Origin of the sequence: Marinactinospora thermotolerans DSM 45154, assembly GCF_900167435.1 — a bacterium.
In the GTDB taxonomy this organism is placed as follows: domain Bacteria; phylum Actinomycetota; class Actinomycetes; order Streptosporangiales; family Streptosporangiaceae; genus Marinactinospora; species Marinactinospora thermotolerans.
The window spans coordinates 57672-282198 of record NZ_FUWS01000009.1; the positions used below are offsets into that span (position 1 = coordinate 57672).

Here is a 224527-nt window from a genome sequence, read left to right on the forward strand (position 1 = left end):
CGCACCTGCCGGGCGGCGGTTCGGGAGAGGCGTCCCAGGGGCCGGTCGCGCGCCGCGCCCCGGACGTCGCTTCGTCCGTCCGTGATGCCCAGTTGATACCGTCGTGACCGTGGAACAGATCACGCTGTTGGGGCTGCGCGACACCCCCCTCTCCATCGACGAGGTCGTCTCCGCGGTCCAGGACGACCATGCCGGCGGGACCGCCTTCTTCGTCGGCACGGTCCGCGACCACGACCACGGACGCCAGGTGACCGATCTCTCCTACTCCGCCCACCCGACCGCCGAGGCGCAGATGCGCCGGGTGATGGAGAAGGTCGTGGCCGACACCTCGCGGGACGGACGTCCGGTGTGGCGGGTGGCGGCGCTGCACCGTGTCGGCGACCTGCGTGTCGGCGACATCGCGGTCGTCGTGGCCGCGGCGGCGGCCCACCGCGAGGAGGCGTTCGCGGCCTGCCGCCGGCTCATCGACGACATCAAGGCCGAGGTCCCCATCTGGAAGCACCAGACGTTCACCGACGGCGACGCCGAGTGGGTCGGCGCCTGCTGACCCAGCGGGACGGGAGCGGCGGAACGGGGCCACGGCGCGCCACGTAGGCTTGCCACCATGTTGCGTCGTGCCCGGACCCTCATCGTCGCGCTCCTGCTGTTGGTGGCACTCGCGGTCGGCGCGAGCCTCCTGCCGGTGCCCTACCTCGTCGCCTCCCCGGGGGTCGCCCTGAACACCCTCGGCGAGCACGAGGGCGAGGAGGTCATCCGGATCGAGGGGCGCCGAAGCTACGACCACGAGGGCGGCCTGGCCATGGTGACCGTGCAGTACGCGGGCGGGCCGGGCGCGCGCATGGACCTGTTCACCGCGCTGGGGGCGTGGCTGTCCCCGACCAACGCGGTGCTGCCGGAGGAGGCGGTCTTCCCGCCGGACCGCAGCCTCGACGAGATCACCGAGAGCCAGTCGATGCAGATGGACGACTCCCAGCAGGCCGCCGTGGCCGCCGCGCTCACCGAGCTGGGGATCGACTACGACACCAGCGCGATCGTCGCGGGGGTCAACGAGGGGGGACCGGCCGAAGGCCGGGTCGAGGTCGGTGACGTCATCGCGAAGGTGGACGGCGAACCCGTCTCCGACAAGGAGGAGGCCGTCGAGCTCGTCCGCGATCGCGAGGTGGGCGACGAGGTCGCGCTCACCGTCGAGCGGGACGGCCGTACCCGCGAGGTGACGGTGACCTCGACGGAGTCGGAGGAGGGCGAACCGCTCATCGGCGTCATGGTCGGCAACGACATGGACTTCCCCGTCGAGGTCGACATCAGCGTCGGCGACATCGGCGGGCCCAGCGCCGGCATGATGTTCGCGCTGGGCATCATGGACCGGCTCAGCCCCGAGGGGCTGACCGGCGGGCACGTCATCGCGGGCAGCGGCACGATCACCCCCGAGGGCGAGGTCGGCGGTGTGAGCGGCGTGCAGCAGAAGATGGTGAGCGCCCAGCGACAGGGCGCCGAGTACTTCTTCGTCGCGGCCGAGAGCTGCTCCCAGACGTTGGACTCCGCGGCGACCGGCGAGATCGAGGTCGTGCGGATCGAGCGGCTCTCCGAGGCGGTCGACGCGCTCGAGGCCATCCGCACCGGCGAAGGGCTCCAGGACCTGCCCCGCTGCGAGTGACCCCGGACGGCCCCGCCTCCCTGGGAAGCGGGAGGCGGGGACGGGGCCGGTCTCATTCCTCCAGGGTGAGGGCGAGCGCCGAGGTCAGCGCCGGGACCAGGTCCTGGCCGTTGAGAACCTGGTCGGGACTGTCGTGGCTGCGCATGCGCAGCGCCGAGTGGCGGCTGCCGTCACGCAGCACGCCGGCGACCATGCGGATCTCCTCGCTGCCCGGCTGTTCGGCGGCCCAGGCCGCGGCATCGGCGCCACGGGGCGGATCGAGGGTCTCGTCCGAGCCCTTCACGACCAGGCGCTCCATGACCAGCGCGCAGCCGGCGACGGCCTCGGGCCAGGCCATGCGGCCCAGGGCCTCCTCGATGGGCACCCCCTCGGGGAGGGGCTCCTGCTCGATGGGGGTCAGGTCGGCGGCGTCCACGGGCTCACTGACGCCCAAGAGGCCGGCCAGGTGCGGCTCCTGGGCGATCAGGTCGGCGGTGGGCACCAGCGCGTAGACACGTACCGGCTGGTCCCACCCCTGGTCCGCGGCGTGCCGCTCCAGGTCCAAGACGACTTCGCGAATGTTGAAAGACACCCCTCTATGGTGGCCGATCGTCCGCGCGGTTTCGCTGGCCCCGGCGAGTAAGGTCAAAGTGGCGGCAGCGGCGATCGGATCGATGCGGGTTCGAGACCTCGTAACGGGGGGTTCACGGGAACCCCGAGCGGTCGTGGCGAGTTGCCAAGGCGGGGACATCCCCGTGTTCCGACACCCGACCCGACAACAGCCATGAACGAGGGGGAGGCGTGAGCTTCCGACCGCCCGGCGCACCGAATGCGCGCATGCCCCGTCGATCTCGACTTCTCGCGCCCGTCGCGGCAGCCGTGGTCGTCATCGTCGCGGGCATCATGCTGGCCGCGAACTTCTGGACCGACTACAAGTGGTTCGACTCGGTCGGCTACACCTCGGTCTTCTTGACCGAACTCCGTACCAGGGCGCTGTTGTTCCTCGGTGGGGCCCTGGTGATGGCCCTGATCGTCGGGTCCAGCATCTACTTCGCCTACCGAACCCGTCCCGCCTACCGTCCGTTCAGCCTCGAACAGCAGGGCCTGGACCGTTACCGGGCCTCGGTCGACCCCCACCGCAAGATGTTCTTCTGGGCGATCGTCGGCGGTCTGGGCCTGCTCACGGGGGCCTCGGCGAGCGCGGAGTGGCAGACCTACCTGGAGTTCGCCAACGCCGCCGAGTTCGGGGTCAGCGACCCGCAGTTCGGCATCGACGTCTCGTTCTTCACGTTCGTCTACCCGTTCCTGCGGGTGATCCTGGGCTACCTGTTCGCCGCGGTCGTCATCGCCTTCATCGCGGCGGTGGTCGTCCACTACCTGTACGGCGGGGTCCGCCTGCAGTCGCAGGGACAGCGCGCCACCCCGGCCGCGCGGGTCCACCTGTCGGTGCTGCTCGGCTTCTTCGTGCTGCTCAAGGCCGCCGCCTACTGGCTGGACCAGTACGGCCTGGTGTTCTCCGAGCGCGGTTACACCAGCGGCGCGTCCTACACCGACGTCAACGCGGTGCTCTACGCCAAGATCATCCTGTTCATCATCGCGCTGGTGTGCGCCGCCCTGTTCTTCGCCAACATCTACTTCAAGAACGCCATGGTGCCGATGGTCAGCCTCGGCCTGCTGGTGCTCTCGGCGGTCCTGGTCGGCGGCGTCTACCCCACCATCGTCCAGCAGTTCACCGTCGACCCCAACGAGCAGCGTCTGGAGCGGCCCTACATCCAGCGCAACATCGACGCCACCCGGGCCGCCTACGGTCTCGGTGACGCCGAGGTCCAGACCTACGACGCGCAGACCGAACTGACCCCGGCGCAGCTCGCCGAGGAGGCCTCGACCATCCCCAGCGTCCGCCTGGTCGACCCCTCGGTGGTCTCCCAGACCTTCCAGCAGATGCAGCAGGTGCGCGGGTTCTACCAGTTCTCCGAGGTGCTGGACGTCGACCGCTACCAGACCCCCGAGGGCGACACCGTCGACACGGTCATCGCCGCCCGCGAGCTGAGCGGCCCGCCCGAGGACCAGGACAACTGGCTGACCCGCCACCTCGTCTACACCCACGGCTTCGGCATCGTCGCGGCGGCCGGCAACCAGGTCGACGCCGAGGGTCGCCCGGTGTTCACCGAGTACAACATCCCGCCGAAGGGCGAGCTGTCGGAGACGGCCGGCGCCTATGAGCCGCGCATCTACTTCGGCAGCGAGGGCGCCGAGTACGTCATCGTCAACGCCGAGCCCGAGTACGACTACCCGCTCGACGCGACGACCGAGGAGGTCCCCACCACCGAGGACGCGGTGACCCCCACGGCCGAGCCCTCGCCCGAGGCCGACAACGCCCAGGCGCCGGCCAGCACCGAGGAGTCCCCCGCGGCCGAGGAGAGCCCGGCTGCGCAGGAGAGTCCCGAGGCGCAGGAGAGCCCGGCGCCCGAGGAGTCCCCCGCGGCCGGCGAGGCCAACGACTCCGGCCAGGCCACCAACCACTACGACGGCGAGGGGGGTGTCCAGCTCAGCAACTTCTTCGACCGCATCCTGTACGCGGTGAAGTACCAGGAGCCGGCCATCCTGCTCAACAACGCCATCAACAGCGACTCGCAGATCATCTACGAGCGCGACCCGGCCCAGCGGGTGGAGAAGGTCGCCCCCTTCCTCACGGTCGACGGCAACCCCTACCCCGCGGTGGTCGACGGCAAGATCGTCTGGGTCATCGACGCCTACACCACCTCGCGCGGCTACCCCTACGCCACGCCGATCGACCTGGCCGACGCCACCGAGGACACCTTCACCCAGAGCACCACCTCGGTCGACACCCTGCCGGGCAACCAGGTCAACTACATCCGCAACTCGGTGAAGGCCACCGTCGACGCCTACGACGGCACGGTCACGGTCTACGGCTGGGACGAGAGCGACCCGGTGCTGAAGACCTGGTCGCAGGCGTTCCCCGACCTGGTCACCGAGCGCGATGAGATCAGCGACGAGCTCATCTCGCACATGCGCTACCCCGACGACCTCTACAAGGTGCAGCGCGAGATCCTCAAGCGCTACCACGTCACCGACGCCAACGCGTTCTACGGCGGTCAGGACTTCTGGAACGTCCCCGACGACCCCACCAAGGAGGGCGACAGCCCCGAGCCGCCCTACCGTCAGACGCTGCGCTTCCCCGGTGACGAGCAGGCGAGCTTCTCGCTGACCTCCACCTTCGTGCCGCGGGGACGTGAGAACCTGGCCGCCTTCATGGCGGTGGACAGCGATCCCACGTCGGACAACTACGGCAAGGTGCGCATCCTGGAGCTGCCGCGCAGCACCGTGATCCTCGGTCCGGGACAGGTGCAGGCCCAATACGAGGCCGACGCCGACGTCCGTAGCGTGCTGCTGCCCCTGGAACAGAGCGACTCCTCGCGGGTCATCTACGGCAACCTGCTCACGCTGCCCTTCGCCGGCGGTCTGCTCTACGTCGAGCCGCTGTACGTCCAGTCGGAGAGCAGCGCGTCCTCCTACCCGCTGCTCCAGCAGGTCCTCGTGGGCTTCGGCGAGGAGGTCGCGATCGGCCGCAACCTCCAAGACGCCCTGAACAACCTGTTCGAGGGCGGGGAGCAGCCGCTGCCCGAGGAGGGGACCGAGGAGCAGCCCGAGTCCGGTGGCGAGGGCGGCGACCCGCCCGCCGGCGATCTCGCCGCCGCGCTCCAGGACGCCACGCAGGCCTACGAGGACGGGCAGGAGGCCCTTCGCGACGGTGACTTCGCGGCCTACGGCGAGGCCAACGAGCGCCTGGAGGAGGCGCTGCGTCGCGCCGAGGAGGCCGGCGGGTCCTGACCCGGGTCCGGTCTCCCGGTGGGGTCGTCGTCCGCGCGCCGCGCGGGTGGCGGCCCCACCGCCGTTGTGGCCGGGGCAAACGATTTGGCCTGTTCCGCCGACTGCGCTACTGTGGTGGAACACCGACGCGGGGTGGAGCAGTTCGGTAGCTCGCTGGGCTCATAACCCAGAGGTCGCAGGTTCAAATCCTGTCCCCGCTACCACGTGGTACGGCCCGGATCTCATCGAGATCCGGGCCGTCGCAGTTCCGGGACCCTCCCGGCACCACCGGACCGCCCGGTCGAGGCGATCGCGCGGTCCATCCCGTGGCGAGGGGCGGCGCTGCCCACCGCGCGGCCGTCCGGCGGTCTCCGCGGGTTCGGTCGGCGCTCGCCCGCCCGTCAATCCGAGTTGGTACTGGGCCGTCTTCGCGATAGTGTGGGGACACATCGACGCGGGGTGGAGCAGTTCGGTAGCTCGCTGGGCTCATAACCCAGAGGTCGCAGGTTCAAATCCTGTCCCCGCTACCACGTGGCGCGGCCCGGATCTCATCGAGATCCGGGCCGTCGCAGTTCCGGGGCCGGCTACACCAGCAGCCAGAGCAGGCCCGCCATCGCGAAGCCCACCACCGACAGGATGGTCTCCAAGACGGTCCAGGTCTTCAGGGTGTCCTTGACACTCATGTTGAAGTACTTGGCGATGATCCAGAAGCCGCCGTCGTTGACGTGGCTGGCGATGATCGAGCCGGCCGCGATCGCGACCGCGAGCAGGGCCAGCTGGACCTGGCTGTAGTCGCCGCCCGCGACCAGCGGGCTGACGATACCGCCGGTCGTCACGATCGCCACGGTCGCCGACCCCTGGGCGATCCGCAGACCACAGCTGATGACGTAGGCCAGCACGATCAGCGGCAGGCCGGCCCCCGACAGCGTCTCGGCCAGGGCGCTTCCCACCCCCGTCGCCGAGATGACCTTGCCGAAGAACGCGCCGGCGCCCACCACGAGCAGGATCATGCCGACCGGCCGCAGCGACGCGCCGGTCAGCTCGCTGAACTCGGCGACGGTCATGCCTCGGCGGACCCCCAGCAGGTAGAACGCCAACAGCACCGCGATGGTCAGCGCCACCGCCGGGTTGCCGAGGAAGGTCAGGATCTGGAGGGCGGTGCCGCCCTCGGGCAGCATGATCGTCCCGAAGGTCGCGCCCAGGATGAGCAGCAGCGGGATCGCGATCACCAGGGCCACGGTCGCCAGGGACACCGGGGAACGCGGACCGTCCTCGGCCGCGTCGCCGTCGGAGCCGGCCGCGAGGAAGTCGTCGGGGATGCTCACCGGCACGCGCGGCGCGATCCACAACGGCCAGGCGATGCCCGCCGCGACGAAGGCCGGGATGCCGCAGACGAAGCCCATGACGATGAGCCAGCCCAGTCCCACGCCGAGCAGGCCGGCGGCGGCGGTGGGGCCCGGGTGCGGCGGCAGGAAGGCGTGTGTCATGGACAGCCCCGCCAACAGGGGCAGCGCGTACAGCACCAGCGACCGTCCGCCCCGTTTCGCGGCCACGTAGACCAGGGGCGCGAGCACGAAGATGCCGATGTCGAAGAAGACGGGGATGCCGAAGATCAGGCCGGCCAGGCCCATGGCGACCGGTGCGCCCTTGGGGCCGAACAGCTTCAGCAACCGGCGGGTGAGCACGTCGGCGCCCCCGGAGCGTTCCAGGATGGCGCCCAGGACCGTGCCCAGGCCGATGATCGGCGCGATGTGTCCCAGGATCCCGCCGAAGCCGGTCTCAAGGAGCGATTCGCTGCTGCTCAGCGCGGTGCCGACGATCTCGTTCACTCCGAGACCGGCCGCCAGGGCGAGGAACAGGCCGCTGATCAGCAGGGAGACGAACGGCTCCAGCTTGATCTTGATGATGAGGAACAACAGGACCGCGATGGCGGCGGCGCACAGGAGCAGCAGCCCCGGCGTCGTGCCGTGCAGCCAGCTGAGGAGAGCGGTCATGGGTCGGGTGTCTCCGATGGGGAGGTGGTGAGGAGCGCCCCGCCCGCGGCGCGGGCGGGGCGGGGAGCCGGGGCCGCCGGGAAGGCGGGCCCCGGGAGAGGCCCGGAGCGGGCCGCCGGCGCGCGTGGGAGGCGCCGCCGGTGGTAGGTGGTGGCAGACCCGGGAACGGGCTCAGAGGGCGCGGGTGCCCTCCGCGGTCCGGCGCAGCGCCCGGCCGGGCAGCGCCTCGGTGCGCTCCCCCTCCTCGACGACGGCGACGCCGTTGACGAAGACGTAGGGGATGCCGGTGGCGGGCCGGCGCGGTGCATCGAAGGTCGCCTCGTCGCGAACGGTGTCGGGGTCGAACAGGACGAGGTCGGCGTGGTTGCCGACGCGGACGACGCCGCGGTCGCGCAGCCCCAACCGGGCGGCGGCGCGACCGGTCAGGTGGTGGACGCACTCCTCCAGGCCGAGGATCCCCAGCTCGCGCACGTAACGCGCCAGGTAGCGGGGGAAGGTCCCCCAGGCGCGCGGGTGGGGCAGGTCGCCGACGAGGATCCCGTCGGAGCCGCCCGTGTGCGCACGGTGGCGCATGATGGTCTGCACGTTCTCCTCGTGGCCGACGTGCTGGAGGATCGTCGTCGCCAGGTTGTCGGCGATGAGGTGGTCGAAGTAGAACTCGGTGGGGTCGCTGCCGCTCTCGCGGGCCAGCTCGGCGATGGTCCGCCCGACCCGGTCGCCCAGCTCCGGGTTGCGCACACCGCTGATCTGGATCGTGTTCCAGTCCACGACGACCCCGTGGCAGCCGTCGGTCCCCTCGTGCTCCATCTCGTGGCGGATGCGGGCGCGGTCCTGTGGTGTGGCCAGCCGGCGCAGCAGTTCGCCCGGCCCGCCGGAGAAGGCCCAGCTCGGCAGGATCGCGGCGAGCGTCGTCGAACCGGGGAGGTAGGGGTAGGTGTCCAGGGAGATGTCCACACCCTCGTCCAGTGCCGCGTCCAGCAGCTCCAGCAGCTCCCCCGCGCGGCCGCGGTTGGGTTCGAAGTTCATCGTGGCGTGGGCGAGGTGCAACGAGCAGCCGGAACGTCGCGCCACGTCGATCATCTCGGCGTAGGCGTCGAGCGCGCCGGCGCCGTAGGAGCGGTGGTGCGGCGCGTAGAAACCGCCCCATTCGGCGACGGCGCGGCACAGTTCGGTCAGCTCGCCGTCGTCGGCGTACATGCCCGGCGTGTAGGTGAGCCCGCTCGACATGCCGACCGCGCCCTCGCGCATGCCGGTGGCGACGATCTCGCGCATCCGGGCCACCTCCTCGGCGGTCGCCGGACGCGCGTCCGGGCCGACCACCAGCATGCGCACGGTCCCCTGGGGGACGAGGTAGCAGGCGTTGCAGGCGATGCCCTGGTCGAGCCGGTCGAGGTAGCCGGCGACCGTGCGCCAGGAGAAGTCGAAGTCGTCGGGTTCGCCGTTCCAGCCGGCGATCTGCTGCCGGATGGCCGGCAAGGCGGTGTCGTCGATCGGGGCGAAGGACAGTCCGTCCTGGCCCAGGACCTCACAGGTCACGCCCTGGGTGACCTTCGCGGTGTGGTCGGGGTTGGCCAGGATCTGGAGGTCGGAGTGGGCGTGCATGTCGATGAACCCGGGGCTCAGGGCCAGCCCGTCGGCGTCGATCACCCGCCGCGCCGGTCCACGATGGCCGGGGGAGACGGGGTGGATGCCGGTGATCCGGCCGTTGTCGATCTCGACGTCGGCGGGGTAGCCGGGGGCCCCGGTCCCGTCGATGACCGTCGCGTTGGTGATGAGGATGTCCATGGCCGCCTCCAGAGGGCGAGGGCGTCGGGTGACCGTCCCCGGCCCAAGAGGAGTGGGGCCGGGGACGGCGGCTAGAAGAAGGTGCGCACGAGCCCCACGACGAGCGGGTCCGCGGAGTCGGCGTCGTCGACGACGGGGATGAGCCCCCACTTGTCGAAGGCGGTGCAGGGGTGGGACAGGCCCAGGCGAAGCTCGTCACCGATCCGGACGGGCGGAGCGGAGCGGTCGGACCAGCGCAGGAAACCGTGCTGGTCGTTGACCGCGGTGACGGACAGGCCCTCGGGGGCGGGGAGGAGACCCCCGTCCCGGTGGATGTAGTGCACCTCGGGGAGCCCCTCGTCGAAGGGCACGTCCCGCTTCCCGGCGTCGAACAGGGCGAGGCCCGGCTCGGGGAGGGAGGAGACGCGGGCCCAGCCGTGCATCGCGGAGCGCAGGGTGGCGTCGCCCGTCCGCCGGAACGGGGTCATCGTCCGGTAGAAGCCGTCGTCGTGGGCGATGTAGGCGCCCGAGCGCAGGACCACCCGCGCGGGTTCGCCGGTCCGGCCCTGCGGGTCGTGGAGCGGGGCCAGGACCTCGGTGACGAGGTCGAAGTAGGAGCTGCCGCCCGCGGTGAGCACGGGAACGGCGTCCTCGGGGTAGTGTCCGGCGGCGCGGATGCGGTGGTGGGCGGTCGCGAGCGTGCCGAGGTAGTCGCGCACGCGCTCCAGGTCCTCGGGGGCCGTGCCGTGGGCGAGCGCGCCCTCGTAGCCGCTGACCCCGGCGAGGGAGAGCACGGGGGAGGCGGCGATGGCCGCGGCGATGTCCAGCGCCTCCTCCAGGGTACGGGCCCCGGTACGGCCTCCGGTTCCGCCGACCTCGACGAGGACCGGCAGCGGCCGTGGAACCTGCTCCATGGCCAGCGCGGCACTCATCAGCTCGACGATGCGGACGGAATCGGCCCAGGTGAGGACGGTGAAATCGGGGTCGGCGGCGAGTTCGGCGGCGAGCCAGCGCAGCGTCAGCGGGGACAGCACCGCGTTGGCGACCTGCACGCGGGACACCCCGAAGGAGCGGGCGACGAACAGCTGCGCCCCGTTGGCGACGGTGATCGCCCAGGCCCCGGCCGCGAGCTGGCGTTGCCACAGTTCGGGGGCCATCGTGGTCTTGCCGTGGGGGGCGAGGTCCACGCCGCGCTCGTGACACCAGGAGGCCATGGTGGCGATGTTGTGCTCCAGCGCCGCCTCCGACAGGGTGAGCAGCGGTGTCGGCAGGTGCGACCGGCGCGGTCGGGTGGCCAGGTACTCCTGGACGGTCAGCCCCCAGGCGGCGGGCGGCAGGCCCTTGTCGTGGGGGCCGAGGACCCGCGTGGAAAGGGCCGCGACGGTGTCGTCGCGCAGGTGGGCGGAGGGAGTGATCGGCATGCTCGGCCTTTCTCCTGGGCCGGCTCGTCAGGTTGGGCCGGACCGAGCGGCTGCGATGAGGCGGACGCACTGGAGTGCGTTGCAACATATGCAACGTGCATTGCATATGATGTTGAACTCGTTCTAGCATGGGCGAAATGCCGAGTCAACGGCGAACGGCGGACGAAAAACGGGTGACATCCGCCCCTGCCTCTCCGGGTCGGAGCCGATGTCACCGTGGAAAGGGAAGAACGCGATGAGCGGCAAGGAAGCGATCCGGACCGAGGCGGCCCCCGCGCCGGCGCACACCTTCTCCCAGGGGGTTCGCAAGGGCCCGATCCTCCAGGTCTCCGGCCAGGGGCCGGTCGACCCGGTCACCAACGCCTACGTCCACCCCGGTGACGTCAAGGCCCAGACGCTGCGCACCCTGGAGAACATCGCCGCGATCCTGGAGGCCGGCGGGGCCTCGCTGAACGACGTCGTCATGTTCCGCGTCTACCTGACCGAGCGGGCCCACTTCGGCGAGATGAACGAGGCCTACGGGGAGTTCGTCTCCTCGCGCGTCACCGACGGGGTGCTGCCCTCGCGCACGACCGTCTTCACCGGGCTGCCCCGCGAGGAGATGCTCGTCGAGATCGACGCGCTGGCCGTCGTCGACTAGCGGCCGGCCGCGGGGCCGGACGCCTCCGTCCGGCCCCGCGCCCTATCGTCGATTTGGTCGGGGGACGATGACGCGCTACTGTGGTGGAACACCGACGCGGGGTGGAGCAGTTCGGTAGCTCGCTGGGCTCATAACCCAGAGGTCGCAGGTTCAAATCCTGTCCCCGCTACCACGAACGAGGGCCCGGGACTCATCGAGTCCCGGGCCCTCGTCTCTGTCCGCGCCCCCCCCGATGAGCGCGACGCCCCTGGGTGGGGCGCCGCTTGAGCGACGGGGCCGCCTCAGGCCACCTGGAAGCCGTCGCAGGAGACGAAGGCCTCCTCCTCGGCCGTCCACACCACGGTGTACACGCCGGAGGCGGGGGTCTCAGGGGCGGATTCGAAGTCCGCGGGGAAGGCCACCTCGGCCCAGTCGGTCCCGGTGGTCTGGGTCTGGGCGCGGTAGGTGTCTCCCGAAGGGGCCACCACCAGGGCGGTCAACAGACGCTCACCGGTCCCCTCGGCGTCACGCAGCCGAAGGTTCGCGGGCGCCTCGGAGACCTCCGTGCGCGGGGCCGCGGTCTCCCACGCGCCAGGGGCGGCGCTGTTCTTACGGGGTTCGCAGCTCATCGTCTCGGCGTTGAACCGCAGCGTCTCGTCCGCGGGTTCGGGTGAGACGGAGGCGGAGGAACTGGGCGCGATCATCGCCTCCAGTTCCTCGGTCGTCGGATTGTCGGCGTTCGCGCAGCCAGTCAGCAGCAGCACGCCGGCGGCGAGCGGTAGAAGGCGCGCCAGATGTGAGGAAGAGGGGAGGGCAGGCACGAGCGGCAGATTACTACGCGCTCGCCCCTCGACCGACCCGAACCGGGACGGAGCCGCCGAAGGCACACGGGTCCGTCCCGGTTCGGGCGCCCCTCAGAGCAGGCGTACCGGTGTGGGGCCGCCGTTGAGGTGGGTGAGCGCCGCGTCGTGCAGGGCGCCGTTGCTGCACACCAGGGCGCCGCCATCGGTGAAGTCCCGGCCGCGCAGATCGGTGGCGCGCCCTCCGGCCTCCTCCAGGATCACGGGCAGCGGCGCGGCGTCCCACAGCGACAGCTCCGGTTCGGCGGAGATGTCGACCACCCCCTCGGCCACCATCACGTGCGACCAGAAGTCGCCGTAGGCGCGCGTACGCCACACCGAGCGGGTCAGGCCGAGGAAGGACTCCAGGCGCTGCTGCTCCTCCCATCCCGTCAGCGACGAGTAGGACAGGGACGCGTCCTCGATCCGCGCCACCTGCGAGACGCGGCAGCGTGTCGCCTTGGCCAGGCTGCGCCCGCTCCAGGCCCCGCCGTCCCGGGCCGCCCACCAGCGGCGGTTCAACGCCGGCGCCGACACCAGCCCGACGACCGGGCGGTCCCCTTCCAACAGCGCGATGAGGGTGGCCCACACCGGGACACCGCGCACGTAGTTCTTCGTGCCATCGATCGGGTCGATCACCCAGCAGCGGGACGCCGATCCGGTACGGCCGTACTCCTCACCGACCACCGCGTCCCTTGGCCGGGCCCGCGACAGCACGCCGCGCAGCGCCTCCTCCACCGAGCGGTCGGCCTCGGTCACCGGGGTGAGGTCGGGTTTGGTGTCCACCTTGAGGTCGAGGGAACGGAAGTGCTTCAAAGAGATGTCGTCGGCCGCGTCAGCGAGGACGTGGGCGAGACGCAGGTCATCGTCAAAGGCCGCCATGGCCGGTAACGCTACCGTTCCCCGCGGCCGCGTGTCCGCAGGTCCGCGTGGGCGGGATCGAACCGGTCGCCTCCCGTGGCCGTCCGAGGCCGTGAACCGGCCGGGGCGGCGCCACGCCGCGGGCGGTGTTCCGCTTCGCGGCCCGCGTTGAGGAGACTGGGGAGCCGTGAACGAGATCATGGAGGACCCCTCCCCCCTCACCGAGCCGCCGGCGTTCCTGTTCGACCTCGACGGGACCCTCATCGACAGCGTCTACCAGCACGTCATCGCCTGGCGCAACGCCCTGGCGGAGATGGAGATCGACCTGGCGGTGTGGCGCATCCACCGCAGGATCGGCATGAGCGGAGGACTGTTCGTCTCGGCGCTGATACGCGAGACCGGCGTCGACCTCACCGCGGAGCAGGCCGAGCGGCTCCAGAAGGCGCACGCGCGCGAATACCTGCGCCAGCACGGGTCGGTGCGTCCGCTGCCCGGCGCGGCCGACCTGCTGGCCACGCTCTCCGAACGCGGCATCAGGTGGGCGATCGCCACCAGCGGACGCCGCGCGACCGCGGGGCGCGCCCTCGGCCTGCTCGGACTGCCCGAGGACACCCCCATGGTCACCCGCGATCTCGTCCGCCACGCCAAACCGGACCCCGACCTGTTCCTCGCCGCCGCGCGCCGGCTGGGCGTGCACCCCTCGGCGACGATGGTCGTCGGCGACAGCGTGTGGGACCTGCTGGCCGCGCGGCGGGCCGGCGCGTTGGGGGTGGGCCTGATGTCGGGAGGGTACGGGCGCGAGGAGCTGGAGCGCGCCGGCGCCTACCGGGTGTACCGCGACCCCTTGGACATGCTGGAACACCTCGACGAGCTCGGCGTGCGCGGCGGCGCCGTCATCGATCCCTGACGGCGCCGCCGCCGATCCGCGCGCCGTCCCCACCCCGGTTCCACCGGACCGGACCGCGGCACCCGATGCCGGGGGAGGGGCCGGGAACGGCGTGACGTATTCTGGTGGATCATGTCCGGTCCCACCGCTGATCTGCGCATGGTCCTGATCTCCATGTCGCTGACGAGTACCGACGACGCGCTGTGTCGTCCCTTCGGCCTTGGCGAACGCTGAAGCGTAGCCGCCCTCCTCAGCGAAAACCGGCTTGTGGAGGGCCGCCGTCGCGGCCCTCCGCCCCTCCTTGGAGATCCATCCGTGACCACCTCGGCCACTCCTCCGCTCTCGCCTGCCCCGGAACGGGACCGATCGCCCGTCTCCCGTCTCCTCTTCCACAACGTCTTGTCCGTCCCGCCGCCCGCGGCCCCGGGGCTCGACCCCGTTCGACGTCTCCCCCTGGCCGTGGCGCTGGTGGGGCTGGCCGCGCTCACCGCCTACGTGTGGACGGCCCATGGCACCCGTCAGGGACTGCTCCTGCTCCTCGGCGGGGGCCTGGGTGTCGCCCTCTTCCACGCCAGGTTCGGTTTCACCTCGGCCTGGCGGCAGTTCATCGCCGTGGGCAACGGAACCGGTCTGCGCGCCCACGCCCTCCTGCTGGGCACCACCGCGACCCTGTTCGCCCTGATCATCGGCACCGGGACCGGTCTGTTCGGTGCCCAGCCCACCCCGTCGGCGGGCCCGCTGGGCGTCGCGCTGCTGCTCGGCGGGCTTCTCTTCGGCATCGGCATGCAGCTCGGGGGAGCCTGCGCCTCGGGAACGCTCTACGTCGTCGGGTCGGGACAGACCTCGGTGCTGCCGACGCTGCTCGGCTTCATCGTCGGCTCGGTGATCTACAGCCGCATGTGGGAGTCGGTCAACGACCTGCCGGCCCTGCCGCCCTTCCTGATCTCCGACCACATCGGCTGGTTCGGCTCCTGGGCGGTGACCATCGCCGCGTTGCTCGTGGTCGTCCTCCTCACCCGACTGGTGCAAAGGCGGCGCACCCCGCCGCCCGTCGCCCCGGTGCCCACCACCACCGGCCCGGCCCGGATCCTGCGGGGCTCCTGGCCCCTGCTGGCCGGCGCGGTCGTGCTCGCCCTGCTGGGCGCCGGCGTGCTCCTGGTGTCCGGCGGCGCGTGGGGGGTGACCAGCGCGTTCAACCTGTGGGGCGCCAAGTTCCTCCAGCTGCTCGGCGCCGAACCGCAGAACTGGGCGTTCTGGCAGCAGCCGGCGCAGGCCCAGCAGCTCGCCGGCCCGATCCTGGCGGACAAGACGAGCCTCACCGACATCGGCATCATCCTCGGCGCGGCGGTCGCCGCCGCGGCGGCCGGCTCGTGGCGGCTGTACAGCCGCGTCCCGTGGAACGCCGTGGCCGCGGGCCTGGTGGGCGGTGTCCTGATGGGCATCGGCGCCCGGCTCGCGGGCGGCTGCAACATCGGCGCCTACCTGGCCGGCATCGCCTCGGGGAGCCTGCACGGCTGGCTGTGGGCGGTGGTCGCCCTCCTCGGCACCTGGATCGGGCTCAAGGCCCGCCTGCTCTTCGGGCTGTCCAACCCCAAGCCGGGCGACGGCGCCTGCTGACCCGCTGTCCCCTCCGGCCCGCCGGCGTGTGGCGGCCGGAGGGGGTGTCGCCCCGGACCGTTCAGGAGCGGGCCCGGCCCGCGCCGTCGGCCGCGGCGTCCTCGCCCTCGCGGCCGGCCAGCAGGCGGCGCAGCGAGACGACCCGCGCCGCCTCGACCCGCCCCTCGTCGACCCAGGCGTCCAGCGCGCACCCGTCGCCCAGATGGGTACAGCCCGGCGGGCACTCGTCGACGGCGTCGGCGAGGTCGGGGAAGCCGGCCACCACGTCGTCGGGTTCGACGTGGGCCAGGCCGAAGCTGCGCACCCCCGGGGTGTCGATGATCCAGCCCCCCTCGATCGGCAGCGCGACCGCCGACGTCGAGGTGTGCCGGCCCCGGCCGGTCACCGGGTTGACGTGGCCCACCGCCCGGTCGGCCTCGGGGACCAGCAGGTTCACCAACGTCGACTTGCCCACGCCGGAGGAGCCGATCAGCACGCTGATCCGGCCGCGCAGGTGGTCGAGCAGGGGGGACAGGTCGCCGTCGCGCCGCGTCACCACGTGGGGGAGGTCCAGCGCCGAGTAGAGCGCCAGCAGCTCGTCGGGGGCGGCCAGGTCGGCCTTGGTCAGGCACAACAGCGGCTCCAACCCGGCGTCATAGGCGGCGACCAGGCAGCGGTCGATGAAACGGGGCTGGGGGTCGGGGTCGGCCAGCGCGCAGACGATCACCAACCGGTCGGCGTTGGCCACGATGACGCGCTCGACCGGATCGGTGTCGTCGGCGGTGCGCCGCAGCACCGAGGAACGCTCCTCGACGCGCACCACGCGCGCCAGGGTGTCGGGCCGGCCCGACAGGTCGCCGACCAGGGCCACCCGGTCTCCCACGACGATGGAGCCCCGGCCCAACTCGCGCGCCTTCATGGCGACGACCGAGCGGCCGTTGACCAGGCAGCGGTAGCGCCCCCGGTCGACCGCGGTCACGAACCCCTCTTGGGCGTCCTCGTGCCGGGGACGCTTGCGGGTGCGCGGACGCGAACCGCCGCGCGCCCGCACCCGGATGTCGTCCTCGTCGAGGTCGGGCCTGCCCCGTCCGGACCCCGCCCTCACGCCACCACCCGCGACCACAGCTCGGGGAAGTCGGGCAGCGTCTTGCCGGTGGTGGCGATGTCCTCCACCTCCACCCCGGGCACCGCGAGCCCGATGACGGCGCCGGAGGTGGCCATCCGGTGGTCGTCGTAGCTGGCGAACACCCCGCCGCGCAGGGGCCGCGGCCGGATGACCAGGCCGTCGGCGAGCTCCTCGGCGTCGCCGCCCAGCGCGTTGATCTCGCGTACGAGGGCGGCGATCCGGTCGGTCTCGTGTCGGCGCAGGTGGGAGATCCCGGTGAGGCGCGACGGCGTGTCGGCCAGGGCGGCCACCGCGGCGATCGTCGGGGTGAGCTCGCCCACGGCGCGAAGGTCGGCGTCGATGCCCCGGATCCGCCCGGTGCCGCGCAGGGTGAGCCCGTCGGCCTCCAGCGTCACCTCGCCGCCCATCGAGGCGAACAGGTCGCGTAGGGCGTCACCGGGCTGTGTGGTGTGCCGCGGCCAGTCGCGTACCGTCACCCGGCCACCGGTGACCAACGCGGCGGCGAGGAAGGGGGCGGCGTTGGAAAGGTCCGGTTCGACCACGAACTCGTCGGCCTTGATCGGACCGGGGGCCACCCGCCAGGTGTCGGGCCGGGAGGTGTCGACCCGCACGCCGGCGGCCCGCAACATCTCCACGGTCATGTCCAGGTGGGGGCGCGACGGCAACGGGCCGCCCTCGTGCCGGACCTCGACCCCCTCGGCGAAGCGGGGACCGCTGAGCAGCAGGGCCGAGACGAACTGCGAGGAGCCCGAGGCGTCCAGGGTGACCGAGCCGCCGCGAAGCCGCCCCCGCCCGCGGATGACGAGCGGCAGGGCGCCGCGGCCGCCGTCGTCGATGTCGGCCCCCAACGAGCGCAGCGCCTCGAGCAACGGGCCGACCGGCCGCTCCCGCGCGCGGGGGTCGCCGTCGAAGGAGACGTCGCCGTCGGCCAGGGCGGCCAGCGGCGGGACGAACCGCATGACCGTGCCGGCGTTGCCGACGTCCACCGAGGCGGGACCGCGGGGCGGGGCCGGGGTGACCGCCCAGTCGGCGCCCGACTCGACCACGCCGATCCCCAGCGACCGGAGCGCCGCGGCCATGAGCTCGGTGTCGCGGCTGCGGAGCGGCCGGCGCACCACCCCGGGGGTCTCCGACAGCGCCGCCAGGACGAGCGCGCGGTTGGTCATGGACTTGGAACCGGGCAGGCTCACCGTGGCGTCCACGGGGCCGGCGGCGGTGGGCGCGGGCCAAAGCGGTGCGGAGTTGGGCATGGTCAAAGGTTAGCCGTCGTGATCGGGGCGAGGGGCGGTCGCGCGCGTGCGGGGACCCCGCCGCGCCCACCGTCCGGCCGGATGCCCCCGCCGGACGAGGTCCTGCGATGCTGGGGACTCTCGCCGCCCAAGGACGCAGAGGAGGGCCAGATGGCCACGACTTCGAAGGAACACCACTACGACGTCCGCGTGCGCTGGACCGGCAACACGGGGTCAGGGACGAGGTCCTACCGCGGGTACGAACGCGCCCACGACGTGGAGGCCCCCGGCAAGCCGGTCCTCCAGGGGTCGGCCGACCCGTCGTTTCGGGGAGACGCCACCCGGTGGAACCCCGAGGAACTGCTCGTCGCCGCCCTCGCCCAATGCCACATGCTGTCCTACCTGGCCCTGGCGGTCGGCGCGAAGGTCGACGTGGTCGCCTACGAGGACGCCGCCACCGCCACCATGGTCACCCACGCCGACGGGTCGGGAAGCTTCACCGAGGTGACGCTGCACCCGGTGGTCACCATCGCCGACCCCGCGATGTCGGAGGAGGCCGAACGGCTGCACGAACGCGCCCACCGGGCGTGCTTCATCGCCAACTCGGTCGCCTTCCCGGTCCACCACGAGCCGCGGATCCGCGTCGCGGACCGGTCCGAGGGCTAGGAGCGCCCGGATCCGGCCGGCGAGCGCGCTGGGGAAGGGAGCGGCGCGCGTGGGGAGGACGACCGAGCCGGCGGGTCCGGTCAGCGGCCGAGCCGGCCCACGGTGGAGCGCGCCTTGCGCTCGACCCGTCGACGGGTCCGCGCGCCCGTGTGGCGGGCCCGTCGCGCCATGTGCTCGGCCTCCCAGCGGAGGTGGGAGGGGCGCTTCTTCGGTTCGGTGGCGACCAGGAGCAGGGCGCTGAACAGGCTGACGTCCTTGACGGCGTCGGCCCTGGCCCGGCCCTGCTCGGCGGGGTCGCCGTCCCTGAACCCCCGGTAGCGGGCGTACAGGGTCGGTACGGACTGGACGGCCAGGAGCAGGCATCCCAGCCGGCCGGCCTTCCCGGTCACCAGGAGGGCGCCCCCGGCGAGCGCGGTGGCTCCCTGGGCGCGCACCAGCAGTTCGGGGTCGTCCGGCAGCCAGGAGTAGCGCTGGGCGAGCCGGTGCACGGTGGGTGCGAGCTCCTTGGCGCGGGGTGCCGGATCACGGAGGGTCTCCACGCCGTCCAACAGGAACGGGGCGGAGAGCAGTCGGCGGACCTGTTTGCGTAGAACTCCCATGGCCCTGCGCCTACCCGGCCGGCGGGGGAACATCCACCGGAACGGCCGGCGATTCGGGGCGAGCCACCGCGATCCCCTCTAAGCTGGACGCATGTGCGGTCGTTACGCGCTGGGGCGCGGCATGGACGAGATCCGCCAGGCGTTCGGGCTCGCGGAGGAGGCCGAGCCCGCCGTGGCCGGGGACCCTCGATCCTGGCCGCCCCTGGAGGAGCTGGAGCCCGACTACAACGTCTCCCCGGGCAAGCGCGTCTACGCGGTGCTCGGTCCGCCGCCCGGCCGGCCCGACCCCGCGCCCGCGGGTCCACGGCATCTGAGCACCCTGAGGTGGGGGCTCGTCCCCTCCTGGGCGAAGGACCCCAACGTCGGCTACAAGATGATCAACGCCCGAGGCGAGACCGTCGCCGAGAAGCCCGCCTACCGGGCGGCCTTCGCCCGTCGGCGTTGCCTGCTGCCGGCCGACGCCTACTACGAGTGGCAGCTCCTGCCCGACGCGGCCCCCGGGACGGCCGAGCCCGGCACCTCGCCGGCCACCGACCCCGAGCACCGCTCCCGCAAGTCCAAGTCGCGCAAGCGCCCCTACGCGGTGCGCTACGCCGACGGCTCCCCCCTGGCGCTGGCCGGCGTCTTCGAGCGGTGGCGCGACCCCTCGCTTCCCGAGGAGGACCCCGCCGCCTGGTTGTGGAGCTGCGCCGTCATCACCACCGAGGCGGCACCGGAGCTCGCCCACATCCATGAGCGCATGCCGGTGGTGGTGCCCGAGGACGAGTGGGGCACCTGGCTGGATCCGGCCACGGACGCCGCCGACCTGCGGTACGTGCTCGACACGACCCCGGTCTCACGCTTCGAGGTCCACCGGGTGGACACCGCGGTGAACAGCATCCGCAACAACGGGGCGCGCCTGCTGGAACCGGTCCCCGACGGGCCGGAACCGGGCACCGAGACCCTGTTCTAAGGACGTCCGTCACCCCGGAGGGCTGGATCGGGTGCGGCCTTCCAGGGTAATGTGGCCGCGCCACGTGGCTGTGCGTGCCCGTTCGGGCACGGCACGTCGTGACGACGGCGTGTGAACAAGAAGAGAACGCGGGAGCTCGCGCCTTGGCGGGCTGAGAGGGCGGCTGGACCCCCGAGGGGCCGGTGCCGCCGACCGCAGAACCTGTTCGGGTAATTCCGACGTAGGGAGGCGCGCCATGACGGCGCTTGAGGGCCGGGACGTCCGGCCCGGCATCACGACAGGCCCCATCACGGGCTCGCGCAAGGTCCACCTGGAGATCTCCGACCCCTCGTCCGCACGCGTCCTGCGCGTTCCGCAGCGTCGCGTCGAGCTGTCCGACGGCACCCACGTCGACCTCTACGACACCTCAGGCCCCTACACCGACCCCGATGTGCCGATCGACCCGGCCAGGGAGCTGCCGCCGATCCGGCGGGACTGGATCGCCGAGCGGAAGCCGATCGGCGGGGCCGTCACCCAGGTGGCCTACGCCAAGGCGGGGACCATCACCCCCGAGATGCGTTTCGCCGCCGCGAGGGAGGGGGTGGACCCGGAGCTGGTCCGCGAGGAGATCGCGGCCGGCCGGGCGGTCCTGCCCGCCAGCCGGTGCCACCCCGAGAGCGAGCCGATGGTCATCGGCTCGCGCTTCCTGGTGAAGGTCAACGCCAACATCGGGAACTCCGCGGTCACCTCCTCGGTGGCCGAGGAGGTCGAGAAGATGGTGTGGGCGACCCGCTGGGGGGCCGACACGGTCATGGACCTGTCCACGGGACGGCGCATCCACGAGACACGCGAGTGGATCCTGCGCAACTCCCCGGTCCCCATCGGCACCGTGCCCATCTACGAGGCGTTGGAGAAGGCCGGCGGCGACCCCGCGAAGCTGTCCTGGGAGCTCTACCGGGACACCGTCATCGAGCAGGCCGAGCAAGGGGTCGACTACATGACGGTGCACGCGGGCGTGCTCCTGCGTTATGTCCCCCTGACGGCCCGGCGGGTCACGGGGATCGTCTCGCGGGGCGGGTCGATCATGGCGGCCTGGTGCCTGGCCCACCATCGGGAGAACTTCCTCTACACCCACTTCGCCGAGCTCTGCGAGATCCTGCGCTCCTACGACGTCACCTTCTCCCTCGGTGACGGCCTGCGGCCCGGCTCCATCGCCGACGCCAACGACGAGGCGCAGTTCGCCGAGTTGCGCACGCTGGGCGAGCTCACGGCGATCGCCCGGGCCCACGACGTCCAGGTGATGATCGAGGGGCCGGGACACGTTCCGATGCACAAGATCGAGGAGAACGTCGCGTTGGCGCGCGAACTGTGCGACGGGGCGCCGTTCTACACCCTGGGCCCGCTGGCCACCGACGTCGCGCCGGGCTACGACCACATCACCTCGGCCATCGGCGCGGCCCAGATCGCCTGGCACGGCACCGCGATGCTCTGCTACGTCACCCCCAAGGAACACCTGGGACTGCCCGATCGGGACGACGTCAAGACCGGGGTCATCACCTACAAGCTGGCCGCGCACGCCGCCGACCTGGCCAAGGGACACCCCCGCGCCCAGGAGTGGGACGACGCGCTGTCCAAGGCCCGGTTCGAGTTCCGTTGGCAGGACCAGTTCCACCTGGCGCTGGACCCGGACACGGCACGCGGGTACCACGACCAGACGTTGCCGGCGGAGCCGGCCAAGACGGCGCACTTCTGCTCGATGTGCGGGCCGAAGTTCTGTTCGATGCGCATCACCCAGGACGTCCGCAAGTACGCCGAGGAGAACGGATTGACCACGGTGGAGGCGATCGAGAGGGGGATGCGCGACAAGGCCGCCGAGTTCGCCGAAGGCGGCGGCCGTATCCACCTGCCGATGGCGGAGTGACCGCGCGCCGGTGGGGGAGGGGCGCGCCCTCCCCCACCGGGGTCAGCCCGGCTTGACGGCGCTGGCCAACAGGTGCACGCCGACGTAGTCGTCGGCCTCCTCGGCCTTGAGCTCCATCTCGACCAACCGGTTGAGCGCTCGGGGGTCGTCGTCCATCACCATCTCGACCGTGGAGGCCGAGAGCACGGTGCGGGGCCGGACCCACTCCAGCTCCAGCCCGACGTCGGTGAGGAGCTCGGCGAGCTGCTCGGCGGTGAAACAACGGGTGATCGTGCCATCCGGCCATGGGACGAGCAGGACGTCGGCGGAGGGCGCGTAGCTCAGCTCAGGCCAGCAGTCCTGTTCGGCGAGCAGGGCCATGCCGAGCACGACGGAGTCGACGCACAGCAGTGTCCGCCCGCCCGGCCGCAGGACCCGGGCGATCTCGGCCAGCGAGGCCTCGGTGACCAGGTGCTGGGAGAGCACCCGGTTGTCGGCGATCACGCCGTCGAACACGCCGCTGGCGAAGCTGGACAGGAAGGTGGAGTCGCCGACCACGGAACGCAGCCGGCCGGGAGGACGACGGCGCTGGGTGGGGGTCTCGGCGTTGCCGTTGACGAGGGTGAGGGTGCGCCGGGGCGCCAGTTCCACCGAGGGAAGCAGGGTGACGACGTCGTGACCGGCCGCCACCGCGCGTGGCGCTCCGCGGTACTCGGGGCCGGACAGGTCGAGGATGCGACCCGGTTCGCGAGGAAGCCACCGCGCGAGCTGGGCGCCGGCCACCGCCCAGTAGAACTGCCAGTACGCCGACAGGGAGTCCGTGGTGGCGAAGTGGGCGGCCGGGGAACGGGGTGGCGGTGGTCCGGTTACGGGGTTGGCGGTTCTCCGGGGCGCCACCGGATGTGCCGCGGAACTGGAGGACGGTCGCACGCGCGCTCCTCTCCCAACGCCTGCCGTGAGGGTCTCACTCCTCACTCTATTCATGCTGCCCCTTGCGGGATCGGCTGAAAACGAAAGTTCCGCTGGGAGCGGATCGCGTCCGCCAGGAATCAGGCGGGGGCGGACGTTGTTGGCAACGGCATCACCTCAGGACCGACCGCCCGCGCTGTCGCGAAGCAAGCCGGGACACGCGGACGGGCGGGAGTCGAGAGCAAAGGCAGGTCGATGCCGGGTTCAACAGGATGTCTGCTGGACGAGCCCCTGACCGGGGCTCCGCCGGGTCGTGGTGTGCGCTTCTCCTCCTCCGCATCGTATGGTGTGGCTACGGTTGCCCCACGGGACACCAGCAGGAGGAGGCCGGCGGGCTTGAGTCAGGGCCAGGAAACCATCGACGAGCGGGGGGCTCGGTTCGAACGGGACGTCATGCCGTTCCTGGACCAGCTCTACTCGGCCGCGTTGCGGATGACCCGTAACCCGGCCGACGCCGAAGATCTCGTCCAGGAGACGTTCGCCAAGGCGTTCGGTTCGTTCCACCAGTTCAAGCAGGGGACGAACCTCAAGGCCTGGCTGTACCGCATCCTGACGAACACGTTCATCAACTCCTACCGCAAGAAGCAGCGGGAGCCGAAGCAGGCGGGGACCGAGGACGTCGAGGACTGGCAGCTCGCGCAGGCCGCCTCGCACTCCTCGTCGGGCCTGAAGTCCGCCGAGGCCGAGGCCTTGGAGCACCTTCCCGACAGCGACGTCAAGCGCGCCCTCCAGGAGCTCCCCGAAGACTTCCGTATCGCGGTGTACCTCGCCGATGTCGAGGGCTTCGCCTACAAGGAGGTCGCCGAGATCATGGACACGCCCATTGGAACGGTGATGTCCCGGCTCCACCGCGGTAGACGCCAGTTGCGCTCGATGCTCGAGGAGTACGCGGCGGAGCGGGGGTTCCTCCCCCGCGAGGTCAGGGAGTCCATGTCCATGGGCGCGTCACGCGGCGGGGCGAAACGGGAGGACCAGGGATGAGCTGCGGCAAGCCGCACGCCACTCCTTGTAGCGAGGTGCTGGCGAAGGTCTACACCTACATCGACGGCGAGCTCGAAGAGGCCAACTACGCGGAGATCCGCGAGCACCTCGACGAGTGCGGCCCGTGCCTGGAGGAGTACGGCCTTGAGGAGGCGGTCAAGAAGCTCGTGGCCAAGCACTGTGGCTGCGATCCTGTGCCGCAGGACCTGAGGGCCAAGGTGCTGAGCCGGATCGAGGCGGCGCGAATCGATCTTGAGGCTCGGGAGACCCAGGCGGCGGAGTAGTCGCCGCGCGCCCGCGCGACGGGCGCGGACGCGGCACGTCGGCGGCGGCCGGGAGCGATCCGGTCGCCGCCGACGTGTGTCGGGGTGGATCACACGGGGAGGACAGGCGCGGGGGTTTCGGACACTGGTACCGTCGGTGGGCGATGCCGGCGGTGGCGCGACACGCCCGGCCCAACCTGTCCGGCCCCGTGCCGGCCTGGCTGAGAGGCGACGAAACGTGTGTGTCGCAAGAGTCAGAACCCGACTACCCAGAGTGACCGTCAAGGTTGGCCGAGGGTGGCGGTCCGTCGAAGATCATCGGGTGTGCCGGCGATCGCGCAGGAATCGTACGGTGGTGGTGACTGCGGAGAGTGACCGTAGGCATTACGAATAGCATTCGTATTTAGCTTTTCCAGAAATCCTTCCGGGCCTTTCTGTCGTTCACCCGTCTCATGGTTCGGGATATCGCAATGAGGGCCCTGGGCGCTGCCGCTAAACTGACCGCTATATCGACCGTATGGGGTAATTTCGAGTGTCGCGCGCAGGGGGTGTGACGTGCGACGCCGCGCAAGGAGGAGAGGCAGGGACATGAGTCCGTTTCCGCTAAAGCTGGCCCTGTTCCTTATCTCCGCTGCCCAGATTGCCGTCGCCTATGGCGGTTGGAACTGGTGGTAGTGCGCCGCGAACGCTGAGAAACGCACCGGACGGGGCGGTATCGAACCGGAGGTAACAGGAAATTGCGTGCGCTTCCCGTGGCCGCGCGGTTGTACGTGGGTCTCATCGGGCTCGCTGCCGCCCTCGTCCTGACCTTGGGCTCCTACGACGGCATCGACCCTGTCACGCTCGTTCTCCTCGTCGTCCTCTTCATCGTGGCCGAGTCCATCACCACGGTCGTGGACAACGGGAACACCGGGATCTCGCCGAGCGCGGCCATCGCCCTGGCCGCGGTGGTCCTGACCGGCCCCGTGGGGGCCGCCGTCGTCGGGTTCGGCTCCTGTCTGGCCGTGCGGCGCCAGACGCTGGTCAAACGGCTGTTCAACGGCGCCCAGCTCGGCCTCACCGGGTTCGTCACCGGCTGGGTCTTCCTCATGCTGGGGGGCAAGCAGGGCGTTCCCGGCCCCGAGGACTTCCCGTGGATCGTCATCCCGTTCTCCGGCGCCCTGCTCGTCCACACCTTCGTCAACATCGCGTTGGTCGCCGGTCTCATGTGGTGCCTGGGGGTGGTCCGCTGGCAGCGGCCCCGCCGCGTCCGCTGGCGCCCGCTGGCCACGCTGGAGCTGTCCTCGGTGGGCTACTCGGTGCTGGGCCTGTGCGTGGCGGCCATATGGGGGGCCGTCGGCGCGTTCGCCGTGCCGCTGGTCCTGCTGCCGTTGTTCATCGCGCGTTGGGCCTTCGACCAGTACATCTCCGAGCAGCGCGCCCACGACTCCACGCTGGCCACCCTGTGTCAGGCGGTGGAGACCAAGGACTACTACACGCGGGGCCACTGCATGAGGGTCTCCAAGGCGTCGGCGATGATCGCCCAGGAACTGGGGATGCACGCCGAACGGGTCCAGACCATCCGCTACGCGGGCATGCTCCACGACGTCGGCAAGCTCGGGGTGCCCACGAAGGTGCTGCAGAAGTCGGGCAAGCTCACCGAGGAGGAGTACGCCGCGATCCAGCTCCACCCCATGCGGGGCTATGAGATCGTGCGCGAGATCGGCTTCCTCGACGAGGCCCTGGCCGGGATCATGCACCACCACGAGCGCATGGACGGCCGCGGCTACCCCATGGGCCTGGCCGGTGAGGAGATCCCCGAGTTCGCCCGGATCATCTCCGTCGCCGACGCCTTCGACTGCATGACGTCGACCCGTTCCTACCGCAAGGCCCGCAGCACCGAGGAGGCGTTCGCCGAGCTGCGCCGCTGCGCCGGTCCGCAGTTCGACCCGGTCATGGTGGACGCCCTCATCAGCGCGGTGTCCCGGGACGGCTGGGAGGCCCCCGACATCGTGGAACTTCCCGACGGCGACATGGCCGAGGTCTCCCAGCAGGATCACGACGATCCCAGCGTGCCGCTGCGGGTCGCCGGAGAGGGCGAGTGATGGGGACGCGGGGAGCGCGGTCGGCGCGTCGGCAGGTCCGTCAGCGCATCGACCCGGTGCGCTCGTTGCTGATCGCCACGGCGGCGCTGTGCGCCGCCGGATCCCTGGTGTGGACGTTCCTCACCGGCTTCGCCGAACCCCGCATCGCCCTGGCCTTCGGGATCCTGATCGCTCTCGGCGAGCTCGCCCGGATCGCGCTGCCCGGGCAGCGCGAGGTGTCGCCGATCGCCTCCGCCAGCGCCCTCGGCTACACGTTCCTGCTCACCGTCGGCGCCGACCCCGTGGCCCAGGGCGCCGCCCAGGTCATCGCGGTCACCGCGGTCGGCCTGGCCCTGGGCGAGCTCCCCCACGTCGCCGTGGGGCGGATCCCTCGTTGGGGCGACCTCGCCCGGCGGTTGCTGGTCATCGGTCTTGTCGCGCTGGCCTTCCGGCCGCTCGCCTCGGTGCTCGGTTCGCCCGAGCCCCACTGGTGGCTCGCCCTCACCGCCATGGCCTCGATCGTCATGCTGTCCTGGCTGGCCGACTCCGTGATCGCCGCGGTGCTGCGGGCCGAACGCCTGCGCACCCGGTTCCCCGTCGCCTTCCGCGACGAGGTGCGCGCCCAGTTCCCCATCAGCGTGGCCACCGGTGCGTCGGGCATCCTCATCGCCCTGGCCTCCAGTGTCATGGGGCTGGCCGCGCTCCTGGTCTTCACGGCGCCGCTGATCGTCACCCAGGTCGCCTTCCGCAGGTTCGCCGAGATCCGCCTGACCTATCTCCAGACCGTGCGAGCGCTCTCGCGGGTCACCGAGGTGGGCGGGTACGTCGAGACCGGCCATTCGCGGCGGGTGAGCAGGCTGGCCCACGCGGTAGGCTGCGAACTGGGAATGCGCGAGTCGGAGCTGCTGGAGCTGGAGTACGCGGCGCTCATGCACGACATCGGCCAGCTGTCGCTGCGCGACCCCATCCCCAGCGGCGCCACCGTCCTCGCCCCTCCCCGAGAGCAGCGACGCATCGCCGAGCTGGGGTCGGCGGTGATCCGCGAGACCGGCGTGCTCGACAACGTCGCCGAGATCGTGCGCCGCCAGTGCGAGCCCTCCGCGGGGGAGGGCGAGACCGGGCCGCCGCCGCTGGCCAGCAGGATCATCAAGGTGGCCAACGCCTTCGACGACCTGGTCGGCGAGTCCACCGACCGCGACCGGATCGAGGCGGTACTCCAACGTCTGCGCATGGACACCGACCGTGAGTACGATCCCGACGTGGTCGCCGCGGTGGCGCGCGTGCTGGACCGGCCCCGGTCGCGCTGGTGAATCTACCCGTGGGTACTCCCATAGGATCGGCTGTCGATCACGGCGCCATGCGGGGGCCGGACGAGAATGAGGAGTCGGAGATGACCGAAATCCGCGCTGAGATGGTGGCCAACGTCTGGAAGGTCATGGTCGCGGAGGGGACGAAGGTCGCCGAAGGGGACACGCTGTTCATCCTGGAGTCCATGAAGATGGAGATCCCGGTGCTGGTCGAGGACCCCGGGACCGTCATCAGCCTCAACGTCGGCGAAGGGGACGTGGTGCAGGAGGGGGACCTGCTCGCCGTCGTCCAGTGACGTTCCGAGACACTGTCGACCATGACGATTTCCACGGGATTGCACGGCCGGGTGGAGCACACGGTGTCCGCGGAGGACACCGCCGTAGCACTGGGCAGCGGTGACGTGCCGGTTCTGGGCACCCCGCGCGCCGTGGCCCTCGTCGAGGCCGCGACCGTGGCCGCTGTGCGCGACCACCTGGAGCAAGGCCGCACCAGTGTCGGCACCCGTGTCGACCTCGCCCACCTCGCGCCCTCCTCCCCGGGCGTGGTCGTGGTGGCCACCGCGCTGCTGCGCGAGGTCGCGGGCGGCCGTCTGGTGTTCGACGTCGAACTCGCCCAGGACGGGCGGCCGGTGGCCAAGGGGACGGTCGAGCGGGTCGTGGTGGACCGCGAACGCTTCCTGACCGCCGCGCGCTGAAGCCGGCCGGACGGGCCGCGGCGACACGACCGGGCTAACAGCCGAACAGGGGCAGACAGGGCTCCAAACCCCCGATCTCGACCGACACGGTGCGGTGAGCCTGCCACGCGGCCCGGTCCAGACGCAGGCGCTGCACGGTTCGGGCCCGTCCCTGGACCGCGACGACGCTGTGGCCATCGGGCCGGTAGCCGAGCCTGCGCGACACTCCCAGGGAACGCCGGTTGTCGGTCATCGCCCCGGAGACCGCCCAGTGGGCGTCCAGTCCCTCGAAGGCCAGGGCCAGGACGGCGGCCCGCATTTCGGTGCCGATCCCCTGTCCCTGGTGGGCCAGGCCCAGCCAGGAGCCGGTCTCGACCTCGCGGGTGACCGCGAAGTCGGTGGCGAAGAGGTCTTGGAGGCCGACGACCGTCCCCCGGTGGAGGACGGCCAGGCCCAGTGCCCACGACTCCGGCCGCCACTGGCCGATCAGCCCCAGGTTGTGCTGGATGACCGAGCGGCCGCGCTCCTCGGGGGAGCCCGCCGTCCACGGCACGGTGAAGGGCATCGCCGACTCCTCGTGCACCCCCTCGGCGGCGAGGGAGGCCAGGGCGGTGAGCAGCTCCAGATCGGGGAGCCGGAGTTCGAGCCGTGGCGTGGTGATCCGTAGGTCGTACAGGGGCCAGAAGCGATCCGCCATGGCATGAGCCTGGCGTATCGGGGACGGGAAGGCCAGCGAGCCGCGCGTTCCCGCCCGACACACGGGCGGGAACGCGTGACGCTCAGACGCCCATGGTCTTGCGCGGGTAGACGTTGTCGGGGTCGGTCGCGATGTTGACGAGGTAGGGCACGCCGGAGTCGAACGCCCGGCGCAGCGCGGGGCCGATCTCCCGCGGGTCGGTGACGAGCTCGCCGCCGCCTCCCAGCGCGCGCACCACCTCGTCGTAACGGGTCTGCGGCGCGAGCTCGGCGATGACGTCGTAACCGTAGATCATCTGCATGGGGGCCTTCTCCAACCCCCAGATCCCGTTGTTGCCGCACACCATGACGACGGGGAGTCCGTGCCGCACCAGGGTGTCGACGTCCATCAGCGAGAAGCCCGCGGCGCCGTCTCCCAGCAGGGTCACCACCTGCGACGACGGCCGGGCGAGCCGGGCGGCGATCGAGTAGCCCATGCCGGTGCCCAGGCAGCCGAACGGGCCGGGGTCCAGCCAGTTTCCGGGGCGGGCGGGTTCCACGTACTTGCCGGCGTAGGAGACGAAGTCGCCGCCATCGCCGATCACCACGGCGTCGTCGGCGAGGAGCCGGTTCAGCTCGCCGTAGACGCGGGCGGGGTGGATGGGGTCGGCGTCGCTGTCCAACGCCTCGGCGTCCGCCGCGACCGCCGCGGCGTTGGCCTCGGCCAGCTGGGTGCGCCACGCCTTGACCGAGGCGCCGGGGGCCGCGGTGTCCCCCAGGCCCCGCAGAATCGTCGACAGGTCTCCCGCCACCGAGGCCGCCAGGGTCAGGTGGGCGGCGATCTGGCCGGGGGAGTCGGCGATGTGGACCACCTTGGCGAGCGGCGCCCCGTCGCGTCCCCCGAACAGGCCGTGGCCGATCCGGAAGTCCAGGGGGGTGCCGACGACCACGACGAGGTCGGCCTGGCCGAAGGCGAGTCCGCGTGCCCGTGTCACCAGGAGGGGGTGGCCTCCGGGCAGCACCCCGCGCCCCTGGCCGTTGGTGATCACCGGGACGCCGAGCTCCTCGGCCACCTCCAGGGCGGCCTGCTCGGCGTGGTCGAGCCACACGTCGGATCCGAACACGAACAGGGGACGCTTGGCCTCGCCGATCAGCCGCGCGGCGGCGGCGACCGCGTCGGGGTCGGGGGTCCTGTCGGGGGCGGGAGCCGACGCGGGTGCCTCCACCTCGGCCTGGTCGTAGAGGCGGTCCATGGGGATGTCGAGGAACACCGGACCTCGATGGGCCGTGTTGGCCAGCACGAACGCCTCGTGGACGGCCGCGCCGATGCCCGCGGTCTCGTGCACGGTCCGGGCGCTCTTGGTGACCGGGGCGAGCAACGGGGGCTGGTCGAGCTCCTGGAGCAGCCCCTGGCCCCAGCGCCCGTCAGGGGCGCGGCCACCGAGCACGACCAGTGGGGAGCCGTTGAAGTGCGCGGTGGTGACACCGCTGACTCCGTTGGTCACGCCGGGACCCGCGGTGAGTACGGCCCAGCCGGCACGCCGGGTGAGCTTGCCGATGCCCTCGGCCGCGAACACGGCCGTCTGCTCGTGTCGGACGTCGAGCAGCCGCATCCGGGGCTCCGGTTTGACCGCGCCGTCGTACAGGGGGAACACGTGCCCGCCGGACAGGGTGAACATCGTGTCGACGCCGTGGTGCAGGGCCACATCGACGGCGTGGGTTCCGCCGTGGCCACGGAGACGGCCCGGGGAGGGGGAGGGGCTCATGTGGGCGTTCACACTCCTTGGAACTTACCTGTCGGTAACAGGAGCGTAGTGATCTCCCCCACACGGGGACAAGGCTCTTCATGCGGGCACAACGCCCGCGCACCGGCGGGGGACGCGCCGGTGCGCGCGACATCACTCCTTCGGAGGCCGCAACCGGGTGACGAACTTGTAGCGGTCGCCCCGGTACAGCGTGCGCACCCACTCCACCGGGTGCCCGTCGGCGTCGAAACTGTGCTGGCAGTGCAGGACGAGGGGAAGACCCACGTCGACTCCCAGCAGTCGGGCCTCGTTGGGGGTCGCCAGGACCGTCTCGATCGTCGCCTCGGCCTCGGCCAGCCGTACGTCGTAGGCGCTGGCGAGCGCCTCGTACAACGAGGCGTAGCGGTCGAGCTGGCGGCGCAGGCCGGGAAAGCGACGAGCGGCCAGGTGCGCGGTCTCCACCGCCATGGGCTCGCCGTTGGCCAACCGGAGCCGCTCGATGCGCAGCACGCGGCCGCCGGAGCGGATCGCCAGCAGCTCGGCCAGCTCGTCGTCGGCGTTGACGTAGCTGACGTCGAGGATCCGGGTGGCCGGATGCAACCCGTGCGAACGGATCTCCTGGGTGTAACTCGTCAACTGCAGGACCTGGGCGACCTTCGGTTTGGCCACGAAGGTGCCCTTGCCCTGGATCCGCAGCAGGCGCCCTTCGACGACCATCTCCGTCAGGGCCTGGCGCACCGTCGTGCGCGACGTCCCGAACTGGGTGGCCAGCGCGCGCTCCGGCGGAACCGGGTTGCCCGCCGGCATCGCCTCGATGAGCTCCAGAAGTTGTTTCTTCACCTGGTAGTACTTTGGAACTCGCGGTCCGTCCTCGAGTGTTCGCTGACCCGTCACGTCGGTTTCCTCCACCGCTTCCCACCCGTTCAGCATGTGCCGCATCCTCGCAGCCGAGAGACCCGTTTCCCAGTGGCAGGGGCCTTACGGCCACAACTGGTCTGGACCAGTTGTGGAGAGACGCGTTCCTTGAGTATGCCCGCACTCGTGGGATGATTTGTGAGTGCCTCACCTCAGCGATCTGATCCGACGGTATACGGCGCTGAAGACGGCCGACCTGGAGTGGTTGCACGCCCTGGTCTCCGACTGGCAGCTCCTCGCCGACCTCTCCTTCGCCGACCTGGTGCTGTGGGTCCGCCTCCGGGACGACAGCGGCTGGGTCGCCGTCTCCCAGATGCGTCCCACCACCGGTCCCACCGCCTTCCAGGACGACCTCGTCGAGACCTTCCTGCGTGATGATGAGCCCGGCTCCACGGAGACGGCCCCGCTCACGCCGCAGGCCGTGGCCAGGCGGGCGCTCATCGACCGCGCCTGGAACGAGGGCCGTATCTGCCGCGAAGGCGATCCGGACTGGTCGGGTGGGGTGCCGGTGCGCGAGGAGACGATCCCGGTCCGTCGCGAGGGCAACCTGCTCGGCGTCATCCAGCGCAGCACCAACCTCAGCTCCGCCCGCACGCCCAGCCGACTGGAGCTGACCTACCTCCAAAGCGCCAGCGACCTCGCGCAGATGATCGCCGAAGGCGAGTTCCCCTTCAGCGACCAGGGGCCGCTGATGGTGCGCTCGCCGCGGGTCGGGGACGGTCTGCTGCGCCTGGACCAGGACGGACGTGTCGTCTACGCCAGCCCCAACGCGCTGTCGGCCTACCGTCGCCTGGGGCTCACCGCCGACCTCGTCGGAACCCGCCTGGCGCGTACCACGCTGGACCTCGCCCTGACGGGAGACCCCAGGGACGAGTCGCTGAACTGGACCGCGAGCGGACGTATCCCGCAGGAGGCCGAGGTCGAGGCGCGCGGCTCGACGATCCAGCTCCGCTCCATCCCGCTGGTCATCAGCGGGGTGCGGACGGGGGCGCTGATCATGGTCCGCGACGTCACCGAGCTCCGTCGGCGTGAGCGTGAGCTCATGACCAAGGACGCAACGATCCGTGAGATCCACCATAGGGTGAAGAACAACCTGCAGACCGTCGCCGCCCTACTGCGGTTGCAGGCCCGCCGGCTCCAGATCCCCGAGGGGCGGGCCGCGCTCGACGAGGCCGTTCGCAGGGTGGGGTCCATCGCGATCGTGCACGAGATGCTGTCGCACACCCCCGACGAGATCGTCGACTTCGACGACATCGCCGACCGGGTCATCGAGATGGCCGCGGAGGTGTCGTCCACCGGCACCGCGGTGGTCCCGCGCCGCAACGGCAACTTCGGCCTGCTCTCGGCGCTCGTGGCCACGCCGCTGTCGATGGTCCTGACCGAGCTCGTCCAGAACGCGGTGGAGCACGGGCTCGCCTACGGTCCGGGCAACATCGAGGTCGCCGTCCGCCGGGAGGACCCGTTGCCCGGTGCCGAGGACGCGGGGAGCCGCCTGATGATCCAGGTCCGTGACAGCGGCGGAGGGCTGCCCGAGGAGTTCGACGTCGAAGGGACGACGAGTCTCGGTCTGCAGATCGTGCGGACCCTGGTCGTGGGGGAGCTGGGGGGCCGGCTGGAGTTCCGGCCGCGCGAGGGAGGCGGCACCGAGGTGGCCATCGAGCTCCCCGTGGAGCACGAGGAGCAGATGCCGGTCCCGTGAGACCGGGAGCGGGGCGGGGGGTTCCGCGCCGCTCCCGTCCGGAGGGGGCGGTGTCGGGAGTGACGCCGGCCGGGGCTCGTGTGAGGGACGTCAGACCGTGGTGTGCAGCCGGCGCAGGGAGGAGGCGCCGCGACGGCGCTTCAGCGCCCGGCGCTCGTCCTCGCTCATCCCGCCCCAGACGCCGCCGTCCTGTCCGGTCTCCAGGGCCCACTGGAGGCAGGCGTTCATCGCCGGGCAGCGGCGACACACCTCTTTGGCTTCTTCGATCTGGATCAGTGCCGGCCCGGAATTTCCGATGGGGAAGAACAGCTCGGGGTCTTCGTCACGGCAGGCAGCTTGGTGGCGCCAGTCCATGCGGGTCACTCCTCGGTGAGGCGATCGGGGGCGTGTGCCTTGTGAACGAATTCACGAAGGTAGACGCTGTTGTCGGGGCCACCTCGTCGTTGGTCCCCGATTCGCTTACGCCCGGGTGTACGGGCCGGACCCGACCCGTCCCTGCGGTCCACCCTGCGCGGATACCCGGGTGTCGGACCGCCAACCTCGGAACGAACCGTTAACCTGCCCGTAACGTGCGGCGATACTTTGAGCCTGTCAGGCTTGATCGGCGCATGCAAGAGCTCGCGTGGTCTATCCTTACCGATAAGGTGTCGTGTGCGTCACAAGCCGTTTACGGCGATGTTCTCGTGCGCTTTCAGCACACCATTCGTAATGCCTTTGGAACCGATCGGAAATCGACCTGTTTCCGGTGGCCCAGATATTCCCCGTCGATCTGGAACGCCCTCGGACGCCGCGTTCGAATCGTGAACCGCTCCTCGTTGTGCCAGGTGACATAGCCCCGCCCGGCCGGTGGTACCCCCCGGGGGGAGAGCATCCGGCGCAGCAGGTCGGCCGTCGTCAGCGCGTCCGCCTGCGTCAGGGCGAACGCGTCCAGCCCCAAGCCCAGCCGGGAACGGGGCGTCGGCTGCACCGGGAGGGTCCCCGCGTAGGTCCAGGGGGTCGTGTTCGTCACGAGCGCGAGGTAGAGATCCTTCGACAAGGGGCGCCCGGGCACCTCCAGCTCCAGTGACGGGTCGCGTACCTCCTCGCCCTTCAGGAACATCTGCAGCGCGATGCCCATGTACAGCGCCGGCGAGGCGCGCCGGCCCCGGCGACGCTGCCGCTCGACCTCGTGGACGACCTCGGCGTCCCAGCCGAACCCCGCGCAGAAGGTGAAGTAGCGGCCGTCCTCGGGACCGTCGATCCGTCCCAGCCCGACCGTGCGCTGGGAACCGGTGCGCAGTGCCTCCAGGACCGCCCCGGTCGCCTCGACCGGATCCGGGGGCAGGCCCAACGCGCGGATGAACACGTTCGCGCTACCGCCGGGCAGCGCGGCGTAGGCCGGACGCTCGGCTTCGGGTGGCGCGGTGAGGATGCCGTTGACCACCTCGTTCACCGTGCCGTCGCCGCCGAGGCTGATGACGAGCTCATAGCCCTCGATGGCGGCCTGCCGGGCCAGCTCCTTGGCGTGGTCACGGTACTCGGTCTGGACGAGGTCCACATCGAGGTCGCTGGCGATGGCACGCACGATCACGTCCCTCGCCCGGGGGGTCGTCGTGGTGGCCTGGGGGTTCACGATGAACAGCGCGCGCACGGGCACAGTCTAGTGACCGCCGCGCGGACGCCCGGGCGGCGCCGGCCTGTTGTGGCGGGCGGTTACAGTGAAATCGTGTTCCGACGTCCGCTCACCATCGCCCTCGCCGCCCTGATCGAGGCCCTCCTCGGGCTCGGTCTGGCCGTCGGAGGGATCTACGTCCTCGCCATCACGCTGCTGGGGCGGGGCGCCGACGGCTCCTTCGGTCTGCCGCTGGTCGTCTTCGTGCTCGGTGGCGCCGCGGCGCTCGGCTATGTCGCCTGGGGGTTGTTCACGCTGCACGACTGGGCGCGCACGCCGGTCGTCCTCACCCAGATCTTCGCGCTGGTCACCACCTACTATCTGTGGACCAGCGAGCAGTACGCCGCCGCGCTGGGACTCGGCGCGCTCGCCGTCGCCGCCCTCGCGCTGGTCCTGGCGCCGTCGACCACGGCGACCCTGTTCCCCGACGAGGCCGGGGGAGCGTCCCGGCGCTCCAGGCAGGGGTGAGCCGTCAAGCGGCCGTGACGTCGAGTGGCCCCCGGGGAACCTCCTCGGGGGCCACTCGACGTCACGGGTTCAGTCGTCGGTGGTGAGGGCCTGGCGGAGCTGGGCCAGGGTCCGGGCGAGCAGACGCGACACGTGCATCTGGGAGATGCCGAGCTCCGTCGCGATCTGCGACTGCGTCATGTTGCCGAAGAACCGCAGGAGCAGGATCCGCTTCTCGCGCGGGGGAAGCTGCTCCAGCAGCGGTTTGAGGGACTCGCGGTACTCGACGCCTTCGAGGGAGTCGTCCACGATCCCCAGGGAGTCGGCCACCGCGGGAGCGTCCTCGTCACCGCTGTCGGGAGCGTCCAGGGAGACGGTGGAGTAGGCGTTCGCCGACTCCAGCCCCTCAAGGACCTCCTCCTCGGTCATGCCCAGGTGTTCGGCCAGCTCGTGCACTGTCGGCGCGCGACCCTCGCGCTGGGAGAGGTCGCTGACCGCCTTGGTCAGCGAGAGCTTCAGCTCCTGGAGCCGGCGCGGCACCCGCACCGCCCAGCCCTTGTCCCGGAAGTGGCGTTTGATCTCGCCGACGATCGTGGGCGTGGCGTAGGTGGAGAACTCCACGCCGCGCTCCAGGTCGAACCGGTCGATCGACTTGATCAGGCCGATCGTGGCGACCTGGGTGAGATCGTCCAACCACTCGCCACGGTTGCGGAAGCGTCGCGCCAGGTACTCCACCAAGGGAAGGTGGAGTTCGACGAGTTCGTCGCGAATCCGCTGCCGTTCCGGCGCGTCCGCGGGAAGCTCGCTCAGGCGCTCGAACAACTCTCGTGCACGGGCCCGATCGGGCACGGCGTGCTCCGTCTTCGCCGTCAGAGCGGGCCCCCTCTCGCTCACGCCGACTCCACCACGTCGCGGCGTTTGTGCAGGACGATGGACACTCGGTCGTCAGGGCCGACATGGGCGTCGACCTCGCCTGCCAGGGCCGAGAGGACGGTCCACGCGAACGTGTCGCGGGCCGGCAACCGGCCGTCGGCGGTCAGTACCGAGACGGCGATGCGCATGCCGTCACCGGTGAGTTCGAACTCGGTCGTGAGATCCGTGCCGGGCAGGGCTTGGGAGAGCAGCATGGCGCAGGCCTCGTCCACCCCGATACGCAGGTCCTCGATCTCGTCGAGGGTGAAATCGAGCCGGGCGGCCAGGCCTGCCGTCGCCGTTCGCAGAACGGACAGGTAGGCGCTGTCCGCCGGCATGCGGACGGTCACCGCGTCCCGTACGTCCGTTCCGCCTGTCATCGGCACGGCGGTTTCTTCGGTCACGTCCCTCCTCCGGGAAGCGAGATTGCCGCTTGAGAGCAATCTATCTTGTCAGCCCTCCCCGTGCCGCACGCGATTCGATCTGTGTTCGTCGATCGACGTGCCCGCCGGGCGGCAGGAGAGGACGATTGGTGACACAACAACCGGCTCGGTCCGCGGACAGCGGCGGGATCGTTACCTCCGAGGCGCCTGACCGCACCTGGACGTCCCACCGCCTCGGGCCGCCGGGGACCGGCCGGGAAGGGGCGTCAGCCCGCCAGCTCCCGTAGGGCCTCGCCGTCCAGCCGGTAGACGGTCCACTCGTCCATGGGACGGGCGCCCAGCGCCTTGTAGAACGCGATCGACGGGGCGTTCCAGTCGAGCACCGACCATTCCAGCCGGGTGTAGCCCCGCTCCACGCAGATGCGGGCGAGCTCGGTCAGGAGCGCCTTGCCGTAACCGTGGCCGCGCAGCTCCGGGCGGACGTAGAGGTCCTCCAGGTAGATGCCGTGCCGCCCGGTCCAGGTCGAGAAGTTGCGGAACCACAGGGCGAAACCGGCGACGGTGGTGGTGCCGTCGGCTCCGGTGTGTTCGGCGACGTGCGCGAAGGCGGCCGGAGCCGGTCCGAACAGGGCCTCGGTGAAGTCCTCCTCGCTCGCCTTGGCCGACTCGGGCTCGCGCTCGTACTCGGCGAGCTCACGGACCAGCCGATGGATCGTCGGCACGTCCTCGGGGCGGGCGGGGCGGATCACGGCTGCTCCTCGTGGGATCGACGGGTCTGGTCGTGAGGCGTGCGGGGACGCCACCCCGTTCACGGTAGCCGAGACCGGCTCCGGACGGGGCGGCGTCCCCGCGTCCACCGGGCAGGACGGTCCGCTACAGCACCTTGGACAGGAAGGAGCGGGTGCGTTCCCGGCGGGGGGCGGACAGCACCTCCGCCGGGGTCCCCCGCTCCACGACCACGCCACCGTCCATGAAGACGAGGCTGTCGCCCACCTCGCGGGCGAAGCCCATCTCGTGGGTGACCACGATCATCGTCATCCCGTCGCGGGCCAGGTCCTTCATCACGTCGAGGACCTCCCCGACCAGCTCGGGGTCGAGGGCGCTCGTCGGTTCGTCGAACAACATCAGCGACGGTTGCATGGCCAGCGCGCGGGCGATCGCGACGCGTTGCTGCTGACCGCCGGAGAGCTGGTCGGGCAGGCTGTTCGCCTTGTCCGCCAGGCCGACCCGCTCCAGCAACCGCATCGCGCGTTCCCGCGCCTGCGCCCTGGGCTCGCCCTTGACCTGGACGGGCGCCTCCATGACGTTGCCCAGCGCCGTCATGTGCGGGAACAGGTTGAAGCGCTGGAACACCATGCCGATGTCGCGGCGCTGGGCCGCGACCTCGCTCTCACGCAGCTCGTGGAGCCGGCCGCCCTTCTCGCGGTAGCCCATGAGCTGGCCGTTCACCCACAACCGCCCGGCGTTGATCTTCTCCAGGTGGTTCACGCAACGCAGGAAGGTGGACTTGCCCGAGCCCGAGGGGCCCACCACGCACATGACCTCGCCCCGGCGCACCTCCAGGTCGATGCCGCGAAGGACCTCGACCCGCCCATAGCTCTTGTGGACGTTCTCCGCGACGACCATGCGATCGTCGGACACGGGGCCTCCCGCCGCAAGCGTCATCCTCTGCCTCCCCCGCCGCTGAGCAACCGCCCCCCGACGCCGGCGCGCGCGCCGCGCTGTCCGAACGTCCGTTCCAGGAAGTACTGTCCGATCATGAACAGGCTGGTGATCGCCAGGTACCACAGGCACGCGGCGACCAGCATCGGAAAGAGCTGGAAGGTGCGCGACCCGATGGCGCTGAGCTGGAAGAACAGCTCGGTCGTCACGGGGACGTAGGCCACCAGCGCGGTGTCCTTGAGCATGGCCACCGTCTCGTTGCCGGTGGGCGGCACGATCACCCGCAGCGCCTGGGGCAGCGTGATACGGCGCAGCACCTTCGACCGGTTCATGCCCAGGGCCTGGGCGGCCTCGGTCTGTCCCTTGTCCACCGACTGCAGGCCGGCCCGGACGATCTCCGACATGTAGGCGCCCTCGGACAGCGCCAGGGCGAGGAGGCCGGCCATGAAGCCGCTGAGGAAGGTGCGGGCGTCCAGGCTGAAGACGCGGGCGTCACCCTCCAGCCCGAGCAGGGGCATCCAGTAGTTGTCGAAGGGGAGGCCGAACTCGATCTGCTGGTACAGGATGCCGAGGTTGCCGAAGAGGACCGCGAGCACCAGACGCGGCACGGCGCGGAAGAACCACGTGTACAGCCAGGCCATGCCGGACAGGACCGGGTTGCTGGACAGGCGCATCACCGCGATGACGACGCCCAGGGCGACGCCGATCAGCATCGCCAGCACGGTCAGCAGCAACGTGGTGCGCACGCCGATCAGGACCGGTTCGGCGAACATGTTCTCGAAGACGAAGGCCCATTGGAAGGCCTCGTTGGTCACCAGCATGTGGACGAACATGGCGGCCAGCACCACGATGACGGCCGCGGCCACCCACCGCCCCGGATGCCTGACGGGAACGGCCTTGATGGGATCGGGCGGGGACTGCGCCGGAACCGGGGGTTCCGACGTCCGCGAATCTCTCTGTGAGGTCACGTCGGTATTACTCTTCGATCTCCGGGTCGACCTCGGGCTGCTCGATCGCGCCCTGTTCCAGACCCCACTTCGCCAGGATCTCGGTGTAGGTCCCGTCCTCGATGATGGCGGTGTAGCCGGCCGCGATCGCCTCGGCGAGCTCGGTCTCCTCCTTGTTCACCACCGCGCCGTAAGGAGCGGCCTCGTACTGCTCGCCGAGCGTCTCCAGCCGGTCGCCGGTCTGCTCGACGGCGTAGACGGCCACGGGCATGTCGGCGAGGGCGGCGTCGTTCTTGCCGGAGACGATCGACTCGGTGGCCTGGTCCTGGCCCTCGAACTGCTCGATGACGATCTCGGGGTCGCCCGCCTCGACACACGCCTGGCTGCGGGCCTCGATGTCGGGCACCTGCACGGTGTTCTTCTGGACGGCGATCCGCTTGCCGCAGGCGTTCTCGGGGTCGACATCAGCGGGGTTGCCGGCCTGGGTGAACCACTGCGTGCCCACGTTGAAGTAGCTCACCATGTGCACCTGCTCCAGGCGCTCGGCGTTGATGGTGAACGAGGAGACGCCGGCGTTGTACTTGCCCGAGGCCACACCGGTGACGATGCTGCCGAAGGGGGCCGGCTCCCAGCGCGTCTCCAGGCCGAGCTTGGCCGCCACCGCGTCGAACAGCTCCACGTCGAAGCCGATGACGGTCTGCCCGTCGGTGTCGAGGAACTGGCCCGGCGCGTAGCTGGCGTCGACGCCGACGGTGATCTCGCCCGCGTCGCGGATCTCCTGGGGGACCATCGCCGAGAGCTCGGAGTCGGCCTCGACGCTCGGTGCCGGAGAGGACGCTTCCCCGCCCTCACCTCCGCCACCGCATGCCGACAACGCCAGCACGGACACGAGCGACAGGGCGGCGATGGGGAACGGGCGGCCGGCGAGGGCCGACTCGGCGAGGTGCTTTGGCACGGCCACGTCTGTCTCCTTTGCAGGGATGGGCGGCGGCGTCCCGGGGGATCGGGGGTGGTGGCCGGGAGCGCCGTCGGGCATCACGCGGGGCGCGATGGGGGTGGGCGCCCATCGTTCCGGAGCGGGTATGTGCCTGCGGTCACCATTGTGAGATGATTGCGTAACGGGTAATCCCCGTGACACCGACAGCGCCGAGCTTGTACGAGCACCGTGAAGGCCGGCTCCCTTCCGGGCGCATGGCAGCCCCGGCCCGGGAGCCTCCCCTAGCACCCGCCTTCACGCGCTGTCCCGGCATCCACGTCCGTCCGCGCCATGGCCGACGCGGACGGGCACGAAGACCGAGGGGTTTTTCACGTGACCACCACTGCCCATGACCGTTTGGACGAGGATCCCGCCTTCGCGTTGCACCGGGGCGGCAAGCTCCGGGTCGAATCGTCCGTCGAGGTCGCCGATCACGAGGGGCTGGCCCTCGCCTACACGCCGGGTGTGGCCCGGGTGTGCAGCGCCATCGCCGACTCCCCCGAACTCGTCGACACCTACACCTGGAAGAGCAAGGTCGTCGCGGTCGTCACCGACGGCACCGCGGTTCTGGGGCTGGGCAACATCGGGCCCGAGGCCTCCCTGCCCGTGATGGAGGGCAAGTCGCTGCTGTTCAAGCAGTTCGCCGGGGTCGACTCGGTCCCGATCGCGCTGTCGTGCACCGACACCGACCAGATCGTCGAGACCGTCGTGCGCATGGCCCCCTCCTTCGGCGGCATCAACCTGGAGGACATCTCCGCGCCGCGGTGCTTTGAGATCGAGCGGCGGCTGCGCGAGGTCCTGGACATCCCGGTGTTCCACGACGACCAGCACGGGACCGCCATCGTCGCGTTGGCGGCACTGCGCAACGCGGCCCGGGTGACCGGACGCGAACTGGGCGACCTGCGCGCGGTGGTCTCGGGGGCGGGCGCCTCCGGTCTCGCCGTCACCCGGATGCTCATCGAGGGCGGTATCGGCGACATCGCCGTCGCCGACAGCAAGGGCATGATCTACGCGGGCCGCGAGGGCCTCAACGCGGCCAAGGCCGAGATCGCCGCCATCAGCAACAAGGCCGGGTTGCAGGGGTCCATCGAGAGCGCGCTGGCCGGAGCCGACGTGTTCATCGGCCTGTCCGCCGGAGAGGTCCCCGAATCCGTCGTGGCGACGATGGCCAAGGACGCCATCATCTGCGCCATGGCCAACCCCAACCCCGAGATCCACCCCGACGTCGCCCGCTCGTACGCGAGCGTCGTCGCCACCGGGCGCAGCGACTTCCCCAACCAGATCAACAACGTCCTGGCCTTTCCCGGGGTGTTCCGCGGGGCGCTGGACGTCCGCGCGACCGACATCACCGAGAACATGAAGCTGGCGGCGGCCAACGCCCTGGCCGACCTGGTCGGGGACGACCTCGCCCCCGACTACGTCATCCCCAGCCCGTTCGACGAGCGGGTGGTCCCGGCGGTCTCCGCGGCGGTGGCCGCGCAGGCGCGCAAGGACGGGGTGGCGCGGGCCTGACCGCCGTGATCCGACCGGACGCGACGTGATCGTCCGGTGATCCAGAGTGACCGATCCGGAGCGGGGTTCTCCCGCTCCGGATCGGTCGTCATGGGGGCGGCCGACCGAGGTCGGGTCTCGAAGCGGTGCAGGGTTTCACCTGCGGTACCGCGGTGCGGGGGTCAGAGCTTGTCGCGTGCGGCGGCCCCGAGAAAGGCCGCCCACGCCTCGGGGGGAAAGCCCAGCACCGTTCCGCCCGGTGTTTTGGAGTCGCGGACCATGATCCTCCTGTTCAGGTCTGCGACCTCGACGCACTGTCCCCCTCCGGTACCGCTGTAGGAGCTCGTGCGCCAGCGAGCGCCTTCCGTTTCAAACGCGGCCATGCCGCGCCCCCTTCCCTATTCATCTTCTTCCTTTGCTTTTCTCGACCGGAATTGTTCTTCCAACTCGGTCAAGAGTCCCCGTGTCTCCACGGGGTGCAGTGCGGCCGTACGCAAGTGGTCGAACGCCATCGTGTAGAACCGCACCTCTTTCGCCTTTTCGATGTAGAGACTGCTGGTCAGGTTTTCCAAATGGACGAGTCGCGGCGCATAGACGTCCGATTCCGCGAACTCCAGGATGTCGAACGAGCCATTCAGTCCTGAATGAGAACCTCGATCGAAAGGCAGGACTTGTAGTGTTATGTGGGTCTTACGTCCCAGATCGGATAGATGGCGAAGTTGGTTCGCCATGACCTCCGGGCCTCCGATGGGTCGGTGCAACACGGCCTCGTCGAGGATGACCCACACGTCCGGCGGATCCTCGCGCGCGAGGATCTCCTGGCGTCGGATGCGCAGTTCGGTCCGCCGTTCGATCTCGCGCGGTTCGACGGGAGTGGGGTGCGACTCCAGCAACGCGCGGGCGTAGTCCTGCGTCTGGAGCAGCCCTGGGACGATCTGGGCCTGGTAGAAGCGGAGCGTGCTGGCCTCGGGCTCCAGGCCGAGGTAGACCTCGAAGCGCTCGGGCATGATGTCGCCGTAGACGTGCCACCAGCCGCGCCTGCGGGACTCCCGGGCCAGCATGACCAGTGTCTGGCGCAGGCCGTCGTCCTTGACCTCGTACAACTCCAGCAGGTCGCGCACGTCGTCGGAGTTCGTGGCGACCTGGCCGCGTTCGATGCGTGAGAGCTTGCTGCCGGACCAGGACATGCGTTCGGCGGCTTCTTCTCCGGTCAATCCGGCATTTTCTCGCAGACGGCGCAATTCGACACCAAGGCGGCGGCGTCGGACGGTGGGGTTATAGCCAGCGGCCACCGGGAGCCTCCTTTTCCGGGGGAGAGGCTGTTGGGAGAACGGGAGAAGGCTACTTCACACCGAAGGAGGGAAGGGACTTGGGGGGAATTCTCCAAAGCAATTGCACGGCTTCTTCCGGGCGTGCATGATGGCCACTATGCCATGCGGAGAAAGTCCTGCTGGGCTTCTTTTCGCAACGAGCGCCATGACCGAGGGTGGTTGGATGATCACGCATTCCCCCAGTGGTGGACCGGTTACCGGAAATACCCGGCGCGGCGAACGGCGGCGACACGCGCAAACGTGCGGGTGCGGCCAAGAGGATGTTCACAGGGCGCAATTCCCCGGTCTGGAGGGACGCGTCCGTGACGTCCGGGCGTTCGTCGAGACATCCCTGCTCCCGCGACAGGACGGGCACGCCCCCTTCGACGACGACCTCGTCGACACCGCATTGCTTCTGGTCAGCGAACTCGCCTCCAACGCGGTCCGGCACACCCGCAGCGGCGAACCCGGCGGAATGCTCATGGTCGAGGTCCGCCGGCACGCCCACGAGGTGACCGTCGAGGTCTGCGACCAAGGCCCGCGGGAGGGACATCCTCCCTCCCGCCCCGTAGTGCGCTCCCTCTCCCTGGAGACCGAGTACGGGCGCGGCATGGCCTTGGTCGACGCGCTCGCCACCCACTGGGACGCCCGCCGCCACGGCCCCGGCCTGGCCGTCTGGTTCACCCTGACCGCATCCGAGGCCTCCCCGCGCCGCGTCTGACCTCCGCCCCCACCCTCGGTCCGCGGGGAAGGGCCGCCCCACCCGTTTCCCGCCCCCTGTGCCGGGCAGGCGGAATCGACCGGCCGCCTGGAGCGGCCACACCGCGACGGACGGGAGAACATCGTGCGACTGGTCTGGGTCCTGGACACCTGCGACGCCGAGCGACTGGCCGTCTTCTGGGGTGCCGCGCTGGGGTATGAGCGGGACGAGGCGGACCCGCCCTATATCTTCCTGCGCGACCCGGGAGGACTCCGCCCCGACCTGATCCTGCAGGACGTCCCCGAACCCAAGACCGGTAAGAACCGGATGCACCTCGACATCGTCGTCGAGGACCTCCACGGGGAGGTGTCGCGCCTGATCGGACTGGGCGCGGTACAGCGCTGCGCACCCGTCGCGGAGGTCAACGGCGGTCGCCTCGTCGTCATGGCCGACCCCGAGGGAAACGAGTTCTGCGTCGTGCGGGAGGCGACATTCCCCGAGCCCGTTCCGGCCACGGCGAAGGCGGATGGTTAGGGTCGGGGCCATGTTCGCCATCACTGCCGCGCGTATCGACAAGGACAATCCGCTCTCGGCCCTGGAGGCCACGGAGCGACCCGCCCCCAAGGTCCCCGACGGCTGGACGACGGTGACCGTGAAGGCCGCCTCACTCAACCACCACGACCTGTGGAGCCTGCGCGGGGTGGGCCTGTCCGCGGACAGGTGCCCCATGATCCTCGGCTGCGACGCAGCGGGACTGGACGAGGAGGGCAACCCGGTCGTCGTCCACGGCGTCATCGGCGACGTTGCGGCGGGGGGCGGTGACGAGACCCTCGACCCCCGCCGCTCCCTGCTGTCCGAGGTCCACGACGGTACGTTCGCGGAGAAGGTCGCCGTGCCCCGCCGCAACCTCGTGCCACTGCCGGAGGGATTGTCGTTCGAGGAGGCGGCGTGCCTGCCCACGGCCTGGCTGACCGCCTACCGGATGCTCTTCGAGAAGGCCGGGCTTCAGCCGGGCGGGTCCGTACTGGTCCAGGGGGCCGGCGGGGGCGTGTCGGGCGCGCTGATCCGGCTCGCCTCGGCCACCGGCTACCGCGTCTACGCGACGAGTCGCAGCGCCGCCAAGCGCGCCCGCGCGCTGGAGCTCGGCGCGCACGCGGCGGTGGAACCGGGGGAGCGGCTGGCGGAGAAGGTCGACGTGGTGTTCGACAGCGTGGGGGCGGCCACCTGGGCCCACTCGGTGCGCTCGCTCAAGCCCGGCGGGCGCATCGTGACCTGCGGCGCGACCAGCGGCGACGCGCCGCCCGCCGAGCTGACCCGGGTGTTCTTCCTCCAGCTCTCCGTTGTCGGGTCCACGATGGGCACCCGCGACCAGCTGGAACGGCTCGTCGGCCTGTGCGCCCGCACCGACGTGCGCCCCGAGATCGACCGTGTCCTGCCCCTGACGCGGGCGGCGGAGGGATTCGCGGCCATGGCCGAGGGCGACCTGTTCGGCAAGATCGTCTTCACTCTCTGAGACCGACGGACGGGGCTGCCCCGGCGACCGCGCGGTCGCCGGGGCGGCCCCGTGTCGATCAGCCCTGGGGGCGTGGCCCGTCCTCGGTGTCGGCGGGCGGCTCCCGGGTGGCCGAAGCCCAGGGATCGCCGCCGGGGTCCGACGGCCGGGGACCGGAGTCCTGACGGGGCGTGTCGCCCTCGCCGGCGGGTCCCGGCTCGGGGGGCCGTGGGCCCGGCGCCCCCTCGGAGGCGGGCCGGTCCTGCCGCTCCGGCGGACCCCACGAGGAGATGTCGCGACGGATGACCTCCAACGTGTCGTCGAGGATGCGGCGGAGGTGGCCGGCGGCCTGCGTACTGGTCTCGCCGGCTCCGCGGACGGTGTCGCTGACACGTTCGGAGAAGTCGCGGAGCGCCTGTTCGAACTCGGGGCGCTGACCGTGCTCGCCGCGCCGCCCCCAGGCGGGGAAGCCCTGGGAGAACCGCTCCCAGTCGTGCCCCCACCAGGGCCCCTTGCGTTCGCCCTCCTCGCCCTCGCCGCGTTCGTGGCGACCGCGTTCGCCACGGGACCGCCCGGCGGAGGCGGTGGGGTCCTCGGCGCCCGCCCGCGCCCACACGTCCTCATCCGACTCGGACGGGGTCTGGCGGTCCCGCCTGCCACGGGAGCCGCCGGCCGCGGACTTCAGCTCCTCGCGCAGGGAGCTGATCGTGTCGCGCACGTCCTGCTTGACCGCGCGGGCGATGTCGCGGACGGAGTCGGTGATCTCGCGCTCCAGGTCGTCGAGCTCGGAGGCACGCGCGTGCAGTTCCTCGCGTCCCTTGTCGGTGAGCCGGTAGACCTTGCGCCCGTCCACCACCTCGTGGGTGACCAGGCCCTCCTCCTCCAGCCGGGACAGCCGCGGGTAGATGGTGCCGGGAGAGGGGGAGTAGACGCCAAGGAAGCGGTCCCGTAGCAGGCTGATGATCTCGTAGCCGTGCCGCGGGCTCTCGTCGAGTAGTTTCAGCAGGTAGAGCCGGAGCCTGCCGTGGCCGAAGATCGTGCTCATGCGTCCCCCCTCAGGAGAGCGGCCGGAGCGTCGGGGGCGCGGCGCAGCAGTGAGACCGACCCCGACACGGTCGTGGTGGTGACGTCGGCCGGTTCGATGCCGCTGCCGATCGTTCCGCTCAGCCGGCTGCGCCCACGCTGGTCGCGCCGCTCCAGGCCGAACGCGGAGTCGAGCGCGCCGGTGGCCGTGCGCAGGTCCACGTTCGCCGACGTCTCCGCGGGGACCCGCAACGCGATGTCACCGGAGACGGAGGCGAGCCGGACCCTGGCCGAGGGGGTGAGGTCGACGTCGGCGAACAGCTGTCCCGAGCCGGACTTGGCGGAGAAGGCGGAGAGCCGGTCGCCGGCGACGGCGAGCCGACCGCTCACGCTGTTGAAACCGAGACTGCCCGACAGGCCACGGGCCTCCAGGCCTCCGGAGACCGTGTTGACGTCGATCTCGCCGCCGAGGCCGTCCAGCGTGACGTCACCGGAGGCGCTGCGCAGCCGGGTCTTGGCGCGTACGCCGGCGGCGACGATCGGGGCGGTCACGGTGGTCACGTCGATCGGGCAGTCGGTGGGCACCCGCAGGCTGATGGTGGCCGAGCGCCGTCCCACGTCGCGGTAGCCCGTCAACTGTGGTGGCCGGAGCCGGTCGAGCAGGCCCTCACGGGTGAGGTCCTCGTAGGTGATCGTCAGGATGCCCGCCTCCTGGGAGACGAGCACCGGACCACCGACGATGTCGGAGACCTCGAAGGTCACCGGGTCGTCGGTGGGGAGGACATTGACAAGACCGCCGACGATGCGGACGCGCAGAGCCACGATTCCATCGAGGGTGCGGGTCGTCGACTGGTCGATGGTCCATCGCGCCATCGCAGTCCCTTTCCATCGCTGTGCTTCTGGGAAACACGATATGTCGCGATGGCGGAAGTCTCAAGATATGTCGCAACTTCAAGGGGGAAGTCAGGGCGTTCTCAGGGAAACCCCTGGCCCTCCCTTGGCCCTCAACAGACGGAGAGGGGCCACGGCCGAGACCGTGACCCCTCTCCCGCGCTCATGGACGCGAACCGCTCAGTCCTCGTCGTCGTCGAGCCGGGCCAGCCAGGTGGCCAGCCGGTCGACCGCCGTCTCGAACTCCGGGTTCAAGTCGGTGAACGTGCGCAACTGGTCGGCGACCCAGGCCAGGGAGACCTCCTCCTCGCCGCGCCGCCGCTCCAGCTCCTCGATACCCCGATCGGTGTAGTACATGACTAGTCCGCCGGCGGGAACACCGTGTTGACCAGCGCCTGCTGCTCCACCTCATGCCGCTTGGCCGACCCCGCCGCGGGCGAGGAACTGGCCGGACGCGACACCCGGGTGAACGGGCGGTCGAGCTGCTCGGAGAAGACCAGCGCCACGAACGGCCACGGCCCCATGTTCGCCGGCTCCTCCTGCACCCACAGCACCTCTCCCGCGTTGGGGAAGGCCGCGAGCTGCTGGCGGATCTCCTCGATCGGCAGCGGGTAGAGACGCTCGACCCGCACGATCGCGGTCGTGGTGTCCCCCGTCCGCTTCCGCGCCGCGTCCAGGTCGTAGTAGACCTTGCCCGAGCACAGCACCACCCGGCGCACGTCCTCGGCCTTGATCCCGCTGGTGTCGGGGATGAGCGGCTGGAACGAGCCGGAGGTGAACTCCGAGGTCGCCGACGTGGCGGCCTTCAGGCGCAGCATCGACTTGGGCGTGAAGACCACCAGCGGGCGGCGGAACGACGACTTGACCTGCCAGCGCAGCAGGTGGAAGTAGTTCGCCGGGGTGGTCGGCATGGCCACCGTCATGTTCTCCTGCGCGCACAGCTGGAGGAAACGCTCGATCCGCGCGGAGGAGTGGTCGGGCCCCTGCCCCTCGTAGCCGTGCGGCAGCAGCAGCGTGACGCTGGAGCGCTGACCCCACTTCTGCTCACCGGAGCTGATGTACTCGTCGATGACGGTCTGGGCGCCGTCGACGAAGTCACCGAACTGGGCCTCCCAGGCCACCAGCGCGTCCGGACGCACCACCGAGTAGCCGTACTCGAAGCCGAGCGCGGCGTACTCGCTCAGCAGCGAGTCGTGGACGTAGAACTTCGACGTGCCCTTGTCGAACCGCTTGAGCGGCGTGTGCACCTCGCCGGTGTTGCGGTCGACCAGGGCGGCGTGGCGCTGGCCGAAGGTACCGCGGCGGCTGTCCTGGCCGACCAGCCGGACCGGGTGCTCCTCGATGAGCAGCGAACCGAAGGCGAGGGTCTCGCCCATGGCCCAGTCGATCGTGTCCTCGGCCACCATCTGCGCGCGACGCTGCAACTGCGGCAGCAGACGCGGGTGCGGGGTGAACCCCTCGGGCAGGTCGGTCTGGGTCTCGACGACCCGCTTGACCACGTCGGAGCTGATCGCGGTCTCGACCGCGGCGTGGTCGATGCGCCCCTCGTCGAACACCTCGGGCTTGATCACCGCGCCCGGCTCCACCGGCTTGCGGCCGGCCTCGCGGGTCTCGGTGAAGGCGCGCTCCAGCTGCTGCTGGTAGTCGCGCAGGGCCTGCTCGGCCTCCTCCACGGAGATGTCGCCGCGTCCGATCAGCGCCTCGGTGTAGAGCTTGCGGGTGGACCGCTTGGCGTCGATCACGTCGTACATCAGCGGCTGGGTGAACGAGGGGTTGTCGGCCTCGTTGTGCCCGCGGCGCCGGTAGCAGACCAGGTCGATGACGACGTCCTTGTTGAACGTCTGCCGGTAGGCGAACGCCAGCTGGGCCACCCGGACGACGGCCTCGGGGTCGTCGCCGTTGACGTGGAAGATCGGCGCCTGCACCATCCGCGCGACGTCGGTCGCGTAGACGCTGGAACGGCTGTCGGCCGGAGAGGTGGTGAAGCCGACCTGGTTGTTGACGATGACGTGCACGGTGCCGCCGGTGCGGTAACCCCGCAGCTGCGACAGGTTCAGCGTCTCGGCCACCACGCCCTGACCGGCGAACGCGGCGTCGCCGTGGATCAGGATCGGCAGCACGGTGAAGCCCTGCGGCCCCTTGTCGAGGATGTCCTGCTTGGCGCGGACGATGCCCTCGGCGACCGGGTTGACCGTCTCCAGGTGGCTGGGGTTGGCGGCCAGCGAGATCGCGATCTTCTCGCCCTCGGGGGTCTCGAAGGTGCCCTCGGTGCCCAGGTGGTACTTGACGTCACCGGAACCGTGCGCGCTGCGCGGGTCGAGGTTGCCCTCGAACTCGCCGAAGATCTGGCCGTAGGACTTGCCGCAGATGTTGGCGAGGACGTTCAGCCGGCCGCGGTGGGCCATGCCGATGACGACCTCGTCCAGGCCGTTCTTGGCCGCCTTGGAGATCACGCCGTCCAACAGCGGGATCAGCGACTCGCCGCCCTCGAGGGAGAAGCGCTTCTGACCGACGTACTTGGTCTGCAGGAACGTCTCGAAGGCCTCGGCGCTGTTGAGCCGGCGCAGGATGTGCAGCTGCTCGTCGCGGGTGAGCTTCTCGGGCTCACGCTCGACGTGCGACTGGATCCACTCCCGCTCCTCGGGGCTCTGGATGTGCATGTACTCGATGCCGACGGTGCGGCAGTAGGTGTCACGCAGCACGCCCAGGATGTCGCGCAGCTTCATGACGGCCTTGCCGCCGAAGCCGCCCGTCGGGAAGTCCCGTTCGAGGTCCCACAGCGTCAGGCCGTGTTCCAGGATGTCGAGGTCGGGGTGGCGGCGCTGACGGTACTCCAGCGGGTCGGTGTCGGCCATGAGGTGGCCGCGGACCCGGTAGGCGTGGATCAGCTCCTGGACCCGGCTGGTCTTGTCGAGCTGGTTGACGTTGTCGACCGAGATGTCCTGAACCCAGCGCACCGGCTCGTAGGGGATGCGCAGGGACTTGAAGATCTCGTCGTAGAAGCCGTCCTCGCCCAGCAGCAGCTGGTGGATGCGGCGCAGGAACTCGCCCGACTGCGCACCCTGGATGATGCGGTGGTCATAGGTCGAGGTCAGCGTCATGACCTTGCTGACCGCGAGCTTGTTCAGGGTCTCGGGAGAGGCGCCCTGGAACTCGGCCGGGTACTCCATGGCGCCCACGCCGACGATGGTGCCCTGGCCGGGCATCAGGCGGGGGACGGAGTGCACCGTGCCGATGCCGCCCGGGTTGGTCAGGCTGATCGTGGTGCCCTGGAAGTCCGGGACCCCCAGCTTGTTGTTGCGGGCCTTGCGGACCAGCTCCTCATAGGCCGTCCAGAACTCCTTGAAGTCCATGGTGTCGGCGGCCTTGATGCTGGGCACCAGGAGCTGGCGCGTGCCGTCAGGCTTCTTGAGGTCGATCGCCAGGCCGAAGTTGACGTGCTCGGGCTTGGCCACGCCCGGCTTGCCGTCGATCTCCACGTAGGAGTGGTTCATCTCCGGCAGCGCCTCAAGCGCCTTCACCATCGCGTAGCCGATGAGGTGGGTGAAGGAGACCTTGCCACCGCGACCGCGCCGCAGGTGGTTGTTGATGACGATGCGGTTGTCGAACAGCAGCTTCACCGGGACCGCCCGCACGCTGGTGGCGGTCGGCAGGGTGAGGCTGGCCTCCATGTTCGTGGCGGTGCGGGCAGGGGCGCCGCGCAGCCGTTCCTCGGTGACGGCCAGAGCGTCGACGCCGCCGGACTCCTTGGCGGAGCCGCCGTCGTCCTTGGCGGCCGGCTTCTTCGGCTCGTTCTTGGTGGTGCCGCCGGCCTTGGCCGGGGCAGCGGTCTTCGCGGCCTGGGTGGCACCGGAAGCACGCGCGGGGGACGCGGTCGGCGTCCCCCCGGAGGGGGTGCCCGTCCCGTTGGCGCTGGTGGATCCGGACTTTCCGGACTTGTAGTCCGCGAAGAAGTTCCACCATGCCTTATCAACCGAGTTCGGGTCGTTCAGATACTTCTGGTGAAGTTCGTCGACCAGCCACTCGTTGGGGCCGAAATCTGTCAGGGGTTGAGACGCCTCAGACGACACGGCGGAGATCGCCCTCTTCCGCAGCTCGTTTGTGAATGTGATGGAGAGATGGCCACTTACGCAGGGCGGGCATAGGTATAGCGACTCCACTCGGCCGCCTCGCGACGCGCCCGGCCGGCAATCTCGCCTAACAGGCTACTTGGCCGCGGGTCGCGCTGGGGACCCCGGGGCGGCGCCGCACTGGGATATACCTAACAATATTTCACACGCGGGCGCCAGGGGAAGAGCGCGGAGGTCGGAGACGGCCCAGCTCACACGCCCGTGGCCGTGACCGGATCAGGCCGTCACCTCATCAGCTTGGTGTGGTCCCAACTGGCCACACGTCGCACGGAAAGAAACACCGCGACACGCTTGCGGCCCGCCCGCTCCAGCCCGGCCCGGACGTCCCCCAGCTCCTCCACCCCCACGCCGGCCATCCGCGCCGCGACGGCCGCGCCCACGTGCAGCACCGTCGTGGGGTCGGCGTGGATCTCGGCGGTGCCGTACAGCGTCACACCGCGCAGCCGCGCGTACTCCTCGCCGTCCTCGACCAGGCAGGTCATCGTCGGACGTCGACGCAGGTTCACCACCTTCTGCGAGGCCGCGTAGGTCCAGAAGGCCAGCCGTCCCTCGAGCATCGCGTAGAACAGCGTGGACAGGTGCGGCTCGCCGTTCCGGCCCACGGTCGCGACCTGCACCTTGCGGTGTTCGGCGAGGAAGGCGGCGACCTCGTGGTCGCTCATCCTGATCCGGTCCCGCTGGTGCGGGGAACGGGAGGCGCGGCCGTTCGACACGTGTTCCCCTCTCAGCCCAGCCGGACGGTTCCCCGCCCGGTGATCAGCGGTAGGTCCAGACAGGTGCGGATACCGGGGCGCGCGGCGCACACAGCGGGGATCGCGTTGACCGCGTAGGCGGCGACCCCGGCCAGGCCGTGGTTGAAGTCCTCGATGCGCACCACGTAGTCGGGCACCCCCTCCACGCGCAGCACCACACCCGGCCGGCCCCACTGGGGAACCCGCCTGGCATCGCTCTTGCAGGCCCACTCGACGTCGATGACCGGCCGGCCGGCGATCGTGCCGGAGAACGTCCACAGGGCGCCGGCCACGGTGCCCGCCCGGACGGTCCCCGCGGCGATCTCGAAGTCACGGTCGGCGACCACCACCTCGCCGCGGGACTCCACGTCGTCGAGCTCCAGGCCGAGCCCCTCGGCCACCAGGTGCATGCTCTCGGCGAACGAGCGTTCGTGGAACGAGCGGAAGGGACGCACGGTCCGGGCGTGGGAGTCGGGCGAACGCCCCAATCCCATCAGCCCGCTGACGACGTCGGCCGAGGGGTTCCCCGCGAAGTCGGAGCACTCGCGCAGGTAGATGTGGTCGATGCGCATGCCCAGACCCGACAGCGCGAGCGGCAGGACCTGGGACAGGAAACCCGGGTTGACCCCGGTGCCGTGCAGGGACGCGCCGCCCGCGGCACACGCGGCCTCCAACCGGGCGGGCAACTCCGGCCCGTAGGTACGCGGGTTGACGAACCCCGTGGTCGTCACCACGTTCTTGCCCGAACGCAACAGCGCGCAGATCGTCCGGGCGTCGTCGTCGGCGTCCTCGGAGAAGAAGGCCGACGGGAGCGGCGTGTGCGTCACGCAGTCGGCGTCCAGCGCCAGGATCTCCTCGGGATCGTGCGTGGCCCGCACCCCCACGGGGCCCAGCCCGGCGAGCTCCCCCGCGTCGATCCCCGCCTTCTCCGGCGAATGGACGTAGACGCCGACGAGCTCGAACTCGGGCCGGCCGAGCAGCGCGCGCAGCGCAGCCCGTCCCACCGAGCCCGTCGCCCACTGGATGACACGGATCGGCACGAGCGGCCTCCGGCGTGTTGTCGCGGCAGGTGCTTCCCGGTTCCGACGCTGATCGGGAGATCACGAATCTACCAACGGCGGACGCCGCGGCACAGGGGCTCACCGTCCCGGCCGCCGAACGGTTCGCGCGCCCTCCGCGGATCGGGTAGTTACAGTCGAAGACCACGGTCCGGGCGGCGCGCAGAGCCGCGGACGTCACGGTGGGATCAAGGAGGAGAAATGACCGACCTGCGGTTCGACGGGCGGGTCGCCGTCGTCACCGGTGCCGCACAGGGACTGGGCCGCTCCTACGCCCTCGAACTGGCCGCTCGCGGGGCCAAGGTCGTCGTCAACGACCTGGGCGGACGGGACGGCGGGACGACCGGCGAGGCGGAGGGGCCGGAAGGCGTCGTCGAGCAGATCGAGGGCGACGGCGGGGTGGCGGAGGCCGACACCCACGACGTCTCGACCCAGGAGGGCGCGCAGGCGCTCGTGGAGGGCGCGCTGGACCGTTTCGGCCGTGTCGACATCGTCGTCAACAACGCCGGCATCCTGCGCGACAAGTCGTTCAAGAACATGTCCGTGGCCGACTGGGACGCCGTGATCGGGGTCCACCTGCGCGGGACCTTCCTGGTGTCGCAGGCCGTGTTCGGCCATTTCCGTGAGCACGGGTACGGGCGCATCGTCAACACCACGTCCCCCTCCGGCCTGTTCGGCAACTTCGGGCAGAGCAACTACGCGGCGGCCAAGATGGGCATCGTCGGCCTCACCAAGGCCCTCGCGATCGAGGGGGCGAAGTACGACGTCGCGGTCAACGCGATCGCCCCGCTCGCCTACACCCGGATGACCGAGGACCTCTTCCCGCCGGCCGCGGCCGCGAAGCTGGGACCGGAGAAGGTCACCCCGCTCGTCGTCTGGCTCGCCCACGAGGACTGCCCGGCCACCGGAGAGGTGTACTCGGTGGGGGGCGGGCGCATCGCGCGGGTGTTCGTCGCGGAGGGGCCCGGCGTGGTGCTCCCCGACGCCACGCCCGAGGACATCGGGGACAACTGGCCCGACATCAACGCCGAACGCCCCTACGTCATCCCCCGCAACCTCGCCGAGCAGACCCAGGTCATCCTCAACGAGGTCATGTGACCCCACGGCCGTGCCCGGATCGGGCCCAAGGCCCCGAAACGGGCGCCGCCGCGGCGCAGCTGATCATGAAACGCACGTGTTCGAGGGAGCCTGGCTGCGAATCCCTCCGCTGGTCAGCGTTTCCCGGCGGAGCCCCCACCTCCACTCCTAGCATTCCGAATCGGAGGTGGGGAGGGTTGAAGAAGGAGTTCGGCGAGCTCGAATCCGCGATCATGGACGCACTGTGGCGGGCCGATCGTCCGCTCGTCGTGCGCGAGGTGCGCGAACGCATGACTTATGACCGCGAGGTCGCCTACACGACCGTGATGACGGTGGCCAACATCCTGTACCACAAGGGCCTGCTGGACCGCGAGAAGTCCGGCAGGGCCTGGCGGTACCGGCCCAGGGAGACACGCGAGGAGCACACCGCGCGTGTCATGAGCGAGGTGCTCAGGTCCAGCGGCGACCGCGGCGTCACCATGCTCCGCTTCATCGAGCGTTTCAGCGACGAGGAGATGGCCCGCCTGCACGACGTCCTCCACCAGGTGCGCGTACGCAGGGGCATCGCCTCCTGACCCCCGAGCCCGGGCGTCGCAGGGGCCGCCGCCCGCGCCCCGGGGCGCGGGCCCCGGCCGGTCTATGCTGGCGTGTCGTGGACGAACCCCTTGTCACGCGCCTACGGGACTTCGGCGAGACGATCTTCGCCGAGATGACCCGGCTGGCCACCGAGACCGACGCCATCAACCTGGGGCAGGGCTTCCCCGACACCGACGGGCCAGCGTCCCTGCTCCACGACGCCGCCCAGCACATCCTCGGCGGCGTCAACCAGTACCCGCCGGGTCCGGGACGCCCCGAACTGCGCGCCGCGGTCGCCGCCGCGCGGGCCGAGTCCCACGGCCTGGACTACGACCCGGCCACCGAGGTCTACGTCACCGTCGGCGCCACGGCCGGCATCGCCGCCGCCGTGCTCGGCCTGGTCGAGCCGGGGGACGAGGTGATCGTCTTCGAGCCGATGTACGACTCCTATCCGGCCGTCATCGCGATGGCCGGGGGCGTCCGGCGGCCGGTCACCCTCCGTCCCACGGGCCAGGCAGGTGCCGCGCGGTTCACCTTCGATCCGCAGGAACTGCGTGCCGCGGTGGGACCGCGCACCCGGATGATCCTGGTGAACTCCCCGCACAACCCCACCGGCACGGTGTTCTCCCCCGAGGAGCTCGCCGTCATCGCCGAGGTCTGCCGGGAGCACGACCTCCTCGCGCTCACCGACGAGGTCTACGAGCACCTGACCTTCGACGGGGTCGCCCATGTTCCGTTGGCCACCCTGCCCGGCATGCGCGAGCGGACCGTGGCGGTCTCGTCGGTGGGCAAGACCTTCTCGGTCACCGGGTGGAAGACCGGGTGGGTCATGGGACCGGCACCGCTCGTCCGCGCGGTGAGCACCGTCAACCAGTTCCTCACCTTCACCGCCAATGGGGCGCTCCAGCTCGCGGTGGCCGAGGCGCTGCGTTCCGAGATGGCCTGGGTGGCGGCCCAGCGTGACGCGCTCCAGGCCAAGCGCGACCGGCTCTCCGAGGGGCTGCGCGCGGCCGGCTTCGAGGTCATGCGCCCCCAGGGCACCTACTTTGTCATGGCCGACATCCGCCCGCTCGGCTTCACCGACGGCATCGAGCTGGCCCGGACGCTGCCCCGCGCCGCGGGGGTCGCGGCCGTACCGGCCCAGGTCTTCTACGACCGTGCGGAGGAGGGGCGCCACCTGGTCCGCTTCGCCTTCTGTAAACGAGACGAGGTCCTGGACGAGGCGGTCACCCGGCTGTCCCGGTTGTCCAAGGGCTGACCCGTGGCACTCCCGGACGGACGGACCGGCCGTTCGCGGTGACCTCGCCGCGGCGCGGCCGCGACGGGCCGGATAGCGTGCCACCCACCGCGCAACCCGCGGGCAGGCACGACGAAAGGCGGACCGCAGTGACCACGACCATGCCCGACGACCTCCTGCGCGTCGCGGAGGAGGCCAAGGGGTTCATGCCCACCGAGGAGGGGCTCGCCCTGTACGAGACGGCGTTGTCCTACGCGCGGCTCGGGCCGGTCCTGGAGATCGGCACCTACTGCGGCAAGTCCACCGTCTACCTCGGGGCCGCGGCCCGCGCGGTCGGTGGCACCGTCGTCACCGTCGACCACCACCACGGCTCGGAGGAGCACCAGGTGGGGTGGGAGTACCACGACCCGTCGATGGTCGACCCGGTCACCGGCCGGCTCGACACGCTGGGAACGTTCCGCCGGACCATGGCCGCCGCCGACCTGGAGGACCAGGTGATCGCGGTCGTGGGCCGTTCCGCCGACGTCGCCCGGCTGTGGAACGCCCCGCTGGGCATGTTGTTCATCGACGGCGGTCACACCGAGGAGGCCGCCCAGGCCGACTACACCGGGTGGAGCGGCCACGTCGCCCCGGGGGGCGCGCTGGTCATCCACGACGTCTTCCCCGATCCCGCCGACGGGGGGCGCCCGCCCTACAACATCTACCGACGCGCCCTTGACTCCGGGGACTTCGTCGAGATCCGCGCGCAGGGTTCGCTGCGTGTCCTGGAACGCCGGACCTGACCGGCGTCGCCGGGAGCGGCGCGGATATCCAACCGTGACGTCGGTGTGACGAAACGGGTGGGGACGCCCGGGAAAGTGAAGGAGGAGGTGAAAGGGGCTGTCCCGGTGCCGGGAGATCCCGGTGGAACGTGTTCCCATCCTGTGGCCGCAGGCCGTGAAGCGGCCACGGCCGGGTATCGTGTTTCGGAGGGTTTCGGCGAATCCCCCGCTGCGCCGAACCGACTCCCATTCTTTCTGTGAACCAGACCGGCCCGCGTTCGCGTCATACGCCTGTAAACGCTTATAGCGCCGCGCAGTGGGCGATTGAGGACACCAGGGGGCGAAGAACTGAGCGAAAGCACCTACGGCGACGGGGAAACCGAACCTCGCCCCGAATCTGATACGCCCGAAACCGGCAACTCTCCTGCGACGAGCGACGTGGATTCCAACAAGCCTGACCCCAGCGAACGCCCTGACGGCGACGGTCCGGACAGCCGTCCGGACAGCCCCGACACCTCCGTGACCCCCGAGTCCGACGAGGCTCCCTCGCGTCCGGAGGGCACCGACCCGAAGGACACCGAGGCAGAGCCCGAAGCCGAGTCCGCGGACCCGAAGGAGACCGACGGGACCGAGCGCGACGAGCCGACCGCGGACGACGCGGCCGACCGGGCCGAGGAGAAGACCGCGGCGGACGACGCCCAGCGCTCCTCCGACGACGCCGCGGCCGATGCCGGCGGCTTCGACTGGTTCACCGGGGGCAAGGAGGACGACGCGCGCGCCCGGGACACGGAGTCCGAGGACGCCGACGGCGATGACGCGGCCTCCTCCGTCTACTCGGGCGAGAGCGCCTTCAAGGACAGCGGCAGCTTCTTCCGCGACGGGGTGGCGCGCAACCTCGCCGAACAGTACGGCCTGGAGTTCGCCGGCGGCTCGACCGCCGACGGCCCCGAAGCCGACGAGGCCCCCGCCGAACCCCGGGACCTCGCGGGGTCCGCCGACTCCGTCGAGTCCGCCGCGAAGGCGGACTCCGACACGGAGCAGGAGTCCTCCGCCGATCGGGACGACACCGTGGGCGAGCGCGCCGACGAGCCCAACTGGGATCCCGAGGGGACCGCGGAGTTCCGTCCGGTCTTCGATGACGATGACGAGGACGAGGACGTTCCCGCGGGTGGCGTGGGTGCGTCGGGTCGTGCCGGTGGTGCTTCGGAGGCGGACGGGGAGGACGCGGAGGCGTCCACCCGGATGTGGGATCCCGAGGGGACCGCGGAGTTCCGTCCGGTCTTCGATGACGATGACGAGGACGAGGACGTTCCCGCGGGTGGCGTGGGTGCGTCGGGTCGTGCCGGTGGTGCTTCGGAGGCGGACGGGGAGGACGCGGAGGCGTCCACCCGGGCGTGGGATCCCGAGGGGACCGCGGCCTTCACCCCGGTCTTCGACGACGACGAGGACGACGAGAAGACCACCGAGAGCCCGGCCCACGGCGCAGCGTCCTCCCCCCACGACGACACGGAGCGCGACACCCCCGCCCCGGCCGACCCCGGTACCGAGGCGCTGGGCACCGCGGCCGTCGCGGCCGCCGGGGCCGTGGCGGGAGCCGGTGTCGTGGGCGGCGCGATCGGGGCCCAGCAGGGCGCCGGCACGGGCGGTTCCGGGACGCCGTCGGGAGAGACCTCCCACTCCGCGGCCTCCGGCGGCGCAGACCCGCAGGGGCCGGCACCGACGGGCGACGCGAAGGGCAAGGCCAAGAAGGCCAAGAAGAAGGCGCAGAAGAAGCAGCGGCCGCTGTGGTGGCGGATCACCCGTGGCGGGCTCATCGCCGCGGGCATCCTCCTCGTCCTCGGCGTCGCCGGCTTCGGCGTCGCCTACGCGACCATCCCGGTTCCCGACGCCACCCAGGAGAGCGCCACCAACCAGGGCTCGACGTTCTACTACTCCGACGGCGAGACGGTGTTCGCCGAGCGGGGCGTCGACCGTGACCCGGTGCCGTTGGAGGAAGTGCCCGAAGAGGTCCAGAACGCGATCCTCGCAGCAGAGGACCGCGGCTTTTGGACCGAGCCCGGCGTCTCGCTCACCGGAACGCTGCGCGCCGCCTGGTCGACCTTCACCGGTCAGCAGGTCCAGGGCGGTTCGACCATCACCCAGCAGATGGTCCGCAACTACTACGAGGGACTGAGCCAGGAGCAGACCTACTCCCGCAAGTTCAAGGAGATCATCATCTCCCTGAAGGTGGACCGCTCCCAGAGCAAGGAGTGGATCCTCGAGCAGTACCTCAACACCATCTACTTCGGCCGTAACGCCTACGGCATCCAGGCCGCCGCGCAGGCCTACTACCACAAGGACGTCGGGGAGCTGACCCCCGACGAGGCGGCCCTGCTCGCCGCGGCCATCCAGCAGCCCACCAAGTTCGGCCTGTCCGACAGCGAGACCACGCCGGAGATGGAGGAGCGCTGGCGCTACGTCGTCGACGGTCTGGTCCAGATGGAGAGCATCACCCCGGCCCAGGCCGACCAGTACCGTTTCCCCAAGCCCGAGAAGACGGTCCCCCAGGAGGGGGTCGACCTCAGCGGCTACAAGGGATACATGCTCCAGCAGGCGATGAAGGAACTGGAGCAGCTCGGCTACACCGAGGACAACATCAACCGCGGTGGCTACAAGATCACCACGACGTTCGACAAGGACCTCATGGAGGCCGCCCAGGAGGCGGTCGAGGAGAACGTCGACGTCGAGCAGATGGCCGACGACGTCCGCATCGGCCTGAGCGCGGTCGACCCCGCCACCGGTGAGGTGGTCGCGTTCTACGGCGGCGCCGACTACATGCAGAACCAGTACGACAGCGCCTTCCTGGGCACCGCCCAGGTCGGGTCGTCCTTCAAGCCCTACGTCCTCGCGGCGGCGCTCAAGAACGACATGGGGCTCAACACCGTCGTGGACGGCAGCGGTCCGCAGACCATCGCCGGCAGCCGGGTCCAAAACGCGGGTAACGCGCCCGGCGGCCCGATGAACCTCATCGAGGCCACCCGGGTCTCCAACAACCTCGGCTACATCGACCTCGCCCAGCGCGTCGGCCTGGAGGAGGTCGCCCAGACCGCCTACGAGATGGGGATCCCCGAGGGGAGCCTGGACGACCACCTGGTCCCGGTCATGCCGCTGGGCGTCAACGACACCACGCCCACCGTCCAGGCCGGCGCCTACGCCACCTTCGCCAACGGCGGCGAGCACGTCGAGACCCACGTGATCCGCTCCATCCTCAACGTCGACGGCGAGGAGGAGCGTCCCGAGGTCGAGCGCAACCGGGTCCTCAGCGAGGAACAGGCCGCCGACGCCACCTACGCCATGCAGAACGTGGTCAACGCCGGCACCGGCCGCAACGCCGCGATCTCGCGGCCCGCGGCGGGCAAGACCGGGACGACGGACAACAACGTGGCGGCCTGGTTCGTGGGCTACACCCCGAGGCTCGCCACGGCGGCCACCGCCTACAACACCAACAAGCAGACGACCATCGTCCCCGGGTGGGGCGTGGCCACCAGTGACGGTGTGCCGTCGGCGATCTGGCGTTCCTTCATGGAGAAGGCCGCCGACACCGCCTACGGCGAGTACGCGGAGTTCCCCTCCCCGGCCTTCGGCGGAAGCTCCCAGAACTACGCGCCCCAGGTGCCGTCCGAGCCGCAGTCCGAGGAGACGGGCGGCTACGAGGAGGCTCCTCCGGTCGAGGAGGACCTGCCCCAGAACCCGGCCCCCGACACCGGTGTCGAAATCCCCGACGGCGGGGCCACGGGCGCCCCGGTCGACCCGGGCACGGATCCGGGCGGCGATCCGGGCGGCGTGGATCCGGGCGGCGACCCGGGGGGCACGGACCCGGGTGGTGATCCGGGGGGCACGGATCCGGGCGGTGATCCCGGCACGGGCTTCCCGGGCGGTGGCGGCATGGCCCCCACCGGGTGAGAGGAAGCCACAGACGGCCGAGGGGCCGGGGAGCGCACGCTCCCCGGCCCCTCGGCCGTTTCCGGAACCGGGCCGGCCGGCGGGGTCAGCCCCCGGTCGTCGGACAGCCGCAGGAGGCCGGGTCCACCGCCGCGGAGCCCTCCCCGGCCGTGTCGGTGAACACCCTGGCGCCGGGGGTCGCCTCGCACAGCGCGTCGGTGGCCAGGATGACCGCCGCGGCCGTCCAGGTGCTGCGCTCCACCGGCCAGTTGACCTGTTCGGCGAACTGGTACCCGGTCCAGTAGGCGCCGTCGTCGGGGTCGCGCAGGTGCTGGATGTCGGCCAGCAGCGCGGCGCCCCGGTCGGTCTCGCCCATCGCGGCCAGCGCCAGGACCAGCTCCGAGGTCTCGGCGCCGGTGACCCAGGGCTGATCGCTCACGCAACGGATGCCCAGCCCTGGCACGACGAAGGTGTCCCAGCGCTGGGCCAGGCGCTCCTTCGCCGCCGCGTCGCGCACCGCCCCGCCCAGGATCGGGTAGTACCAGTCCATCGAGTAGCGGCCGCGGTCGGCGAAGAACGGCTCGTGTTCGGCGATGAGATGGGCCAGGCGGGCGGCGGCGTGGTCCCATTCGGGCCGCGGCCGTCCCAGGCGCACGGCAAGGCGGGACGCGCAGCGCAGCGCCTGGTGGATGCTGGCGCACGCGGTGAGCAGCGCGTGGTCGCCGGGGCTGCCGTCGGGGTCGCGCGCCCACAGGATCTCGCCGCGCCCGCCGCGCAGGCCCAGCACGAACCCGATGGCGTCGCGTACCACCGGCCACATCCGCTCGGCGAACGCCTCATCCTCGCTGATCAGGAGGTGGTGCCAGACACCGACCGCCAGGTAGGCGGCGTGGTTGGCCTCGCGGAGGGGGTTGACGACCCGCCCCCCGCCGTACTTGGCCGGCCACGACCCGTCGGCGTCCTGCACGGAGGCCAGCCAGTCGTAGGCGCGCTCCGCGGCCTCCAGGTGCCCGGTGGCCGACAGCGCCATCGCGCACTCCACGTGGTCCCAGGGGTCCAGGTGGCCACCGGGAAACCAGGGGATCGCCCCGGACCGCTCCTGGGAGGTGAGCAGGTAGCGCGCCGTGCGGGCGATGTCGTCGGCGCTGAGGACGCCGGGCAGCTCTGGCAGCTCGCGTGAGGTCATTCGGTGTTTCCGGCGCCGGTCGGCTTGCGGAGGTAGACGACCACGCTCTTGCCGATGAGAGGGTTGAGGAGCCGCTCGGTGACGCGGGTCGCCTTCGGCGCCTTGAGGATGTCCCAGACGAGGAGACGGTGGTAGGCCCGGACCAACGGGTGATCGTCGTCGCCGGTGCCCACGGCGCACTTGATCCACCAGTAGGGCGAGTGGAGGGCGTGCGCGTGGTGGTGCGGACCGATCTCGAAGCCGGTGGCCTTGAGCTTGGCCTCCAGCTCGGCGCGCGTGTAGATCCGGATGTGGCCGCCCTCGTTGGTGTGGTACTCCTCCGACAGCGCCCAGCAGATGCGTTCGGGCAGCCAGCTGGGGACGGTGACGGCGGCGATCCCGCCCGGCTTGAGCACCCGGTACAGCTCGGCCATCGCGGCGGTGTCGTGCGGGATGTGCTCGAAGATCTCGGCGGCGATGACCCGGTCGAAGGAGGCGTCCTCGAACGGCATGTCCAGCGCGTCGCCCTTGACGGTCTCGGCCGAGGCGTCGTGGGGGGCCTCGCCCTCGGCGCGCATGGCCGCGAACATCGTCGCGACGTCGGCGAGGTCGTTCTCGTTCTGGTCGAACGCCACCACGTCGCTGCCGCGGCGGTAGACCTCGAAGGCGTGCCGTCCGCCACCGCAGCCCAGGTCCAGCACGCGGTGGCCGGGACCGACGGGGAAGAGGGAGAAGTCGACGGTGATCAGTGGGGGCTCCTTCGAATCGTCTGCGTGGTCTACAGCCGGGGGCCGAGGCCGCTCGGTCGGGCCTGGGCGGCCTCGACGGCCGCGGCGTAACGGCGCGCGGTGGCCTCGGCGACCGCGCGCCAGGTGAAGCGTTCCTGCACCCGCTGCCAGGCGGCCTCGCCCATGCGGGCGCGTTCGGCGTCGTCGTCGAGGAGGGCGCCGACCGCCGCCGCGAGCTCCTCGGGGTCGCCGGGGGTGATGAGCCGGCCGGCGCGGCCGTCCTCGCCGACGACCTCGGGCAACGCCCCCGCCCGGCTGGCGACGAGCGGGGTGGCACAGGCCATGGCCTCCACCGCGGGCAGGGAGAAGCCCTCGTAGAGCGAGGGGATGACGGCGACCTGGGCGGCGGCGATCAGCCGGGCCAGTTCGGTGTCGTCGAGCCCGCTGACGAAGGTGACCCGGTCGCGCAGCGACAGTTCGTCGACGAGCCGGTCGGTGTCCCCGCCGGGCCGGGGACGGCTGACGATGGTCAGGGAGACGTCGCGTTCGGTGGCGAGCTTGGCCGCCGCGCGCAGCAGGGTCGAGACGCCCTTGAGGGGGCTGTCGGCGCTGGCCACGCAGACGATCCTGCCGGGGACCCGGGGCACCTCCGGCCGCGGGTGGAAGAAGCGGGTGTCCACGCCGAGGGGGACGACCTCGATGTCGGCGCGGCGCACGCCGAACTCGCGGGCGACGTCGTCGGCCGAGGAGCGCGAGGGCACGAGGATCGGCCGGAGCCGGCGGGCCACCCGCGCCTGCATGCCCACGAAGCCGTACCAGCGGCGTTTGGACAGCCGGGTCCAGCCCTCCGCCTGTTCCAGCTCGATGCGCCGGTCGATCGAGATGGGGTGGTGGATCGTGGTGACCAGGGGGAAGCCCGCCGACCGCAGGCCGAGCAGGCCGTAGCCGAGGGTCTGGTTGTCGTGGACGACGTCGAACTCGCCGCGGCGGCGGCGTAGCTCGCGTAGCGCCCGGAGCGAGAAGGTGAGGGGTTCGGGGAAGCCCGCGGTCCACATCGTGGTGACTTCCAGGGCGTCGATCCAGTCGCGCCACTCCCGCATCGGAGGCGCCTGGAAGGGGGTGGCGTCGTTGTACAGGTCGAGGCTGGGGACCTTCTCCAGCTTCACGCCGTCGTCGAGTTCGGGGTAGGGCTGTCCGGAGAACACGTGGACGTGGTGTCCGAGGGCCGCCAGCTCGCGGGAGAGGTGGCGAACGTAGACTCCCTGCCCGCCGCAGTGCTGCTTGCTGCGGTAGGACAACAGGGCGATGCGCAGGGGACGGTCGTGTTGCGGCATGGCACTAACCCATCGGGGGCGCGGAGGGGCGGGGCGGGGGCGGAGTGGTGGACACCGTCGCGTCCAGTCGGGTCAACGGATCACCTCGTTCGTCACACGCCCCGGACATTACCGGTCAGTTTAATACCTGACTTTTCCGGGCGAATTTACGGTGACGCCCTTTGCGGGATGAGAGGTGACGATCGACCGCAAAACTCATTTCCGTCAGCGGTTTTCCGCGGCCGGTCCGATCACCGCACCGGGTCACGGGCCCGCCATCCCAGCACCCCGTCGGCGCTGCGGGTCACCACGACCGCGCCTCGCCGCTCCAGCACGCGCAGGTGGGCGGAGGTCTCGGCGGCCGCCATCCGGCGGGAGGCCGGGGGCATCAGCGCCCAGTCCCGGCTCCATCCCAGCGCGGCGGCCAGTTCCCACAGGGTCGCCGGCTCGCCGTCGAGCAGGCCCAGCAGGCGGTCCAGGCGCTCCTCGTGATGGGCGGCGATCTCGGCGGCCCGCGTCGCGACGCCCCCGAAGCGCCGTTCGTGCGCGGGCAGGGCCTGGTGGGCGTCGAGTCCGCGGAGCCGGTCCAGCGAGTCGAGGAAGGAGCCGAGGGGGTCGGCGTCGGGGTCGTCGAAGGGGTACAGCCCGATGTGCGGGGTGATCCGGGGCAGCGCGTGGTCCCCGGTGAACAGCCGGCCCGATTCCTCCAGGTGCAGGCAGACGTGGCCCGGGGAGTGGCCGGGCGTCCACACCGTGCGCAACGTCCGCTTCGGCAGGTCGACCAGGTCGCCGTCGGAGAGCTCCCGGTCGGGTTGCGCGGGCGGGTCGACGCGCAGTGCCGGATCGGTGGCGGCGCGCGCCTCGTCCTCGCTCGCGCCCGCGCGACGGAGCCGGGCGCGTTCCTCCTCCCACCGTTGCGCGTCGTGCCGGGTCCGCAGACGGCGGATCACCGCGGCGTCGGCGTGGTGCATCGCGATCCAGGCTCCCGAGGCCTCCCGTACCCGCCCGGCCAGACCGGCGTGGTCGGGGTGGAAGTGGGTGACCACCACCCCGCGCACCTCGGCCACGGAGGTCCCGGCGCGCTCCAGACCCGTGGTGAGCGCCCGCCAGGACTCCTCGTGGTGCCAGCCGGCGTCCACGAGGACCGGTCCGCCCGGCGCCTCCAAGAGGTAGACCAGGGTGTAGCCGAGGGGGTTGCCGGGGATGGGGACGGGGATGCTCCACACGCCGTCGCCGAGGTCCTCGACCGGAGGGATCTCCCGCATGGCCGCCCTTTCCAGAAGGAAACCGAGTCAAATTCTAGAACAGGTTCCGATTTTTCGGTCGACCGGACCTGGACGCCCCTCCGACCTGCGCGGACTCCTCGCAGGCGGGGGCGGGGATTACAATTTCCAGACAGGACGGACCGTTGTGGAGCACCCCCGATCGGACGGTCCGGGACGGCCGGTGCCGCCGTGGACGCGGCCGGACAACGAGGGGGACGGGACACCGTGGTGGTCCAGGCGCCGGCCGGACGGCGCGCGCGCAACCAGAACCAGCGTCGGCGCAGGATCGTGCGCAGCGCGACGGCCCTCACCCTGCGTGGCGGAGTCGAGGCCATGCAGATGCGGACGGTCGCCGAACGCTCCGGGGTCGCCCTGGGCACCCTCTACCGTTACTTCCCGTCGAAGATGGATCTCGTCGTCGCGGTCGTCACCGAGGAGCTCCAGCTCCTGGAGAAGGGGATCGCCCGCAGGCCGCCGACCGCGGAGGACGCCGCGGGCCGGGCGGTGGACGTGCTCATGCGGGCCACGCGCGGTCTCATGCGCGAGCCCGAGCTCGCCGACGCGCTCGTCCGGTCCCTGATCATGGCCGAGGTGAGGACCGACGTGGGGCCGCAGATCACCGACCTGCTGTGGCGGGTGGCCACCCGGGCCGGAGCGGGGGACGGGGGACAGGAGCCCGACCGCGACAGCGACGGCTACGTCCGGGTCGGGGCGTTGGCGAGCGTCTGGGTCTTCGAGCTGCTGGAGATCCTCAAGGGGCATCGCGACATCGACCGGGTGCAGCGCCATCTCGAGGTGGCCGCGGGGCCGTTGCTCGCCGATCTATAGACCATGGCGCCCGGCCCCGGCGTCAACCGCGGGGGCCGAGCAGACCGAGCAGGTCCTCCAGCCAGCGTGACACGAGGTCGTCGGAGCCGTCCTGCCCCTCCTCCGGTCGCCCCGGGGCGTCGGAGGGGGGTTCCGAGGGCTGGGGAGCCCGGGGGAGCGCCTCCCCGGCGGTCCCTCCTCCGCTCGGTGCCGGCTCGGTGCCCCCGCCCGTTGCGGGGAGGGAGGATTCCGGGGCGGGAGAGGTGCCCATGGGGGCGGGGGAGGCGGCCGGGGACACCGGTGGGGGCGCGACCGTGGCGGCGCCGACCGTCACCTCGTCCGCGCCCGCGCCGTTGTTTCCGGGAGCGGGGAGCCGGTCGGGCACCGCGGAGTTCGAGACGCCCGCCGACGATCGGGTGGAGATCCCCGGAGCCGAGGGGGGTGTTCCGGTGACCGTGGTCGGGCCCTCCCCGAGGAGGGTCCCGGCCATCCACAGCGCGAGCGCGATGACGACCGTGCTCAAACCGGCGAAGATCGGGGTGAGCCAGCGCGTTCCGGGTCCCCGCTCCGCCGAGGGGCGTGGCGCGGCGTCGGGGGCGAGCTCGGCGACGGGTTCGGCGGCGTGCCGGCCGGTGACGTCGAAGGTGGTGATGCGGTCCGCGGCGACGGAGGTGGTCTCGTCGGGGCGTTGGGGGGACTCCTCGGGAACGGGCGCGCTCCCGCCGGCCAGGGCGCGGTCACGGTGCAACGGGAATCCGTCGGGGCCGAGGGGGCGCATGAGGGCCGCCGCGCCCCTGCGCTCCTCGGCGCGTCCCACGGCCGTGCAGGCGGCGATGACCCGTTCGCGCAGCCCTTCGGGAGGGCCCGGCGGGACCAGCAGCCTCATCAGGTCGGCGACGTCGACCAGGGCCCACGGTCCGGCGCCGGGCCGCGCGGGGCGGGGGGCGTGCTCGGACAGGACCTCGATGGCCCTGCGGGCGGCGGCCCGGCACAGCTCGCCCGCCGTCTCGGCGTCGAGTCCGAGGATGAGGGCGATCTGCGAGGGGGACAGGCCGTGGCGGAGGTACAGCTCCAGCAGTTCACGGTGGCTGGGCGGGATCCGCAGCATCGTCTCGACCAGTGGGCGCTCGGCTTCGACGGTCGCGAGCCCGGCGTAGGGGGAGACCGGGGCGAAGCCACGCCGCTGACAGGAGGTCCGGGCCAGGGCGAACAGCCAGGGACGCAGCTGGGCGCGGTCGCGCAGCAGCGGCAGCAGTTCCACCGAGGCGACGAGGGCCTCGCGCGTGGCCTCGCCCGGGGCGTCGGGCAGGGCGGTGGAGGAGGGGCCGAGCAGCGACCAGCAGTACCGGTACAGCGGGGGAGCGAACCGGGCGTAGTACTCCCGGTGGCCGCGTCCCTCACGCAGCATGACGGCGAACGGCACGTCGTCCTCGGCGCCGTGCCGGACCGGTCCTCGTCGCGCGGTCACGGTTCCTCCCCCAACCCGTTCACGGCACGCGGCTGCCCACGCGGATCCGTGGGGTGAAACGCCGGAGTTGTCCGACGACGCTAGCCGGGGACAGGCGTTCTGTGCTGCGGGTTCGAGAAGATGTGACGGGAAGGGAAGATGGCCCTTACCTTCGCTACCCGTCCGGGCCCCCTCTCCCCGCCCCGCCGATGCGCCGGTGCCGAGCGGAGAACCGGCACCGGCGCGGGAAGGCCCCTACTCGCCACCGCGCGAGGGGGAGCCGATCGCGATCATCCGCTCGACGGAGGAGCGGGCGCGCGCGGCCACGTCCTCCTCGACGGTGATCTCGGTCGTGCCCTCGCGGAGCGCGGTCAGCAGCTTCTCCGCGGTGATCATCTTCATGTAGTGGCACTCGGCGCGCGGGTTGACCGGCTCGAAGACGGTGTGCGGGTTGGCCGCCCGAAGCTGGTGCAACATCCCGGTCTCGGTCGCGATGAGGACCTTGCCGGCGCTGGTGCGCTCGGCCGCCGTCAGCATGCCGCCGGTGGACAGCACCTTCACCCGCTCCTGGGGAACCGCGCCCGAGCCGACCAGGTACAGCGCCGAGGTGGCGCAGCCGCACTCGGGGTGGACGTAGACCTCGGCGTCGGGCTCGGCGGCGACCCGTTCGCGCAGGGTGTGCCCGTCGATGCCGGCGTGCACGTGGCACTCGCCCATCCAGACGTGGATGTTCTCCCGGCCGGTGACCCGCTTGACGTGCGCGCCGAGGAACTGGTCGGGCAGGAACAGGATCTCCCGGTCCTCGGGGATGGAGCGGATGACGTCCGCGGCGTTGGAGGAGGTGCAGCAGATGTCGGTCTCGGCCTTGACCGCCGCGGTGGTGTTGACGTAGGCGACGACGACCGCGTCGGGATATTGCGCGCGCCAGGCCCGCACGTCCTCGGCCGTGATCGTGTCGGCCAGCGAGCACCCCGCGCCGGGGTCGGGGAGCAGGACGGTCTTGTCCGGCGAGAGGATCTTGGCGGTCTCGGCCATGAAGTGGACGCCGCAGAAGACGATCGTGCTCGCCTCGACCTGGGCCGCCAGGCGCGACAGGGCGAGGGAGTCGCCGGTGTGGTGGGCCACGTCCTGGATCTCGGGACGTTGGTAGTTGTGCGCGAGGATGACCGCGTCGCGCTCCTCGGCCAGTGCGCGGACCTCCTCGGCCCATTCCCGCAGATTCGGTGTGCCCGCCGAAGCGGTGACCGTTGCCATGTCCTTCTTCTTCCGTGAGGTGGAACGCCCGCCGCCGGCGATCGGGCGGTGGCGCGGGTGCGTCGATAGCGCCGCACCTGGTTTTCGTCTTCCAGGCGAAAACTCGACGCAGCTTAACATGGTGAGTCATGAGAGGAACAGGGGTGGCCCAGGGGGAAACGGAAGGACCCGTGGGCGGATCCGCGGTCGTGTCGAGCGCCGCGACCGGTAAGGACGGGGGCGCCGCCCACGAGGTTTTGGCGGTGGTCTTCCAGATCCGCCAGAACCGGCTCTCGGTCCTGCTGTGGTGCCGCGCGCTCCCACCGTTCGAGGGCTGCTGGGCGCTGCCCGGCGGACGACTCGGCGCGACCGAGGGACTGGGCGAATCCGTCCGCCGCCAGCTCGCCCAGAAGGTCGACGTACGCGACCTCAGCCATCTCGAACAGCTCGAGACCAGGGGCGAACCCGGGCGCCACCCCGGTGGCCGCACCCTCGCCACCGCCTACCTCGGCCTGGTGCCGGCCGGCATCGACCCCGTGGTGCCCCACGACACGGCCTGGCACCCCGCCGCGGAACTGCCCTGCATGGCCTTCGACCACGCCGCGATCGTCGGTTCGGCACGGCGCAGGCTGCGCGCGAAGCTGTCCTACACCAACATCGGGTTCGCGCTGGCCCCCCCGGAGTTCACGATGTCGGAGCTGTCGCGCTACTACCGGGCCGCGCTGGGGCACGACGTCGCCGCCACGAACCTGCGCCGCGTGCTGTTGCGGCGCGGCCAGATCGAGGAGACCGGTCGCTCGGTGCCCTCCGGCCGCTCCGGTGGACGCCCCGCCGCGCTCTTCCGCTTCCGGACGCGCAGCCTGGAGATCACCGACGCCTTCGCGGTGCTGCGACCCCCGCAGGGGTGAGGCCCGAAGGCCGGGGCCGCCGGCCCGTCCCCGGCCCCTGTGTTAGCGTCCTTGCCCGTGAACATCCGCAGCGTAGTCCTTGACGTCGGCGAGACCCTGATCGATGAGACCCGGCTGTTCGGGCGGTGGGCCGACAGGCTCGGCGTGCCGCACCTGACCTTCTTCGGCGCCCTGGGGGCCATGGCCGCGGCGGGCCGTCCACTGATCGACGCCTTCCGGCTCGTGCGCCCGGGGTTCGACCTGGAGGCCGAGATCGCGGCCTGGCGCGAGGAGGAGCCCGGCTCGCTGCGCGAGAACTTCGACTCCGAGGACCTGTACCCCGACGTCCGACCCGCGCTGACCGCGCTGCGCGAGGCGGGACTCCAGGTCCTCATCGCCGGCAACCAGCCGGTGCAGGCGGGGCCGGCCCTGGAGGCCATGGGGCTGCCGGTGGACGCGATCCACATCTCCGACGTGTGGGGGGTGGCCAAGCCCGACCCCGCCTTCTTCGCCCGGGTCGCCCAGGAGGCGGGGAACGCCCCCGAGGAGATCCTCTACGTCGGTGACCGCGTCGACAACGACGTGCTCCCGGCCAAGGAGGCGGGCATGTGCGCGGCGCTGCTGCGCCGTGGCCCGTGGGGTTATCTGCACTCGGAGCTGCCCGAGGCCGCGCGCGCCGACGTCATCGTGGACAGCCTGGCCGAGCTCCCCGGCTGGGTCGCGGCGCGACGGTAGTTCCCTACTAATTCGATAGGATAACGATTCGTCCGAATCGTTTTAATCGGTGCGTATCGGGAACGAGCGTCCTCATGACCGATCGGCGGCAGCACCACCAGCCGGAATAGAGGACACGGCCCACACCCATGATCACCTTCGAGGGCGTCACCAAGCGCTACCCCGATGGCACCGTCGCCGTCGACGAACTCTCCCTGGAACTCCCCACCGGACAGACCACCGTCTTCGTCGGCCCCTCCGGCAGCGGGAAGACCACGTCACTGCGCATGATCAACCGGATGGTCGAACCCACCTCCGGACGCATCGCCATCGACGGACAGGACGTTCGCGACCGGGACCCGGCGGTCCTCCGCCGCTCCATCGGCTATGTCATCCAGCAGGCCGGCCTGTTCCCCCACCGCACGGTCCTCGACAACATCGCCACCGTCCCCCTCCTGCTCGGCTGGACCCGGCGGCGCGCCCGCGACCGGGCCCGCGAACTGATGGAGGTCGTCGGCCTCGCCCCAGAACAGGCCAAGCGCTACCCCCACCAGCTTTCCGGCGGCCAACAGCAGCGCGTCGGCGTGGCCCGCGCGCTCGCCGCCGACCCGCCCGTCCTCCTCATGGACGAGCCCTTCAGCGCCGTGGACCCCGTCGTGCGCACCGGGCTCCAAGACGAACTCCTGCGGCTCCAGCAGGAGCTCCGCAAGACCATCGTGTTCGTCACCCACGACATCGACGAGGCCGTCAGGATCGGCGACGCCGTCGCCGTGTTCCGCGCCGGCGGGACCCTCGCCCAGTTCTCCACCCCCGAACGGCTGCTCGCCGAGCCCGCCGACGAGTTCGTCGAGGAGTTCGTCGGCTACGACCGCGGGGTGCGCAGGCTGTCCTTCTTCCCCGCCAGCGACCTCGCGCTGCGCGGCGACACCGTCCTCGCCGCCGAGACGCCCTCCAGCGAGGCCAGCGCCATCGCCCGCGCCCAAGGGGAGCCGTGGCTCCTCGCGGTCGACGCCGCACACCGGCCCATCGGCTGGGCCCGGGCCCTGGACCTGGACCGCGCCGCCCCCGGCAGCACCCTGGGAGACCTCGCCACCGTCGGCTACGGCCACGTCTTCCGGGTCGGCACCGACTCCCTGCGCGCCGCGCTGGACGCCGCCGTGCTCTCCCCGGCCGGACGCGCGGTGGGGGTCGACGAGGACGGCAAGGTCGTCGGCGTGGTCGCCCAGGCCGAGCTCGGTGACGCCCTGTGGGCCGTCGGCACCGACGAGACGCCACCGGCCGGGGCGGTGCGCCCATGAACGGGGCACCGCTGATCGACTGGGACTGGATCACCCGCAACCTCGACGACCCCATCGGGACCCGGCTCCTGGAACACCTCTACCTGTCCTTCGCGCCGCTCCTGCTCGGGCTGCTGCTCGCCCTGCCCCTGGGCATCGCCTGCGCGCGCTGGCGCCCGCTCTACCCGCCGGTGTTCACCGGGGTCAACGTGCTCTACGCGATCCCCTCCATCGCCCTGTTCTTCCTGCTCCTGCCCTACACCGGGTTCAGCGCCTGGACCGCGATCATCCCGCTGGGGCTCTACACGCTGGCGATCCTGGTCCCCAACGTCGTCAGCGGGCTGGCGCAGGTGCCCGACCACGTCCGCCAGGCCGCCGTCGCCATGGGGTTCGGGCCGCTGCGCAGGCTCATCCAGGTGGAGCTGCCCGTCGCCCTGCCCGTGATCGTCGCGGGGCTGCGGATCGCCGCGGTCGCCACCATCAGCATGGTCAGCGTCGCCTCGCTGGTCGGCATCGGCGGACTGGGGCAGCTCATCCTCACCGAGGGGTTCCGCAGGCAGTTCCCCACCCCCATCGTCGTGGGCATCGTGCTGTCGGTCGCCCTGGCCTTCGTGGTGGACGGCCTGCTCGTCCTGGCCCAGCGCGCCCTCACCCCGTGGACACGCGACCGGGACCCGGTGGCACGCGCCCGGCCCCGGACCGTCGGCGCCGCGAAAGGGGGGAACGCGTGAACGTCCTGCTGTGGGTCACCGACTGGTTGTCCGCCCCCGAACAGTGGAGCGGGACGGCGGGCATCCCCGCGCGCTTCGCCGAACACCTCGGCTACTCCGGGCTCGCCCTGCTGCTCTCCGCGCTGATCGCGGTGCCGATCGGGCTGCTCACCGGCCACACCGGGCGGGGCGGCTTCCTCGCCGCCTCCCTCGCCAACGTCGCCCGCGCGCTGCCCACCATCGGGGTGCTGATGCTGGTCGTCCTGGCCGCCGGCATCGGGCTGGTGCCGGTCATGGCCGCCCTGGTCGCGCTCGCCGTGCCACCGATCCTGGTCAACACCTACGAGGGCGTGCGCGGCGTCGACCCCCAGGTGCGCGACGCCGCCCGTGGCATGGGCATGCGCGGCCGTGAGGTGCTGCTCCGGGTCGAACTGCCCGTGGCGCTTCCGCTGATCCTGGTGGGGTTGCGCACCGCGGCCATCCAGGTGGTGTCGACCGCCACCATCGCCGCCTACGTGGGGATCGGCGGACTCGGCCGTTTCATCGTCGACGGTCAGGCCCGCCGCCAGTTCGAGATGGTCGCCGGTGGCGCGCTGCTCGTCGTGGTGATGGCGTTGCTCGTCGCGGCCCTGTTCTACCTGCTGCGCCGTTTCCTGGTGGCCCCCGGCCTGCGGCGCTCTCCCGGCAGCTGAGTCCGACGTTCCCGTCCTCCCGAAAGAGAAGGTGTCCCATGCGTCCTTTGGCCAGGTCGGCCGTTGCCGGTACCGCGCTGCTGCTGCTCACCGCCTGCGGCGGCGGTAGCGACCCCTACGCCGAGGAGGAGGGCGGCTCCGCCTCCGGCGCGCCCTCCGGCGCGGTGGTCGTCGGTTCCGCGGACTTCCCCGAGAGCACCCTGCTCGGCAACATCTACGCCCAGGCGCTGGAGGCCGAGGGGGTCACCGTGGAGACGCGGTTCAACATCGGCAGCCGTGAGGTCTACTACGACCAGATCGAGGCGGGCAACCTGACCGTGTTCCCCGAGTACAACGGCGCCATCCTGTTCCACCTCGACCCCGACGCCGAGTCCGCCGACACCGAGGCGACCAACACCGCGCTGCGGGAGCGGCTGCCCGAGGGACTGGAGATCCTCGACTCCTCCCCGGCGCAGAACAAGGACTCGCTGACCGTCACCCGCGAGACCGCGGAGCGGGAGAACCTGCGGACCATCAGCGACCTCGACGCTGTCGCGGGGGATCTGGTGCTCGGCGGGCCGCCGGAGTTCGAGACCCGGACCCAGGGGGTGGTCGGCCTGCGAGAGGAGTACGGACTGGAGTTCGCGGACTTCCGCTCGCTGGACGTCTCGCTCGTCCCGCAGGCCCTGAGCGACGGCGACGTCCAGATCGCCAACCTGTTCACCACGGACCCGGCGATCGCCACCAACGACTTCGTCGTCTTGGAGGACGACCGCGACCTGTTCGGATCGCAGAACGTCACCCCGCTGGTCCGCGGCGACGCCCTCGACGACACCGCGCGGGCCGCGCTGAACGCGGTGTCGGCCGAGCTCACCACCGAGACCCTCACCGAACTCAACCGTCGGGTCAGCGTCGACCACGAGGACCCCGACGCGGTCGCCGCCGACTGGCTCGCCAGCGTCGGGCTCGCCTGACGCGCGCCGGCCCACGCCCCGGCCGGCCGGTCAGGAGCCGCTCGAAAACGACTCGGCGATCTCGTGCGCGAGGTCGATCCGGTCGGCCGGTTCGGTATCGGTGAGGTAGAGCACCAGCTCGAACAGCTCTCCCTCGGCGTCGATGTGCGCGGTGACCACGGAACCGCGCACGGAGCCGCCCCGGGGGTCGCGGTAGGTGCTGACCAGCCTGGACCAGTCGCCCTCGAGGTCGCGGTCGTCGAGCCGCTCCAGGCTCACCCGCCGATGCTCCTCGAAATTCCGCCGCTGCCACTCCTCGGTCAGCAGCAGACGGTCGAGCGTGTCGCTTCCGGCCGGGGCGGTGCCGTGGTGGAGCACGTAGAGGTACTCTCCCGCTGTGCCCGCGTAGGCCAGGTCGCCTCCCTGCGCTGGTCCTCCCCGAAGGTCCCGGGTCCAGTCCGCGGGGACGGACAGTTCGTACCGCGTCTCCCCGTCCTCGTGGCCGACCCGCTGGAACCCCTCGGGCCCGCCTCCAGCGAACGCGCCGCTCAGTTCCGCGCGCACCTGCGGTACCAGGAACAGCAGGGCCGACAGGAGCAGCGCCCCGGCCCCCGCGATCACGCCGCGCCGTCCACGGAGCCGGCGCGCCGGGAGCGGAGGCGGGACGGGATCGGGCCCGGTGGCGGACGGCACCGCCGGAAGGGCCGCTGACGCCGGCGTCTCCAGCGCCCGCCGCAGTTCCGTGCGGGTCCGGACGATATCGCTGCGCCGTGCGGGCTCCTTGGTGAGCATTCCGGCCAATACGGGGGCCAGGACTCCGGCGTGGGGCATCGGCGGAAGCGGATCGAACAGCACGGCGGCGATCGTGCCGTGCAACGTGGCGTGCTCGAAGGGGGGATGCCCCTCCACCGCGGCGAACAGGGTGGCGCCCAGCCCCCAGACGTCCGCGGCCGCCGTGGCCGGTTCCCCGCGTATCCGCTCCGGTGACATGTAGGACGGGGACCCCAGCAGGGCGTCCTCCCTGGTGATGGCGGGATCTCCGTCGACCAGGGCGATTCCGAAGTCGGTGAGCACGGCCCGGCCCCCCTCCTCCAGGAGCACGTTGGCGGGTTTGACGTCCCGGTGGAGGACCCCGGCCGCGTGCGCGCGCTCCAACGCCTCGATCAGCGACAGGCCGATCCGCGCGGCACGTTCGGGGGCCAGCCGGCCCTCGGCCCGTACCGTCTCCTGGAGCGAGAGCCCCTCGACGAGTTCCATGACGATCCACGGATGTCCGCCGTGGGAGACCACGTCGTGGACGGTCACGATCGAGGGGTGGCGCAGCCGGGCCGCGGCCCGCGCCTCGCGCCGGGTGCGCGCGTGCGCCTCGCGGCGCTCGGCCTCGGACAGACCGTCGGGCAGCAGGATCTCCTTCACCGCGACGGGGCGACCGAGCAGCAGGTCATCGGCCCGCCACACTTGTCCCATCCCGCCGCGGCCGAGGCGCCGCGTGAGCCGGTAGCGTCCGGCGACGATGTCCTGTCCGGCTGCGTCGTGCGTCGACATGGGGCCGCTCGCAGGGGGTCGGTGGGCGCCCGCTCCGGCGTGGAGGGCGCTGATGCCGAAACGATAGGACGGCGCTCCGCCCTTTCCAAGGGCGGGAGGCCACGGTCGACGATCCACGGCCGTGACCGGACAGAACGACGCCACCCACCGGCCCCGGTGGCGGTGGGTGGCGCGGAGGCGCGGCGGCGGTCTCACAGGATCGCGGCGAGCACCAATCCGACGGCGATGATTCCCAAGAAGGTGATGAAACCGTCCATGTCACCATTGGACTGCGAAGGTCACCCCAGCGGCACTAGCCGTGACGACGCAACGACATCACGCAGCTGGGGGGAACAAGGTCCTCTCTAGAGAGTTTCGCTCACCCCAGAGCGCGGTACCTGCCCGCGTAGCGGATCAAAGGGGCCTCCCCCAACGCCCCGGCGACGGGTATGGCGGTCACCGCGGCCAGGTAGACGACGTGGTCCCCGGCCGCCACCCGTTCGGTCACCGCGCACTCCAGGGACACCAGCGCCTCGTCGAGGACGAGTGCCCCGCTGTGCTCCCCACGGTGGTGGGGCTCGTTCGCCAGCAGGAGCCGGGCGCTGGGACGTCCCTCGGCCGCGAAGCGGCCGGCGATCGCCCGGTGCCGCTCCCGCAGCACGTTCACGGCGAACCTGCGCTGGCGGTCGATGACCTCGGTGACGTAGCTGGTGGCGGTCACGCTGACCATGACCAGCGGCGGATCCACCGAGATCGAGGCGAAGGCGCTGATCGTGCTGCCGATGTCGTCACGGCCGTCGGCGACGGTCACCACGGTCACCCCGGTGGCGAACCGGGACATCGCCGAGGTGAACTCCGCCTCGGCGACCGTCCCGGTCCCGGGCGCGGGATCGCCGGAGGTCACCGGATCTCCCAGGTGCCCGGCAGCACCAACGGGCCGGCGGCCGGCAGGCCCAGCAGGGCCGACACACCCGCCAACGGCCCCCACGAGCCCAGCCGGATCCGGGTCACCGCGGCCCCGCGGTCCTCGCTGGACTCGGCCGGCACCAGCCGCTCCAACGGGTTGGGACGAGGGAAGGGGCGCAACGGGGTCGTCGAGGGCAGTCCGGCCCGTTCGCGGGCCAGGCGGGCCGCCGTCTCGATCCCGCCGAGCTCGTCGACGAGCCCGTGGGCCGCGGCGTCCGCGCCGGTCCACACCCGTCCCCGGGCGAGCTCGTGGACCTCTTCCCGTGACTTCCCGCGCGCCTCGGCGACCTTGGCGGTGAAATCGTCGTAGATGTGGTCGAGCATCGCGTTCACCCGCTCCCACTCCGAGGCGCTGAACCTGTGGTCGCTGCCGAACATGCCGGCGTGCGCGCCGTAGTCGACGGAGTCGCTGGCGACCCCGACGCGCCGCAACAGCTCCGAGAGCACGACCTTGCCCATGAACACGCCGATGGAGCCGGTGAGGGTTCCCGGCTGGGCGACGATGGTGCCCGCGCCCACCGCGACGAAGTAGCCGCCGGAGGCCGCGAAATCGCCCATCGACACCACCACCGGCTTGCCGGCCTCCTCGGTCAGGCGCACCTCCCGCCGGATGATGTCGGAGGCGACGTAGGAGCCGCCCGGGCTGTCCACCCGGAACACCACCGCCCGCACGTGCGGGTCGCGCCGGGCGGCGCGCAGGGCGGCGGCCACCGTGTCGGAGCCCATGGTGAGCCCGCCGAGGGGAGAACGCCGGCTGCGGCCGGGCTCGATCTGGCCGATGCCGGTGACCAGGGCGACCTGATCACCCCGCTGCACCGCCGGAACCCGCCCCGCCAGCGACTGCATCCGCTGGTAGCGGGAGACGAACTGGAGGTGGGCGGGTTCGGACCCGGCCCCCGAGAGGGAACCGCGGAAGCGGCCGAGCAGCTCGGCGTAGATCTCGTCGCGGTAGCCGAGTCGGTCGACGAGACCGGCGTCCAGCGCCTCCGCGGCGAGGAACGGTCCGCGTCCCACAAGGGAGCGCACCTCCTCGACGTCGAGGCCGCGCCCTTCGGCGACGGCCTGGACCACCTGCTCGCTCAGCGACTCGACGATCCGGGAACTGGCCTCGCGGTGGGCCTCGGTGAAGCCCCGCTCGGTGAAGGTGTTGAGGGCGGTCTTGTACTCGTGCCGGGCACTCACCTCGTACTCGACGCCGATCTTGTCGGTGGCCTCGCGCACGAACCTGGTGGTCAGGCTGAGCCCGGTGAGCCCGACGGTGCCGGAGGGCAGGAGCACGATCTCCTCGAACGCGCTGGCCAGGTAGTAGGGGACGGTCCCCGGGCCGAAGTCGCCGAAGGACTCGCTCCAGGCCACGGTGGGTTTGCCCGAACGGCGGAAGCGGGCGATCGCCTCGCGTAGTTCCTGGACCCGTCCGAACCCCAGTGGCCGCGAACCGATCCGGGCGACGAGCGCCTTGACCCGGGGGTCGCGCTCCGCCCGGCGCAGGCCCTCGACGACATCGCTCAGCCGCTGCCGGCGCATGGCCACGAACTGGCCGAGCGGGTCGCCGGGTACCTCCTCGGCGAGCTCCTCGGTCAGGTCGAGTTCGAGGACGAGGGGCGCGGTGCGCCGGTGCCGGATCCTGGACACGGGTTCCAACAGCTTCACGACATCCACCATGTCCACAGGCTAGTGGGTGCCCGCGCGGCACGGTGCGGCGCGCGCGGCGGTTTCCGTTCCCGGCCGCGCCCGGCGTCTCACCCCCGCATGGCCCGTACCAGGGAGCCCCGCGCGTCGTCGTTGTCCAGCGACCACAGGCTCAGCCCGCCCAACCCCAGCTCGCGGACGTAGGCGGCCTTGCGCCGGATCAGCTCGGGGTCGTCGTAGCTCCAGAACTCGTCACCGTCGTAGAGCCACAGTGAGCCGTACTCCGAGTCGCGGAAACGCCGTCCGGGCCGCTTGGCGAGCGTCTTGTAGTCCTCATCACCCGGCTCCCAGCGGCCGGGGGCGATGCCCCGCGCCCGTTGGTACAGCCCGTTGCGGCCCGAGGGGACACCGCGCCACCCGCGGCCGAAGCCGGGGACACCGATGAGGAGCTGATGGGGGGCGACGCCCATCTCCAGGTAGTTGACGACGCCGGTGTCCACGCTGAGGCGGTCGGGGGAGGGGTCGTCGGGAGGGGTGTACAGCTGCGAGGCGTGGTTGGTGGTGAGGTCCCAGTCGCCGTTGAAGTCGTACCCCTGCACGATGCCGAAGTCGAGGTGGTCGAACACCTCGGGTTCGATCCCCGCCTCGATCCGGGCGCGGTCGGCGGGCAGGTAGGCGCTCATCTCCACGGTCCGGCCGGTGCGTTCGGTGAACATGTCGAGTCTGCGACGGGTCTCGGCCAGCAACAGGGTGAAGTTGCGGCGGTCCTCGCTGCGCACCACGTTGTGGTCGTGGCCGGCCGAGCCGGGCCACTCCCAATCGAAGTCGAGCGCGTCGAAGATGCCGGCCGCCACGCCCGGGCCACCTTGGGGTTCACCGTCCAGGACGGGCAGGTCACCGTCGAAGTAGGTGGAGATCACCGACTCGGCGAAGGCCGTGCGTGACTCGGGGGTCAGCGCCGCGTTCGAGAGGTAACGCGAGGCGTTCCAGCCACCGAACGAGATCCCGATCCGCAGATGGGGATGGCGTTTGCGGAGTTTGCGAAGTTGGTTGAAATTACCGGCCAGGGGTTGGGTGTAGGTGTCGCCGCGTCCGTCGACGCTCTCCCGCGCCGAGAAGCGGCGTTGATAGTCGGCCCAGGCGTCGCCGGTGGCCTCCTCCGTCATGACGCAGCGTCCGCGTTCGTCCAGCTCACCGAAGGCGTAGATGAGATGGGTCAGTTTGGCGGCCTGCCCGCTGGCGTGGACGTCGCGCGGGAAGTAGTGGCGGTCGTAAATGCCCCATTGAGGGAAGTAACCGACGATTCGCACCGGCGTTGTCCTCTCGCGCTGAGCAGAGTGTGGCACGGAACGCCAGATTCGCCCGCTATCGTCGGTGAGGTCAAGCTTCGGGAAGAAGGGAATCGCATGTCTGGCAGGCCCGGACGATCCCGTTTCGCAGCCGCCACGTCGGGGCCCGGGGCGGTGAGCCTGGCCCTGCTCGCGCTCCTGGCGACCGGCTGTGGAAGCGGAGACGAAGGGGCGACACTCGCCTCGACCGAGGGCGGCCCCACTCCGGAGGAGACCTACGCCGGCGCGGTCCCCGCGGCCCAGGCGCCCGCCCCCGAGGGATACGACCCCGTCGAGATCGAGGGAATCCGGATCAACGCCCCCCGGGGCTGGCAGGTCGACCAGGGCGACGGCCAACTGTGCATGCGCCCCCCGGAGCAGGACTCCTGCGGCTACGGCGCGGTCCAGGTCATCCCGCACGTCTCCCAGCGTGACCCCGCCTCCTGGCCGAAGAAGAACGACGCCTTCAACAAGAAGGACGGCTGGGCCGCCGACCCCTCCGCCTGCCGCAGCCTCGCCACGGCCGAAGCCGGAGACGTCGGGATCAAGGACGCCGAGCACCGGGCCGACTTCACCACCCACGCCGACGGCCTGAAATCGAACTTCTCCACCTGGGAGGTCACCTGCGACAACGGTGACACCTTCGGGGTCAAGCTGTGGTTCCTGCCGGTGAGCGACGTCGCGGTCTACGCCTGGAGCGTGGACGCGCGCTACGAGGACGTCTACCTCGAGATCGCCAAGTCGATGGACATCACCGAGTACAAGAAGTGATCCCGGCCGGGTACGCCGGCGGCGTACCCGGCGGACGGCGCGGCCTCCCCGCGCCCTAGAGACGCTCACGCCTGACCGAGCAGAGAAAGGCCGTCCACTCCGGCGTGCCAAAGTACAACGGCGATTGCCAGGGGTTCTTGGAGTCGCGGATGCCGTGGACCCGGGCGGTGGAGGCGACCTCGACGCAGGCCGTCTGGTTGGTGCTGCGACTGGACTTGCGGAAGACGGTGACGGTGGGGGGAGTGATCGCGCCGGCGCTAGGGGCGGATGGACGTTCGAGCCGGGGGGACGGGCGGGGCGCCGGAAACACAGGGGCCATTCCCCCCACCTCTCCTATATTTCACTGATCACTTCCGTCAGAAGTTTGCGCACCATGTCGCCGCCCATTCCGGCCAGGCGCAGTTTGTTGAAGACGGCCTCGTGATCGGCGATGTCGTCGTCGCCGTCGAGAAAGAGGTTGCTGCCGCGCCCCTCCGTGTACACGGTGGTCAGGCCGTAATCCGCGAGCTTGAGAATCATGAAGCTCGGCATCACCAGTCCGATGTGCGCTCCGGCGCTGTAGGGAATGACCTGAAGCGTCAATTTCGGGTGGTCCATGATGTCGAGCAGGTGGCGGAGCTGTTCGCGCATGACCTCGCGGCCTCCGACGAGCTGGTGGAGGGGCGCCTCGCCGAGGATGATCCACAGGTCCGGCCCTCGTTCGGAGAAGGCCCGTTCCTGTCGTTCCCTGCGGACCTTGACCTGTTCGTGCGTCGACTCCTCGGTCCCGTCGGTGCCGCGGATGATCTCCCAGGCGTAGCGTTCGGTCTGGAGTAGTCCCGTGATCACGGTGCTCGAGTAGGCCTCGATCTCGCGCGCGTCGGCCTCCAACCCGATGAAGGTGCCGTAGCGCCGGTCGAGGTCGTAGGACTGCCACCACCCCCGGCGGCCGGCCTGCCGACGGAGTTCGACCAGCGCGGCGATCTCCTCCTCGCCCAGTCCGTAGTGACGGGCGAGCTGCTTGAGCTCCTTTTCCCGGGGAACCCGTTCCGCGGCCTCCCAGCGGCTCACGGTGGAAATGCGCACTTCGAGGATCCGGGACACATCGGTGATGCTCATCTGGTGCGCGGCACGGAGTTCCTTCATCTCCCGGGCGAGTTGCCACAGGGCGACGGTGGGACTGGAGATCGACATCGGGCTGATCCTCACGGGAAAAACTGTACGACAAACCTCATATGAGACTTGTCAGAAGTTCCGTGCCGGGGCACACTCTAACTATTGCGGTGTTCTAGCCGATACGCAGTGTTTCTGGCTGAATCATGCGTAAGCCGCATAAAGAAGGTGGAATGACCGGTTGAGAGACCGGTATGGGCCAGCACCCCCGGCCCACCACGGACGCCGGCCGTCCGGATCCCCCGTGGGAGGGGAGGTTCTTCCGTCTTGAGGAGGGTCCGGAAGACCTCTGGGCCCGGGCGGCCGGCTTGTGGATCGCGCCCCCGGTGCGGGAGGGGCATCGGGGACGCGATCACCCACCGTCTCTACCACCCCGAACGGGACGGCCCCGACGGGGACACCCCGCCAGGACCGGTCCGCGCCGCCGCTACTCCTCTTCGTCACGTACCAGCCACACCGTGCCCAAGGGCGGGAACGTGACGATCGCCGACGCGGGCTGTCCGTTCCACGGATCGGGCGTGGCCTGGACGAGCGCGCCCGGCTGCGCCACCCCGCTCCCCCCATAGGGCAGGGCATCGGTGTTGAGGACCTCGCGCCAGGGGCCCGCGAACGGCAGGCCGACGCGCCGCCCCGCGTGGGGCGACCCGGAGAAGTTGACCAGGCAGGCCAGCACCGAACCGTCCTCCCCGTGCCGCAGGAACGACAAGGTGTTGCCCGCCGCGTCACCCCCGTCGATCCAGGTGAAACCACCGGGTTCGCAGTCGCGCGACCACAGCGCCGGCGTCGCGCGGTACACCTGGTTGAGGTCGGTGACCAGTCGGCGCAGGCCGGCGTGGTGGGGGTAGTCCAGCAGCCACCACTGCACGCCCGCCTCGTGCGACCACTCGTGCCCCTGGCCGATCTCACCGCCCATGAACAGCAGCTGCTTGCCGGGATGGGCCCACATGTAGGCGAAAAGGGCGCGCAGGTTCGCCGAACGCTGCCAGTCGTCACCCGGCATCTTGTTCAGCAGCGACTGCTTACCGTGCACCACCTCGTCGTGGGACAGCGGGAGCACGTAGTTCTCGCTGAACGCGTACATCATCGAGAAGGTGATCTCGTTGTGGTGGTACTGGCGGTGCACCGGGTCGTGGCGCAGGTACTCCAGGGTGTCGTGCATCCAGCCCATGTTCCACTTGAAGCCGAAGCCCAGCCCGCCGGAGTCGGTGGGGCGGGACACCCCGGGCCAGGCCGTGGACTCCTCGGCGATCATGGTGATGCCGGGGTTGCGGCGGTAGGCCGTGGCGTTGAGCTCCTTGAGGAAGTCGATGGCCTCCAGGTTCTCCCGGCCCCCGTACTGGTTGGGCGCCCACTCGCCGGACTCGCGGGAGTAGTCCAGGTAGAGCATCGAGGCGACGGCGTCCACCCGCAGCCCGTCGATGTGGAACTCCTCCAACCAGAACAGCGCGTTGGCGACCAGGAAGTTGCGGACCTCGGTGCGCCCGTAGTTGAAGATCAGCGTCCCCCAGTCGGGGTGCTCGCCCCGGCGCGGGTCGGGATGCTCGTACAGGGCGGTGCCGTCGAACCGGGCCAGCGCCCACTCGTCCTTGGGGAAGTGCGCGGGAACCCAGTCGAGCAGCACCCCGATACCGGCGCGGTGCAGCGCGTCGACCAGTCCGCGGAAGTCGTCGGGGGAACCGAACCGCGAGGTGGGGGCGTAATAGGAGGTCACCTGATAGCCCCAGGACCCCCCGAAGGGATGTTCGGCCACCGGGAGGAACTCGACGTGGGTGAAGCCGGTCTCGCGCACGTAGTCGACCAGCTCGGTGGCGAGCTCGGTGTAGGACAGCCCCGGCCGCCACGAACCGAGGTGCACCTCGTAGACGCTCATGGGACGCCTGGTCAGCTCCTCGGTCTTACGCTGGGCCAGCCACTCGTCGTCGCCCCACTGGTGAGCGGAGGTGAAGACCACCGACGCGGTGTGCGGGGGCACCTGCGCCGCGAACGCCATGGGGTCGGCCTTGTCCCGCCACACCCCGTCGGCGCCGGCCACCTGGTACTTGTACAGCGCGCCGTCGCCGACGCCCGGGACGAACAGCTCCCACACCCCGGAGGAGCCCAACGAGCGCATCGGATGGGCGGTGCCGTCCCAGTGGTTGAAGTCGCCGATGACGCGGACACCGCGCGCGTTGGGCGCCCAGACCGCGAACGAGGTGCCGGTGACCTCGCCCAGGACCGACGGGAAGCGCCGGGTGTGCGCGCCGAGCACCCGCCACAGCTCCTCGTGCCGTCCCTCGCCGATGAGGTGCAGGTCGAACTCGCCCAACGTGGGCAGGTGCCGGTAGGGGTCGTCGGTGAGGATCTCCTCGCCCTCGGGTTCGTAGCGCACGGCCAGCCGGTAGTCACCGACCTCGCCGCCCGGCAGCGTCGCGGCGAACACCCCCGCGTGCAGGTGCGTCAGTTCGATCCGGTCGCCGTCGGGCAGGACGGCGTGGACCGACAGCGCCATGGGGCGCAGGGCGCGGATGACGACACCGTCGGGGCCGGGGTGGGCGCCGAGAACGCTGTGCGGATCGTGATGGTGGCCGGCGACCAGGCGGTCGATCTCGTCGGTGGAGAGGACGTCACTCATGGGTTTCCCGGTGGGTTGTGGGCCGAAGGCGCGGATGGTCGGTGGTGGTCGTCCGGTCCCGCGGGCGCGGTCAGGCCACGAGGGCGGCGATCGAGTCCAGTGGGATGCGCATCCAGGCGGGCCGGTGGCGGGCCTCGTACATGACCTCGTACACGGCCTTGTCGTATTCGAAGGCGCGCAGGACGACCTGGTGCTTCTCCGGGTCGATGCCGCCGCCGAAGGCGTAACCGGCGCAGAACGCCTCGCGGTTGCGTTGGGCCCAGGCCCGCGCGGGCTCGGCGAGCTCGTCCTCCCGCGCGTGCCCGACGAGCTGGTGGCGGGCCGCGTAGTCGAAGGAGCGCAGCATCCCCGCGACGTCGCGCAACGGGCTGGACAGCCGCTGCCGCTCGGTGATCGGGGCGGCGGGCTCGCCTTCGAAGTCCAGCAGCACCCAGCCGCTGTCGGTGCGGACGACCTGGCCGAGGTGGTAGTCGCCGTGGACGCGCTGCACCGGCAGCGGCGTGTCGAGATCGGCGAAGGCGTCGAAGGCGTCGCGCAACGCGGGAGCGTAGGGCTCCAGCGCCGTGATCTGGGAGGCGGCGACGTCCAGGCGGGACACCATGCTCTCGGCGAGCTCGCCCTGGCTCTCCGGCGTCAGCACGTCGGTGGGCAGCGCCCGGGCGAGGTCGCGGTGGACGGCGGCGGTCGCCGCCCCCAGCCGTTCGGCCTCGCCGGAGAAGTCCCCGCCCGCGTCCTCGGGCGCGACCCCCGGTGAGGCGTAGAGGTCGCGCACGCTGGTCGCGGCGAGCACCCACCCGTCGGTCGCGCTGCGCAGGTAGCGCTGGAGCATGGCCAGGGTGGTGGGGACGAGCGTGTCGGCGGCCGAATCGCGCAGGTCGGTCTCGATCCACCCGTAGGGGCGGGCCACGAACGGGGACCCGCTCAGCGCGGCGGTCAGCTCCAGGTCGGGGTTGTGGCCCGGCCACAACCGGCGGAACATCTTCAACACGTACTCCTCGCCGTAGACCAGCGAGGTGTTGGACTGCTCTCCGGTCAACACCAGGCTGCGCAGACCGGTGTGGATCTCGGTGTCGGGCATCCGCCGGAACCGCACACCGTCCTCGGCGTGGCCCCGGGCGATGTGTTCCAGCAGCCGCGCCGTCATCTCGGGGTCGTGCGTGGCGTCGTAGACGGCCTGGACACACGGTCCGCCGGTGCCCTCGGCGCCGCCCGGCAGCTCGCACACGCCGATCGCGGCGTGTGCGAGGTCGGCGCCGATGCTCCCCTCCGGCCGTAGCCCGAGGAGCACCTGGTAGCGGTCGGTCCTGCCGTGCTGGCCGACCTCCACCACCAGCACCCGCAGCCCTGGTGTCCCGGGGACGAGGACGTGCTGTGATTCGACCCGGAGAGCGTCGATCGGCAGCCCTTTCCCCGCGAACCAGCGCTGCCGTGGAATCCAGGTGGCCAGAAGCTCCTCAAGCTGCGTCATGTCAGAGTGGTCCGTTTCCCCTTCTCAGGCTCGTACCGACGGCGCGCCGGGACGGCCGGCACCGTCCGCCTGCGCGTCCGTGGCCGTGCGGTTGGACTGGGACGTCGGCTCGCCCATGGGCCGGGCGGCCTGGACGGCGACCGGCTCGGCGGCCGGGGCCGCGACCGTGGTGTCCTCGCTCTCCGGCGGGAGCTGGAACCAGTAGAAGCCGTGTCCGGGCAGGGTGAGCAGGTAGGGCAGTTCACCGATCGCCGGAAAGCGCACGCCCCCGGTGCACTCGATCGGGGTGACCCCTTCGAAACGACGCAGGTCGAGCTCGACCGGCTGCGGGAACCGCGAGAGGTTGTTGACGCACAGCATCCGGTCGTCGCCGTACTCGCGCACGAACGCCAGCACGCTGGGGTTGCTCGCGTGCAACTCGGTGAAGTCGCCGGTGCCGAACACCGGGTGGCGCTTGCGGATCTGGATCATCTTGCGGGTCCAGTTCAGCAGCGAGCTGGGATTGTCGCGTTGGGCCTCGACGTTGACCGCCTGGTAGCCGTAGATCGGGTCCATGATCAGCGGCAGGTACAGGCGCCCGGGGTCACAGCGGGAGAAGCCGGCGTTGCGGTCCGACGTCCACTGCATCGGGGTGCGCACCGCGTCGCGGTCGCCCAACCAGATGTTGTCGCCCATGCCGATCTCGTCGCCGTAGTAGAGCACCGGCGAACCCGGCAGGGACAGCAGCAGGGCGGTGAACAGCTCGATCTGATTCTGGTCGTTGTCCAGCAACGGCGCGAGCCGCCGACGGATGCCCACGTTGGCGCGCATCCGGGGATCCTTGGCGTACTCGGCGTACATGTAGTCGCGCTCTTCGTCGGTGACCATCTCCAGCGTCAGCTCGTCGTGGTTGCGCAGGAAGATGGCCCACTGGCAGTTGCGGGGGATCTGCGGGGTCTGGGCCAGGATCTCCGAGATCGGGTAGCGCTGCTCGCGGCGCACGGCCATGAACATCCGCGGCATCAGCGGGAAGTGGAAGTTCATGTGGCACTCGTCGCCACCGGCCTCGAAGTCGCCGAAGTAGTCGACCACGTCGGCCGGCCACTGGTTGGCCTCGCTCAGCAGGACCCGGTCGGGGTAGAGCCGGTCGACCTCGGCGCGGATCCGCTTGAGGAACTCGTGCGTCTCCTTGAGGTTCTCGCAGTTGGTTCCTTCGCGTTCGTACAGGTAGGGCACCGCGTCCAGCCGGAAGCCGTCGATGCCGAGGTCCAACCAGAACCGCAGTACTTCGAGGATCGCCTCCTGAACCGCCGGGTTCTCGAAGTTGAGGTCGGGCTGGTGGGAGAAGAACCGGTGCCAGTAGTACTGGCCGCGCACCTCGTCGTAGGTCCAGTTGGACTGCTCGGTGTCGACGAAGATGATCCGGGCGTCGCTGTAGCGCTCGGTGGTGTCGGACCAGACGTAGAAGTCGCCGTAGGGGCCGTCCGGGTCCTCGCGGGAGGCCTTGAACCACGGGTGCTGGTCGCTGGTGTGGTTCATGACCAGGTCCGCGATGACCCGGATACCGCGCTTGTGGGCCTCTTCGACGAGCTCCACGAAGTCGGCGATCTGCCCGAACTCCGGGAGGATCTTCATGTAGTCCGAGATGTCGTAACCGCCGTCGCGCAGCGGGGACTCGTACAGGGGGAGCAACCAGATGCAGTCGATCCCCAACCACTCGAGATAGTCGAGCTTCTCGATGAGTCCGCGCAGGTCACCGGTGCCATCGCCGTTGGAGTCGTAGAAACCCCGGGCGAGCACCTCGTAGAAAACCGCGTGTTTGTACCAGTAGGGGTCACGAGGCTTCTCGTGCGTGAACGTGTCGGGCACGGCCACAAGGGGCATGGGGCTGGTGCCTGGCACCGGCTCGGGTGTGGTCACGATGTACTACTCCACCAGTTGGCTTTCCAGTTCGCTCCCCCGATCGGACTCCGCTGACGGGTCAGGGAGCACCTTCGTGAGAGGTGACTGTGAATATGTGTGCGGACTGGACATGCGGGTCGAGGCGGACGTAATTTGCCTCTCCCCATTGATACGACTCGCCCGACAATTGGTCCGTGACGGTGATCCGGTCGCCGGGAGAGAACCCGAGAGCGGGCATATCGAGCCACACCGTCGCCTCGCGCGTGTGGTGTGGGTCGAGATTGGCGACGACCAGGATGGTGTCCGCGTCGTGATGGGGTGTGCCCGCGCGTGGAATTCCGTCGGTTCCGTGGTCGCCGGTCCGGGCCAGCCGTTTGGAGAAGCAGATCAGCTCCGGCTGGTCGACATGGTGGAACCGCAGGTTACGCAGTTCCTGCAATGCCGGGTGGTTGCGCCGCAGGTAGTTTAGCCTGCGGATCAACGGGGTTATGGTCGTTCCGGCCGCCTCGGCGGCGGCCCAATCCCGGGGTTTGTACTGGTATTTCTCGGAGTCGAGGTATTCCTCGCTCCCGGGACGCACCGCCCTGTTCTCACACAGTTCATACCCCGAATAGATCCCCCACGTCGGCGACATCGTGGCGGCGAGGATCGCGCGGATCTCGAACGCCGGACGCCCACCGTGCTGGAGGTAGGCGTGCAGGATGTCGGGCGTGTTGGGGAAGAGGTTGGGACGCATGTAGGCGGCCGATTCGCCGCTGAGCTCGCCGAGGTAGTCCTCCAGCTCCTCCTTGGTGTTGCGCCAGGTGAAGTAGGTGTAGGACTGGTGGAAGCCGACCTTGGCCAGCGTGTGCATCATCGCCGGACGGGTGAACGCCTCGGCCAGGAAGAGCACGTCGGGGTCGGTCTCGGCGATGTCGGCGAGCAGCCGCTCCCAGAAGGCCACCGGTTTGGTGTGGGGGTTGTCGACCCGGAAGATCCGCACGCCGTGCGCCATCCAGTGCCGCACGATCCGGCGGACCTCCTGGAAGATCCCCTCGGGGTCCCTGTCGAAGTTCAGCGGATAGATGTCCTGGTACTTCTTCGGCGGGTTCTCGGCGTAGGCGATGGACCCGTCGGCGCGCACCGTGAACCACTCGGGGTGTTCGGTGACCCAGGGGTGGTCCGGCGACGCCTGGAGGGCCAGGTCCAGGGCGATCTCCAGGCCGTGTTCGCGGGCCTCGGCGACGAAGGCGTCGAAGTCCTCGATCGTGCCCAGGTCGGGGTGGACGGCGTCGTGGCCTCCCTCGTGCGAACCGATGGCCCAGACCGATCCGGGGTCGCCGGGCTGGGCGACCAGCGAGTTGTTGCGGCCCTTGCGGAAGGAGTGGCCGACGGGGTGGATGGGGGGCAGGTAGACGACGTCGAAGCCCATCTCGGCGATCGCGGGCAGCCGTTTGGCCGCGGTCGCGAACGTGCCGGAACGCTGCTCGCCCTCCTCGCCGTCGAGGACCGTCGCCCCCTCAGAGCGGGGGAAGAACTCGTACCAGGAGCCGACCAGCGCCCGACGGCGGTGGACGACGATCGGATGGCGCCGGGAGCGCGTGACGAGCTCCCGGAGCGGGTTGGCGGCCATCTCGTCCAGCACCTCGGCAGCGGTGGCGGCCGCGAGGCGGTCCACGGCCGGCAGGGTGGGGTCGCGCAGCACGGAGGCGAGCCTGGCCAGCGCCGGGCGTTTGGGCACGCGCTTGGCCGCGCGCTCGAACAGGCGGGCGCCCTCCTCCAGCATGAGGTCGACGTCCTGGCCGAGCGGGATCTTGATCTCGGCGTTGTGCCGCCAGGTCGCGAACGGATCGCTCCACGCCTCGATCCCGAACGTCCAGCGTCCCTCGGAGGAGACGGTCACCTCGGCGCCGTAGCGGTCGGTGCCGGGCGCGAGCTCGCGCATCGGCACGAGGGGGCGCCGGCGACCCTGGGGGTCCCACAGGACCACGCCGGCGCTGAGTGAGTCGTGTCCTTCACGGAAGACGGTCGCGCTCACCGGAAAGGTCTCTCCGGCCACGGCCTTGGCCGGGCCGAGGTCGACCACCGGGGCGATGTCGAGAATGGGGAATCGTCCGATCACAGGTGCACCGTAGATGTCGAGAAATATGGGCGGATCTGGTGATGTGCGCTTTGGAGAAGCCGATTCGGTCTGTTGATGCGCCCGAAAAGCCCGCCGCAGGGGTGTGCGGACCGGGCTGTCCAGTGCGCCTCAATCTCTATCGTCGGCGCCGTTTAGGCACTCTCCGACAGTCCGGGTCGTTCTATTTTTGTGATAGTACTCACAGCGTTGGTCACGTGAGTCAACCTTGCCATTTTTTGACCAGGCGTGATGTCAAGGGCGAATCGGTCGCCGGGAACGTGGGCAACTCCCGTACCGGTCGTTACCGGATGATTAACGGGGGAGAGGCGCGCCGGATTGTACGTGACGGAAAAGTAAAAAGATCGTTTCGGGCGTCTCAGGGGAATACGCGAGTTTGCCATTCCGGCACTCCTCGCGTTTCGGTACGTCCCTCCGAAAACCCCTATTTCCGACACTTTGCGCCGGCTTGCTCGTTGGGCTCGCATACCGCCCCCACATTGGCTAGCCTCACGCTCCGTGAAGGCGATCCGCAGGTTCACCGTCCGTACCGTCCTACCCGAGGAGCTGTCCCAGTTGGGCAGGCTCGCGGCCAACCTCCGCTGGGCGTGGCACGCACCCACCCGCGAGGTGTTCGCCGCGATCGACCCAGAGGTGTGGGAGGCCGTCGAACACGACCCCCTCCGGCTGCTGGGCGAGGTCACCAGCGAACGGCTCACCGAACTCGCCGCCGATGACGGCTTCCGCGCCCGGCTGGACGAGGTCGCCGCCGACCTCGACGCCTACCTCACCGAACCGCGCTGGTACCAGAACGAGACGGGGGACGGCGCGCCCCCGCCCTCGGCCATCGCCTACTTCTCCGCCGAGTACGGGCTGACCGCGGCCCTGCCCCAGTACTCCGGTGGCCTGGGCATCCTCGCCGGCGACCACCTCAAGAGCGCCAGCGACCTGGGCGTCCCGGTCATCGGCGTGGGACTGCTCTACCGGCACGGGTACTTCTCCCAGAAGCTCTCCCCCGAGGGGTGGCAGCTGGAGGACTACCCCGAGATCGACCCGCGCGGGCTGCCCATGACCCAGCTCCAGGGCGCCGACGGCGAACCCGTGCGCATCTCCGTGGGCCTTCCCGGAGGCCGCGCCCTTGTCGCGCACGTGTGGGTGATCAAGGTCGGCCGTGTCCCGCTGCTGCTCCTCGACGCCTGCCAGGAGATGAACGATCCCGAGCTGCGCAGCGTCACCGACCGTCTCTACGGAGGCGGCACCGAGCACCGACTGCGGCAGGAGCTGCTGCTCGGCGTCGGCGGGGTGCGGGCGGTACGCGCCTACTGCGAGCTGACCGGGCACCCCGTCCCCGAGGTCTTCCACATGAACGAGGGGCACGCCGGTTTCCTCGGACTGGAGCGCGTCCGCGAGTACGTGGCGGCCGACGGACTCACCTTCGAGCAGGCCCTTGAGGCCACCCGCACCGGAACCGTGTTCACCACCCACACCCCGGTTCCCGCCGGCATCGACCGGTTCCCGCGTGATCTGGTCGAACGCCACTTCAGCGGCGACAACGCCATCGACGGGCTGCCGGTGGAGCGGATCATGGCCCTGGGCGCCGAGAGCTACGAGGGCGGCGATCCCGGGGTGTTCAACATGGCCGTCATGGGGATGCGGCTGGCCCAGCGCGTCAACGGGGTCAGCCTGCTGCACGGCGAGGTCAGCAGGCGGATGTTCCAGGGCCTGTGGCCGGGGTTCGACACCGCCGAGGTCCCCATCACCTCCATCACCAACGGCGTGCACGCCCGCACCTGGGTCGCCGAGGAGGCGCAGGAGCTCGCCGCGCGGATCGTCGACGACTCCGACGAGTTCACCCGGGTGGAGGGGTGGCGCAAGGTCGTCGGCGCCTCCGAGCGCGAGCTGTGGGAGATGCGCCGCACCCTGCGCGAGCGCCTCGTCGTCGACGCGCGCCGGCGGCTGCGCCGCTCCTGGCGCCAGCGCGGCGCGAGCGAGGCCGAGCTCGGCTGGATCGACGACGTCCTCGACCCGAACATCCTGACGATCGGCTTCGCCCGGCGGGTGCCCTCCTACAAGAGGCTCACGCTCATGCTGCGCGACCGCGACCGGTTGAAGTCGCTGCTGCTGCACCCACAGCGCCCGCTCCAGATCGTCATCGCGGGCAAGGCCCATCCCGCCGATGACGGCGGCAAGCGGCTGATCCAGGAGATCGTGCGCTTCGCCGACGATCCCGAGGTGCGCCACCGCATCGTCTTCCTGCCCGACTACGACATGGCGCTGGCCCGCTCGCTCGTCCAGGGCAGCGACGTGTGGCTGAACAACCCCCTGCGCCCGTTGGAGGCGTGCGGCACATCGGGCATGAAGGTCGCGCTCAACGGCGGTCTCAACCTGTCCATCCGCGACGGCTGGTGGGACGAGTGGTTCGACGGCTCCAACGGCTGGGCGATCCCCACCGCCGACGGCGTCGCCGAGCCCGACCGCCGGGACGCGATCGAGGCCGCCGCGCTGTACGACCTGTTCGAGGAGCAGGTCGCCCCGTTGTTCTACGACCACGATGAGGACGACCTGCCCAAGCGCTGGATCGAGATGGTCAAGCACACCCTGGTGTCCCTGGGTCCCAAGGTGCTGGCCACCCGGATGGTGTGCGACTACGTGGAGCGGCTGTACCGTCCCGCCGCCGAGTCCTCCCGGCGGGTGGCCGCCGACGGACTGGCCGGGGTGCGCGACCTCGCCGAGTGGAAACAGCGGGTGGTCCGTTCCTGGCCGGGGGTGCACATCGAGCACGTCGAGGTGGCCGGGGTCGAGGACCCGCCCCAGGTGGGAGGCGAGCTGAAGGTCCGGGCCACGGTCGTGCTCGGCGACCTGGAGCCCGCCGACGTGCGCGTCGAGGTCGCGCTGGGGCGGCTGGACGGCGCGGGAGAGCTGGTCGAGCCGTCGTTCGCCCGGCTTTCCGCCGCCGAGGGGAAACCGGCCGACAGCCCGCTCGTGCGCTACTCCGGCTCGATCCCCCTGGACCGTCCCGGGGCCTGCGGCTACACCGTGCGGGTGCTGCCCGACCACCCGTTGCTCGCGCATCCGGCCGAGCTGGGCCTGATCGTCGTGCCCGAACCACCCGAGGGCATGGTCGCGGGGATGCCGTTGCGTTGACGCCGACCGCCCCGGTCCCGCGGTAGCCGGGGCCGGGGCGGTCTCGTCCGCGGGCATCGGTTCGGGCCGTCCTTGACGGGGCAGGGCGAATGGCGCCCATAATGGGAGAAACCGACAGGGGAGCGCTTTGGCGCTGAGAGTGCGGGGCAGCCCGCAGACCCTTACACACCTGATCTGGGTCATGCCAGCGAAGGAAGTCGTGGGAACCGCCGACCGGCCGTCACACCCCACGCGCCGGTCCGCGTAGGACCTGCGCCGCACGGGTGGCCGGCGGCGCTCTTGGCCTGGGCCCTCTCGCTCTTCTCCACGCGAAGGGACACCCGTGAAACCCTCAACCCCCGCCCACAAGGACCCCGGACCGCCCATCCGACGCCGATGGCGCACCGTCGACATCGTGGTCGCCGCCGTCGTCGGCGTCGCGGTCGGCGTCGTCTTCTGGCTGTGGGGCCTGGTCTGGCAGGCCACCGAGGTCCTGTTCGTCTTCTTCCCACCGGCGCAGGCCGTCCTCTACGGGGTGTGGATGCTGCCGGGCGTGCTCGGCGCGCTGATCATCCGCAAGCCGGGAGCGGCGCTGCTCACCTCCATCACGGCGGCGTCCGTCTCGGCGTTCCTGGGCACCACGTGGGGCCTGACCGTCGTCCTTGAGGGAGCCCTCCAGGGGCTGCTGCCCGAGCTGGTCTTCGCGGCCTTCCTGTACCGGCGGTGGAACGTCGGCGTCAGCGTCCTCGCCGCGATGGCGGCCGGACTGTCCCCCGCGGTCCTCGACAACGTCCGCTACTACCCGACCTGGCCGTTGGAGTACCAGCTCGCCTACGGCGGTCTCGTCCTGATCAGCGCGGCCCTCATCGCCGGGGTCGGCGCGCGGCTGTTGACCACGGCGCTGGCCCGGGCCGGCGCGCTGGCGCCGTTCCCGTCGGCGCGGGGCTGAGGGCATGCCGGATCCGAGCCAGGGGGCCCGCGTCGAGCTCGCCGGATGGGGCTGGCGCCACTCCGGCCGGCGGGAATGGGCGCTGCGCGGTGTGGACCTGACCATCGAACCGGGGGAGCGCGTCCTGCTCCTGGGCGCGTCGGGGGCGGGCAAGAGCACCCTGCTGCACGCCATGGCCGGGCTCACCGGCCCCGAGCGGGCGATCGACGGCGAGCAGGAGGGGAGCCTGCTGGTCGACGGCGAGCCGGCCGCCGCCCGCAGGGGCGGGACCGGCCTGGTCGCCCAGGACCCCGAGACGCAGCTCGTCATGGCCCGGGCCGGCGACGACGTCGCTTTTGGGCCGGAGAACCTCGGAGTGGCGCGCGAGGAGATCTGGCGCCGGGTGGACACGGCGCTGCGCGAGGTCGGTTTCCCCTACGGCCCGCAGCGTTCCACCGCCGCGCTGTCGGGAGGCGAGAAGCAGCGGCTCGTCGTCGCCGGCGCGTTGGCCATGCGTCCGCGGCTGCTTCTGCTGGACGAGCCCACCGCCAACCTCGACCCCGAGGGCGCGTGGGTGGTGCGCGGGCTCGTGGCCCGCCTGGCCGAGACGCGCGGAGCCACCCTGGTGCTGGTCGAACACCGGGTGGCGGAGGTGACCGACCTGGTGGACCGGGTGGTCGTGGTCGAACCGGGCGGCGGCGTCGTCGCGGACGGACCACCCCACGAGGTCTTCACCCGGCACGGCGCGGACCTGGCCGCCCGAGGCGTGTGGGTGCCCGGCCACGAACCCCGGGTCGCCCTTCCTGCGGCCCCGGCGGGAGAGACGCTCCTGGAGGCCGTGGCGTGCGTCCTGCGCACGCCCCCCGAACCGGGCCTGGGCGGCGCCGGCCCGCGGACGGTGCTGGAGTCGGTGAACGAGACCGTGCGCTCGGCCGGCGCGACAGCGCTGACCGGACCCAACGGGGCCGGCAAGTCCACGCTGCTGGCGGCCCTGGCCGGGCTGGCCGCGCCCCACTCCGGCGAGGTGCGCCCGCGCGGTCCACTGGCGGCGGAGGACACCCGGCCCCTGCACCGTTGGCCGGCCCGCCGCCTCGCCCGCAGGATCGGCACCGTGTTCCAGCACGCCGAGGACCAGTTCGTCACCACCACCGTCCGCGACGAACTGCGCTTCGCGCCGCTGCGCGCCGGGATGCGGCGGGCCGAGGCCGACGTGTGGGTGACGGAGCTGATGGAACGGCTGCGGCTGGCCCCGCTGGCCGACGAACACCCGTTCACGCTGTCCGGAGGGGAGAAGCGCCGGTTGTCGGTGGCGACCGCGCTCAGCTCCGGTCCCGCCCACGCCCCCGATGTGCTCGTCCTGGACGAGCCGACCTTCGGGCAGGACACCCGGACGTGGCGGGAGCTGGTGGAGCTGCTGGCGGATCTGCGCGCCCAGGGGCGGGCGATCGTCATGGCCACCCACGACGAACTGCTGCTGCGCACCCTCGCCGACGTCGAGCTGCGGGTGGGCGGGGGACGGGTCCACCGCGCCGCCCCCCACGCGCGGGAGGAGGCCCGATGAGCACCGTGGCGCCGCGGGACGACATCGTCGCGGAAAGGGAGCCGTCGGTGGGCGGGGCGCGCACGTGGCTGCGCCGCGTCAACCCGGCGGCCAAGCTGCTGGCCGCGCTGATCATGGCCTTCGGCCTGCTCGTCGTCGTCGACCCGGTCACCGGCGGCGTGGCGCTCGCGGCCGGCCTGGCGCTGGTCCCGTTCAGCGGGGTCGGGCGGCGCACGCTGCTGCTCGTGGGCGTCCCGTTCCTGGTGATGGGCCTGTCCTCCGGGGTGGTCAACCTCCTGTTCGGGGAGGAGGGGGCGCTGGGCGCGCTCGGGGCCGCCATCCGGGTCATGGCCATCGCGTTGCCGGGGGTCCTCGCCGGGGTCACCACCGACCCCACCGACCTCGCCGACGCCCTCGTCCAGCGGTTGCGGGTGCCCGAACGGCCGGCGCTGGGGGCCCTGGCCGCGTTGCGGCTGGTCCCGTTGCTGGCCGGCCAGTGGCGCACGCTCACCCTGGCCCGTCGGGCGCGCGGCCTGGACGCCGGGGGGAACCCGGTGACGGCCGCCGCGATCTTCGCCGGCAAGGTGTTCGCGTTGCTCGTGCGCTCCATCCGGACCGGCACCCTGCTGGCGACCGCGATGGAGGCCCGGGCGTTCGGCACGGGCCCGCGCACCCAGGCCAGGAACAGCCCGTGGGGCAACGGCGACACGGCCGTGGTCGCGGGGGCGGTCCTGGTGGTCGCCGCGGCGCACGGGACCTCCCTGGCCGTGGGCACCTGGACGCCGCTGTTCGGGTGAGCCCGAAGGGGCCCACCCGGCGCGGGGCGCGGATCCCGAGGGTCTCCCGCGCTCCCGCTCGCCGCCGCGCCTGTCCCCTGAACGACCGCCCGTCGCGGGGGAGCGAGACATGGGTGACACAGCGGCGGACGGGAGGGCGGCGCCTGCCGGGGCCGTGCCGTTCCACCGGGCCTCCCGCCGCCGGCCACCGGACCGGTCGACGGCGGTCGAGGATCCGGTGTCGGAGGAAGGGACGGCCGGCCTCTCACGGGTGCCGCCTGGCAGCGGCGCGTCGCCGGGTGATAGGCAGTGCACTGGAAACGATCCGTACGGAGAAGAAGGTGGTGCCCGTGGGCGAGTTCGTTCGCGTCGAGGCGGTGCCGGACCAACCCGCCGTCGCCGTCATCCGGCTGGACCGGCCCAAGATGAACGCGCTCAACGCCCAGGTCCAGGCGGAGATCGCCGAGGCGGCGGCCGAGGTGGGCGCCGACGACACGGTGCGGGGCGTGGTGGTCTACGGCGGCGAACGGGTGTTCGCCGCGGGCGCCGACATCAAGGAGATGGCGGACATGTCCTACGCGCGAATGGCCGCCCACTCCGCGCGTCTGCAGGAGTCCTTCACCGCGGTGGCGCGCATCCCCAAACCGGTCGTCGCCGCGATCACCGGCTACGCGCTCGGAGGCGGCTGCGAGCTCGCGCTGTGCGCGGACTTCAGGGTCGCCGCGGAGGACGCCAAGCTCGGCCAGCCCGAGATCCAGCTCGGCATCATCCCCGGCGCGGGGGGAACCCAGCGACTGCCGCGCCTGGTCGGCCCGGCCAGGGCCAAGGACCTCATCTACACGGGCCGCCACGTCGAGGCCCGTGAGGCGCTGGAGATGGGCCTGGTCGATAGGGTGGTCCCGGCCCAGGAGGTCTATCCGACCGCGGTCGCGATGGCCGCGCGCTACGCCGACGGTCCGGCCGTCGCGTTGCGGGCCGCCAAACAGGCCATCGACAACGGTCTGGAGGTCGACCTGGACACCGGCCTGGAGATCGAGCGCCTCCAGTTCTCCGCGCTGTTCGCCACCGAGGACCAGAAGACGGGGATGCGCAGTTTCGTCGAGCAGGGGCCGGGCAAGGCGCGGTTCACGGGAAGGTGAGCATGACCGACACGAACACCGGGGTCTTCGGCGGCCTGGAGACCCAGCCGGCGGGGGAGCGGCCCGACCTGCTCGCCGAGCCGGTGGCCCGGGCCGTCGCCGACGGGAAGCACGAAGGGGCGGCCGAGGGGCCGCTCGTCGCCCAGATCGATCCGGAGCTGGCCGACACGGCGGCCTTCTGCGCCGCCTATGACATCGGACTGGACGCCTCGGCCAACTGCGTGGTCATCGCGGCCAAGCGGGGTGGCGAAACCCGTTTCGCAGCCTGCGTCGTATTGGCCACGACCCGCGTGGACGTCAACGGGGTCGTCCGTCGCCATCTGGGGGCGCGCAAGGCGCGTTTCGCCGACCAGGCCGACGCGGTCAGCGCGACCGGAATGGAATACGGCGGGATCACGCCGCTGGGGCTGCCCGACGACTGGCCGATCCTGGTCGATCCCGCGGTCACGGCCGCGCCATGGGTGGTCATCGGCAGCGGCCTGCGCAGGTCCAAGCTCGTCGTTGCGGGCGCGGCACTGGCGGGGTTGCCCAACGCCGAGGTGGTCGAAGGACTGGGACGGCCGGTCGGCTGACCGCGCTGCCGCACCCCGGGGGCCGCTTCCCCGAAGCGCTCCCCGGGTTTCCCTGGTTCTTCCCGGACTCTGCCGCCCGGCGCCGGCGCGAGGCATCCCCTCCCGGCCAGCGGCGGGCGGCGCGGCGGTCCGCGATCCCGGCCGCGGGGCGGCGACGCGACGGAACCGGGTCCTCTGTTTTTCCGTCATACTCGTGTGGTCGCGCGGTCGCGTGCCGCGCACGAGGAGAGCAGGGTTCCAGTTTTCGCGCACGGTCGGCGGCGGGGAACGACGCCCGCCCCCCGTCGCAGGTCCCGACGGCACCCCCGGCCTATAGGCTGGAAGCGGTGGCAGCGGGGTTTGAGGGGATGAGTTCGCTATGGCAATGTCGGCAGGTTTCCCCGAAAGCGAGGGGCTGCCGGAACGCATCGGCCCCTACCGGATCCGCCGGCGTATCGGACAGGGCGGAATGGGGGTCGTCTACCAGGCCGTAGACCCCCAGGACCGGCTGGTCGCGATCAAGGTCCTGCGGTCGGAGGTCGCCGGTGACGACATCGCCCGCGCTCGGCTCGCCCGTGAGGTCGAGACCATGCGCCGGGTGCACAGCCGCAACGTCGCCGAGGTCATCGACGCCGACACCAGCGCGCCGCTGCCCTGGGTGGTCACCGAGTACATTCCGGGCCCCACGCTCGACGCCACGGTCACCGATCACGGGCCGTTGCGCGGCCGGGCGCTGACCCGGTTGGTGTCTGGCCTGGCCAGGGCGATCGCCGACATCCACGCCGCCGAGGTCATCCACCGCGACCTCAAGCCCGGCAACGTCATCATCTCCAACGGCGAGCCGATCGTCATCGACTTCGGTATCGCCCACGCGGTGGACGGCGCCAAGCTGACCCAGACCGGCACCTTCGTCGGCACGCCGAGCTACCTGTCGCCCGAGGTGATCGAGGGCACCGATCTCAGCCCCGCCACCGACATCCACGCCTGGGGCGCCACGGTCGCCTTCGCGTCCACCGGCAACCCCCCTTACGGCGCGGGGGCCTTCGAGGTCATCTTCTTCCGCATCCTCAACGGTGAGATCAGCCTGGAGGGGATGCCCGAGGCGCTCCAGCCGCTGGTGCGCGCGGCGGTCTCGCGCGACATGCGCGCCCGGCCCACCGCCCTCCAGCTCGTCCAGGAGACCAGCCGGCTCAACCTGGACCTTCCCTGGTCCGAGGGCCCGGGAGAGCACCCCTCCTCCGGATTGACCGGCAGCCACACCGTGCACGCGCCGCTGCCCGCGGCGGGGGGCGAGACGCGGGTCGAGGACGCGCAGAGCACGTCGCTGTACCGTTCCGAACCCTCGGGCACTGATCCCCTCCCGCAGGCGGACCGCACGGTGGTCGCCGGCAACGGGGCCGACCGCACCATGGCGGTGCCGGCCGCCGACGAGCCCGACGACCCCTCGGCGCCCCGCACCCACTTCTTCAACTCCACGCTGCGTCCCGAGGAGTTCCGCGACATCCTCACTCCGGTCGGCGACGACCGGAGTGAGGCGGGGCACACCCGGACGTTCTCCGCGGAGGACCTTGAGGAGCGTCCCCGCCGGCGCGGCCTGTTCGGAGGGCGCAACGAGGACCGCCTCAGCGACTACATCCACTCCGACGACGAGGACGACTACGACGACGCCGAACCGCGCAGGCTCCCCTCACTGATCCTGGTGCCGCTGATGCTGGTGGCGGTGGGGCTGTGTCTGCTCGTGCCGACGATCGGGCTCGTCCTGGGGGTGCTCGCGGCGTCGCTGCTGGGCGCGCTGGACATGGTCAAGATCGAGCACGCGCGCCGGTTGCAGACACGTGGACCCAAGAGCTCCGACCGGATGCTGGTCGCGTTGAGCATGCCGTGGGCGCTGCTGCGCAACGCGGGCACCACGTTGCTCTACGGCGTGGGCTACCTGCTGGCGGGGATCGTGGTCGGCCTGATCATCGGGTTCATCACAGGCGAGGGGTCGGCCAACAACGTCGGCGCCTACGCGGTCGCGGTGGCGGTGCTGGGCGGGTTCCTGGGGCCGAACGGCCGTGGCGGCCGCAGGCAGGCCGTGTGGCTCATCGAGAACACCGGTATCCGCAACCCCTACGTCTACTGGGGCACGATCGTCGCTGTCTGTCTGCTCGCCCTGTTCCTGCTGGTGTTCGGGGTGCAGACGGCTCCTGCCTGGGATCCGATCCAGGGACCCTCGGCCTGGTTCAGGTGAGGTCCCCCGCCTCCGCTCGGTGGCCGGGGGCGGCGGTTGCCCCCGTGCTACTAGTCAGTAACATCGGGGGAGAAGCAAGACCAGCGGATCACGCGGGACGGCGGGACCGGAACGTCGCCCCGCTGCCGGATGACGTTCGCGCATTTGGCACCCTTGATTGACCACGGACGCGACCGCGTCCGCGCCGTCCGAGCGGGCGACGCATGGGAGTGCAGGGAGGTCGGCCACCGGCCATGAATATTGTCGTTTTGGTCAAGCAGGTCCCGGACACGGCGACCGAGCGCAAGTTGAACCCGGCGGACAACACGCTGGACCGCGCGAGCTCCGACGGTGTCATCAACGAACTCGACGAGTACGCGATCGAAGAGGCCCTCCTGCTCAAGGAGAAGCACGGTGGCGAGGTGACCATCCTCTCCGCCGGCCCCGACCAGGCCACGGACTCCATCCGCAAGGCCCTGTCGATGGGCGCCGACAAGGCGATCCACCTCAACGACGAGGCGCTGCACGGCTCCGACTCGTTGCAGACCGCCTACGCGCTCGCCCAGGCCCTGCGCACCACCGAGTTCGACGTCGTCGTCTTGGGTTCGGAGTCCACCGACGCCCGCACCGGCGTCGTGGGCGCGGCGCTCGCCGAGTACCTCGGCCTGCCCCAGCTCACGCTCGCCAACAAGGTCGACATCGACGGGGGCACCATCCGCATCCAGCGCCAGACCGACGACGGCTACGACGTCGTCGAGGCGCAGCTGCCCGCGGTCGTCTCGGTCGTCGAGAAGATCAACGAGCCGCGCTACCCGTCGTTCAAGCTCATCATGGCGGCCAAGAAGAAGCCGGTCACCAAGCTCGACGCGGCCGGCGCCGAGATCGACCCGGCCAAGGTCGGCCTCGCCAACGCCACCACCGAGACCGTCGACTTCGCCGCGGCGCCGCCGCGTGCCGCCGGCACCGTCGTCAAGGACGAGGGCACCGGCGGTGTGCAGATCGCGGACTTCCTCGCCTCGAAGAAGTTCGTATAGGCCCGGCGGAGACGAAAAAGAGGGATTTGAGACATGGCTGAGGTCCTCGTCCTCGTCGACCAGGTCGACGGAGAGGTCAAGAAGGTCACCACCGAGCTGCTCACGCTGGCCCGGCGTATCGGCGAGCCGGCCGCGGTGTGGATCGGTGAGGGCGCCGACGACGCCAAGGCGAAGCTCGCCGAGTTCGGCGCGGAGAAGGTCTACGTCGCCCCGGCCGAGCTGAACGACTACGTCGTCGCCCCCAAGGCCGAACTCCTGGCGAAGCTGGCCGGCGAGAAGTCCGCCGCCGCGATCCTGGTCTCGGCGACCGCCGAGAACAAGGAGGTCGCGGGGCGCACGGCCGTCAAGCTGGGCTCGGGCGTGCTCACCGACGTCGTCGACGTCACCGCCGACCTCGTCGCGGAGCACTCCATCTTCGGCGGCACCACCATCACCCACGCCAAGGTCCGCGCCGGCGTCCCGGTCATCGCGGTGCGCCCCAACTCCATCCCGGCCGAGCCCGCCCAGGGAGCCGCCGTCGAGGAGCAGGTCAGCGTCGAGCTGTCCGACGCGGCCAAGGCCGCCAAGGTCGTCGAGCGCGTCAAGCAGGAGAAGGGCGCGCGCCCCGAGCTCACCGAGGCCGCCATCGTGGTCTCCGGTGGTCGCGGCGTGGGCTCCGACGACTTCTCCGTCGTCGAGAACCTGGCCGACTCGCTCGGCGCGGCCGTCGGCGCCTCGCGTGCCGCGGTCGACTCCGGTTGGTACCCCAACCAGTTCCAGGTCGGCCAGACCGGCAAGACGGTCAGCCCGCAGCTCTACATCGCGCTGGGCATCTCCGGCGCGATCCAGCACCGGGCCGGTATGCAGACCTCCAAGACGATCGTCGCGGTCAACAAGGACCCCGAGGCGCCGATCCACGAGATCAGCGACTTCAGCGTGATCGGCGATCTGCACCAGGTGGCGCCCCAGCTCACCGAGGAGATCAACAAGCGCAAGTAGCCGTTTCCGCGGCGAACCGCGGCGGCCCTCGGACCCCGGGTCCGAGGGCCGCCGCCGTGTCCGGGCCCCGCCCACGACCGGAGGCGCGCCCGCCGTCCCGGCGGAGGCGTCCGGCAGGGCCGGAAGGGACCGCGCCGCGGTGGCGGCCGGGACGGGGCCGTATCCTTGAAGGGCCATGGTGTATCTGGATCACGCCGCAACGACCCCCGTCCGTCCCGAGGTCATCGCCGACATGACGGAGGAGTTCGGCGTACTCGGTAACGCCTCCTCGCTGCACGGCGCGGGCCGGCGCGCCCGCCGGGTGGTGGAGGAGTCGCGCGAGGCCGTCGCCGACGCGCTCGGGGCCACCCCGCACGAGGTGGTGTTCACCAGTGGGGGCACCGAGGCCGACAACCTCGCCATCAAGGGCCTGTACTGGGCACGTCACCAGGCCGACCCCGCGCGCAGGCGCATCCTGGTCAGCGCGGTCGAACACCACGCCGTGCTCGACCCTGCCCGTTGGATGGCCGACCACCAGGGCGCCGTCTACGAGGAGCTTCCGGTCGACTCCTACGGCAGGGTCGACCCGCAGACGCTGCGCGCCGCGATCCGGCGTGATCCGGCGAGTGTGGCGCTCGTCTCGGTGATGTGGGCCAACAACGAGGTCGGCACGGTCCAGCCCATCGGCGAGCTCGCCGCGATCGCGGCGGAGTACGCGATCCCCTTCCACACCGACGCGGTGCAGGCCGTGGGGACCGAGACCGTCGACTTCGCCGCCGCGGGCGTCTCGGCGCTCACCGTCACCGGCCACAAGCTCGGCGGTCCGGTCGGAGCCGGGGCGCTGCTGCTGGCCAGGGGGGTCGACCCGGTTCCGGTGCTGCACGGAGGCGGGCAGGAACGCGAGGTGCGTTCGGGCACCCTCATGACCCCGTTGCTACGGGGGTTGGCGACCGCGTTGCGCCTGGCCGTGGCCGAACGGCAGGCCCACGCCGCCGAGCTCGCCCGCCTGCGCGACGAACTGGTGGCGTCGGTGCGCGCGGTGGTGCCCGACGCCCAGCTCAACGGGCACCCCACCGAGCGGCTCGCCGGCACCGCCCACATCTCCTTCCCGGGCTGTGAGGGCGACGCCCTCCTCATGTTGCTGGACGCCCGCGGAATCGAGTGCTCGACCGGATCGGCCTGTTCGGCGGGGGTCGCCCAGGCCAGTCACGTGCTCCTGGCGATGGGCGCCGACCCCGACACCGCGCGTTCGTCCCTGCGGCTGTCCCTCGGACACGGGTCCAGCGAGGGCGACGTCAAGGCGTTCGCCGACGCGATCGGCCCCGCGGTGGAGCGGGCCCGGGCGGCGCGCGACAAGCGGCGCTGAGCCACGCCCCGCCCCGTCCGGGGGCAGGCCTCCCACCTCAAGGAAGGCGCGTGGGAAGATCCTCGCGCCTGTCAAGCCCTCCGCGCCAGCCCGGCCGGCCATCCTGTGGAAAACCCGGTCGGGCCGCCGGCCCTCACCGGCCGAGCTGCCGCCGCACCGGTTTGGTGATCTGGCCGATCGCCTCCCAGTCGGGGTCGAGCATGCTCTGGACCTGCTGGCGTCCCTCCGGCCAGGCCCGCACGGCCTGCTCCAGCTGCGGCAGCACCCCCGACTCGGGGTCGACGTAGAAGTGGAGCTGCCGCTGGCCGCCGACGGTCTGCTGGGCGAACAGCGCGCCGTTGTCGCCCAACAGGTCCTGGAGCCGCAACGCCAGTTCCTCCAGGGCCGTCGCCGAGGAGCCGGTGGGCAGACGGTCGGAGTCGGCGTTCGCGTAGTGCACGGTGACCTGCACGTACAGCGTGAAGGCGGGAAAGTCCCTGCGGTGCAGCGGATGGCGCACGGCCAGCTGGATCGTGCCGCGCAGCGGGACACGCCCCTGGAGGGTCACCCAGCCCCCGCTCCCCAGTGCCCCGGAGAGCTGGTCGACCACCGAGGGGATCGAGGTGGGCGGAAGCGGGTCCAGCGGCTTCTCCACCAGCGGGGTGACCGAGCCGATCCAGCGCACGTAGTCGTCCTCGCCCAGCGCGAGCATCACGACGTGGTCGGCGACCCCCGCCCGGGTCTCCTCAGGCAGGAACATGAAGTCCGGGTGGTAGACGCCCGCCTGGATCCGGCCGGCCTTCTGGTCGACGCGCAGCGCCACCGTCGCGTGCGCGAGGTCGAGCTCGTGCCCGTCCCACGTCAACGGGCGCGACAGCCGGCCGTGGTCGGCGGGGCGGGCCGGCAGGAAACGCCACTCCCCGTCGTCGGGCGCGGCGCGGCTCCACCGTTCGGCGACGATCCGCGCGTCGTCGTCGGCGCCGGCGCTGAGCGTGAGGGCGTACTTGGGCTCCTGCGGCCCCGTTGCGTCGTCGGCCTGGGAGAGCAGGCTGTCGAGGTCGTCCCCGAACGACAGGCCGAGCAGGTCGGAGCCCTCGGACGTGGGGGGCGTGGACACCTCCCACGTCAGGGAGGGATGCAGGCGCCGCACCAGCTCGTCGAGTTCCTGGGCCACGGGGCCGGGAACCGGGGTGCCGGAGTCGACCGCTGCGGCGAGGTCGGCGCGGAGCTTCTCCCAGTGGGACCAGAACTCGTCGACGGCGACGGCGGAGTCGGAATCGGACGAGCGGCGGCGACGGAACAGAGCCATGCATCGATTTTCGCAGAACCGCGCGGCAGCCTCAGCCGGGAGGGGGAGGTCGGGCGGGGGCAGTGGTGGGCGCCGGCGCGTAGGCTGGGGACGTTATGACTATGCGTGTACTCGCCGCCATGTCGGGCGGCGTCGATTCCGCGGTCGCCGCGGCCCGTGCCGCCGAGGCCGGCTATGACGTGACCGGCGTGCACCTCGCGCTGTCCAAGAACCCGCAGTCTTACCGCACGGGCGCGCGGGGCTGTTGCACGGTCGAGGACTCCCGCGACGCCCGGCGTGCCGCCGACGTGATCGGCATCCCCTTCTACGTCTGGGACATGGCCGAGGAGTTCGACCGTGAGGTCGTCCAGGACTTCGTCTCCGAGTACGCGGCCGGGCGTACCCCCAACCCCTGTCTCAGGTGCAACGAGAAGATCAAGTTCGAGGCGGTGCTGGAGCGCGCCGTCGCGTTGGGGTTCGACGCGGTGTGCACCGGCCACCACGTCCGTATGGTCGACGGCAGGCTGCGGCGCAGCGTCGACCTCGCCAAGGACCAGTCCTACGTGCTGGCGGTGCTCACCCGCGAGCAGTTGGCGCACGCGATGTTCCCCCTCGGCGACTGCACGAAGGCCGAGGTGCGGGCCGAGGCCGAGCGGCGCGGGCTGACCGTCGCCGACAAGCCGGACAGCCACGACATCTGCTTCATCGCCGACGGCGACACCGCGGGCTTCCTCAACCGTCGCCTGGGCAGTGAGCCCGGTCCGATCGTGGACGAGTCCGGCACGGTCCTGGGCACCCACAACGGCGCGCACGCGTTCACGGTCGGGCAGCGCAAGGGCCTCAACCTGGGGGGCGCGGTCGACCGGCGCTACGTGCTGTCGATCGAGCCCGTGAACAACACGGTGACGGTCGGTCCGCGCGCGGCGCTCGAGATCGACGAGATCGTCGGTGAGCGGCCGGTGTGGAGCGGCTGTGACCCGCTGACCGAGCCGTTCGCCTGCACGGTCCAGCTTCGCGCGCACGGCGAGGTCCACCCCTGCCGGGCCTGGGAGCGCGACGGCGAGCTGATCGTCCAGCTGGACGAGCCCGCCACCGGTGTCGCGGCGGGGCAGGCCGCGGTGCTCTACGACGGTGACGTGGTGTTGGGGTCGGCGACCATCCGGTCCGCCGTGAGCCGGGCCAGGCAGACCTCCCCGGCGTCGTGAGTGCGCCGTGTCTCCTCGCGGGCCCCTGTTGTCCAAGTTAGGTTAGGCATAGCATAGTTCTCGTGCCGACAGGGAGGACGCGATGCCGTACGAGTTTCTGGAGGGACGACCCTTCTGGATCGTCTACCTGGCGCTCCTCGGCATCGTGTTCTGCCGCGCCCAGGCCACCTACTGGATCGGCCGCGGGATCGGGGCGGGGCTGCACCGTAGCGGCTGGGGGCGGCGGATCGGTCCCCGGCTGGACCGCGCCGAGAAGCTGATCGACCGTTTCGGTCCGCCGGCCGTCACCCTCTCCTTCCTCACCGTGGGCATCCAGACCGCCGTCAACCTCGCGGCGGGCGCGATGCGGATGCGGTTCCCGCGCTACCTGGTCGCCATGTTCGTCGGCTGCCTGGCCTGGGCCGCGGTCTACAGCCTGGGCGGGCTGGCGGTCATCGCCGTCTGGTGGGAGCTCTTCCTGCACTCGCCGCTGCTGGCCGTCACGGCGGCCGTGGTGGCCGCCGCCCTGATCGGGGCCGGGGTGTGGTGGAGGCGCCGGACGCGCTCCCGCGACGAGGCCCCCGCTGCGCGGCCCGACCCGGTGGAACCCGTCCCCTGACACGCGGTGCCCGGCTCCGGCCGGCCGGGAGTGCTCTACCCTGATGCATCGTGAGTGATCAGCCGCGTTATCCCTGGCCTTCCGCGAGCGCGTCGGGCGTCGGTTCCCTTCCCGGCGAGGACCCCGGCGAAGCGGTCCGCGTCGTCATGGGAGAACTTCCCGAACTGCCCCATCTGCCGGAGCTTCCGGCACGTGGCGCGGGGGCGGACATGATCGGGCGCAGCGCCGGCCTGCTCGTGGAGCTGCCGGTCGAGGTGCAGCCCTCGGGGTGGCGGGTGGCGCAGCGGGCGGGCCGCGACCTCGCCCGAGCGCGCGGTTTCCTCTCCTACGACCTCGACGCGTTGGAGGAGCAGGCCCACGCCTATCGCGGGCCGCTCAAACTCCAGGTCACCGGCCCCTGGACCCTCGCGGCGTCGATCGAGCTGCGCGCGGGGGAGAAGCTTCTCGCCGACCCAGGCGCGGTCGCCGACCTGTGCGAGTCGCTGATCGAGGGCATCACCGCGCACATCGCCGACGTCCGCGCCCGGGTCCCCGGCGCGAACCTGGTGGTCCAGGTGGACGAACCGGCGCTGCCGGCGGTGCTGGTGGGCGCGGTCCCCACCGCGAGCGGGTACGGGCGGCTGCGCGCGGTCGAACGCGTACGGGTCGAGGAGCGGCTGCGTTCCCTGTTCGCCGCCATCTCCGCGGCGGACGCCCTTCCCGCGGCGCACTGCTGCGCGCCGAAGGTCCCCATCGACCTGTTGCGGCGCAGCGGGGCCCGAGCGCTGTCGCTGGACGCCACGGCGCTCACCCGCGCGTCCGACGAGGCGATCGGCGTCGCCGTGGAGGAGGGCGTCGGGCTTCTCCTGGGGATCGTCCCGGGAGTCGACGCGGTTGTGTCCGACCCTGCCGTTAACGTCGATCCCATACGTGAGCTGTGGAATCGGATCGGATTCGACCCCGGCCTGCTGGCCGAGACCGTGGTCGTCACCCCCATCTGCGGACTGGCCGGGGCGTCGCCCCGCTACGCCCGGACGGCGTTGGCGGCCTGCCGCACGGCGGCCCGGGTCCTGCGAGACGAACCACGGCGATGACATGAGGAAAGGACGTACCCGGGTGAGCGCGGAGGAGTCGACCATCGTCGATGGGGTTCCCGCCGAGGTGCGCGAGCGCCACGCCGAGCTGAGTCAGGACATCGACGACCACAGCTACCGGTACTACATGGGTCGGCCGACCATTCCCGACGCCGACTACGACGCTTTGATGCTGGAGCTGCGCGGACTGGAGGAGCGCTACCCGTCGCTGCGCACGCCCGACTCCCCGACCCAGAAGGTCGGCGCCCCCATCAGCAACGAGTTCGCGGCGGTCGAGCACCTGGAGCGCATGCAGAGCCTCGACAACGCCTTCGACCCCGAACAGCTCGCCGCGTGGGCGAACCGGGTCGAGAACGAGATCACGGTCGACGCCTACCTGTGCGAGCTGAAGATCGACGGCCTCGCCGTCGACCTGGTCTACGAGAAGGGCCGCCTGGTACGCGCGGCCACCCGCGGGGACGGCCGTGTCGGCGAGGACATCACGCTGAACGTGCGCACGATCCAGGCCGTTCCCGAGGTCCTGGACGGTTCGCTCCAGCCGGTCCCCGACCTGCTGGAGGTACGCGGTGAGGTGTTCCTGCCGGGCAAGGCGTTCGAGGAGCTCAACGCCCGCCTGGTCGGCGAGGGCAAGCCGGCGTTCCGCAACCCGCGTAACGCGGCGGCCGGGTCGTTGCGGCAGAAGGACCCGCGGGTCACCGCCACCCGTCCGCTGAGCATGCTCGTGCACGGCGTGGGCGCCCACGAAGGGGTCTCCTTCACCCACCAGTCGCACGCCTACGAGCTGCTCGCGGCCTGGGGACTGCCGGTGAGCGACCGTACCCGGGTGGTCGGCTCGTTGGACGAGGTCCGCTCCTACATCGACCACTACGCCGAGCACCGCCACGACCCCGAGTACGAGATCGACGGCGTGGTCATCAAGGTCGACGACGTGTCGGTGCAGCGCCGGCTCGGCTCGACGAGCCGGGCTCCGCGCTGGGCGATCGCCTACAAGTACCCGCCCGAGGAGGTCACCACGCGGCTCCTCGACATCCGGGTCAACGTGGGGCGGACCGGACGGGTGACCCCCTACGGGGTCATGGAGCCCGTCATGGTCGCCGGCTCCGAGGTCGAGTTCGCCACCCTGCACAACGCCCAGGAGGTGGCCCGCAAGGGCGTCCTCATCGGCGACACCGTGGTGCTCCGCAAGGCCGGCGATGTCATTCCCGAGATCGTGGGCCCGGTCGAGGAGCAGCGCGACGGCTCCGAGCGTCCGTTCGTCATGCCGCAGGTGTGCCCCGAGTGCGGGACACCGCTGGGGCAGCAGAAGGAGGGCGACGTCGACCTGCGCTGTCCCAACAGCAGGTCCTGCCCGGGCCAGCTGCGCGAGCGGCTGTTCTACATCGCCGGCCGCAAGGCCCTGGACATCGAGGCGCTGGGCTACGTGGCGGCGACCGCGCTGACCCAGCCGCTGGAACCCGCCGAACCGCCGCTGCGCGACGAGGGAGACCTGTTCGACCTCACCGTGGACCGACTGCTGCCGATCAGGACGCAGGTCCTCGACGCCGACAGCGGGCTGCCCAAGATCGATCCGAAGACCGGCGAGCCGAAGGTGGTCACCTTCTTCGCCAACCAGAAGGGCGAGCCGAAGAAGACCGTCCAGAAGCTGTTCGAACAGCTGGAGCAGGCCAAGCAGCGACCGCTGTGGCGGGTCCTGGTCGCCCTGTCGATCCGTCACGTCGGCCCGCGCGCGGCCGAGGACCTCGCCCGCCACTTCCGCTCCATCGACGCCATCGCGGCGGCCGGCGAGGAGGAGCTGGCCTCGGTCGACGGGGTCGGCCCCACCATCGCCCGTTCGATCGTCGAGTGGTTCGAGGTCGACTGGCACCGCGAGATCGTCGAGAAGTGGCGGGCCGCGGGGGTGCGGATGCAAGAGGAGGGCGCCGACGAGGGGCCACGGCCGTTGGAGGGCCTCACCCTCGTCATCACCGGCTCCCTCGAGGGGTTCAGCCGCGACGGCGCCAAGGAGGCGGTGCAGAACCTGGGCGGCAAGGTCACCGGATCGGTGTCGAAGAAGACCGACTTCCTGGTCGCAGGGGAGAGCCCCGGGTCCAAGTACGACAAGGCGGTCCAGCTGAAGGTGCCGATCCTGGACGAGGAGGGCTTGCGGGTCCTGCTCGCCGAAGGGCCGGAAGCGGCCAAGGCGCGTGTCATCGAGGCGCTTGGGGAACACGCCGAGTAATCAATAGTCAGGAAGAGGGGTGAGTGCCCGGCCCGCCCGGGTACTCCTCACACCGACCCGTCGCCTCTACAATCCGCAGTCGGCGCGCTACCTGTCGCAGTAATCTGGAGCGAATCGGGCGATTGTTTCAGGTAATCCGAGGTTTACCTAAAGTCCCCATTTGGCGACACCTGGTGACGGAGCGGCGTAAGCTGATCTGGATGGTTCCGCACGCGTCAGAAAGGAAGGACGTTCCGGTCATGGGGGTGACCGGAGCGACCGAGACCGAATCCGCTGCATGCACCCCGAGGACGTTATGAGGGATCCCAACAACACCCGGGACATCGGTCCCCGGGTCGGGACGCCACTGTGGTTGTACTTCGCCAGCACCACGGTGGCCGGCTGCGCGCTCCTGGCAGTCTCCCTGTTCTGGCTGGGCCCCGACGAGGTGCAGTACCTCGCCGCCCAGCCGCTCGTCTGGGTCGTGCTGTGCATGGTGGTCCTCGGTGAACTACGTCCCATCGCCACCCCCCGCTCGCCCACGGACAACGGGGCGCCGACCTCGCTGCCCTTCTCCTTCGCCCTCGTCATCTTCTACGGCCTGGCGGTCGCCGGCGTCGTCCAGGCCATCGCCACCGTCATCGCGGGCGTCGCCCGAGGTCACGCGCTCCACCGCATCGCGTTCAACGTCGCGCAGTACGGGTTGAGCTTCGGCGCGGCGGGGGCGGTCATCCGGCTGCTGTTCCCCGAGACCGCCCACATGCCGTGGGTGCCCGAGGGGACCGGTCTCGTCGTCGTCGCGCTGGCCGGCGCCGCCTACTTCCTCGTCAACCTCCTCCTCGTCGAGTGCGCGGTCGCCATGCACGAGCGCGCGCCCCTGTACCGGGTGTTGATGAAGGGCATCGGCCAGCGGGTGTTCGTCTCCGGTGTCCTGCTCAGCCTGGCGCCCCTCGTCGTGGTCGCCATGGCCCACTCGGTGTGGCTGGTGCCGCTGTTCAGCCTGCCCCTGGTCGCGCTGTACAGCAGCGCCACGCTGTCGGTCAAGCGCGAACACCAGGCCAACCACGACGAGCTCACCGGCCTGGCCAACCGCAAGCTGCTCATCCTGCGCACCCAGGAGGCACTGGGGGACGCCCAGCAGAGGGAGCAGCGGGTCGGCCTGCTCATGCTCGACCTCGACCGTTTCAAGGAGGTCAACGACACTCTGGGCCACCCCACGGGCGATCGCCTCCTCCAAAACGTCGCGCACCGGCTCACCCACAGCGTCCGTCCCGGCGACCTCGTCGCCCGGCTCGGCGGGGACGAGTTCGCGGTCCTGCTGCCGCAGGTCCGCGACGCGGCCTCGGCGCGCGAGGTGGCCGCGCGACTGCGCGTGGCGCTCTCCGAGCCCATGCGGCTGGACGGCATGGACTTCGACCTGGAGGCCAGCATCGGCATCGCGCTCTACCCCAACCACGCGCCCGACTTCGAGCTGTTGATGCAGCGCGCGGACGTGGCCATGTACGTGGCCAAGGAGCGCCGCACCGGGGTCGAGCTGTACGCGCCCCACAAGGATCGCAACTCCACCGCGCGGCTCAGCCTGTTCGGCGAGCTGCGCCGGGCGCTGGTGGAGGAGGAGCTGGAGATGTTCTACCAGCCCAAGGTGGCCCTGGGGGACCATCGCGCGGTGGGGCTGGAGGCCCTGGTGCGCTGGCGGCATCCACAGCGGGGCATCCTCTCGCCGGAGGAGTTCGTCCCCCTGCTGGAGCAGTCCTACCTGATGCGCGGCTTCACCCACCAGGTGATCGAGATGACCCTGCCGCAGATCGCCGAGTGGTGGTCCCAGGGCCTGCGGTTGCCGGTGGCCGTCAACCTCTCGGCGCGGGAGCTGCTCGATCCGACCCTTCCCGAGATCGTCGCGGCCGGACTGCGCCGCCACGGGGTCGACCCGCGGGCGCTGCGGTTGGAGATCAGCGAGCGGGTCATGGTCGCCGAGGACGACGCCGTCACCCCCACGATCCTGGCGCTGGCCGACCTCGGGGTCTCGCTCAGCCTCGACGACTTCGGCACCGGCTACTTCACGCTCGCCAGCCTCAACGGGCTTCCGGTCGAGGAGATCAAGATCGACGGCTCGTTCGTGCGCAGGGCCGCCGACGAGAACGAGGGGCGCGTCATCGTGGGCTCGGCCATCGACCTGGTGGCCGCGCTGGGCATGCGCGCGGTCGCCGAGGGGGTCGAGACCGCCCGGGTCGCCGGGGCGGTGCGCGCCATGGGCTGTTACGCGGCCCAGGGCCGCTACTTCGCCCCGCCCCTGGAGGCGCCCCAGGCCACGGCCTGGCTGCTGGAGCACGGCGGCTTACAGGTCTCCCAGGAGCGGACGGGGTCGGCGGGCTGAGCGCGGACCACTCCGCGGGGCCGCGCGCGGGAATAGGATTGACCTGTCCGAATCCGCCGAAGGAACGGTTTGCAATTCATGTCCGCCATCACCCGCGATGAGGTCGCGCACCTCGCCCGGTTGTCGCGGCTGGCGCTGCACGAGGACGAGCTGGACCAGCTCGCCGCCCAGCTCGATGTGATCATCTCCGCTGTGGCCAAGGTGCAGGAGGTCGCCAAGGGCGACATCCCGCCGACCTCGCACGCCCTGCCGCTGACCAACGTCTACCGCCCCGACGAGTCCCGTCCGGGGCTCTCCCCCGACCAGGCGCTCGCGGGGGCGCCCGCGGTGGAGGACGGACGGTTCCGCGTGCCGCAGATCCTCGGGGAGGAAGAGTGAACAACGACCTCATCCGGCTGAGCGCGGCCGAGCTCGGCGCGGCCATCCGCGCGGGCCAGACCAGCGCGGTCGAGGCGACGCGCGCCTACCTCGACCGGATCGCGGCCGTCGACGGTGACGTCAACGCCTTCCTGCACGTCGACGACGAGGTGGCGCTGGAGCAGGCCCGCGCCGTCGACGCCCGCATCGCCGCGGGCGAGGAGACCGGTCCGCTGGCGGGCGTCCCCGTCGCGCACAAGGACGTCTTCACCACCAAGGACATGCCGACCACGGCGGCGTCGAAGATCCTGGAGGGGTGGCGGCCGCCCTACGACGCGACGGTCACCGAACGGCTGCGCGACGCCGGGCTGGTCATCCTGGGCAAGACGAACATGGACGAGTTCGCGATGGGCTCCTCCACCGAGAACTCCGCCTACGGTCCCACCCGCAACCCCTGGGACCTCGACCGCATCCCCGGCGGCTCCTCGGGTGGCTCCTCCGCCGCCGTCGCCGCGTTCGAGGCGCCGCTGGCCACCGGCACCGACACCGGCGGTTCCATCCGTCAGCCGGCCGCGGTGTGCGGCCTGGTCGGTGCCAAGCCCACCTACGGCGGCTCCTCGCGCTACGGTCTCATCGCCTTCGCGTCGTCGCTGGACACCCCGGGTCCCTTCGCGCGCAACGTGCTCGACGCCGCGCTGCTGCACGAGGCGTTCTCCGGACACGACCCGCGCGACTCCACCTCCATCGACGCCCCGGTGCCGCCGGTGGTCGAGGCGGCCCGCCGGGCCGACGTCGCGGGGCTGCGGATCGGCATCGTCCGCGAGTTCTCCGGCGAGGGCTATCAGGCGGGCGTGCTCCAGCGGTTCAACGAGGCCGTCGAGCTGCTGGAGTCCATGGGGGCCAAGGTCGTCGAGGTCTCCTGCCCGAGCTTCACCACCGCGCTGCCGGCCTACTACCTGATCGCGCCCAGCGAGTGCTCCTCCAACCTCGCCCGCTTCGACGCGATGCGCTACGGCCTGCGTGTCGGCGACGACGGCACCCGCAGTGCCGAGGAGGTCATGTCGCTGACCCGCGCCGAGGGCTTCGGTCCCGAGGTCAAGCGCCGCATCATCCTGGGCACCTACGCGCTGTCCAGCGGTTACTACGACGCCTACTACGGTTCGGCGCAGCAGGTGCGCACGCTCATCAAACGCGACTTCGACGCCGCGTTCGAGCACGTGGACGTGCTGGTGTCGCCCACCACCCCGACCACGGCGTTCCCGCTCGGCGAGCGTACCGACGACCCCATGGCCATGTACCTCGCCGACCTGTGCACGATCCCGACCAACCTGGCCGGTAACGCCGCGCTGTCGGTGCCGTGCGGGCTGGCTCCCGAGGACGGCCTGCCCGTGGGCCTGCAGATCATGGCGCCGGCGCTCGCCGACGACCGCACCTACCGGGTGGGGGCCGCCGTCGAGGCCGCGCTGAGGGACGCCTGGGGCGGCGAGCTGCTGGCCAAGAACGCCTACGCCGTCTGAGGCCGACGTCCGGGAACGGACAGGGCGAGGGCCCGCCACCGTGGATCCACGGTGGCGGGCCCTCGCGTCATACGCTCCGCCTCATGGGCGCGGGCGCGGCGCCGGATCAGGCGTCGCGGCCGGCCTTGCGCTTGCGGGACAGGTACATCGCGGCACCGCCACCACCGATGGCGACGACGGCCGCGGCGACCAGACCGCCCAGCGCGGCACCGGTCACGGGCAGGGAGTTGCCCGGCTTCTCGTCGGCCGGCGGGGTCGGCTTGTCCGCGGGGGGCGTCTCAGCCGGCGGCGTGGACGCGGGCGGGGAGGCCGGCGGGGTCGACGGCGGGGTCGAGGGCTCCTCCGACGGCGACTCGCTCGGCGACGGGCTGGGGGTCTCGGCCGGGGTGCCCTCGGTCCAGGTGACCTTGGCCTGGGCGGAGGCCTCGGTGGTGCCGTCGCCCGCGGTGATCAGGGTCTGGGTGGGCTTGTTGGGGTCGACGCCCTTGAACAGGCGGCCGATCTGCACCTCGGTGGAGATGGAGCTGGAGACGGTGGCCTCGCCGGGGGCGACGCCTTCGTCGACCTTGACCGCGAAGGTGCCGCCGTTGGCGGCGGTCTCGATCTCCTTGCCCTCGGCGTCGACGATGCTGACGCCGTCGGGGCCGTTCAGGGTCAGCGGGACGCTCTCGGCGGTCGTCTCGACCGTGAACTCGCCGATCGTCTCACCGGCCTTGCCGGAGGCCTCGTTGGGCGTGATGGTCAGCGAGGCGGGGTGCGACTCGACCTCCTGCGCGTTCTCCAGCAGGTAGTCGTAGAAGTCGAGGATGTCGTCGCGGTGCTCCCGGCCGCCGCCGCCCTTGAGCTCGACGCCGTTGCTGTGGTGCCAGATGGCGGCCTGGGTGGCCGACATGGCCTCCTTGGCGTCCAGGTCCTCGACGCCGGAGGCCTGGGCGAGCTCCTCGGCGGAAACGCGCGGGTAGGAGTTCTGCAGGATCCACAGGACCTTGCCCGGCTGGGAGTTGGCGAAGTCGCCCTCGCCCGGGTACTCGCTCCAGGCGCCCTCGGAGTAGCTGGCGCCGCTGCGGATGGGGGTCACGAAGTCGATGCAGTAGGCCGGAAGCTTCGCCCCGTCGGTCAGGGTGAGCTCGAACAGCGTGGTGCCGACCTTGCCGTCACTGCCGAAGTCGAGGGTGAATCCCTTCTCGACATTGCCGGTGTACTTGCCCTGCGCGCCGCCGGAGTAGACCTCGTCGGCGGAGGCGCCGGGGGCGGCCAGGCCGAAGGCCAGCAGGGCGGCGGCGGAGCCGGCCACGGTGGTGATGGCGCGGTTACGCCAACGGGGGGATGGGGGGAGCGTCTTCTCGATCAAGTTATTTCCCAGTGAGATATTTAGGGGGAACCGGATACAGATGCTGCGTCGCGTGTCGCCACGCTCGGGCCGGGAGTGATCTGAGTCGTCGCCGACCGGGAGGAGGAACCGGTTTCTCTGGGTGGACGCCCGCCGAAGACGGCCGGGCTGGCTCGGTGGGCCCGCGGGTTCGAGCCCGGGAGCGGCGGTCGGAGTGTGTAAGAAACCCGTAAGTAAACGGTCTCGACCGCCGCACCGCCAGATACTAGCGACCCATTTCCGGGCTTCCAACACGGTTCACTAAAAATGCGCGGATCTGTTTTGCTGAGTCCGTAATCGATGACCGTTCGTGATCACGCCATCGCCGCTGGTGGACGAACCGGCGGCGGGTCACCGCCCCGTGGGGGCACCCGTACCGCTGCGCGTCGGGAAGAAGGTCGTCACCTGCGGCGACGGCGAGTGAGGAACATCGCAAGGCCACCTATGGCCAGCAGGACCAGTCCCGTGATGACGATCGTCCCGGCCCAGGTGCCGGTGAAGGCGAGATCGTTTTCGGGCCGCTTGTCCTCGGCGATGACAACGGGCCCCGAAGGAGCCGACGCGGTCGGAGAGCCGCCCTCCGACGGTGCGGGCGAGGGAGCCGCGGACGAGGGCGAGGGGGACGGCTCGGCGGCCGGCGGGGACGCCTCGGCGCTGGGCGTGGGAACGGACGCGGGGGTCCAGCTCACGGTCGCCGAGACCGACGCGCTCACCCCTTCGACGGATTCCGCGGTGATCAGGGCCTGCGTCTTGACCCCGTCCTTGCCGACGAAGAGCCGGCCCGCCTCCACGGTGGCGTTGTCGGAGGTGGCGTAGAGGGTGGCGGTCCCCTCGGGGGCCGAGGCGTCGGGTTGCAGCAGGACCTCGCCGTCGGCGCGTACCTCGGTGACGGGGTTCCCGCTCGGGTCGACCAGGTTCGCCGACGGCGCCCCGTTCACCCGCAACCCCACCGGCGACTCGCTGGTGGTGCGTACCGTCAACGGGCCGAGCGGGGCGCCCGTCTCGCCCCGGACCTGACGCGGGGAGACCTCCAGCGAGGCGGGGGGTTCGGCCGCGCCTCCCCGGTCGGCGACCTCGATCAGGTGGGCGTAGAGCGCCTCGACCTCCGGCGCGTTGCCGCTGAGCACCCCCACCCTGAGGTCCACCCCGTTGCTGTAGTGCCAGACCGCGGCCTGCGTCGCGGCGATCGCCTGCGGGGGGGTCAACGTGACCAGGCCGGTCCGCCTGCGCAGCTCCTCCAGTCCCACCCTCGGGTAGGAGGAGAGGATCACCCGGTGCACCCGCTCGGCGTTGTCGACGAACTCGCGGGGTTCGGGGTACTCCTCCCAGTCCGCCTCCACGTAGGCGGCCCGCGGGTCCACGCTCGTGCTCAGATCGGCGCAGTAGGCCCGCACGAAGGAGTCGTCGTCGACCCGCAGGTTGAACAGCGTGGTGGAGGCGGCGGCGCCGTTCTGACCGGCCAGATGGACGGTCGTGCCGGCCTCGCCGTTGCGGTCGACCCGGGCGATCCCGGTGGACTCGGCCTCGACGGGCAGCGCCGGGCCCCAGCCGAGGAGGACGGCCGTGGTGAGGGCGGCGAGGGCACGCCGCGCGATGGAGGTGATGCTGGGCAAGGGGGTCCCCTGGACGGATCGGTGGGACGTGCGCCCGAGGCGGGCGGGAGAACGGGAACTCGCGTTCGAAACCGGGTCCAAAGAGTAGTCGCCCCCCACCACCTGGTCCGGCGAACCACTCCACCGGTCTCGAATCGTGTACTAGCTGTGACCTTGTGATTCCCCGACGGATGGTGACCATCACAGCAGGGCCCGTAGGGGTGACCGGGCGCCGGACCGTTCCCGACATCGGTAGGCTTCTTGACGTGCCCCGCGTCCCACTGCCGATCGGCGCGGGCACGACCGAACGGCGAACGTCCTCGCTGGTGGGGCAGTGCGCAGCGGGACCCCTCGGATACGGAAACGGGTTGCGGCGATGGGTAGCGCGGTAACGAGTGGCCCTGCCACGAGTGGTGGTCCGGCGCTGATGGCGTACGACGACGCCTTGGCCAAGTACGAGCCGGTGCTCGGGCTGGAGACCCACGTCGAGCTGGGCACCCGCTCGAAGATGTTCTGCTCCTGCGCCACGACGTTCGGCGCCGAGCCCAACACCCAGGTGTGCCCGGTCTGCCTGGCGCTGCCGGGCTCGCTGCCGGTGGTCAACGGCACGGCGCTCGAGAGCGCGATCCGGCTGGGGCTCGCGTTGAACTGCTCCATCGCCTCGTGGTGCCGTTTCGCCCGGAAGAACTACTTCTATCCGGACATGCCGAAGAACTACCAGATCTCGCAGTACGACGAGCCGTTGTGCTTCGACGGTCACCTCGACGTCGTCGTCGACACCCCCGAGGGGCCGCGCGAGTTCCGGGTCGAGATCGAGCGCGTCCACATGGAGGAGGACACCGGTAAGACCGCGCACCTGGGCGGGGCCACCGGACGTATCCACGGCGCCGAGTACTCCATCGTCGACTACAACCGGGCCGGCATCCCGTTGCTGGAGATCGTCACCAAGCCGATCGAGCACACCGGCGAACTCGCCCCGCTGGTCGCCCGCGCCTACGTCACCGAGCTGCGCGACCTGGTCCGCGCGCTGGGCATCTCCGACGTGCGCATGGAGGAGGGGTCGCTGCGCTGCGACGTCAACGTCTCGCTGATGCCGCGCGGCGCCACCGAGTGGGGAACGCGCAGCGAGACCAAGAACGTCAACTCGCTGCGCTCGGTCGAGCGGGCCGTGCGCTACGAGATCCAGCGGCACGCCGCCGTGCTGGACTCGGGGGGCCGCGTCGTCCAGGAGACCCGCCACTTCCAGGAGAACACCGGCGGGACCGTCGCGGGCCGCAGCAAGGAGGAGGCGCAGGACTACCGGTACTTCCCCGACCCCGACCTCGTCCCGGTCGCGCCGAGCGCCGAGTGGGTCGAGGAGCTGCGCGCCGGCCTGCCCGAGCTGCCGGCCGCGCAGCGCCGGCGGATCAAGGCCGAGTGGAACCTGTCGGACGAGGAGCTGCGCGACCTCGTCAACGCCGACGCCATCGGCCTCGTCGCGGCGACGGTCGACGCCGGCGCCCCGCCGGCCGAGGCGCGCAAGTGGTGGCTCAACGAGCTGTCGCGCCGCGCCACGGAGTCCGAGGTGGAGCTGGCCGCGCTGTCCATCACGCCGGCCCAGGTCGCCCGCGTCGTCGAGCTCGTGGCCGAGGGGTCGTTGACCAACAAGCTGGCCCGCCAGGTCATCGACGGCGTCCTCGCCGGCGAGGGCGGGCCCGACGAGGTCGTCGAGGCCCGGGGCCTCAAGGTGGTCAACGACGACTCCGCGCTCGGCGCGGCTGTCGACCAGGCCATCGCCGACAACCCCGACGTCGCCGAGAAGGTGCGCGGTGGCAAGATCGCGGCGGCCGGCGCCTTGGTCGGCGCGGTGATGAAGGCCACCCGAGGCCAGGCCGACGCGGGACGGGCCCGCGCGCTGATCCTGGAGCGCCTGGGCGTGCAGGGGTAGGCCGGCGCCCGGCGCGGGACTCCCGCCGGTCCCCGGGGATCGGCGGGAGGTGTTCACGTTGTGTGATCGTCTTGTCGCCGGGTCTCAGCTTCTTCTCTATCTGGCCGTGACCTAGGCGAAATAGCCTGGTCACGTAGAACCAGACGCCCGCGCGCCGCGGGGGTTCCTCCCCGCTCCGCGTCCGCCCGCAGGTCAGAGCCGACCTCGGGCGACTGCGGCCGGATCCGTGCGGACCGCCCCCTGGGCCGGTCACGACGGGCTCCGGGGCGATGACTGGAAGGGTGCCCATGTTCACGACATCGGGACGTGCCATCCCGGCGGATTCTCGGGCATCGCGATGAAGGGCGACACCCGGATCTGGCTCGGTGCCATCGTCTCGGTCGCCCTGCTGTACGCGCTGGGGACGCTCGTCGACACGGGCACCGGCCTGTCGCTGACGGCGCGCGGCGGTACCTGGCCGACCGCCCTGGCCTCCGGGCTGGCCGCGGCCAGCCTGTTGTTCGCGGCACGTGAGCGTGAGGGCGGGGCGGGGGAGGACGATCCCACGGCCGAGGGCACCGACGGCGTGGCGGCGCTGCGCTTCCTCGGCCTCGCGGCGTCGGCCTGGTGCGCGGGGGCCGTGGTCTACGGCGCGACCGGCCTGTTCGGTGCGAGCGCGACGTTCTCGCTGACCTTCGGTGATCTGTTCTCCCTCGCGGCCCTGCCGCTGTTCGTGCTTGGTTTCCTGCGTTTCGCGCCGTTGCCCCAGGGCGTCCGGCCGATATTGCGGCACGTCACCGACAGCTACGTGTGCGCGGCGGCGGTCTTCGCGGTGGTGTGGTTGCTGCTGTTCGAGCCGCTGTACCGGGACCTGGGCGAGAACCCCGGGGTGATCGGGCTCGCGCTGGTCTACCCGGTCGCCGACATCGTGGTGCTGTGCCTGCTCGCGCCGCTGGTGTTCACCTCGCCGCACGGCACCCGCCGCGCGGTGCTGCTGGCGATCGGCGCGTTCGTCATCATCTGCGGTGCCGACCTCATCAGCACCATCACCCGGCTGACGGGCGAGCCCGTCGCGGGGGGCATCGAATACCCGGTGCGGTTGCTGGGGTTCGCGTTGCTGGCCGCGCTGCCGTGGTTGACCCGGGCCGGCGCGGGCTCCCCGCCCCGCCGGATCACCGGACGGGGGCTCTACCGTTTCGCGCCCGAGATCGCCGCCGCGTTGGCGCTGGCGGTCGCCGCCGTCACCCTGTCGGTCGCCGCCCTGCGCGTCGAGGGGGTGGCGCCGATCCTGCCGGTGGCGGCCGGGTCGGCCGTGCTGGTCCTGCTGGTACGCCTGTTGGGGCTGCTGGAGGAGAACTCGACGCTGGGCCGCATGGTGGCCACCCGCGAACGGCACTTCCATGAGCTGGCGCGCAACAGCGGGGATGTCATCCTCATCCTCGACAAGGACGGCACCATCTTCTACGTCAGCCCGGGGGCGGCCGAGACGTTCGGCTACCGGCTCGACGACATCCTGGCCGGCCCCGTCACCGACCTGGTGCACCCCGAGGACCTGCCCCGGGTGGGCGCCGCGATGTCGGCGTTCGAGCGCGGTGCCGGCGAGGGGATGCACCTGCGCATCCGGGTGCGCGCGGCCGACGGCACCTGGCGGCACACCGAGTCCACGGCGTCGCTGTATGAGCGGCCGGGCGAACCCGACCGGCTGCTCGTCACCACGCGCGACATCAGCGCCCAGGTGGCGCTGGAGGAGCAGGTCAACCATCTGACCTTCCACGACGGCATCACCGGCCTGCCCAACCGCGCCTACCTGGAGGAGCGCGCCCGCGAGGTCCTGGCGCGCCGGGACCGGGCCGAGACCGGTCCCGACGGGGTGGCGGCGATCTTCCTCGACCTCGACGGGTTCACGGCGGTCAACGACTCCGCCGGACACTCCTTCGGCGACTACCTGCTGGCCCAGGCGGCCCGCCGGCTGCGGGCCACGATCGGGGCGGAGGACACCTTGGCGCGCTGGGGGGGTGACGAGTTCGCGCTGCTCATCGAGGACGGGGCGCGTCCGCAGCGGGTCGTCGACCTCGCCGAGCGGCTGGTGCGGGCCATCGGTGGCGAGCCGTTCCAGATCGCCGATCGCGAGGTGGTGCTGTCGGCGAGCGTGGGGGTGGCCTTCGCCGAGCCGGCGACCGACAGTGGCGAGCTGCTGCGCAACGCCGACATGGCCATGGCGCGGGCCAAGGAGCTGGGCGCGGGGGGCCGCGTCGAGATCTACGCCGCGCACATGCACACCGAGGTCGTACGGCGCCTGGAATTCCAGACGCGCCTGCGGCAGGCCCTGGCCGACCGCGAGTTCCTGCTGGAGTACCAGCCGGTGGTCGATCTGGAGAGCTCCCGCGTGACCGCGGTCGAGGCGCTGGTGCGCTGGCGGGACGAGGACGGGCTGGTGGGGCCCGACGAGTTCCTCGGTCCCGCCGAGGAGTCCGGGCTCATCGTCCCCCTGGGGGAGTGGATCCTGCGGGAGGCGTGCGCCAAGGTCGCGCTGTGGCGTGCCGCCGACTGGGACATCGGGCTGGCCGTCAACCTGTCGGTCAAGCAGATCCTGTCGCCCCGTTTCGTCGAGACGGTCGCCGGGGTGCTCGCCGACACCGGTCTGCCGGCCGACGCGCTGACCTTGGAGGTCGACGAGGAGGTGCTGCTGGAGAACCCCGGCGACGCCGTGGCCAGCCTGGCCGAGCTGCGTGGCCTGGGGGTCCGACTGGCCATCGACGACTTCGGGATGGGCTACGCCTCGCTGGCCCACCTGCGGCGGTTGCGCGTGGACGAGATCAAGATCGATCCGTCCTTCATCCGGGACCTGGGCAACGACGGGACGGTGACGCTGCTCACCAGCACGATCATCCGGCTGGGCCAGGACCTGGGGGTGCGGGTGATCGCCGAGGGCATCGAGAGCATGGAGCAGCTGGAGCGGTTGCGCGCGATGGGGTGTGTCTACGGGCAGGGGTTCCTCGTGGCCGGCCCCATGGGGGCCGAGGGTGTCGAGGCCCTTGTCGGGGGCGAGACAGGGACACCACTGGGAAGGTGAGGTAGGTCGCACCTACGGGACGGTTCCCACCTGCGAGTGAACCGCATGGTGATCATCTTGTCTCGAATGTCGAGACAAAACGGCGTTTCGGTTGACGCGGCGCCACACTCTCCGTCATCGTTGTCACCGTGCAGAGCAACCCGATGATTCTCGTACTTGGCCAGCGCGCAGCAAGCTGACCAAGCTCTCGTTGCGCGCTCCCCTCAACCGCGTCCTCGGCGGTGGGGGGTTTTTTGTTGCCAGACACACCTACAGCCCTCTCGAAGGATCTAGTGATGACCGAGCAGATGACCGGAGCCCAGTCGCTCATCAGGTCGCTGGAGCATGTCGGCGTCGACGTGGTGTTCGGAATCCCGGGCGGGGCGATTCTGCCCGCCTACGACCCCCTCTACGACTCCGTCAAGGTGCGCCACATCCTCATGCGGCACGAGCAGGGCGCCGGTCACGCCGCCGAGGGGTACGCCTACGCCACCGGACGCCCCGGCGTCTGCATGGCGACCAGCGGTCCCGGGGCCACCAACCTGGTCACCCCGCTGGCCGACGCGCACATGGACTCCGTCCCCATGGTCGCCATCACCGGTCAGGTGGCCACGTCCCTGATCGGCACCGACGGCTTCCAGGAAGCCGACATCTGCGGCATCACGATGCCGATCACCAAGCACAACTTCCTGGTCCGCGAGGCCGCGGACATCCCCCGCACCATCGCCGAGGCCTTCCACATCGCCTCCACCGGTCGTCCGGGCCCGGTCCTCGTGGACATCGCCAAGGACGCCCTCCAGGCCGCCGTCGAGTTCTCCTGGCCGCAGCGGCTGGAACTGCCCGGCTACCGCCCGGTGACCAAGCCCCACGGCAAGCAGGTCCGCGAGGCCGCCCGGATGATCGCCGAGGCCAGGCGTCCGGTCCTCTACGTCGGCGGAGGCGTCCTCAAGGCCCGGGCGGCCCAGGAACTGCGGGTGCTGGCCGAGCTGACCGGCCTGCCGGTCGTCACCACGCTGATGGCGCGGGGGGCCTTCCCCGACAGCCACCACCAGCACCTGGGCATGCCGGGCATGCACGGTACGGTCGCCGCGGTCGGCGCCCTCCAGCGGGCCGACCTGATCGTCGCGCTGGGCGCCCGGTTCGACGACCGGGTCACCGGCAGGCTCGACAGCTTCGCCCCCGACGCCAAGATCGTGCACGCCGACATCGATCCGGCCGAGATCTCCAAGAACCGGCACGCCGACGTCCCGATCGTCGGCGACTGCCGCGAGGTCATCGCCGACCTCGTCGTCGCCGTCCGCAACGACCAGGCCGCCGGCCGCCAGGGAGACTACGCCGCCTGGTGGTCCCAGCTCAACCGGCTGCGCAACGACTACCCGCTGGGCTACGAGGACCCGGGCGACGGCTCGCTCGCCCCGCAGTACGTCATCAAGCGCCTCGGCGAGATCGTCGGCCCCGAGGCGGCCTACGCCGCGGGCGTCGGCCAGCACCAGATGTGGGCCGCCCAGTTCATCGACTACGAGAACCCGGGCACCTTCCTCAACTCCGGCGGCGCCGGGACGATGGGTTTCGCGGTCCCGGCCGCCCTGGGCGCGAAGGTCGGTTCCCCGGATCAGACCGTGTGGGCGATCGACGGCGACGGTTGCTTCCAGATGACCAACCAGGAGCTCGCCACCTGCGCGGTCGAGGGCATCCCGATCAAGGTGGCCGTCATCAACAACGGCAACCTCGGCATGGTCCGCCAGTGGCAGACCCTCTTCTACGAGGGGCGCTACTCCAACACCAACCTGCACACCGCCCCGGCCCAGGGCAGCGAGAAGGTCCGGATTCCGGACTTCGTGCGCCTCGCGGAGGCGTACGGTTGTGTCGGACTGCGGTGCGAGCGCGTCGAGGACGTCGACGCCACCATCGAGAAGGCCATGGCCGTCGATGACGCGCCGGTCGTCGTCGACTTCACGGTCAACCACGACGCGATGGTGTGGCCGATGGTGGGCCCCGGCATCAGCAACGACGACATCCAGTACGCGCGCGACATGGCGCCGGACTGGGACAACGAGGAATAGGAAAGGGTCCCGTCCCATGAGCCTGCACACGCTTTCCGTCCTCGTGGAGGACACGCCGGGCGTCTTGGCCCGGGCGTCCGCGCTGTTCTCCCGCCGCGGTTTCAACATCCACTCCCTCACGGTGGGACCCACCGAGTACGAGGGACTGTCCCGGATGACGATCGTGGTCAACTGCGACCGCCACCCCTTGGAGCAGGTGACCAAACAGCTCAACAAGCTGGTCAACGTCATCAAGATCGTCGAGATGGACGCCGACGCCTCCGTGCGTCGTGAACTGCTGCTGGTCAAGGTCAAGGCAGACGCCGCCAGCCGCAGTCACGTGCTGGAGACCGCCGAGCTGTTCCGGGCGCACGTCGTCGACGTCAGCCCGGACGTGGTCGTCATCGAGGCCACCGGCAAGCCCGAGAAGCTTGAGGCGCTGATCCGCAATCTCGAGCCGTTCGGCATCAAGGAGCTGGTGAAGTCCGGTCTGGTCGCGCTCGGCCGCGGTCCGCGGTCGATCACCGACCGTTCGCTGCGCGCCATCGAGCGCACCGCCTGACCTCCCGGGACTCCCGGCTCGTCTGCAGAGAAGAAGAATCAAGGAGTAAGCCGAAGTGGCAGCAGAGATGTACTACGACGACGCCGCCGACCTCAGCGTCATCCAGGGACGCAAGGTCGCCGTCATCGGTTACGGCAGCCAGGGCCACGCGCACGCCCTGTCGCTGCGTGACTCGGGTGTCGACGTCCGGGTCGGCCTCGCCGAGGGCTCCGCGAGCCGTCCCAAGGCCGAGGAAGAGGGCCTGCGGGTGGTCACCCCGGCCGAGGCGGCCCAGGAGGCCGACCTCATCATGATCCTGGTGCCCGACCACATCCACCGCGACCTCTACGCCAACGAGATCGCCCCGCACCTCAACGAGGGCGACGCCCTGTTCTTCGGCCACGGGTTCAGCATCCGCTACGGCCTGATCGAGCCGCCCGCGGGCGTGGACGTCGCCATGGTCGCCCCCAAGGGGCCGGGTCACCTCGTGCGCCGCCAGTTCGAGGAGGGGCGCGGTGTCCCGGTGCTCGTCGCCGTCGAGAAGGACGCCTCCGGCAACGCCTGGGAGCTCGCGCTCTCCTACGCCAAGGGCATCGGCGGCACCCGCGCCGGCGCGCTCAAGACCACCTTCACCGAGGAGACCGAGACCGACCTGTTCGGTGAGCAGGCGGTCCTGTGCGGTGGTGTGTCCGAGCTGATCAAGGCCGGGTTCACGACGCTGGTCGAGGCCGGCTACCAGCCCGAGGTCGCCTACTTCGAGTGCCTGCACGAGATGAAGCTCATCGTCGACCTCATGTACGAGGGCGGGATCTCGAAGATGAACTGGTCGGTCTCCGACAACGCCGAGTACGGCGGCTACACCCGCGGCCCGCGGGTCATCACCGAGCAGACCCGCGAGGAGATGCGCCGCATCCTCGGCGAGATCCAGGACGGTACCTACGCCCGTGAGCTCGTCGCCGAGTTCGACGCGGGCCGGCCGAACTTCCTCAAGCGCCGCGAGGCCGAGCAGAACGAGCAGATCGAGAAGGTGGGCGCCGAGCTGCGTCCGCTGATGAGCTGGCTCAAGGCCTGAGCCCCTCCGGCGGGACACGGGCCCGCCGTGGATGGCCCGGGCGGCGTCGGCCGCCCGGGCCTTCGTCGTTCCGGCCGGTCATGGCCAGGTCGATGTCACGCCCCTTCTCGGGTCGATCCCGACCGCCGCACTAGACTTTGCGCAGGCCGTTCCGTCCGCGCACGGTGCGGATACGCCCAAGCCGCTTCGCGCGCGGCAACGTCGCAACCACGAAGGAACAAGCTGTGCCCAAGCCCTCCGTTCTCGTCGCGGAAGAACTCTCGCCCGCTGGTATCGCCCTGCTGGAGGAGGACTTCGACGTCCGCACCACCAACGGCGCCGACCGGTCCCTGCTCCTGCCGGCCCTCGCCGACGTCGACGCCCTGATCGTGCGCAGCGCGACCAAGGTCGATGCCGAGGCGATCGCCGCCGCCCCCAACCTCAAGGTCGTGGCGCGGGCCGGCGTCGGGCTGGACAACGTCGACGTCGAGGCCGCCACCAAGGCCGGTGTGCTCGTCGTGAACGCGCCCACCTCCAACATCGTCAGCGCCGCTGAGCAGGCCATCAACCTGTTGCTGGCCACCGCCCGTAACACCGCCGCGGCCCACCGGGCGCTGGTCAACGGCGAGTGGAAGCGTTCCAAGTACACCGGTGTGGAGCTCTACGACAAGACGCTGGGCATCGTGGGCCTCGGCCGCATCGGTGTCCTGGTCGCCCAGCGGCTGAGCGCGTTCGGTATGAAGGTCATCGCCTACGACCCCTTCGTGCAGCCGGCCCGCGCCGCGCAGATCGGTGTCGAGGTCGTCGACCTCGACGAGCTGTTGCGCCGTAGCGACTTCATCACGGTCCACCTGCCCAAGAACAAGGACACCCTCGGCCTGATCAGCGACGACGCGTTGAGCAAGGTCAAGCCGAGCGTGCGCATCGTCAACGCGGCGCGTGGCGGGATCGTCGACGAGGATGCGCTGTACCGGGCCCTCAAGGAGGGACGGGTCGCGGGCGCGGGCATCGACGTGTTCGCCAAGGAGCCCTGCACGGACAGCCCGCTGTTCGAGTTCGACAACGTGGTCGTGGCCCCGCACCTGGGCGCCAGCACCCACGAGGCCCAGGAGAAGGCCGGCACGCAGGTCGCCCGTTCGGTGAAGCTGGCCCTGTCCGGGGAGTTCGTCCCCGACGCGGTCAACGTGCAGGGTGGCGCGGTCGCCGAGGACGTCAAGCCGGGGCTGCCGCTGGCCGAGAAGCTGGGCCGGATCTTCACCGCGCTGGCCGGGGGCGTGCCGGCGCGGGTGGACGTCGAGGTCCGTGGCGAGATCGCCGTGCACGACGTCAAGGTCGTCGAGCTGGCGGCTCTCAAGGGCGTGTTCCGCGACGTGGTCGAGGAGGCCGTCACCTACGTGAACGCGCCGCTGCTGGCCAAGGAGCGTGGCGTCGAGGTCACCCTGGTGACCAGCGAGGACAGCCCCGACTGGCGTAACCTCATCCGTGTTCAGGGCACCATGGCCGACGGTCAGCGGGTGTCGGTGTCGGGCACGTTGTCGGGCCCGCGTCAGACCGAGAAGCTCGTGGAGCTCAACGGTTACGGCATGGAGATCACGCCGACCGAGCACATGGCCTTCTTCTCCTACGACGACCGCCCGGGCGTGGTCGGCACGGTCGGCGCCCTGCTGGGCGAGGCGTCGGTGAACATCGCCGGCATGCAGGTCGCCCGTGACCAGGAGGGCGGCAAGGCCCTGATCACGCTGACCGTCGACTCCGTGATCCCCGACGAGACCCTCCAGACGATCTCCGCCGAGATCGGCGCCGTCACCAGCCGCCGCGTCGACCTGGACTGACCAGGCGGGCGTGACGCTGCCCGGCCCCCGCGGTGGTGTCCGCGGGGGCCGTTGTCGTCGGCGCCCGTTCTGGAGATCTGCTCGGACGTCCGATAATCTGTCGTCCTAAGGAGTGGACGAACGGTGACCATGCCGCGACTCCACGCGAGCGGCGCCGCGCCGGGGCACCCGCCCGGGCGGCGCACCCCGGTCCGGCGATCCCGCCGGGGTGACGTGTTCCGGCGGCGCGCCCGGCCCGTACGGGGCCGAACGCGCGAACGCCCCTCTTTCCGCTTCCGCGTCCCTCGGAGGATCGCCGTGTACGAGACCGAACCCACGTCGCCGGAGAGCCACGACGAGGCCGCCCGGGCCCTCCAGACCGCTTTGGACCGCCGCGACAACGGAGGGCCGTTGCGCGCCTGAACGCGCGCCTCTTCCGCCTTTCCCGGGGGAGGGCGGTTCCCGCGACCACGCACGTCGGTAGTCTTGTCTCATCATCGTCACCTTCGGTCTCAAAATGTGAGAAACCGGGGGGTGTGGTGCCGACCGCGGCGGACCGCACGGACGTGACATCGACACTGCCGAAGTAGAGGCTGGGCTTTTTATGGCTGCTCGCACCGTGAAGTTGGCCGTCATCCCCGGTGACGGAATCGGTCCCGAGGTCGTCGCCGAGGGGTTGAAGGTCCTCTCGGCCGTGGCCCCGCGGCACGATCTCGCGCTCGACACCACCGAGTACGAGCTGGGCGCCAAGCGCTGGCACGCCACGGGCGAGACGCTGCCCGACTCCGTCGAGGAGGAGCTGCGCGGGCATGACGCCATCTTCCTCGGCGCCGTCGGCGACCCCTCGGTCCCCAGCGGTGTCCTGGAGCGGGGTCTGCTGCTGCGCCTGCGCTTCTCCTTCTCCCACTACGTCAACCTGCGGCCGGTCCGCCTCTACCCGGGCGTGACCACGCCCCTGGCCGACACCACCCCCGACGACATCGACATGCTCGTCGTGCGCGAGGGGACCGAGGGGCCCTACGCGGGCATGGGCGGCGTGCTGCGCAAGGGCACCCCGGGCGAGATCGCCACCCAGGACAGCGTCAACACCCGTTTCGGCGTCGAGCGGGTCGTCCGCTACGCCTTCGAGAAGGCCGCGGCCCGGCCGCGCAGGAAGCTCACCCTCGTCCACAAGGACAACGTCCTCACCTTCGCCGGCGAGCTGTGGCAGCGTGTCGTGCGCGAGGTCGGCGAGGAGTACCCGCAGGTCTCCGTCGACTACTGCCACGTCGACGCCGCCACGATGTTCTTCGTGACCCAGCCGCACCGGTTCGACGTCGTGGTCACCGACAACCTGTTCGGCGACATCATCACCGACCTCGGCGCCGCCGTCGCCGGCGGCATCGGCCTGGCCGCCAGCGGCAACATCAACCCCGAAGGCGACTTCCCCAGCATGTTCGAGCCGGTTCACGGCTCGGCTCCGGACATCGCGGGGCAGGGCAAGGCCGACCCCACGGCGACGATCCTGTCCGCCGCGATCATGCTCGACCACCTCGGCGCCGCCGACGCGGCGCGGCGCGTCGAGCGCGCCGTCGCCGAGGACCTGCGCGACCGGGCCAAGGACGCCGTCGAGCGTTCCACCTCCCGCATCGGCGACGACATCGCCGCCCGAGTAGCCGAGCAGGGCTGAGCACCCCTCGGCCCTGCTGCCCCGCGGCGCGGCCGAGGCCACAAGCGGTATCCGGTGACGGGCGCGCCTGAGGGCGCGCCCGTCGTCGTTTCCCGGACCGCCGTCTCGGTGTGAGCGGATCGCCCGATTCGCTCGCTATGGCCCGTACACATCGTTTCCGCCAGACTGGAGTGCGGACCGGCAGCGTTGCCGGCCCGTTGTACCCGAGAGGACCACGCACACATGAACACCAGCACCACCACAAGCGGGTTGACGTTCGACATCCGGCTCTCGTCCCAGCGGAAGACCCCGCAGGAACGGGCGGCCCTGCTGGAGAACCCCGGGTTCGGCAACGTGTTCACCGACCACATGGTCACGATCCGCTACAGCGACGAGAAGGGGTGGTACGACGCCCGACTCGAGCCCTACGGTCCGATCCCGCTCGACCCGGCCACCGCGGCGCTGCACTACGCCCAGGAGATCTTCGAAGGGCTCAAGGCCTACCGCCACCCGGACGGCACCATCGCCTCCTTCCGCCCCGAGGCCAACGCCGAACGCCTCAACCGCAGCGCCCGGCGTATGGCGATGCCCGAGCTTCCCGAGGACCTGTTCCTCGGCGCGATCGAGACGCTGCTCGCCCACGACGGCGACTGGGTGCCGACCAAGGAGGACAACAGCCTCTACCTGCGCCCGTTCATGTTCGCCACCGACGTCGGCCTGGGGGTCAACCACCCCTCGACCTCCTACCTGTTCGTCCTCATCGCCTCCCCGTCGGGCTCCTACTTCTCCGGCGGGATCAAGCCGGTCACGGTCTGGCTGAGCGAGGACTACACCCGTGCCGCGCCGGGCGGTACCGGCGAGGCCAAGTTCGCCGGCAACTACGCCGCGAGCTTCCTGGCCCAGGCCCAGGCGGTCGAGAAGGGGTGTGACCAGGTCGTCTGGCTCGACGCGGTGGAGCACCGATGGGTCGAGGAGATGGGGGGCATGAACCTGTTCTTCGTCTTCGGCTCGGGCGAGCAGGCCCGGATCCTCACGCCCGCGCTCACCGGCACGCTGCTGCCGGGGATCACCCGCGACTCGCTGCTCAGGCTCGCGCCCGAGCTCGGCATCCCCGCCGAGGAGGGACGTATCTCCACCGACGAATGGCGCGCGGCGGCGCTCAGCGGCGAGCTCACCGAGGTGTTCGCCTGTGGCACCGCGGCCGTCATCACCCCCGTCGCGCACGTCAAGAGCGCCGATGGGGACTTCCAGGTCGGTGACGGCAAGCCGGGGCCGGTCACCCTGCGGCTGCGCGAGGAGCTGGTCGGCCTCCAGTACGGCCTGCGCCCCGACAGCCATGGCTGGGTCCGCCGCTTCGGAGCGGTCTGACGCCGCGGCGGTGGGGCCGGCCGGCCCCACCGCCTGTCTCAGCATGTGGGAAATCGAGACCGAATCGCGGATCCCCTCGGCGTCGTGCGAGGTGGATGTGGCAGACTGGTCCCCATGTCGTCTCGGGCGATCATTATCGTGAGGCGCGTCGGCTGATCACGGACCCCGCCGGCGCGCCGACCTCTCGTGTCCACGAGGGGTCTTTTTTGTTGGGCCGGCGGCCCGAACCAACATCCACCCCCGGGAGTTCCACCCATGCTGGACGACGGTTTCCACGTATTCGACACGACCCTGCGCGACGGTGCGCAACGAGAGGGAATCAACCTCACCGTCGCCGACAAACTGGCGATCGCGCGGCTGCTCGACGAGTTCGGCGTGGGCTTCATCGAGGGCGGCTGGCCCGGCGCCAACCCCAAGGACACCGAGTTCTTCCAACGGGCGCGCGACGAGCTGGAACTGAGGCACGCACGCCTCACCGCCTTCGGCTCCACCCGGCGGGCGGGGGTCCGCGCCGCCGAGGACCCGCAGGTCGCCGCCCTGCGCGACTGCGGCGCCCCGGTGGTCACACTCGTCGCCAAGAGCGACAGCCGCCACGTCGAACTGGCCCTGCGCACCACGCCCGACGAGAACCTGGAGATGATCGCCGACACCGTCTCCCACCTACGCGAGAACGGCCAGCGGGTCTTTCTCGACTGCGAACACTTCTTCGACGGCTACCGGCACGACCCCGACTACGCGCTGGAGGTCGTGCGCACGGCGACGGCGGCGGGCGCCGACGTCGTCGTGCTGTGCGACACCAACGGGGGCATGCTCCCCGCCGACATCACCCGTGTCGTCACCGAGGTGCGCGAGGCGACCGACGCCCGCTTGGGGATCCACGCCCAGGACGACACCGGCTGTGCGGTCGCCAACACCCTCGCCGCCGTCGACGCCGGCGCCACCCACGTCCAGTGCACGGCCAACGGGTACGGGGAGCGGGTCGGCAACGCCGACCTGTTCTCGGTCACGGCGGCTCTCGTCCTCAAACGCGGACGCGACCTCCTGCCCGAGGGCAGCCTGCGCGAGATGACCCGCGTCTCCCAGGCGATCGCCGAGATCGTCAACATCGCCCCGGCCACCCACCAGCCCTACGTCGGGATCTCGGCCTTCGCGCACAAGGCGGGGCTGCACGCCTCCGCGATCAAGGTCGATCCCGACCTCTACCAGCACACCGACCCCGCCCTGGTCGGCAACGACATGCGGATGCTCGTCTCGGACATGGCGGGGCGGGCCTCCATCGAGCTCAAGGCCAAGGAACTCGGGGTCGACCTGGGCGGCGACCGGGGCCTGCTCGGCCGTGTCGCCGACCGGGTCAAGGCGATGGAGCTGAACGGCTACAGCTTCGAGGCGGCCGACGCCTCCCTGGAGCTGTTGCTCCGTGAGGAGCTGGGCGAACCGGTCCGCTTCTTCGAGGTCGAGTCGTGGCGCACCATCGCCGAACACCGCGCCGATGGCATCGCCGTCACCGAGGCGACCGTGAAGCTGCACGTCAAGGGTGAGCGGGTGATCGCCACCGCCGAGGGCAACGGTCCGGTCAACGCGCTGGACCGGGCGCTGCGCTCGGCCATGGAGGACGTCTACCCCGCGCTGGCCGAGGTGGAGCTGTCCGACTACAAGGTCCGCATCCTGGAGGGCACCTCGGGAACCGACGCGATCACCCGCGTCCTCATCGGCTCCACCGACGGCCGCGGCGGGTGGACCACGGTGGGTGTCGGTGAGAACGTCATCCAGGCGTCGTGGACGGCCCTGGAACAGGCGATCACCTACGGTCTGCTGCGTCAGGGATACGCGCAAGGGTGACCGAGCGCCCCGGGCGAGGCGCGGGTCGTCGCCTTCCCGGGGCCTCAGTCGGGGTGCACCCAACCGTTGCGCTCGCACCCCTGGAGGCCGAACGTCTGCTGCTGCATGACCGGTGCCGGGGCGCCGGGCTCGGTGCAGAAGACGTGTCCGTGCCCCAGGGCGTGGCCGACCTCGTGGTTGACGACGTAGACGCGGTAGGTCTCCAGGTCCCCCTCGAAGTGCCCGACGCCGCTGACCCACCGGTTCTGGTTGATGATCGCCCGACCGCCCTGGGTGCAGGAGACCTCGCCGTTGGTCTGCAGGGGCGCGCACAGGGCGTCGACGGTGTCGGGGGCGGCCAGGGTGACACGGAAGTCGACGTCACCCTCGTCCACCCGCTGAAAGGACATGTCGCCGTCGCCGCCCCAGCCGCGCGGATCGGCCAGGATCGCGTCGACCGCGGCCGCGAAGTCCTCGGCGGAACCGGGCAGGCCGGCCTCGACCTCGACGAGGTAGCGCTTGACCGGCCCCTCACCGGAGGGCTCCCCGCCGCCGGGAACGACCTCCAGGTCACCGCTGCCGTCGGTGACCTCCTCGACCACCGAACGCAACAGCAACGGGGTCGGTGACGGGCTCGGGGAGGACTCGGGGGCGCGTTGGAGATCGAGTGAGGGAGGGGCGGGCTGGGCGGCCTCGGGCCGTGGCTGCGGGGTGAGCACACCGGTGGCCAGGACCGCGCACCCCACGGTGACCAGGGACAGTCCTACCAACAGCCCCACGGGCGGGCGGCGGCGTCTGCGGTGCAGGGGGCGCCGCCTGCGGGTGGTGTCCGTTCCGATCGTGGGCACGCGAGGACCTTCCTAGAACCCGGGGTCCCCCTCAGGATCGCAGATCACGAGAGTCCGTACACGCTTTTCGGGCTCCCCGTGGCGGCGGGTCCGCACGGTCCGCAACATGTGCCGCGGACCCGCCGCCCACCTTACTCCGCGGCCTTGACCTGCTGGACGACCTCGAAGCCCCACAACTCGCTGCCGGTGGCGGCGGGGCCTCCCTGGCCGTGCCCATGGCCGTGTCCGTGTCCCGAACGCCCCGCGTCCTCGGCGGCCTGGGCGTGCCCCGCGCGAAAGGCGGTGCTGTTCACCCAGTTCTGGAAGTCCTCTTCGGAGCGCCAACGGGTGTAGACGAGGTAGCGGTCGGTGCCCTCGACCGGCCGGAGGAGCTGGAACTCCTCGAATCCCGGCTGGTTCTCGACCAGTCCGGCGCGCTTGGCGAACCGCTCCTCCAGGGTCGCCCCCGCCCCTTCGGGGACGGTCAGGACATTGAACTTCACCACACTGGGCACGTCGCCCTCCTCTCACTCACCTCGATCCCGAGGATAGGACCCCGGTTCGCGGAGGCGGGGCACCCCCGGTCCCGAGGCGACGCGGGGCGGACAAGGGGCGGCGCCCGTCCGCCGGGAGAGGACGGACGGGCGCCGGGGTGCGGCGAGGGTTACTCGACCGGCGGGTAGGCGTTGGCCAGGAGCTGCTGGAACTGCGCGGAGAACCAGTGGCCGGAGATCGGGGCGTCGGGCAGGGCCCCCGAGGGGTTGTAGTTGTTGCGCGCGTTGCCCTGGTAGGTCGGGTCGCACATCCGGTCGAAGCCCTTGCCCTCAGGGTTGGGGATGTACTCGCTGGCGCCGTCGGACTCGCCCGGGGGCTTCATCCAGACGTAGGCGTCGATGCCGGGCTCGGGAGCCGCGGTCGGGCGCTCGCCCAGGCCGGCGCCGGCCTGGTTGCACCAGTTACCCAGGTGGATGCGGCGGTCGTAGCGGCCACCGTCGATGAAGGCGTTGATGTCGGTGCGCGGGCCGGGGCCGGTGGGCCGGTCCGGGCCGCCCCAACCGTTGCGGGAGGTGTCGATCAGCATGCCGATGCCGGGGTCGAAGCCGGTCGAGATCAGCTCCTGGCGCAGGGCCTGGGCGAAGGACAGCTCATCGACGTAGTTGTTCCAGTCGATCCAGCGCGACTGGCGGGCCATCTGGCCGTTGACCGAGTCGCTGATGGAGAAGTGGTCCTCCTTCAACGCGGAGTAGTTGGCGGTGTTGGCGATGAAGCCGTGCACGTCGTCGGGGGTGGCGCCGCTGGCGTTGGCCGCCTGGTAGAAGATGTCGGCGGAGGCGCCGAAGTTGTCGGGCCAGCCGATCCAGCCGTGGTGGCCGGCGTCAACGTAGTTGTAGACGTTGGGGATGTCGCCCAGGGTGGCCAGGGCGTAGCCGACGCCGTTGACGTAGTTGCCGTTGGCCAGCATCTCGTTGCACTGGGGGGTGGCGGTGGGCCGGTTGCCGACGTTGGTGACCAGGTTGGGCAGCGAGTCGATCTCGACCGTGGTCACGATCCGCAGGTCGGCGTAGGCCGGGTCGCTGAGGATCTCGGCGATCGGGTCGATGTACTCGTTCTTGTAACGGTCGATCTCGTCGGGGCCGAGCTCGCCGTTGGAGGCCAGCGCGGCGCAGTCACGGCCGGGCAGGTTGTAGATGACCAGCTGGACGACCATCGGGGTGTCGCCGGACTGCTGCTCCAGGGCCTCGTCGAGGTGGTCGCGCAGTCCCATGTTGCCGGTCGTCGGGCTGTCGTTGCCCTCGATGGCGCCGATGCGGTCCAGCCAGACACCGGTGGGCTGGTCGGCGACCGCGTCACCACCGGGCTCCGCGGCGGCCTTCTCCGACCAGACCGGGTTGACATAGACGTCGGCCCCGACGTAGGGGTTGTCCACGCGCTCGCCCGGGTTGCCGGGGTTGCCGGGCTCCTCCGGCTCCTCGGGCTCCTCGGGCTCCTCCGGCTCCTCCGGCTCCTCGCCGGTCTCGCCGTCGCAGACGACGCCGTTGAGCGTGAAGGAGTCGGGAGCGTCGCCCGAACCGTTGGCGTTGAAGCCGAACGAGATGCTTCCGCCGGTGTTGATGGCCGCGTTGTAGGAGGCGTCCTCAGCGGTGACGCTCGCGCCCGACTGGGTGTAGGACGCGCTCCACATGCTCGTGACCTGCTGGTTGCCGGGGAAGTCCCATTCCAGCGTCCAGCCGTTGATCGGGTCGCCCAGGTTGGTGACCGTCACGTTGGCGGTGAAGCCCGACCCCCAGCTGTTGACCTGGTAGTCGACCTCACAGCCGGCCGCGGCGGAGGCGGGCGAGGCCAGGGCGATCATGCCGGCGCCCATGGCGGTTGCGGACACGGCCGCCAGGCCGCGTCTCGTCCGCGAACGTCGGTTCGCAGACGGGGGGATGTTTCCCATATCGGGACCTTCCTTGCCTGAAAAGGGAGAGGGAGAAGGAGACGATCGGGGTCCGGCGCGGGGTCGCGCGCGGGGAGAGTGCGGCTGTGCTGGGGGGCGCGGCGCGGGCGGCGGGGCTCGGGGGTGACGGGGCACGGTGACCTCCGAGGGCGGTCCGGGGGCAGGCGGGCCGGTCATGCGGGGAACGTCGCTGGGAGCGCTCCCAAACTCGGGTCGGTCGTTCGGGGGATGGAAACGGCGGACAGGAGTGTGACACGTTCCGCAAGAGCTTGTGACCAAGCTCACGGGAGCGCTCCCAAAGAGGGTAACCTCCGGGCGATCCGTTGTAAACAATCTGTTAACTGGGGATATGCGCCGTCACACACCGCGGGTCGTCGCGACGGACGGTCGCCGAAGGGGCGCGTACGGTCGCCGGAGGCCGCGACGAAGGCGCGATCCGGGGCGAACGCGCACGGCAAGGAGCGGGACGCGGCTCGGTAGCCTGTCCGAGGTAAGACGGACGTGAAAAGCAGAGGTAGGCCCGTGCGCATCGCGAGATTCTCCACCCTCGACGACCAGTCCGAGGTCGCCTTCGGCCTTGTCGACATCGACGCCGAAGGCCAGCGGTTCGTCTCTCGGATCGTGGGGCACCCGCTGCTCGGCCCGATCAAGCTCGCCGGCGACCCGATGAAACTGGAGGACGTCCGGCTGCTCTCGCCGATCCTGCCGAGCAAGGTGGTGTGCATCGGCAAGAACTACGCCGATCACGTCGCCGAGATGAAGGACATCACCGGCGAGTCCACCGAGGAGCCCGTCGTGTTCCTCAAGCCCTCGACGGCGGTCACCGGCCCGGGCGATCCGGTGTTCCACCCGGCCATCTCCGAACGGGTGGACTACGAGGGCGAACTCGCCATCGTCATCGGACGGCTGTGCCGCGAGGTCCCGCCGGAACGGGCCAAGGACGTCATCTTCGGCTACACCTGCGCCAACGACGTCACAGCCCGCGACCTGCAGAAGAAGGACAAGCAGTGGACGCGGGGCAAGGGCTTCGACTCCTTCTGCCCGCTGGGCCCCTGGATCGAGACCGGCCTGAGCCTGGAGGAGGCCGCCGACCTGCGCGTCACGACCACGGTGGACGGAGAGGTGCGCCAGGACGGCCGGACCTCGGATTTCATCCACGGCATCCCCGAGCTGATCTCCTACGTCAGCTCGTTCATGACGTTGGTGCCCGGCGACGTCATCCTCACCGGGACCCCCGCGGGCGTGGGCCCTGTTCAGGTCGGGCAGCAGATGACCGTCTCCATCGAAAGAATCGGCGAACTGACCAACCGGGTCGTCACCCGGGACTAAGGACGAGGACGAGTGACTGACAGCAAAACCGTGCGGGTGCGCTTCGCGCCGTCACCCACCGGGATGTTCCACGTCGGCGGCGCGCGTTCCGCGCTGTTCAACTGGGCGCTGGCGCGCCAGCAGCCGGGTGGCAGGTTCGTGCTGCGCATCGAGGACACCGACGCCGCGCGCAACAAGCCCGAGTGGACCGAGGGCATCATCCGGGCCCTGGCCTGGTTGGGGATCCGCGAGGGCGACGAGCACTTCGAGGGGCCCTACTTCCAGTCGGCCTACGCCGACAAGCACCGCGAGACGGCGCGGCGGCTCTACGAGGAGGGGCGGGCCTACTACTGCGATTGCACCCGTGAGCAGGTGCAGCAGCGGCGCGGCAACGAGCACCTCGGTTATGACGGGTTCTGCCGGGATCGCGGCCTGGAGCCGGGGCCGGGGCGGGCGTTGCGTTTCCGGGTGCCCGAGGGCGGCCCCACCGTGGTCGACGACCGGGTTCGCGGCCGGGTGGAGTTCGAGCACAGCGCGATCGAGGACTTCGTGATCGCCCGGGCCGACGGTTCGCCGTTGTTCGTCCTGGCGAACGTCGTCGACGACATCGAGATGGGGATCAACGAGGTCGTCCGGGGTGAGGAGCACCTGTCCAACACCCCCAAGCAGCAGCTGCTGTGGGAGGCGCTGGGCCACACCCCGCCGGTGTGGGCGCATCTGCCGGTCATCGTCAACGAGAAGCGGCAGAAGCTGTCCAAGCGCCGGGACAAGGTGGCCCTGGAGTCCTACCAGGAGGAGGGCTACCTCCCCGAGGCCATGGTCAACTACCTGATGCTGCTGGGCTGGTCGCCCGGCGGTGATCGGGAGATCATGCCGTGGTCGGAGATGGAGCCGCTGTTCGACGTCTCCAAGGTCAACAGCTCCAGCGCCTTCTTCGACGAGAAGAAGCTGCGCGCCTTCAACGGCGAGTACATCCGCGCCCTGGACCTCAAGGAGTTCATCGAGCGCTGCCGCCCCTGGCTGGCGCCCGATGTCGCGCCGTGGCCGGCCGAGGGGTACGACGAGGTGGTCTTCGAGCGGGTCGCGCCGCTGGCCCAGAGCCGGATCGCGGTGCTCTCCGAGATCATCCCCAACGTGGACTTCCTGTTCCTGGACCAGCCGGTGGAGGACCCGCAGAGCTGGAACAAGGCGATGAAGCCGGGTGTCGGCCGGGAGATGGTGACCGCGGCCCTGACCCGCTACGACGATCCGGATCTGCCCTGGCGGGCCGCGGAGCTGAAGGCCGCGCTGGAGGAGGCCGGCGCCGAGCACGGTCTGAAGCTGGGCAAGGCGCAGGCGCCGGTACGTGTGGCGGTGACCGGACGCACCGTCGGCCTGCCGCTGTTCGAGTCGCTGGAATTGCTCGGCCGCGAGCGGACGCTCCAGCGGTTGCGGGCCGCGTTGGCCAAGCTCGACGCCACCCAGGACGCCGAGGCCTGACCGTCCGCCCCCGCCACGGGCACGTTCGTGGCGGGGGCCACCCGGGGGCGGTCCCATTCGGTTCGCGAGCACTCCGGATCTCCGCTAAAGTAATTCCTGCGCCGAGGGGAGCAGGGCCCGAAAGGGAAACCTCCCCGAAAAGCACTGGGGTATGGTGTAATCGGCAGCACGACTGATTCTGGTTCAGTTAGTCTAGGTTCGAGTCCTGGTACCCCAGCGAGTGGAATCCCTCGGGAGACCACCCGGACTGTCCGACAGTCCGTCCGCGTCACGCGGTCCAAGGCCCCCGTCGTCTAGCGGCCTAGGACGCCGCCCTCTCAAGGCGGTAACGCCGGTTCAAATCCGGTCGGGGGTACCAGCAGGAGCCCCCACCCGTGAGGGTGGGGGCTCCTTGTCGTCAGAGCGCCTACGTCGTGGCGGGCCGCTTCAGCACCCCGGGGCGCCGGTTCCGAACCTGCCGGCCGAGATGTCCTCCTGGGCCATCCGGTGCAGTGCCGTGAACGTCTGTTCCATCAGCACGGTGATGGCGATGGCCCGTTCCACGATCTCCTCCCGGGGGGCCGCGGCGTCGAGCAGTTCCAGGTCGCGTTCTGCCGCCTCGTGGGCGAGTTCCGCGTAGCGTGACAGTACCTCCGGGGGGATGGTCAGGCCGAGGCGGTCCAAGGTGGCCAGTGCCCGGACGAGCCGCCCCCGGGCCGGCGATCCGGAGTAGGTCCGCCAGCCCAATCCGCTCAGGAGCCGTTCGGCGGTCTGACGTGCCTGGTCGGCGCTGTCGTCCTCCTCAGCGGGGGCGTCGCTGTCCAGTTGGTACAGCGCGGTGCCGAGCAGGAGGTGGGGACCGATCTGCTCGTCGTCCACGGCGTCCAGCACCCCTCTGATACGGGCGAGGGGCACGTCGCCGACCTCGGCGAGCGCCCGGATGAGGCGGAGCCGCCGCAGGTGCGCGGAGGAGTAGACGGCCTGGGTGGCCGAGGTGGTCTCTCCCCGTGGGAGCAGTCCTTCGCGCAGGTAGTACTTGATCGTCGCCACCGGTACGCCGCTCGCGCGGCTCAGTTCCGAGATCCGCACCGATTCCCCCTTCACATCCGTATTGGATAGTTATACTCTCTAATATTGGAGAGTGGAACTATCCAACCGAACGGTGTCCGGCCGTCCCCAAAGGTCCGGGACGGATGGAGGAGGCGACATGGCCGAGATCGAACACGGACGCATGACCACCGAGGCGAGCGAGGGATTCACCCTGTTCCTCATCGGGATGCGGGTGAACGACTGGCGGCGGGTCCGCGCCTGGTGGTGGGTGACGCGGTCCTTCAACGAGATGCTCGGCGAGCTGCGGGCCGAGCGGGGCCGGGGACTGCTGGCCAGCCGATCCCTCGTCGACGGCCGGGGCGTCACCTCCGTCCAGTACTGGGAGAGCACCGAGAAACTGATGGCCTACGCCCACGACTCCCTGCACAAGGGGGCCTGGCGGGACTTCTACCGGCACGTCGACGACGGGGCGGTGGGAATCTGGCACGAGACCTACCACCTCGGCCGGCAGGAGGCGTCACACGGCCCCGGGCACGAGGCCTTCTACACGCACATGCCCGTCTTCGGCCTGGGAGAGGCGCTGGGGACCCGACCGGTCACCCGGGCGAACCGCTCCGCCGCCGACCGGCTGCGCCGGGCGGGAACGGGTGGCTGAGCGGCTCGGGACGCCGGCCGGCGCGCCGCCGTCCCGTTCCGCCAGGTCGCAGACGACCTCTCGGGCATCCGGGTGATCCGGATGCCCGAACGGGTACGGCTGGGAACGCCACAGCAGCGGGAGCGGGAGGGAACATGGGACAGCGAGCGTGGACGGCCGCCACCGTGGTGGTGGCACTGCTCGTCGCGGGCTGTTCCGACGGGGGAGGGGAGCGGCCGAGGGAGTCCGCGCCGCCCTCGCCCGGTGGAACCGGTTCGCCGGAGCGGCTGATCCCCCCGGGAGAGCCGCGGGACGTCACCACCGGCCTCGGGGTGCCGTGGTCCATCGTCTTCCTGCCCGACGGCGCGGCATTGGTGGCCGAACGCGACTCCGCGCGGGTGCTGCGCGTGGAGCCCGACGGCGCCACCCGAGAGGCCGGCGAGATCGAGGGAGTGCGCCCGCAGGGGGAGGGCGGACTGCTCGGCCTGGCCGTGGCACCGGAGTCCACCGGCGACACCGCCGTCTACGCCTACTTCACCTCGGCGGAGGACAACCGGATCGTGCGCATGCCCTATGACACCGAAGCGGGACTGGGAGAGCCCGAGATCGTCGTATCGGGCATTCCCAGCGCCTCCTTCCACAACGGGGGCCGCATCGCCTTCGGGCCGGACGGGATGCTCTACGCCGGCACCGGCGACGCGGGCCGCGAGGAGCTGGCCCGCGACACCGACTCCCTCGGGGGCAAGGTCCTGCGCATGACCCCCGACGGCGAGCCCGCCGAGGGCAACCCGTTCGGCAACCTCGTGTACAGCTACGGCCATCGCAACGTCCAGGGCCTGGCCTGGGACGAGGAGGGCACCATGTACGCCACCGAGTTCGGCCAGAACACCTACGACGAGGTCAACGTGATCGAACCGGGTGGTGACTACGGCTGGCCCGAGGTCGAGGGGAAGGCCGGCCGGCGGCCCTACGTCGACCCCGTGGTGGAGTGGACCCCCGACGAGGCGTCGCCGAGCGGGGCCGCGGTCGCCGCCGGGTCGCTGTGGGTGGCGGCACTGCGCGGAGAACGGCTGTGGCGGATCCCGTTGCTCGGCGGGGGCGAGGTCGGCGACCCCGAGGCGCTGTTCGTGGGGGAGCGGGGGCGGCTGCGCGCGGTCGCGGCCACCCCCGACGGGGCGGGCGTGTGGGTCTCCACCAGCAACCTCGACGGCCGGGGCGAGCCCGCTCCCGATGACGACCGGATCCTGTCGGTCCCGCTCACCCGGTGAGCGGGACCGGGATCACCCGTAGGCCTCGCTGCTGTGCAGGGCCTCGCTGATCCGCTCGGCGGCGGCGATCACGGCCTGGGCGTGCAGCCGGCCCGGGGAGCGGGTCAGGCGCTCGATCGGTCCCGAGACCGAGACGGCGGCGATCACCCGGCCACCCGGTCCGGAGATCGGGGCCGAGACGGAGGCGACGCCCTGCTCGCGTTCGCCGACGCTCTGCGCCCAACGGCGGCGGCGGACCTGGGTGAGGGTCGCGGCGGTGAAGTGGGCGCCGCGCAGCGCCCGACGGATGCGTTCGGAGTCCTCCCAGGCGATGAGGACCTGTGCGGCCGAGCCGGCGTTCATGGGGAGTTCGCTGCCGACGGGGACGGTGTCGCGCAGGCCGCTGGCCCGCTCGGCGGCGGCCACGCAGACCCGATGCTCGCCCTGGCGGCGGTAGAGCTGGGCGCTTTCGCCGGTGAGGTCCCTGAGCTGGGCCAGGACCGGGGTGGAGACGGCGAGGAGACGGTCCTCGCCGGTGGCGATCGACAGCTCGCCCAAGCGCGGGCCGAGCACGAACCGGCCCTGGCTGTCCCGGGCGACCATGCGGTGGCGTTCCAGCGCGACCGCCAGCCGGTGGGCGGTCGGCCGGGCCAGCCCGGTGATCTGGACGAGCTGGGCGAGGGAGGCGGGGCCCGATTCCAGCGCGTCCAGGACCGACATCGTCTTGTCCAACACACCTACGCCGCTCGATGGGCTAGAGTTGTCCATGGCTTGATATTGCCGTCTCGCTATTTGGAATGCAAGTTCGCTCGCGGCGAGCGGTGGGCGGCGTGGCACGACCTCCCCGCCCGATGACGCGAGGCCAAGAGGACCCCGAGGAAACCGTCGAGACGCGAGGAGGCGTCACACATGGCTCGCACGATGGCCGAGAAGGTCTGGGAGGAGCACGTCGTCCGGCGTGCCGAGGGGGAGCCCGACCTGCTCTACATCGACCTGCACCTCGTCCACGAGGTCACCAGCCCGCAGGCGTTCGAAGGGCTGCGCCTCGCCGGACGTCCCGTGCGCCGTCCCGACCTCACCATCGCCACCGAGGACCACAACGTCCCGACCGAGAACATCCTGCTCCCCATCGCCGACCCGGTCTCGCGCACCCAGATCGAGACGCTGCGCAAGAACGCCTCCGACTTCGGCGTCCGCCTGCACCCCATGGGCGACATCGACCAGGGCATCGTCCACGTGGTCGGTCCCCAGCTCGGCCTGACCCAGCCGGGCATGACGATCGTCTGCGGCGACAGCCACACCAGCACCCACGGCGCGTTCGGCGCGCTGGCCTTCGGCATCGGCACCAGCCAGGTCGAGCACGTCCTGGCCACCCAGACGCTGCCCATGACGCCGTTCAAGACCATGGCGGTCACCGTCAACGGCACGCTCAAGCCCGGGGTCACCTCCAAGGACATCATCCTGGCCGTCATCGCCAAGATCGGCACGGGCGGTGGTCAGGGCTACGTCATCGAATACCGCGGCGAGGCCATCCGGTCGCTGTCGATGGAGGCCCGGATGACGGTCTGCAACATGTCGATCGAGGCGGGCGCGCGCGCCGGCATGATCGCCCCGGACGAGACCACCTTCGACTACATCAAGGGCCGCCCGCACGCGCCCACCGGCGCCGACTGGGACGCCGCGGTCGCCCACTGGAAGAGCCTGCGCAGCGACCCCGACGCCGTCTTCGACGCCGAGGTCGTGCTCGACGCCGATGAGCTGAGCCCGTTCGTCACCTGGGGCACCAACCCCGGCCAGGGCGTTCCACTGGACGCCGCGGTGCCGGCCCCCGAGGACTTCGCCGACCCCAACGAGCGCGCCGCGGCGGAGAAGGCGCTGGCCTACATGGGGCTGGAGGCCGGCACGCCGATGCGCGACGTCCGGATCGACACGGTCTTCCTCGGCTCGTGCACCAACGGCCGCATCGAGGACCTGCGCGCCGCGGCCGAGATCATCAAGGGCCGCAAGGTGGCCGAGGGGGTGCGGATGCTCGTCGTCCCCGGTTCGATGCGGGTCAAGGAGCAGGCGGCCCAGGAGGGCCTGGCCGAGGTGTTCACCGCGGCGGGAGCCGAGTGGCGCGAGGCCGGCTGCTCGATGTGCCTGGGCATGAACCCCGACCAGCTCAAGCCGGGCGAGCGCAGCGCCTCGACCTCCAACCGCAACTTCGAGGGCCGGCAGGGCAAGGGAGGCCGCACCCACCTGGTGTCACCGTTGGTCGCCGCCGCCACCGCGGTCCGCGGCACCCTGTCCTCCCCCGCCGACCTGTAGCCAGCCACGTATCCGAGAGGATCGCCGACATGGAGAAGTTCACCGTCCACACGGGCCGCGCCGTGCCGCTGCGCTACAGCAACGTGGACACCGACCAGATCATCCCCGCCGTCTACCTCAAGCGGGTCAGCCGGAGCGGTTTCGAGGACGGGCTCTTCGCCGCCTGGCGGGCCAACGACCCCGACTTCGTGCTGAACCGTCCCGAGTACGCCGGGGGGACCGTGCTCATCGCCGGCCCCGACTTCGGTACCGGATCCTCGCGCGAGCACGCGGTCTGGGCGCTCCAGGACTACGGTTTCAAGGCCGTGCTGGCCTCCCGATTCGCCGACATCTTCCGTGGCAACTCCCTCAAGGGCGGCCTGCTGACGGTGATCCTGCCGCAGGAGGTCATCGAGCGGCTGTGGGCGGCGGTCGAGGCCGACCCGGCCACGGAGGTCACGGTCGACCTGGTGGCGCGCGAGGTGCGGGCCCCCGGCGTGACCGAGCCGTTCGAACTGGACGACTACACCCGCTGGCGGCTGATGGAGGGGCTCGACGACATCGGTCTCACGCTGCGCCACACCGACGAGATCGCGGCGTTCGAGGAGCGGCGCAAGCCGTGGCTCCCGGTCACCCAGTAGGGGCGGACCGCCCTGAGGAACCGGAATTTTACCTGGATTTGGCGCGGCGGCTGCGGGAGGCGCACCGCCGCGCCAATTCTCTTCCGGAGGGCGTCCGTATTGCGACTATTCGTAAGCTTTTGACGGTCACGGAAGCGGTCAAAAGAGATCCTCTTCGGGCGTCCGAACGCCTCGACAAGATGCTTCGAGATCTCCCGTCGCAGGTGGAAGACCCCCGACACGCTGATTTCCCGGGCGTTTGTATTTGTGTCCGGGTGCCGGTGTCCCCTAATTTCGAGCGAGCAAGGGGGAACCGGAGGAACCAATGAACAAGCGTGAACTGATTGACGCGATCTCCGACCGGTTGGGGGACAAGAAGACCGCCACCGAAGCAGTCAACGTCATCTTGGAGACCATCCAGCAGACCGTCGCCAAGGGCGACAAGGTGGCCATCACCGGATTCGGGGTCTTCGAGAAATCCGAGCGCGCCGCTCGCACGGCCCGTAACCCCGCCACCGGGGCGGCCATCGACGTACCGGCCAGCTTCGTGCCGAAATTCCGTCCCGGCGCAGACTTCAAGGCCCTGGTGAACGAGGGGAAGAAATAACGCTCTGAGAACCGTGTGACGGCCGCCCGGGTCCCTGGGGACCCGGGCGGCCCTACGTCTGCGCCGGCCCGCCCTCCTCCCGTGGGAGGGTCTCACAGGCCCAGCCGGGCGAGCACCTTCGCCGTGTGCGGACCGACCCCCAGCGCCACGGCCTCCGCCAGGTCGGCCGGAGTGTCGACGTCCCGCCGTACGCTGGCGACCTCCTCGACGGCCAGTTCGACCGCGCCGAGCTCACGGTGCCGGCGGCGCGACTCGCCCTCGAACCCCGGGGCGAAGACCGCGCCCGGGGCGGTGGCGTACAGCGTGGTCCCCACGCCGGGTGTGTCGGGGAGGAAGGAGCGCTCATGCGCCACCGCCGCGCCCAGGACGCGCTCCAGCTCACCGGGGCGCAGCGCCGGCAGGTCGGCCGACAGCGCGCACGTCCCCGCCCGTGGGAACAGGGCGGTCGCATGGGCGGCGCCGTGGACCAACGCCGGATTCAACCCGGCCTCCGGAGGGTCGGGCACCACCCGCGCGCCGAGGTCGGTCACGCGCCGTGCGACCAGCGGGTCGTCGGTGACGACGAACACCGCGACGACCGAGGGACAGGACACCGCGGCCTGCACGGTGTCACAGGCCACGGCCAGCGCGAGCTCGCCGCGGTGCTCCCCGGCGAAGCCGGCCAGCCGCGACTTGCCCGCCGAGAGCCGCTTCACCGGAACGACCAGGGTCCACTCCCCGCCCGCCTGGTCTGTGGTCACCGGTACCCCTCGAGTTCCCCACCGCCCTCGGCCCGGACGGCACCCCGGGAATGCAGACTACGGTCCGGTGGGCACGGTCCGCTCCGGAGCGGGGTGGAGGACTGCCTACACTGGAGCGGTCGCGCGCCGCGGGACGTTACCGCAGGGCCGGGCCACCCCACCACGGTGTGCGTCCGCCACGGGAGCCGTCGTCAGGATCGGCCACAGGGTCAACCGAAGGAGTCCGTCATGAAGCCCCGGGAGTCTCGCTGGGTGAAGGCGATCGTCGTCGCCGTCGTCCGCCCGATCATGGCGGCCATCACCAGGACCGAGTGGAGCGGGCAGGAGAACATCCCGCGCGAAGGCGGTGTGATCATCGCCGCCAACCACCTGTCGATGGCGGACCCGCTCACCATCGCGCACTACCTCTACGTCGCCGGCCGCCGCTGGCCGACCTTCACCGCCAAGGAGGGGGTCTTCCGTATCCCGGTGGTGGGCGCCGTCGCCCGTTCGACCGGCCAGATCCCGGTCCACCGAGGCAGCAGCGACGCGGTCAAGGCGTTGCGTGAGGCCGAGAAGGCGCTCACCGAGGACCAGGCGTCGGTGATCTTCTACCCCGAGGGCACCTGCACGCGTGACCCGCAGCTGTGGCCGATGGTCGCCAAGACCGGCGTGGCCCGCCTCGCGCTGACCACGAAGGTCCCGATCGTCCCGGTCGCCCACTGGGGCGAGCAACACCTGCTGCCCTACGGAACGGCCAGGTTCCGTCCCTTCCCGCGTAAGCGGGTGCAGATGGTGGCCGGGCCGCCGGTCGACCTGTCCGCCTACGAGGGGCGCCCGCTCACCGCGACCCTGCTGCGCGAGGCGACCGCCGACATCATGCGCGCCATCACCGAGCTCCAGGCGGGCCTGCGCGGTGAGGAACCCCCGGCCCTGCCCTATGACCCCAGGCAGGCGCGCCGTGGCCTGGCGCAGGACTCCGACGGCGAGGAACGCCGCGACGACGCCTCGCAGGCGTGAGCGCCGGCCGGACGGGAGGGGGAGAGATGACGAAGGTCGCGGTGCTGGGCAGCGGCTCGTGGGGCACCGCGTTCGCCAACGTGGTGGCGGACGCCGGGGCGGCGCGGGTGACGCTGTGGGGCAGACGGGCCGAGGTGGTCGACGCGATCAACGAGCGGCACGAGAACCCGGGTTACTTCCCCGGCATCACGCTGAACCCGGGGCTGCGGGCGACCACCGACGTCGCGCAGGCGCTCGCCGGCGCGGAGTTCGTGGTCATCGCGGTGCCTTCGCAGACGCTGCGCGCCAACCTGACCGAGTGGAAGCGCCACGTCGAGCCGGGCGCGGTCGTCGTCAGCCTGATGAAGGGCATCGAACTGGGGACGTCGCGGCGGATGAGCGAGGTCGCCGCCGAGGTCCTGGAGCTGCCCGACGATCGGGTCGCCGTGGTCTCGGGTCCCAACCTGGCCCGGGAGATCGCCGAACGCCAGCCGGCGACGGCGGTGGTCGCCTGCCGTGACGAGGACACCGCGGTCCGGTTGCAGCACATCTGCAAGTCGGCCTACTTCCGTCCCTACACCACCACCGACATCGTCGGCGTCGAGCTGGGCGGCGCGGTCAAGAACGTCATCGCCCTCGCGGTGGGCGTCGCGGTGGGGATGGGGTTCGGGGACAACGCCAAGGCGTCGTTGATCACCCGGGGGCTCGCCGAGACCGTGCGGCTCGCCGTGAGCCTGGGGGCCGACGAGCACACGCTCGCGGGACTCGCCGGGATGGGCGATCTCGTGGCGACGTGCAGTTCCCCGCTGTCACGCAACCGCACGTTCGGCGAACGGCTGGGATCGGGCCTGACGCTGGCCGAGGTCGTCGCCGAGACCCGGCAGACCGCCGAGGGGGTCAAGTCCTCGGAGTCGGTGCTCGCGTTGGCGCGGGCCAACGACGTGGACATGCCGATCACCGAAGCGGTCGTGGAGATGATGCACGAGAACCTGCCCCCGGCCGAGGCGCTGCTGCGGTTCATGTCACGTAGCGCCAAGCCCGAGCGTTACGGCGTCTGAGTTCTCCGCCCGTCCCTTCCGGCGCTCCTGACCGTGGGCGGTGGGTCTTTCCGCGTGGCCGCGGGGGAGGAGTGCGGGGTTAACACGTCGGAAACATCGGTCTTTTAACCTCAAACCGGGAGGAAATATGACAGACCGTCTAGGCGAGAACACTCGGGCGCTCCGACTTCCGGTGTCACCCGCGCCCGTGGGCGACCCGCTGCGCACCCCGGTCCATCGCAGCACCACCTACGCCTTCGCCACGTCCCAGGAGTACGCCGACGTCCTCAACGGGACCGCCGCCGGCTACTCCTACGCGCGTATCGACAACCCCACCACCGACGCCTTCGCCCACGCCGTCGCCGCCATGGAGGGGGCCGGCCTCGACCACGAGGTGCGGGGACAGGCCTTCGCCTCGGGCATGGCCGCGATCAGCACCGCGCTGCTCGCCCTGACCGCCGCCGGAAGCCACGTCGTCGCCGCCCGCTCCATCTACGGCAACACCTACTCGCTGCTGGACGGCCTGTTCCGCAGGTTCGGGGTCGAGACCGACTTCGTCGACATCACCGACCTCGACGCGGTGCGCGCCGCCCTGCGCCCCGAGACCCGCGTGGTGTTCGCCGAGACGCTCTCCAACCCGACGATGACGGTCTCCGACATCCCGCAGCTCGCCCGCATCGCCCATGAGGTCGGCGCGCTGCTCGTCGTCGACTCCACCTTCGCCTCCCCGGCCGTGTGCCGACCGCTGGAGCACGGCGCCGACCTCGTCGTCCACTCGGCCACCAAGTACATCGGCGGCCACAGCGACGCCACCGGTGGCGTCGTCGTCGGGCGGCCCGAGCTCATGGCCGAGGTCCGTTCCGCCCGCGTCGACCTCGGCCCCTGCCTGGCCGCCGACGAGGCGTTCCTCCTGCTGCGTGGCCTGGAGACGCTGCCCCTGCGCGTCGCCCGCCAGTGCGCCACCGCCGCCGAGTTCGCCGCCGCCGTGGCCGAGCACCCCGCCGTCGAGCGCGTCGACCACCCCAGCCTGCCCGCCCACCCCGGGCACGCCCTCGCCGGCAAGCTGTTCGACCAGGGCCGGTACGGCGCCGTGGTGACCATCACCCCCCGCGGTGGGCGCGAGGCCGGGATGGCCTTCGCCGACCGGTTGCGCGTGGCGACCATCGCGGCGTCGCTGGGAGGCACCCACACCATCGTGGGACACGTCGGCTCCACCACCCACCGTCAGATGTCGGACGAGGCGATCCGGGCGGCGGGCATCGGGCCGGCGGCGGTGCGATTCTCCATCGGCCTGGAGGACCCCCAGGACCTCATCGCCGACGTGCTCGCCGCCCTCGACGGCGTCTGACGGAGCGGTCGGGGACGGCCCCGACCGCTCCTCCCCGGAGGAGGGCGGGGCCGCCACGGCGGGCCGGGGCGCCGTGTCGTCGTACCGTCCGGGCTGTTCCGGCTGCGATCCTGGGTATGACGAAAAACCCCTTTTGGGGCGGCGTCGTATGTTTCAGATTCCCAGTGGTAGCGAGATAGGGTCAGGCACCATGGCCGAGCAGCAAAAGACACGGGTCGCCGTCGTTTTCGGCGGGCGCAGTTCCGAGCACGAGATCTCCTGCGTCACCGCGGGCAGTGTGCTCTCGGTCATCGACACCGACCGCTATGAGGTCGTCCCCGTCGGCATCACCCGGTCCGGCACCTGGGTCCTCGCCCCCTCCGACCCGGCACGCCTGGCCATCAGCGACGGACGCCTCCCCGAGATCGGGGACGCGGGATCCGAACTCGCCATCCCCTTCGCGGGGGAACCCGGCCTCCTAGAGGTCCCCGCGGACGAGGCGCCGCGCGCTCTTGGCCGCATCGACGTCGTCCTGCCCCTGCTGCACGGCCCCTTCGGCGAGGACGGCACCATCCAGGGGCTGTTCGAGATGATCGGCGCCCGCTACGTCGGCGCCGGCGTCCTGGCCAGCGCCGCCTCCATGGACAAGGTCGTCATGAAGGCGCTGCTCGCCGCCCACGGCCTGAGGGTCGGCCGCTACGTCGCGGTCACCGACCGGACCTGGCGCGACGAGCGCAAGCGCGTCCTCGACGACATCGCCGAGCTCGGCGGCGTCGTCTTCGTCAAGCCCGCGCGCGCGGGCTCCAGCGTGGGCATCTCCAAGGTCGGCGACGCCTCCGACAGCGACGCCGTCATCGCCGCGATCGAGGAGGCCCGCCGCCACGACCCGAAGGTCATCGTCGAGGCCAACATCTCCGGCCGCGAGATCGAATGCGGTGTCCTGGAGGCCGAGGACGGCGGCGCCCCCGACGTGTCGCCGCCCGCCGAGATCCACGTCGCCGAGGGCTTCGACTTCTACGACTTCGAGGCCAAGTACCTGTCCTCCAGCTCCCTGACCATCCCGGCCGATCTGCCGGCCGACGTCACCGAGCGCATCCGCCGCACCGCCGCCGAGGTGTTCGAGGCGATGGGGTGCGAGGGGCTGGCCCGCGTCGACATGTTCTACGGCGACGACGGCGAGGTCTACGTCAACGAACTCAACACCATGCCCGGCTTCACCCCCTCCTCGGCCTTCCCGCAGATGTGGGCGGCCGGCGGGCTCGACTACGCCGCGCTGGTGGACCGGCTCATCCGCACCGGCCTCAAGCGGGAGCCCGGCCTGCGCTGAACCGTCTGGGCGCGAACGGGACCTGCGGGGAAGGAGACCGTCACCCGGCGGTGGAGCTCCGTCCCGGTCCACGCCACCGTCGACGGCCCGGGCACCTCGTGTGCCCGGGCCGTCGACGTGCTGTGGGGTGCCACCGCTTCGCCGCGGACGCCCGCGCGCCCGCCGAAGGGCCGGGGCGGGTCAGCGGATCTGCTGGGCGCGGTCGGCCAGCTCCTCCAGGACGCCGTTGACGTCCTCCAACCAGCGGGAGACCACCCGCAGCTCCTCGTCGCTGTACCCCGAGTGCATCGTGACCATCGCGTCGCGCAGGCCGATCAGCGACGCCGCGGGCGGTTGGTGGTCCTTGCGGATCGCGACCATGATCTTGCGCCGATCGTCGGGGTGACGCTCCCGGCGCACGTAGCCCGAGCGCTCCAGCCGGTCGATGACCGCGGTGATGGCGCCCGAGGTCAGGCCGGTCAGGTGCGCCAGCCGGCCCGGGGTCATCGGGCCGTTCACCTGCAGCAGGGACCAGCACTGCATGTCCGTGGGGTTCAGCCCGAACTGGCCGGCCATGGAGTGCAGCAACCGGATCAGGCCGACGCTCAGCCTGCGTCCGCCCTTCTCGATCGCCCCATAGACCTCGGGTAGCTCTGAGGGCCCCACCGGCGCGTCATCGCGCTTCGACCCTGGTGTCGTCTCGGGCATGCCGCCGCCGATCTCGGTCACTCTTTCCTTCGAAAATCAAACTACGTGGTCCGGGGGACCTCCGGCGTGGCCGGGGGGAGCAACCGACGGGCCAGGATGGTGCCGCCGGCCGTCGCCGCGGGGAACACCACCACGGACACGAAGGGGATCGCCAGCAACAGGTACACCGGGATCGAGAAGCCGAGGACGAGGGCGAGGTGGCGGCGCATCCAGGTGCGCCGGTCGGCGAGTCTACGCAGGCCACGCCGGTCGAAGGCGGTGCCGACCAGCTCGGTGCAGATGAACCAGCCGCCGACGATCGCCGAGATCACCGGGATGACGGTCTGGCCGACGACCGGGATGAACCCGGCGGCGAACAACGGGATCGAGACGAGGGCGGACAACGCGATCAGCGCCAGCGACTGCCGGATCGCCCGCACGGCGGAGGACACGACGGGCTCGTCCGTCTGGGGCGGCGCGCCGCCCAGTTCCTCCTCGACGTCCTCGGCGATCTTGTCGTACAGCGGGAACCCCAGGGCCAGCGTGAGCCCGGAGAAGGCGATCACCATGATCAGCACGGAGGCCACGACCAGCACGATGCCCAACGTCACACGGAGCGCGTTCTGCCAGGCGTCGTCCCACCCCGAGGCGAACGGGGTCATCCACGTGGTCAGGTCGTCCAGGTTGAGGACCAGCGCGACCAGGGCGACGACGAACAGGATCGAGGTGATCAGCGGCGGGATCGCTCCGAGGACGAACAGCTTCGGCCGGCGTAGCACCATGCCGAACCCCTGGAGGAGCACACCGACGCCGGAGACGAGGTTTCGCAAGGGAGAGAACACGTCGCGACAATACCGCCCGATCCGTTCCCCCGTTGATCTTGAGGGGGACCCTCCACCCGCCGGAGGCGGTCACCCCCGGCGCAGGAGGGCGTGGGCGTCGCGGTACCAGCCGGCACGCGACAGCAGCTCCTCGTGGCTTCCGTGCTGGAGCACCCTGCCCTCGGAGACGACGTAGATGTGGTCGACGCGCTCCAGCCCGGCGAGGTCGTGGGTGATGAGCAGCGTCGAGCGGCCCTCGGTGGCGTCGAGCAGGTCGGTGACCACGGCGTCGCGGGCGTCGGGATCGAGGTGGGTGGTGGGTTCGTCGAGGACGAGGACGCGCGGGGCCGCGAGCAGCGCCCGGGCGAGTGCGAGCCGCCGCCGCATGCCGCCGCTCAACCGCGCGCCGTGCGAGCCGACCTCGGTGTCCAGGCCCTCGGGCATCGCCTCGACGTCGTCGGCGAGCCTGGCCCGCCGCAGCGCCTCCCACAGTTCCCCGTCGCCGGCTCCGGGACGGGCCAGGCGCAGGTTCTCGCGCAGCGTGCTGGTGAAGACGTGGGGGTCCTGGGGGACGCCGGTGATGACCCGCCGGGCCTCGTCGACGGGCAGCCGGGTGAGGTCGGTGCCGTCCAGCTCGACCGTTCCGGAGTCGGGGTCGCGGAAACGCAGCAGGATGGCGGCCAGCGTGCTCTTCCCCGCGCCGCTGGGCCCCAGCACCGCGACGGTCCGTCCCGGGGGGACATCGATGTCGACGCCGTCCAGGGCCCAGGGCTCGTCGGCGCCGTAGCGGACCCGCAGCCCGCGCACCCGTAGCCGGGCCGGGCCGTCGGGCAGCGGCGCGGGGTCGGCGGGGTCGCTCACCGAGGCGGGGGTGTCGAGCACGTCGAACAGCCGCTCGCCGCTGGCTCGCACCGCGCCGAGCCGGGCGGCGACCGCCGGCAGCGGGGAGACGATCTCGAACGCGGCCAGCGCGGTGAGGACGACCACCGCGAAGGGGACCGGTCCCAGCGTCCCCTCGGACACCGCGGCCACGCCGAGGAGCAGGGTGGCCCACACGGTCAGGCCGGTGGCCAGGGCGATGGCGCCCTCGCCGAACCCGAGCAGCGCGGCGTCGCGCCGGGCGACCCGGGTGATCTCGGCGTCGGCCTCCTCGACCCGCCGCACGGCCCGGTCCATGGCGCCGTAGGCGATGAGGTCGGGGGCGCCGTGCAAGGCGTCGACCAGGGAGGTGGAGAGATCACCGCGGGCCCGGGCCAGGCGCCGGCCGGGCCCCCGCCCCAGCGCGGCGGCGGCCAACGGGACCGCGACACCGGCCGAGAGAAGCCCCGCGGCCAGCAACAGGCCGCCGGGGGCGAACAGCGCGGTGCACACCGCCACGACGGCCCCGCCGGTGACGATCCCGACCAGGGGAGGGGTCAGCCCGCGCACCAGGAGGTCCTGGGTGGCGTCGGTGTCGCTGACCAGCCGGGAGACGAGGTCGCCGGAACGGAAACGGCGGACGGGCTCGGTGCGGGCCAGGCGCTCATAGACCCGCACGCGCACGTCGGCGAGCGTGCGGAACGCGGCGTCGTGGGTGACGAGGCGTTCGAGGTAGCGCATGACGCCCCGGCTGACACCGAGCGCGCGGGTGGCCACGACGGCGACGCTCAGCGCCGTGATGGGCGGATGCTGGGCGGCGGTGGAGATGAGCCAGGCGGCCACCCCGAGCAGGGCGACCCCCGATCCGGTGGCGAGCGCGCCGAGCAGCACGCCCAGGGCGAACCGGGCACCGCGCGGGCGGGCCAGCGCGATCATCCGCCATAGGGGTTCGCGGTTCACGTCGGGATCCTTTCACCGACCCGGCCGGCCTCGATGTGGGCGACGGCGTCCACGATGTCGGTCCAGCCGGTGTCGTGGGCGACGATGACGCCGCTACGGTCGCGCAGCAACCGCGCGACGGCGACGCGCACCGCCCGCGCGTTGTCGGGATCGAGGTGGGCGGTGGGCTCGTCGAGCAGGACGATCGGCGCGTCGCGCAGGAAGGCGCGGGCCAACGCGACGCGCTGGCGCTGACCTGCCGACAGGCGGGCGCCGCGCTCGCCGAGCCGGGTGGCGTAGCCGTCGGGCAGCGCGGAGATGAAACCGTGGGCCTCGGCGAGCTCGGCGGCCCGCCGGACCTCGGCGTCGCTGGCGTCGGGAGCGCCCAGCCGGATGTTGCCGGCCACGGTGTCGTCGAACAGGTAGGGATGCTGGGGCACCCAGGCGATGGCGGCGCGCCAGGAGTCGGCGGACAGCAGCGACAGCGGGACGGGGGCGGCCAGGGAGGCGTCCTCGACCAGGATCGTGCCCGTGGTGGGCTCGGCGAAGCGCAGCAGCAGGGCCAGCAGGGAGCTCTTGCCCGAGCCGCTGGGACCGGTGAGAAGCAGGCTGCGCCCGGGCTCGAGCACGAGGTCGACGTCGCGCAGCGCGGGAACGTCGCGCCCGGGATAGACGAGACCGACCCCGTCGAACCGGATCCGTGGGGCGGGACCGCCGGCGCGGCGGGGGAGGGCGGCGACCTCATCGCCGGCCCGCGAGCGCGGAGCCGCGGGGCCGCCGGCGGGGGCTTCGCGAGCGGGGCCGGAGTCGAGCACGGTGAAGACCTGCTCGGCCGCCGCGACCCCCTCCATGCTGGCGTGGAAGCGGGCGCCGACCTCGCGCAGCGGAAGGTAGGCCTCGGGGGCGAGGATGAGCACGAGCAGCGCGGTCTCGTAGTCGAGCATCCCGTACATCAGCCGCAGGCCGATCTCGACCGCGACCAGCGCGACCGCGAGGGTGGACAGCAACTCCAGGACGAACGCCGACAGGAACGCGATGCGCAGCGTGGACATGGTGACGCCGCGGTGCTCGTCGGTGATGCGCCGGATGATGGCGGCCTGGGCCTTGGCGCGCCGGAAGATCGCCAGCGTGGGCAGGCCCTCGACCACGTCGAGGAAGTGTCCGCCCAGCCGGTTGAGCAGCCGCCACTGGCGTTGGGTGCGCGCCTGGGTGTGCCACCCGACCAGCGCCATGAAGATCGGGATGAGGGGCAGGGTCACCGCGATGACGGCGGCCGAGATCCAGTCGGCCCGGGCGACCACCACGAGAACGGCAACGGGGACGAGCACCGCCAGCACCAGCTGCGGGAGATACCGGGCGAAGTAGTCATCCAGCGCGTCCAGGCCACGAGTGGCGAGAGTGACCAGTTCGCCGGCGCGTGGCGTGCTCGTCCCATCGGGACCGGTCTGCCCTGACAACCAGACCGGTCCCGAGTCTGATCCCCCGGCCGCGGCCGGGGCGGAGTCCGAGGTGCCCGTGACGTGCCGGATGAGTCTGCGCCGCAGCTCGGACTTGGCGCGCGCCGCGGAGCGCAGGGCGGCGGTCTCGGCACCGTAGGACAGCACCGCCCGGGCGATCGCGACCACGGCCACGGCCGAGATCGCCCAGGCGAGCTCCCCGACCCCCTGTCCGTCGGTGGCGCCGGAGATCACGCGGGCCAGCAGCCACGCCTGGGCCAGGACCAGGCAGGTGACCACGACACCGCACACCACCGTGACGGCCAGGTGCACCCGCACCGCGCGGGCGGTGCGCACCAGACGGGGGTCGAGGGGCTTCATGACCTCATTCTCCCTAGTCGCCCTGGCCGGGGAAAGGAATCCGGTGGGCCTGTGGAGAACCGTGCGCGGTGCCACCGTAGGCGGGCGCCGGCTCGATGTGGGAGCGGCTGATCCGCTTGCGGAACACCCAGTAGCTCCACGCCTGATAGCCCAGTACCAGCGGCAGGAAGAACACCGCGACCCAGGTCATGACGGTCAGCGTGTACTCCGCAGAGGAGGCGTTGGCGATGGTCAGGCTGAACGCGGGGTCGGTCGTGGAGGGCAGCACCTCGGGGAACAGCGAGCCGAACAGCAGCACCGTGGCCGCCACGATGGACACCGCGGTGGCGGTGAAGGACCACCCCTCGCGCCCCCTGACGGCCAGCAGCGAGCCGGCCGCGAGCGCGACCCCGGCGACCACGGCCGGCACCAGCGTCCACGTCGCGCCGTAGGCCGCCTGGGTCCAGGCCAGGAACAGCACGGTCGCGGGGACGGCGACCAGCGCGATCCGGGGGACGGCCCGGCGGGCCCGCGTCCGCACCTCACCGTCGGTCTTGAGGCCGAGGAAGACCGCGCCGTGCAGGGTGAACAGCGACAGCGTCGTCAGGCCGCCCAGCAGCGCGTAGGGGTTGAGCAGGTCCATCACCCCGGCGGTGACGACGTGGTCGGCGTCCATCGCGACACCGCGCACGAAGTTGGCGAACACGACGCCCCACAGCGCGGCCGGCAGCGCGCTGCCCCAGAAGATCGCCTGGTCCCAGCGGGCCCGCCAGCGATCGGTGTCGCCCTTGCCCCGGTACTCGAAGGCCACGCCGCGCACGATCAGCGCGAGCACAATGAGCAGGATCGGCAGGTAGAAGCCGCTGAGCGCGGAGGCGTACCAGGCGGGGAAGGCGGCGAACATGGCGCCGATCGCGGTGATCAGCCAGACCTCGTTGCCGTCCCACACCGGGCCGATCGAGTTGATCATGACCCTGCGGTCGGTGTTGTCCTTGCCGAGGACCGGCAGGAGCATGCCCACACCGAAGTCGAACCCTTCGAGGACGAAGTATCCCGTCCACAGGACCGCGATGGCGATGAACCAGAGGAGTGCGAGATCCATGGCGTGGCTCCTAGTAGACGAACGCCGGGACGGGAGCGTCCTTGTCGTCGGCCGCGTCCTCGTCGAGCTCGGGGACGACGTGGGACGGGCCGGCCTTGATGTAGCGGAACAGCAGCCGCGCCTCGACGACCGCGAGGACGCCGTAGATCGCGGTGAAGGCGGTCAGCGAGATGGCGACCGAGGTGAGGCTGACGCCGGGCGAGACGCTGTCGGCGGTCAGCAGCACGCCGTGGACGGTCCAGGGCTGGCGGCCCATCTCGGTGAGGACCCAGCCGAAGATGTTGGCGGCCAGGGCCGCGGGCAGCGTCAGCACCGCGGCGTGGTAGAACCAGCGCGACGCGGGCAGCCGCCTGTCGCGGGTCAGCCACAGGCCCAGCGCCGACAGCGCGACGCCGGCCATGCCCAGGCCCATCATCAGCCGGAACGACCAGTACAGGACGAAGATGTTGGGCGTGTAGTCGCCGGGACCGTAGGCGGCCTCGTACTGGGCCTGGAGGTTGTTGATGCCCTCGACGGTGCCGCCGAACTCGCCGGTGGCGAGGAAGCTGAGCACGTAGGGGATGCTGAGGTCCACGATGTTGGTGCCGGCCTCGGTGTCGCCGACCGCGAACATCGAGAAGTGGGCGGCGTCCTCGGTGTTCCACAGCGCTTCGGCGCCGGCGAGCTTCATCGGCTCGTACTCGGCGGCGAGCTTGGCCTGCTGGTCGCCGGAGAAGACCGCGAGGACACCGGCGATGAGGGTGACGGCCATGCCGAGCCGCAGCGTCTTGCGGAACAGCTCGTGGTCGCCCTTGGGCGGGGTCGCACCGGGCTCGCCGGTGTCACCGTGCGCGCGGTTGCGCCAGAGCTTGAAGGCGCTGACCGCGACGACGAACAGGCCGGCGGTGATGAACGAGCCCGCGGTCACGTGCAGGTAGGTGGACCACGCCTGGGGGTTGGACAGCACCGCCCAGATGTCGGTGAGCTGGGCGCGCCCGGTCTCCTCGTTCACCTCGTAGCCGACGGGGTGCCGCATCCAGGCGTTGGCGGCCAGGATGAAGTAGGCCGACAGGTTGGTGCCGATGGCGACGATCCAGATGCAGGCGAGGTGGATGCGGCGGGGGAGCTTGTCCCATCCGAAGATCCACAGACCGATGAACGTCGATTCGAGGAAGAAGGCGAGCAGCGCCTCCATCGCCAGGGGGGCGCCGAACACGTCGCCGACGAACCTGGAGTAGTCGTTCCAGTTCATGCCGAACTGGAACTCCTGCACGATGCCGGTGACGACCCCGATCGCGAAGTTGATCAGGAACAGCTTGCCGAAGAACTTCGTGGCCCGCAGGTATTCGTGCCTGCCGGTGCGGTACCAGGCGGTCTGCAGGCAGGCCACGATGACCGCGAGACCGATCGTCAACGGTACGAACAGGAAGTGGTAGACGGTGGTGATCCCGAATTGCCACCGTGCGAGGTCAAGTGCGTCCATGACCGCCTCTCCGAACGCCGGCGGGGCCGACCGCCGGTAGTACTACAAAGTGTAGTTCTACACGACGTAGTAAATCAGTCGTGTCGTGAGGGTCATGCGTCACAGTCCCGCGTGCGCCCCGGCCGAGGCGCACGCGGGACCGGTCAGACGTCGACGGGTTCGGCCCCGCGCTCCACCAACAGGTCGTTCATCAAGTCGATCTCGCTCTGCTGCGCCTCGGCCATGCCGCGCGCGAACCCCGCCACGTAGGACACGTCCGCCTCCGCCGCCGCGACCTCTGCCATCTCGATGCCGCCGGCGTGGTGGACGATCATGAGGCGCAGGTAGACGATCTCGGCGTCGACCCCCTCGGCCTCCTCCAGCTCGCGTAGCTGGTCCTCGGTGGCCAGGCCCGGCATCCGCTCGGGGGCCTCCCCTGAGCCCCCTCCGTGGCCGTGTCCGGCCATCCAGGCCATCGGCGGCTGGGAGCCCCGCGCGTTCAGGCCCCACTGCACCAGCCATCCCTGCATACGCCCGGCCTGTGACTGCTGGGTACGGGCGATGTCGTAGGCCACGGTCTCCAGCATGGGCTCGTCCGTCTTCTCCAGGATGGTCATTGACATGTCCACCGCCTGGGTGTGGTGGACGGTCATGTCCCGCAGGAAGCCGGCGTCGACCGAGGTGTCGAGCGGAACCGTGGGACGCCCCGTCAGGTAGCCCGCGACCAGCGCCACGACCACCAGCAACGCCGCGATGGGCCAGGGCACACCACGTCCTTTTCCGACCTGCCGAACCGGTACGTCCCTGACGTCGCCCTCGTTACTCACGGGAACCATCCTGGTAAATGCGGCGTTTTCGATGCGTATGCTGCCTTAAGAGGATAAGGACGCATGTACGTCTCCGGGTGATGGGTGAGGACCAAAGGTGGGCAAGCGCACGGCCGAACAGCGCCGCCAAAGAGCGGCGGAGATGCGTGCTCAGCGACTGCGTGAGGAGAAGCGCAGGAAGATCATCAAGACGACCGGCATCACCGCGGCCGCGCTGCTGGTGGTCGGCGGCGTCGCCTTCGCCGGGTACATGGAGTACCAGCGGCGCAACATCGACGGGGTCCAGACCTTCGAGGGCCTCACCAACAACCACGTGACCGAACCGGTCGACTACGAGCAGAGTCCGCCCGTCGGCGGCGACCACCACGCGGCCTGGCAGAACTGCGGCGTCTACGCCGACCCGGTGACCTCCATACACGCCGTCCACTCCCTGGAGCACGGCGCCGTCTGGATCACCTACGACCCCGAGCTGCCCGACAACCAGGTCGCCGCCCTTGAGGCGCTGTACACGCCCGGCTCCTACGTGCTCGTCAGTCCCTACGAGGGCGAGATGCCGGCCCCCGTCGTCGCGTCGGCCTGGGGCAGGCAGATCGCCGTCGACTCCCCCGCCGACGAGCGCCTGGGCCAGTTCCTCCGCCTCTACGAGCAGAGCTCCGACGTCCCTGAACCCGGTGCCTCCTGCTCCGGGGCCATCCCCTACACCGAGGCCGAGATCGAGCAGGCCGGTGGTCTGGAGGCCGTGATGTCGGGTCAGACCGCGACCATGGACCAGGAGTGACATCTCTCCGCGACCGACGTGGCCCGTTCCCCGCCGCCACGGCGGGAGACGGGCCACGCCCGTTGTGGACGGCCCCGCCTCACAGCGTCCCCGCGGGCAGGGCGGGGATCTCCTCCACGATGAGGTCGCTGATCGCGGTCAGTCCTTCGGCCGGCGGCGAGTACGACGGCGGGATCGACATCTCGACGTAGGCCTCGCGCCCCACCGCCGTGTAGAGGTTGGGGCTGTCGGCGGGCTGGGGCAGCCAGGCGATCTCGTTGATCACCATCAGCTCGGAGTCGGGCTGCAACCCGGCGGGGCGCTCCACCCCGCAGCGCAGCGCGACCGTGGGCGACCCCCACGCCGCCACGAACCGCGACGCCGGCTCCACCCGGACCTGCTCCTCCCCGAACAGGGAGTCGGGCAGCCGCTCCATCAGCCCCTGGCACAACTGCGCCGCCCGCTCGTCGGGATCGGGCGGGGGGACCTCGACGACGCCGCCGGAGCAGCCGGCCACCAGCACCGTCCCGGCCAGGACCGGGCCCAGGGTCAGACGTCGTCGCATCGGTCACCGCTCCAAGGTCAGATGTTCACGATCGGGCACGTGAGCGTGCGCGAGATACCGGCCAGCCGCTGGATGCGGGCCACCACGAGACGGCCCAGCGCGTCGACGTCCTCGGCCTGCGCGCGCACCACCACATCGTAGGGGCCGGTCACGTCCTCGGCCCGGGTCACCCCGTCGATCTCCGCGATCTCCCGCGCGACGTCTGCCGCCCGGCCGACCTCGGTCTGGATCAAGATGTAGGCCTGCACCATGGAACACCCCTCTCACATCGGATACGGCCGGGCCGGGCCGCGCCGTCCGGTGGACGCGGGTCTAGACCACTGGGCCGGGAGGTCACCGTACCCTGTGGTCTGTGCTGAACACCATCGGGGCCCTCGGGGAGTTCGGGCTGATCGCCCGGCTCACCGCCGGCTTCCCCCAGACCGACGACGTGATCATCGGCCCCGGCGACGACGCCGCCCTCGTACGCGCCGGCGACGGTCGGGTGGTGGCGACCACCGACCTGCTGGTCGAGGGGCGGCACTTCCGGCGCGATTGGTCCACGGCCCGTGACGTCGGGCACAAGGCCGCCGCGCAGAATCTGGCCGACGTCGCCGCGATGGGGGCCCGCCCCACGGTGCTCCTCCTGGGCCTGGCCGCCCCACCCGAGCTGCCCGTGGACTGGGTCGACGGGTTCGCCGCGGGGCTCGCCGCCGAGTGCGCGGCCGCGGGCGCCGCCGTCGCGGGCGGTGACACGGTGGGCGCGGCCACGCTGACCATCGCGATCACCGCGCTGGGGGACCTGGGCGGGGTGCCCGCCGTCCGCCGGGACGGGGCCCGTCCCGGTGACGTGGTGGCCGTCGCCGGGAACCTGGGCATGTCGGCGGTCGGCCTGGACCTGCTCCGGGCCGGCCTGCCGGGTCCCGACCCCTGTCTCGACGAGCACCGCAGACCGCGGCCGCCCTACCGTGAGGGGCCGCGCGCGGCGGCGCTGGGGGCCAGCGCGATGCTCGACGTCAGCGACGGTCTGCTGCAGGACCTCGGGCACATCGCCGCGGCCAGCGGCGTCGCCATCGACCTGGACCCCGCCGCGCTGCGCCCGGCCTCGGAGGTGGAGGAGGCCGTGGCCCGCCTCGCCGCCGCGGGCGCGGATCCCCGCCGCCCCCTCGACTACGTGCTGGCCGGAGGCGAGGACCACGCGCTGGCCGCCACGTTCCCCGCGTCGGTCCGGCTGCCCGGGCGGTGGAGCATCATCGGACGGGTCGACGCGGGGGAGGGGGTCACCGTCGACGGTTCCCCGGCGGCGCCATCCGGTTGGGACCACTTCTCCTAGCCGGACCGCCCGCTCTCCGCCGCGCCGTCGGTGACCAGGACGAGAACTGGGGGCCGGCGGGAGAACGCCGGAGATGTCGGTTATGTGGATTGAATCGCGCTAAGCTCTGCCCCGCACCGCCGGACGAAGACGTTTCCGGTTCCGCGCGACGGGACGTCACCCCCGGAACCGGCGGCACGCGGAACAGGCCCCACATCCCCGGCGGCCCAGAAGGTCATCACACGGCGCGGAGGGAAGGCGGAGCCATGGCCCGGCACCACGGTGGATCCCAGGGCGGACAGCGCGGCGCGCACCGGGCGGAGCCCGCCGACAGCGGTCCCCTGGCCACCGTCGGCCATGTCCTCGGCAGCACCGTCCCCAAGCGGGTCCGGCCGCCCCGGCCGCTGCGCGTGATGGTCGTCTCCGGCGTCACGATCGGCCTGGTGCTGTTCGGTTACAGCACCACCCAGGTCTACCTGCACTTCACCGAGCCCGAACCCGGGTCCGGGGCCTCCGCGCTCCCTGAGGGCGACACCCACGGCGGCCCCATGGCCGCGCCCAGCGACGCCCCGTCGGCCAGCCCGCGGGCCACGTTGTCGGCCGCCCCCTCACCGAGCGCGCGGCCCAGCGCGAGCCCCCGGGCGAGCGCCACGCCGGAGCGGCAGGAGGCCTCTCCCGCGCGACAGGAGGAGACGACGGCCGACGAACAGCGTGAAAGCGCCGCCTCGCCCCGTGCCGCCGTGTCCTACAGCTCCGTCACCTACTCCGAGGACTCCTTCTCCGGACAGGTGGTCATCACCAACAACAGCGACAGCGTGCTGGAGGGCTGGGAGCTCACCCTCGGCTTCGAGAACGTCCGCGTCACCGCGGCCTGGGAGGTGGACTGGGAGGCCACCGGCAACGGTGTCGTCGCCCGCCAGACCCACTACGAGGGCGGTCTGGCCCCTGGGGAGTCCAAGACCGTCAACTTCACCGCCGAGGGACCGGCGCAGACCCCCTCCTGCTCGCTCAACGGCGTCTCCTGCGGTCTGTAGCGCGGGCGGCGCCGCTCCCGCGAACGCGGTGCGGGGCCGGGCAGAGCCGCCACAACGCCGAAGAAGCGCCGCTCCCCGAGGGGAACGGCGCTTCCCGGTGAATCTGGGAACCGCTCGCGCGTCTAGCGGTCGACCTTGCCGGCCTTGATGCACGAGGTGCACACGCTCAGGCGCTTGGGCGTACCGCCCACGCGCGTGCGCACGGTCTGGATGTTGGGGTTCCAGCGGCGGCGGGTGCGGCGGTGCGAGTGGGAAACACTGTTACCGAACCCTGGTCCCTTGCCGCAGACGTCGCAGACGGAAGCCACGGTAACTCCATTCAAGCGCTCGGGTCCGCGCGCTTTCGCGTGCGTGTGCGACCCGAGAGGTCTGGTCGAGATCAGGTCGGCGCGAAGCGCCAACCTCGGAAGCGTACACGACGGACCGGACCCCATCGAAACGAAGTCCCGCCGAGTACGCGCGAGCGAGACCGGTCGGGACCGGCCCCGTCCGGCCGGGGACCCCGAAGAGCACGGGCATGCCCCGACATGAACGCTCCGCCCAGTATAGACCCGTCCGGCTCCGCCCTGGTCACGACAGAGGGCGCGGCTAGGATGCACACGGGTCCGGTCGCAGGCGTCGGGGGAGGTCCCAGTGATGGATACGGACGAGCCGCTGCGTAAGACGCTCGGCGACCGCACCGCGAAGAAACTCGCCACCGCCCTGGACCTGCACACGGTCGGCGACCTGTTGCGCCACTACCCGCGTCGGTATGCGACCCGGGGCGAGCTGACCGATCTGGCCGGGCTGGCCGAGGGCGAGCAGGTCACCGTCATGGCCGAGATCGCGCGGGTGGGGACGCGCCGGATGCGCAACCGCCGCGGCGGCATCCTGGAGGTCGTCGTCACCGACGGCCGCGGCAAGCTCACCCTCACCTTCTTCAACCAGCAGTGGCGCGAACGCGAACTCGTTCCGGGCCGTCGCGGCCTGTTCGCGGGCAAGGTCTCCAGCTATCGGGGCCAGCGGCAGCTCGCCCATCCCGAGTACCAGCTCTTCGCCGCCGACGCCGAGAACAGCGCCGAGGACCAGGCCAAGGCGTTCGCCGAGGAGATCATCCCGGTCTACGCCGCCTCGTCCGACCTCGCCTCGTGGAAGATCGCCCAGTGTGCGGGGATCGTCCTCGACCAGCTCGACGAGGTCGCCGACCCCTTGCCCCCCTCGGTGCGCTCCGCCCACGGCCTCATCGGCCTGCGCGAGGCCTACGAACTCATCCACCGGCCCGCCTCGCACGCCGATATCGCGCGCGCACGCAAGCGACTGAAGTGGGACGAGGCGTTCGTGCTCCAGGTCGCGCTCGCCTCCCGGCGCCGCGACGCCCGCTCCCAGGCCGCCCGTCCCCGGCCCAGGCGTGCGGGAGGACTGCTCGACGCCTTCGACGCCGCGCTGCCCTTCACCCTGACCCAGGGGCAGCGCGAGGTGGGGGATGTCATCGCCGCCGACCTCGCCTCCCCCCATCCCATGCACCGGCTGTTGCAGGGCGACGTCGGCGCGGGCAAGACCCTGGTGGCGTTGCGGGCGATGCTCCAGGCCGTCGACGCCGGTGGACAGGCCGTCCTGCTGGCCCCCACCGAGGTGCTCGCCCAGCAGCACCACCGCTCCATCAGCGCCATGCTCGGCCCGCTCGCCCGGGCCGGGCAGATCGACGGGGCCGAGCACGCCACGCGGATCGCCCTGCTCACCGGGTCCCAAGGGGCCGCGGCGCGGCGCGAGGCGCTGTTGGAGGCGGCCTCGGGGGCCGCCGGAATCGTCGTGGGCACCCACGCGCTGCTCCAGGAGCACGTCTCCTTCGCCGACCTGGCGCTGATCGTCATCGACGAACAGCATCGCTTCGGCGTGGAACAGCGCGACGCGCTGCGCGAGAAGGCGACCGACGGGCGTCCGCACGTCCTCGTCATGACCGCCACGCCCATTCCGCGCACCGTGGCGATGACGGTCTATGGCGACCTCGACGTGGTGGCCCTGAGGCAGCTGCCGGACGGCCGCGCGCCGGTCGCCACCCATCTCGTCCCGGCCCGTGACAAACCGCACTACCTGTCCCGTGCCTGGGAACGGATCCGCGAGGAGGTCGCCCAGGGGCGACAGGCCTACGTGGTGTGCCCGCGCATCGGTGGCGGCGACGAGGACGCCGAGGTCCCCGTTCCTTCCCCGGAGGGGGACGCCGGCGAGGGCGACGCGGTCCGCCGCCCGCCCCTGGCCGTCCTGGACCTGGTCACCGAGCTCGCCGAAGGGCCGCTCGCCGACCTGGAGGTCCAGGCGTTGCACGGCCGGCTGGCCCCCGAGGACAAGGACGCGGTCATGCGTGGTTTCGCGGCCGGCAAGATCGACGTGCTCGTCGCGACCACGGTCATCGAGGTCGGGGTCGACGTCCCCAACGCCACGGTCATGGCGATCATGGACGCCGACCGCTTCGGCGTCTCCCAGCTCCACCAGCTCCGCGGCCGGGTCGGACGCGGCGGCCTGCCGGGGCTGTGCCTGCTCGTCACCGACGCCGAGGAGGGGACGCCCGCGCGTGAGCGGCTCGCCGCGGTCGCCGCCACCACCGACGGGTTCGCGCTGTCGGAGGTCGACCTCGAACAGCGTCACGAGGGTGACGTTCTCGGGGATGCCCAGTCCGGCCGGCGTTCCTCGTTGCGCATGCTCACCCTGTTGCGCGACCGTGAGCTCATCGGCCAGGCGCGGGAGGAGGCCACCGCCTTCGTCGAGGCCGACCCGGAACTACGGTCGCACCCGCCACTGGCCACGGCCCTGGCCGAGCTGCTGACCGAGGAACGCGCCGAGTACCTGGAGAAGGCCTGACCCGGCCGACCGGGCGGCCGTCACCGTCCCGCCCCCCGGTCGGCCCGTCCGGCCCGAGACCACCGTGTTCCCGTCTTAGAGGAGTCTTCGTCCCGACATGACCCGCATCATCGCCGGCACCGCGGGCGGCCGCAGGATCGCCGTCCCCGAAGGTCGCACCACCCGTCCCACCAGCGATCGCGCCCGTGAGGGGCTGTTCGCCTCCGTGTTGTCGGAGCTCGGCTCGTTCACGGGGGTGGCGGTCCTCGACCTGTACGCCGGATCCGGTGCCATCGGCCTGGAGGCGCTGTCGCGCGGCGCGCGGCACGCCCTGCTGGTCGAGGCCGATCGGCGCGCCTCCGCCGTGATCCGCCGCAACATCGCCGAGCTGGGGCTGACCGGCGCGCGGCTGGTCACCGACCGGGTGGAACGGGCGCTGGCCCAGGGACCGGCGGGGGAACGCTACGACCTCGTCGTCGCCGACCCTCCCTACGCCGTCACCGACGCCGAGATCGCCGACGTGCTGCGCGCGTTGCGCGACCACGGCTGGCTGGCCCCCGACGCGCTGCTCGTCGTGGAACGGGCGAGCCGCGGGAACGGCCCGCACTGGCCGGAGGGGTACGAACCGGGCCGGGTGCGTCGTTATGGCGAGGCCGCGCTTTGGTACGGTCGCGCCGCGAGTCTCCCCGGCCAGGGCTGACCGTTTCGGCACAATTGCCGGCAGGTGGCTCGCGGACCATTGCCAGTCACCAGAGAGGATTGGTCCACGTGCGCCGTGTCGTCTGCCCCGGATCCTTCGATCCGGTCACCAATGGACACATCGACATCATCGGTCGCGCCGCCCGGCAGAACGACGAGGTGATCGCGGCCGTCCTCACCAACGTGAGCAAGCGCGGCCTGTTCACCGTCGACGAGAAACTGGAGATGCTGGAGGAGTCCACCAAGGACTTCGACAACGTCCGCACCGCCAAGTTCGACGGCCTGCTCGTCGACTTCTGCCGGGAGAACAACGTCTCGGCGATCGTGCGCAGCCTGCGTTCGGTCAGCGACTTCGACTACGAGCTCCAGATCGCCCAGATGAACTACCAGCTCTCCGGGGTGGAGACGCTGTTCATGACGGCCAACCCGCAGTACTCCTTCCTCAGTTCCAGCCTCGTGCGCGAGATCGCCCAGTACGGCGGCGACGTCTCCAGCCTGGTCACGCCCTACGTCGAGGAGCGGCTGCGGATCAAGTACCGCGACAGGCGCTGATTTGGGTCGGACCTCCTCCTGTCGCTAAACTCAGACCTCGACTGTGCCCGTGGCCCGGTCGAGCGGCCGTCGGTCACCGTCGGTCCCGTATCCGCCCTCCCCGCCAGCGGGGATGTCCCAGTGAAAGCGCGATCACTCTGTCTCGTCTAGATTCCCGCGCCCCTTTCGTGGTCGACACCCGGCCGCTGGGGCGTCAGCCCGGCTCGATGCGCACGGACAAGCGCATCGTTCCCGCTCCCGGCGCGCTCGCGACCGGGATGACCACCGTGCCCGAGGGTTCCGACATCGAGTTGGACCTTCGGCTCGAGGCGGTCATGGAGGGCGTCCTCGTCACGGGCGGGGTACGGGCGCGGACCGAGGGCGAGTGCGCGCGCTGCCTCGACCCCCTCGCCGAGGAGATCGAGGTGGAGTTCCAGGAGCTCTACCACTACCCCTCCGACGATGACAACGGCATCGCCGGGACGGAGGCGGACGCGGAGTCCGAGGATGAGGACTACTATCTTGAGGGCGACCTGATCGACCTCGAACCGGTGGTCCGCGACGCGATCGTGCTCGCGCTGCCCCTCTCGCCGCTCTGCCGGGAGGACTGCCCCGGCCTGTGCGTCGAATGCGGCGTGAAACTCGCGGACGCCGGCCCTGATCACGGTCACGGCGATCGCATCGACCCCCGTTGGGAGTCGCTACGGAAGTTGGGCGAGCGGCCCGACGACCAATGAGTCCGAGCTCCCGGACCGGACGGCGAGCCCCGCGTAGGCGGGGGAGCCCCGCCCCGATGGGGACCGGGCCGAAGGAGCAAGGTGGTTCCCCACAGGCGTGGGGATGACCCAGGAAAGTGAGCTCCCCCGAGCGCGGGGGTGACCCAGGAGGATTGAAGTGGCCGTCCCGAAGCGGAAGATGTCGCGGAGCAACACCCGCACCCGCCGTTCCCAGTGGAAGGCGTCGCGCCCGGTGCTGGTCAACTGCCCGCGCTGCCGTGACCCGAAGCTTCCGCACGTCGCCTGCCCGACGTGCGGCACCTACAACAACCGGCAGGTCGTCACTCCGGCGTCCTGACGCAGGCGAGGCGGGTCCGGATTCCGGGCCCGCCTTTCGTCCTTGGTCCCCCAATCGGACCGGAGACGGGAACATCCCGAGGCCGTGGTGGCCGCCGGGGAGGCGTGTCCTCCGCGACGCTCACCTCGCTCTCGAGCGTCCTCCGCCGGCCCGACACAAGCGCAGCCGTATCAGATCCGGGCGCGCCCGACGGGGCCGCCGGACGCCGGCGCGGCGTGGTGCCGCGCGGCAGGAAGGGACGTGAACGCCGAGTGGCCACCCAGTTGTCCGCGGCCGAGACCCGCGAGTTCCACCGCGCGATCGGGGTCGAGGTCGATCCCAAGGTCCTGGCCCGCGCGCTCACCCACCGGTCCTACGCCTACGAGAAGGGCGGCCTGCCCACCAACGAGCGCCTGGAGTTCCTGGGCGACTCCGTGCTGGGCCTGGTCGTCACCGACACGCTCTTTCGCGGCCACCCCGACCTGCCCGAGGGACAGCTCGCCAAGCTGCGCGCCGCCGTGGTCAACATGCGCGCCCTCGCCGACGTGGCCCGTGAGCTGGGGATCGGCCGCTACATCCGGTTGGGCCGGGGCGAGGAGGGCACCGGGGGGCGGGACAAGTCCTCGATCCTGGCCGACACCCTGGAGGCCATCATCGGCGCGGTCTACCTCGACCGGGGGCTGGACGAGGCGTCGAGGCTGGTGCACCGCCTGTTCGACCCGCTGATCGCGCGGGCCTCGGGGCTGGGCGCCGGACTGGACTGGAAGACCTCGTTGCAGGAGCTCACGGCGGCCGAACTGCTCGGCGTTCCCGAGTACCACGTCGAGGAGAGCGGCCCCGACCACCAGAAGACGTTCCGGGCCACGGTGCGCGTGGCCGGCCAGAGCTACGGCATGGGCGAGGGACGCAGTAAGAAGGAGGCCGAGCAGCAGGCCGCGGAGTCCGCGTGGAAGGCGATCCGCCGCGCCGGCGGGTCGGACGAGGACTGAGCCGTGCCCGAGCTGCCCGAGGTGGAAGTCGTCCGGCGCGGTCTGGAGCACTGGGTCGCCGGTCACACGATCGGTGAGGTGGCCGTTCTGCACCCGCGCGCGGTGCGCCGCCATGTGCTCGGCCCCGCTGACTTCGTGGGGCGATTGGCCGGGCATAAGGTCACCGAAGTGTGTCGGCGCGGCAAGTACCTGTGGCTGCCGCTGGACTCGGGGGACGCGCTGCTGGCCCACCTGGGCATGAGCGGCCAGCTCCTCGTGCAGCCACCGCACCTTCCGGCAGAGCGCCACCTGCGGGTACGCCTGCCGCTGGCCCACAGCGAGCGTGAACTGCGCTTCGTCGACCAGCGGACGTTCGGTCACCTCATGGTGGACCACCTCGTCCCCGACGAGGCGGGAGTGGGACTGCCCTCCGTCATCGGCCACATCGCGCGCGATCCCCTCGATCCCGCCTTCGACGACGACGTCTTCATCGCGGCGTTGCGCCGTAGACGCACCGGGATCAAGCGGGCGCTGCTGGACCAGTCGCTGATCAGCGGCGTGGGCAACATCTACGCCGACGAGGCGCTGTGGCGCGCGCGACTGCACTGGGCGCGCCCCACCGAGACCCTGCGCCGTTCCCAGGTGGAAGGGTTGCTGGCCGACGTGCGTGACGTCATGCGCGACGCGCTGGCCGAGGGCGGGACCTCCTTCGACAGCCTCTATGTCAACGTCAACGGCGAAAGCGGGTACTTCTCCCGGGGGCTCAAGGCCTATGGGCGGCGCGGGCTGCCGTGCGAGCGGTGCGCCACCTCGATCCGGCGCGAGGAGTTCATGAACCGGTCGTCGTTCAGCTGTCCCACGTGTCAGCGCGCGCCACGCGAGGCGCGCCCCTGAGCGGCGAGCGGACCGGGGTCTTTTCCGTCCAGGAGGGAGAACGGCGATGACGGCGCAGGAGGTCCGGTTGACCGCGTGGGTGCGCGGTCACGTCCAAGGGGTCGGATTCCGCTGGTGGGTGCGCTCCAGGGCGTTGGAGCTCGGACTCGCGGGGGCGGCCACCAACCTCGACGACGGTCGGGTCGAGGTGGTCGCCGAAGGGCCGCGGGACCGGTGTGAGGAATTGCTCGCGCGTCTGAAAAGCGGCGCCACGCCTGGTCGGGTGGATTCGGTCGGGCAACGCTGGACGAATTCCACGGGTTCCTTCTCCGGTTTCGTGGAACGGTGAGTATGCTAGTAAGGCGACGCGGTTCGCGGCTGCCACCCGATGGGCATCGGGCCATCGCTCCGGCGGGGGTTTCAACCGGGGCGGTGCGACGGGGGAGACCCCCGGGGGTACCCGATACACGAACCGTGCGCTGTGACCTGCCCGGTTACTGACAGTTACTTTGTATTCCGTCCAAATCTTGACCAGCGCCTCACGCGGTGAGACTCTGGAAGGCAAACCGCACGCCTTTCTGACCGCGACACGGCCATGAAGTCCCGGCCGTTGGTCTCGCGGATCCACGTGCGTTGATCCGTGTCTGGTCACTCAATGTGGAGGACCCACATCATGGCGAAGGCTCTGTTCGGCCACGTCGGAGGTCCTGATCCTCGCATGGTTCAGGAGATGCGGCGTCTGCAGAAGCGGGTACGCGACCTTGAGGACGAGGTCGGCCGGCTCCAGGCCCAAAACGACCAGCTCTCGGCTGCTGCCACTGACGTCTCGGTCAGGGCGACGGCCGATCGCGAGCCGGCTCTGGCCTGACGTCTCCGGCGTTCACCCGCGCTACTGACGAGAACACCTGCAAGGGACGCCCCCGGGAACTTTTCGGCGTCCCTGAGCGGCCGGTGAAGGAAAAGCACTCCTTCCCGCCTGACGTTTCGATCGGATTCACCGGGGATTTACCCCAAGATCTTTTCCGGCAATCCTCGGAGATCCCGCGGAAACGGCTCCACAGGGTCACACACGTGGAGCCGTCCGCCCCGCCGCCCCTTACCCTCCTCCCGCCCCGCCGGGGGGCATCGCGTGGCGCTCGCCCCACCCGATCGGTGATGCGGCACCGAGTCCTCCCAGTTCGTGGCACCCTTACCAGGGAAGTCGCGAGTGGAGGAGGGAGACCGCGCCGTGTACCTGAAGAACCTCACACTGCGCGGGTTCAAGTCGTTCGCCTCGGCGACCACGCTGCGCTTCGAACCCGGCATCACCTGTGTGGTCGGCCCCAACGGATCGGGCAAGTCCAACGTCGTCGACGCCCTGGCCTGGGTCATGGGGGAGCAGGGCGCCAAGTCGCTGCGTGGCGGCAAGATGGAGGACGTCATCTTCGCGGGCACCTCCTCGCGCGCGCCGCTGGGTCGGGCCGAGGTCAGCCTCACGATCGACAACAGCGACGGGGCCCTGCCCATCGACTACACCGAGGTCACGATCCGGCGGACCCTGTTTCGCAACGGCGGCTCCGAGTACGCCATCAACGGCGACACCTGCCGCCTCCTCGACATCCAGGACCTGCTCAGCGACTCCGGCATCGGCCGCGAGATGCACGTCATCGTGGGCCAGGGGCAGCTCGACACGGTGCTGCACGCGGGGCCCGAGGAGCGCCGCGCCCTGATCGAGGAGGCCGCGGGCATCCTCAAGCACCGCAAGCGCAAGGAGAAGGCCCTCCGCAAGCTCGACGCGATGCAGGGCAACCTCGACCGCGTCACCGACCTCACCGCGGAGCTGCGCCGCCAGCTCAAACCACTCGGCCGCCAGGCCGAACTCGCTCGTCGCGCCGCGGTCATCCAGGCCGAGCTGCGCGACGCGCGCCTGCGCCTCCTCGCCGACGACATCGTCACGTTGCGCGAGGCGCTGCGCAAGGAGGAGGCCGACGAGACGGCCGTGCGCGAGCGCCGCGCCGCGGCGGAGAAGGCGCTCGCCGCTGCGCAGGCGCGCGAGGCCGAGCTCGACGCCGCCGCGACCGCCGCGGCGCCCCTGCTCGCCCAGGCCCAGGAGACCTACCACGGGCTGTCGCGGCTCAAGGAGCGGCTGGACGCCGTGGCCGGGCTGGCCGCCGAGCGGCACCGCCACCTCTCCGGCGACACCATCGAGGAACGCCGGGGCCGCGACCCCGAGGAGCTGGAGGCCGAGGCCGAACAGGTCCGCGCCCAGGAGGAGGAGCTCGCCGAGCGGCTGGAGGACGCCCGCGCCGACCTGGAGGTCGCCGTCGCCACGCGCGCCGCGGCCGAGGACGCGCTCAAGGCCGAGGAACGGCGCCTCACCGCCGCCTCCCGGGCCGCCGCCGACCGCCGCGAAGGGCTGGCGCGCCTGCGCGGCCAGGTCGAGGCCCTGCGCAGCCGGCTGGCCGCCAGCGAGGCCGAGGTCGAGCGGCTGCGCGAGGCGGCGGCCGAGGCGGGGGAGCGGGCCGAGGCCGCGCGCGCCGAGTACGAGGAGATCCGGGCCGACGCCGAAGGGCTGGAGCTGGGCGACGGCGAACTCGACGCCGCCCAGGAGGAGGCCGGGCGCGTGCTGGCCGACGCCGAGGCGCGGTTGAGCGCGGCCCGCGCCGCCGAGCGCGCCGCCGAGCGCGAGCGGGCCGCACTCGCCGCCCGCAAGGAGGCCCTGGAAATGGGGCTCAGCCGCAAGGACGGGGCCGCGGCCCTGCTCGCGGCGGGTGAACGCCTGCCCGGGGTGCTGGGCTCCCTGGCCGCGCTGCTCCAGGTGGAACCGGGAGCCGAGACCGCGGTCGCCGCCGCGCTGGGCTCGGCCTCCGACGCGGTGGCGGTCGAGGCGGCCGACACCGCCGCCCACGCCCTCGACCTGCTCAAGACCGATGACGCCGGACGGGCCGGGATCGTCATCGGCGCCGCGGCGGAGGGCGCGCCGCCGCGCGCGCAGTGGCCGGACCTGCCCGATGGGGCGCGCTACGCCGTCGACGCCGTCCAGCCGCCCGCCGAGCTGCGGGCCGCGGTGACCACCCTGCTGGACCGCGTGGTGTTGGCCAAGGACGCCGCGACGGCTCGGCTCCTGGTGGCGCAGCGCTGCGAACTGCGCGCGGTCACCCCCGACGGTGACGTCTTCGGCGCGGTGTTCGTCCACGGCGGTTCCTCCGCCGTTCCCAGCCTCCTGGAGGTCCAGGCGGCCGTCGACGAGGCCGCCGAACTCCTTGAGGAGGCCGCGGCGGGATGCGAGCGGGCCGCCGCCGAGCTTGAGGCGGCCGAGCGGGAACGCGCCGCCGCCGCGGCGACCGTCGCCGACATCGCGGCTCGCCGCCGCGACGCCGACAGGCAGCGCAGCGAGGTCGCCCGGCAGGTCGGCAAGCTGGGCGGGCAGGCCCGGGCCGCCGAAGTCGAGGCCGAGCGTTACGTCGCCGCCGCCGAGAAGGCCGCCCGGGGACGCGAGAGCGACCTGGAGCGCCTGGAGGAACTGGCGCAGCGACTGGCCGATGCCGAGGCCGAGCCGTTCGACGACGAGGAGCCCGACACCGCGCTGCGCGACGAGCTCGCCGACAACGCGGCACACGCCCGCTCCGAGGAGATGGAGGCGCGCCTGGCCGTGCGCACGGCAGAGGAACGCGCCCGCTCCATCGCGGGACGCGCCGAGGGGCTGCTGCGCGCCGCGGCCGAGGAGCGGCGCGCCCGCGAACGCGCCGCGCGCCGCCGCGAACTGCGGCGGCGCCAGTCCGCCGTGGCCAGCGCCGTCGCCGACGCGGCGGCCGAGGCGCTGCGGCGCATCGCCGTCTCGCTGGTCGCGGCCGACGGCGAGCGCCGCGAGGCCGAGGAGGCCCGCGCCGCCCGCGACGCCGAACTCAAGACGGTGCGCGCCCGGGTGCGCGAGCTCTCCGTCGAGTTGGAGAAGCTCCTCAACGTCGTGCACGGCAGCGAGGTGGCCCGAGCCGAACGTCGACTGCGACTCGAACAGCTGGAGACCAGGGCGGTCGAGGAGTACGGGGTCGAGGTCGACGTCCTCATCGCCGAGTACGGGCCGCGGGTGCCGATCCCGCCGCCGCCCGACGCGGCGCCGGGCGAGGACGTCGCGATCCCCTTCGTGCGCGAGGTGCAGGAGAAGCGCGCCCGGACCGCGGAGCGCCAGCTCAACCAGCTCGGCAAGATCAACCCTCTCGCGCTGGAGGAGTTCGCGGCGCTGGAGGAGCGGCACGCCTTCCTCACCACACAGCTGGAGGACCTGAAGAAGACCCGGCGTGACCTGCTGACGGTGGTCAAGGAGGTGGACGACCGGGTCCAGGAGGTGTTCGCCTCGGCCTACGCCGACGTCGAACGCGAGTTCGCCGGGATCTTCGGACGCCTCTTCCCCGGTGGTGAGGGGCGTCTCATCCTGACCGACCCCGACGACATGCTGACCACGGGGGTCGAGGTCGAGGCCCGCCCGCCGGGCAAGAAGGTCAAACGCCTGTCGCTGCTATCGGGTGGCGAACGCTCGCTGACGGCCGTGGCGTTCCTCGCCGCGATCTTCAAGGCGCGTCCCTCACCCTTCTACGTCATGGACGAGGTCGAGGCGGCGCTGGACGACATCAACCTCCAGCGCCTCCTGGTGATCTTCGAGGAGCTGCGCTCGACCTCCCAGCTCATCGTCATCACCCACCAGAAACGCACGATGGAGGCCGCCGACGCGCTCTACGGCGTCACCATGCAGGGCGACGGGATCTCCCAGGTCATCAGTCAGAAGCTCGACCGCAGGGCCGGATGACCATCGCGCCCATTATCAGGCGAAACGGGTAGAGTTGGACGGTCGGGCCCGCGACGGCGCAGCACACGCCGCGCGGGTCGACCGCGCCGCGCGAGCGAAGTCCGGTGAGAATCCGGCGCTGTCCCGCAACTGTGACGTCCGTCCCCGTAGGGGAGGGACGCGAGCCAGGTCGCCTCGCGCGGACGCAGGCGTCCACTGTCCTCGTGGGAAGGGCAGTCCGTCCGACCGGGCTCCGAACTTCCCCGCGTTCCCGTAAAGGAGTCCCGTGCGCATCGCACGCAGACTGGCGGCCGTGCCGCTGCTGGCCGTTCTCGCCCTCACCGGCTGCTCGGGCCAGACCTCATCCTCCCCCTCTCCCGAGTCCAGCCCCTCCGCGGCCGAGGGCTTCCCGGTGACCGTCACCGACGCCCGAGGCGAGGTCACCTTCGACACGGCACCCGAACGGATCGTCTCGCTGTCCCCCAGCACCACCGAGATGCTGTTCGAGATCGGCGCCGGCGAACAGGTCGTCGCCGCAGACGAGTACTCCAACTATCCGGAGGAGGCTCCCACCACCGACCTGTCCGGTTTCACCCCCAGCGTCGAGGCCATCAGCGGCCACGAACCGGACCTGGTCATCCTGGCCCGTGACGCCGAGGACGCCGCCGCCCAGCTGGAGAAGATCCACATCCCGGTCCTGGTGCTGCCCGCCGCCGAGACACTGGACGACACCTACGCCCAGATGCGGCTGCTCGGCGAGGTCACCGGCCACGCCCAGCAGGCCGACGAGGCGGCCGACGAGGTGCAGACGCGGATCGAGAAGGTCGTCTCCGAAACCGAGGAGGCCATCGGCGACGTCGAGCTCAGCTACTACCACGAGCTCGACACCGGCATGTACAGCGTCACCTCCGACACCTTCGTCGGCCAGGTCTACTCGCTGTTCGGGCTGCGCAACATCGCCGACGAGACCGAGGACACCGCCGGCGGCTACCCGCAGTTGTCCGCGGAGTTCATCGTCGAGCAGGACCCCGACCTGATCTTCCTGAGCTACCCGGGTGGACAGAGCAACATCGACGCCCTTGCCGAGCGGCCCGCGTTCGACCAGATCACGGCGGTTCAGGAGGGGGACGTCGTGGAGCTGGACGCCGACATCGCCTCCCGGTGGGGGCCGAGGGTGGCCGACTTCGCCGAGGACGTGGCCGACGCCGTCGTGGCGGCAACGGCGGAGCAGTAGGCATTGCGCCACATCCGCCCGGCGTGGCCCTGGCTGCTCGCCGGGGTGGGCGCGCTCATCACGGCGGTGCTGTGCGGCGCCGCCGTGGGGGCCGCGGGCATCCCGCCCTGGGCGGCGGCCCTGGACCTGCTCAGCCGTCTCCCACTGGGGATCGAGTCCCCGCTCACCCCACGCCAGAGCGCCGTGCTGACGGAGCTGCGGCTCCCCCGGGTACTCGTCGGCGCGGCCGTCGGGGGGCTGCTGGCGCTCGCCGGCGCCGGTTACCAGGGCGTGTTCCGCAACCCGCTGGCCGACCCCTACCTGTTGGGGGCGGCCAGCGGGGCCGGGGTGGGGGCGACCCTCGTCATCCTCCACGCGCCCGGGCTCTCCCTGGGCCCCCTGCGGCTGATCCCGCTCGCCGCTTTCGTGGGAGCCCTCCTCGGGGTGGTCGGGGCCTACGTCCTGGGGAGCCTGGCCGGCCGCGGGGGCACCGCGGCCCTGGTGCTCTCGGGCGTGGCCGTCTCCTCCTTCCTCTCAGCGGTGCAGTCCCTGCTCCAGATGACGCGCACCGAGGACCTACGGCGCGTCTACTCCTGGATCATGGGGGGGCTGGGCCGGGGAGGATGGGAGGACCTGAGGCTCATCGCCCCCTATGCCCTCGTCGCCACCGTGGTGCTGCTGTGCTGCGCACCCCTGCTCGACCTGCTCGCGCTCGGCGACGACAAGGCGGCCAGCCTCGGGTTGAACCCCGCGCTCGTCCGGCTGTTGGTGATCTCCGCGGCGTCGCTGGCGACGGCGGCGGCCGTGTCGGTCAGCGGCCTGATCGGCTTCGTCGGGATCGTCGTGCCCCACCTGGTGCGCCGGTTGGTGGGCAGCGGCCACCACGCCCTGCTCCCGATGTCACTGCTCGTCGGCGCCGCCTTCCTGGTCCTCGCCGACATCGTTGCGCGCACCCTCCTGGCCCCGGCCGAGCTGCCCCTGGGGGTCGTCACGGCCTTCATCGGGGCGCCGTTCTTCGTCATGGTGCTGCGCGCCACCCGCGACCGCGTCGCCTAGCAACGGGGCCGAGAACCGCGCCGTGGGCGGTGCGGCGCGTCCCGGTGCCGCTCTTCTGCGAGACTGGACGGGTTATGGACTACACGATCGTTGCCGTTGTCATCTTCGTCGTCGCCCTGTTGGTGGTCGGCGGCGCGTTCCTGATCAGGCCCCGCAGGCCACAGCCCCCGCAGGAGCAGCCCCGTACCGAGGAGAGCGCGCAGCGCGGTGCCACGGGAACGGCGGTCGCCGAGCCGGAGGAGACCACGGAACCCGCCGGAGCGACCGCTGTCGAGGAGCCGCCGGTCGTTCCGCCGCCGGCTCCCGAGATCGAGATCCCGCCGCCCTCCGCCGGCCGGCTGGTGCGCCTGCGCGCCCGACTCGCGCGCTCCCAGAACGTGTTCGGTCAGGGGCTGCTCGGCCTCCTGTCCAGTGACCGGCTCGACGACGACACCTGGGACGAGATCGAGGACACCCTCATCACCGCCGACGTCGGTGTCACCTCGGCGGCCCAGATCGTGTCGAGCCTGCGCACCAAGGTCAAGGTGCAGGGCACCCGGACCCCCGAGGAACTGCGCGCGCTGTTGCGCGAGGAGCTTCTCGCGCAGATCAACCCCGAACTCGACCGCGCCGTCCGAACCGGTCCCCACGGCGACCGGCCGGCGGTCATCATGGTCGTCGGCGTCAACGGCACCGGCAAGACCACCACGTCCGGAAAGCTCGCCCGCGTGCTCGTGGGCGACGGGCGCAGCGTCGTGCTCGGCGCGGCCGACACCTTCCGCGCCGCGGCGGCCGACCAGCTCGAAACGTGGGGGAGCCGGGTCGGCGCGCCCGTCGTACGCAAGGACGAGGGAGCCGACCCCGCCAGCGTCGCCTTCGACGCGGTCGCCAGGGGGGTCGAGGACCAGGCCGACGTCGTCATCATCGACACCGCGGGCCGTCTGCACACCAAGACCGGGTTGATGGACGAGCTGGGCAAGGTCAAGCGCGTCGTCGAGAAGAAGTCCCAGGTGGACGAGGTCCTGCTGGTGCTCGACGCCACGACCGGACAGAACGGCCTGCGCCAGGCCCGGGTCTTCGCCGAGGTCGTCAACATCACCGGCATCGTCTTGACCAAGCTCGACGGCACCGCCAAGGGCGGCATCATCATCCAGGTCCAGCGCGAGCTGGGGGTGCCGGTCAAGCTCGTCGGGCTCGGCGAGGGGCCCGACGACCTCGCCCCCTTCGATCCGGAGGGCTTCGTCGACGCGATCCTCGGTTCCGATGGCACCGGGAACGGCGCCTGAGCCCGCGCCGTTTCCGCGACGGCCCCTCACCCGACCGGGTGAGGGGCCGTCGCCGTTTTCCGGGGATGCGCGCCAAAGGCCGCCCGATGTGCCCTATGGGCGGGCGATTCACCCCGCCGTAACACCCGCGGCGATGTCTTTACACGGGCGCAACAACCGCGCAGACGACGGGAAACACACCGTCGGGAGGCTGTCGGTCGTGGTCATCGCCGTCGAGCCCGATGACGCGCCCGCGCGGACCGCCCACCCCGACACGCACGTCCACTCCCCCGCACCGACTACGGAGGCGACATGATCGACAGCGGCAACACCGCGTGGGTGCTGGTAAGCGCCGCGCTGGTGATGCTCATGACGCCCGGCCTGGCCTTCTTCTACGGTGGCATGGCCCGCGCCAAGAGCGTGTTGAACATGATGTTGATGAGCTTCACGAGCATCGCGATCGTCAGCGTGCTGTGGGTGCTCGTCGGCTACTCCCTGACCTTCGGGTCGGGGTCCGGTCCGCTCGCCCCCTTCATCGGCGGACTCGACACGGTCGGTCTGACCTCGCTGATCGGCACCGACACCGACGGTCTGCCCGACCTGGTGTTCGCCGGCTTCCAGATGATGTTCGCCGTCATCACCGTCGCCCTGATCAGCGGCGCGATCGCCGACCGCGCGAAGTTCGGTGCCTGGCTGCTGTTCGTCCCGATCTGGGCGCTGATCGTGTACTTCCCGGTCGCCCACTGGGTCTGGTCGGCCGACGGCTGGATCTTCGGCCTGGGCGTCATCGACTTCGCCGGTGGAACAGCGGTCCACATCAACGCCGGCGCCGCCGCGCTCGCCCTCACGCTCGTCCTCGGCCGCCGCAAGGGCTTCGGCTCGGAGTCGATGCGCCCCCACAACCTGCCGTTCGTCCTGCTGGGCGCCGCGCTGCTGTGGTTCGGCTGGTTCGGGTTCAACGCGGGATCGGGCCTGGCCGCCGACGGCACCGCCGCCCTCGCCCTGGTCAACACCCAGGTCGCCACGGCGGCCGCCACCGGCGCCTGGATGCTCGTCGAGCGCATCCGCTACGGCAAGGTCACGGCCTTGGGCTTCGCCTCGGGCGCGGTCGCCGGCCTGGTCGCCATCACCCCGGCCGCGAGCACGCTCACCCCGGTCGGCTCCGTCATCCTGGGCCTGATCGCCGGTGCCGTCTGCGCCTACGCCATCAGCTGGAAGTACAAGTTCAAGTACGACGACGCGCTCGACGTGGTCGGCATCCACCTGGTCGGCGGCATCATCGGCTCGCTCGCCATCGGTCTGCTCGCCTCCTCGCTGGCCTCCGGCGGCGAGGTCGAGGGACTGCTCTACGGCGGCTCGATCTCGCTGCTGGGTCTCCAGGCGCTCGGCGTCTTCGCGGTCCTCGTCTACTCCTTCGCGGTCACCTGGGTCATCGCCAAGGTCATCGACCTGGTCATGGGCTTCCGGATCCCCGAGCACGTCGAGACCAACGGCCTCGACCACGAGCTGCACTCCGAGACGGCCTACGCCTTCGACGACCTCGACCACATCGAACTCTCCTCGCCGACGCCTCCGGGCGAGGAGGTGCCCTCACAGCAGGTGCGGCTCTAGCGGTCTCGACGTTGATTCCGCTGACCACACCATCACTGCGATGGGGGTGAACCGGGCCGGCGCGGGGTTCCCGCGCCGGCCCGGACCCGTCCGCGTCCCCGACCGGCGGGGGTCATCCGGCCGCGCGCACCCGGACCGCGCCGAGCCGATCCCCCTGGAAGTCCAGCTCACCCGCGAAACGCCCGGTCTCGAACGCGATGCCTTCGCGACGCGGCCGGGTCCGCGCGCCGGCCTGGCGCAGCACCGATTCGACGTCCGCGCGCGACAGGGCCGTCAGGTCCGGCCCCGGGCCCTCGTCGAGCACACCGGGCAGTTCCAACCGCCCCTCGGTCACGTCCACCAGTAGTTCCACCACGACGCCTCCCGACAGCCGCAACCGCACCGGCGCCTCCTCGGCGGGGATCACCTGGGCGGCGTTGAGGGGCGCGGCGGTCGCGTCCCACGGTCCCACGACGTCTCGGGCCTCACCCGCGCGGTCGCCGACGCCCAGCGCGCTGAGCCTGCCCTCGGCGACGATCCGGCGCAGCGCCAGCCACGCCTCCTGCAACGGCGTCAACGGCACCCCCGACCACGCCTCGGGCAGAGCGGGCAACGGCGTGGGCGAGCGTGTCACGGCCACATCCTCCGGTCCCAGGCCGGCCGCGGCCAAATAGTCGGGGGCCTGCATGAACGACGTGGCCGAACGGTCGTCCCCCTCCCGCCACAGCGCGTCGCACTCGGGGCACGTCCACACCCGTTCCCCCGTGGGCCTGAGCAGGCGCTCGGTGACGCCGAACGATCCGCAGTCGGTGCAGCGCTCCACGTTGCGGCCTCCTCCCACCCGCACCTCCACCCGGTCGCGCGCTGCCGCCCACCCTATGGGCCGCCACGGAGGGAGAGTCGCGATTCACCGGGCATTACGTCACCATTCGCTACTCTTGGACGTCAACAGCAAGGCTCCACCTCTCATGGTGGGGTACATTCCTGGACGCCCGGAGTGCGCGCAAGGCCCTCGCCAGTCCGTCCCGGACCGAGGCGCCGTCCGATGCGTCCCCGTTATCGACTACATCCCGTACCCCTTGGCAGGGGCCAGGAGGCATGATGGCGCCGGCAGAAACCACCAGGCAGCGACCGCGCGGCCCGTTCGTCACCGTGGCCGCCGCGGCCGCCCTCACGTTCGGCGCCGCTGGGTGCGCGATCGATCTGAGCCACTGGCGGCCGGGGGCCGAGGAGGAGGCGTCCCCCTCGCCCACGCCGGTGGAGGCCGCCCCATTGCTGGAATCGGCGCTCGACCAGTTGGCCGAGGCCCCTGCCGTGCGCCTGCAGGGACAGTTCGCCGACTCCGACGGCCAACCGCGTGAGAGCACGCTGCTCGTCGCCGACTCGGGCGCCACCTCGGGGACGGTGGACGTCGACGGCACCGAGGTGCAGGTCACCCAGGTCGACGGGCGGATGTTCCTGTCGGCCGACGACTCCTACTGGCTCACCCAGTCGCTGTACGACAACCCCGACTCCGACAGCTACGCCGAGCACTGGGTGCAGGTCAGGCCCGAGGTGCTGGGAATCGACCCGCAGACCGTGCTGGCCCCGGCCGAGCTGGCCGAGATCCTGCGCGCCCAGGCCCCCGACGGGGGGACCGCCACCGAGGAGAAGCTCGACGGCAACCCCGTCTACCGGATCGACCTCGCCAACGGCAAGATGTGGCTCGACAAGGAGGCGCCGCACGACCTGCTGCGCATGGAGATCACCGACCTCGCCCCGACGGAGGGCGAGGCGCCGGCCATCCGCACCGCCTTCAACCTCTCCCAGCCCGATCAGGCCGACCTGGAGACGTTCTACGACGACCTCATCGCCCTCACCGAGGACGACCTCACGAGCGCTCGCGACTCCCGGCTGATCGTCCAGTGGGAGGGGGAACTGAGCCTCGACTGCGAGACCGGCGGCGCCTGCTCGGTCAGCGGCACCGTCACCGACATGTCCGACAGCGACTCGGGAACCGTTCTGGTGCGCATGGACGCCACCATGAACAACGCCGAACTCGGCGAGAAGAAGTGCAACGACAGCGCCGCGCTGGAGGCCGGCGGAACCGTCGACCTGTCCTGTGGCGTCGACTACGCCCTGGCCCCCAGCGCCAACCCGCAGAGCTACGAGATCGAGGGCGAGGCGTTGCTGTCCACCCGGGCGCTCAGCGGCTCGGCGGCGGAGGAACTCCCCGCCAAGCTCAAGGATCAGCGTGAGGCCACGCTGGCCAAGGTCGACGGCGGCGCCGGGCAGAGCCCGGAGGCCAGCGCAAGCCCGTCCGGCAACTGACCCGCTGTCCGGGTACCCTAGGAAGCCAATCCCGAGACGAAGGACGGGACACACTCGTGTTCGAGACGCTTTCCGACCGGCTCACATCGGTCTTCTCCTCGCTGCGCGGAAAAGGGCGCCTGTCCGAGGAGGACATCAACGCGACCGCGCGTGAGATCCGCCTCGCACTGCTCGAGGCCGATGTCGCGCTGCCCGTCGTGCGTGAGTTCATCGCGCAGATCAAGGAACGCGCGCGCGGCGAAGAGGTCTCCAAGGCGCTCAACCCGGCCCAGCAGGTCATCAAGATCGTCAACGAGGAACTCATCGAGATCCTCGGCGGCCAGACCCGCGAGATCAGGTTCGCGAAGAACCCGCCGACCGTCATCATGCTCGCCGGCCTCCAGGGCGCGGGTAAGACCACGCTCGCCGGAAAGCTCGCCAAGTGGCTGGCGGCCCAGCGCAACACGCCGCTGCTCGTCGCCGCCGACCTCCAGCGTCCCAACGCGGTCACCCAGCTCCAGGTCATGGGGCAGCGGGCCGGGGTTCCGGTCTACGCGCCCCAGCCCGGCAACGGCGTCGGCGATCCGGTCGAGGTCGCGCGCGACTCCATCGCCCACGCCCAGCGCAACAACCACAACATCGTCATCATCGACACCGCCGGCCGACTGGGCGTCGACACCGAGATGATGCAGCAGGCCGCCGACATCCGCGACGCGGTCAGCCCCGACGAGATCCTCTTCGTCGTCGACGCCATGATCGGCCAGGACGCGGTCAACACCGCCCAGGCGTTCCTCGACGGTGTCGGCTACGACGCGGTCGCGCTGACCAAGCTCGACGGTGACGCCCGTGGTGGTGCGGCGCTGTCCATCCGCCACATCACCGGCCGGCCGATCATGTTCGCCTCGACCGGTGAGAAGCTCGAGGACTTCGACCTCTTCCACCCCGACCGGATGGCCTCGCGCATCCTCGACATGGGTGACGTGCTCACCCTGATCGAGCAGGCGCAGCGCACGTTCGACGAGGCCGAAGTCGAGAAGATGGCGAGCACCATCGCCTCTGACGACGACTTCACGCTGGAGGACTTCCTCCAGCAGATGATGATGATCCGTCGCCTCGGTCCCATCGGCAACCTGCTCGGGATGATGCCCGGCATGGGGCAGATGCGTGACCAGATCAACAACGTCGACGACAAGGACCTCGATCGCATCGCCGCGATCATCCGGTCCATGACCCCGGCCGAGCGCGCCAACCCCAAGATCATCAACGGTTCGCGCCGGCTGCGCATCGCCAACGGCTCGGGCACCCAGGTCAGCGACGTCAACGGCCTGGTCACCAGGTTCTTCGAAGCGCAGAAGATGCTGCGCCAGATGAAGAACGGCGGTCTTCCCGGTATGCCGGGGATGCCCGGCATGGGAGGCGGCCGCAAGAAGGGGGCCAAGGCCGCGGGCAAGAAGGGCAAGAAGGGGCGCCAGCGCAGCGGCAACCCGATGAAGGCCAAGGAGCAGGAGGCCGCGAAGGCCGCCGAGCGCCAGCGCCGTCAGGAAGAGGGGAACGACACCCCGCCGCAGCTGCCCCCGGGCCTGGGCGGGGGATCCCCGCAGCTTCCGCCGGGATTCGGCGGCGGCCGGATCCCCGACCTCTCCGATTTCAAGCTTCCGAAGAAGTGACGTGACGGGCGGGGACCCCGGCCGTCACCGCGATCCCCGCCCGGGCACCGTCGTGTCCGGGCCCCCGCCCGGCGCGCCCGCGGAACTCCGTTGTCGGATCGTCTGGCACAATTGATTGTCGACTAACGGCGCGCCGGGTCTGCCCTCTACTCATCCGCGCGCTCACGTCAGGCTCGGTGGCGTGTCACAACCCCACGTGGCTCAACGCCGGGCGACCACGCCTTATTCAGGAGAAGACCGCACCAGTGGCTGTCAAGATCAAGCTCAAGCGTATGGGGAAGATCCGTACGCCGCAGTACCGCATCGTCGTTGCCGACGCCCGTACCAAGCGTGACGGCAAGGCGATCGACGAGATCGGCAAGTACCACCCGAAGGAGGAGCCGAGCCTCATCGAGGTGAACTCCGAGCGGGTGCAGTACTGGCTCTCCCAGGGGGCGCAGCCGACCGACCCGGTGAAGCACATCCTCAAGCGCACCGGCGACTGGCAGAAGTTCAAGGGCCTGCCGGCTCCGGCTCCCCTCAAGGTTGCCGAGCCGAAGGACAAGGAGGCCAACGAGGCCGCCTTCCAGGCCGCCCTGAAGGAGCTCGTCCTGCCCGGGAACGAGCCCAAGACCAAGGGCAAGAAGGCCGACAAGGCCGAGGAGAAGCCGGCCGAGAACACCGCGGAGAAGTCCGAGGGCGAGGCGTAACGTGCTGGAAGAGGCGCTTGAGCACCTCGTCAAGGGGATCGTCGAGAACCCCGACGACGTCCAGGTTCGGGCCAAACGGCTCCGCAAGGGCAAGGTGCTCGAAGTCCGGGTCCACCCCGACGACCTCGGGAAGGTGATCGGCCGCAACGGTCGTACCGCCAAGGCGCTGCGGACCGTCATCGGTTCGCTGGCCGGCGGGCGCTACGTCCGGGTCGATCTTTTGGACCTGCACGAAGTGCGCTGAACTCCGGCGCCACGGGGCGTCGGCCTCAGGCCGACGCCCCACGCCGCATGCGGTCTGCGCGGGAAGGGCACGTCCCTCCCGCGCAGACCCGTCTCCGGGTCCGCCGCGGGCGCGCCCCGGATCCCCGTCCCAGCTAGGAGAGGACCATGCGTCTCGTTGTCGGTCGGATCGGCCGCGCGCACGGCATCCGCGGAGACGTCGCCGTCGAGGTGCGCACCGACGACCCCGCGGCGCGGTTCGCGCCGGGCGCCGTCCTGCTCACCGAACCCGCCACCGTGGGACCGCTGACCGTCAAGTCGGCCCGCGAGCACACCGGGCGACTGCTCGTCCGCTTCGAGTCGGTGCGCGACCGCACCGCCGCCGAAGGGCTGCGCGGTGTGACCCTGCTCGTCGACTCCGCCGAGATCCCCCCGGTGGAGGACCCCGACGAGTTCCACGACCACGAACTCCTCGGACTGCGCGTGCTCACCCCCGACGGCACCGACGTGGGGGTCGTCGAGGACATCCTGCACAACGCCCAGGACCTCCTGGTGATCACGGACGCGTCCGGTGACGAGATCCTGGTCCCGTTCGTGCGCGCCCTCGTCCCCGAGGTCGACACCGAGGCCGGCCGCATCGTGATCGACCCCCCGCCCGGCCTGCTCGACCTGGGACGGTGAACCAGGGCTCCAGCGGCCCAGGAGGACCCATGCGCATCGACATCATCACGATCTTCCCCGACTACTTCGCCCCCCTCGATCTGTCCCTGATCGGCAAGGCGCGCAGGAGCGGCCTGCTCGACGTCCGGATGCACGACCTGCGCACCTGGACCCACGACCGGCACAACACCGTCGACGACACGCCCTACGGCGGCGGACCCGGCATGGTCATGAAGCCCGAGCCGTGGGGGGAGGCCCTTGACGCCGTCGCGCCCGCCGAGGGGGGCGCGACGCCCCGGCTCATCCTGCCCACGCCCAGTGGCGCCCCCTTCACCCAGGCCGACGCCGACCGGCTCGCGCGCGAACCGTGGCTGGTGTTCGCCTGCGGACGCTACGAGGGCATCGACTCGCGGGTGGCCGTGGACGCGGCGAAGCGCATGCCGGTCGAGGAGGTCAGCATCGGCGACTACGTCCTCAACGGCGGGGAGTCGGCGACGCTGGTCATGGTGGAGGCGATCTCCCGGCTGTTGCCCGGTGTCTTGGGCAACGCCGCCTCGGTCGCCCAGGACTCCTTCGCCCCCGGGGGCATGGAGCACCTCGTCGAGGGGCCGGTCTACACCAAGCCCCCGGTCTGGCGCGGGCAGGAGGTGCCACCCCTGCTGTTGTCCGGCAACCACGGCGCGGTGGACCGCTGGCGCAGGGACGAGGCGCTGCGCAAGACCGCCCGCAACCGGCCCGAACTGCTCGACCGCATCGACCCCGATGATCTTGACCAGCGTGATCGGGAGGTCATCGCGGAGGTCCGGTTACAGGTCGGGCCGCAATCTGTGGCAGACTAGACGGGTTGCCACTGCCGTATGCCTTTGTTCGCATGCTGTCGACAGTTGTCGACTCCCCAGCGGGGGCAACCGACTTTCGACCGCAGCAGATCCGCCCGCGCGAACCGCAATGTCCGTCGCCGCGGCGCGCAATCGATGAGGAACCGCTGAGATGCACACCGCTATTCAGGAGCTTGAGAAGGCCCAGCTGCGCTCCGACGTGCCCGACTTCCGCCCGGGTGACACGCTCAACGTTCACGTGCGGGTTACCGAGGGCAACCGCTCCCGGATCCAGGTCTTCAAGGGCGTCGTGATTCGGCGGCAGGGCTCGGGTAACCGCGAGACCTTCACCATCCGCAAGGTCAGCTACGGCGTGGGTGTGGAGCGCACTTTCCCGGTGCACACCCCGGCGATCGAGAAGATCGAGGTCGTCTCCCGCGGCCGCGTCCGTCGCGCCAAGCTCTACTACCTGCGCTCCCTGCGCGGCAAGGCCGCCCGCATCCGCGAGCGCCGCGAGCCCGCCGGCCGCTGACCCGCGCGAAACGACCCACGCGAGGAGCGCCTTTACCGGCGACCGGGGTTCGGCTCGGCTAGGCTTCCATGCCGATGAGCAACGACGAACTGGATCCTCGCGACACCGAGATCCGCAACACCGACGACGGTCCCGCTCGACCTATGGCGAGCGGGCCGTCGGAGGATTCTGGCTCCCCCACGGCCTTTCGAGGGGGAGCCAGCGGCGTTTCGGGGCCCGCTGGAACGGGCGGCGCCGGCGGCGCCCCCTTCTCCGCGGAGCCCGCGAACGGTCCCCTAGACGACGACGAGCCGGCCAGCGCGGGGAAGGGCCCGGACGCCACGATGAACGCGAAGAGAAAAGGCAAGGGTGGGGAGAAGCCGGGTTCCTTCTGGAAGGAACTCCCCGTCCTGATCGTGATCGCCCTCGTCTTGGCGTTCGTCATCAAGACCTGGGTGGTCCAGGCGTTCTACATCCCCTCCAAGTCGATGGAGGACACCCTTCTCATCGGCGACCGGGTGCTGGTGAACAAGCTGGTCTACCAGGTCCGTGATATCCAGCGTGGGGACATCGTCGTCTTCAACGGCAGCGGCTCCTGGGACGAGGAGAACACCGTCACGGCCGATCCCGCGGCCAACCCGCTCTCCCGCCTCTTCACCTGGGTCGGTCAGCAGATCGGCGTCGCCCCGACCGGCAAGGACTACATCAAGCGCGTCATCGGCCTGCCGGGTGACACCGTCGAGTGCTGCGACGAGCAGAACCGCGTCCTGGTCAACGGCGTCCCCCTCGACGAGCCCTACCTGTACCCCGGGAGCCTGGAGACCCACCAGGAGTTCGGACCGGTCACGGTCCCCGAAGGACGGCTGTGGGTCATGGGGGACCACCGCTCCATCTCCTACGACTCGCGCATGCACCAGTCCGACCCCGGCGGCGGAACGATCGCCGAGGACGCCGTGGTGGGGCGGGCGTTCGTCATCGTCTGGCCGCTCGACCGGATCGCGACGCTGCCGATCCCCGACACCTTCGCCCCGCTGGACGAGACCGCGGCCGGCGCGACGGCCCAGGCCCTTCCCTACGCGCTCGGGGCGGTGGCGGCACTGCCGGCGCGTTCGCTGATGCGGCGCGCGCGGCGGCGCGGGCTCGTGGACATCGACATCCGCGAATGATCGCGCATAGTTGACACATACCCCATCATGGAATCTGTGGGAATGCTCCGATCCCATGCGCGACATGGTCGCCGGATACCGGAAAGCGGGCAGAGGAGGCCGGACCACCGAACCGGGAGAGTGCACGACGAAAGCGAGCGGTTGAATGAGTTCTGAGGACCTGGAGAAGTACGAAGCCGAGATGGAGCTCCAGCTCTATCGCGAATACCGTGACGTCGTCGGGTTGTTCAGCTACGTGGTCGAGACCGAACGTCGGTTCTACCTGACCAACCACGTGGACCTGCAGCCGCGCACGACGGACACCGGCGAGATGTACTTCGAGGTGACGATGCAGGACGCGTGGGTCTGGGACATGTACCGCCCGGCCCGTTTCGTCAAGAACGTTCGCGTCGTGACGTTCAAGGACGTCAACGTCGAGGAGATCACCAAGAGCGATCTCGAGGTGCCCGCCGCCGGGCAACCGGGCTCCCAGAGCTGAGAACCGCGCCGGTCTCGGAGCGCCGGACGCGGTACGGGGATGCGAGAAGGCCCGCGGAGGTCCACTCCGCGGGCCTTCCGCGCGCTCGGGATGTTGTGCCGGTGGCGCATCGGGTAGGGCGGGAGTGATCCGACCGCACGATCGGGAGGCGACCGATGCAACGCGACCAGCCCGGATCCGACTCCGGTCACCGCAACCAGGTGCGTGACGAACCACTGCCCACGGCGCCCGACGACGCGCCGGGAACCGAGGCCGTGCGGCGCAACGAGGAGCTCGGCGCGCGCGGGGCCGTCCCCCAGCCGCCGGTCACACCGGGGCCGGCCACCGCCGGTGGCGCCCCCCACCGGCCCGAACGGATAGCGGGGGACGTCCCGGCAGCGGACGCCCCGCAGGACGCGCCCGAGGTCCGGGCGGTCCGCGGCGAGCCCGAACAGGACGGCGCCGATTGGCGCGTCGCGGATGTCGCCAACGCGGTCCGCGGGCGTCCCGACGGCGAGGTCGACACCCGGCCGCAACAGCCCGCCACGGGGACCGAGACGCCCTGACCCCGGCCCGGCCGGTCCACCCGGTTCGGATGACCGGCCGGACCGTCCCACCTCTGTCCACAGGGCGCGGATCGCGGTGGAGAACCCCCTCCTCCCGGCCCACCCTGGAAGACGGAGGTGGTCGGTATGGCCCGTGGTCCCATCCACACCGCACAGGAACTCGGTCGCCGTGGCGAGGAGCTCGCCGCGGCGCATCTTCGACGCTGCGGGATGCGCATCCTGGCGCGCAACTGGCGGTGCCCCGACGGCGAGCTCGACATCGTGGCGCGCCGTGGCCGCACCCTCGTCGTGGTCGAGGTCAAGACCCGGTCGGACGCCCGCTTCGGCACCCCTCTCGAAGCGGTCGATTCGCGCAAACGTCTACGTCTGCGCCTGCTCGCCCGTAGATGGGCCGACGAACACGGCGGGACCGCGATCGGCACCGTGCGTACCCGTGTCGACGTCGTCTCCGTGCTGGCCGGGAGCGGCGGCCGCTGGTTCCTCAAGCACCACCGGGGGGTGGCCTAGATGGGGCTGGCCCGCACCCGCTCCATCGCCCTGCTCGGCATCGAGGGCCACGAGGTCGAGGTCGAGGCCCACCTGGGTGGCGGGCCTGCGGGGCTCACCCTGGTCGGCCTGCCCGACACCGCCCTGCGCGAGGCGCGCGACCGTATCCGGGCCGCCATCCTCAACAGCGGCGAGTACTGGCCCGACGACCACATCACCGTCAGCCTCTCGCCCGCGAGTCTGCCCAAGCGCGGGAGCGCGTTCGACCTCGCCATCGCCACCGCGGTCCTGGGCGCCAACGGGGCGATACCCTCCGATGCGCTCCACGACACGGTGCTCCTCGGCGAACTCGGCCTGGACGGGCGGGCCCGCCCGGTCCCGGGTGTCCTGCCGTCGATCCTGGCCGCGGCCCACGCGGGACACACCCGGTTCACGGTCGCCCGCGGTAACGCCGCCGAGGCCCGGCTCGTCCCCGACGTCGAGGTCACGGCGGTCGGCTCGCTGGCCGAGCTCCTCGCGCTCCTGCGGGGCGGCCCTCTCCCGCCGCCGTGCGGGGACGAGCCGGACGGCGGCCCCGTCACGGCGCGGACCGGCTCCCCGCGCCCCGTTCCCGACCTCGCCGACGTGCTCGGGCAGCCGGTCGCCCGGCGCGCGGTCGAGATCTCGGCGGCCGGCGGGCACAACACCTTTCTCCTGGGACCTCCTGGGACCGGCAAGAGCCTGCTCGCCGAGCGCCTGCCCACCGTGCTGCCACGGCTCACCACGGACGAGGCCATCGAGGTCACGGCGATCCACTCGGTCGCCGGGACGCTTCCCCGCGACCGTCCCCTGATCACCGTCCCCCCGTTCTGCGCGCCCCACCACACCGCCACCCGGACCGCCATCGTGGGAGGCGGTGCCGGGCGGCTGCGGCCGGGGGCGATCTCACTGGCCCATCGCGGTGTGTTGTTCCTGGACGAGGCACCCGAGTTCGAACGCGGCGTCCTCGACTCCCTTCGCCAACCGCTGGAGACCGGCGAGGTCGTTATCGCCCGCGCCGCGGCCACCGCGCGCTTTCCCGCGCGCTTCCTGCTCGTCCTGGCCGCCAACCCCTGTCCCTGCGGCAAGTCGGGGCCGGCCTGCGTGTGTCCGGCCGCGCAGCGTCGGCGCTACCTGGCCCGGTTGTCGGGGCCCCTGATGGACCGGGTCGACATCAAGGCCCACCTCCAACCGGTCACCCGTGCCGAGCTCCTCGCCGACCGCGCCCTCGCCGAGTCCTCCGCGGCCGTCGCCGAGCGGGTGGCCGAGGCCCGCGAGCGTGCCACCCGGCGGCTGGCCGCCACCCCCTGGAACACCAACGCCGCGGTCCCGGGTGCCGAGTTACGCCGCATGTTCCCCCCGGCACCCGACTCCGTGCAGGTGCTGGGCCGGGCGTTGGACCGCGGCGAGATCAGCGCCCGGGGTGTCGACCGCGTGCTGCGGGTCGCCTGGACACTGGCCGACCTCGCCGGACGCGACACCCCCACCACGGCCGATGTCGGCTACGCGTTCGCCCTGTGGGCGGGGACGGCCCAATGAGCTCCACCGATTCCGAGGCGTCGGCCCGCGCCGCGATCACGGCCGTCGCCCAACCCGGCGATCCCGTCATGAGCGGGCTCCTCGCCCAGATGCCCGCTGTCGAGGTCTGGGCCGCCCTTCGCGCCCGTCGCGCTCTTCCCGCCCCGCCGGGCAAGGACGACGCGTCGCGGGCCGCCCACGACGCCCGGATGCGCCGTTGGCAGGAGGCCGCGGCCGGCACCGACCCCGACGACCTGGTGGCCCGCGCCGCCGACCTCGGTATCAGGTTGGTGCTCCCCGGCGAACCCGAGTGGCCCGGACAGCTCGACTCCCTGGCCGGCCGGCGACCGGTCGCGCTCTGGGTACGCGGAACCCGCGACCTCCGGCACTGCTGTCTACGGTCGGTGGCGGTGGTGGGCTCCCGCGCGGCCAGCGCCTACGGTCTGCACGTGGCGGGGGAGTTCGCCCACGGCCTCGCCGAACGAGGCTGGACGGTCGTCTCGGGGGGCGCCTACGGTATCGACGGCGCCGCGCACCGCGGCGCCCTGGCCACGGGCGGTCCCACGGTCGTCGTCCTCGCCTGTGGTCTCGACACCGACTATCCGCGGGGCCACGCGAACCTGTTCGCCGCGGCCGCCGAACGCGGTGTGCTCGTCAGCGAGCACCCGCCGGGCACCACTCCCACCCGGCACGGCTTCCTGGTGCGCAACCGTCTCATCGCGGCCCTCACCCCCGGTACCGTCGTCGTCGAGGCGGGCCTGCGCAGTGGCGCGGCCAGCACCGCCAAGCACGCGCGGGAACTGTGCCGGATGCTCATGGCGGTGCCCGGCCCCGTCACCTCCGCGCTCTCGGCCGGTTGCCATCGGCTGCTGCGCGACTGCCAGGCCGTGTGCGTCACCTGTGTCGCCGACATCATCGAGCAGGTCGGCCCCATCGGAGCCGACCTGTGTTCCGATGAGGGGACGGTCATCGGCTCCGAGGAACTCGATCCGTTGTCCCGGCGACTCCTGGAGGCGGTGCCGTCCCGTTCCGGAGGGGGGACCGCGACGATCGCCATGGGCGCGGGGGTCGACCTCGACACCGCGCTGCGCCACCTCGGCCTGCTCGCCGCGGGGGGTTTCGTGGAACGCGCCGGGGGCGGTTGGCGGTTGAGACGACCCTGACCGGTTCCGGTGGAGCATGTCCCGCTGGGGTTAGGGTGACGCCATGAGCAGCCTCTACAGTCCCAGTCTCCGCGCGGAGGGGGCACTCGTCTTCGTCTCGGGACAGGTCCCCTTGGCACCCGATGGGAGCGTCGCCGAGTGCGACGCCGTAGAACAGGCCCGCCAGGTCTTCCGTAACATCGAGGCCGCCCTGGCTCCGCACGGAGCGGATCTGCGACATCTGGTCAAGGTCACCTACTACCTGCGCCACATCGCCGACCTCGACGGCGTCCGTCAGGTCATCGGTGAGTTCCTCGTCCACGAGCCCCGTCCGGCGAGTACGTTGGTCGAGGTCAGCGGGCTCATCGACCCGCGCTACCTGATCGAGGTCGACGCCGTGGCCGCGCTGCCGGCGCCTTCGAGGTGAACGAGGAGCACGGGGAGGAACGGTCCCTCCACGCCGGTCCCCCGGGGGAGGGGGCCGCGGTCCTCGACGACTTCGTCCGGCATCTCGATGCCGAGCTCGGCCGTTCACCGCACACCGTGCGCGCCTACCTGGGGGATCTGCGCGACCTCCTCGGCTACCTCGACAGAGTCGGGACGCGCCTGGAGGAGCTCGACATCGCGGTGTTGCGGGCCTGGCTGGCCGACCTGCACGGGCGTGGGCTGGGGCGGGCCACGCTGGCCCGGCGGATCGCCGCGGCCCGGGTGTTCACCGCGTTCCTGCACCGCACCGGACGGCTCGACCACGATTTCGGTCGGCTGCTGGCCACGCCCAAGCGGCATCGTCCTCTTCCGGCGGTGCTCGACGAACGGCAGACCGCCGAGGCGCTCGCGCCCCTGCACGATGACGACGACGCCTCGCCCGCCGCGCTGCGACGTCAGGCGGTCGTCGAGGTGCTGTATGCGACCGGGATCCGGGTGGCCGAGTTGTGCGGCCTCGACGTCGACGACCTCGACGAGGAACGGGGAACCCTCCGCGTCCTGGGCAAGGGCGGGCGGGAGCGTGTGGTCCCGATCGGCCGTCCCGCGCTGGAGGCGTTGCGCCGCTGGCTGGGCGAGGGCAGACCGGCCTGGGCCGGACCGGACAGTGGAGCGGCGATGTTCCTCGGTGCCCGTGGCGGCCGGCTGGGCACCCGCACCGCCCGGCGCGACGTCCACGAGCGGATGTCGGCGGCCTCGCCCGAGACCGACACCGCTCCCCACGGGCTGCGGCACAGCGCCGCCACCCACCTGCTCAACGGGGGCGCCGACCTGCGCAGCGTGCAGGAGATCCTCGGGCACTCGTCGCTGGCGAGCACACAGATCTACACCCACGTCTCGATCGAGCGGCTCACCCGTGTCTACAACAGGGCGCATCCGCGGGCGTGAGCGCTCGCGCGGGCGCGGGAACGGAGGGCAGGAGACGGTGGCGTCCCCGGCCCACCAGGGCGAGCGGGTCGAGGTAGGCGTCCCCGTCCAGCAGGCCCCAGTGCAGACAGGGGTGTGCGCCGCAGTGCGGCGGTGAGGCCAAGAGGGTCCCGATGGGATCGCCTGGGGCCACGGGGGTCCCGGACTCGACCAGGGGCGTCACCGGCAGGTAGGTGGTGCGCAGCGAGCCGTGGGCGACGCTCACGACACCGGTGCCGGCGACCCGTCCGGCGAACGCCACCCGTCCCGCGCCCGCCGACCGGACCACCGCCCCGTCGTCGGTCAGGAGGTCGACGCCCCGGTGGCCGGCCGACCAGGGGGAGGGCGGGGCGACGAAGGGACGCAGCACCACGTGGGGAGCGTCGACGGGCCAGGCCCACGGACCGGTGTCCGCCACAGCGGGTGGGACGGCGGGCACGGCCGTCCAGGCCAGGAGCGAGGCCAGGAACAGCGCGATGGACGGAAACAGGCGGGCGGGCGGACGGCGTGTCAGGTTCACCCTTCCAGCCTGGAAGGTCGCGACCTGGGGCGCGACCCGGATCGCCCGGCTGTGGACGAGGGCCGTGGACCGACCGCGCCCAGGGTTCCTTGACAGGGGATGGGCGGCGGGCTAGAGGCGCCGGAGGGGCGGATCGGCGGTTAGAATCTTGTGGGGTCCAACGCGGACCACGCATCTCGCGCGTCCCCGCGCCTCCCAGGGAGGGGCCGGCTCTCACGGTCCGTACCGCCACGGCGGTACGGCGGATCGGCCGGGACGTCAGGAACAACCGGAGGCGGGTCCACCACCCGCCGAACAAGGAGGACCAAGTCATGGCCGCAGTCGTGACGATCCGCCAGCTCCTCGAGAGCGGCGTTCACTTCGGGCACCAGACCCGGCGCTGGAACCCGAAGATGAAGCGCTTCATCTTCACCGAGCGCAACGGCATCTACATCATCGACCTCCAGAAGTCGCTGTCCTACATCGACCGCGCCTACGAGTTCGTCAAGGAGACCGTCGCCCACGGTGGCACGATCCTCTTCGTCGGCACCAAGAAGCAGGCGCAGGAGGCCATCGACGAGCAGGCCCGCCGCGTCGGCATGCCCTTCGTCAACCAGCGCTGGCTGGGCGGCATGCTCACCAACTTCTCCACCGTCCACAAGCGGCTCCAGCGCCTCAAGGAGCTCGAGGAGATCGACTTCGACGACGTCGCCGCCTCCGGGCTCACCAAGAAGGAGCTGCTGGGCCTGCGCCGCGAGAAGGACAAGCTGGAGCGCACCCTCGGCGGTATCCGCGACATGTCCCGCGTCCCCAGCGCGGTGTGGATCGTGGACACCAAGAAGGAGCACATCGCGATCAGCGAGGCCCGGAAGCTGAACATCCCGGTCGTCGCCATCCTCGACACCAACTGCGACCCGGACGAGGTCGACTACCCGATCCCGGGCAACGACGACGCCATCCGCAGTGTCAGCCTGCTGACCCGCGTCGTCGCCGACGCGGTCGCCGAAGGCCTGCTGGCCCGCTCCGGCGCCGGGGCGGAGAAGTCGGCCGAGGAGCCGCTGGCCGAGTGGGAGCGGGAGCTCCTCGAGGGCAAGAGCGAGACCGAGGCCCCGGCCGAGGCGAAGGACGAGGCCCCGGCCGCCGAGGCGAAGGACGAGACCCCCGCCGCCGAGGCTCCGGCCGAGGCCGCCGAGGGCGAGACCCCGGCCTCCTGACGCCTGACGGCCCCCGCCCCTGACGGGCGGGGGCCGCGTCCTCCGCACCCGTCGACCCACTTCCAGGGATAGAGAACAGCAATGGCGAACTACACCGCCGCCGACGTCAAGAAGCTGCGCGAGCTCACCGGCGCCGGCATGATGGCCTGCAAGAAGGCCCTTGAGGAGTCCAACGGCGACTTCGAGAAGGCCGTCGAGATCCTGCGCGTCAAGGGCGCCAAGGACGTCGGCAAGCGCGCCGAGCGCACCGCCGCCAACGGCCTGATCGCGCTGCGCAGCGACAGCGAGACCTCCGCCGTCCTCGTCGAGCTCAACTGCGAGACCGACTTCGTCGCCAAGAACGACAAGTTCCAGAAGCTCGCCGCCGACATCGCCGAGTTCATCGACCGGACGAACCCGGCCGACGTCGCCTCGCTGCTGAGCGCCGAGTACGCCGACGGCAAGACCGTGCAGAAGGTCATCGAGGAGAACAGCGCCGTCATCGGCGAGAAGCTGGAGCTCCGCCGCTTCGCCAAGCTCGAAGGCGCCTTCGTCGCCAGCTACATGCACAAGTCCGACCCGGACCTGCCCCCGACCCTGGGCGTCCTGGTCGAACTGGACAAGGCCAACCCCGAGGTCGCCAAGGACCTGGCCCAGCAGATCGCCGCGCTCGCCCCGAAGTACGTGAGCAGGGACGAGGTCCCCGCCGACGTGGTCGAGAACGAGCGTCGCATCGCCGAGGCCACCGCCCGCGAGGAGGGCAAGCCCGAGCAGGCCCTGCCCAAGATCGTCGAGGGCCGTGTCAACGGTTTCTTCAAGGACGTCACGCTGCTCGGCCAGCCGTTCGTCAAGGAGAACAAGAAGACCGTCCAGAAGGTCGTCGAGGAGGCCGGTGTCACCGTCCGCCGCTTCGTCCGCTTCAAGGTCGGCCAGGCCTAAGGGTTTGACATGATGGAGGTGCCGGGGAGGTCTATCCCCGGCACCTCCGCTGGATAAGGCGCGTTTTCTCCCGAGACCCGGGGAGCCGCCTTGCACTACCACTCGGGGGAACCAGAAGGAGGCCGACCGCCGTGTCCGAGAACGAGGCGCACAGCGCCAACGGACCAGCCATGCACGACACGGGCTGGAAGCGCGTCGTACTGAAGCTGTCAGGAGAGGCGTTCGCCGGCGGCGAGCAGCTCGGCATCGATCCCGGGGTCGTCCAGTACGTCGCCGACGCGATCGCCGCCGCGGTGTCCGAGGGCATCGAGGTCGCCGTCGTCGTCGGCGGGGGCAACATGTTCCGTGGCGCGGAGATGTCCGAGCGCGGTATGGAGCGCGGCCGCGCCGACTACATGGGCATGCTCGGCACCGTCATCAACTGCCTCGCCCTCCAGGACTTCCTGGAGCGCCTCGGCGTGGACACCCGTGTCCAGACCGCCATCCACATGAGCCAGGTGGCCGAGGCCTACATCCCGCGGCGCGCCATCCGGCACCTGGAGAAGGGCCGTGTCGTCATCTTCGGCGCCGGTCTCGGCGCGCCCTTCTTCTCCACCGACACCACCGCCGCGCAGCGCGCCCTGGAGATCGGCGCGCAGGCGGTGCTCAAGGGGACGCAGGTCGACGGCGTCTACGACGCCGACCCGCGCCGCACCCCCGGCGCGGTCAGGTTCGACCGCCTCGACTACAACGAAGTGCTCACCCGCGGGCTGAAGGTCATGGATGCCACTGCGGTGAGCCTGTGCATGGACAACGGTCTGCCGATCGTGGTCTTCGACCTCATGGGCCAGGGCAACATCGTCCGCGCGGTCCGGGGCGAGAAGATCGGCACGATCGTGTGTCCCGCGGACAGCTGACCTCAGACCTCAACCGACGCATCGCGACACACGGGAGCCGAAATGATCGAAGAGACCCTCCTCGAAGCCGAGGAGAAGATGGAAAAGGCCGTCGCGGTGGCCAAGGAGGACTTCGCCTCCATCCGGACCGGTCGCCCCACTCCGGCGACCTTCAACCGGATCACCGCCGAGTACTACGGTGCCCCGACTCCCATCAACCAGCTCGCATCGTTCGCGGTTCCCGAGCCCCGCATGGTCGTCATCTCCCCGTTCGACAAGGGGTCGATGCAGGCCATCGAGAAGGCGATTCGCGAGAGCGACCTGGGGGTCAACCCGGCCAACGACGGCAACATCATCCGTGTGGTCTTCCCCGAGCTGTCGGAGGAGCGCCGCAAGGAGTACGTGAAGGTCGTGCGGACCAAGGCCGAGGAGGGCAAGGTCTCGATCCGTAACGTCCGCCGGCACGCCAAGGACGCGCTGGACAAGGCCGTCAAGAACGGCGACATCGGCGAGGACGAGGGGCGTCGCGCCCAGGAGGAGCTGGACGAGCTCACCCACAAGTACGTCGGCGCGATCGACGAGCTCCTCAAGCACAAGGAATCCGAACTCCTCGAGGTCTGATCCTTGTTCAGATTCGAGTCCGCATTGGACGAGGGCGGTGGGAAGGGCGTCCCGACCGCGGTGCCGGCGGAACCCGCCCTGAAGAATTCGGTGGGGTCATCGCCACGTGGCTCCGCGGAAGCGGACGGAGCCCCAACGCCTATGCCGAGAGACGACAAGCGAAGGTTCGCCCTGCGCAAGCGTGACGGCCAGCCGATCAAGGCGGGACGTAACCTGCCGCTCGCGGTGGGCTCAGGGGTGGCGCTCGGAGCGCTCGTCCTGTTGTCCATCTTCCCGTTCCCGGCCGGTTTCGTACTGATCGCCTCGATCGCGGTTCTGGTCGGGTTGCGGGAGCTGAACAGGGCGTTCGCCTCGCGTGACATCCGCCTGGCCCTCCTGCCGGTGGCCGTGGGCGGCGTGGCGATGCAGGCGGCGGCCTACTTCGGCGGTCCGGCGTGGCTGGTGGGCACCCTCGCGATCACGGTCATCGTCGCGCTGTCGTGGCGGCTGCGCGGCGGGGCCGACGGGTACGTCCGTGACGCGACGGCGACGGTGTTCGCCGCCGTCTACCTGCCGGTCCTGCTGGGAACGTGGCTGTTGCTGCTGGCGACCCCTGATGACGGACGGGCGCGGTTGATCGTCTTCATCATCGTCACGATCAGCAGCGACATCGGCGGCTACTTCGCTGGCATCACCGCGGGGCGGCACAAGATGGCGCCCACGATCAGCCCGAACAAGACCTGGGAGGGCTTCGCGGGCTCGGTGGTGGGGTGCATGATCGCCGGCGCCCTCACGGTCTGGCTGATGCTGGACGGGCCGGTGTGGGCCGGGATCGCGCTCGGAGTGGCCGTGGTGCTCGCGGCGACGGTCGGCGACCTGATCGAGTCCCTGGTCAAGCGCGATCTCGGGATCAAGGACATGGGGCGTTTCATGCCGGGGCACGGCGGGTTGCTGGACCGGGTGGACTCCCTGTTGGTGGCCGGTCCGGTGGCCTGGGTGGTGCTGACCCTGTTGGTGCCGGCGGGGTGAGCGAACGGAAGCGGAGGGGCTGGACGCGGGCGTCCAGCCCCTCCGGTCTTTTCCGGCCCGGTTCAGTCACGGGCGAGTGAGCGTACGCCGGGGACGGCGAGGGTCGCGAGGGTGGCGACGATGAGCAGCGCGGCCATGCCCAGCAGGGTGGTGTCGGTGCCGAGGCGGTGCGCGATGGGCCCGGCCACCATCTCCCCGACGGGCATCGCCAGGAACGAGCCGAGCGCGTCATAGGAGTAGACCCGGGCGAGCCGGTCGGAGGGGATGTTCTGTTGGAGGGAGACCTCCCAGGCCACCCCGAACTGCTCGGTGGCCATGCCGACGAAGAACATCAGCGGCAGCAGCAGGGGGACGTGGGGCGCCTCGGCGAGCGCCACCAGGGGAAGCGCCTCCAGCAGGATCAACGCGACGCCGAAGCGCAGCGCGTGGCGGGGCTGCCAGCGCGCCGCGAGCACGCCGCCGATGAGAGCGCCCGCCCCCTGGAGACCGAGGATCAGCCCCCACGCGCCGCTGCCGAAGGACGAGGAGGCGACGCCGGTGCCCAGGACGACGACACCGCCCGATATCACCGCGTTGACCACCGTGAACTGCGCCACCACGCTCCACACCCACGAACGCGAGGTGAACTCCCGCCAGCCTTCGAGGAGGTCGCGCAGGACGCCGCCGCGCTGATGGGCGGGGGCGGTGGGGCCGGGCGTCGCCGGCAGGCGCAGCAACGCGAAGCAGAGGCCGGCCGCGCAGAACAGCGCCGCGTTGCCGGCGAGGGCCCATCCGGGGCCGGCCAGGCCGGCGGCGGCGCCCCCCAGTGACATCCCGACCGTCATCCCCAGTTGGACGCCGACGCGGACCAGGGCGTTGGCCGGTCGAAGGAGTGCCGCGGGGACCGTCTGGGGGGTGAGCGCGGCCGCCGCGGGCAGTCCCGCGGCGGCCGCGGCTCCGTTGACCAGGCTGAGCAGCACCAGGAGGGGCAGCGAAGCGGCGTCGAGCAGGACCGCGGCGGCCAGACCGGCCTGGGACAGCGCGGCGAGCCCGCACGCTCCCTGCATGATGAGCGCCCGGGGCAGGCGGTCGGCGAGCACACCGCCGAACAGCAGCAGGGCGACGTTGGCGAGCGAACGAGCGCCGACGACCAGGCCGAGGTGCACGATGGAGCCGGTGACCTCCAAGACGGCGAACCCGAGCGCGATGGTCGTGACGCTGTTGGCCAGGTACATCAGGAGGCGGCCCAGGGTGAGGGCGCGGAAGGCGCCGACACGCAGGGGCGCGAGGACGCCGGTGTCCTCGGACAGGGCGTTCACTCTCGGTCCCGGGCGGGAGGCGGGGGCGGGGTGTCGTCCATCTCGAACATCAGCAGGCTGGTGCTGACGTGGACGGTGCCGGGGGTGTGCGGGGGGCGGGCGGCCTCGTGCAGCTCGCTCATGAGCGAGCCGACCCGCTCGCGCAGGTTCTGCCAGCTCGTGGGGTCGATCCACAGGTCGGCGTCGGTCAGGGTGCTGCGGGTTCCCGGGCGCTGCCGGGCGGCGCGCCGCCGCATCTCCTCGGCCATCGCCGAGGCGAGAAGCCGGTGTTCGCCGGGGTCGCGGATGTCGATCCGCTCGCCCGACTCGGGGGCGTGGCGGTACCGGCGCGCCCGGCCGCCGCGGACCTCGACCTCCTCGCAGACCTCTACCAGGCCCGCGTCGCGTAGGCGGCGCAGGTGGTAGCTGACGTTGGCCTGGGTCTCGCCGAGCTCGCGGGCCGCCTCGGCCGCGCTCATCGCCGTTCCGGTCAGCAGTGACAGCAGCCGTAGTCGCAGGGGGTGGGCGAGCGTGCGCAGGCCGCGCGCTCCGAGTGGGGGAGGGGACGGGCTCATGGGAGCAGCATGGACGGGCCCGCGTCAACCGTCAAAGGAATATTTGGGGGTAGATCCGGAGAGGGAAAGCCGTCGTGGGGGAAAGGCTCAGCCCAGGACCCAGCTCCGCCCCTCGGCCGCGAGCTTGGCGATGAGGGTGGCGGCGTCGTGCTCCTTGGCGAACAGATGCTCGGGGCGGGTGATCGGCACCACCCACAGCCACCGGACCGGATCACCGTGGAAGCGCAGTCCCGAGGTGTCGGGGGGCGGCGCCCAGCTCGGACCGGCCAGCACCGAGGGATCGGACACGAGCAGCACCGCGGTGAAGTCGCCGCGCAGCGGTGGCTCCTCCGGATCCACCAGCCACTTCACGGTGTGCCCCGGACCGAACCAGGTGACCGCGCGCCAGGGGAAGGTCCCCAACCACCGGAAGATCCGGGCCGCCACGTGCGCCGGCAGGGTGGTGGCCAAGGCCAGCTCGATGCGGGCGTGCTGCGAGGTGTCGGCCATGTAGCGGTCGAGGGTGGGCATCCGTTGGCCGCACATGCCCACCGTGCTGAGCACGGTGTAGGGCCGATCGGGGGTCGTCGGCCGCTCCGACACCCGTATCAGCGGCGGATGGCCGTCGGAGACGTCCCAGTAGTGCCCGGCCGGCCCCACCGTCCTGGTCAGATGGGTGAACACGTTGCGCTGCACGGTGCGCCAGGCATTGGGAGAGGAGCGCCACTCCCAGTAGGCCTCGGCGTGTACCACGCGCGGCCACAGCTGGGCGGCGACGTCGTCCAGCGCCCAGGCGTAGGCGCTGCGCCCGACCGCCTCACGGGCGAACCCGGGCAGCCCCCGGTCGGCCTCGGCCCAGCCGGGGATGATCGCCAGCAGCCCGTCGCCGTCGAACAACGCGACCCCGTCCCCCTCCTCGAACCACACGACGCGCAGGCTCTCCGGAGCCAGGCGGGGACGCCCCTGCGGATGTTTGGTGTGCCGCGCCGGCATCAGCGGCGCCTGGCCGGGGAACAGCCCCACGGGCTCGTTCTCGTCGGGGGCCGGTTCGTGGTTGGCCAGCCACACGGGGACGCGGACCTCACCGCGCGGGTCGAGGAGGTAGGCGGCGCTGGTGCGCGCGTCCTCCTCGACGACGACTCTGCGGCTGCGGTAGGGGCTGACCTGGTCGAGGAGGACGCGGACTTCGGACACCGAACCTCCTCGTCGTTCACCGCCGTCGCACGACGCCACCCGAGCGGCGCATAGTATGGACATCGTGCCCGTTCCGGCGGCACCGCAGCGTAACCGCGATCACGCCGTATCCGGCCCTAAACTACCGCGAACCGCCGCTTCGCCGCCGCCCTTCGTCTCTCCGCGATCTGGATCCACTCATGCCTGCCGAGCTCACCTTCGTCGCACCGCGCCGGGCCAAGCCGCCCCGGCACCTCGCCGATCTCACCCCCGACGAGCGCAGCGCCGTGGTCGCCGAGCTCGGGGAGAAGCCCTTCCGCGCCAAACAGCTCGCCAAGCACTACTTCGGGCACCTCGAGTCCGACACCGCGCGGATGACGGATCTGCCCGCCTCGTCGCGCGAGCGCCTGGGCGAGGCGCTGTTGCCGCAGCTGCTCACCCCGGTGCGCCACGTCACCTGTGACAACGGCATGACCCGCAAGACCCTCTGGCGGGCCTTCGACGGCGTGTTGTTCGAGTCGGTGCTCATGCGCTACCCCGACCGCGTCACGCTGTGCGTGTCCTCCCAGGCCGGCTGCGGCATGAACTGTCCGTTCTGCGCCACCGGCCAGAACGGTCTCACCCGTAACCTGTCGACCGGAGAGATCGTCGACCAGATCGTCTCCGTCGCCCGCGACCTGGCCCGTGGCGAGGTGTCGGGCGGTCCGGGACGCATCAGCAACATCGTGTTCATGGGCATGGGCGAGCCCCTGGCCAACTACAAGCGGGTGCTCGACGCGGTCCGGCGCATCACCGACCCGGTACCCGGGGGGCTGGGCATCTCCCAACGGGGCGTCACCGTCTCGACGGTGGGGCTGGTCCCGGCGATCGAGAAACTGATCGCCGAGCGTCTCCAGGTCCGGCTCGCGGTCTCCCTGCACGCCCCCGACGACGAGCTGCGCGACGAGCTCGTCCCGGTCAACAACCGGTGGAAGGTCGCCGAGGTCCTCGACGCGGCGTGGCGCTACGCCGCGACGACCGGCCGCCGCGTCTCCATCGAGTACGCCCTGATCCGCGACATCAACGACCAGGCCTGGCGCGCCGACCTGCTCGGTCGCCTCCTGGCGGGGAACCTGGTCCACGTCAACCTGATCCCGCTCAACCCCACCCCCGGCTCCAAGTGGACCGCCTCGCGACCCGAGGACGAGCGCGAGTTCGTCCGCCGGCTCCAGGCCCACGGCGTCCCCGTCACCGTCCGCGACACCCGGGGACAGGAGATCGACGGCGCCTGCGGACAGCTCGCCGCGGCCGAGAACTGACCTTCCCCGTCCCCGCCCAGGAGCAGCAGGCCATGTCGCAGACCGCCGATGTCGTCGTCGTCGGTCTGGGCGCCATGGGCGCCCAGACCCTGTGGAGACTCGCCCGCCGGGGCGTCGACGTTCTCGGTGTCGAGCGTTTCGAACCCGGTCACGCCCACGGATCCAGCCACGGCGAGTCCCGGATCATCCGCACCGCCTACCTGGAGGGGGCCGACTACGTACCGCTCGCCCTGGGCGCCTGGGAGGCGTGGGCGGAACTGTCGGCCGAGACCGGAGCCGAACTGGTGACCCGGTGCGGCGGGCTGGTGCTGGGACGCGCGCACGACCCCTCCGTGGCCGGGACGCTGGCCTCGGCCCGGGCGCGCGGTCTGCGCCACGAACGCCTGGACGCGGCCGAGCTGTCCCGCCGCTTCCCCCGCCATCTACTGGAGGCCGACCAGGTCGGGGTGTTCGAGGAGGCGGCGGGGGTCGTACGCCCCGAGGCGGCCATCCGGGCCGCGGTCGACGCCGCGCGGGCCGCGGGCGCGCGGGTGCGCACGGGCTGCGCCGTCACCCGCATCGTCCCCGACCCCGACCGGCCCCGGGTCGTCGTCGGCGACACCGAGATCCGGGCCCGGCACGTGGTCGTCACCGCGGGGGCGTGGACGTCCCGGCTCCTGCCCGACCTCGCCGCCCCGTTGCACGTCGAGCGGCGCGTGCTGGCCTGGTTCCCGGTGGACGACCCCGCGGCGTTCACCCCTGACCGCTTCCCGGTGTTCATCCGGGACGAGCCCGACGGTACGACCTGGTACGGCTTCCCCAGCCTCGACGGCGCGACCGTCAAGATCGCCGTCCACGCCGACGCCGCGGCCGGGCCGGGCGCGCAGCGCGGCGAACCCGCCGACCCCGACGAAGGGCCCCGACGTCCCGACGCCGCCGACGCCGCCCGCATGCGGCTGCTGGCGGAGCGGATCCGGGGGCTGGGCGGCGATCCCGTCCGGATGTCGGCGTGCATGTACACGATGACCCCCGACGAACACTTCGTCATCGGCTCCCGGCCCCACCTACCCGGCCTGACGGTGGCGGCGGGCTTCTCCGGGCACGGCTACAAGTTCGCCTCGATCATCGGCGTGGCCCTGGCCGACCTCGCCGAGACGGGCCGCACCTCGCTGCCGATCGGCCTGTTCGATCCGGCTCGCCCGGCGGTGGCGGGGAGCCTCGGCGCGGCCGGGTGACCGAGAGCGCGCTGGCCTTCCTCTTCGGACTGCTCTCGGCGCTGATCCCGGTCCTCAACGTCGAGGTCTACCTGGTGGGCGCCGCCGCGTTGCTCGGCGACGGCGCGCTCTCGGCCATGGCGGTGGCGGCCGGTGCCGGCCAGACGCTCGGCAAGATCGCCTACTACTACCTGGGCCGCGGCGCGCTCGACCTCGCCTGGCTGCGACGCAGGGGCGAGAAGAAGATCGGCACGTGGAGCCGGCGCCTGCAGCGCTGGCAGGAGAAGGCGGAGGGACGGCCGGTATGGACCGCGGCGCTGGTGGCGGTCAGCTCCTTCTCCAGCATCCCGCCGTTCATGGTGGTCTCGGTGTTCGCCGGTATGGCGCGGATGCCGGTGTGGGCGTTTGCGACCGTGACGATGGCGACCCGGACCGCGCGTTTCCTGATTCTGGTCCACGCGCCGGGGGCGGCGTCGGCCCTGCTGCGGTGAAGGGCGGGCGACGGCGGTCACGCCACTCGGGGGCGAAGCGCGACCGCCATCGCGTGAAAGAGGACGTCTGGACCGCCGAAGGGGTTTACCGGCGCTTTGCCGGAGGCTGACGCGGTCCGGTCAGCGCGTGCCCCAGGCATAGGTCTGTTTGCGCAGCTTCAGATAGAGGAAACTCTCCGTGGCGGTCACGGTGGGGATCGCCCGGACACGGTTGAGGATCTCCAGCAGCCGTTCGTCGTCCTCGGCCACGACCTCCACCAGCAGGTCGAAGGAGCCCGCGGTGATGACCACGTAGTCGACCCCGTCCAGGTCGCAGACCTCGTCGGCCACCCTGTCGAGGTCACCGTTGCAGCGGACGCCGATCAAGGCCTGACGGTTGAACCCCAGCATCATCGGGTCGGTGACCCCCACGACCTGGATCACCCCCGCCTCCAGCAGCCGTTGCACCCGCTGGCGTACCGCGGCCTCGGAGAGCCCCACCGCCTTGCCGATGGCGGCGTAGGAGCGCCGGCCGTCCTGCTGGAGCTGTTCGATGATGCGCTTGGCGGTGTCGTCGAGCCCGATCGCGCCGGCGCCGTTCCTGCGCGCCGCAGCCGGCGTGCCCGCCTGGTCCGTCACTTGTCCTCCACTGCCGCCTGCGCCGGTGCCCGTCACCAGCCCCGGTCGGTCCTCGCTGTTCGGAGCGGCAACGGATGCCAACCTACTCCACGGGTGCGCCTGTCCCCGACGTCACGATCTCAACCCGCCGCGGACCGAGTCCAGGGACAACAACGCGACGTGGAGTGACAGGCAGGTCTCCACCGAGTCCAGGTCGACGTCGAGGACCCGGGAGATCCGGCGGAGCCGCTCGTAGAAGGCGGGGCGCGACAGATGGGCGCGGGAGGCGGCCAGCGCCTTGTTGCGTCCCGCCGCCAGGTAGTGGCGCAGCATCGCGGTGAGGTCGGCGTTGTGACGGGCGTCGTAGGCCAGGAGCGGCCCGAGCTCGCGCTCGACGTAGGTCTGCAGCCGCTCGTCGTCCCGCAGGAGGTGCAGCAACCCCCGCAGGTGCAGGTCGGGAAGCCGGTAGTAGGGGCGCTCGTCGTTCTGCCGCACGGCCACGTCACCCACCTGACGCGCCTCCAGGAACGACCGGCGTACGTCGCGGATGTCCTCACTGGGCGAACCGGCCGCGATCACCACCCCCTCGCCGGTCCGCTCGCGGATGCGCCTGGCCAGCCGTTCCAGGCAGGGGTCCGCGGTCTCGTCCGTGGGCAGCGACAACAGGACGCCCACGCGCAGGTCGTCCAGTGAGCCCACCAGCGCGGGGAGCCGGAGCTCGCGGCAGGCACGCGCGGCACCCTCGGCGGTGTCGGCCAGACGGGCCTGGGCGGCCAGACCGGTCCCGGCCTCGCGCAACCGCAGCACCAGTCCGACCAGTCCGGTCCCGGACAGCGGCACGCCCACGGCCCGGGCGCGCACCAGTGCCTCTTCGGGGTCGGAGTAGGCGCGGTCGATGATGCCGGCGATGATCGTCTGGTGCGTCTGACGCTCCAGCCCCTCCTGGTGGCGCTCCAGCAACCGTCCCAGCGCGAGCGTGGCGGCGGCGCGTTCGACCAGCACCGTCTGGAGCGGACCGGGGGAGGCCCCACAGATGAGGATGAGCCGGCCCCAGTCCTGTCCGCGCGCGCCGACCATCGTGACCAGCCAGCCCGTGGCGGGGTCGTGCACGGTGCGGGCGGAGGAGACGACGCCGCGGGACCGGTTCTCCCACGCGGTCAGCAGGATTCCGGGGTCCTCTCCGTTGAGGTCGCAGGCCAGCATCTGGTGGTTGAGGTTCTCCAGCACCACCGGGCAACCCGAGGACTGCGCCACCTCGGCGAGGACCTGTTCGGGCCGGGCCCCCTCGACCGACAGCTCGGTGAACACCGCGTGCAGCCGTTCGGATTCGCGCAGCTCCTCCAGTTGCTCGTTGACGACCCGGCTGTGCACCGCCTCGGTGATCTCGACGAACCGGGCCTCGCGGTCCAGGGAGACGACCGGGACACCGACGTCCCGGGCGGCCTCCAGCAGGGCCCCGGGAAGGACCGAGTGGTACTTGCGACCGAGTTCGACGGCGATGCCGCTCACCCCGACGGCCGCGAGGTCGGTGACGTAGCGGCGTAGCGCGGCGGGGTCGTCGGGCATCGCGATCCCGGTGGTCAAGACGAGCTCCCCGCCACGGAGCAGGTGGGCCAGGTCGGTGACCTCGGCGATGTGGACCCAGCGCACGGTGCGGTCGAGGTGCTCGGCACCCACGACGACCCTGGGGCGCGCGCGCTGGAGCGGTGGCAGGCGGAGCACGTCGGCCAGGGTGGGCAACACGTCGTCAGTGTAGTGGCGGCATGTCAGGCGGAAGGGGCCTCCTCCTTACAGGTTGCAAAGGCCGGGGTGGGCGCTGGGCGCCCACGGCGGCGGAATCGGGCGACGACGACGCGGATTCCAAGCCGGATTGACAGTCTGTCAACTCGCCGGAGCCGAAACCGACACCCCGCACCTGGCGAAGGCCGGCGACAGCGGTGAGACTTGGGTCATGTCGGATCTGCTCGCACGTCACCGCGCGGTCATGCCCTCATGGCTGGCCCTCTACTACGACAACCCCATCGAGATCGTCACCGGCAAGGGGAACCGGGTCACCGACGCCGACGGTGTCACCTACCTCGACTTCTTCGCCGGCATCGTCACCAACATGCTCGGCTACGACGTCGCCGAGGTGCGTGAGGCGGTGGAGCGCCAGCTCGCCCGAGGTGTCGCGCACACCTCCACGCTCTACCTCCTGCGCGGCCAGGTCGAGCTGGCCGAGAAGATCGCCCGGCTGTCGGGCATCCCCGACGCCAAGGTCTTCTTCACCAACTCCGGTACCGAGGCCAACGAGACGGCACTGCTGTTGGCGACCTGCGCGCGCGGTTCCGACCAGGTCCTGGCCATGCGCAACAGCTACCACGGTCGCTCCTACGGGACGATCGCGGTCACCGGCAACCGCGGCTGGAAGAACTCCTCGCTGTCCCCGCTCAACGTCCACTACCTGCACGGCACCGACCGCGACCATCCGGCCTTCCGCGGGATGGGCGACGAGGAGTACGTCGAGGTGTGCGTGGCCGACCTGCGGGACGTCCTCGCCACCGCGACCGCCCCCGACGTCGCCTGTCTGATCGCCGAGCCGGTGCAGGGGGTGGGCGGGTTCGCCATGGCCCCCGAAGGGCTGTTCGCCGCCTACAAGGAGGTCCTGGACGAGCACGGGATCCTGTTCGTCTCCGACGAGGTGCAGACCGGTTGGGGGCGTACCGGATCGCACTTCTGGGGGATCGGCGCCCACGGCGTCGTTCCCGACGCGATGACGTTCGCCAAGGGGCTGGGGAACGGGTTCGCGATCGGCGGGGTGGTCGCCCGCGGCGACCTCATGGACGGACTGCCCGCCAATGGGGTCGCGACCTTCGGCGGCAACCCCGTCTCCACCGCCGCGGCCAACGCGACCCTGGACTACCTGCTCGACCACGACCTGCAGGCCAACGCCGCGCGCCTGGGGCCGGTACTGCTGGACGGGCTGCGGCCGCTCGCCGCCTCGCTCGCCACGGTCGGCGCGGTGCGCGGTCGCGGCCTGATGTTCGCGGTGGACATGGTCGAGCCCGACAGCGGCGAACCCAGCCCGCGCCTGGCCGCCGCGGTCCTGGAGGAGACCCGCCGGCGTGGCCTGCTCATCGGCAAGGGGGGCCTGCACGGCCACACCCTGCGCATGGCTCCCCCGATGACGCTCAGTGAGGAGGAGGCCCGCGAGGGGCGGGACATCCTGGTCGAGGCCATCACCGCGGTCGACGCCGCCGCCCGCTGACCCCCACCGCCCGGCCCGAACGCCGCGGGCCGGGCACCCCACCGAGAAACGGAGAAGGATCCCTTGAGCAAGCACGTCACGCACTGGATCGGCGGCCGGTCCCACACCGGACCCGCCCGTCGTCGCGGTGACATCTATGATCCGGCGACCGGCGCCGTCACGGGCACCGTCGACCTCGCCGGCGGGGCCGAGGTCGACGCGGCGGTCGCCGCCGCCGTCGAGGCCTTCCCGGCCTGGCGCGACGCCTCGCTGTCCCGGCGCACCTCGGTGCTGTTCCGGTTCCGGGAGCTGTTGCACGCCGGCGCCGACGAGCTCGCCCGCCTCATCAGCTCCGAGCACGGCAAGGTGGTCTCCGACGCGGCCGGCGAGATCGCTCGCGGGCTGGAGGTGGTGGAGTTCGCGTGCGGCATCCCGCACCTGCTCAAGGGGGGGTACTCGGAGAACGTCTCCACCCGGGTGGACGCCTTCTCCGTCCTGCAGCCCCTGGGCGTGGTCGCCGCGGTGTCGCCGTTCAACTTCCCGGCGATGGTGCCGATGTGGACCTTCCCGGTCGCGATCGCGTGCGGCAACACCTTCGTGCTCAAACCGAGCGAGAAGGACCCCTCCGCGGCGAACTTCCTCGCGGGTCTGTGGGCCCGTGCCGGCCTTCCCGACGGGGTGTTCAACGTCGTGCACGGCGACGGGGAGGCGGTGACGGCCCTCATGGAGCATCCGGACGTCAAGGCGGTGAGCTTCGTCGGGTCCACACCGATCGCCCGCCACGTCTATGAGACCGCGGCCCGACACGGAAAGCGTGTCCAGGCGCTCGGCGGGGCGAAGAACCACATGGTGGTCCTTCCCGACGCGGATCTCGACCTCGCGGCCGACGCGGCGGTGTCGGCGGCGTTCGGCTCGGCGGGGGAGCGGTGCATGGCGATCTCCGCGATCGTCGCGGTCGAGCCGGTCGCCGACGCGCTGGTGGAGCGCGTCCGGGAACGCGCGGCCCGGCTGAGGGTCGGCCCCGGGCACGACGAGCGCAGTCAGATGGGGCCGCTGGTGACCGGAGCGCACCGTGACAAGGTCGCCTCCTACCTGGAGTCCGGCGTGCGCGAGGGGGCGACACTGGCTCTCGACGGCCGCGTGCACCCGGTGGTCGGGGGGAGCCCCGAGGGGTTCTGGCTGGGACCGTCGCTGCTGGACCATGTCACGCCCGAGATGAGCTGCTACCGCGACGAGATCTTCGGCCCGGTGCTGTCGGTGCTGCGTGTTCCCGACTACGACGCCGCGCTGGAGCTGGTCAACGCCAGTCCCTATGGCAACGGGGCGGCGGTCTTCACCAGGGACGGTGGCGCGGCGCGGCGCTTCCACAACGAGGTCGAGGTGGGGATGGTCGGCGTCAACGTGCCGATCCCGGTGCCGATGGCCTACTACTCCTTCGGCGGGTGGAAGGAGTCGTTGTTCGGCGATTCGCACGCGCACGGTACCGAGGGAGTGCACTTCTACACCCGGACCAAGGCCGTCACCACGCGCTGGCCGGGCTCCGGACAGGGCGGGGTGAATCTGGGGTTCCCGACGAACGGCTGAGCCGTGAACGTCGGAATCGGGAAGAGTTCGCCTACTTAAGGTCCCCGGACCGCTACACGCAGTATCGTGGTGTGTGGTTCCCGCTGGGCGGTCGTGGCCGCGCGGTGGTGGGAGCGTTGTGAGCACACCGGGATGGCGCGCTCAATTCCCCTCCTCCCCCCATGGAAGCGGGCGCGCCGTGAAGAGCGCTCCGGGTCCTCATCTCCCCCTGGACCCGGAGCGCTCGCTCGCGCGGTGACGGCGCTAGTGCATCGCGAACGCGCGGGCGCGCGTGGCGTGGGCGACCGCGATTCCGGCGCACTCGTCGCATCCGTAGACGCCACTGCCGTCGGGGAGTTCTCCCAGCGGGCAGCGGGGCCGGGGCCACCTCACATGGCAGATGGCGCAGGCGTCTCCCATGAGCTGCGCGGTCGTGAGAGCGTCCGGGTCAAAGATGTATGTTTTGTCGCTTGTGTCCGCATTCGTTGTGCCGCGATCGCACATGATGCTCAGACCGCTCAACGTCCTTGCTCCCCCCGTGGTTTAGGACAGTCTGGCGGGCCAATAGTTATCGGCTCTTTATTCAACCAGATGTGTATGGAATCCGGAATGGCTCGGGCCGATTTCTGTGACGGTCAGCATGGAGATAATAACTCTACGTAGCGACAAAGCGAACATGTCCCCCGAGTTCTTTACCTTCTGCGGTGCATGTCCATAATGTCTGCTCGGATTATGGAGAGGCGCCGTGTGATGCCACGGCTACGGTGCTGGGTTTCGGGCACCCATCACGCAGCGTACTCCCCATCGAGCTCATCGTGCAGAAACGCCGCGGGCCCGTGTCCCCACCAGGGGACACGGGCCCGCGGAACGACCGTCGCGAAGACCTACGGGGCGGCGGCTACAGCCGGGCGAAGGCCTCGGCCAGAATGTCCAGCCCCTCGTTGAGCAGGTCGTCGCCGATCACCAGCGGCGGCAGCATCCGGATGACGTTGCCGTAGGTGCCGGCGGTCAGCAGCACGAGGCCCTGGGAGTGGCAGTAACGGACGATCTCGGCGAGCGCCGCGGTGTTGGGGGTCTTGTCGCCGGCCCCCGCCACCAGCTCGATCGCGATCATCGCGCCACGGCCGCGGACATCGCCGATGATGTCGTAGCGCTCGGCCAGGGCGCGCAGGCGCGACAGCATCGTCTCGCCGATGGCGCGGGCCCGCTCCACCAGCTTCTCCGACTCGATGGTCTCCAGCGCGGCGAGGGCGGCGGCGCACGCGGCCGGGTTGCCGCCGTAGGTGCCGCCCAGGCCGCCACCGTGCACCGCGTCCATCAGCTCCGCCCGCCCGGTCACCGCGGCCAGCGGGAGACCGCCGGCGATGCCCTTGGCCGTGGTGATCAGGTCCGGCACGATGCCCTCGTGGTCGCAGGCGAACATGTCACCGGTGCGGGCGAAACCGGTCTGCACCTCGTCGGCGATGAAGACGATGCCGTTCTCACGGCAGAACTCCACCAGGGCCGGCAGGAAGCCCGCGCCGGGCTCGATGAAGCCGCCCTCGCCCTGGATCGGCTCGATGAGCACCGCGGCCACGTTCTCGGCGCCGATCTGCTTGGTGATCTGCTCGATCGCCTGGGCGGCGGCCTGCGGACCGCACTCCTCGGCGCCGGTCGGCCAGCGGAACGGGTAGGCCATCGGCATCCGGTAGACCTCGCCGGCGAACGGACCGAACCCCTGCTTGTAGGGCATGTTCTTGGCGGTCAGCGCCATGGTGAGGTTGGTGCGGCCGTGGTAGGCGTGGTCGAACACGACGACGGCCTGGCGGCCCGTCGCGTTACGCGCGATCTTGACCGCGTTCTCCACGGCCTCGGCGCCGGAGTTCAGCAGGATGGAGCGCTTCTCGTGGTCGCCGGGGGTGATCCGGTTCAGCGCCTCACAGACGTCGACGTAGGCCTCGTAGGGGTTGACCATGAAGCAGGTGTGGGTGAACTTCGCGAGCTGCTCCTGGGCGCGGGCGACCACGAGCGGGTTGGCGTTGCCCACGTTGGTCACCGCGATGCCCGCGCCGAAGTCGATGAGCGCGTTGCCGTCGACGTCCTCGACGATGCCGCCGCCCGCGCGCTCCACGTAGACGGGGAGGGAGCTGCCCACGCCCTGGGCCACGGCCTTGAGGCGGCGTTCCTGCAGCGCGCGCGACTTCGGGCCAGGGATCTCGGTGACGATCCGGCGCTCCTGCGCGATCTCCGGGCCAGTGGTGGCCATAGGCCTGTCCTCCCTTATCGGTCTCGTCCAGATACGTGATACCTGGTCAACAGGGCCGACCCTATGGCCGCGCCGGTCCACTGGTTATCGCCGCGGTGGATAAGATTGGGAGTCTGACTTGGCCATTTCGGCCGAGACGATCCGAAGTACGCCCCGGCCGCCCACCGCGGGCGCGTGATCTTTGGCGACCAACGAGGAATCCAGCCGTGCCGCCCACACTCGGAACGCTTCTGCGGACCCCGCGCCTGCGTCTCAGCCTGCTCACCGGCGGCGAGCAGCTCGATCGCCAGGTGCGCTGGGTGGCGGTCAGCGAACTCACCGATCCCACCCCCTACCTGGAGGGCGGTGAGCTCGTCCTGACGACCGGCGTGCGCTGGCACGACGACCTCGGGGCCGCCCGCGACTACGTTCGCCGCCTGGTCGGCCGCGAGGTCGCGGGGCTGGGGTTCGGTAGCGGGGTCACCCATCCGGAGGTGCCCGCCGACCTCGTCGAAGCGGCCACCGAACTCGGGCTGCCCCTGATCGAGGTGCCCCGCCCCACCCCCTTCATCGCGATCGGCAAGGAGGTCTCCCGCCTCCTCGCCCGGGAACAGTACGAGGGGCTCACCCGCGCCTTCGCGGCGCAGCGGCAGCTCACCCAGGCGGCCCTGCGCGGCGCCGACGCGGTCGTGGACCGGCTCGGTGCCGAACTCGGTGGCTGGGTCCTCCTCCTCGCCCCCGACGGGGCGCTGCGGCACGCCTTCCCGGCCGGCGCGGCCCACCGGGCCGTCGAGCTCGGCCGGGAGGTGCACCGCCTGCGCGACTCCCGTTACCGCGCCGGGGCCTCGGTGTCGGCCGTGGGGGAGAGCGTCGCCCTGCAACCGCTCGGCGTCGGCGGTCGGATCCGCGGCTTCCTCGCGGTCGGCGGGGAGCGCGGGCTCGGTCCCGACGAACGCACCCTCGTCAACGCCGCGATCTCGCTGCTGTCGCTGGAACTGGCCCGCACCGAGCCGGTCCGCGGCGAGGGGATCCAGGGAGGGGTGCTGGCCGCCCTGCTCGACGGCGCGATCGCCGCGCGGGGGCCGGGAGCGGACCGGTTGCGCGCCGCGCTTCCCGCCGAACCGGTGGCGGTCGCCCTCGCCGACGCCGGAGCCGAGACCGCTCCCTTGTGGGACCCCGCGCTGGACGGTTGCCTGGTCGCCGAACTCGACGGACGTCTCACCGTCCTCGGCGCGGCGGGGGAGCGTCCGGGGGAGATCCTGTCCGGGGTGGTGGAGGGACCGGTGGGGGAGAGCGAGCCCTGCGGCTACGACAGCCTTCCCACGGCCCGTACCCAGGCGGAGCGGGCGTTGGAGGCGGCCCGTCGGGAGGGTGGTGGAGTCGTCCGCCACGGTGACCTGCCCGGCGGCCTTCTCGGGCTCCTCGACACGCCCTCGGGGGAACGCATCGCCGGTGACCTGCTGGCCCCGCTGTTGGCGCACCGTTCGGCCGGCGACCTGGTCGGGTCGTTGCGGGCCTACCTCGCCGCGTCCGGCCGTTGGGACGCCGCGGCCGACGCGCTGGGGGTCCACCGGCACACGTTGCGCTACCGGATCACCCGCATCCGCGAACTGCTCCCCGGGGACCTCGACGATCCCGACTACCGCGCCGAACTGTGGTTCGCGCTGCGCATGTTGACCGACGGGTGAGGTGCCACGCCCAGCCCGCGTGGGGGACGGTGGCACCCGGTGTCCAGACGGAGCGGGGCCGACCGCGCCACGGCGGTCTGCGCGCCCGCGCGTCCTTTGGGAGACGGGGCGGAGCCGGCCGGTTTCGCGTTCTTCCCCCGCGGTCTCCTCGCGATGCCGCGCGCAAGGACGCGCCGCGGGTCTGGGCGGGGGAGGAGACGCCTTCACGGCGTCGCGGGAAAGGGGCGGGATCCCGCGCGATCGCTTCCACCGAACGTACGGACACCACGTCGTCCAAGGGGTGTCCCGCGTGCTCCGGGCGCCGGCGGGTTCTCCGTCCGGTGTCAGGGGGGGAAACAGGGAAACGGCGGGACTTTCGCCCGTTTACTTCCGTAGCGATATTTGCTAGGCCGGCGTGCCCAGGAGAGGAAACAAGATCATCTCTTGGGCGAAGAGCGCCGTAATTGTGAATTTCGATGGAAATCGCTGCGTTTCGTGGCTGAGGGGAATACGCTCACTTCCGTCCCGGAGTGGCGGCATTCACGGCGTGCCGGGTCTGTCTTGACAGGCGTGCCGTAACGACACGTGAAGGAACGCAGTGCCCGCGATCAACGAACAGATGAGGGAGTTCCTGCAGCTCCCCGGTGCGCGCAGTGTGTCTTTGGTCGATTACACGAATGACCGGGTCCTGGCCGAATTCGGTCATGGAATCCGGGGAGGTTCCGATGGGACGGACGGGGTGGCCGCCCTTGTCCGCGCGTTCGTCGCCGATCTCGACCTGGTATCCCGAGAGGACGGAAACGATCTCGAAGACGTCGTGCTCACCACTTCCGGCGGTTATCTGCTGGTCGCGGTGCTGAGCCTGCCGACGGGAACACGTTTTTGTATCCAGCTTCGTATGGACCGCGAGAGCGGCAACGTCGGCCTGGCGCTCAGAGCATTACGTCATTTCGCGGCACGGCCGCCGGCGGGCCTGGCAGAGGCGTTCTCCCCGCCGCCCGGACCGCCGCAGCGGCGTACGAGGGCCCTGCCGCGTCGTTACCGCGATCCCACGCGCAGGCTCCGGGCGGGCGGCCAACCGGTCGATTGGGAGACGCCCGACCCGGCGACGCTACGGCGTGTGCTCGGCGCGCTGCGGGAGCTGTGTTCCGCGCCCGTGGAGCCGCCGTTGCGGAGCCTGAGGACTGGAGCGGCGTGAAGAGACCACTGTTGCACCGCGTCGGACGGCTGCTGGTGAAGCGCCAGGAGGATCCCGACCACGACAACGCACCCGAGTCCGCAACACACCGATCGAGTGGAGGAGAGGCAATGCCCAACCTGGACGCGGCCCTCAAGGAGATGATGACCATCGACGGCGCCATCGGCGCCTCCGTGGTCGACTACGGCAGTGGGATGTCGCTCGGTTCGCTGAGCACCACCAACGACCTGGACCTGACGGTCGCCTCCGCGGGGAACACCGAGGTGGTGCGGGCGAAGATGCGCACGATCGATCAGCTCGGCCTCAAGGACGGCATCGAGGACGTCCTCATCACCCTGAGCAGCCAGTATCACCTCATCCGGCCTCTGACCAGCCGTAAGGGGCAGGGGCTGTTCCTCTATCTGGCGCTGGACCGTAGCCGGGCGAACCTGGCGCTGGCCCGGCACCTGTTGAAGAACATCGAGGAGACGCTGGAGATGTAGCTGCTATGTCCTGGGCGGTCGGCTTTTTCGGGCCGGCCGCCCATGCAATTGCATGGGAGAAAACGCTGTCCGTTTCGGTCCTTCGCGCAGGTAGGGTGCGAGACGGCCGGGGAGCCCTCCAGGGCGCCCGTGACCGGCGGACACACAGGGAGGAACACGGTGCCCGAGGGCCACACCCTGCACCGGCTGGCGGCGCACTTCACCACGACGTTCGTGGGCACGCGGCTACGGGTCTCCAGCCCCCAAGGGCGCTTCGCCGACGGCGCGCGCCGCCTCGACGGGCGGGTGCTCACCGCCGCGGAGGCCCACGGCAAACAGCTGTTCCTCGGATTCGACTCGGCCGAGTGGCTCCGCGTGCACCTGGGGCTCTACGGAGCCTGGACGTTCGGCGACGCCGCGGGGGAACGCAGCCTCGGCGCCCCGCGCGTCGCGTCAGGGAACGAACGGGAACTCCTCCACGACGCCGACGGCTTCGTCGTCCCCCCGGCGCCCGTGGGCGCGGTCCGGGTCCGCTTCGCCTCCGCATCCGGCTGGGCCGACCTACGCGGCCCCTCGGCCTGCGAAGTCCTGGGAGAAGACGAGAAAGAGGCGGTGCGCGCCCGGCTCGGCCCCGACCCCTTGCGTCGCGACGCCGACCCCGAGCGGGCCTGGGACGTCGTCCGCCGTTCGCGCACCCCGATCGCCGCTTTGCTCATGCGCCAAGACGTGATCGCCGGGATCGGCAACATCTACCGGGCGGAGTCGCTGTTTCGCGCCGGCATCGAACCGCACCGCCCAGGCCGCGAACTGTCGCGCGCCCAGTGGCAGGCGCTGTGGGACGACGTCACCGCCATGCTCGGTGACGGCGTACGAGAAGGACGGATCATCACCACCCGACCCGAGGACCGCCCCGATCCCGAGCTGCGGCCGGTCCCGCGCGAGGACGCCTTCTACGTCTCCTACCGCACCGGCCTGCCCTGCCGCATGTGCGGTACCCATGTCCGAGCCGAGGAGCTGGCCGGACGCACGCTGTACTGGTGCCCCGGCTGCCAGAAGGGGTGAAGGGCCCCGCCCCGGAGGCGGGGCCGGCGTGGCGCCCCGGACGCCGATGGGTCCGAAGCGGAAGGGGAATCCGGCGCCCCAACGCTCACATATGTGGCTACGGTTACCCGAGGGACACATGATCATCGGTGGCGCTGGAGAAACGGAGGGGCGCGTACATGGGCGACGACACACGACGAACGGTACGCCTACACGTCGTCGAGGACGGTGACATGGAACCGCACACACCCGCCCTCCCTCAGGCCGACACGTGGTACGTCGACCCTGTCCACTCCACCGTGGGCTTCACCGCCGGAATGCAGGGGCTGGTGCGCGTACGCGGCCGGTTCGGCAGAGTCTCGGGGGTCGTGTGGGTCGCCGAGGACCCCGAGAAGAGCTCGGCCAGCGTCTCGGTCGAGGCGGCCAGCATCGACACCGGCATCGCCCGCAGGGACGAGCACCTGCGCTCCTCCGACTTCCTCGACGTCGACCGCTTCCCCACGATCGACTGGCGCGGTACCCACGCCGAGCCCGCCCCCACCCCCGGAACCTGGATCTTCCACGGCGAGCTCACGGTCAAGGGGATCACCGCGCCCCTGCCGCTGACCGGCTCCTTCCTCGGCGAACAGCCCTACCCCTTCGGCGACGCCACGATGATCGGCCTCACCGGGACCGCCAGGCTCGACCGCTTCGACTTCGGCATCGACGCGATGCCGCCCGTCCCCGGGGCCAGGCTGTTCGTCGGTCGCGACGTCGAGATCCATCTCGACGTCGCGATGATCAACAGCGACATCCGTTTCTTCACCGAGCGCTTCCTGTCGGGACGCCGCTGAACCGGGGCGGTTACCCGACCGCGTGGCGCGCGAGGTAGGACTCGGCGCGCTCGACCGCGTTCGCCCGCTCCAGGGCCTCGGCCGTGCTGACCCCCGACCCGCCGAACTCCCGCACGGCGTTGTAGTAGATGACGGCGACCCCACGGCACAGCACGTTGCCGCCGCACACCGAGTACATGTCGGTGCGGAACTGGTTGTCGATACGCAGCCGCGCCTCTTCGGTGAACCGGGACTGCTGTTTGTAATTGCGGTAGCCGAAGTCGTGGCGCTCGCAGCTGGACAGGAACTCGTACCCGAAGGGCTCGTCCGGGGACCAGCTGCACCCGTCGGAGTCCCAGACGAGCTGGTCGGCGTGCGGACGCTGGTCGCGGATCGCGTCGAACTCCGCCAGCGGCGTCGCGAAGAGGTAGGTGTCGGTGACGCCGCGCACCTGCTCGGGGGTGAGCGCGGCGTGGGCGCCTGTGGCGGTCGGCAGTGTGAGCAGGACGGCGGCCGCCGCGGTGGCGACCGCGGTGACGGCGCGGCGGATGACGAGACGCATGGGGGAGACCCTTCCGTCCGATGGGATGCGGTCTCTGAGTAATACGTCATGAGCGCACGGTGAGGGAAGGGGGAAACGGTGAACCCGCGGTCATCTTTCGACGTCTCCCCTTCCCCGAGGCGCTCCTCCCGCGTGGGGGACGATCGTCTCCGTTCCCTCGCCGAGCAACTCCGCCAGCCGCTCGGCGTTGCGCTGCGCCCAGTCACGGTTGCAGTTGTTCATCACGACGTGGACCGCCGCGGCCTCGTCGGCGAGGTGCCGTATCCGCGGCACCCACTCCGACAGCTCGGCGTCGTCGTAGCGGTAGGCGAACCGGGCGCGCTTGTCCCCGCTGTCCCAGTGCCGGGAACGGCCGTGGAACCGGACCACGGCCAGATCGGGGGAGGTGACCGCGGCCAATGGTGGGACCGAGCTCGTGTGGCCCTGCGGCATGTCCACGCACACATAGGGCAGGTCGTTGTCCACCAGGAAACGGAGCGTCTCCTCGCGGTTCTCCTCGCGCAGCCACGATGCGTGCCGGAACTCCACGCACACGCGCATCGGCGCGCACCGCTCCCGGCACTCCAGGATGTAGCGCCGGCGCTCGGCGCCGGCGGGGAACCAGGGCGGAAACTGCAACAGCACCGCTCCCAGCTTGCCGGAGCGCTGGAGCGGGGCCAGCGCGGTGCGGAAGCGGTCCCACATCTCCGTCACCAGGCCGGGGTCGGCGTCGGCGACGTAGAGGTTGCCGTTGCGGTTGGCGCTCTTGGCCGCCGCCGCCCGCAACGGGACCGGCAGCGCCGAGGGGCGGGTCGGATGGTGGGTGAACAGGGAGAACGCCTTGACGTTGAAGACGAAGTCCGGCGGAGTCCGTTCCACCCAGGCGAGTGAGGTCCGCTCGGCCGGCGGGTGGTAGTAGGTGGCGTCCACCTCGACCACGGGGAAACGCGAGGCGTAGAAGCGGAGCCGTTGCTCGGGGGTGCGGGCCTGCGGCGGGTACCAGCCCGACTCGACCAGTGAACGGTCGGTCCACGAGGCGGTGCCGATGCGTATGTGTCCCATGGCGTCGGGCTACCCGCCCGATCCCCGTCAACCCAGGGTGCGGTCCAGGTTCAGCGCGGCGCTGATCAGTCCGAGATGGGTGAACGCCTGGGGGAAGTTGCCGAGCTGGTCACCGCTCAGCCCGATCTGTTCGGAGTACAGCCCCAGGTGGTTGGCGTAGGTGAACATCTTCTCCAGGACCAGCCGCGCGTCCTCCAGGCGGCCGGCCCGGGTCAGGGCCTCGGCGTACCAGAACGAGCACAGCGAGAAGGTCCCCTCCTCGGCGTCCATTCCGTCGTCCACCGCGTCGGCGTCGTAGCGGAACACCAGGCTGTCGGTCGTCAGGTGCTCCTCGATGGCCTCCAACGTGGAGAGGAACCGCGGGTCGGTGGGGGAGGTGAACTTCACCATGGGCATCAGCAGCATCGAGGCGTCCAGGATCGGCTCTCCCAGACGCTGGGTGAACGCCTTCAGCTCCTCGTTCCACCCTTCTTCCAGGATCTGCCGGTGGACGGTGTCGCGCGCCCGGGTCCATTCGGCGATGTCGCCCGGCAGGCCGCGCCGGCGCGCCATGCGGATCATCCGCTCGATCGCCACCCAGGTCATCAACCGGGAGAAGGTGTGCCGGCCCTCCACGCCACGCTTCTCCCAGATGCCGGCGTCGGGTCGGTCCCAGTGGGTGCACAGCCAGTCCAGCGTTTCGGTGAGGTGCCGCCAGGTGTCCAGGGACAGCCCCGTGTCGTACTTGTCGAAGAGGTAGAGCGCGTCGAAGATCTCGCCGTACACGTCCAGTTGGAGCTGTTCGGAGGCGGCGTTGCCGATCCGTACCGGTGCCGATCCGCGGTAGCCGGCCAGATGGCGCAGCTCCTCCTCGGTGGGATCGCTGTCCCCGTCCACCGTGTACATCACGCGCAACGGACCGAACTCCTCGTCGGAGGGCGCGCGGAAACGGGCGCACAGCCATCCCGTGAACGCCTCGGCCTCCTCGGTGAACCCCAACTGGAGCAGCGCGTACAGCGAGAAGGCCGCGTCGCGCAGCCATACCCTGCGGTAGTCCCAATTGCGTTCGCCGCCGATCCGTTCGGGCAGCGAGGTCGTCGGCGCGGCGATGATCGCGCCGGTCGGCTCGTAGGTGAGCATCTTCAACGTCAGCGCGGAGCGCTGCACCATCTCCCGCCAGCGTCCGGTGTAGGTGCACGCGGACAGCCAGCCGCGCCAGAAGGCCGCGGTCGCGTCGAACAGTCCCTCGACGTCGGCCGGGCGATCGGGGGGCGGGTCGCGGTGGTCACCGGGTTCGAGGACCTCCAGGACGAACAGTTCCGTCTCGCCGTGCGCGATCCGGAACTCGCCGGCGGCGCCGCCGGTGTTCTCGTGCCGCAGGTCGACGCTGGTGCGCAGGCACAGTTCCAGGTCCGCGCCGAGGAACCAGATGCCACGTTCGTCGCGGCGGACGGTGTGGGCGGTGCGTCCGTAGTCCATCCGCGGATCCACGGTGACACGCATCCGCATGGAGCCGCGGACGGCGACGACCCGGCGGACCAGGAGTTGGCGGTGGTCGGGGTCGTGGGCGCGCAGCACCGGCATGAAGTCCTGCACTTCCACCACGCCGTCCACGGTGAGGAAGCGGGTCACGAGGATGTTGGACTCGGGGAAGTAGTTCTGCTGGGTGTTGGAGACCTCGCAGGTGGGGGTGATGGTCCAGTGGCCGCCCCGCTCGGGGTCCAGGAGGGAGGCGAACACGCTGGGGGAGTCGAACCGGGGGCAGCAGAACCAGTCGATGCCTCCCCGGGTGCTCACCAGCGCCGCGGTGCGCATGTCGCCGATCATTCCGTGCTCGGCGATCGGCGGATAGCTGTCGGGGTTCTCCGTCACCCTTCTCCTCCCTTACAGGGCGGGTTCCCGGGCGCGGCTACCCGCGGGAGGAGATGGATAACGACCTGACTGTTGACTGGTAGCGGAGCAGGTACTACGGTCGGCTCAACTATTAGGAAGCTTTCCTAATAGAAAGGTTCGCCGGCCCAGGACCGGATCGGAGCGGGTGGATGAGGAGCGCCCGCTCCGGTCCCCTGCCGTGCCGTGGACCCGTCACTCCAACCGGGGACAGTCGCCGGCCAGGCCGCCGTCGGCCTCGCCATTGCCGCCACCCCGGAAGTACACCTCGTTGACCCATCCCCACGCCCCGGTGTCGGACCTGGTCAACGCCCACCAGGTGTTCCAGTATCCGCTCAGGTCCTGGCGGGCTCCGCTGACCTGGCAGACGTACCAGTTGGCGCGGGGCCCGGTCTCGTTCAGCCACCCCACCGCGGTACCGCCGTGGGGCGACTCGTACACCGGGATGCGCCCATCGGGACGAGGAGACCAGTCGGGACAGCGCTCGACCGCGATGCTGCGGCCGGTGGGCAACGTCTGGTACTCACCGTCGAAGACGCAGGGCTGCTCGTCGGCCGCGGCGGCGGGAGCGGCGGTGGCCGATCCCAGGAAGAGCGCCGCGACCGGGATCGCGAGCAGGCGGGCAAGGGAAGCCTCCGTCGCCATGTGTCCTACCTCCGGTGCGGTGGGTGACGCTCCCACCCTGCCCCTCCCCGACCGGGAAGAGAAGCACCCGAGGCCGTCCCACCCTGGCTGGACTTCCAGGTCATGTCCGACCCGGACGGTCACCGGCCACGGTGATCGGCCCGGCGCTCAGTCCCCCGGGGTGCGCGCCGCCGCGCCCGCGGCCAGCGCGAGCACCGCACAGGTGAACCACAACGCCCCGCCCACGCCCGTCGCCGTCGCCACCAGGCTCGCCCCCGCCGGCATGGCCACCTGACCCACCCGGTTGCTCATCAAGCGCAACGCCAACGCGGTGCTCCGCGCCGACGCGGGGACCGCCCGCACCACCGTGGTCATCGTCAACGGTTGCCCCAGCCCCAACAGGAAACCGCCGACCCCCAGCGCGACCGCCATGACGGCCGGTCCCGACAACGGCAGCGGCACCACCGCCAACGCGACCGCCGCGCCCGCGGCGCTCACCACGATCAGGGCACGACGGCTCCAGCGCCTCAACAGGACGGGCAGGAGCAGCCGGGAGGCGATCGACGCGGCCGCGCGCAGGCTCAACAGGGCACCGGCGACCGTCGGGGCGATGCCGTTCTGCTCCGCGATCAGCGGCAGGTAGGCGGTCAGGATGTCCACGGCGGCCAACAGCGCCAGGCTCACGAACAACCCCGTCGGGATCCCCGGGCTGCGCAGCAACCCGGTCAGCGGCAGCCGTGGCCCGCGCTCCGGCGTGGGGGGAACCCGGCCGCCTCCGCCGCGGGCCACGCCCAGCAACCCCGGCAACGCCAGCAAGGCGACGACCACCGCCACCAGCAACGCCATACGGGTCGGCTCGCGCAACGCGGCCCCCGACGCCTCCCCCAGCAGGGCACCGGCCAGCGCCGGGCCGGCCATCTGTCCCACCGACACCGCGGCGGTGAACCAGCCGAAGTTGCGGTCCAGCCCGTCCTCGGGGGACAACCGGGCCACCAGTCCCTGGCCGGCGATCATGAACACCAGGTGCCCCAGTCCCAGCACCGTCCCGCCCAGCGCGAGCGTCCACAACGACGTCGACAGGGCCATGAGCACCGGAGCGGCGGCCAGCAGGAGCGTTCCCGCGACGATCACCAAGGGGGAACGGGGATAGCGATCGGTGAAACGCCCCAACGGGACGGCCGAAACGACGGAGACCAGCGCGTAGGCCGCGGTGATCAGGCCGATGGCCAGTTCGTCGGCGCCAAAGGAGATGGCCCGGTAGGACAGCAGGGGCCGGGCGAGGTTCAGAGCGGTCTGGGTGAGGACCACCGAACCCAGCAGCCACACCAGCCACCGTCCGTTGCCCGCGACGTCTTTCTCGGAGGTCATGGGGTCACCACGCCGAGGACACGCGCGGGGGAGTGAGGACCGTCAGCAGGCCCGCGCGTTTTGAACCCGGCCACCTTCTCGCGATTTCGCCGCCCCACAACACGCCTTCCGAACACGTCGATCGAGGACCGTTCGTGGGGCCGGAGACGCAAAGGGGCGAACCGGCCGGGAACGGCCACGCGGTTCCATACCGCCCAGGCGCACGGTATACCCAGGGACACAGACGTACGCACTCGGCATCGGGTCATCGGACCGAGAAAGCCGAAAAGGCACCGTAGAGAAGGCGGCGGGCCTGTCCCAGCCCGACCGTGGTCGGACGGGACGACGCCCCTCCCGGTCATCTCAGCCCTCCTGGGCCGCCCAGACGTCGGACCGGCCCATGACCCCTGGCTCACCGTCTCGTCCGTGCCGGCCGCCGCGCGCCCTGCCCCTCAGCGAGGAAGGAGGCGGACGGGCCCGGTGGTGGGCCATGAAAGGCGGGATGGGCCGGGCGCGGACGACGTTCGTCGCGGCCCCTTCGGGAGCGGCGTCACGGTGACCGGGCCGCCCGGTGCCTCGGTGGAGCCCCTGACGATACCTGTCGTCCCCCATGCCGCACCGTCAGCCCCGTAGGCGTCGGTGGAGAAGGCGAGTTCTCCCGGGCTTCCAGGGCCACCGGCCGCCACGTCCCCCAGACGGTCCTTCGAGGTCACCGTCGGTGGGCGTGGCGGGGCCGTGGTGTCGTCTCCAGATGGCAGCGCGTCGGCCAGCCGCTCCGTCCCGCCCAGCGCCCGACGGTGGCCCTCTGCGGCGGGGTACCCGCGCCCCTGCGGCCCGCGCTCGCACCCGCTGGGGTGGAGCTCCCCCGAGCCGAGGCCCGTCCCCGCTCGCCGGCCGACGGCGTGGCACGGGATCCCGCGGGACAGCACGCAAGAGGGCCGCGGTGATCGGCCGTGGAGCGGCCGGATCGGTCGAACAGAGACCGCCGGGAGAACCGCGGATCTCGGCCGGCGGGAACGGCCGGTGGGACGTCGATCTGTGGGGGAACGGCCGGCGTGTCCGACGACAGGGACGCCACTCCCATTGACACAAGGTCGCGACGGGCTTTCAGGATCGGAGCAACCCCGTCTGTTCTTCCGAGGTCCCTCCAGAACGAGGACGGCGGAGGAACATCAACCTTGAAAACCCGCGAAAAGAACTCTTCTCCCATGAAGCGGGATACCGCCTGAAATGGGCCTGGTGGGCGGTGTGACCTGGGCGAAGGCGGGCTCTCGGGCGAAATGGGCCAGGCCCGCCCCCGAAAAGGGAACGGGCCCGAATCCCGCGAGGTGTTCCGCGGCTTCGCGCCGCAGCCCGCGAACGGCCGGAAACGCGATCCGTTCAGGGCTTGAGACTCGGCGGAATGATCCCCTCGCGAATGGAGCGCAGGATCTCGTCGGAGGTCGCGCTGTAGGAGGTGGCCCGGCGCACCTCCGAACGAACCGCGGAGACCACGGCCTCGCTCTGCAGGATCCCCGCCAACGACGGCGGTGCCAAGGCCTCACGCCCCTTGCGGGCCACGTCGACCAGCCCCCGCTCGAACACGTCCTTGGTCAGGTAGAACAGCCCGTGGACCTTGTCCGCCACGTCGCCCTCGGAGAGCAGGTCCACCTGGACGATCAACCGCGGAGACACGTCGGCGCCCGGCAGGTGGTAGGAACGCCATTCGCGCCCGTTGGTGAACAGCAGCCACTCGGCGCCCTGCTCCTCCGCGTGCGTCCGCGCCTGGCGCAGGCTGCGGACGTCCAATTCCTGACCGCACCGCTTGATCTCCAGGAACGCGACGATCCGGTCGCCGATGCGCACGCCGTAGTCGACGGACTCGCCCTTGGTCTGGTACTCGGTGGTCAGGTCGTTGTACTTGTCATAACCGAGCGCCTCACCGAGGAAGTCGGTGGCCAGGATCCTCGTGTCTCCCTCGTTGGCATCCCGGTCCACCAGGTCGGTCAACGGTCCGGCGAACCGCGCCACGGCCCCGTGCAGGCGTTCACGGACGGAGACCTCCCATGACTCGCCTGGGAAGGCGAACTCGCCGGTTCTCGTCAGGACCTGGGTCGCGTTGGAGTCCTTCGGTTCCATCTCGTGCACGCTGGGCCGCCTGTTCCATCGGGGGGAAATCCGCTTCGAGCGGGAATGATAATGGTCGGCAGCTCAGCGTCTCAGGACGGTGCGTACGATCTGGATGGCGGTCAGACAGGCGATCGCGGCGAGCGGAAGAAGCAGGTTCTTCAGTGGATCGCGGATCGGCGTGTAATGGGCGTCGCCGTCCTTGACCGTGATGTAGCCGACGGGAATCGCGTGAACGCTTCCGGCGCCTTGGCCGCTCGACGGCTCAGAGGAGGCGCATGTGTTCCTCCCCCCGACCGTGGCGAGACTGACCCGGCAGACCGGGATCACCGTCACGGAGTCGCGCTCCACGGGGGGCCCGTAGACCAGGGAGGCGTCAGCGCCGATCCCGGCCGCGTCCGCCACGGCATCGATGGGGGCGGAGAGCAGGCGCTCTCCCCCCGGCGCCGCTGAGGGGCGGTCCGTCGGATCGCTCATCACCCGGCTCCTCTCTTCTCTCCAGGGAGTCCAACGCTATAGGCGTGGGAGACGAAAGCCCATGCCGCTCCGGCGCCTGGCCGGCATGCGCCATCCGGGGCGGCGGGATCCGTGTCTCCTGGCATGAGCACGGGAGAAGGTGGGGTAGTGTTCTCCGAGTCGCCCTGGTGCGGCCCTCGAGGCCGGCCACGAGGCGATCGACCTCCTCATGATCACTCCGGTCACGGCATCCGTCCGGGTCGGGTAGAGTGGGGAGGCCGAGGATCTGGAGAAGCGGACATCCGCTCTGGATGGCCGTCCGGGTCCGTCTTCACGGGACGTCCGCTCACCCAGGTGAGTGTCCCCTTCCTTCGCATCAGATGCCGACGGTGTCGTCGTTGTCGGTTATCCGGACGACCTCGGCCCCGTTGAATTCCGACGTCGAAAGGGAGTTCTTTTCGGGGTTGTCGGGTTCGGAATCGCCGGTTTGGCGGGGTCGGAACGCCCTGATAAAGTGAAGACACAACGGAACGCGGGACCTGGACACTCTCCGGAAAACGCGAACCGATTCCCGGTTTCATCAGGGAAACCCGGAAAGCGCCGATTCGACGCCGGACGGAACACCTGATAAAGTGGGAACACAACAAAGCGGAAGC

199 protein-coding genes, 5 tRNA genes and 2 riboswitches are annotated in these 224527 nt (G+C 71.1%); of the genes, 124 read left to right on the forward strand and 80 right to left on the reverse strand.

The genetic code is table 11. From position 1 onward, the window contains the following. Positions 1-109 precede the first annotated feature (109 nt). Both B5D66_RS16425 and B5D66_RS16430 read left to right on the forward strand, forming a co-directional pair. On the forward strand, positions 110-547 hold the full coding sequence (locus B5D66_RS16425; RefSeq protein ID WP_078762820.1) for a molybdenum cofactor biosynthesis protein MoaE: 438 nt from the start codon (positions 110-112) through the stop codon (positions 545-547). A gap of 57 nt (positions 548-604) precedes the next feature. Beyond that, positions 605-1654, forward strand: a complete 1050-nt coding sequence (locus B5D66_RS16430; RefSeq protein ID WP_078762641.1) for a YlbL family protein — start codon at positions 605-607, stop codon at positions 1652-1654. A 52-nt stretch (positions 1655-1706) separates the two neighbouring features. Here the strand turns inward: B5D66_RS16430 and B5D66_RS16435 are convergent, their stop codons facing one another. Continuing rightward, positions 1707-2225, reverse strand: coding sequence for a PPA1309 family protein (locus B5D66_RS16435; protein WP_235001041.1), 519 nt, complete (start codon positions 2223-2225; stop codon positions 1707-1709). 245 nt (positions 2226-2470) lie between these two features. On the opposite strand from B5D66_RS16435, the gene B5D66_RS16440 reads away from it, so the two are divergent. From B5D66_RS16440 to B5D66_RS16450, 3 genes are all read left to right on the forward strand, one after another. Next, positions 2471-5485 carry a UPF0182 family protein gene (locus tag B5D66_RS16440; RefSeq protein WP_078762643.1) on the forward strand — a complete coding sequence of 1005 codons (3015 nt, stop codon included), beginning with the start codon at positions 2471-2473 and terminating at the stop codon, positions 5483-5485. Between the two features lie 126 nt (positions 5486-5611). Next, positions 5612-5688, forward strand: a tRNA-Met gene (locus B5D66_RS16445). A 229-nt stretch (positions 5689-5917) separates the two neighbouring features. Continuing rightward, positions 5918-5994, forward strand: a tRNA-Met gene (locus B5D66_RS16450). Between the two features lie 54 nt (positions 5995-6048). On the opposite strand, the gene B5D66_RS16455 is transcribed toward B5D66_RS16450, so the two are convergent. The 3 genes from B5D66_RS16455 to B5D66_RS16465 form a co-directional block, all read right to left on the reverse strand. Beyond that, the gene (locus B5D66_RS16455; protein WP_078762644.1) at positions 6049-7458 is read right to left on the reverse strand and encodes a GntP family permease; all 1410 of its coding nucleotides are present in this window, start codon (positions 7456-7458) and stop codon (positions 6049-6051) included. Between the two features lie 171 nt (positions 7459-7629). Next, positions 7630-9243 carry an N-acyl-D-amino-acid deacylase family protein gene (locus tag B5D66_RS16460; RefSeq protein WP_078762645.1) on the reverse strand — a complete coding sequence of 538 codons (1614 nt, stop codon included), beginning with the start codon at positions 9241-9243 and terminating at the stop codon, positions 7630-7632. 71 nt (positions 9244-9314) lie between these two features. Further along, a complete protein-coding gene (locus B5D66_RS16465; RefSeq protein WP_078762646.1) occupies positions 9315-10643 on the reverse strand; it encodes an alanine racemase in 1329 nt (442 codons plus the stop codon). Between the two features lie 235 nt (positions 10644-10878). On the opposite strand from B5D66_RS16465, the gene B5D66_RS16470 reads away from it, so the two are divergent. Both B5D66_RS16470 and B5D66_RS16475 read left to right on the forward strand, forming a co-directional pair. Next, positions 10879-11283 carry a RidA family protein gene (locus B5D66_RS16470; RefSeq protein WP_078762647.1) on the forward strand — a complete coding sequence of 135 codons (405 nt, stop codon included), beginning with the start codon at positions 10879-10881 and terminating at the stop codon, positions 11281-11283. Positions 11284-11378: 95 nt separating this feature from the next. Next, a tRNA-Met gene (locus B5D66_RS16475) sits at positions 11379-11455 on the forward strand. A 109-nt stretch (positions 11456-11564) separates the two neighbouring features. Here B5D66_RS16475 and B5D66_RS16480 read toward each other — a convergent pair. Together B5D66_RS16480 and hisN are read right to left on the reverse strand one after the other, a co-directional pair. After that, positions 11565-12083 carry a copper resistance protein CopC gene (locus B5D66_RS16480; RefSeq protein WP_235001042.1) on the reverse strand — a complete coding sequence of 173 codons (519 nt, stop codon included), beginning with the start codon at positions 12081-12083 and terminating at the stop codon, positions 11565-11567. Positions 12084-12176: 93 nt separating this feature from the next. Then, positions 12177-12983: a histidinol-phosphatase gene (gene hisN / locus B5D66_RS16485; protein WP_078762648.1), complete on the reverse strand. Its 807-nt coding sequence runs from the start codon at positions 12981-12983 to the stop codon at positions 12177-12179. Positions 12984-13161: 178 nt separating this feature from the next. On the opposite strand from hisN, the gene B5D66_RS16490 reads away from it, so the two are divergent. Both B5D66_RS16490 and B5D66_RS16495 read left to right on the forward strand, forming a co-directional pair. Continuing rightward, positions 13162-13869: an HAD family hydrolase gene (locus tag B5D66_RS16490; RefSeq protein ID WP_078762822.1), complete on the forward strand. Its 708-nt coding sequence runs from the start codon at positions 13162-13164 to the stop codon at positions 13867-13869. A 378-nt stretch (positions 13870-14247) separates the two neighbouring features. Continuing rightward, the gene (locus B5D66_RS16495; RefSeq protein WP_235001043.1) at positions 14248-15465 is read left to right on the forward strand and encodes a YeeE/YedE family protein; all 1218 of its coding nucleotides are present in this window, start codon (positions 14248-14250) and stop codon (positions 15463-15465) included. A gap of 61 nt (positions 15466-15526) precedes the next feature. Here the strand turns inward: B5D66_RS16495 and rsgA are convergent, their stop codons facing one another. Continuing rightward, a complete protein-coding gene (rsgA, locus tag B5D66_RS16500) occupies positions 15527-16549 on the reverse strand; it encodes a ribosome small subunit-dependent GTPase A (RefSeq protein WP_078762823.1) in 1023 nt (340 codons plus the stop codon). Beyond that, complete coding sequence (aroA, locus tag B5D66_RS16505; protein ID WP_078762650.1) at positions 16546-17820, reverse strand: 3-phosphoshikimate 1-carboxyvinyltransferase; 1275 nt, start codon at positions 17818-17820, stop codon at positions 16546-16548. Before aroA ends, rsgA begins: the two co-directional genes overlap by 4 nt. 150 nt (positions 17821-17970) lie before the next feature. Here aroA and B5D66_RS16510 point away from each other — a divergent pair, with 150 nt between their 5' ends. Beyond that, complete coding sequence (locus tag B5D66_RS16510; protein ID WP_078762651.1) at positions 17971-18465, forward strand: OsmC family protein; 495 nt, start codon at positions 17971-17973, stop codon at positions 18463-18465. 80 nt (positions 18466-18545) lie between these two features. Here B5D66_RS16510 and B5D66_RS16515 read toward each other — a convergent pair whose 3' ends face one another. Then, positions 18546-19064, reverse strand: coding sequence for a DoxX family membrane protein (locus B5D66_RS16515; RefSeq protein ID WP_159457281.1), 519 nt, complete (start codon positions 19062-19064; stop codon positions 18546-18548). Positions 19065-19155: 91 nt separating this feature from the next. Between B5D66_RS16515 and B5D66_RS16520 the strand changes: the two genes are divergently transcribed. Both B5D66_RS16520 and thiC read left to right on the forward strand, forming a co-directional pair. Further along, positions 19156-20016, forward strand: coding sequence for an SOS response-associated peptidase (locus B5D66_RS16520; protein ID WP_078762653.1), 861 nt, complete (start codon positions 19156-19158; stop codon positions 20014-20016). A 235-nt stretch (positions 20017-20251) separates the two neighbouring features. Continuing rightward, positions 20252-21916 (forward strand): phosphomethylpyrimidine synthase ThiC, encoded by a 1665-nt coding sequence (gene thiC / locus B5D66_RS16525; protein ID WP_078762654.1) that lies wholly within the window; start codon positions 20252-20254, stop codon positions 21914-21916. A gap of 42 nt (positions 21917-21958) precedes the next feature. Here the strand turns inward: thiC and B5D66_RS16530 are convergent, their stop codons facing one another. Then, positions 21959-22792, reverse strand: a complete 834-nt coding sequence (locus B5D66_RS16530) for a class I SAM-dependent methyltransferase (RefSeq protein ID WP_235001061.1) — start codon at positions 22790-22792, stop codon at positions 21959-21961. A 408-nt stretch (positions 22793-23200) separates the two neighbouring features. On the opposite strand from B5D66_RS16530, the gene B5D66_RS16535 reads away from it, so the two are divergent. The 6 genes from B5D66_RS16535 (at position 23201) to B5D66_RS16560 (ending at position 28173) form a co-directional block, all read left to right on the forward strand. Continuing rightward, complete coding sequence (locus B5D66_RS16535; RefSeq protein WP_078762656.1) at positions 23201-23845, forward strand: sigma-70 family RNA polymerase sigma factor; 645 nt, start codon at positions 23201-23203, stop codon at positions 23843-23845. After that, a complete protein-coding gene (gene rsrA, locus B5D66_RS16540; protein WP_078762657.1) occupies positions 23842-24129 on the forward strand; it encodes a mycothiol system anti-sigma-R factor in 288 nt (95 codons plus the stop codon). The genes B5D66_RS16535 and rsrA overlap by 4 nt, the downstream gene beginning before the upstream one ends. 716 nt (positions 24130-24845) lie before the next feature. Then, positions 24846-26192, forward strand: coding sequence for an HD-GYP domain-containing protein (locus tag B5D66_RS16545; protein ID WP_394330065.1), 1347 nt, complete (start codon positions 24846-24848; stop codon positions 26190-26192). Next, positions 26192-27481, forward strand: coding sequence for an HD-GYP domain-containing protein (locus B5D66_RS16550; protein ID WP_078762658.1), 1290 nt, complete (start codon positions 26192-26194; stop codon positions 27479-27481). Before B5D66_RS16545 ends, B5D66_RS16550 begins: the two co-directional genes overlap by 1 nt. A gap of 80 nt (positions 27482-27561) precedes the next feature. Beyond that, complete coding sequence (locus B5D66_RS16555; protein WP_078762659.1) at positions 27562-27774, forward strand: biotin/lipoyl-binding carrier protein; 213 nt, start codon at positions 27562-27564, stop codon at positions 27772-27774. 21 nt (positions 27775-27795) lie between these two features. Further along, the gene (locus B5D66_RS16560) at positions 27796-28173 is read left to right on the forward strand and encodes a thioesterase family protein (protein WP_078762660.1); all 378 of its coding nucleotides are present in this window, start codon (positions 27796-27798) and stop codon (positions 28171-28173) included. A gap of 34 nt (positions 28174-28207) precedes the next feature. On the opposite strand, the gene B5D66_RS16565 is transcribed toward B5D66_RS16560, so the two are convergent. The 3 genes from B5D66_RS16565 to B5D66_RS16575 all read right to left on the reverse strand — a co-directional run bounded on the left by B5D66_RS16565 (position 28208) and on the right by B5D66_RS16575 (position 31466). Then, positions 28208-28849 carry a GNAT family N-acetyltransferase gene (locus B5D66_RS16565; protein WP_200813679.1) on the reverse strand — a complete coding sequence of 214 codons (642 nt, stop codon included), beginning with the start codon at positions 28847-28849 and terminating at the stop codon, positions 28208-28210. Positions 28850-28931: 82 nt separating this feature from the next. Continuing rightward, positions 28932-30593 (reverse strand): acetolactate synthase, encoded by a 1662-nt coding sequence (locus tag B5D66_RS16570; protein ID WP_078762661.1) that lies wholly within the window; start codon positions 30591-30593, stop codon positions 28932-28934. 132 nt (positions 30594-30725) lie between these two features. After that, a complete protein-coding gene (locus B5D66_RS16575) occupies positions 30726-31466 on the reverse strand; it encodes a GntR family transcriptional regulator (RefSeq protein ID WP_078762826.1) in 741 nt (246 codons plus the stop codon). A gap of 163 nt (positions 31467-31629) precedes the next feature. Here B5D66_RS16575 and B5D66_RS16580 point away from each other — a divergent pair, with 163 nt between their 5' ends. Continuing rightward, positions 31630-33186, forward strand: coding sequence for a sensor histidine kinase (locus B5D66_RS16580; protein ID WP_078762662.1), 1557 nt, complete (start codon positions 31630-31632; stop codon positions 33184-33186). Between the two features lie 90 nt (positions 33187-33276). Here B5D66_RS16580 and B5D66_RS16585 read toward each other — a convergent pair whose 3' ends face one another. After that, positions 33277-33540 carry a WhiB family transcriptional regulator gene (locus tag B5D66_RS16585; protein WP_078762663.1) on the reverse strand — a complete coding sequence of 88 codons (264 nt, stop codon included), beginning with the start codon at positions 33538-33540 and terminating at the stop codon, positions 33277-33279. Between the two features lie 337 nt (positions 33541-33877). Further along, positions 33878-34816 (reverse strand): diacylglycerol/lipid kinase family protein, encoded by a 939-nt coding sequence (locus B5D66_RS16590; RefSeq protein WP_078762827.1) that lies wholly within the window; start codon positions 34814-34816, stop codon positions 33878-33880. Positions 34817-34891: 75 nt separating this feature from the next. On the opposite strand from B5D66_RS16590, the gene B5D66_RS16595 reads away from it, so the two are divergent. Beyond that, entirely contained in the window at positions 34892-35305 is a 414-nt protein-coding gene (locus B5D66_RS16595; RefSeq protein WP_200813680.1) for a hypothetical protein, read from the forward strand. A gap of 69 nt (positions 35306-35374) precedes the next feature. On the opposite strand, the gene B5D66_RS16600 is transcribed toward B5D66_RS16595, so the two are convergent. The 6 genes from B5D66_RS16600 to B5D66_RS16625 form a co-directional block, all read right to left on the reverse strand. Beyond that, positions 35375-36133 (reverse strand): RNA polymerase sigma factor SigF, encoded by a 759-nt coding sequence (locus tag B5D66_RS16600; protein WP_200813694.1) that lies wholly within the window; start codon positions 36131-36133, stop codon positions 35375-35377. Between the two features lie 41 nt (positions 36134-36174). After that, positions 36175-36600 carry an ATP-binding protein gene (locus B5D66_RS16605; RefSeq protein ID WP_078762666.1) on the reverse strand — a complete coding sequence of 142 codons (426 nt, stop codon included), beginning with the start codon at positions 36598-36600 and terminating at the stop codon, positions 36175-36177. A gap of 245 nt (positions 36601-36845) precedes the next feature. Next, the gene (locus tag B5D66_RS16610) at positions 36846-37328 is read right to left on the reverse strand and encodes a GNAT family N-acetyltransferase (protein ID WP_078762667.1); all 483 of its coding nucleotides are present in this window, start codon (positions 37326-37328) and stop codon (positions 36846-36848) included. Between the two features lie 124 nt (positions 37329-37452). Continuing rightward, complete coding sequence (locus B5D66_RS16615) at positions 37453-38205, reverse strand: amino acid ABC transporter ATP-binding protein (protein ID WP_159457285.1); 753 nt, start codon at positions 38203-38205, stop codon at positions 37453-37455. Positions 38206-38240: 35 nt separating this feature from the next. Beyond that, positions 38241-39209, reverse strand: a complete 969-nt coding sequence (locus B5D66_RS16620; protein ID WP_235001044.1) for an amino acid ABC transporter permease — start codon at positions 39207-39209, stop codon at positions 38241-38243. A gap of 7 nt (positions 39210-39216) precedes the next feature. Next, entirely contained in the window at positions 39217-40149 is a 933-nt protein-coding gene (locus B5D66_RS16625; protein ID WP_235001045.1) for an ABC transporter substrate-binding protein, read from the reverse strand. A gap of 306 nt (positions 40150-40455) precedes the next feature. Here B5D66_RS16625 and B5D66_RS16630 point away from each other — a divergent pair, with 306 nt between their 5' ends. Continuing rightward, on the forward strand, positions 40456-41676 hold the full coding sequence (locus B5D66_RS16630) for an NAD(P)-dependent malic enzyme (RefSeq protein WP_078762670.1): 1221 nt from the start codon (positions 40456-40458) through the stop codon (positions 41674-41676). Between the two features lie 161 nt (positions 41677-41837). On the opposite strand, the gene B5D66_RS16635 is transcribed toward B5D66_RS16630, so the two are convergent. Continuing rightward, complete coding sequence (locus tag B5D66_RS16635; RefSeq protein WP_078762671.1) at positions 41838-42038, reverse strand: DUF397 domain-containing protein; 201 nt, start codon at positions 42036-42038, stop codon at positions 41838-41840. A gap of 15 nt (positions 42039-42053) precedes the next feature. Next, positions 42054-42947, reverse strand: coding sequence for a helix-turn-helix domain-containing protein (locus B5D66_RS16640; RefSeq protein ID WP_235001047.1), 894 nt, complete (start codon positions 42945-42947; stop codon positions 42054-42056). A gap of 202 nt (positions 42948-43149) precedes the next feature. Between B5D66_RS16640 and B5D66_RS16645 the strand changes: the two genes are divergently transcribed. The 3 genes from B5D66_RS16645 to B5D66_RS16655 all read left to right on the forward strand — a co-directional run bounded on the left by B5D66_RS16645 (position 43150) and on the right by B5D66_RS16655 (position 45178). Continuing rightward, positions 43150-43686: an ATP-binding protein gene (locus B5D66_RS16645; protein ID WP_159457282.1), complete on the forward strand. Its 537-nt coding sequence runs from the start codon at positions 43150-43152 to the stop codon at positions 43684-43686. 123 nt (positions 43687-43809) lie between these two features. Continuing rightward, a complete protein-coding gene (locus B5D66_RS16650; RefSeq protein WP_078762674.1) occupies positions 43810-44199 on the forward strand; it encodes a VOC family protein in 390 nt (129 codons plus the stop codon). 10 nt (positions 44200-44209) lie between these two features. Beyond that, complete coding sequence (locus B5D66_RS16655; RefSeq protein WP_078762675.1) at positions 44210-45178, forward strand: zinc-binding dehydrogenase; 969 nt, start codon at positions 44210-44212, stop codon at positions 45176-45178. A 58-nt stretch (positions 45179-45236) separates the two neighbouring features. Here B5D66_RS16655 and B5D66_RS16660 read toward each other — a convergent pair whose 3' ends face one another. From B5D66_RS16660 to B5D66_RS16680, 6 genes are all read right to left on the reverse strand, one after another. After that, positions 45237-46202, reverse strand: coding sequence for a PadR family transcriptional regulator (locus B5D66_RS16660; RefSeq protein WP_078762676.1), 966 nt, complete (start codon positions 46200-46202; stop codon positions 45237-45239). Next, the gene (locus B5D66_RS16665) at positions 46199-47053 is read right to left on the reverse strand and encodes a DUF4097 family beta strand repeat-containing protein (RefSeq protein ID WP_078762677.1); all 855 of its coding nucleotides are present in this window, start codon (positions 47051-47053) and stop codon (positions 46199-46201) included. The genes B5D66_RS16660 and B5D66_RS16665 overlap by 4 nt, the downstream gene beginning before the upstream one ends. 198 nt (positions 47054-47251) lie before the next feature. Next, positions 47252-47428, reverse strand: coding sequence for a DUF6104 family protein (locus B5D66_RS25785; protein ID WP_200813681.1), 177 nt, complete (start codon positions 47426-47428; stop codon positions 47252-47254). Between the two features lie 2 nt (positions 47429-47430). Next, positions 47431-51141 (reverse strand): multifunctional oxoglutarate decarboxylase/oxoglutarate dehydrogenase thiamine pyrophosphate-binding subunit/dihydrolipoyllysine-residue succinyltransferase subunit, encoded by a 3711-nt coding sequence (locus B5D66_RS16670; protein WP_078762678.1) that lies wholly within the window; start codon positions 51139-51141, stop codon positions 47431-47433. Positions 51142-51425: 284 nt separating this feature from the next. Further along, positions 51426-51914 carry a pyridoxamine 5'-phosphate oxidase family protein gene (locus B5D66_RS16675; RefSeq protein WP_235001049.1) on the reverse strand — a complete coding sequence of 163 codons (489 nt, stop codon included), beginning with the start codon at positions 51912-51914 and terminating at the stop codon, positions 51426-51428. Between the two features lie 11 nt (positions 51915-51925). Continuing rightward, positions 51926-52972, reverse strand: a complete 1047-nt coding sequence (locus tag B5D66_RS16680; RefSeq protein ID WP_078762679.1) for an NAD(P)H-dependent amine dehydrogenase family protein — start codon at positions 52970-52972, stop codon at positions 51926-51928. Between the two features lie 219 nt (positions 52973-53191). Here B5D66_RS16680 and B5D66_RS16685 point away from each other — a divergent pair, with 219 nt between their 5' ends. The 5 genes from B5D66_RS16685 to B5D66_RS16705 all read left to right on the forward strand — a co-directional run bounded on the left by B5D66_RS16685 (position 53192) and on the right by B5D66_RS16705 (position 60583). After that, positions 53192-54088, forward strand: a complete 897-nt coding sequence (locus B5D66_RS16685) for an SDR family oxidoreductase (protein WP_078762680.1) — start codon at positions 53192-53194, stop codon at positions 54086-54088. 212 nt (positions 54089-54300) lie between these two features. Then, positions 54301-54642: a BlaI/MecI/CopY family transcriptional regulator gene (locus tag B5D66_RS16690; protein WP_235001063.1), complete on the forward strand. Its 342-nt coding sequence runs from the start codon at positions 54301-54303 to the stop codon at positions 54640-54642. A 77-nt stretch (positions 54643-54719) separates the two neighbouring features. Beyond that, positions 54720-55901, forward strand: coding sequence for a pyridoxal phosphate-dependent aminotransferase (locus B5D66_RS16695; RefSeq protein WP_078762682.1), 1182 nt, complete (start codon positions 54720-54722; stop codon positions 55899-55901). A 140-nt stretch (positions 55902-56041) separates the two neighbouring features. Next, a complete protein-coding gene (locus tag B5D66_RS16700; RefSeq protein WP_078762830.1) occupies positions 56042-56662 on the forward strand; it encodes a class I SAM-dependent methyltransferase in 621 nt (206 codons plus the stop codon). A 417-nt stretch (positions 56663-57079) separates the two neighbouring features. Further along, positions 57080-60583, forward strand: coding sequence for a transglycosylase domain-containing protein (locus B5D66_RS16705; protein WP_235001050.1), 3504 nt, complete (start codon positions 57080-57082; stop codon positions 60581-60583). Between the two features lie 85 nt (positions 60584-60668). Here the strand turns inward: B5D66_RS16705 and B5D66_RS16710 are convergent, their stop codons facing one another. The 4 genes from B5D66_RS16710 to B5D66_RS16725 all read right to left on the reverse strand — a co-directional run bounded on the left by B5D66_RS16710 (position 60669) and on the right by B5D66_RS16725 (position 65033). Next, entirely contained in the window at positions 60669-61748 is a 1080-nt protein-coding gene (locus B5D66_RS16710) for a glycoside hydrolase family 15 protein (protein WP_078762683.1), read from the reverse strand. Next, positions 61745-62428, reverse strand: coding sequence for a class I SAM-dependent methyltransferase (locus B5D66_RS16715; RefSeq protein WP_235001051.1), 684 nt, complete (start codon positions 62426-62428; stop codon positions 61745-61747). Before B5D66_RS16715 ends, B5D66_RS16710 begins: the two co-directional genes overlap by 4 nt. A 77-nt stretch (positions 62429-62505) precedes the next feature. Continuing rightward, positions 62506-63789 carry a glycosyltransferase family 4 protein gene (locus B5D66_RS16720; RefSeq protein ID WP_078762684.1) on the reverse strand — a complete coding sequence of 428 codons (1284 nt, stop codon included), beginning with the start codon at positions 63787-63789 and terminating at the stop codon, positions 62506-62508. A gap of 230 nt (positions 63790-64019) precedes the next feature. Next, the gene (locus tag B5D66_RS16725; protein WP_078762685.1) at positions 64020-65033 is read right to left on the reverse strand and encodes an MBL fold metallo-hydrolase; all 1014 of its coding nucleotides are present in this window, start codon (positions 65031-65033) and stop codon (positions 64020-64022) included. Between the two features lie 225 nt (positions 65034-65258). Here B5D66_RS16725 and B5D66_RS16730 point away from each other — a divergent pair, with 225 nt between their 5' ends. Continuing rightward, positions 65259-65861 carry a TetR family transcriptional regulator gene (locus B5D66_RS16730; protein WP_078762686.1) on the forward strand — a complete coding sequence of 201 codons (603 nt, stop codon included), beginning with the start codon at positions 65259-65261 and terminating at the stop codon, positions 65859-65861. A gap of 22 nt (positions 65862-65883) precedes the next feature. On the opposite strand, the gene B5D66_RS16735 is transcribed toward B5D66_RS16730, so the two are convergent. Next, entirely contained in the window at positions 65884-67308 is a 1425-nt protein-coding gene (locus tag B5D66_RS16735) for a sigma-70 family RNA polymerase sigma factor (protein WP_144390176.1), read from the reverse strand. Positions 67309-67542: 234 nt separating this feature from the next. Further along, positions 67543-68661 (reverse strand): quinolinate synthase NadA, encoded by a 1119-nt coding sequence (gene nadA, locus B5D66_RS16745; protein ID WP_078762689.1) that lies wholly within the window; start codon positions 68659-68661, stop codon positions 67543-67545. Between the two features lie 50 nt (positions 68662-68711). Here nadA and B5D66_RS16750 point away from each other — a divergent pair, with 50 nt between their 5' ends. The 6 genes from B5D66_RS16750 to B5D66_RS16775 all read left to right on the forward strand — a co-directional run bounded on the left by B5D66_RS16750 (position 68712) and on the right by B5D66_RS16775 (position 73753). Continuing rightward, positions 68712-69428, forward strand: coding sequence for an NUDIX hydrolase (locus B5D66_RS16750; protein ID WP_078762690.1), 717 nt, complete (start codon positions 68712-68714; stop codon positions 69426-69428). 57 nt (positions 69429-69485) lie between these two features. Continuing rightward, positions 69486-70142: an HAD family hydrolase gene (locus B5D66_RS16755; RefSeq protein ID WP_200813683.1), complete on the forward strand. Its 657-nt coding sequence runs from the start codon at positions 69486-69488 to the stop codon at positions 70140-70142. Positions 70143-70270: 128 nt separating this feature from the next. After that, entirely contained in the window at positions 70271-71419 is a 1149-nt protein-coding gene (locus B5D66_RS16760) for an ABC transporter ATP-binding protein (RefSeq protein ID WP_078762691.1), read from the forward strand. After that, the gene (locus B5D66_RS16765; protein ID WP_078762692.1) at positions 71416-72129 is read left to right on the forward strand and encodes an ABC transporter permease; all 714 of its coding nucleotides are present in this window, start codon (positions 71416-71418) and stop codon (positions 72127-72129) included. The genes B5D66_RS16760 and B5D66_RS16765 overlap by 4 nt, the downstream gene beginning before the upstream one ends. After that, complete coding sequence (locus B5D66_RS16770; protein ID WP_078762693.1) at positions 72126-72800, forward strand: ABC transporter permease; 675 nt, start codon at positions 72126-72128, stop codon at positions 72798-72800. Before B5D66_RS16765 ends, B5D66_RS16770 begins: the two co-directional genes overlap by 4 nt. 38 nt (positions 72801-72838) lie before the next feature. Next, positions 72839-73753, forward strand: a complete 915-nt coding sequence (locus B5D66_RS16775; RefSeq protein ID WP_078762694.1) for an ABC transporter substrate-binding protein — start codon at positions 72839-72841, stop codon at positions 73751-73753. 30 nt (positions 73754-73783) lie between these two features. Here B5D66_RS16775 and B5D66_RS16780 read toward each other — a convergent pair whose 3' ends face one another. The 4 genes from B5D66_RS16780 to B5D66_RS16795 form a co-directional block, all read right to left on the reverse strand. Further along, a complete protein-coding gene (locus B5D66_RS16780) occupies positions 73784-75277 on the reverse strand; it encodes a serine/threonine-protein kinase (RefSeq protein ID WP_078762695.1) in 1494 nt (497 codons plus the stop codon). 358 nt (positions 75278-75635) lie between these two features. Next, positions 75636-76097 carry a flavin reductase family protein gene (locus B5D66_RS16785; protein WP_078762834.1) on the reverse strand — a complete coding sequence of 154 codons (462 nt, stop codon included), beginning with the start codon at positions 76095-76097 and terminating at the stop codon, positions 75636-75638. Positions 76098-76156: 59 nt separating this feature from the next. Continuing rightward, complete coding sequence (gene sppA / locus B5D66_RS16790; protein ID WP_078762696.1) at positions 76157-77884, reverse strand: signal peptide peptidase SppA; 1728 nt, start codon at positions 77882-77884, stop codon at positions 76157-76159. A 77-nt stretch (positions 77885-77961) separates the two neighbouring features. Continuing rightward, positions 77962-79161, reverse strand: coding sequence for a glycoside hydrolase family 18 protein (locus tag B5D66_RS16795; RefSeq protein WP_078762697.1), 1200 nt, complete (start codon positions 79159-79161; stop codon positions 77962-77964). A gap of 96 nt (positions 79162-79257) precedes the next feature. Between B5D66_RS16795 and B5D66_RS16800 the strand changes: the two genes are divergently transcribed. Further along, positions 79258-79950, forward strand: coding sequence for a hypothetical protein (locus B5D66_RS16800; protein WP_078762698.1), 693 nt, complete (start codon positions 79258-79260; stop codon positions 79948-79950). 55 nt (positions 79951-80005) lie between these two features. Here the strand turns inward: B5D66_RS16800 and B5D66_RS16805 are convergent, their stop codons facing one another. From B5D66_RS16805 to B5D66_RS16830, 6 genes are all read right to left on the reverse strand, one after another. Beyond that, entirely contained in the window at positions 80006-80269 is a 264-nt protein-coding gene (locus tag B5D66_RS16805; protein ID WP_078762699.1) for a DUF397 domain-containing protein, read from the reverse strand. 14 nt (positions 80270-80283) lie between these two features. After that, positions 80284-81138: a helix-turn-helix domain-containing protein gene (locus tag B5D66_RS16810; RefSeq protein ID WP_144390177.1), complete on the reverse strand. Its 855-nt coding sequence runs from the start codon at positions 81136-81138 to the stop codon at positions 80284-80286. Between the two features lie 391 nt (positions 81139-81529). Then, entirely contained in the window at positions 81530-83713 is a 2184-nt protein-coding gene (gene glgB / locus B5D66_RS16815) for a 1,4-alpha-glucan branching protein GlgB (RefSeq protein ID WP_078762701.1), read from the reverse strand. 70 nt (positions 83714-83783) lie between these two features. Continuing rightward, positions 83784-85181 carry a maltokinase N-terminal cap-like domain-containing protein gene (locus B5D66_RS16820; protein ID WP_078762702.1) on the reverse strand — a complete coding sequence of 466 codons (1398 nt, stop codon included), beginning with the start codon at positions 85179-85181 and terminating at the stop codon, positions 83784-83786. A gap of 24 nt (positions 85182-85205) precedes the next feature. Continuing rightward, positions 85206-87044, reverse strand: coding sequence for a maltose alpha-D-glucosyltransferase (gene treS, locus B5D66_RS16825; RefSeq protein ID WP_078762835.1), 1839 nt, complete (start codon positions 87042-87044; stop codon positions 85206-85208). Positions 87045-87141: 97 nt separating this feature from the next. Then, positions 87142-89163 (reverse strand): alpha-1,4-glucan--maltose-1-phosphate maltosyltransferase, encoded by a 2022-nt coding sequence (locus tag B5D66_RS16830; protein ID WP_078762703.1) that lies wholly within the window; start codon positions 89161-89163, stop codon positions 87142-87144. Positions 89164-89679: 516 nt separating this feature from the next. Here B5D66_RS16830 and glgP point away from each other — a divergent pair. The 10 genes from glgP (at position 89680) to B5D66_RS16880 (ending at position 102786) form a co-directional block, all read left to right on the forward strand. Further along, positions 89680-92304, forward strand: coding sequence for an alpha-glucan family phosphorylase (glgP, locus tag B5D66_RS16835; protein WP_078762704.1), 2625 nt, complete (start codon positions 89680-89682; stop codon positions 92302-92304). Between the two features lie 106 nt (positions 92305-92410). Next, positions 92411-92517: riboswitch (TPP riboswitch) on the forward strand. A gap of 109 nt (positions 92518-92626) precedes the next feature. Further along, complete coding sequence (locus B5D66_RS16840; RefSeq protein ID WP_078762705.1) at positions 92627-93232, forward strand: ECF transporter S component; 606 nt, start codon at positions 92627-92629, stop codon at positions 93230-93232. A 4-nt stretch (positions 93233-93236) separates the two neighbouring features. Continuing rightward, positions 93237-94772: an ABC transporter ATP-binding protein gene (locus B5D66_RS16845; RefSeq protein WP_078762706.1), complete on the forward strand. Its 1536-nt coding sequence runs from the start codon at positions 93237-93239 to the stop codon at positions 94770-94772. Continuing rightward, complete coding sequence (locus B5D66_RS16850; RefSeq protein WP_078762707.1) at positions 94769-95548, forward strand: energy-coupling factor transporter transmembrane component T family protein; 780 nt, start codon at positions 94769-94771, stop codon at positions 95546-95548. The genes B5D66_RS16845 and B5D66_RS16850 overlap by 4 nt, the downstream gene beginning before the upstream one ends. A 329-nt stretch (positions 95549-95877) precedes the next feature. Further along, a complete protein-coding gene (locus B5D66_RS16855) occupies positions 95878-96666 on the forward strand; it encodes an enoyl-CoA hydratase/isomerase family protein (protein ID WP_078762836.1) in 789 nt (262 codons plus the stop codon). Between the two features lie 2 nt (positions 96667-96668). Next, the gene (locus tag B5D66_RS16860; protein ID WP_078762708.1) at positions 96669-97238 is read left to right on the forward strand and encodes a YbaK/EbsC family protein; all 570 of its coding nucleotides are present in this window, start codon (positions 96669-96671) and stop codon (positions 97236-97238) included. Between the two features lie 358 nt (positions 97239-97596). Then, complete coding sequence (locus B5D66_RS16865; RefSeq protein WP_235001054.1) at positions 97597-99450, forward strand: serine/threonine-protein kinase; 1854 nt, start codon at positions 97597-97599, stop codon at positions 99448-99450. A 233-nt stretch (positions 99451-99683) separates the two neighbouring features. Then, complete coding sequence (locus tag B5D66_RS16870; protein ID WP_200813684.1) at positions 99684-100463, forward strand: electron transfer flavoprotein subunit beta/FixA family protein; 780 nt, start codon at positions 99684-99686, stop codon at positions 100461-100463. 33 nt (positions 100464-100496) lie between these two features. Beyond that, positions 100497-101441, forward strand: coding sequence for an electron transfer flavoprotein subunit alpha/FixB family protein (locus B5D66_RS16875; RefSeq protein ID WP_078762711.1), 945 nt, complete (start codon positions 100497-100499; stop codon positions 101439-101441). 175 nt (positions 101442-101616) lie between these two features. Further along, the gene (locus B5D66_RS16880; protein WP_078762712.1) at positions 101617-102786 is read left to right on the forward strand and encodes a cysteine desulfurase family protein; all 1170 of its coding nucleotides are present in this window, start codon (positions 101617-101619) and stop codon (positions 102784-102786) included. Positions 102787-102919: 133 nt separating this feature from the next. Here the strand turns inward: B5D66_RS16880 and B5D66_RS16885 are convergent, their stop codons facing one another. Further along, complete coding sequence (locus B5D66_RS16885; protein ID WP_078762713.1) at positions 102920-104074, reverse strand: DUF695 domain-containing protein; 1155 nt, start codon at positions 104072-104074, stop codon at positions 102920-102922. Positions 104075-104169: 95 nt separating this feature from the next. Here B5D66_RS16885 and mnmA point away from each other — a divergent pair, with 95 nt between their 5' ends. The 7 genes from mnmA to gatA all read left to right on the forward strand — a co-directional run bounded on the left by mnmA (position 104170) and on the right by gatA (position 113374). Then, positions 104170-105258, forward strand: coding sequence for a tRNA 2-thiouridine(34) synthase MnmA (mnmA, locus tag B5D66_RS16890; RefSeq protein ID WP_200813685.1), 1089 nt, complete (start codon positions 104170-104172; stop codon positions 105256-105258). An 82-nt stretch (positions 105259-105340) separates the two neighbouring features. Next, positions 105341-105856: a DedA family protein gene (locus tag B5D66_RS16895; protein ID WP_078762715.1), complete on the forward strand. Its 516-nt coding sequence runs from the start codon at positions 105341-105343 to the stop codon at positions 105854-105856. 50 nt (positions 105857-105906) lie between these two features. Beyond that, positions 105907-106929, forward strand: a complete 1023-nt coding sequence (locus tag B5D66_RS16900) for a methionine synthase (protein WP_078762716.1) — start codon at positions 105907-105909, stop codon at positions 106927-106929. Positions 106930-106951: 22 nt separating this feature from the next. After that, complete coding sequence (gene ligA, locus B5D66_RS16905; RefSeq protein ID WP_078762717.1) at positions 106952-109147, forward strand: NAD-dependent DNA ligase LigA; 2196 nt, start codon at positions 106952-106954, stop codon at positions 109145-109147. A gap of 295 nt (positions 109148-109442) precedes the next feature. Continuing rightward, a complete protein-coding gene (locus tag B5D66_RS16910; RefSeq protein WP_078762718.1) occupies positions 109443-111500 on the forward strand; it encodes a putative bifunctional diguanylate cyclase/phosphodiesterase in 2058 nt (685 codons plus the stop codon). 78 nt (positions 111501-111578) lie between these two features. Next, on the forward strand, positions 111579-111878 hold the full coding sequence (gatC, locus tag B5D66_RS16915) for an Asp-tRNA(Asn)/Glu-tRNA(Gln) amidotransferase subunit GatC (RefSeq protein ID WP_078762719.1): 300 nt from the start codon (positions 111579-111581) through the stop codon (positions 111876-111878). Continuing rightward, the gene (gene gatA, locus B5D66_RS16920) at positions 111875-113374 is read left to right on the forward strand and encodes an Asp-tRNA(Asn)/Glu-tRNA(Gln) amidotransferase subunit GatA (RefSeq protein WP_078762720.1); all 1500 of its coding nucleotides are present in this window, start codon (positions 111875-111877) and stop codon (positions 113372-113374) included. The genes gatC and gatA overlap by 4 nt, the downstream gene beginning before the upstream one ends. Positions 113375-113480: 106 nt before the next feature. Here gatA and B5D66_RS16925 read toward each other — a convergent pair whose 3' ends face one another. Continuing rightward, on the reverse strand, positions 113481-114725 hold the full coding sequence (locus tag B5D66_RS16925) for a thioester domain-containing protein (RefSeq protein ID WP_078762721.1): 1245 nt from the start codon (positions 114723-114725) through the stop codon (positions 113481-113483). A 419-nt stretch (positions 114726-115144) separates the two neighbouring features. Further along, positions 115145-116356 carry a thioester domain-containing protein gene (locus B5D66_RS16930; protein WP_144390178.1) on the reverse strand — a complete coding sequence of 404 codons (1212 nt, stop codon included), beginning with the start codon at positions 116354-116356 and terminating at the stop codon, positions 115145-115147. A gap of 355 nt (positions 116357-116711) precedes the next feature. Here B5D66_RS16930 and gatB point away from each other — a divergent pair, with 355 nt between their 5' ends. From gatB to cimA, 9 genes are all read left to right on the forward strand, one after another. Further along, entirely contained in the window at positions 116712-118262 is a 1551-nt protein-coding gene (gene gatB / locus B5D66_RS16935) for an Asp-tRNA(Asn)/Glu-tRNA(Gln) amidotransferase subunit GatB (protein ID WP_200813686.1), read from the forward strand. A gap of 337 nt (positions 118263-118599) precedes the next feature. Continuing rightward, positions 118600-121314 (forward strand): putative bifunctional diguanylate cyclase/phosphodiesterase, encoded by a 2715-nt coding sequence (locus tag B5D66_RS16940; protein ID WP_078762724.1) that lies wholly within the window; start codon positions 118600-118602, stop codon positions 121312-121314. A 272-nt stretch (positions 121315-121586) separates the two neighbouring features. Further along, positions 121587-123356 carry an acetolactate synthase large subunit gene (locus B5D66_RS16945; protein WP_268805455.1) on the forward strand — a complete coding sequence of 590 codons (1770 nt, stop codon included), beginning with the start codon at positions 121587-121589 and terminating at the stop codon, positions 123354-123356. A 16-nt stretch (positions 123357-123372) separates the two neighbouring features. Continuing rightward, complete coding sequence (ilvN, locus tag B5D66_RS16950; protein WP_078762726.1) at positions 123373-123897, forward strand: acetolactate synthase small subunit; 525 nt, start codon at positions 123373-123375, stop codon at positions 123895-123897. Positions 123898-123952: 55 nt separating this feature from the next. Beyond that, positions 123953-124948, forward strand: a complete 996-nt coding sequence (gene ilvC, locus B5D66_RS16955; protein WP_200813687.1) for a ketol-acid reductoisomerase — start codon at positions 123953-123955, stop codon at positions 124946-124948. A 224-nt stretch (positions 124949-125172) separates the two neighbouring features. Then, positions 125173-126759: a phosphoglycerate dehydrogenase gene (gene serA / locus B5D66_RS16960; RefSeq protein ID WP_078762728.1), complete on the forward strand. Its 1587-nt coding sequence runs from the start codon at positions 125173-125175 to the stop codon at positions 126757-126759. 583 nt (positions 126760-127342) lie between these two features. Next, positions 127343-128407 carry a 3-isopropylmalate dehydrogenase gene (locus B5D66_RS16965; protein ID WP_078762729.1) on the forward strand — a complete coding sequence of 355 codons (1065 nt, stop codon included), beginning with the start codon at positions 127343-127345 and terminating at the stop codon, positions 128405-128407. A gap of 222 nt (positions 128408-128629) precedes the next feature. Further along, positions 128630-129754: a branched-chain amino acid aminotransferase gene (locus B5D66_RS16970; RefSeq protein ID WP_078762730.1), complete on the forward strand. Its 1125-nt coding sequence runs from the start codon at positions 128630-128632 to the stop codon at positions 129752-129754. Between the two features lie 255 nt (positions 129755-130009). Beyond that, positions 130010-131593: a citramalate synthase gene (gene cimA / locus B5D66_RS16975; RefSeq protein WP_078762731.1), complete on the forward strand. Its 1584-nt coding sequence runs from the start codon at positions 130010-130012 to the stop codon at positions 131591-131593. 44 nt (positions 131594-131637) lie between these two features. On the opposite strand, the gene B5D66_RS16980 is transcribed toward cimA, so the two are convergent. The 3 genes from B5D66_RS16980 to B5D66_RS16990 all read right to left on the reverse strand — a co-directional run bounded on the left by B5D66_RS16980 (position 131638) and on the right by B5D66_RS16990 (position 134839). After that, on the reverse strand, positions 131638-132411 hold the full coding sequence (locus B5D66_RS16980; RefSeq protein ID WP_235001065.1) for a DUF3152 domain-containing protein: 774 nt from the start codon (positions 132409-132411) through the stop codon (positions 131638-131640). Between the two features lie 140 nt (positions 132412-132551). Continuing rightward, on the reverse strand, positions 132552-132914 hold the full coding sequence (locus B5D66_RS16985) for an antibiotic biosynthesis monooxygenase family protein (RefSeq protein ID WP_078762732.1): 363 nt from the start codon (positions 132912-132914) through the stop codon (positions 132552-132554). 149 nt (positions 132915-133063) lie between these two features. Next, entirely contained in the window at positions 133064-134839 is a 1776-nt protein-coding gene (locus tag B5D66_RS16990; RefSeq protein ID WP_078762733.1) for a glycoside hydrolase family 6 protein, read from the reverse strand. Positions 134840-135361: 522 nt separating this feature from the next. Between B5D66_RS16990 and B5D66_RS16995 the strand changes: the two genes are divergently transcribed. The 4 genes from B5D66_RS16995 (at position 135362) to B5D66_RS17010 (ending at position 137984) form a co-directional block, all read left to right on the forward strand. Further along, positions 135362-136168: a fumarylacetoacetate hydrolase family protein gene (locus tag B5D66_RS16995; protein WP_078762734.1), complete on the forward strand. Its 807-nt coding sequence runs from the start codon at positions 135362-135364 to the stop codon at positions 136166-136168. A 12-nt stretch (positions 136169-136180) separates the two neighbouring features. Continuing rightward, entirely contained in the window at positions 136181-137626 is a 1446-nt protein-coding gene (gltX, locus tag B5D66_RS17000; protein WP_078762735.1) for a glutamate--tRNA ligase, read from the forward strand. Positions 137627-137771: 145 nt separating this feature from the next. Next, a tRNA-Gln gene (locus B5D66_RS17005) sits at positions 137772-137843 on the forward strand. Between the two features lie 65 nt (positions 137844-137908). After that, positions 137909-137984: transfer RNA gene (locus tag B5D66_RS17010), tRNA-Glu, on the forward strand. Between the two features lie 68 nt (positions 137985-138052). On the opposite strand, the gene B5D66_RS17015 is transcribed toward B5D66_RS17010, so the two are convergent. Beyond that, complete coding sequence (locus B5D66_RS17015) at positions 138053-138694, reverse strand: MerR family transcriptional regulator (RefSeq protein WP_078762736.1); 642 nt, start codon at positions 138692-138694, stop codon at positions 138053-138055. Positions 138695-138812: 118 nt separating this feature from the next. On the opposite strand from B5D66_RS17015, the gene B5D66_RS17020 reads away from it, so the two are divergent. Together B5D66_RS17020 and B5D66_RS17025 are read left to right on the forward strand one after the other, a co-directional pair. Continuing rightward, entirely contained in the window at positions 138813-139310 is a 498-nt protein-coding gene (locus tag B5D66_RS17020) for a DUF4188 domain-containing protein (protein ID WP_078762737.1), read from the forward strand. 134 nt (positions 139311-139444) lie between these two features. Continuing rightward, positions 139445-140557 carry a PQQ-dependent sugar dehydrogenase gene (locus B5D66_RS17025; protein WP_078762738.1) on the forward strand — a complete coding sequence of 371 codons (1113 nt, stop codon included), beginning with the start codon at positions 139445-139447 and terminating at the stop codon, positions 140555-140557. Positions 140558-140569: 12 nt separating this feature from the next. Here the strand turns inward: B5D66_RS17025 and B5D66_RS17030 are convergent, their stop codons facing one another. After that, positions 140570-141256, reverse strand: a complete 687-nt coding sequence (locus B5D66_RS17030) for an IclR family transcriptional regulator (protein ID WP_078762838.1) — start codon at positions 141254-141256, stop codon at positions 140570-140572. 189 nt (positions 141257-141445) lie between these two features. On the opposite strand from B5D66_RS17030, the gene leuC reads away from it, so the two are divergent. Genes leuC through B5D66_RS17050 form a run of 4 tightly spaced genes read left to right on the forward strand, consistent with a single transcriptional unit; the run spans position 141446 to position 144049 of the window. Next, positions 141446-142843: a 3-isopropylmalate dehydratase large subunit gene (gene leuC, locus B5D66_RS17035; protein ID WP_078762739.1), complete on the forward strand. Its 1398-nt coding sequence runs from the start codon at positions 141446-141448 to the stop codon at positions 142841-142843. Positions 142844-142872: 29 nt separating this feature from the next. Next, entirely contained in the window at positions 142873-143463 is a 591-nt protein-coding gene (gene leuD / locus B5D66_RS17040; RefSeq protein ID WP_078762740.1) for a 3-isopropylmalate dehydratase small subunit, read from the forward strand. Next, entirely contained in the window at positions 143442-143771 is a 330-nt protein-coding gene (locus B5D66_RS26610) for an SCO5555 family protein (protein WP_455429567.1), read from the forward strand. The genes leuD and B5D66_RS26610 overlap by 22 nt, the downstream gene beginning before the upstream one ends. After that, a complete protein-coding gene (locus tag B5D66_RS17050) occupies positions 143768-144049 on the forward strand; it encodes an HU family DNA-binding protein (RefSeq protein WP_078762741.1) in 282 nt (93 codons plus the stop codon). The genes B5D66_RS26610 and B5D66_RS17050 overlap by 4 nt, the downstream gene beginning before the upstream one ends. A gap of 92 nt (positions 144050-144141) precedes the next feature. On the opposite strand, the gene cofC is transcribed toward B5D66_RS17050, so the two are convergent. Next, a complete protein-coding gene (gene cofC / locus B5D66_RS17055; protein WP_078762742.1) occupies positions 144142-144789 on the reverse strand; it encodes a 2-phospho-L-lactate guanylyltransferase in 648 nt (215 codons plus the stop codon). A 228-nt stretch (positions 144790-145017) separates the two neighbouring features. Here cofC and B5D66_RS17060 point away from each other — a divergent pair, with 228 nt between their 5' ends. The 4 genes from B5D66_RS17060 (at position 145018) to B5D66_RS17075 (ending at position 149458) form a co-directional block, all read left to right on the forward strand. Further along, positions 145018-145788: a lysophospholipid acyltransferase family protein gene (locus B5D66_RS17060; protein WP_078762743.1), complete on the forward strand. Its 771-nt coding sequence runs from the start codon at positions 145018-145020 to the stop codon at positions 145786-145788. A gap of 26 nt (positions 145789-145814) precedes the next feature. Continuing rightward, positions 145815-146825, forward strand: coding sequence for an NAD(P)H-dependent glycerol-3-phosphate dehydrogenase (locus tag B5D66_RS17065; RefSeq protein ID WP_078762744.1), 1011 nt, complete (start codon positions 145815-145817; stop codon positions 146823-146825). A gap of 127 nt (positions 146826-146952) precedes the next feature. After that, positions 146953-148152: a trans-sulfuration enzyme family protein gene (locus tag B5D66_RS17070; protein WP_078762745.1), complete on the forward strand. Its 1200-nt coding sequence runs from the start codon at positions 146953-146955 to the stop codon at positions 148150-148152. 190 nt (positions 148153-148342) lie between these two features. Continuing rightward, positions 148343-149458, forward strand: coding sequence for a D-alanine--D-alanine ligase family protein (locus B5D66_RS17075; protein WP_078762746.1), 1116 nt, complete (start codon positions 148343-148345; stop codon positions 149456-149458). Between the two features lie 180 nt (positions 149459-149638). Here B5D66_RS17075 and B5D66_RS17080 read toward each other — a convergent pair whose 3' ends face one another. From B5D66_RS17080 to B5D66_RS17110, 7 genes are all read right to left on the reverse strand, one after another. Then, the gene (locus B5D66_RS17080) at positions 149639-150166 is read right to left on the reverse strand and encodes a MarR family winged helix-turn-helix transcriptional regulator (RefSeq protein WP_078762747.1); all 528 of its coding nucleotides are present in this window, start codon (positions 150164-150166) and stop codon (positions 149639-149641) included. A 20-nt stretch (positions 150167-150186) separates the two neighbouring features. Further along, entirely contained in the window at positions 150187-150966 is a 780-nt protein-coding gene (locus tag B5D66_RS17085) for an EI24 domain-containing protein (protein WP_078762748.1), read from the reverse strand. A gap of 69 nt (positions 150967-151035) precedes the next feature. Beyond that, positions 151036-152739, reverse strand: coding sequence for a thiol reductant ABC exporter subunit CydC (gene cydC / locus B5D66_RS17090; RefSeq protein ID WP_078762749.1), 1704 nt, complete (start codon positions 152737-152739; stop codon positions 151036-151038). A 20-nt stretch (positions 152740-152759) separates the two neighbouring features. Next, on the reverse strand, positions 152760-154559 hold the full coding sequence (gene cydD, locus B5D66_RS17095; RefSeq protein ID WP_078762750.1) for a thiol reductant ABC exporter subunit CydD: 1800 nt from the start codon (positions 154557-154559) through the stop codon (positions 152760-152762). 13 nt (positions 154560-154572) lie between these two features. Then, positions 154573-155640 carry a cytochrome d ubiquinol oxidase subunit II gene (gene cydB, locus B5D66_RS17100; RefSeq protein WP_078762751.1) on the reverse strand — a complete coding sequence of 356 codons (1068 nt, stop codon included), beginning with the start codon at positions 155638-155640 and terminating at the stop codon, positions 154573-154575. Positions 155641-155650: 10 nt separating this feature from the next. Continuing rightward, the gene (locus tag B5D66_RS17105) at positions 155651-157102 is read right to left on the reverse strand and encodes a cytochrome ubiquinol oxidase subunit I (protein ID WP_078762752.1); all 1452 of its coding nucleotides are present in this window, start codon (positions 157100-157102) and stop codon (positions 155651-155653) included. 143 nt (positions 157103-157245) lie between these two features. Continuing rightward, positions 157246-157848: a DUF305 domain-containing protein gene (locus tag B5D66_RS17110; RefSeq protein WP_327308808.1), complete on the reverse strand. Its 603-nt coding sequence runs from the start codon at positions 157846-157848 to the stop codon at positions 157246-157248. A 202-nt stretch (positions 157849-158050) separates the two neighbouring features. Between B5D66_RS17110 and B5D66_RS17115 the strand changes: the two genes are divergently transcribed. Beyond that, positions 158051-158686 (forward strand): DUF3105 domain-containing protein, encoded by a 636-nt coding sequence (locus B5D66_RS17115; protein WP_200813689.1) that lies wholly within the window; start codon positions 158051-158053, stop codon positions 158684-158686. Between the two features lie 79 nt (positions 158687-158765). Here B5D66_RS17115 and B5D66_RS17120 read toward each other — a convergent pair whose 3' ends face one another. Both B5D66_RS17120 and B5D66_RS17125 read right to left on the reverse strand, forming a co-directional pair. Beyond that, positions 158766-159230, reverse strand: a complete 465-nt coding sequence (locus B5D66_RS17120) for a DUF3515 domain-containing protein (RefSeq protein ID WP_078762755.1) — start codon at positions 159228-159230, stop codon at positions 158766-158768. Positions 159231-159247: 17 nt separating this feature from the next. Next, a complete protein-coding gene (locus B5D66_RS17125; RefSeq protein ID WP_078762756.1) occupies positions 159248-159481 on the reverse strand; it encodes an Lrp/AsnC family transcriptional regulator in 234 nt (77 codons plus the stop codon). Positions 159482-159582: 101 nt separating this feature from the next. On the opposite strand from B5D66_RS17125, the gene B5D66_RS17130 reads away from it, so the two are divergent. Beyond that, positions 159583-160542, forward strand: coding sequence for a thiamine-phosphate kinase (locus B5D66_RS17130; RefSeq protein WP_078762757.1), 960 nt, complete (start codon positions 159583-159585; stop codon positions 160540-160542). A gap of 245 nt (positions 160543-160787) precedes the next feature. Beyond that, the gene (locus tag B5D66_RS17135) at positions 160788-161555 is read left to right on the forward strand and encodes a cellulose binding domain-containing protein (protein ID WP_078762758.1); all 768 of its coding nucleotides are present in this window, start codon (positions 160788-160790) and stop codon (positions 161553-161555) included. Positions 161556-161677: 122 nt separating this feature from the next. Here the strand turns inward: B5D66_RS17135 and rpmB are convergent, their stop codons facing one another. Further along, the gene (gene rpmB / locus B5D66_RS17140; protein WP_078762759.1) at positions 161678-161863 is read right to left on the reverse strand and encodes a 50S ribosomal protein L28; all 186 of its coding nucleotides are present in this window, start codon (positions 161861-161863) and stop codon (positions 161678-161680) included. A 328-nt stretch (positions 161864-162191) separates the two neighbouring features. On the opposite strand from rpmB, the gene recG reads away from it, so the two are divergent. From recG to B5D66_RS17210, 14 genes are all read left to right on the forward strand, one after another. After that, entirely contained in the window at positions 162192-164390 is a 2199-nt protein-coding gene (gene recG / locus B5D66_RS17145) for an ATP-dependent DNA helicase RecG (RefSeq protein ID WP_078762760.1), read from the forward strand. A gap of 97 nt (positions 164391-164487) precedes the next feature. Further along, the gene (gene rsmD / locus B5D66_RS17150) at positions 164488-165069 is read left to right on the forward strand and encodes a 16S rRNA (guanine(966)-N(2))-methyltransferase RsmD (RefSeq protein ID WP_078762761.1); all 582 of its coding nucleotides are present in this window, start codon (positions 164488-164490) and stop codon (positions 165067-165069) included. A gap of 68 nt (positions 165070-165137) precedes the next feature. Continuing rightward, entirely contained in the window at positions 165138-165620 is a 483-nt protein-coding gene (gene coaD / locus B5D66_RS17155) for a pantetheine-phosphate adenylyltransferase (RefSeq protein WP_078762762.1), read from the forward strand. A 167-nt stretch (positions 165621-165787) separates the two neighbouring features. Beyond that, on the forward strand, positions 165788-166336 hold the full coding sequence (locus B5D66_RS17160) for a YceD family protein (protein WP_235001055.1): 549 nt from the start codon (positions 165788-165790) through the stop codon (positions 166334-166336). Positions 166337-166493: 157 nt separating this feature from the next. Further along, complete coding sequence (gene rpmF, locus B5D66_RS17165) at positions 166494-166673, forward strand: 50S ribosomal protein L32 (RefSeq protein WP_078762763.1); 180 nt, start codon at positions 166494-166496, stop codon at positions 166671-166673. Positions 166674-166924: 251 nt separating this feature from the next. Next, a complete protein-coding gene (rnc, locus tag B5D66_RS17170) occupies positions 166925-167641 on the forward strand; it encodes a ribonuclease III (protein WP_078762764.1) in 717 nt (238 codons plus the stop codon). Between the two features lie 3 nt (positions 167642-167644). Next, the gene (mutM, locus tag B5D66_RS17175) at positions 167645-168514 is read left to right on the forward strand and encodes a bifunctional DNA-formamidopyrimidine glycosylase/DNA-(apurinic or apyrimidinic site) lyase (RefSeq protein ID WP_078762765.1); all 870 of its coding nucleotides are present in this window, start codon (positions 167645-167647) and stop codon (positions 168512-168514) included. Between the two features lie 46 nt (positions 168515-168560). Then, positions 168561-168842, forward strand: a complete 282-nt coding sequence (locus B5D66_RS17180) for an acylphosphatase (protein WP_078762766.1) — start codon at positions 168561-168563, stop codon at positions 168840-168842. A gap of 324 nt (positions 168843-169166) precedes the next feature. Further along, a complete protein-coding gene (locus B5D66_RS17185) occupies positions 169167-169361 on the forward strand; it encodes a hypothetical protein (RefSeq protein WP_078762840.1) in 195 nt (64 codons plus the stop codon). A 360-nt stretch (positions 169362-169721) separates the two neighbouring features. Further along, a complete protein-coding gene (gene smc / locus B5D66_RS17190) occupies positions 169722-173276 on the forward strand; it encodes a chromosome segregation protein SMC (protein WP_078762841.1) in 3555 nt (1184 codons plus the stop codon). A 100-nt stretch (positions 173277-173376) separates the two neighbouring features. Continuing rightward, positions 173377-173445, forward strand: a riboswitch (cobalamin riboswitch). A 96-nt stretch (positions 173446-173541) separates the two neighbouring features. Beyond that, positions 173542-174489, forward strand: a complete 948-nt coding sequence (locus tag B5D66_RS17195; protein ID WP_078762767.1) for an ABC transporter substrate-binding protein — start codon at positions 173542-173544, stop codon at positions 174487-174489. A 3-nt stretch (positions 174490-174492) separates the two neighbouring features. Continuing rightward, positions 174493-175524 carry a FecCD family ABC transporter permease gene (locus tag B5D66_RS17200; protein ID WP_078762768.1) on the forward strand — a complete coding sequence of 344 codons (1032 nt, stop codon included), beginning with the start codon at positions 174493-174495 and terminating at the stop codon, positions 175522-175524. Positions 175525-175598: 74 nt separating this feature from the next. Continuing rightward, the gene (gene ftsY, locus B5D66_RS17205; protein WP_078762769.1) at positions 175599-176789 is read left to right on the forward strand and encodes a signal recognition particle-docking protein FtsY; all 1191 of its coding nucleotides are present in this window, start codon (positions 175599-175601) and stop codon (positions 176787-176789) included. A gap of 291 nt (positions 176790-177080) precedes the next feature. Beyond that, the gene (locus B5D66_RS17210) at positions 177081-178379 is read left to right on the forward strand and encodes an ammonium transporter (protein ID WP_078762770.1); all 1299 of its coding nucleotides are present in this window, start codon (positions 177081-177083) and stop codon (positions 178377-178379) included. Positions 178380-178491: 112 nt separating this feature from the next. Here the strand turns inward: B5D66_RS17210 and B5D66_RS17215 are convergent, their stop codons facing one another. Beyond that, entirely contained in the window at positions 178492-179181 is a 690-nt protein-coding gene (locus tag B5D66_RS17215) for a hypothetical protein (RefSeq protein WP_078762771.1), read from the reverse strand. A 275-nt stretch (positions 179182-179456) separates the two neighbouring features. Between B5D66_RS17215 and B5D66_RS17220 the strand changes: the two genes are divergently transcribed. The 15 genes from B5D66_RS17220 (at position 179457) to B5D66_RS17290 (ending at position 191938) form a co-directional block, all read left to right on the forward strand. Continuing rightward, a complete protein-coding gene (locus B5D66_RS17220) occupies positions 179457-180668 on the forward strand; it encodes a LolA-like protein (protein ID WP_235001056.1) in 1212 nt (403 codons plus the stop codon). Positions 180669-180724: 56 nt separating this feature from the next. After that, positions 180725-182314 (forward strand): signal recognition particle protein, encoded by a 1590-nt coding sequence (gene ffh / locus B5D66_RS17225; protein WP_078762772.1) that lies wholly within the window; start codon positions 180725-180727, stop codon positions 182312-182314. A 245-nt stretch (positions 182315-182559) separates the two neighbouring features. Further along, on the forward strand, positions 182560-183003 hold the full coding sequence (gene rpsP, locus B5D66_RS17230) for a 30S ribosomal protein S16 (protein WP_078762773.1): 444 nt from the start codon (positions 182560-182562) through the stop codon (positions 183001-183003). Between the two features lies 1 nt (position 183004). Next, positions 183005-183247: an RNA-binding protein gene (locus B5D66_RS17235; protein ID WP_078762774.1), complete on the forward strand. Its 243-nt coding sequence runs from the start codon at positions 183005-183007 to the stop codon at positions 183245-183247. 146 nt (positions 183248-183393) lie between these two features. Beyond that, entirely contained in the window at positions 183394-183906 is a 513-nt protein-coding gene (gene rimM / locus B5D66_RS17240; RefSeq protein ID WP_078762775.1) for a ribosome maturation factor RimM, read from the forward strand. Positions 183907-183935: 29 nt separating this feature from the next. Further along, on the forward strand, positions 183936-184724 hold the full coding sequence (gene trmD / locus B5D66_RS17245; RefSeq protein ID WP_078762776.1) for a tRNA (guanosine(37)-N1)-methyltransferase TrmD: 789 nt from the start codon (positions 183936-183938) through the stop codon (positions 184722-184724). A 151-nt stretch (positions 184725-184875) separates the two neighbouring features. Beyond that, complete coding sequence (gene rplS / locus B5D66_RS17250) at positions 184876-185235, forward strand: 50S ribosomal protein L19 (RefSeq protein WP_078762777.1); 360 nt, start codon at positions 184876-184878, stop codon at positions 185233-185235. A gap of 74 nt (positions 185236-185309) precedes the next feature. Next, positions 185310-186380, forward strand: a complete 1071-nt coding sequence (gene lepB / locus B5D66_RS17255; RefSeq protein ID WP_078762778.1) for a signal peptidase I — start codon at positions 185310-185312, stop codon at positions 186378-186380. A gap of 145 nt (positions 186381-186525) precedes the next feature. Next, positions 186526-186858, forward strand: a complete 333-nt coding sequence (locus B5D66_RS17260; RefSeq protein WP_078762779.1) for a DUF2469 domain-containing protein — start codon at positions 186526-186528, stop codon at positions 186856-186858. 155 nt (positions 186859-187013) lie between these two features. Beyond that, on the forward strand, positions 187014-187403 hold the full coding sequence (locus tag B5D66_RS17265; protein WP_078762780.1) for a hypothetical protein: 390 nt from the start codon (positions 187014-187016) through the stop codon (positions 187401-187403). A gap of 126 nt (positions 187404-187529) precedes the next feature. Further along, positions 187530-187910 (forward strand): YraN family protein, encoded by a 381-nt coding sequence (locus B5D66_RS17270; protein ID WP_078762781.1) that lies wholly within the window; start codon positions 187530-187532, stop codon positions 187908-187910. Further along, a complete protein-coding gene (locus B5D66_RS17275) occupies positions 187911-189446 on the forward strand; it encodes a YifB family Mg chelatase-like AAA ATPase (protein ID WP_078762782.1) in 1536 nt (511 codons plus the stop codon). It abuts the gene before it with no gap. Beyond that, positions 189443-190588, forward strand: coding sequence for a DNA-processing protein DprA (gene dprA / locus B5D66_RS17280; protein ID WP_078762783.1), 1146 nt, complete (start codon positions 189443-189445; stop codon positions 190586-190588). Before B5D66_RS17275 ends, dprA begins: the two co-directional genes overlap by 4 nt. Positions 190589-190631: 43 nt before the next feature. Then, positions 190632-190994: a RidA family protein gene (locus tag B5D66_RS17285; protein WP_078762784.1), complete on the forward strand. Its 363-nt coding sequence runs from the start codon at positions 190632-190634 to the stop codon at positions 190992-190994. Further along, positions 190991-191938: a tyrosine recombinase XerC gene (locus tag B5D66_RS17290; RefSeq protein WP_078762785.1), complete on the forward strand. Its 948-nt coding sequence runs from the start codon at positions 190991-190993 to the stop codon at positions 191936-191938. The genes B5D66_RS17285 and B5D66_RS17290 overlap by 4 nt, the downstream gene beginning before the upstream one ends. On the opposite strand, the gene B5D66_RS17295 is transcribed toward B5D66_RS17290, so the two are convergent. Beyond that, positions 191901-192476, reverse strand: coding sequence for a murein hydrolase activator EnvC family protein (locus B5D66_RS17295; RefSeq protein ID WP_144390179.1), 576 nt, complete (start codon positions 192474-192476; stop codon positions 191901-191903). The two genes, B5D66_RS17290 and B5D66_RS17295, sit on opposite strands and share 38 nt — an antisense overlap. Before the next feature lie 311 nt (positions 192477-192787). Here B5D66_RS17295 and rpsB point away from each other — a divergent pair, with 311 nt between their 5' ends. The 5 genes from rpsB to B5D66_RS17320 all read left to right on the forward strand — a co-directional run bounded on the left by rpsB (position 192788) and on the right by B5D66_RS17320 (position 197091). Then, on the forward strand, positions 192788-193669 hold the full coding sequence (gene rpsB / locus B5D66_RS17300; protein ID WP_078762787.1) for a 30S ribosomal protein S2: 882 nt from the start codon (positions 192788-192790) through the stop codon (positions 193667-193669). Positions 193670-193750: 81 nt separating this feature from the next. Continuing rightward, complete coding sequence (tsf, locus tag B5D66_RS17305) at positions 193751-194587, forward strand: translation elongation factor Ts (protein ID WP_078762788.1); 837 nt, start codon at positions 193751-193753, stop codon at positions 194585-194587. Positions 194588-194718: 131 nt separating this feature from the next. Next, complete coding sequence (pyrH, locus tag B5D66_RS17310; RefSeq protein ID WP_078762789.1) at positions 194719-195483, forward strand: UMP kinase; 765 nt, start codon at positions 194719-194721, stop codon at positions 195481-195483. Between the two features lie 42 nt (positions 195484-195525). Continuing rightward, positions 195526-196083, forward strand: a complete 558-nt coding sequence (gene frr / locus B5D66_RS17315; RefSeq protein WP_078762790.1) for a ribosome recycling factor — start codon at positions 195526-195528, stop codon at positions 196081-196083. Between the two features lie 141 nt (positions 196084-196224). Next, positions 196225-197091: a phosphatidate cytidylyltransferase gene (locus B5D66_RS17320; protein WP_078762791.1), complete on the forward strand. Its 867-nt coding sequence runs from the start codon at positions 196225-196227 to the stop codon at positions 197089-197091. 62 nt (positions 197092-197153) lie between these two features. On the opposite strand, the gene B5D66_RS17325 is transcribed toward B5D66_RS17320, so the two are convergent. The 3 genes from B5D66_RS17325 to B5D66_RS17335 form a co-directional block, all read right to left on the reverse strand. Continuing rightward, the gene (locus B5D66_RS17325) at positions 197154-198389 is read right to left on the reverse strand and encodes an MFS transporter (RefSeq protein ID WP_078762792.1); all 1236 of its coding nucleotides are present in this window, start codon (positions 198387-198389) and stop codon (positions 197154-197156) included. Then, positions 198386-198943, reverse strand: a complete 558-nt coding sequence (locus tag B5D66_RS17330) for an ArsR/SmtB family transcription factor (RefSeq protein WP_078762793.1) — start codon at positions 198941-198943, stop codon at positions 198386-198388. The genes B5D66_RS17325 and B5D66_RS17330 overlap by 4 nt, the downstream gene beginning before the upstream one ends. Before the next feature lie 87 nt (positions 198944-199030). Then, the gene (locus B5D66_RS17335) at positions 199031-200116 is read right to left on the reverse strand and encodes a suppressor of fused domain protein (RefSeq protein WP_078762794.1); all 1086 of its coding nucleotides are present in this window, start codon (positions 200114-200116) and stop codon (positions 199031-199033) included. Positions 200117-200295: 179 nt separating this feature from the next. Between B5D66_RS17335 and rlmN the strand changes: the two genes are divergently transcribed. From rlmN to B5D66_RS17350, 3 genes are read left to right on the forward strand one after another with little or no spacing between them, the layout of a single operon-like run. Beyond that, positions 200296-201393 (forward strand): dual-specificity RNA methyltransferase RlmN, encoded by a 1098-nt coding sequence (rlmN, locus tag B5D66_RS17340; protein WP_078762795.1) that lies wholly within the window; start codon positions 200296-200298, stop codon positions 201391-201393. 32 nt (positions 201394-201425) lie between these two features. After that, the gene (solA, locus tag B5D66_RS17345) at positions 201426-202607 is read left to right on the forward strand and encodes an N-methyl-L-tryptophan oxidase (RefSeq protein WP_078762796.1); all 1182 of its coding nucleotides are present in this window, start codon (positions 201426-201428) and stop codon (positions 202605-202607) included. Then, positions 202604-203077, forward strand: coding sequence for a VTT domain-containing protein (locus B5D66_RS17350; protein WP_078762797.1), 474 nt, complete (start codon positions 202604-202606; stop codon positions 203075-203077). Before solA ends, B5D66_RS17350 begins: the two co-directional genes overlap by 4 nt. Before the next feature lie 120 nt (positions 203078-203197). Here B5D66_RS17350 and B5D66_RS17355 read toward each other — a convergent pair whose 3' ends face one another. Both B5D66_RS17355 and B5D66_RS17360 read right to left on the reverse strand, forming a co-directional pair. Beyond that, the gene (locus tag B5D66_RS17355; protein WP_078762798.1) at positions 203198-203695 is read right to left on the reverse strand and encodes an Lrp/AsnC family transcriptional regulator; all 498 of its coding nucleotides are present in this window, start codon (positions 203693-203695) and stop codon (positions 203198-203200) included. A 111-nt stretch (positions 203696-203806) separates the two neighbouring features. Beyond that, a complete protein-coding gene (locus B5D66_RS17360) occupies positions 203807-205417 on the reverse strand; it encodes a PucR family transcriptional regulator (RefSeq protein WP_078762799.1) in 1611 nt (536 codons plus the stop codon). Positions 205418-205625: 208 nt separating this feature from the next. Here B5D66_RS17360 and B5D66_RS17365 point away from each other — a divergent pair, with 208 nt between their 5' ends. Together B5D66_RS17365 and B5D66_RS17370 are read left to right on the forward strand one after the other, a co-directional pair. Further along, positions 205626-206921, forward strand: coding sequence for an aspartate aminotransferase family protein (locus tag B5D66_RS17365; protein ID WP_078762800.1), 1296 nt, complete (start codon positions 205626-205628; stop codon positions 206919-206921). A 63-nt stretch (positions 206922-206984) separates the two neighbouring features. Continuing rightward, the gene (locus tag B5D66_RS17370; RefSeq protein ID WP_078762801.1) at positions 206985-208484 is read left to right on the forward strand and encodes a CoA-acylating methylmalonate-semialdehyde dehydrogenase; all 1500 of its coding nucleotides are present in this window, start codon (positions 206985-206987) and stop codon (positions 208482-208484) included. A 243-nt stretch (positions 208485-208727) separates the two neighbouring features. On the opposite strand, the gene B5D66_RS17375 is transcribed toward B5D66_RS17370, so the two are convergent. Continuing rightward, positions 208728-208967, reverse strand: a complete 240-nt coding sequence (locus tag B5D66_RS17375) for a hypothetical protein (protein WP_078762843.1) — start codon at positions 208965-208967, stop codon at positions 208728-208730. 394 nt (positions 208968-209361) lie between these two features. Further along, positions 209362-210708 (reverse strand): 4-aminobutyrate--2-oxoglutarate transaminase, encoded by a 1347-nt coding sequence (gene gabT / locus B5D66_RS17380; protein ID WP_078762802.1) that lies wholly within the window; start codon positions 210706-210708, stop codon positions 209362-209364. 206 nt (positions 210709-210914) lie between these two features. Between gabT and B5D66_RS17385 the strand changes: the two genes are divergently transcribed. The 5 genes from B5D66_RS17385 (at position 210915) to B5D66_RS17405 (ending at position 215887) form a co-directional block, all read left to right on the forward strand. Then, positions 210915-212375, forward strand: a complete 1461-nt coding sequence (locus B5D66_RS17385; RefSeq protein ID WP_078762803.1) for a PucR family transcriptional regulator — start codon at positions 210915-210917, stop codon at positions 212373-212375. Positions 212376-212952: 577 nt separating this feature from the next. Continuing rightward, positions 212953-213552, forward strand: coding sequence for a roadblock/LC7 domain-containing protein (locus B5D66_RS17390; protein ID WP_078762804.1), 600 nt, complete (start codon positions 212953-212955; stop codon positions 213550-213552). A gap of 110 nt (positions 213553-213662) precedes the next feature. After that, complete coding sequence (locus tag B5D66_RS17395; RefSeq protein ID WP_078762805.1) at positions 213663-214034, forward strand: hypothetical protein; 372 nt, start codon at positions 213663-213665, stop codon at positions 214032-214034. A gap of 159 nt (positions 214035-214193) precedes the next feature. Then, a complete protein-coding gene (locus tag B5D66_RS17400) occupies positions 214194-215075 on the forward strand; it encodes an Fpg/Nei family DNA glycosylase (RefSeq protein ID WP_078762806.1) in 882 nt (293 codons plus the stop codon). 212 nt (positions 215076-215287) lie between these two features. Then, entirely contained in the window at positions 215288-215887 is a 600-nt protein-coding gene (locus B5D66_RS17405; RefSeq protein WP_159457284.1) for a YceI family protein, read from the forward strand. A 10-nt stretch (positions 215888-215897) separates the two neighbouring features. Here the strand turns inward: B5D66_RS17405 and B5D66_RS17410 are convergent, their stop codons facing one another. From B5D66_RS17410 to B5D66_RS17440, 7 genes are all read right to left on the reverse strand, one after another. Continuing rightward, the gene (locus B5D66_RS17410) at positions 215898-216428 is read right to left on the reverse strand and encodes a phospholipase (RefSeq protein WP_078762808.1); all 531 of its coding nucleotides are present in this window, start codon (positions 216426-216428) and stop codon (positions 215898-215900) included. A gap of 90 nt (positions 216429-216518) precedes the next feature. Then, complete coding sequence (locus B5D66_RS17415) at positions 216519-217469, reverse strand: DUF72 domain-containing protein (RefSeq protein ID WP_078762809.1); 951 nt, start codon at positions 217467-217469, stop codon at positions 216519-216521. Positions 217470-217496: 27 nt separating this feature from the next. Beyond that, the gene (locus B5D66_RS17420; protein ID WP_235001058.1) at positions 217497-219320 is read right to left on the reverse strand and encodes a glycoside hydrolase family 15 protein; all 1824 of its coding nucleotides are present in this window, start codon (positions 219318-219320) and stop codon (positions 217497-217499) included. Between the two features lie 213 nt (positions 219321-219533). Further along, the gene (locus B5D66_RS17425; RefSeq protein ID WP_078762810.1) at positions 219534-219983 is read right to left on the reverse strand and encodes a hypothetical protein; all 450 of its coding nucleotides are present in this window, start codon (positions 219981-219983) and stop codon (positions 219534-219536) included. Positions 219984-220130: 147 nt separating this feature from the next. Further along, positions 220131-221330, reverse strand: a complete 1200-nt coding sequence (locus tag B5D66_RS17430; protein ID WP_078762811.1) for an MFS transporter — start codon at positions 221328-221330, stop codon at positions 220131-220133. Positions 221331-222689: 1359 nt separating this feature from the next. Next, entirely contained in the window at positions 222690-223427 is a 738-nt protein-coding gene (locus tag B5D66_RS17435; RefSeq protein WP_078762845.1) for a hypothetical protein, read from the reverse strand. Between the two features lie 72 nt (positions 223428-223499). Continuing rightward, on the reverse strand, positions 223500-223892 hold the full coding sequence (locus B5D66_RS17440; protein WP_078762812.1) for a spore germination protein GerW family protein: 393 nt from the start codon (positions 223890-223892) through the stop codon (positions 223500-223502). Between the last annotated feature and the right edge of the window lie 635 nt (positions 223893-224527).

What these genes read in the sequence shown, in the direction of transcription:
- B5D66_RS16430 (WP_078762641.1), top strand. Translation starts at nt 605, where the DNA reads ATGTTGCGTCGTGCCCGGACCCTCATCGTCGCGCTCCTGCTGTTGGTG.
- B5D66_RS16440 (WP_078762643.1), top strand. Translation starts at nt 2,471, where the DNA reads ATGCCCCGTCGATCTCGACTTCTCGCGCCCGTCGCGGCAGCCGTGGTC.
- B5D66_RS16455 (WP_078762644.1), bottom strand. Translation starts at nt 7,458, where the DNA reads ATGACCGCTCTCCTCAGCTGGCTGCACGGCACGACGCCGGGGCTGCTG.
- B5D66_RS16460 (WP_078762645.1), bottom strand. Translation starts at nt 9,243, where the DNA reads ATGGACATCCTCATCACCAACGCGACGGTCATCGACGGGACCGGGGCC.
- B5D66_RS16465 (WP_078762646.1), bottom strand. Translation starts at nt 10,643, where the DNA reads ATGCCGATCACTCCCTCCGCCCACCTGCGCGACGACACCGTCGCGGCC.
- B5D66_RS16470 (WP_078762647.1), top strand. Translation starts at nt 10,879, where the DNA reads ATGAGCGGCAAGGAAGCGATCCGGACCGAGGCGGCCCCCGCGCCGGCG.
- hisN (WP_078762648.1), bottom strand. Translation starts at nt 12,983, where the DNA reads ATGGCGGCCTTTGACGATGACCTGCGTCTCGCCCACGTCCTCGCTGAC.
- B5D66_RS16490 (WP_078762822.1), top strand. Translation starts at nt 13,162, where the DNA reads ATGGAGGACCCCTCCCCCCTCACCGAGCCGCCGGCGTTCCTGTTCGAC.
- aroA (WP_078762650.1), bottom strand. Translation starts at nt 17,820, where the DNA reads ATGCCCAACTCCGCACCGCTTTGGCCCGCGCCCACCGCCGCCGGCCCC.
- B5D66_RS16510 (WP_078762651.1), top strand. Translation starts at nt 17,971, where the DNA reads ATGGCCACGACTTCGAAGGAACACCACTACGACGTCCGCGTGCGCTGG.
- B5D66_RS16515 (WP_159457281.1), bottom strand. Translation starts at nt 19,064, where the DNA reads ATGGGAGTTCTACGCAAACAGGTCCGCCGACTGCTCTCCGCCCCGTTC.
- B5D66_RS16520 (WP_078762653.1), top strand. Translation starts at nt 19,156, where the DNA reads ATGTGCGGTCGTTACGCGCTGGGGCGCGGCATGGACGAGATCCGCCAG.
- thiC (WP_078762654.1), top strand. Translation starts at nt 20,252, where the DNA reads ATGACGGCGCTTGAGGGCCGGGACGTCCGGCCCGGCATCACGACAGGC.
- rsrA (WP_078762657.1), top strand. Translation starts at nt 23,842, where the DNA reads ATGAGCTGCGGCAAGCCGCACGCCACTCCTTGTAGCGAGGTGCTGGCG.
- B5D66_RS16550 (WP_078762658.1), top strand. Translation starts at nt 26,192, where the DNA reads ATGGGGACGCGGGGAGCGCGGTCGGCGCGTCGGCAGGTCCGTCAGCGC.
- B5D66_RS16555 (WP_078762659.1), top strand. Translation starts at nt 27,562, where the DNA reads ATGACCGAAATCCGCGCTGAGATGGTGGCCAACGTCTGGAAGGTCATG.
- B5D66_RS16560 (WP_078762660.1), top strand. Translation starts at nt 27,796, where the DNA reads ATGACGATTTCCACGGGATTGCACGGCCGGGTGGAGCACACGGTGTCC.
- B5D66_RS16565 (WP_200813679.1), bottom strand. Translation starts at nt 28,849, where the DNA reads ATGGCGGATCGCTTCTGGCCCCTGTACGACCTACGGATCACCACGCCA.
- B5D66_RS16570 (WP_078762661.1), bottom strand. Translation starts at nt 30,593, where the DNA reads ATGAGCCCCTCCCCCTCCCCGGGCCGTCTCCGTGGCCACGGCGGAACC.
- B5D66_RS16585 (WP_078762663.1), bottom strand. Translation starts at nt 33,540, where the DNA reads ATGGACTGGCGCCACCAAGCTGCCTGCCGTGACGAAGACCCCGAGCTG.
- B5D66_RS16615 (WP_159457285.1), bottom strand. Translation starts at nt 38,205, where the DNA reads ATGGTCGTCGCGGAGAACGTCCACAAGAGCTATGGGCGGGTCGAGGTC.
- B5D66_RS16630 (WP_078762670.1), top strand. Translation starts at nt 40,456, where the DNA reads ATGGCCGACGCGGACGGGCACGAAGACCGAGGGGTTTTTCACGTGACC.
- B5D66_RS16635 (WP_078762671.1), bottom strand. Translation starts at nt 42,038, where the DNA reads ATGGCCGCGTTTGAAACGGAAGGCGCTCGCTGGCGCACGAGCTCCTAC.
- B5D66_RS16645 (WP_159457282.1), top strand. Translation starts at nt 43,150, where the DNA reads ATGATCACGCATTCCCCCAGTGGTGGACCGGTTACCGGAAATACCCGG.
- B5D66_RS16655 (WP_078762675.1), top strand. Translation starts at nt 44,210, where the DNA reads ATGTTCGCCATCACTGCCGCGCGTATCGACAAGGACAATCCGCTCTCG.
- B5D66_RS16660 (WP_078762676.1), bottom strand. Translation starts at nt 46,202, where the DNA reads ATGAGCACGATCTTCGGCCACGGCAGGCTCCGGCTCTACCTGCTGAAA.
- B5D66_RS16665 (WP_078762677.1), bottom strand. Translation starts at nt 47,053, where the DNA reads ATGGCGCGATGGACCATCGACCAGTCGACGACCCGCACCCTCGATGGA.
- B5D66_RS25785 (WP_200813681.1), bottom strand. Translation starts at nt 47,428, where the DNA reads ATGTACTACACCGATCGGGGTATCGAGGAGCTGGAGCGGCGGCGCGGC.
- B5D66_RS16685 (WP_078762680.1), top strand. Translation starts at nt 53,192, where the DNA reads ATGACCGACCTGCGGTTCGACGGGCGGGTCGCCGTCGTCACCGGTGCC.
- B5D66_RS16690 (WP_235001063.1), top strand. Translation starts at nt 54,301, where the DNA reads ATGGACGCACTGTGGCGGGCCGATCGTCCGCTCGTCGTGCGCGAGGTG.
- B5D66_RS16700 (WP_078762830.1), top strand. Translation starts at nt 56,042, where the DNA reads ATGCCCGACGACCTCCTGCGCGTCGCGGAGGAGGCCAAGGGGTTCATG.
- B5D66_RS16710 (WP_078762683.1), bottom strand. Translation starts at nt 61,748, where the DNA reads ATGACCTCACGCGAGCTGCCAGAGCTGCCCGGCGTCCTCAGCGCCGAC.
- B5D66_RS16720 (WP_078762684.1), bottom strand. Translation starts at nt 63,789, where the DNA reads ATGCCGCAACACGACCGTCCCCTGCGCATCGCCCTGTTGTCCTACCGC.
- B5D66_RS16725 (WP_078762685.1), bottom strand. Translation starts at nt 65,033, where the DNA reads ATGCGGGAGATCCCTCCGGTCGAGGACCTCGGCGACGGCGTGTGGAGC.
- nadA (WP_078762689.1), bottom strand. Translation starts at nt 68,661, where the DNA reads ATGTTAAGCTGCGTCGAGTTTTCGCCTGGAAGACGAAAACCAGGTGCG.
- B5D66_RS16760 (WP_078762691.1), top strand. Translation starts at nt 70,271, where the DNA reads ATGATCACCTTCGAGGGCGTCACCAAGCGCTACCCCGATGGCACCGTC.
- B5D66_RS16765 (WP_078762692.1), top strand. Translation starts at nt 71,416, where the DNA reads ATGAACGGGGCACCGCTGATCGACTGGGACTGGATCACCCGCAACCTC.
- B5D66_RS16775 (WP_078762694.1), top strand. Translation starts at nt 72,839, where the DNA reads ATGCGTCCTTTGGCCAGGTCGGCCGTTGCCGGTACCGCGCTGCTGCTG.
- B5D66_RS16780 (WP_078762695.1), bottom strand. Translation starts at nt 75,277, where the DNA reads ATGTCGACGCACGACGCAGCCGGACAGGACATCGTCGCCGGACGCTAC.
- B5D66_RS16785 (WP_078762834.1), bottom strand. Translation starts at nt 76,097, where the DNA reads ATGTCCCGGTTCGCCACCGGGGTGACCGTGGTGACCGTCGCCGACGGC.
- sppA (WP_078762696.1), bottom strand. Translation starts at nt 77,884, where the DNA reads ATGGTGGATGTCGTGAAGCTGTTGGAACCCGTGTCCAGGATCCGGCAC.
- B5D66_RS16800 (WP_078762698.1), top strand. Translation starts at nt 79,258, where the DNA reads ATGTCTGGCAGGCCCGGACGATCCCGTTTCGCAGCCGCCACGTCGGGG.
- B5D66_RS16805 (WP_078762699.1), bottom strand. Translation starts at nt 80,269, where the DNA reads ATGGCCCCTGTGTTTCCGGCGCCCCGCCCGTCCCCCCGGCTCGAACGT.
- glgB (WP_078762701.1), bottom strand. Translation starts at nt 83,713, where the DNA reads ATGAGTGACGTCCTCTCCACCGACGAGATCGACCGCCTGGTCGCCGGC.
- B5D66_RS16820 (WP_078762702.1), bottom strand. Translation starts at nt 85,181, where the DNA reads ATGACGCAGCTTGAGGAGCTTCTGGCCACCTGGATTCCACGGCAGCGC.
- treS (WP_078762835.1), bottom strand. Translation starts at nt 87,044, where the DNA reads ATGCCCCTTGTGGCCGTGCCCGACACGTTCACGCACGAGAAGCCTCGT.
- B5D66_RS16845 (WP_078762706.1), top strand. Translation starts at nt 93,237, where the DNA reads ATGCCGGATCCGAGCCAGGGGGCCCGCGTCGAGCTCGCCGGATGGGGC.
- B5D66_RS16850 (WP_078762707.1), top strand. Translation starts at nt 94,769, where the DNA reads ATGAGCACCGTGGCGCCGCGGGACGACATCGTCGCGGAAAGGGAGCCG.
- B5D66_RS16860 (WP_078762708.1), top strand. Translation starts at nt 96,669, where the DNA reads ATGACCGACACGAACACCGGGGTCTTCGGCGGCCTGGAGACCCAGCCG.
- B5D66_RS16865 (WP_235001054.1), top strand. Translation starts at nt 97,597, where the DNA reads ATGGCAATGTCGGCAGGTTTCCCCGAAAGCGAGGGGCTGCCGGAACGC.
- B5D66_RS16870 (WP_200813684.1), top strand. Translation starts at nt 99,684, where the DNA reads ATGAATATTGTCGTTTTGGTCAAGCAGGTCCCGGACACGGCGACCGAG.
- B5D66_RS16875 (WP_078762711.1), top strand. Translation starts at nt 100,497, where the DNA reads ATGGCTGAGGTCCTCGTCCTCGTCGACCAGGTCGACGGAGAGGTCAAG.
- B5D66_RS16880 (WP_078762712.1), top strand. Translation starts at nt 101,617, where the DNA reads ATGGTGTATCTGGATCACGCCGCAACGACCCCCGTCCGTCCCGAGGTC.
- B5D66_RS16885 (WP_078762713.1), bottom strand. Translation starts at nt 104,074, where the DNA reads ATGGCTCTGTTCCGTCGCCGCCGCTCGTCCGATTCCGACTCCGCCGTC.
- mnmA (WP_200813685.1), top strand. Translation starts at nt 104,170, where the DNA reads ATGACTATGCGTGTACTCGCCGCCATGTCGGGCGGCGTCGATTCCGCG.
- B5D66_RS16895 (WP_078762715.1), top strand. Translation starts at nt 105,341, where the DNA reads ATGCCGTACGAGTTTCTGGAGGGACGACCCTTCTGGATCGTCTACCTG.
- B5D66_RS16910 (WP_078762718.1), top strand. Translation starts at nt 109,443, where the DNA reads ATGAGGGATCCCAACAACACCCGGGACATCGGTCCCCGGGTCGGGACG.
- gatC (WP_078762719.1), top strand. Translation starts at nt 111,579, where the DNA reads ATGTCCGCCATCACCCGCGATGAGGTCGCGCACCTCGCCCGGTTGTCG.
- gatB (WP_200813686.1), top strand. Translation starts at nt 116,712, where the DNA reads ATGGGTAGCGCGGTAACGAGTGGCCCTGCCACGAGTGGTGGTCCGGCG.
- B5D66_RS16940 (WP_078762724.1), top strand. Translation starts at nt 118,600, where the DNA reads ATGAAGGGCGACACCCGGATCTGGCTCGGTGCCATCGTCTCGGTCGCC.
- ilvN (WP_078762726.1), top strand. Translation starts at nt 123,373, where the DNA reads ATGAGCCTGCACACGCTTTCCGTCCTCGTGGAGGACACGCCGGGCGTC.
- B5D66_RS16965 (WP_078762729.1), top strand. Translation starts at nt 127,343, where the DNA reads ATGGCTGCTCGCACCGTGAAGTTGGCCGTCATCCCCGGTGACGGAATC.
- B5D66_RS16970 (WP_078762730.1), top strand. Translation starts at nt 128,630, where the DNA reads ATGAACACCAGCACCACCACAAGCGGGTTGACGTTCGACATCCGGCTC.
- cimA (WP_078762731.1), top strand. Translation starts at nt 130,010, where the DNA reads ATGCTGGACGACGGTTTCCACGTATTCGACACGACCCTGCGCGACGGT.
- B5D66_RS16990 (WP_078762733.1), bottom strand. Translation starts at nt 134,839, where the DNA reads ATGGGAAACATCCCCCCGTCTGCGAACCGACGTTCGCGGACGAGACGC.
- B5D66_RS17020 (WP_078762737.1), top strand. Translation starts at nt 138,813, where the DNA reads ATGGCCGAGATCGAACACGGACGCATGACCACCGAGGCGAGCGAGGGA.
- B5D66_RS17025 (WP_078762738.1), top strand. Translation starts at nt 139,445, where the DNA reads ATGGGACAGCGAGCGTGGACGGCCGCCACCGTGGTGGTGGCACTGCTC.
- B5D66_RS17030 (WP_078762838.1), bottom strand. Translation starts at nt 141,256, where the DNA reads ATGTCGGTCCTGGACGCGCTGGAATCGGGCCCCGCCTCCCTCGCCCAG.
- leuC (WP_078762739.1), top strand. Translation starts at nt 141,446, where the DNA reads ATGGCTCGCACGATGGCCGAGAAGGTCTGGGAGGAGCACGTCGTCCGG.
- leuD (WP_078762740.1), top strand. Translation starts at nt 142,873, where the DNA reads ATGGAGAAGTTCACCGTCCACACGGGCCGCGCCGTGCCGCTGCGCTAC.
- B5D66_RS17050 (WP_078762741.1), top strand. Translation starts at nt 143,768, where the DNA reads ATGAACAAGCGTGAACTGATTGACGCGATCTCCGACCGGTTGGGGGAC.
- B5D66_RS17060 (WP_078762743.1), top strand. Translation starts at nt 145,018, where the DNA reads ATGAAGCCCCGGGAGTCTCGCTGGGTGAAGGCGATCGTCGTCGCCGTC.
- B5D66_RS17065 (WP_078762744.1), top strand. Translation starts at nt 145,815, where the DNA reads ATGACGAAGGTCGCGGTGCTGGGCAGCGGCTCGTGGGGCACCGCGTTC.
- B5D66_RS17070 (WP_078762745.1), top strand. Translation starts at nt 146,953, where the DNA reads ATGACAGACCGTCTAGGCGAGAACACTCGGGCGCTCCGACTTCCGGTG.
- B5D66_RS17075 (WP_078762746.1), top strand. Translation starts at nt 148,343, where the DNA reads ATGGCCGAGCAGCAAAAGACACGGGTCGCCGTCGTTTTCGGCGGGCGC.
- cydC (WP_078762749.1), bottom strand. Translation starts at nt 152,739, where the DNA reads ATGATCGCGCTGGCCCGCCCGCGCGGTGCCCGGTTCGCCCTGGGCGTG.
- cydD (WP_078762750.1), bottom strand. Translation starts at nt 154,559, where the DNA reads ATGAAGCCCCTCGACCCCCGTCTGGTGCGCACCGCCCGCGCGGTGCGG.
- cydB (WP_078762751.1), bottom strand. Translation starts at nt 155,640, where the DNA reads ATGGATCTCGCACTCCTCTGGTTCATCGCCATCGCGGTCCTGTGGACG.
- B5D66_RS17105 (WP_078762752.1), bottom strand. Translation starts at nt 157,102, where the DNA reads ATGGACGCACTTGACCTCGCACGGTGGCAATTCGGGATCACCACCGTC.
- B5D66_RS17115 (WP_200813689.1), top strand. Translation starts at nt 158,051, where the DNA reads ATGCGTGCTCAGCGACTGCGTGAGGAGAAGCGCAGGAAGATCATCAAG.
- B5D66_RS17120 (WP_078762755.1), bottom strand. Translation starts at nt 159,230, where the DNA reads ATGCGACGACGTCTGACCCTGGGCCCGGTCCTGGCCGGGACGGTGCTG.
- B5D66_RS17125 (WP_078762756.1), bottom strand. Translation starts at nt 159,481, where the DNA reads ATGGTGCAGGCCTACATCTTGATCCAGACCGAGGTCGGCCGGGCGGCA.
- B5D66_RS17135 (WP_078762758.1), top strand. Translation starts at nt 160,788, where the DNA reads ATGGCCCGGCACCACGGTGGATCCCAGGGCGGACAGCGCGGCGCGCAC.
- recG (WP_078762760.1), top strand. Translation starts at nt 162,192, where the DNA reads ATGGATACGGACGAGCCGCTGCGTAAGACGCTCGGCGACCGCACCGCG.
- rsmD (WP_078762761.1), top strand. Translation starts at nt 164,488, where the DNA reads ATGACCCGCATCATCGCCGGCACCGCGGGCGGCCGCAGGATCGCCGTC.
- B5D66_RS17180 (WP_078762766.1), top strand. Translation starts at nt 168,561, where the DNA reads ATGACGGCGCAGGAGGTCCGGTTGACCGCGTGGGTGCGCGGTCACGTC.
- B5D66_RS17185 (WP_078762840.1), top strand. Translation starts at nt 169,167, where the DNA reads ATGGCGAAGGCTCTGTTCGGCCACGTCGGAGGTCCTGATCCTCGCATG.
- ftsY (WP_078762769.1), top strand. Translation starts at nt 175,599, where the DNA reads ATGGACTACACGATCGTTGCCGTTGTCATCTTCGTCGTCGCCCTGTTG.
- B5D66_RS17210 (WP_078762770.1), top strand. Translation starts at nt 177,081, where the DNA reads ATGATCGACAGCGGCAACACCGCGTGGGTGCTGGTAAGCGCCGCGCTG.
- B5D66_RS17220 (WP_235001056.1), top strand. Translation starts at nt 179,457, where the DNA reads ATGATGGCGCCGGCAGAAACCACCAGGCAGCGACCGCGCGGCCCGTTC.
- rimM (WP_078762775.1), top strand. Translation starts at nt 183,394, where the DNA reads ATGCGTCTCGTTGTCGGTCGGATCGGCCGCGCGCACGGCATCCGCGGA.
- trmD (WP_078762776.1), top strand. Translation starts at nt 183,936, where the DNA reads ATGCGCATCGACATCATCACGATCTTCCCCGACTACTTCGCCCCCCTC.
- rplS (WP_078762777.1), top strand. Translation starts at nt 184,876, where the DNA reads ATGCACACCGCTATTCAGGAGCTTGAGAAGGCCCAGCTGCGCTCCGAC.
- lepB (WP_078762778.1), top strand. Translation starts at nt 185,310, where the DNA reads ATGAGCAACGACGAACTGGATCCTCGCGACACCGAGATCCGCAACACC.
- B5D66_RS17260 (WP_078762779.1), top strand. Translation starts at nt 186,526, where the DNA reads ATGAGTTCTGAGGACCTGGAGAAGTACGAAGCCGAGATGGAGCTCCAG.
- B5D66_RS17265 (WP_078762780.1), top strand. Translation starts at nt 187,014, where the DNA reads ATGCAACGCGACCAGCCCGGATCCGACTCCGGTCACCGCAACCAGGTG.
- B5D66_RS17270 (WP_078762781.1), top strand. Translation starts at nt 187,530, where the DNA reads ATGGCCCGTGGTCCCATCCACACCGCACAGGAACTCGGTCGCCGTGGC.
- B5D66_RS17275 (WP_078762782.1), top strand. Translation starts at nt 187,911, where the DNA reads ATGGGGCTGGCCCGCACCCGCTCCATCGCCCTGCTCGGCATCGAGGGC.
- dprA (WP_078762783.1), top strand. Translation starts at nt 189,443, where the DNA reads ATGAGCTCCACCGATTCCGAGGCGTCGGCCCGCGCCGCGATCACGGCC.
- B5D66_RS17285 (WP_078762784.1), top strand. Translation starts at nt 190,632, where the DNA reads ATGAGCAGCCTCTACAGTCCCAGTCTCCGCGCGGAGGGGGCACTCGTC.
- rpsB (WP_078762787.1), top strand. Translation starts at nt 192,788, where the DNA reads ATGGCCGCAGTCGTGACGATCCGCCAGCTCCTCGAGAGCGGCGTTCAC.
- tsf (WP_078762788.1), top strand. Translation starts at nt 193,751, where the DNA reads ATGGCGAACTACACCGCCGCCGACGTCAAGAAGCTGCGCGAGCTCACC.
- frr (WP_078762790.1), top strand. Translation starts at nt 195,526, where the DNA reads ATGATCGAAGAGACCCTCCTCGAAGCCGAGGAGAAGATGGAAAAGGCC.
- B5D66_RS17320 (WP_078762791.1), top strand. Translation starts at nt 196,225, where the DNA reads ATGCCGAGAGACGACAAGCGAAGGTTCGCCCTGCGCAAGCGTGACGGC.
- B5D66_RS17330 (WP_078762793.1), bottom strand. Translation starts at nt 198,943, where the DNA reads ATGAGCCCGTCCCCTCCCCCACTCGGAGCGCGCGGCCTGCGCACGCTC.
- rlmN (WP_078762795.1), top strand. Translation starts at nt 200,296, where the DNA reads ATGCCTGCCGAGCTCACCTTCGTCGCACCGCGCCGGGCCAAGCCGCCC.
- solA (WP_078762796.1), top strand. Translation starts at nt 201,426, where the DNA reads ATGTCGCAGACCGCCGATGTCGTCGTCGTCGGTCTGGGCGCCATGGGC.
- B5D66_RS17365 (WP_078762800.1), top strand. Translation starts at nt 205,626, where the DNA reads ATGTCGGATCTGCTCGCACGTCACCGCGCGGTCATGCCCTCATGGCTG.
- B5D66_RS17375 (WP_078762843.1), bottom strand. Translation starts at nt 208,967, where the DNA reads ATGTGCGATCGCGGCACAACGAATGCGGACACAAGCGACAAAACATAC.
- gabT (WP_078762802.1), bottom strand. Translation starts at nt 210,708, where the DNA reads ATGGCCACCACTGGCCCGGAGATCGCGCAGGAGCGCCGGATCGTCACC.
- B5D66_RS17395 (WP_078762805.1), top strand. Translation starts at nt 213,663, where the DNA reads ATGCCCAACCTGGACGCGGCCCTCAAGGAGATGATGACCATCGACGGC.
- B5D66_RS17405 (WP_159457284.1), top strand. Translation starts at nt 215,288, where the DNA reads ATGGAACCGCACACACCCGCCCTCCCTCAGGCCGACACGTGGTACGTC.
- B5D66_RS17410 (WP_078762808.1), bottom strand. Translation starts at nt 216,428, where the DNA reads ATGCGTCTCGTCATCCGCCGCGCCGTCACCGCGGTCGCCACCGCGGCG.
- B5D66_RS17415 (WP_078762809.1), bottom strand. Translation starts at nt 217,469, where the DNA reads ATGGGACACATACGCATCGGCACCGCCTCGTGGACCGACCGTTCACTG.
- B5D66_RS17425 (WP_078762810.1), bottom strand. Translation starts at nt 219,983, where the DNA reads ATGGCGACGGAGGCTTCCCTTGCCCGCCTGCTCGCGATCCCGGTCGCG.
- B5D66_RS17430 (WP_078762811.1), bottom strand. Translation starts at nt 221,330, where the DNA reads ATGACCTCCGAGAAAGACGTCGCGGGCAACGGACGGTGGCTGGTGTGG.
- B5D66_RS17435 (WP_078762845.1), bottom strand. Translation starts at nt 223,427, where the DNA reads ATGGAACCGAAGGACTCCAACGCGACCCAGGTCCTGACGAGAACCGGC.
- B5D66_RS17440 (WP_078762812.1), bottom strand. Translation starts at nt 223,892, where the DNA reads ATGAGCGATCCGACGGACCGCCCCTCAGCGGCGCCGGGGGGAGAGCGC.